The 230686-nt window shown below is 60.0% G+C and carries 206 protein-coding genes and 3 pseudogenes (1 of these 209 cut by a window edge); 108 read left to right on the top strand and 101 right to left on the bottom strand.

The features are described 5' to 3' along the window. Window positions 1-142 precede the first annotated feature (142 nt). Window positions 143-481 (bottom strand): hypothetical protein, encoded by a 339-nt coding sequence (locus tag ABH945_RS29615; RefSeq protein WP_429252994.1) that lies wholly within the window; start codon window positions 479-481, stop codon window positions 143-145. Window positions 482-535: 54 nt separating this feature from the next. On the opposite strand from ABH945_RS29615, the pseudogene ABH945_RS29620 reads away from it, so the two are divergent. The 3 genes and pseudogenes from ABH945_RS29620 to ABH945_RS29630 all read left to right on the top strand — a co-directional run. Beyond that, window positions 536-661, top strand: a pseudogene (locus tag ABH945_RS29620) (IS3 family transposase); the annotation flags it as partial. A 570-nt stretch (window positions 662-1231) separates the two neighbouring features. Beyond that, on the top strand, window positions 1232-2935 hold the full coding sequence (gene dld / locus ABH945_RS29625; RefSeq protein WP_429252995.1) for a D-lactate dehydrogenase: 1704 nt from the start codon (window positions 1232-1234) through the stop codon (window positions 2933-2935). A gap of 591 nt (window positions 2936-3526) precedes the next feature. Next, on the top strand, window positions 3527-4762 hold the full coding sequence (locus tag ABH945_RS29630; protein ID WP_429252996.1) for a GGDEF domain-containing protein: 1236 nt from the start codon (window positions 3527-3529) through the stop codon (window positions 4760-4762). Between the two features lie 395 nt (window positions 4763-5157). Here ABH945_RS29630 and ABH945_RS29635 read toward each other — a convergent pair whose 3' ends face one another. Continuing rightward, entirely contained in the window at window positions 5158-5613 is a 456-nt protein-coding gene (locus ABH945_RS29635; protein WP_429253181.1) for a hypothetical protein, read from the bottom strand. A gap of 1003 nt (window positions 5614-6616) precedes the next feature. Between ABH945_RS29635 and ABH945_RS29640 the strand changes: the two genes are divergently transcribed. Both ABH945_RS29640 and ABH945_RS29645 read left to right on the top strand, forming a co-directional pair. Then, window positions 6617-8329: a ShlB/FhaC/HecB family hemolysin secretion/activation protein gene (locus tag ABH945_RS29640; RefSeq protein ID WP_429253169.1), complete on the top strand. Its 1713-nt coding sequence runs from the start codon at window positions 6617-6619 to the stop codon at window positions 8327-8329. A 306-nt stretch (window positions 8330-8635) separates the two neighbouring features. Continuing rightward, window positions 8636-10975, top strand: coding sequence for a filamentous hemagglutinin N-terminal domain-containing protein (locus ABH945_RS29645; protein WP_429252997.1), 2340 nt, complete (start codon window positions 8636-8638; stop codon window positions 10973-10975). A gap of 20 nt (window positions 10976-10995) precedes the next feature. Here ABH945_RS29645 and ABH945_RS29650 read toward each other — a convergent pair whose 3' ends face one another. From ABH945_RS29650 to ABH945_RS29670, 5 genes and pseudogenes are all read right to left on the bottom strand, one after another. Next, window positions 10996-11229: a response regulator gene (locus ABH945_RS29650; RefSeq protein ID WP_429252998.1), complete on the bottom strand. Its 234-nt coding sequence runs from the start codon at window positions 11227-11229 to the stop codon at window positions 10996-10998. A gap of 468 nt (window positions 11230-11697) precedes the next feature. Next, window positions 11698-12141 (bottom strand): annotated as a pseudogene (locus ABH945_RS29655) (lipid II flippase family protein); the annotation flags it as partial. Window positions 12142-12318: 177 nt separating this feature from the next. Continuing rightward, window positions 12319-12885 carry a hypothetical protein gene (locus ABH945_RS29660; protein ID WP_429252999.1) on the bottom strand — a complete coding sequence of 189 codons (567 nt, stop codon included), beginning with the start codon at window positions 12883-12885 and terminating at the stop codon, window positions 12319-12321. A gap of 136 nt (window positions 12886-13021) precedes the next feature. Continuing rightward, the gene (locus tag ABH945_RS29665; RefSeq protein ID WP_429253000.1) at window positions 13022-13363 is read right to left on the bottom strand and encodes an immunity protein Imm33 domain-containing protein; all 342 of its coding nucleotides are present in this window, start codon (window positions 13361-13363) and stop codon (window positions 13022-13024) included. Window positions 13364-13743: 380 nt separating this feature from the next. Beyond that, the gene (locus tag ABH945_RS29670) at window positions 13744-14457 is read right to left on the bottom strand and encodes a TraB/GumN family protein (RefSeq protein ID WP_429253001.1); all 714 of its coding nucleotides are present in this window, start codon (window positions 14455-14457) and stop codon (window positions 13744-13746) included. Window positions 14458-15135: 678 nt separating this feature from the next. Here ABH945_RS29670 and ABH945_RS29675 point away from each other — a divergent pair. The 5 genes from ABH945_RS29675 (at window position 15136) to ABH945_RS29695 (ending at window position 21344) form a co-directional block, all read left to right on the top strand. Beyond that, window positions 15136-15537 (top strand): PPC domain-containing DNA-binding protein, encoded by a 402-nt coding sequence (locus ABH945_RS29675; RefSeq protein WP_429253002.1) that lies wholly within the window; start codon window positions 15136-15138, stop codon window positions 15535-15537. Between the two features lie 1013 nt (window positions 15538-16550). Further along, the gene (locus ABH945_RS29680; RefSeq protein ID WP_429253003.1) at window positions 16551-17576 is read left to right on the top strand and encodes an acyltransferase family protein; all 1026 of its coding nucleotides are present in this window, start codon (window positions 16551-16553) and stop codon (window positions 17574-17576) included. A gap of 283 nt (window positions 17577-17859) precedes the next feature. Further along, on the top strand, window positions 17860-19560 hold the full coding sequence (locus ABH945_RS29685) for a glycosyltransferase family 39 protein (protein WP_429253004.1): 1701 nt from the start codon (window positions 17860-17862) through the stop codon (window positions 19558-19560). Window positions 19561-19837: 277 nt separating this feature from the next. Next, window positions 19838-20932, top strand: coding sequence for a glycosyltransferase family 2 protein (locus ABH945_RS29690; protein ID WP_429253005.1), 1095 nt, complete (start codon window positions 19838-19840; stop codon window positions 20930-20932). Further along, window positions 20922-21344: a GtrA family protein gene (locus ABH945_RS29695; RefSeq protein ID WP_429253006.1), complete on the top strand. Its 423-nt coding sequence runs from the start codon at window positions 20922-20924 to the stop codon at window positions 21342-21344. Before ABH945_RS29690 ends, ABH945_RS29695 begins: the two co-directional genes overlap by 11 nt. A 256-nt stretch (window positions 21345-21600) precedes the next feature. Here ABH945_RS29695 and ABH945_RS29700 read toward each other — a convergent pair whose 3' ends face one another. After that, window positions 21601-21825 (bottom strand): hypothetical protein, encoded by a 225-nt coding sequence (locus tag ABH945_RS29700; RefSeq protein WP_429253007.1) that lies wholly within the window; start codon window positions 21823-21825, stop codon window positions 21601-21603. A 490-nt stretch (window positions 21826-22315) separates the two neighbouring features. Here ABH945_RS29700 and ABH945_RS29705 point away from each other — a divergent pair, with 490 nt between their 5' ends. After that, entirely contained in the window at window positions 22316-22843 is a 528-nt protein-coding gene (locus ABH945_RS29705; protein ID WP_074772873.1) for a hypothetical protein, read from the top strand. Between the two features lie 109 nt (window positions 22844-22952). Here ABH945_RS29705 and ABH945_RS29710 read toward each other — a convergent pair whose 3' ends face one another. Further along, complete coding sequence (locus ABH945_RS29710) at window positions 22953-23501, bottom strand: N-acetyltransferase family protein (protein WP_429253008.1); 549 nt, start codon at window positions 23499-23501, stop codon at window positions 22953-22955. Window positions 23502-23632: 131 nt separating this feature from the next. After that, window positions 23633-24574, bottom strand: a complete 942-nt coding sequence (locus tag ABH945_RS29715; RefSeq protein ID WP_429253009.1) for a LysR family transcriptional regulator — start codon at window positions 24572-24574, stop codon at window positions 23633-23635. 105 nt (window positions 24575-24679) lie between these two features. On the opposite strand from ABH945_RS29715, the gene ABH945_RS29720 reads away from it, so the two are divergent. The 4 genes from ABH945_RS29720 (at window position 24680) to ABH945_RS29735 (ending at window position 27648) form a co-directional block, all read left to right on the top strand. Further along, window positions 24680-25414 (top strand): SDR family NAD(P)-dependent oxidoreductase, encoded by a 735-nt coding sequence (locus tag ABH945_RS29720; protein ID WP_429253010.1) that lies wholly within the window; start codon window positions 24680-24682, stop codon window positions 25412-25414. A gap of 13 nt (window positions 25415-25427) precedes the next feature. Then, window positions 25428-26195, top strand: a complete 768-nt coding sequence (locus tag ABH945_RS29725) for an SDR family NAD(P)-dependent oxidoreductase (RefSeq protein ID WP_074772859.1) — start codon at window positions 25428-25430, stop codon at window positions 26193-26195. Then, window positions 26167-26823 (top strand): NADPH-dependent F420 reductase, encoded by a 657-nt coding sequence (locus ABH945_RS29730; RefSeq protein ID WP_429253011.1) that lies wholly within the window; start codon window positions 26167-26169, stop codon window positions 26821-26823. Before ABH945_RS29725 ends, ABH945_RS29730 begins: the two co-directional genes overlap by 29 nt. Window positions 26824-27246: 423 nt before the next feature. Then, complete coding sequence (locus ABH945_RS29735; protein WP_429253012.1) at window positions 27247-27648, top strand: VOC family protein; 402 nt, start codon at window positions 27247-27249, stop codon at window positions 27646-27648. 658 nt (window positions 27649-28306) lie between these two features. Here ABH945_RS29735 and ABH945_RS29740 read toward each other — a convergent pair. Further along, window positions 28307-29194 carry an AraC family transcriptional regulator gene (locus ABH945_RS29740; protein WP_074772852.1) on the bottom strand — a complete coding sequence of 296 codons (888 nt, stop codon included), beginning with the start codon at window positions 29192-29194 and terminating at the stop codon, window positions 28307-28309. A 135-nt stretch (window positions 29195-29329) separates the two neighbouring features. On the opposite strand from ABH945_RS29740, the gene ABH945_RS29745 reads away from it, so the two are divergent. From ABH945_RS29745 to ABH945_RS29765, 5 genes are all read left to right on the top strand, one after another. Beyond that, window positions 29330-29476 (top strand): SDR family NAD(P)-dependent oxidoreductase, encoded by a 147-nt coding sequence (locus ABH945_RS29745; RefSeq protein ID WP_429253013.1) that lies wholly within the window; start codon window positions 29330-29332, stop codon window positions 29474-29476. A gap of 73 nt (window positions 29477-29549) precedes the next feature. Beyond that, window positions 29550-29945: a VOC family protein gene (locus ABH945_RS29750; RefSeq protein WP_429253014.1), complete on the top strand. Its 396-nt coding sequence runs from the start codon at window positions 29550-29552 to the stop codon at window positions 29943-29945. 1 nt (window position 29946) lies between these two features. Further along, window positions 29947-30930: a saccharopine dehydrogenase NADP-binding domain-containing protein gene (locus tag ABH945_RS29755; RefSeq protein ID WP_429253015.1), complete on the top strand. Its 984-nt coding sequence runs from the start codon at window positions 29947-29949 to the stop codon at window positions 30928-30930. Window positions 30931-30940: 10 nt separating this feature from the next. Beyond that, complete coding sequence (locus ABH945_RS29760; RefSeq protein WP_429253016.1) at window positions 30941-31267, top strand: nuclear transport factor 2 family protein; 327 nt, start codon at window positions 30941-30943, stop codon at window positions 31265-31267. Between the two features lie 91 nt (window positions 31268-31358). Then, on the top strand, window positions 31359-31829 hold the full coding sequence (locus ABH945_RS29765) for a nuclear transport factor 2 family protein (RefSeq protein ID WP_429253017.1): 471 nt from the start codon (window positions 31359-31361) through the stop codon (window positions 31827-31829). 338 nt (window positions 31830-32167) lie between these two features. Here ABH945_RS29765 and ABH945_RS29770 read toward each other — a convergent pair whose 3' ends face one another. Together ABH945_RS29770 and ABH945_RS29775 are read right to left on the bottom strand one after the other, a co-directional pair. Further along, window positions 32168-33079, bottom strand: coding sequence for a CHAD domain-containing protein (locus ABH945_RS29770; protein WP_429253170.1), 912 nt, complete (start codon window positions 33077-33079; stop codon window positions 32168-32170). Window positions 33080-33225: 146 nt separating this feature from the next. Then, window positions 33226-35025, bottom strand: a complete 1800-nt coding sequence (locus ABH945_RS29775) for a phospholipase D-like domain-containing protein (RefSeq protein WP_429253018.1) — start codon at window positions 35023-35025, stop codon at window positions 33226-33228. Between the two features lie 490 nt (window positions 35026-35515). Between ABH945_RS29775 and acnB the strand changes: the two genes are divergently transcribed. From acnB to ABH945_RS29805, 6 genes are all read left to right on the top strand, one after another. Beyond that, complete coding sequence (acnB, locus tag ABH945_RS29780; protein ID WP_074772830.1) at window positions 35516-38101, top strand: bifunctional aconitate hydratase 2/2-methylisocitrate dehydratase; 2586 nt, start codon at window positions 35516-35518, stop codon at window positions 38099-38101. Window positions 38102-38418: 317 nt separating this feature from the next. Then, window positions 38419-39444, top strand: coding sequence for a sugar ABC transporter substrate-binding protein (locus tag ABH945_RS29785; RefSeq protein ID WP_429253019.1), 1026 nt, complete (start codon window positions 38419-38421; stop codon window positions 39442-39444). Beyond that, window positions 39441-41069: a sugar ABC transporter ATP-binding protein gene (locus ABH945_RS29790; RefSeq protein ID WP_429253020.1), complete on the top strand. Its 1629-nt coding sequence runs from the start codon at window positions 39441-39443 to the stop codon at window positions 41067-41069. The genes ABH945_RS29785 and ABH945_RS29790 overlap by 4 nt, the downstream gene beginning before the upstream one ends. Further along, entirely contained in the window at window positions 41066-42094 is a 1029-nt protein-coding gene (locus ABH945_RS29795) for an ABC transporter permease (RefSeq protein WP_429253021.1), read from the top strand. The genes ABH945_RS29790 and ABH945_RS29795 overlap by 4 nt, the downstream gene beginning before the upstream one ends. After that, window positions 42087-43046, top strand: coding sequence for an ABC transporter permease (locus tag ABH945_RS29800; protein WP_429253022.1), 960 nt, complete (start codon window positions 42087-42089; stop codon window positions 43044-43046). The genes ABH945_RS29795 and ABH945_RS29800 overlap by 8 nt, the downstream gene beginning before the upstream one ends. 289 nt (window positions 43047-43335) lie before the next feature. Beyond that, window positions 43336-43992 carry a GntR family transcriptional regulator gene (locus tag ABH945_RS29805; RefSeq protein WP_074772810.1) on the top strand — a complete coding sequence of 219 codons (657 nt, stop codon included), beginning with the start codon at window positions 43336-43338 and terminating at the stop codon, window positions 43990-43992. A 37-nt stretch (window positions 43993-44029) separates the two neighbouring features. Here the strand turns inward: ABH945_RS29805 and ABH945_RS29810 are convergent, their stop codons facing one another. From ABH945_RS29810 to ABH945_RS29825, 4 genes are all read right to left on the bottom strand, one after another. Beyond that, on the bottom strand, window positions 44030-44767 hold the full coding sequence (locus tag ABH945_RS29810) for an amino acid ABC transporter ATP-binding protein (RefSeq protein WP_074772807.1): 738 nt from the start codon (window positions 44765-44767) through the stop codon (window positions 44030-44032). Then, the gene (locus ABH945_RS29815) at window positions 44745-45422 is read right to left on the bottom strand and encodes an amino acid ABC transporter permease (protein ID WP_253189885.1); all 678 of its coding nucleotides are present in this window, start codon (window positions 45420-45422) and stop codon (window positions 44745-44747) included. The genes ABH945_RS29810 and ABH945_RS29815 overlap by 23 nt, the downstream gene beginning before the upstream one ends. Before the next feature lie 11 nt (window positions 45423-45433). Next, a complete protein-coding gene (locus ABH945_RS29820; RefSeq protein WP_429253023.1) occupies window positions 45434-46102 on the bottom strand; it encodes an amino acid ABC transporter permease in 669 nt (222 codons plus the stop codon). Window positions 46103-46181: 79 nt separating this feature from the next. Further along, window positions 46182-47009, bottom strand: coding sequence for a transporter substrate-binding domain-containing protein (locus ABH945_RS29825; protein WP_074772798.1), 828 nt, complete (start codon window positions 47007-47009; stop codon window positions 46182-46184). Between the two features lie 180 nt (window positions 47010-47189). Between ABH945_RS29825 and ABH945_RS29830 the strand changes: the two genes are divergently transcribed. Genes ABH945_RS29830 through ABH945_RS29855 form a run of 6 tightly spaced genes read left to right on the top strand, consistent with a single transcriptional unit; the run spans window position 47190 to window position 52723 of the window. Then, window positions 47190-47477: a (2Fe-2S)-binding protein gene (locus ABH945_RS29830; RefSeq protein WP_074772795.1), complete on the top strand. Its 288-nt coding sequence runs from the start codon at window positions 47190-47192 to the stop codon at window positions 47475-47477. Then, window positions 47470-48903: an FAD-dependent oxidoreductase gene (locus tag ABH945_RS29835; RefSeq protein ID WP_429253024.1), complete on the top strand. Its 1434-nt coding sequence runs from the start codon at window positions 47470-47472 to the stop codon at window positions 48901-48903. Before ABH945_RS29830 ends, ABH945_RS29835 begins: the two co-directional genes overlap by 8 nt. Beyond that, window positions 48900-50099 (top strand): NAD(P)/FAD-dependent oxidoreductase, encoded by a 1200-nt coding sequence (locus tag ABH945_RS29840; RefSeq protein ID WP_429253025.1) that lies wholly within the window; start codon window positions 48900-48902, stop codon window positions 50097-50099. The genes ABH945_RS29835 and ABH945_RS29840 overlap by 4 nt, the downstream gene beginning before the upstream one ends. Continuing rightward, window positions 50096-51064 (top strand): dihydrodipicolinate synthase family protein, encoded by a 969-nt coding sequence (locus ABH945_RS29845; RefSeq protein WP_429253026.1) that lies wholly within the window; start codon window positions 50096-50098, stop codon window positions 51062-51064. The genes ABH945_RS29840 and ABH945_RS29845 overlap by 4 nt, the downstream gene beginning before the upstream one ends. Then, window positions 51061-52488 (top strand): dihydropyrimidinase, encoded by a 1428-nt coding sequence (hydA, locus tag ABH945_RS29850; protein ID WP_429253027.1) that lies wholly within the window; start codon window positions 51061-51063, stop codon window positions 52486-52488. Before ABH945_RS29845 ends, hydA begins: the two co-directional genes overlap by 4 nt. Window positions 52489-52501: 13 nt before the next feature. Further along, window positions 52502-52723 carry an FmdB family zinc ribbon protein gene (locus ABH945_RS29855; protein ID WP_074772781.1) on the top strand — a complete coding sequence of 74 codons (222 nt, stop codon included), beginning with the start codon at window positions 52502-52504 and terminating at the stop codon, window positions 52721-52723. A 152-nt stretch (window positions 52724-52875) separates the two neighbouring features. On the opposite strand, the gene ABH945_RS29860 is transcribed toward ABH945_RS29855, so the two are convergent. Together ABH945_RS29860 and ABH945_RS29865 are read right to left on the bottom strand one after the other, a co-directional pair. Next, the gene (locus ABH945_RS29860; protein WP_074772778.1) at window positions 52876-53301 is read right to left on the bottom strand and encodes a DUF3830 family protein; all 426 of its coding nucleotides are present in this window, start codon (window positions 53299-53301) and stop codon (window positions 52876-52878) included. A gap of 244 nt (window positions 53302-53545) precedes the next feature. Further along, the gene (locus tag ABH945_RS29865; protein ID WP_429253028.1) at window positions 53546-54940 is read right to left on the bottom strand and encodes an MFS transporter; all 1395 of its coding nucleotides are present in this window, start codon (window positions 54938-54940) and stop codon (window positions 53546-53548) included. Window positions 54941-55072: 132 nt separating this feature from the next. Between ABH945_RS29865 and ABH945_RS29870 the strand changes: the two genes are divergently transcribed. Next, window positions 55073-55999, top strand: a complete 927-nt coding sequence (locus tag ABH945_RS29870; protein WP_429253029.1) for a LysR family transcriptional regulator — start codon at window positions 55073-55075, stop codon at window positions 55997-55999. A 137-nt stretch (window positions 56000-56136) separates the two neighbouring features. Here the strand turns inward: ABH945_RS29870 and ABH945_RS29875 are convergent, their stop codons facing one another. The 5 genes from ABH945_RS29875 to ABH945_RS29895 all read right to left on the bottom strand — a co-directional run bounded on the left by ABH945_RS29875 (window position 56137) and on the right by ABH945_RS29895 (window position 61596). Further along, the gene (locus tag ABH945_RS29875) at window positions 56137-57195 is read right to left on the bottom strand and encodes a hypothetical protein (protein ID WP_429253030.1); all 1059 of its coding nucleotides are present in this window, start codon (window positions 57193-57195) and stop codon (window positions 56137-56139) included. 28 nt (window positions 57196-57223) lie between these two features. Beyond that, window positions 57224-58210 (bottom strand): sulfotransferase family protein, encoded by a 987-nt coding sequence (locus tag ABH945_RS29880; RefSeq protein ID WP_429253031.1) that lies wholly within the window; start codon window positions 58208-58210, stop codon window positions 57224-57226. Window positions 58211-58850: 640 nt separating this feature from the next. Next, window positions 58851-60041 (bottom strand): efflux transporter outer membrane subunit, encoded by a 1191-nt coding sequence (locus tag ABH945_RS29885; protein WP_429253032.1) that lies wholly within the window; start codon window positions 60039-60041, stop codon window positions 58851-58853. Window positions 60042-60043: 2 nt separating this feature from the next. Beyond that, window positions 60044-60589 carry a G/U mismatch-specific DNA glycosylase gene (gene mug, locus ABH945_RS29890; RefSeq protein ID WP_429253033.1) on the bottom strand — a complete coding sequence of 182 codons (546 nt, stop codon included), beginning with the start codon at window positions 60587-60589 and terminating at the stop codon, window positions 60044-60046. After that, window positions 60586-61596 carry a GlxA family transcriptional regulator gene (locus tag ABH945_RS29895; RefSeq protein WP_429253034.1) on the bottom strand — a complete coding sequence of 337 codons (1011 nt, stop codon included), beginning with the start codon at window positions 61594-61596 and terminating at the stop codon, window positions 60586-60588. Before ABH945_RS29895 ends, mug begins: the two co-directional genes overlap by 4 nt. 497 nt (window positions 61597-62093) lie before the next feature. On the opposite strand from ABH945_RS29895, the gene ABH945_RS29900 reads away from it, so the two are divergent. The 4 genes from ABH945_RS29900 (at window position 62094) to ABH945_RS29915 (ending at window position 67538) form a co-directional block, all read left to right on the top strand. Continuing rightward, the gene (locus ABH945_RS29900) at window positions 62094-62606 is read left to right on the top strand and encodes a DJ-1/PfpI family protein (RefSeq protein ID WP_429253035.1); all 513 of its coding nucleotides are present in this window, start codon (window positions 62094-62096) and stop codon (window positions 62604-62606) included. 65 nt (window positions 62607-62671) lie between these two features. After that, entirely contained in the window at window positions 62672-62971 is a 300-nt protein-coding gene (locus tag ABH945_RS29905) for an ArsR/SmtB family transcription factor (protein WP_074772739.1), read from the top strand. A gap of 857 nt (window positions 62972-63828) precedes the next feature. Beyond that, a complete protein-coding gene (locus tag ABH945_RS29910) occupies window positions 63829-66252 on the top strand; it encodes a membrane-bound PQQ-dependent dehydrogenase, glucose/quinate/shikimate family (RefSeq protein ID WP_429253036.1) in 2424 nt (807 codons plus the stop codon). A 158-nt stretch (window positions 66253-66410) separates the two neighbouring features. Further along, the gene (locus tag ABH945_RS29915; protein WP_429253037.1) at window positions 66411-67538 is read left to right on the top strand and encodes a porin; all 1128 of its coding nucleotides are present in this window, start codon (window positions 66411-66413) and stop codon (window positions 67536-67538) included. A 103-nt stretch (window positions 67539-67641) separates the two neighbouring features. Here ABH945_RS29915 and ABH945_RS29920 read toward each other — a convergent pair whose 3' ends face one another. From ABH945_RS29920 to ABH945_RS29950, 7 genes are all read right to left on the bottom strand, one after another. Further along, window positions 67642-67938 carry a YciI family protein gene (locus ABH945_RS29920; protein ID WP_429253038.1) on the bottom strand — a complete coding sequence of 99 codons (297 nt, stop codon included), beginning with the start codon at window positions 67936-67938 and terminating at the stop codon, window positions 67642-67644. Window positions 67939-67948: 10 nt separating this feature from the next. Continuing rightward, window positions 67949-68233 carry a muconolactone Delta-isomerase gene (gene catC / locus ABH945_RS29925; RefSeq protein WP_429253039.1) on the bottom strand — a complete coding sequence of 95 codons (285 nt, stop codon included), beginning with the start codon at window positions 68231-68233 and terminating at the stop codon, window positions 67949-67951. Window positions 68234-68288: 55 nt separating this feature from the next. Continuing rightward, window positions 68289-69617 (bottom strand): short-chain fatty acid transporter, encoded by a 1329-nt coding sequence (locus ABH945_RS29930; RefSeq protein WP_429253040.1) that lies wholly within the window; start codon window positions 69615-69617, stop codon window positions 68289-68291. 82 nt (window positions 69618-69699) lie between these two features. Next, complete coding sequence (locus ABH945_RS29935) at window positions 69700-70659, bottom strand: 3-hydroxyacyl-CoA dehydrogenase (RefSeq protein WP_429253041.1); 960 nt, start codon at window positions 70657-70659, stop codon at window positions 69700-69702. A 2-nt stretch (window positions 70660-70661) separates the two neighbouring features. Next, window positions 70662-71363: an SDR family oxidoreductase gene (locus tag ABH945_RS29940; protein WP_429253042.1), complete on the bottom strand. Its 702-nt coding sequence runs from the start codon at window positions 71361-71363 to the stop codon at window positions 70662-70664. Between the two features lie 32 nt (window positions 71364-71395). After that, window positions 71396-72448, bottom strand: coding sequence for a cyclase family protein (locus ABH945_RS29945; protein ID WP_429253043.1), 1053 nt, complete (start codon window positions 72446-72448; stop codon window positions 71396-71398). A 77-nt stretch (window positions 72449-72525) separates the two neighbouring features. Continuing rightward, window positions 72526-73269 (bottom strand): IclR family transcriptional regulator, encoded by a 744-nt coding sequence (locus tag ABH945_RS29950; RefSeq protein ID WP_429253044.1) that lies wholly within the window; start codon window positions 73267-73269, stop codon window positions 72526-72528. A gap of 241 nt (window positions 73270-73510) precedes the next feature. On the opposite strand from ABH945_RS29950, the gene ABH945_RS29955 reads away from it, so the two are divergent. From ABH945_RS29955 to ABH945_RS29965, 3 genes are all read left to right on the top strand, one after another. Next, complete coding sequence (locus tag ABH945_RS29955) at window positions 73511-74833, top strand: MFS transporter (protein ID WP_074772708.1); 1323 nt, start codon at window positions 73511-73513, stop codon at window positions 74831-74833. Between the two features lie 232 nt (window positions 74834-75065). Beyond that, window positions 75066-77735, top strand: coding sequence for an excinuclease ABC subunit A (locus ABH945_RS29960; protein ID WP_429253045.1), 2670 nt, complete (start codon window positions 75066-75068; stop codon window positions 77733-77735). Window positions 77736-77967: 232 nt separating this feature from the next. Next, on the top strand, window positions 77968-78162 hold the full coding sequence (locus ABH945_RS29965; RefSeq protein WP_429253046.1) for a hypothetical protein: 195 nt from the start codon (window positions 77968-77970) through the stop codon (window positions 78160-78162). A 61-nt stretch (window positions 78163-78223) separates the two neighbouring features. Here ABH945_RS29965 and ABH945_RS29970 read toward each other — a convergent pair whose 3' ends face one another. Beyond that, a complete protein-coding gene (locus ABH945_RS29970; RefSeq protein ID WP_429253047.1) occupies window positions 78224-79174 on the bottom strand; it encodes a LysR family transcriptional regulator in 951 nt (316 codons plus the stop codon). Window positions 79175-79385: 211 nt separating this feature from the next. Between ABH945_RS29970 and ABH945_RS29975 the strand changes: the two genes are divergently transcribed. After that, on the top strand, window positions 79386-79571 hold the full coding sequence (locus tag ABH945_RS29975; protein WP_429253048.1) for a DUF2798 domain-containing protein: 186 nt from the start codon (window positions 79386-79388) through the stop codon (window positions 79569-79571). 29 nt (window positions 79572-79600) lie between these two features. On the opposite strand, the gene ABH945_RS29980 is transcribed toward ABH945_RS29975, so the two are convergent. After that, the gene (locus ABH945_RS29980) at window positions 79601-80509 is read right to left on the bottom strand and encodes a LysR family transcriptional regulator (protein ID WP_429253049.1); all 909 of its coding nucleotides are present in this window, start codon (window positions 80507-80509) and stop codon (window positions 79601-79603) included. 113 nt (window positions 80510-80622) lie between these two features. On the opposite strand from ABH945_RS29980, the gene metE reads away from it, so the two are divergent. Continuing rightward, window positions 80623-82914, top strand: a complete 2292-nt coding sequence (metE, locus tag ABH945_RS29985; protein ID WP_429253050.1) for a 5-methyltetrahydropteroyltriglutamate--homocysteine S-methyltransferase — start codon at window positions 80623-80625, stop codon at window positions 82912-82914. A gap of 602 nt (window positions 82915-83516) precedes the next feature. Next, a complete protein-coding gene (locus ABH945_RS29990) occupies window positions 83517-84602 on the top strand; it encodes a porin (RefSeq protein WP_429253051.1) in 1086 nt (361 codons plus the stop codon). Between the two features lie 109 nt (window positions 84603-84711). On the opposite strand, the gene ABH945_RS29995 is transcribed toward ABH945_RS29990, so the two are convergent. The 5 genes from ABH945_RS29995 to ABH945_RS30015 all read right to left on the bottom strand — a co-directional run bounded on the left by ABH945_RS29995 (window position 84712) and on the right by ABH945_RS30015 (window position 89923). After that, window positions 84712-85725: a transketolase family protein gene (locus ABH945_RS29995; protein ID WP_074772684.1), complete on the bottom strand. Its 1014-nt coding sequence runs from the start codon at window positions 85723-85725 to the stop codon at window positions 84712-84714. Beyond that, window positions 85722-86579, bottom strand: coding sequence for a transketolase (locus tag ABH945_RS30000; RefSeq protein WP_074772681.1), 858 nt, complete (start codon window positions 86577-86579; stop codon window positions 85722-85724). Before ABH945_RS30000 ends, ABH945_RS29995 begins: the two co-directional genes overlap by 4 nt. A 37-nt stretch (window positions 86580-86616) precedes the next feature. Then, on the bottom strand, window positions 86617-87945 hold the full coding sequence (locus ABH945_RS30005; RefSeq protein WP_429253052.1) for an MFS transporter: 1329 nt from the start codon (window positions 87943-87945) through the stop codon (window positions 86617-86619). 188 nt (window positions 87946-88133) lie between these two features. Next, window positions 88134-88883 (bottom strand): SDR family NAD(P)-dependent oxidoreductase, encoded by a 750-nt coding sequence (locus tag ABH945_RS30010; RefSeq protein ID WP_074772675.1) that lies wholly within the window; start codon window positions 88881-88883, stop codon window positions 88134-88136. A 137-nt stretch (window positions 88884-89020) separates the two neighbouring features. Next, the gene (locus tag ABH945_RS30015) at window positions 89021-89923 is read right to left on the bottom strand and encodes a LysR substrate-binding domain-containing protein (RefSeq protein ID WP_074772672.1); all 903 of its coding nucleotides are present in this window, start codon (window positions 89921-89923) and stop codon (window positions 89021-89023) included. A gap of 318 nt (window positions 89924-90241) precedes the next feature. On the opposite strand from ABH945_RS30015, the gene ABH945_RS30020 reads away from it, so the two are divergent. The 5 genes from ABH945_RS30020 (at window position 90242) to ABH945_RS30040 (ending at window position 95915) form a co-directional block, all read left to right on the top strand. After that, window positions 90242-91783 carry an ATP-binding cassette domain-containing protein gene (locus tag ABH945_RS30020; RefSeq protein ID WP_429253053.1) on the top strand — a complete coding sequence of 514 codons (1542 nt, stop codon included), beginning with the start codon at window positions 90242-90244 and terminating at the stop codon, window positions 91781-91783. Window positions 91784-91856: 73 nt separating this feature from the next. After that, a complete protein-coding gene (locus tag ABH945_RS30025; RefSeq protein ID WP_074773514.1) occupies window positions 91857-92852 on the top strand; it encodes an ABC transporter permease in 996 nt (331 codons plus the stop codon). 37 nt (window positions 92853-92889) lie between these two features. Continuing rightward, window positions 92890-93912, top strand: coding sequence for a substrate-binding domain-containing protein (locus ABH945_RS30030; protein WP_429253054.1), 1023 nt, complete (start codon window positions 92890-92892; stop codon window positions 93910-93912). A gap of 90 nt (window positions 93913-94002) precedes the next feature. Continuing rightward, window positions 94003-94890 carry an amidohydrolase family protein gene (locus tag ABH945_RS30035; RefSeq protein ID WP_429253171.1) on the top strand — a complete coding sequence of 296 codons (888 nt, stop codon included), beginning with the start codon at window positions 94003-94005 and terminating at the stop codon, window positions 94888-94890. Between the two features lie 275 nt (window positions 94891-95165). Beyond that, entirely contained in the window at window positions 95166-95915 is a 750-nt protein-coding gene (locus ABH945_RS30040; protein WP_429253055.1) for a putative quinol monooxygenase, read from the top strand. Between the two features lie 147 nt (window positions 95916-96062). Here the strand turns inward: ABH945_RS30040 and ABH945_RS30045 are convergent, their stop codons facing one another. The 6 genes from ABH945_RS30045 to ABH945_RS30070 form a co-directional block, all read right to left on the bottom strand. Then, complete coding sequence (locus tag ABH945_RS30045; protein ID WP_429253056.1) at window positions 96063-97478, bottom strand: efflux transporter outer membrane subunit; 1416 nt, start codon at window positions 97476-97478, stop codon at window positions 96063-96065. Further along, a complete protein-coding gene (locus ABH945_RS30050) occupies window positions 97471-98673 on the bottom strand; it encodes an efflux RND transporter periplasmic adaptor subunit (protein ID WP_429253057.1) in 1203 nt (400 codons plus the stop codon). The genes ABH945_RS30045 and ABH945_RS30050 overlap by 8 nt, the downstream gene beginning before the upstream one ends. Further along, entirely contained in the window at window positions 98660-101881 is a 3222-nt protein-coding gene (locus ABH945_RS30055) for an efflux RND transporter permease subunit (RefSeq protein ID WP_429253058.1), read from the bottom strand. Before ABH945_RS30055 ends, ABH945_RS30050 begins: the two co-directional genes overlap by 14 nt. Window positions 101882-102082: 201 nt before the next feature. Further along, on the bottom strand, window positions 102083-102769 hold the full coding sequence (locus ABH945_RS30060) for a response regulator transcription factor (RefSeq protein WP_429253059.1): 687 nt from the start codon (window positions 102767-102769) through the stop codon (window positions 102083-102085). 11 nt (window positions 102770-102780) lie between these two features. Further along, window positions 102781-104142, bottom strand: coding sequence for an ATP-binding protein (locus tag ABH945_RS30065; RefSeq protein WP_429253060.1), 1362 nt, complete (start codon window positions 104140-104142; stop codon window positions 102781-102783). 9 nt (window positions 104143-104151) lie between these two features. After that, entirely contained in the window at window positions 104152-104829 is a 678-nt protein-coding gene (locus ABH945_RS30070) for a response regulator transcription factor (RefSeq protein WP_429253061.1), read from the bottom strand. Window positions 104830-105113: 284 nt separating this feature from the next. Between ABH945_RS30070 and ABH945_RS30075 the strand changes: the two genes are divergently transcribed. After that, window positions 105114-105404 carry a DUF4148 domain-containing protein gene (locus ABH945_RS30075; protein ID WP_074772642.1) on the top strand — a complete coding sequence of 97 codons (291 nt, stop codon included), beginning with the start codon at window positions 105114-105116 and terminating at the stop codon, window positions 105402-105404. Between the two features lie 141 nt (window positions 105405-105545). Here the strand turns inward: ABH945_RS30075 and ABH945_RS30080 are convergent, their stop codons facing one another. From ABH945_RS30080 to ABH945_RS30105, 6 genes are all read right to left on the bottom strand, one after another. Continuing rightward, the gene (locus ABH945_RS30080) at window positions 105546-106442 is read right to left on the bottom strand and encodes a fructose bisphosphate aldolase (protein ID WP_429253062.1); all 897 of its coding nucleotides are present in this window, start codon (window positions 106440-106442) and stop codon (window positions 105546-105548) included. 259 nt (window positions 106443-106701) lie between these two features. Next, on the bottom strand, window positions 106702-107481 hold the full coding sequence (locus ABH945_RS30085; protein WP_083380239.1) for a dienelactone hydrolase family protein: 780 nt from the start codon (window positions 107479-107481) through the stop codon (window positions 106702-106704). Window positions 107482-107895: 414 nt separating this feature from the next. Further along, window positions 107896-108786 (bottom strand): ABC transporter substrate-binding protein, encoded by an 891-nt coding sequence (locus tag ABH945_RS30090; protein WP_429253063.1) that lies wholly within the window; start codon window positions 108784-108786, stop codon window positions 107896-107898. Next, window positions 108779-109609: an ABC transporter permease gene (locus tag ABH945_RS30095; RefSeq protein WP_429253172.1), complete on the bottom strand. Its 831-nt coding sequence runs from the start codon at window positions 109607-109609 to the stop codon at window positions 108779-108781. Before ABH945_RS30095 ends, ABH945_RS30090 begins: the two co-directional genes overlap by 8 nt. Window positions 109610-109628: 19 nt before the next feature. Continuing rightward, window positions 109629-110480, bottom strand: a complete 852-nt coding sequence (locus ABH945_RS30100) for an ABC transporter ATP-binding protein (protein WP_074772633.1) — start codon at window positions 110478-110480, stop codon at window positions 109629-109631. After that, complete coding sequence (locus ABH945_RS30105) at window positions 110477-111568, bottom strand: ABC transporter substrate-binding protein (protein WP_429253064.1); 1092 nt, start codon at window positions 111566-111568, stop codon at window positions 110477-110479. The genes ABH945_RS30100 and ABH945_RS30105 overlap by 4 nt, the downstream gene beginning before the upstream one ends. 351 nt (window positions 111569-111919) lie before the next feature. Between ABH945_RS30105 and ABH945_RS30110 the strand changes: the two genes are divergently transcribed. Together ABH945_RS30110 and ABH945_RS30115 are read left to right on the top strand one after the other, a co-directional pair. Continuing rightward, window positions 111920-113275, top strand: coding sequence for an LLM class flavin-dependent oxidoreductase (locus tag ABH945_RS30110; RefSeq protein WP_429253065.1), 1356 nt, complete (start codon window positions 111920-111922; stop codon window positions 113273-113275). 58 nt (window positions 113276-113333) lie between these two features. Next, window positions 113334-114281, top strand: a complete 948-nt coding sequence (locus ABH945_RS30115) for a TauD/TfdA dioxygenase family protein (RefSeq protein WP_429253066.1) — start codon at window positions 113334-113336, stop codon at window positions 114279-114281. A 69-nt stretch (window positions 114282-114350) separates the two neighbouring features. Here ABH945_RS30115 and ABH945_RS30120 read toward each other — a convergent pair whose 3' ends face one another. Both ABH945_RS30120 and ABH945_RS30125 read right to left on the bottom strand, forming a co-directional pair. After that, entirely contained in the window at window positions 114351-115700 is a 1350-nt protein-coding gene (locus tag ABH945_RS30120) for an LLM class flavin-dependent oxidoreductase (RefSeq protein WP_429253067.1), read from the bottom strand. A gap of 62 nt (window positions 115701-115762) precedes the next feature. After that, entirely contained in the window at window positions 115763-116776 is a 1014-nt protein-coding gene (locus ABH945_RS30125; RefSeq protein WP_429253068.1) for a sulfonate ABC transporter substrate-binding protein, read from the bottom strand. Between the two features lie 300 nt (window positions 116777-117076). Between ABH945_RS30125 and ABH945_RS30130 the strand changes: the two genes are divergently transcribed. Further along, window positions 117077-117925, top strand: coding sequence for a MetQ/NlpA family ABC transporter substrate-binding protein (locus ABH945_RS30130; protein WP_429253173.1), 849 nt, complete (start codon window positions 117077-117079; stop codon window positions 117923-117925). A gap of 46 nt (window positions 117926-117971) precedes the next feature. Here the strand turns inward: ABH945_RS30130 and ABH945_RS30135 are convergent, their stop codons facing one another. The 5 genes from ABH945_RS30135 to ABH945_RS30155 all read right to left on the bottom strand — a co-directional run bounded on the left by ABH945_RS30135 (window position 117972) and on the right by ABH945_RS30155 (window position 124952). Then, on the bottom strand, window positions 117972-119702 hold the full coding sequence (locus tag ABH945_RS30135; protein WP_429253069.1) for an ABC transporter ATP-binding protein: 1731 nt from the start codon (window positions 119700-119702) through the stop codon (window positions 117972-117974). Window positions 119703-119731: 29 nt separating this feature from the next. Continuing rightward, window positions 119732-120721 (bottom strand): ABC transporter permease, encoded by a 990-nt coding sequence (locus tag ABH945_RS30140; RefSeq protein WP_429253070.1) that lies wholly within the window; start codon window positions 120719-120721, stop codon window positions 119732-119734. A gap of 47 nt (window positions 120722-120768) precedes the next feature. After that, on the bottom strand, window positions 120769-121749 hold the full coding sequence (locus ABH945_RS30145) for an ABC transporter permease (protein ID WP_074772612.1): 981 nt from the start codon (window positions 121747-121749) through the stop codon (window positions 120769-120771). Window positions 121750-121774: 25 nt separating this feature from the next. Then, the gene (locus ABH945_RS30150) at window positions 121775-123379 is read right to left on the bottom strand and encodes an ABC transporter substrate-binding protein (protein WP_429253071.1); all 1605 of its coding nucleotides are present in this window, start codon (window positions 123377-123379) and stop codon (window positions 121775-121777) included. 355 nt (window positions 123380-123734) lie between these two features. Continuing rightward, window positions 123735-124952, bottom strand: coding sequence for an acyl-CoA dehydrogenase family protein (locus ABH945_RS30155; RefSeq protein ID WP_429253072.1), 1218 nt, complete (start codon window positions 124950-124952; stop codon window positions 123735-123737). Window positions 124953-125306: 354 nt separating this feature from the next. Between ABH945_RS30155 and ABH945_RS30160 the strand changes: the two genes are divergently transcribed. The 7 genes from ABH945_RS30160 (at window position 125307) to ABH945_RS30190 (ending at window position 132521) form a co-directional block, all read left to right on the top strand. Beyond that, entirely contained in the window at window positions 125307-125597 is a 291-nt protein-coding gene (locus tag ABH945_RS30160) for a co-chaperone GroES (protein ID WP_074772603.1), read from the top strand. Between the two features lie 13 nt (window positions 125598-125610). Further along, a complete protein-coding gene (gene groL, locus ABH945_RS30165; RefSeq protein ID WP_429253073.1) occupies window positions 125611-127251 on the top strand; it encodes a chaperonin GroEL in 1641 nt (546 codons plus the stop codon). 111 nt (window positions 127252-127362) lie between these two features. Further along, window positions 127363-128397 (top strand): ABC transporter substrate-binding protein, encoded by a 1035-nt coding sequence (locus tag ABH945_RS30170; RefSeq protein ID WP_429253174.1) that lies wholly within the window; start codon window positions 127363-127365, stop codon window positions 128395-128397. 28 nt (window positions 128398-128425) lie between these two features. Further along, window positions 128426-129277, top strand: coding sequence for an ABC transporter permease (locus ABH945_RS30175; RefSeq protein ID WP_429253074.1), 852 nt, complete (start codon window positions 128426-128428; stop codon window positions 129275-129277). 26 nt (window positions 129278-129303) lie between these two features. After that, a complete protein-coding gene (locus tag ABH945_RS30180) occupies window positions 129304-130188 on the top strand; it encodes an ABC transporter permease (RefSeq protein WP_429253075.1) in 885 nt (294 codons plus the stop codon). Between the two features lie 51 nt (window positions 130189-130239). Then, window positions 130240-131103, top strand: coding sequence for an ABC transporter ATP-binding protein (locus tag ABH945_RS30185; protein ID WP_074772591.1), 864 nt, complete (start codon window positions 130240-130242; stop codon window positions 131101-131103). A gap of 56 nt (window positions 131104-131159) precedes the next feature. Next, window positions 131160-132521, top strand: a complete 1362-nt coding sequence (locus ABH945_RS30190) for an LLM class flavin-dependent oxidoreductase (protein WP_429253076.1) — start codon at window positions 131160-131162, stop codon at window positions 132519-132521. A gap of 94 nt (window positions 132522-132615) precedes the next feature. Here ABH945_RS30190 and ABH945_RS30195 read toward each other — a convergent pair whose 3' ends face one another. The 4 genes from ABH945_RS30195 to ABH945_RS30210 all read right to left on the bottom strand — a co-directional run bounded on the left by ABH945_RS30195 (window position 132616) and on the right by ABH945_RS30210 (window position 135109). Continuing rightward, the gene (locus ABH945_RS30195) at window positions 132616-133455 is read right to left on the bottom strand and encodes a CmcJ/NvfI family oxidoreductase (protein ID WP_429253077.1); all 840 of its coding nucleotides are present in this window, start codon (window positions 133453-133455) and stop codon (window positions 132616-132618) included. An 18-nt stretch (window positions 133456-133473) separates the two neighbouring features. Continuing rightward, a complete protein-coding gene (locus ABH945_RS30200) occupies window positions 133474-134235 on the bottom strand; it encodes an SDR family NAD(P)-dependent oxidoreductase (RefSeq protein WP_429253078.1) in 762 nt (253 codons plus the stop codon). Window positions 134236-134393: 158 nt separating this feature from the next. Next, window positions 134394-134642, bottom strand: a complete 249-nt coding sequence (locus ABH945_RS30205; RefSeq protein ID WP_429253079.1) for a hypothetical protein — start codon at window positions 134640-134642, stop codon at window positions 134394-134396. Window positions 134643-134806: 164 nt separating this feature from the next. Beyond that, window positions 134807-135109, bottom strand: coding sequence for a hypothetical protein (locus tag ABH945_RS30210; RefSeq protein ID WP_429253080.1), 303 nt, complete (start codon window positions 135107-135109; stop codon window positions 134807-134809). Window positions 135110-135465: 356 nt separating this feature from the next. On the opposite strand from ABH945_RS30210, the gene ABH945_RS30215 reads away from it, so the two are divergent. Continuing rightward, on the top strand, window positions 135466-136263 hold the full coding sequence (locus tag ABH945_RS30215) for a MetQ/NlpA family lipoprotein (protein ID WP_253189905.1): 798 nt from the start codon (window positions 135466-135468) through the stop codon (window positions 136261-136263). Between the two features lie 112 nt (window positions 136264-136375). Here ABH945_RS30215 and yghU read toward each other — a convergent pair whose 3' ends face one another. The 4 genes from yghU to ABH945_RS30235 form a co-directional block, all read right to left on the bottom strand. Continuing rightward, window positions 136376-137251: a glutathione-dependent disulfide-bond oxidoreductase gene (gene yghU, locus ABH945_RS30220; RefSeq protein WP_429253081.1), complete on the bottom strand. Its 876-nt coding sequence runs from the start codon at window positions 137249-137251 to the stop codon at window positions 136376-136378. Between the two features lie 166 nt (window positions 137252-137417). Next, a complete protein-coding gene (locus ABH945_RS30225; RefSeq protein WP_074772568.1) occupies window positions 137418-138140 on the bottom strand; it encodes an MBL fold metallo-hydrolase in 723 nt (240 codons plus the stop codon). Further along, window positions 138137-138742 carry a DUF6875 domain-containing protein gene (locus tag ABH945_RS30230; protein ID WP_429253082.1) on the bottom strand — a complete coding sequence of 202 codons (606 nt, stop codon included), beginning with the start codon at window positions 138740-138742 and terminating at the stop codon, window positions 138137-138139. Before ABH945_RS30230 ends, ABH945_RS30225 begins: the two co-directional genes overlap by 4 nt. 126 nt (window positions 138743-138868) lie before the next feature. Continuing rightward, the gene (locus ABH945_RS30235; RefSeq protein WP_429253083.1) at window positions 138869-139912 is read right to left on the bottom strand and encodes an ATP-grasp fold amidoligase family protein; all 1044 of its coding nucleotides are present in this window, start codon (window positions 139910-139912) and stop codon (window positions 138869-138871) included. 445 nt (window positions 139913-140357) lie between these two features. Here ABH945_RS30235 and ABH945_RS30240 point away from each other — a divergent pair, with 445 nt between their 5' ends. The 8 genes from ABH945_RS30240 to ABH945_RS30275 all read left to right on the top strand — a co-directional run bounded on the left by ABH945_RS30240 (window position 140358) and on the right by ABH945_RS30275 (window position 151041). Next, window positions 140358-141548 (top strand): sugar transporter, encoded by a 1191-nt coding sequence (locus ABH945_RS30240; RefSeq protein ID WP_429253175.1) that lies wholly within the window; start codon window positions 140358-140360, stop codon window positions 141546-141548. Window positions 141549-141927: 379 nt separating this feature from the next. Then, window positions 141928-143043, top strand: a complete 1116-nt coding sequence (locus ABH945_RS30245) for an alkene reductase (protein ID WP_429253084.1) — start codon at window positions 141928-141930, stop codon at window positions 143041-143043. Between the two features lie 324 nt (window positions 143044-143367). Continuing rightward, window positions 143368-144615: a porin gene (locus ABH945_RS30250; RefSeq protein ID WP_429253085.1), complete on the top strand. Its 1248-nt coding sequence runs from the start codon at window positions 143368-143370 to the stop codon at window positions 144613-144615. A 203-nt stretch (window positions 144616-144818) separates the two neighbouring features. After that, a complete protein-coding gene (locus ABH945_RS30255) occupies window positions 144819-145316 on the top strand; it encodes a sigma-70 family RNA polymerase sigma factor (protein ID WP_074772553.1) in 498 nt (165 codons plus the stop codon). 30 nt (window positions 145317-145346) lie between these two features. Then, window positions 145347-146330 (top strand): FecR domain-containing protein, encoded by a 984-nt coding sequence (locus ABH945_RS30260; RefSeq protein ID WP_074772549.1) that lies wholly within the window; start codon window positions 145347-145349, stop codon window positions 146328-146330. A gap of 258 nt (window positions 146331-146588) precedes the next feature. Beyond that, window positions 146589-149000 (top strand): TonB-dependent siderophore receptor, encoded by a 2412-nt coding sequence (locus tag ABH945_RS30265; protein WP_429253086.1) that lies wholly within the window; start codon window positions 146589-146591, stop codon window positions 148998-149000. Continuing rightward, the gene (locus ABH945_RS30270; RefSeq protein WP_429253087.1) at window positions 148994-150775 is read left to right on the top strand and encodes a PepSY-associated TM helix domain-containing protein; all 1782 of its coding nucleotides are present in this window, start codon (window positions 148994-148996) and stop codon (window positions 150773-150775) included. Before ABH945_RS30265 ends, ABH945_RS30270 begins: the two co-directional genes overlap by 7 nt. Beyond that, window positions 150763-151041 (top strand): DUF3325 domain-containing protein, encoded by a 279-nt coding sequence (locus ABH945_RS30275; protein ID WP_429253088.1) that lies wholly within the window; start codon window positions 150763-150765, stop codon window positions 151039-151041. Before ABH945_RS30270 ends, ABH945_RS30275 begins: the two co-directional genes overlap by 13 nt. A 66-nt stretch (window positions 151042-151107) precedes the next feature. Here ABH945_RS30275 and ABH945_RS30280 read toward each other — a convergent pair whose 3' ends face one another. After that, a complete protein-coding gene (locus ABH945_RS30280; protein WP_429253089.1) occupies window positions 151108-151971 on the bottom strand; it encodes a LysR substrate-binding domain-containing protein in 864 nt (287 codons plus the stop codon). 162 nt (window positions 151972-152133) lie between these two features. Here ABH945_RS30280 and phnX point away from each other — a divergent pair, with 162 nt between their 5' ends. The 4 genes from phnX to ABH945_RS30300 all read left to right on the top strand — a co-directional run bounded on the left by phnX (window position 152134) and on the right by ABH945_RS30300 (window position 156348). Further along, window positions 152134-152985: a phosphonoacetaldehyde hydrolase gene (gene phnX, locus ABH945_RS30285; protein ID WP_429253090.1), complete on the top strand. Its 852-nt coding sequence runs from the start codon at window positions 152134-152136 to the stop codon at window positions 152983-152985. Continuing rightward, entirely contained in the window at window positions 152982-154106 is a 1125-nt protein-coding gene (gene psrA, locus ABH945_RS30290; RefSeq protein WP_429253091.1) for an iron-containing alcohol dehydrogenase PsrA, read from the top strand. Before phnX ends, psrA begins: the two co-directional genes overlap by 4 nt. A gap of 47 nt (window positions 154107-154153) precedes the next feature. Further along, a complete protein-coding gene (locus ABH945_RS30295; RefSeq protein ID WP_429253176.1) occupies window positions 154154-155512 on the top strand; it encodes an MFS transporter in 1359 nt (452 codons plus the stop codon). A gap of 296 nt (window positions 155513-155808) precedes the next feature. Next, the gene (locus ABH945_RS30300; protein ID WP_429253092.1) at window positions 155809-156348 is read left to right on the top strand and encodes an AAA family ATPase; all 540 of its coding nucleotides are present in this window, start codon (window positions 155809-155811) and stop codon (window positions 156346-156348) included. Window positions 156349-156374: 26 nt separating this feature from the next. On the opposite strand, the gene ABH945_RS30305 is transcribed toward ABH945_RS30300, so the two are convergent. Further along, on the bottom strand, window positions 156375-157079 hold the full coding sequence (locus ABH945_RS30305; protein WP_074772531.1) for a GntR family transcriptional regulator: 705 nt from the start codon (window positions 157077-157079) through the stop codon (window positions 156375-156377). A gap of 208 nt (window positions 157080-157287) precedes the next feature. On the opposite strand from ABH945_RS30305, the gene ABH945_RS30310 reads away from it, so the two are divergent. The 4 genes from ABH945_RS30310 (at window position 157288) to ABH945_RS30325 (ending at window position 163063) form a co-directional block, all read left to right on the top strand. Beyond that, window positions 157288-158562: a glucarate dehydratase family protein gene (locus tag ABH945_RS30310; RefSeq protein ID WP_429253093.1), complete on the top strand. Its 1275-nt coding sequence runs from the start codon at window positions 157288-157290 to the stop codon at window positions 158560-158562. Window positions 158563-158727: 165 nt separating this feature from the next. Continuing rightward, window positions 158728-160059, top strand: coding sequence for an MFS transporter (locus tag ABH945_RS30315; protein WP_429253094.1), 1332 nt, complete (start codon window positions 158728-158730; stop codon window positions 160057-160059). Window positions 160060-160077: 18 nt separating this feature from the next. After that, window positions 160078-161385: an MFS transporter gene (locus ABH945_RS30320; RefSeq protein ID WP_074772521.1), complete on the top strand. Its 1308-nt coding sequence runs from the start codon at window positions 160078-160080 to the stop codon at window positions 161383-161385. Between the two features lie 136 nt (window positions 161386-161521). Continuing rightward, the gene (locus ABH945_RS30325; protein ID WP_429253095.1) at window positions 161522-163063 is read left to right on the top strand and encodes a hypothetical protein; all 1542 of its coding nucleotides are present in this window, start codon (window positions 161522-161524) and stop codon (window positions 163061-163063) included. 402 nt (window positions 163064-163465) lie between these two features. Here the strand turns inward: ABH945_RS30325 and ABH945_RS30330 are convergent, their stop codons facing one another. Then, the gene (locus tag ABH945_RS30330) at window positions 163466-163840 is read right to left on the bottom strand and encodes a phage holin family protein (protein WP_074773471.1); all 375 of its coding nucleotides are present in this window, start codon (window positions 163838-163840) and stop codon (window positions 163466-163468) included. A 235-nt stretch (window positions 163841-164075) separates the two neighbouring features. Between ABH945_RS30330 and ABH945_RS30335 the strand changes: the two genes are divergently transcribed. Continuing rightward, on the top strand, window positions 164076-164420 hold the full coding sequence (locus tag ABH945_RS30335) for a DUF6566 family protein (protein WP_429253096.1): 345 nt from the start codon (window positions 164076-164078) through the stop codon (window positions 164418-164420). A 54-nt stretch (window positions 164421-164474) separates the two neighbouring features. On the opposite strand, the gene ABH945_RS30340 is transcribed toward ABH945_RS30335, so the two are convergent. Further along, window positions 164475-164861 (bottom strand): ester cyclase, encoded by a 387-nt coding sequence (locus ABH945_RS30340; RefSeq protein ID WP_074772516.1) that lies wholly within the window; start codon window positions 164859-164861, stop codon window positions 164475-164477. 291 nt (window positions 164862-165152) lie between these two features. Between ABH945_RS30340 and ABH945_RS30345 the strand changes: the two genes are divergently transcribed. After that, the gene (locus ABH945_RS30345; RefSeq protein ID WP_429253097.1) at window positions 165153-165440 is read left to right on the top strand and encodes a transposase; all 288 of its coding nucleotides are present in this window, start codon (window positions 165153-165155) and stop codon (window positions 165438-165440) included. A gap of 260 nt (window positions 165441-165700) precedes the next feature. On the opposite strand, the gene ABH945_RS30350 is transcribed toward ABH945_RS30345, so the two are convergent. The 3 genes from ABH945_RS30350 to ABH945_RS30360 form a co-directional block, all read right to left on the bottom strand. Next, window positions 165701-166009: a hypothetical protein gene (locus tag ABH945_RS30350; protein WP_429253098.1), complete on the bottom strand. Its 309-nt coding sequence runs from the start codon at window positions 166007-166009 to the stop codon at window positions 165701-165703. Window positions 166010-166201: 192 nt separating this feature from the next. After that, window positions 166202-166495, bottom strand: a complete 294-nt coding sequence (locus ABH945_RS30355) for a hypothetical protein (RefSeq protein WP_074772508.1) — start codon at window positions 166493-166495, stop codon at window positions 166202-166204. An 86-nt stretch (window positions 166496-166581) separates the two neighbouring features. Beyond that, complete coding sequence (locus ABH945_RS30360; RefSeq protein ID WP_074772505.1) at window positions 166582-167016, bottom strand: response regulator; 435 nt, start codon at window positions 167014-167016, stop codon at window positions 166582-166584. A gap of 181 nt (window positions 167017-167197) precedes the next feature. Here ABH945_RS30360 and ABH945_RS30365 point away from each other — a divergent pair, with 181 nt between their 5' ends. Further along, a complete protein-coding gene (locus tag ABH945_RS30365; protein ID WP_429253099.1) occupies window positions 167198-169024 on the top strand; it encodes a thiamine pyrophosphate-requiring protein in 1827 nt (608 codons plus the stop codon). Window positions 169025-169222: 198 nt separating this feature from the next. On the opposite strand, the gene ABH945_RS30370 is transcribed toward ABH945_RS30365, so the two are convergent. After that, window positions 169223-169597, bottom strand: a complete 375-nt coding sequence (locus ABH945_RS30370) for a DUF4148 domain-containing protein (protein WP_429253177.1) — start codon at window positions 169595-169597, stop codon at window positions 169223-169225. Between the two features lie 375 nt (window positions 169598-169972). Between ABH945_RS30370 and ABH945_RS30375 the strand changes: the two genes are divergently transcribed. After that, window positions 169973-170710 carry an ABC transporter substrate-binding protein gene (locus tag ABH945_RS30375; RefSeq protein ID WP_429253100.1) on the top strand — a complete coding sequence of 246 codons (738 nt, stop codon included), beginning with the start codon at window positions 169973-169975 and terminating at the stop codon, window positions 170708-170710. Between the two features lie 167 nt (window positions 170711-170877). Here ABH945_RS30375 and ABH945_RS30380 read toward each other — a convergent pair whose 3' ends face one another. Further along, window positions 170878-171729 (bottom strand): LysR family transcriptional regulator, encoded by an 852-nt coding sequence (locus ABH945_RS30380; protein WP_171910383.1) that lies wholly within the window; start codon window positions 171727-171729, stop codon window positions 170878-170880. A gap of 98 nt (window positions 171730-171827) precedes the next feature. Between ABH945_RS30380 and ABH945_RS30385 the strand changes: the two genes are divergently transcribed. Then, window positions 171828-172679: an alpha/beta fold hydrolase gene (locus ABH945_RS30385; RefSeq protein ID WP_074772495.1), complete on the top strand. Its 852-nt coding sequence runs from the start codon at window positions 171828-171830 to the stop codon at window positions 172677-172679. Window positions 172680-172764: 85 nt separating this feature from the next. On the opposite strand, the gene ABH945_RS30390 is transcribed toward ABH945_RS30385, so the two are convergent. The 8 genes from ABH945_RS30390 to ABH945_RS30425 all read right to left on the bottom strand — a co-directional run bounded on the left by ABH945_RS30390 (window position 172765) and on the right by ABH945_RS30425 (window position 181607). Further along, entirely contained in the window at window positions 172765-174489 is a 1725-nt protein-coding gene (locus tag ABH945_RS30390) for a dihydroxy-acid dehydratase (protein WP_429253101.1), read from the bottom strand. Window positions 174490-174497: 8 nt separating this feature from the next. Continuing rightward, complete coding sequence (locus ABH945_RS30395; RefSeq protein ID WP_429253102.1) at window positions 174498-174632, bottom strand: aldehyde dehydrogenase family protein; 135 nt, start codon at window positions 174630-174632, stop codon at window positions 174498-174500. 161 nt (window positions 174633-174793) lie between these two features. Then, window positions 174794-176731: a thiamine pyrophosphate-dependent enzyme gene (locus ABH945_RS30400; protein ID WP_429253103.1), complete on the bottom strand. Its 1938-nt coding sequence runs from the start codon at window positions 176729-176731 to the stop codon at window positions 174794-174796. Further along, window positions 176728-177498, bottom strand: a complete 771-nt coding sequence (locus tag ABH945_RS30405; protein ID WP_074772489.1) for an ATP-binding cassette domain-containing protein — start codon at window positions 177496-177498, stop codon at window positions 176728-176730. The genes ABH945_RS30400 and ABH945_RS30405 overlap by 4 nt, the downstream gene beginning before the upstream one ends. 44 nt (window positions 177499-177542) lie before the next feature. Next, a complete protein-coding gene (locus tag ABH945_RS30410; RefSeq protein ID WP_429253104.1) occupies window positions 177543-178364 on the bottom strand; it encodes a sugar phosphate isomerase/epimerase family protein in 822 nt (273 codons plus the stop codon). A gap of 52 nt (window positions 178365-178416) precedes the next feature. After that, the gene (locus ABH945_RS30415; RefSeq protein WP_429253105.1) at window positions 178417-179535 is read right to left on the bottom strand and encodes a Gfo/Idh/MocA family protein; all 1119 of its coding nucleotides are present in this window, start codon (window positions 179533-179535) and stop codon (window positions 178417-178419) included. Window positions 179536-179560: 25 nt separating this feature from the next. Continuing rightward, window positions 179561-180538 carry an ABC transporter permease gene (locus ABH945_RS30420; protein ID WP_083380211.1) on the bottom strand — a complete coding sequence of 326 codons (978 nt, stop codon included), beginning with the start codon at window positions 180536-180538 and terminating at the stop codon, window positions 179561-179563. A gap of 4 nt (window positions 180539-180542) precedes the next feature. Next, complete coding sequence (locus ABH945_RS30425) at window positions 180543-181607, bottom strand: ABC transporter substrate-binding protein (RefSeq protein WP_429253106.1); 1065 nt, start codon at window positions 181605-181607, stop codon at window positions 180543-180545. 333 nt (window positions 181608-181940) lie between these two features. Between ABH945_RS30425 and ABH945_RS30430 the strand changes: the two genes are divergently transcribed. Further along, window positions 181941-182741: an IclR family transcriptional regulator gene (locus ABH945_RS30430; RefSeq protein ID WP_143026448.1), complete on the top strand. Its 801-nt coding sequence runs from the start codon at window positions 181941-181943 to the stop codon at window positions 182739-182741. A 120-nt stretch (window positions 182742-182861) separates the two neighbouring features. On the opposite strand, the gene ABH945_RS30435 is transcribed toward ABH945_RS30430, so the two are convergent. From ABH945_RS30435 to ABH945_RS30445, 3 genes are all read right to left on the bottom strand, one after another. Continuing rightward, complete coding sequence (locus ABH945_RS30435; RefSeq protein ID WP_429253107.1) at window positions 182862-183224, bottom strand: translation initiation factor Sui1; 363 nt, start codon at window positions 183222-183224, stop codon at window positions 182862-182864. Window positions 183225-183355: 131 nt separating this feature from the next. Next, on the bottom strand, window positions 183356-184597 hold the full coding sequence (locus ABH945_RS30440) for an NAD(P)/FAD-dependent oxidoreductase (protein WP_429253108.1): 1242 nt from the start codon (window positions 184595-184597) through the stop codon (window positions 183356-183358). A 73-nt stretch (window positions 184598-184670) separates the two neighbouring features. Further along, window positions 184671-185459 carry an ABC transporter substrate-binding protein gene (locus ABH945_RS30445; protein ID WP_429253109.1) on the bottom strand — a complete coding sequence of 263 codons (789 nt, stop codon included), beginning with the start codon at window positions 185457-185459 and terminating at the stop codon, window positions 184671-184673. A gap of 266 nt (window positions 185460-185725) precedes the next feature. On the opposite strand from ABH945_RS30445, the gene ABH945_RS30450 reads away from it, so the two are divergent. From ABH945_RS30450 to ABH945_RS30470, 5 genes and pseudogenes are all read left to right on the top strand, one after another. Beyond that, complete coding sequence (locus ABH945_RS30450) at window positions 185726-186700, top strand: ornithine cyclodeaminase family protein (RefSeq protein ID WP_429253110.1); 975 nt, start codon at window positions 185726-185728, stop codon at window positions 186698-186700. Between the two features lie 148 nt (window positions 186701-186848). Continuing rightward, window positions 186849-187493, top strand: a complete 645-nt coding sequence (locus ABH945_RS30455; RefSeq protein WP_074772205.1) for a helix-turn-helix transcriptional regulator — start codon at window positions 186849-186851, stop codon at window positions 187491-187493. 181 nt (window positions 187494-187674) lie between these two features. Further along, complete coding sequence (locus ABH945_RS30460; RefSeq protein WP_429253111.1) at window positions 187675-188085, top strand: BON domain-containing protein; 411 nt, start codon at window positions 187675-187677, stop codon at window positions 188083-188085. Between the two features lie 479 nt (window positions 188086-188564). Then, window positions 188565-190139, top strand: a complete 1575-nt coding sequence (locus ABH945_RS30465) for a methyl-accepting chemotaxis protein (protein WP_429253112.1) — start codon at window positions 188565-188567, stop codon at window positions 190137-190139. 368 nt (window positions 190140-190507) lie between these two features. Further along, window positions 190508-190693 (top strand): annotated as a pseudogene (locus ABH945_RS30470) (MFS transporter); the annotation flags it as partial. A 798-nt stretch (window positions 190694-191491) separates the two neighbouring features. On the opposite strand, the gene ABH945_RS30475 reads toward ABH945_RS30470, so the two are convergent. After that, complete coding sequence (locus ABH945_RS30475; protein WP_429253113.1) at window positions 191492-191908, bottom strand: hypothetical protein; 417 nt, start codon at window positions 191906-191908, stop codon at window positions 191492-191494. Window positions 191909-192146: 238 nt separating this feature from the next. Here ABH945_RS30475 and ABH945_RS30480 point away from each other — a divergent pair, with 238 nt between their 5' ends. The 4 genes from ABH945_RS30480 to acpA all read left to right on the top strand — a co-directional run bounded on the left by ABH945_RS30480 (window position 192147) and on the right by acpA (window position 196251). Further along, complete coding sequence (locus ABH945_RS30480; RefSeq protein ID WP_429253114.1) at window positions 192147-192713, top strand: hypothetical protein; 567 nt, start codon at window positions 192147-192149, stop codon at window positions 192711-192713. Beyond that, a complete protein-coding gene (locus ABH945_RS30485; protein ID WP_429253115.1) occupies window positions 192713-193330 on the top strand; it encodes a lysozyme in 618 nt (205 codons plus the stop codon). The genes ABH945_RS30480 and ABH945_RS30485 overlap by 1 nt, the downstream gene beginning before the upstream one ends. Further along, complete coding sequence (locus ABH945_RS30490; RefSeq protein WP_429253116.1) at window positions 193317-193820, top strand: lysozyme inhibitor LprI family protein; 504 nt, start codon at window positions 193317-193319, stop codon at window positions 193818-193820. Before ABH945_RS30485 ends, ABH945_RS30490 begins: the two co-directional genes overlap by 14 nt. A gap of 667 nt (window positions 193821-194487) precedes the next feature. Further along, entirely contained in the window at window positions 194488-196251 is a 1764-nt protein-coding gene (gene acpA / locus ABH945_RS30495) for an acid phosphatase (RefSeq protein ID WP_429253117.1), read from the top strand. Between the two features lie 79 nt (window positions 196252-196330). Here acpA and ABH945_RS30500 read toward each other — a convergent pair whose 3' ends face one another. The 3 genes from ABH945_RS30500 to ABH945_RS30510 all read right to left on the bottom strand — a co-directional run bounded on the left by ABH945_RS30500 (window position 196331) and on the right by ABH945_RS30510 (window position 200565). Then, on the bottom strand, window positions 196331-197818 hold the full coding sequence (locus ABH945_RS30500; protein ID WP_429253118.1) for a DEAD/DEAH box helicase: 1488 nt from the start codon (window positions 197816-197818) through the stop codon (window positions 196331-196333). A 215-nt stretch (window positions 197819-198033) separates the two neighbouring features. Beyond that, window positions 198034-198675 (bottom strand): TetR/AcrR family transcriptional regulator, encoded by a 642-nt coding sequence (locus ABH945_RS30505; RefSeq protein WP_429253119.1) that lies wholly within the window; start codon window positions 198673-198675, stop codon window positions 198034-198036. A gap of 426 nt (window positions 198676-199101) precedes the next feature. Further along, window positions 199102-200565 (bottom strand): efflux transporter outer membrane subunit, encoded by a 1464-nt coding sequence (locus ABH945_RS30510; RefSeq protein WP_429253120.1) that lies wholly within the window; start codon window positions 200563-200565, stop codon window positions 199102-199104. Between the two features lie 248 nt (window positions 200566-200813). Here ABH945_RS30510 and ABH945_RS30515 point away from each other — a divergent pair, with 248 nt between their 5' ends. The 3 genes from ABH945_RS30515 to ABH945_RS30525 all read left to right on the top strand — a co-directional run bounded on the left by ABH945_RS30515 (window position 200814) and on the right by ABH945_RS30525 (window position 208238). Then, window positions 200814-201935, top strand: coding sequence for an efflux RND transporter periplasmic adaptor subunit (locus ABH945_RS30515; RefSeq protein WP_429253121.1), 1122 nt, complete (start codon window positions 200814-200816; stop codon window positions 201933-201935). Continuing rightward, a complete protein-coding gene (locus ABH945_RS30520) occupies window positions 201932-205039 on the top strand; it encodes an efflux RND transporter permease subunit (protein ID WP_429253122.1) in 3108 nt (1035 codons plus the stop codon). The genes ABH945_RS30515 and ABH945_RS30520 overlap by 4 nt, the downstream gene beginning before the upstream one ends. 1441 nt (window positions 205040-206480) lie before the next feature. Next, window positions 206481-208238 (top strand): M30 family zinc metallopeptidase, encoded by a 1758-nt coding sequence (locus tag ABH945_RS30525; protein ID WP_429253123.1) that lies wholly within the window; start codon window positions 206481-206483, stop codon window positions 208236-208238. Window positions 208239-208665: 427 nt separating this feature from the next. On the opposite strand, the gene ABH945_RS30530 is transcribed toward ABH945_RS30525, so the two are convergent. Together ABH945_RS30530 and ABH945_RS30535 are read right to left on the bottom strand one after the other, a co-directional pair. Then, window positions 208666-209022: a barstar family protein gene (locus ABH945_RS30530; protein WP_429253124.1), complete on the bottom strand. Its 357-nt coding sequence runs from the start codon at window positions 209020-209022 to the stop codon at window positions 208666-208668. Window positions 209023-209276: 254 nt separating this feature from the next. Further along, complete coding sequence (locus ABH945_RS30535; protein ID WP_429253125.1) at window positions 209277-209735, bottom strand: Lrp/AsnC family transcriptional regulator; 459 nt, start codon at window positions 209733-209735, stop codon at window positions 209277-209279. A 124-nt stretch (window positions 209736-209859) separates the two neighbouring features. On the opposite strand from ABH945_RS30535, the gene ABH945_RS30540 reads away from it, so the two are divergent. Continuing rightward, entirely contained in the window at window positions 209860-210426 is a 567-nt protein-coding gene (locus ABH945_RS30540; RefSeq protein ID WP_429253126.1) for an RBBP9/YdeN family alpha/beta hydrolase, read from the top strand. Between the two features lie 344 nt (window positions 210427-210770). Here ABH945_RS30540 and ABH945_RS30545 read toward each other — a convergent pair whose 3' ends face one another. The 3 genes from ABH945_RS30545 to ABH945_RS30555 form a co-directional block, all read right to left on the bottom strand. Further along, window positions 210771-211757 (bottom strand): hypothetical protein, encoded by a 987-nt coding sequence (locus ABH945_RS30545; protein ID WP_429253178.1) that lies wholly within the window; start codon window positions 211755-211757, stop codon window positions 210771-210773. A gap of 62 nt (window positions 211758-211819) precedes the next feature. Then, window positions 211820-212497 (bottom strand): carbonic anhydrase, encoded by a 678-nt coding sequence (locus ABH945_RS30550; RefSeq protein ID WP_429253127.1) that lies wholly within the window; start codon window positions 212495-212497, stop codon window positions 211820-211822. A gap of 17 nt (window positions 212498-212514) precedes the next feature. Beyond that, the gene (locus ABH945_RS30555; RefSeq protein WP_429253128.1) at window positions 212515-213828 is read right to left on the bottom strand and encodes a DUF2254 domain-containing protein; all 1314 of its coding nucleotides are present in this window, start codon (window positions 213826-213828) and stop codon (window positions 212515-212517) included. 411 nt (window positions 213829-214239) lie between these two features. Between ABH945_RS30555 and ABH945_RS30560 the strand changes: the two genes are divergently transcribed. Next, the gene (locus ABH945_RS30560) at window positions 214240-215208 is read left to right on the top strand and encodes a PDR/VanB family oxidoreductase (RefSeq protein ID WP_429253129.1); all 969 of its coding nucleotides are present in this window, start codon (window positions 214240-214242) and stop codon (window positions 215206-215208) included. 3 nt (window positions 215209-215211) lie between these two features. Here ABH945_RS30560 and ABH945_RS30565 read toward each other — a convergent pair whose 3' ends face one another. Further along, window positions 215212-216135: a LysR family transcriptional regulator gene (locus tag ABH945_RS30565; RefSeq protein ID WP_429253130.1), complete on the bottom strand. Its 924-nt coding sequence runs from the start codon at window positions 216133-216135 to the stop codon at window positions 215212-215214. Between the two features lie 178 nt (window positions 216136-216313). Between ABH945_RS30565 and ABH945_RS30570 the strand changes: the two genes are divergently transcribed. The 3 genes from ABH945_RS30570 (at window position 216314) to ABH945_RS30580 (ending at window position 218537) form a co-directional block, all read left to right on the top strand. Further along, window positions 216314-217597 carry an aromatic ring-hydroxylating oxygenase subunit alpha gene (locus ABH945_RS30570; protein WP_429253131.1) on the top strand — a complete coding sequence of 428 codons (1284 nt, stop codon included), beginning with the start codon at window positions 216314-216316 and terminating at the stop codon, window positions 217595-217597. Further along, window positions 217594-218094 (top strand): aromatic-ring-hydroxylating dioxygenase subunit beta, encoded by a 501-nt coding sequence (locus ABH945_RS30575; RefSeq protein WP_429253132.1) that lies wholly within the window; start codon window positions 217594-217596, stop codon window positions 218092-218094. Before ABH945_RS30570 ends, ABH945_RS30575 begins: the two co-directional genes overlap by 4 nt. A gap of 68 nt (window positions 218095-218162) precedes the next feature. Continuing rightward, window positions 218163-218537: a tautomerase family protein gene (locus tag ABH945_RS30580; RefSeq protein ID WP_429253133.1), complete on the top strand. Its 375-nt coding sequence runs from the start codon at window positions 218163-218165 to the stop codon at window positions 218535-218537. An 18-nt stretch (window positions 218538-218555) separates the two neighbouring features. Here ABH945_RS30580 and ABH945_RS30585 read toward each other — a convergent pair whose 3' ends face one another. Further along, on the bottom strand, window positions 218556-220034 hold the full coding sequence (locus ABH945_RS30585; protein ID WP_429253134.1) for an ATP-binding protein: 1479 nt from the start codon (window positions 220032-220034) through the stop codon (window positions 218556-218558). Between the two features lie 242 nt (window positions 220035-220276). Here ABH945_RS30585 and ABH945_RS30590 point away from each other — a divergent pair, with 242 nt between their 5' ends. From ABH945_RS30590 to ABH945_RS30610, 5 genes are all read left to right on the top strand, one after another. Further along, window positions 220277-221446 (top strand): acyl-CoA dehydrogenase family protein, encoded by a 1170-nt coding sequence (locus tag ABH945_RS30590; protein ID WP_429253135.1) that lies wholly within the window; start codon window positions 220277-220279, stop codon window positions 221444-221446. Window positions 221447-221484: 38 nt separating this feature from the next. Further along, window positions 221485-221880, top strand: coding sequence for a hypothetical protein (locus tag ABH945_RS30595; RefSeq protein ID WP_429253136.1), 396 nt, complete (start codon window positions 221485-221487; stop codon window positions 221878-221880). Window positions 221881-221885: 5 nt separating this feature from the next. Then, window positions 221886-222425: a nuclear transport factor 2 family protein gene (locus ABH945_RS30600; RefSeq protein ID WP_429253137.1), complete on the top strand. Its 540-nt coding sequence runs from the start codon at window positions 221886-221888 to the stop codon at window positions 222423-222425. Beyond that, window positions 222422-223558 (top strand): amidase, encoded by a 1137-nt coding sequence (locus ABH945_RS30605; RefSeq protein WP_429253138.1) that lies wholly within the window; start codon window positions 222422-222424, stop codon window positions 223556-223558. Before ABH945_RS30600 ends, ABH945_RS30605 begins: the two co-directional genes overlap by 4 nt. Before the next feature lie 66 nt (window positions 223559-223624). Next, window positions 223625-224368 (top strand): SDR family NAD(P)-dependent oxidoreductase, encoded by a 744-nt coding sequence (locus tag ABH945_RS30610; RefSeq protein WP_429253139.1) that lies wholly within the window; start codon window positions 223625-223627, stop codon window positions 224366-224368. On the opposite strand, the gene ABH945_RS30615 is transcribed toward ABH945_RS30610, so the two are convergent. Next, window positions 224365-224997 (bottom strand): response regulator transcription factor, encoded by a 633-nt coding sequence (locus ABH945_RS30615; RefSeq protein ID WP_074773381.1) that lies wholly within the window; start codon window positions 224995-224997, stop codon window positions 224365-224367. The genes ABH945_RS30610 and ABH945_RS30615 overlap by 4 nt on opposite strands. A 258-nt stretch (window positions 224998-225255) precedes the next feature. Between ABH945_RS30615 and hpaC the strand changes: the two genes are divergently transcribed. Further along, window positions 225256-225792 (top strand): 4-hydroxyphenylacetate 3-monooxygenase, reductase component, encoded by a 537-nt coding sequence (hpaC, locus tag ABH945_RS30620; RefSeq protein WP_074772096.1) that lies wholly within the window; start codon window positions 225256-225258, stop codon window positions 225790-225792. Window positions 225793-225889: 97 nt separating this feature from the next. Here hpaC and ABH945_RS30625 read toward each other — a convergent pair whose 3' ends face one another. Together ABH945_RS30625 and ABH945_RS30630 are read right to left on the bottom strand one after the other, a co-directional pair. Further along, entirely contained in the window at window positions 225890-226165 is a 276-nt protein-coding gene (locus tag ABH945_RS30625) for a DUF2164 domain-containing protein (RefSeq protein ID WP_074772094.1), read from the bottom strand. A 123-nt stretch (window positions 226166-226288) separates the two neighbouring features. Next, window positions 226289-226582: a DUF4148 domain-containing protein gene (locus ABH945_RS30630; protein ID WP_074772092.1), complete on the bottom strand. Its 294-nt coding sequence runs from the start codon at window positions 226580-226582 to the stop codon at window positions 226289-226291. Between the two features lie 187 nt (window positions 226583-226769). On the opposite strand from ABH945_RS30630, the gene ABH945_RS30635 reads away from it, so the two are divergent. The 3 genes from ABH945_RS30635 (at window position 226770) to ABH945_RS30645 (ending at window position 229421) form a co-directional block, all read left to right on the top strand. Beyond that, window positions 226770-227744 (top strand): alpha/beta hydrolase family protein, encoded by a 975-nt coding sequence (locus ABH945_RS30635; protein WP_429253140.1) that lies wholly within the window; start codon window positions 226770-226772, stop codon window positions 227742-227744. A gap of 241 nt (window positions 227745-227985) precedes the next feature. Then, complete coding sequence (locus ABH945_RS30640) at window positions 227986-228417, top strand: hypothetical protein (protein ID WP_429253141.1); 432 nt, start codon at window positions 227986-227988, stop codon at window positions 228415-228417. Between the two features lie 113 nt (window positions 228418-228530). Next, the gene (locus tag ABH945_RS30645; RefSeq protein WP_429253142.1) at window positions 228531-229421 is read left to right on the top strand and encodes an alpha/beta hydrolase family protein; all 891 of its coding nucleotides are present in this window, start codon (window positions 228531-228533) and stop codon (window positions 229419-229421) included. Window positions 229422-229461: 40 nt separating this feature from the next. Here ABH945_RS30645 and ABH945_RS30650 read toward each other — a convergent pair whose 3' ends face one another. Both ABH945_RS30650 and ABH945_RS30655 read right to left on the bottom strand, forming a co-directional pair. Next, the gene (locus ABH945_RS30650) at window positions 229462-229749 is read right to left on the bottom strand and encodes a hypothetical protein (protein ID WP_429253143.1); all 288 of its coding nucleotides are present in this window, start codon (window positions 229747-229749) and stop codon (window positions 229462-229464) included. A gap of 184 nt (window positions 229750-229933) precedes the next feature. After that, window positions 229934-230686, bottom strand: partial view of a YncE family protein gene (locus ABH945_RS30655; protein ID WP_429253144.1) — the 3' portion only. It continues 438 nt past the right edge of the window; only the last 753 of its 1191 coding nucleotides appear in the window; its start codon lies beyond the right edge, outside the window; it ends in the stop codon at window positions 229934-229936.

Below are 230686 nucleotides of genomic sequence, written 5' to 3' on the forward strand. Positions count from 1 at the left end.
TTGATCGGTGCAATGCGTCTGCGTCGAACTAGATTGACCTGATTGGCAATCGCTCGCTTAGCGGTGAAAAACCCGTTTCCACACAGGCTGGACCCTGAAGGGCCGATGAGCTTTCTCCAATGCGGACGTCGAGGGTAAGTTTTCACATCTCAGCGTCGTGCACCTCGCGACCAAGCACAAGACTCAGCCGAGCACAGAGCACAGTGAGCCAACCACTCCATAAACTCGACTCAACCCGGCCACAGAAAAGGAGACCGCCAGGCTCCGCCGAAGCCCAAATATATCGAGTGTCACCTTCGCGACCATACCAGTAAGCGCAATCAGGGTCGGCTATCCAGCCGTCCAATGTCTTATATACGGCCACCACTTTTCGCCCGGCTCCACCCTGTATTTCCAACGTCTCGTTCTGACTCACGCGCACGGTCGTCATCTCGGCGGCTGGAACATCGAGATAAATTAAGCAATCGATAAACGCATCCATGTTGCGCCCGTAAAACGCAGGGAAGCCGGGGGTTTGCGCAAAAGACAGAGTGAAACGACTGTGGAATTCGTTGAGGTACCGAATGCCTACGTTCGCTGGTACAACGAGAAGCGGATCAAGGGCTCCCTTGGTTATCTCAGCTCCATCGAGTACCGTGAAAGTCTCGGGCTAACGACATAAATCAGTCCAATAAAATGGCCGCATCCCCAGTGGGTCAGTTCTGCGTGAACATCAAAAGGCGATGGCTCCCGGCAGCGAGAGAGATTTCGAGGGAAGGTCTACACCCGCGGACCTTATGCGGCTAGCGATCTGTCCTCGACTGTGGCGTCGACGAATCGGATCAAGTGTACGGAAAGTCAGTAAGCGCATTCTTTCCCCGCCTGCCCCGCTTCTCTACGAGTTCGGCCACCGCAGGGTGGCCGGTGTTCGCTCCATCTCGATCGACTGAATCGCTCGGGAACTTCTGAATGTCCTCCATCATGGATATCCAGTCGCCACTGGTCGTCCGCATGGTCCCGGCCCTTCTCGACATCGTCGTATCGGACGTTCAGTGCTATCTATCTGATATTTTTCGGCGATGCATGTTCCCGCTTCGCGTCCTTGTGCCTGTATGATAGTTTCCGCTGCTCTGACGGTAGCCAAACAAAAGCACATCGCTCCCTGGACAACACAGCCGTCTCCATCGTAACCCGGGCCTATTTCACCTCGCGGCCGTCGACACCCTGACTCCCGCTAATACCGTAATCGCGTATGTCTTCCAAGGATTTCATTGCGTCTATCGGTCGTGTTGTCGGCAAAGCGAATGTGCTGACGAGCCCGACTAAAACGAGAAGGTATCGGACCGGCTTCCGGTATGGCGGCGGCGACGCACTTGCCGTCATTCTTCCAGGCACGCTTCTGGAGATGTGGCGAGTTCTTCAAGCTTGCCACGCCGAGAAATTTGTGATCATTTGCCAGGCGGCCAATACCGGGCTCACAGGTGGTTCCACACCTGTGCCGGAGGGCTATGGCGGCCGGCCGGTAGTCATTATCAATGCCATGCGCCTGAGCCGGCTGAAGCTAATCGCAGACGGTAAGCAAATCATCTCCCAACCAGGCGTCACGCTGAATCAGCTCGAGAAAGCACTGCGCCCACTGGGCCGCGAACCTCATTCGGTGATCGGCTCCAGTTGCATCGGCGCATCGGTCACGGGCGGCATTTGCAATAACTCAGGCGGCTCGCTGATCCAGCGCGGCCCGGCCTACACGCAGTTGGCGCTGTATGCGCAAATCGACGAGAACGCGCAACTTCGACTGGTCAATCACCTGGGAATCGATCTCGGGTCCACACCGGAAGAAATCCTCGGACGTCTCGATGCAGGAGAAATTCCTGCAGAGCACATCCGGTTCGACGCCGACCGCCATGCCTCCGACCACGAGTACAGCCAGCATGTGCGCGATGTAGAGTCCAGTTCTCCAGCCCGCTATAACGGCGACCCCCGCCGTCTTTACGAAGCATCGGGGTCCGCCGGAAAACTTGCCGTCTTCGCAGTGCGACTGGATACGTTCGCGGCCGATAAGGAAGCTCAGGTCTTCTACATAGGCAGCAATGACCCGGCTGAACTGGAGTCACTGCGCAGAGACATTCTCACCGGCTTCAAATCACTGCCGATTGCGGGCGAATACATGCATCGTTCCGCCTACGATCTGAGTAAAAAGTACGGCAAGGACCTCTTCCTGTTTATTCAAAAGTACGGAACGGACAAGATCCCACTGGCATTCGGCGTGAAGAGCCGGTTTGACGGCATATGTGAGAAATTCGGCCTTAAAGGAACCCTCAGTGATCACCTGCTTCAATTCGCAATGCGGTTTTTCCCGGACCACATGCCGCGGCGGCTGAACGAATTCCGCGACAAGTATGAGCACCATCTTCTGTTAAAAATGGGTGGCGACGGAATCGAGGAAGCCCGCAATTATCTGAAGACCCGCTTTCCAAGCCAACACGGAAGCTATATCGAATGCAACGATAAAGAGGGCGGCGCAGCCTTCCTCAATCGTTTCGCTATTGGCGGCGGCGTCACCCGATACCGGGCCGTGCACTCGCGTACCGTCGAAGATATTCTCGCGCTCGATATCGCCCTACCCCGCAATACACAAGATTGGTTCGAGCGGCTACCGCCGACCATCGCCTCGAAAATTGAGTACACCATGTACTGCGGCCACTTCTTCTGCCACGTTCTGCACCAGGAGTATCTGGTGAAAAAGGGCGAAGATTGCGAGGCGCTTAAGAAAGAGATTCTCGAACGACTGGACCGCCTGGGTGCGAAATATCCCGCCGAGCACAACGTCGGACAGATCTACGCGGCGTCTTGCGAGCAGGAAGAATTTTTCCGCAGGATGGATCCCACGAACTCGTTCAATCCAGGAGTCGGCAAGACCTCACGTAGATACGCGTGGGCGAACTACCGTGAATAACAGGATTTTAGTGGTTCCGTTTCATCACGCAATACATAACATAGCGAATACTGTCGGAAAGCCATTCCGGCGCTCGTCGACAGATTTCGCTTCGCTCTTACGCCAGTTTGCTCGACGACAGTTCAGAGGCGAAACCTCGCTACATCCGGCTCGACTGCCCCGCTCGCAACGCGAAGCCGTGCCCCTTCTGCGAGTCGCCTGACTTTGTTCGCGTCGGGCTGTGACCTGAACCTGGTCCGGGCGGCTATATCTGGCCGCCTGACGAGCGTTCGGCGGACATGCATCGGACGGCGGTAGCACCAGGATCGATGCCATCTGCCTGGCCAACACCCGGAACCGGATCGTCCTGGAAGCGGCAGCGGCGACCCTACGACACCGCGTTCGTCATTGAGCGATCACGGTCGCAACTCACGGTCGGCACAATGCTAAAGCTACAGAATCCCACGAAGCTGCCGATAACCCGTCAAGCATGTAGAGCTTATCGTTGAGCGAAGCCAAGGCAAACGGTTACCGCCCGCACTTCGCGATAATGACGCGCACAACGCATCCGCTGCACAGATCCAGCCGCCGACGTACGAGATGGAAAATAGAATGAAGCACTCAGGTGCCGTGCACGACGAACAGGCAACCCGTCTGGATAGACTGGCCGAATCGGAAATCAACCGTACCGGTTTCCGACTGACATTTCCAATAGCTCTCGAAAGCCGCTATTGGCTCGACATCGCTCACGAGCGGCTTCAGGAACTGCGCTTTATCGCCCTTTGGGGCATCTCCGGCTACTTCGTCCTCGGCGTGTTGCTGAATCTGACCATCATTCAGAGCCCGGACTGGAAGGGTGTAGCTATCCAGTTGGTGGGGGCAAGCGTCGCCTGCCTCGCGATCATCCAACTGTTTCTGCGCGATTCGGTCGCGGCAGCGCAGCGCGAACTTGCTCTCCTCGCCTGCTGCCTGATCTGCACCCTCGCTGCGATTGTCGTCGTCGCAGCCAAGCCGTCACCCGTCACGTTGCGCGATTTTCTGCTGGCCATCCCGCCGGCTAGTTTCGTGCTGATTTTCGTCCGTTTGCGCTTTCACCAGGCAGCGATTTTTTTCGTCGCCAACCTCAGCGTGTACGCGCTTTCCCTGCTCGCTCATCCGGAAATCAATCGCAGCGACGCGTCATTCCTGATGGGCTTCATGACGACACTGCTACTTCCGGCGCTCGTAGGCGCTCATGCTTTCGAGCGCGCTTTACGTCGAATTTATTTGCATCGATTGATGGAACGCATGCGCAACGACAGTCTTGCATCGCAGAACGCCGCGCTCACCGGCCTGTCGTACACTGATCCTCTCACCGGCGTCGCGAACCGGCGCCGGCTCGACGAGGCGCTATCCGAAATGACGACAAAGGCCGATTCAGGCGGCGTGTTGCTGCTGATCGATATCGACAAGTTCAAGGTTTTCAACGACCGCTTTGGTCATCTCGCGGGCGATGCGTGTTTGTGTCACGTCGCGCGGTGTCTGTCGTCCGCGTTGCAGAGCGAGGACCTGCTCGCCCGCTTTGGCGGCGAGGAGTTTGCCGTGTTGCTGTCTGGTGTGTCGATGGACGATGCGACACGAACCGCCGAACGGCTACGCGAAGCAGTCCACGGACTGCGTTTTCCTGCACAGGGCCAGCACGCCAGCGTGACGATCAGCGTTGGCATTGCCGGGCGAACCGGCCTCACCACGCCGCAAGCGCTGATCGGAGCCGCCGACACGGCGCTGTATGCCGCGAAACATGCCGGACGAAACCGGGTGGAGATCGCGTTGCCGGGACTGGAATCCTGGAGCATTCAGTCTTCCTAGCGACGATCGCCTGGCAATCGCCGGTTCCGACAACGTTGCGAATGACGGACCCTTGAAGGCACCTTTCGGCGGATTGGCCATATTGGACACAATACTGGCCACCGGCTCAATCAGCCGGCCTTAGCTGACATCGGGACGGACTGATTGCTACTTCAGCAATGTGGCTGACTGCAATCGGAAGTCTGGCATGGCGGCCGATTGCCGTTTTGTCAATCAGCGAACTCACCCTATCGACCCATATGGGACGGTCAAGACCGCAGATAGCGGACGTTCGCGATGTCGTCAGCTGCGTGTGGACAGCATATGAAGCTTGCGCAGGAAGTTTTTCCTTTTTCCCACTTGCGAAAAAAAAATTACGGCAGCGTAGGCGCTCATTGAGTCATCGGAGTCACCACTCATGCCCTTACCCGGTAGGCTGCACCACATTGAGCTAAACGTCTCTTCACAAAAAGTCTCGCTAAAATTATGGAAGCCACTTCTCGAGCGATTTGCATATGTCGAATACCAAGCTTGGGACAGCGGCCGGAGTTACAAACTCGATGACACATATATTGTTTTTGTTCAAGCCAGCGAGTCGCTGTCGGCGGACGGACACGATCGTAGACGCGTCGGATTGAATCATCTTGCATTCTCTGCTGCCTCACGCCAGCAGGTCGATGAGATAACGCTTTGGATAGCCGTTCGGTTTTTGCTTCTACCTCGGCCGGTTGTGTTCGGTCGGCACTCTCCAGTGCTTCCAGATAACGCTGAATGTTCTGCTCGATTTGTTCCTGACGCTTTGCGACCTTGTTAGGTGTGAAGTTGTTATCGCGGCTGTTGACCGCTTTGAACTTGCTGCCGTCGATGGCCACAACTGCTTGCGTGAAGAGTTTCAGGTCACGGCATATCACCACGAGGCGCCGACATACATTGCGGATACGCGTTATTGCACGTGCAGCGGCCGCCACAATTCACGGACCACTTTGCCGGCAAATTTCATGGCCCACCTTATATCCAATCGATCTACTGGTGGTCGCGCGGGCTGATCGGACGGCAAAGGAGGTCCTCGATTTCCTTGTTTTCCCCAAAGGTAGTCTCGGTCCACATAAGCTGACCATCCTTACTGAAGAAAGCCGCTCAAGACTGAACATGTTTCGGCATCTGAACCTAAAGATCCTGCTGGCGCTCGCCGAACATAGTCCACTGGAGGCATTCAATGCACACTGAACAATCCCAGGCAGTAAGCATCCCTTTGGAACGTATCAGAATTTTGAATCCGAGGGCTCGTAACAGACGAAAGCACCAGGAGATAGTGGAGAGCATCGGCGCGGTTGGCCTGAAGCGGCCTATTACCGTGAGCAGGCGTGAAGATATCGAACGGCATAAGTGTCTCCTAACGTCATCGAGATATCACCACGAGTTGGACTACCCTGCCTGTGTCAGTCCGTCTCGTACACGACGGATATCTAGTCACGTGCAGCACGCGCGCACAGTTTTCGCCCGATCATCCTGAATTTGACCCGAAGACTCATCGGTGACGTAGTGGGAGTCCTCAGGAAACGCTAAACAAATGGTCTCCCGTAAGTCAGGGGAGCCGGTGCGTCCCGCCTCTAAATGGTCATTGATTTTCCGAGTCACCTGCTATTCTCACACCGAAGCCTTCTTTAGCATTGCAACGTCTGCAATCTCCGTGACGGAGGATGTATGCCGCTAGCGTCACCCATCCGACTCTTCGCAACACGCCGTTACGACCGTCATGTCTTCCGGTCGTGGCCGTCGCCCGAAAATTGAGCGCAGCGGATCGTGGCGAACCGCTCCCCCCTGGCATCGCGAACGCTGCAAGGCCACGCCGGACTTGCCATTGCCGCATCCTGCATGTGCTGGACCGTGTGCGTTCACTCTGCGTGGGCGCAGGCGTGGCGAGACGTCGCCCCGCCGTCGACGCCGCGAACATCACCGCCCTCCTCGCTCAATCCGCCCGCAGCAGCGCAGGATCGTTCCACGCAGATTGCCGTCGCCTCGCTAGCCGGACTGATGTTCGACGCCGAGAATCCCGCGACGCCAAGGCCGACGTCGTCGCCCGCGTCTCCCCGTATCGCCGCCGAAGGCTTACCCCTGCTCGATGCAACGTTTCTGCAAACGTTCGAGCCGGACCTGGACAAGCCGCTCACCTTCGGCCGGCTCGCCGACATCCGGCGCGCGGTGGTCGAGCGTTATCGCAAGGCGGGCAAACCGCTCGTCGATGTGTACGTGCCCGAGCAGGATGTCAGCTCGGGTGTCGTGCATATCGCCGTCGTCGAATTCCGCCTGGGCAAAGTCCGCGCCAGCGGCAACCGTTATTTCTCGGACCGGCTGCTCACGGGCGAAATGCCGCTTCGGTCCGGCGCGCCCATTCCGCAATCGGCGATATCGGCAGGATTGGCGGTGCTCAACGCCAACCCTTATCGGCACATCGACGTCGTTTTCGCTCCCGGCGATGTCGCCGATTCGACCGACGTGATTCTGCAAACGCAGGACCGTTTGCCGCTACGCGTGAATGCGGGCTATGACAACGCAGGCGTGCCCGATCTCGGCCGTGATCGCTTCTTCGCAGGAATCGACTACGGCAATCTGTTCGGACTCGATCAGCACATCGTTTACCAATTCACTGCCAGCAACGATTTTTTCAGCGGCAATCCCGCAATCGAAGGCCGTCCGGACCATGCGCGCTTCACCGCGCACGCGCTCAACTACATCGCGCCGCTGCCATGGGGCGACAGCATCGAACTGTTCGGGGTATACGCGCAAAGCACGCCGCGTCTGCCCGACAGTTACGGACAGACGGGCATTTCCGCGCAACTCAGTGTCCGCTATGACTGGCGTCTTCCGGGTACAACCGACACCCAGCAAATGATCCAGGTCGGCTACGACTACAAGCGCAGCAACAACGATCTGGAATTCGGCGGCTCGCAGGTGTTCGGTTCGAACACCCATATCCACCAGTTTCTGTGGATCTACACAATCAGCAAGCCTGTCGATGCAGGACCGGAGAGTGTGTCGGCCACGCTCGTCGCCAGCCCGGGCGGCCTCGGCGACGCCAACGACGACGAGGCCTTCGCTGCGTCACGAGCGGGAGCCGCCGCCCGCTATGTCTATCTGCAACTGGCGGCGCAGCGGGCCTTCGCGCTCGGCGGCGGCTTCACGCTGAACACACACGGCGCGTTTCAATGGACGCCCGACACGTTATTGCCGAGCGAAGAAATGGGCCTGGGCGGCGAGTCCAGTGTGCGCGGCTACACACCCTATGTGGTGCTGGGCGACCGCGGCTGGAATCTGCAGACCGAGTTGCGCACACCGGCGTGGCCGTTCGGCACGAGCAATGCATTGGCGCAGCCCTTCGTGTTCGTCGACGCGGGACATGTTTGGAATCGTATCGCTCAACCCACTGAGATCAGCAACGGTTCGCTGGTCAGTGTCGGCGCGGGCGTACGCTTCCAGTGGTCGCGTTTCGTCGAATTTCGCTGCACCTATGGCGTGCCGTTGAGAGCGCCGACACCGGGTGGATCGAAAGCGCCCATGGTGTTGCTGTACGTGTCGATCGGCAGCTAGCCGGACTGCGGCGCACACAGCGAAACGCGCCACATCCCCCCGCAATCGACAAAACCTGGCGCAAAAAGACGGGGTTATAAGGCTTCGCCCGGCCTGCACGTCTGGTAAGCTGAAATGCTCTCTACCCATCGATCCAGCGGGATCTTCTGCAATCGGTGGCTTGCCATCCGGCAAGGATGGCGCAGTCAAGACAAGGAGGCATGTATGTCTTGTCAGTTGTCCTTCCAATCCCTTCCCCATACTCCCGCCAACCGTCGCCGCAACTCACCGGGCCTGATGTTTATCGGCTTGTCACTTGCCGGGCTGATGCCGGCATCCATTGCTTTTGCCAGCGGCGTTCTGCCGCAAGGCGGTCATTATGTCAGCGGTCAGGGCTCGATCGCGGCCAGCGGCAATAACGTTATCGTGACGCAGCCCGGTTCGAGTCGCGGCGTAATCGACTGGCGCAATTTCTCGATCGGCAGCAACAACACCGTCACGTTCGACAACGGCTCGGGCGCAACGCTCAACCGTGTCACGGGTATGTCACCTTCGGCCATTCTCGGCCGGCTCAGCGCAACCGGCAGCGTGTATCTGATCAACCCGCAGGGCATCGTCGTGGGACCGTCCGGTGTGATCAGCACAGGCGGACGTTTTGTCGCGTCCACGCTCGACGTCTGCAACTGCGCGTTCATGAGCGGCGATACGCTCGCACTGTCCGGTCAATCGAATGCGGCCGTCATCAACCTTGGCAAAATCAGTTCGAGCGGCGGCGATGTGTTCCTTGTTGCACGGCGCGCAGTCGTCAACACCGGCACGGTAAGCGCGCCGAACGGCACCGCTGAATTCGCGGTCGGCCAGCAGGTATTGCTGCAGGATTCGTCGAGCAGCCGGCAGGTGTTCGTGCAGACAGGCAGTAAGGGCAGCATCGCCGATACAGGCACGGTGCGCGCTGCCCAGATCAATCTCGAAGCCGCGGACGGCAACATCTATGCGCTCGCGGGGGGCGGCTCCCGCCTGCGCGCAAGCGGTACGGCCACTCGCGACGGCCACGTCTGGCTGGTCGCGGACGGCGGTCTCGTCGACCAACGCGGCAAGATCGTGGCAAGCAACGCGGACGGCAGCGGGGGCACCGTCGATACGCAAGCTGCGCGCCTCGCATTCGGCGATCGTGCGGTCGTCACGGCAGCCCAATGGAACCTGTCGACGCCTGCTTTCACGATCGACCCTTCCGCAGCTGGCGCGTTGCAACGCAGCCTGAATGCGGGCACGTCCGTCGCCGCAACGGCCAGCGGCGCCAACGGTGCGACAGGCGACCTCGATGTGGCAGCCAGCCTGCGGTGGAACGGGCCGGCATCGCTCACGCTCGCTGCGTATCACGATGTTTCGGTCGCCAGCGGGACGACGCTCGCGAATCAGGGCACCGGCAATCTGAATATGCGCGCGGACGCGACGGCCATCGACAACGGCAGCAGCGTGGTGAACAACGGCACTATCGACTGGTCGGCGAGCACGGGTAACGTGAGCGCTTTCTACGACATGAACGGCACGTACAGCGCGGGTTCTCAACTGGCCAACGCAGCATGGGTGCCCGGCGCGTACAGCGGGTTCGTCACCCAGATCACCGCCTACAAGCTGGTCAATTCGTTGACCGACCTGAAGAACGTTGCGCTGGATCTCGGCGGCAACTATGCGCTCGGTGCCGACATCGACGCGAGTGCGAGCAGCAACGGTTCTTACGTGCCGCTCGGCAACGCCGTGACGCCATTTACCGGTCAGTTCGACGGCGAGGGCCACACCATCAATGCGCTGACGCTGGAGGCGTGGACGCCATCCACACCATACGATCCGCAACTGATCGGCATGTTCGGCAGCATCGGCGGCAAGGGGGTCGTGCGGAATCTGAACCTGAACGGCACCGGAGCCAACAACGATCTCAATCCGCTGTTCGGCGGTTTATACGCTGACATGGGCATGCTGGCCGGCGAGAACGCTGGAACGGTCGTTCGTGTCAACGTGTCGGGCACGTTGAGCGGCGGCAACTTCAGCATCGTGGACGAAGGCGTGGCAGGCGGCCTGGCGGGCGACAATACCGGCAAGATCTTGCGCTCGTCGAGCAGCGTCGCGGCCACGACGGGTGGCACGCTTGGTGGCCTCGCGGGCGCGAACGAAGGGAGCATCTCGCAATCGTTCGCCACCGGCGCGCTGGTGTCGTCGGGCTATATCAACGAAGGCGCGGGCGGGTTGGTCGGCATCAACTTCGGCTCGATCAGCCAATCTTATGCGACCGGACCCACAACGCTGTCCGGCTATTGTCGTGGTGCGGCCGGCACGCCGTGCGGTGGCGCCGCGCTGGTTGCGATCAACAACGGGACCATCAGCCAGTCGTTCGCCACCGGTCTCGTGACGCAGCCGTTCTATGAGCCGATAGGTGTGGCCAGAGCCAATACCGGAACCATCGCCAATGATGTCTATTGGAATCAGGATACGACTGGTGCAACGGTCGGTGTGGTGTACGGCACGACGATTCCCGCCGCGAACGGGCTCACCAGCGCACAGATGAGCACGCCGGCTTCGTTCCAGGGGTACGACTTCAGTTCTGCGGGCGTGTGGGCCATGCCTGCGGGCGCCACGCATCCGGTTCTGAGGTGGCAGCTCACGCGGTGAGTGCATCGGCCGTGCATTTTTTATGTGCCTCCTCCCCGTCTATCGACGGAGGCGGCACGGCGTTTGCCTCTTCTCGATCGGGCGCGGATTCGCGCGGGCTTTTCGCGCATACCGACATCGATAATCGCAACCTCCGGACGCCGCTCCTTCATCAAAGGTAGCGCGTCTCGCCCGTTGTCTGCTGTAGTGACCTCGTGACCTTCGAGCTCAAGCAACACAGCCGGTGCCTGAACGGCATCACGGTTGTCATCCATGAGTAACAGTCGCACCGCGGTCGTTACCAGACGGGTCCCGGCGATATTGAGAGCGTCATCTGCTGACGCTCTCAATATCGGCAACCTCAGCGTCGCAGAAGTGCCACGTCCAGGGATCCGCGCGTCTGACCGTAGAATACGATCGCGCCAGTTATTCCCACCTGGTCAGTTCTCGATCGTTTGGTCGCCAAGCTGGTGACTTGTGCCCTGTCGAGCTTGATCACGAGCAGATTGCAGATGTTGTCTCGAAGGTCACCGGTCACAACGTTGTCTATGCAGTCTTATCGCTCAAGCGGTGCCGGGGGGCCGAAGTAATCCGATCTTTCCGAATTCATGACTCAGTATTTCGAGGAAGTAGCAGTGGACTATTAGAACAGCGTTTTTTCAGGAACGAGCGATGTGGATGCTCGAATCATCTGAATTCCGCCTCGCTGAACTCCTCGCGGACTTTGATGCTTGCGCTACCGTTTTGGAGATGTTTTGGCGTGACGGAATACGTGCACCGTCACGCATATAGTTGATGCCGCTGCGACTGAAAATGTGGAGCAAAAGACGCGGCAATGAACGATTGGCTTGAAAGTGCTCGACGGCGCGACTGAAATAGCGCTGGAACGTTGGTATCAGCAGCGCGCCGACTATGCTTGCCGCAGTGGCTGTAACCAGGAAGAGACGAAAGTCACTGAGCAACCCGCCTTCCAGATGCTGAGCTATATCAAGCTCGACACGTTTGGCGATGAACGGCCCTTGAAACGAGTTCGCCGTTCGGGAGACAAGGGCGATGATCCCGAACAAAGAGAATGACACGGCGATACGCCGCGTGCGAACGCCCGCGATCCGTACCGCATAGGCCAGCGTCGCGATGACGTGAATTACGAATGTAAGTCCGCAGATGATGAGAAGCTGGGTGTCCATGCTATCGCGACGAGGTTGGGCAAGTGTTGGAGTCTACCGGAGCCCGTCCTCGTTCCGATTGTCATCAAACTGACGGCCGATGTCGAACGTCCGACCGATCCTTGCCGTACTCTGTCTCGTGCATTTTGCATTGAATCGATTCGCTGCTCATACCAAAAGACAGTGGTGGTGCAACTGCTAGTGAAACACGATCGCGCCGTTCTGCGCACACTTCTTGAAGGCCTTCATCCAATTACCATAGGACTCTAAAAAATTGGCATCCGGCACTTGTTCAGCCTGACTACGGTACCGGACGAAATCACGGTAGACCTTTCGGCACACGTCTGGACCAATAACGCCTTCTGCATCCGAGAAGTCGATCAACTCCCAAAACGGGCCGCCTTCCAGTTTCCATACGGTCTCGTCGTATCTCACTTCGACCGCGTTGTCCCGCCTGGAAAGCGTCGGCTCGTATCCGGCCAGCTTTGCCAGTTCATTGCGCCAGATGTTGTAGCCGCTATACGAGCCCGCTCTGAAGTCGAAAGAGGATTCGAACTGGTAGACCTTTTCAGCCTCAAGTCCGCGAAAACGCTCAGGGAAATCCACCGGAGACAGAATGACTTGATTTTCTCCTTGCGGCCTACCCTCCGATGACACGACTGGTGATTTGACTTCCGTCAATTCGCTATATGCAGTGACGTCTAGCCCAGCGTGCGCGATGGGGATAAAGAGTAACGAAAACGGGAAGAAAAGAATTCGCTTCATAGTTCAATCGATTTGACGAGGTCCGCCAAGTGTCCTTAACGACATTATCGGCACGGCAGGTACATTTTTGAATCGCTTGAGATGGTTAACGGATGGTTAATGATTTGAGCGCGCCTGCCGAAGACCGCTTCGGCCGTTACGAGCTTTCAGAGACCAGCAACTCACCATCGAACCAGACATCCTCGTAGTCCGGCGCAAGCAATACACGCCATCCCGGCGGCAGTGCCAAGTAAGGGACAATGTTCGGACAGCGCTCGATCAGGTGGGCGACATGAAGCGGCTGATAGAAGTCAGCGTCCGGTGAGTGCTCGCCACCGTAAATATACCAACCAGACGTACCGTTTTCCGGGGTTAGCCGAACCGCGTGAAGCGGCACGTTCTCAAGGGATCCAAGCGCGATCCCTAGCTTCTGGCTCGCCTCGGGCGGCATGTATTCTGCACCGAATCGGTGGCAAACGTTTCTTTGATCATTGGACATGGTCGCGCAATATGCTTAGCTCGTCGTGATTGTCGCCGATCCTGCGAGGTTTGTTGGATGTCCCAAGTTGGCCGATCGCTGCCTCATACGATTTGGATGACGGGCCAGCGGCGGCCGCCAACGTGGTCGACTGCGCACGACCCTCAAGAAACTTCCAGTTTTCCCGTTAGTCGACAGTCGCGAGCATCGATCGTTAGTCGGGAGCGGTCAGTTATTTGGCCAGCATTGCAAGGTCGACATACTGTCGTCAAGGCGGGGGAAGGACACCCGTCAATGGGGCACCAGTGTGTGATCCCGACGGCGCCCAGGGTCTCGGGCACTGTCTGCGTCAAGTCAGTCGCAGGCCATGCCCCGCCGCCGCACTTGGTTCGTGTTTGCTGCTAGCGATCGAGTGTCACCCGGCGGACTGTGTACCCAGCCTTTTCCAGACGGGGCAACATCGATGACGGTCCGACCAGATGCCCAGCGCCAACAGCCACAAGAATCGGTCCTTTCATGGACTGGATACGCTCGCTCAACAAGGCATCCATAAGGAGCGATGTGCCGTGTGCGTATGTGAAATCGCTGACCTGTTTAAGCTCCGGCGCGTCGCCCGGTTCCATGGACCTTTCAACATCCACGGTGAGGGACTTGACGTCACCTTGCCTCCAGTCTTTGGCCAAATCCTGAATGAGCCGATTGTCCAGGACGCGGTCAAACCGTTTGCAGGCCTCAAGCAGTTCGGTAATCTGGAGGCGTAATGGCAAGGCTTCTCGCCATCGCATATCCTCTTCAATTGAAAGCTGTGTGCCGAAGTTCCTTTGCGCATTCTGGGCGCCCTGTCCTAACCGAATCTCGAATCCCACGTAGGCAGGCGGTGCCTTCACGCGTCGTATTACCAGAACCGCCAGGGCCCATGGCTTAAGACGCGTAAAGACCGGATAGGGTATGTGCGCCTTATCCGTGCAGGCATGCAACGCATCCAAATCTGCCGCACCGAAGTAATTTTCGAGACTGTCGGTCGGTGGATACGTCTCCATCTGCGCAACCGCATCCTTCTCAGCCTGAGTCGCGCCCGCGATTGGCGACTCAATCACGACGGAATTCACCCGCATAATGACTTACTCAATACAGCGTCAATATCCTGCGCCGGGTCCGGAAGGACGTGCAAGGTTGGCATCAACAGCAAGACCGGCCGTCCCGGAGCGGTGGCCTCCCATAGCATTCCCTCTTCGGCGCAAGCAGGATTCGTAGCCATCGCGCATACGGCCAACACTGCGACGACCCACGACCCGACAAACCGCAAGGTGCTTTGCCACATCCCGTCACCCTCCCAGTGCAATATCCAGCAGGCCGTTTAGCTGCTGCACGCCCTCTTAATCGAACTCAACTGCGGTGTCGTTCAGTCTAAGGCCCCACATCAGCACCGCAATGCGACCTTCGATGTAGTTTCGCTGCTGGGAATATTGCCGGTCTTCTGCCGTCAAGACGTCTGAATTCACGCTGACGACGTATCCACCATTTGTTCATTGGTGGGCTGCGCCTCGCTTTCAACTGTAAGGCGCAAGCCGAGAGAGGCTTTCGACCGACTTGCTTATTTCGAACTGTCACGATTCCAAGCTCAGGTTCGACTGACCGTTCCTGGCCGTCTTCGCCTGTTGCCGAGCTCGATCCCCGCCGGTTGCCGGATGTCGCTCTTACGGCCGCTGTTATGCACGAGAACTGGCTCTCAATTGCGGCCGGCCTCATTCCACCTTAACCTGTCACCCAACTCTCAAACCCGGAACTGCACGATGCAAGCACATCCTCTGCGCCTCTATCCCGGCGACGATCTCCGAGTCGCCCTCGAAGGCGTGCTGCTTCACCTCAAGGTGCAAGCGGCCTTCGTTATCCAAGGCATCGGAAGTCTCAGCGTTGCCCAGCTTCGATTTGCCGGGGATCAGAATCTGACTCAACTGTGCGACGATCTGGAAATCCTGACGCTCGCGGGGTCCATATCAACTAATGGAGCGCATTTGCACATGTCGGTTTCCGATCCACACGGTCGTGTGTGTGGTGGTCATGTTGGACACGGTTGCACCGTCCGTACAACAGCGGAGATTTTGTTGGCGCTTCTTCCTGAACATTGCTTCTCCCGTGAGCACGACCTAAGTTCAGGGTTCATGGAACTGGTGATACGAAATGAACCACGTTGAAGTAGATTCGACGTACCCGTCTGGACGCGCTGACGAATGAGGTTTTCGACCCGTTGCTGACCTTCACACTGCTACTAGTCGCCGACCGCTTCCGAGGTCTAACAGCCGTACTCGAATCTGCGACGGCTGACTAGCAGAAGTCGGACTCTGTGAATCATCTGGACGAGCCGTATGCCTGTCTCAACTTGTTCCACAAGGAGACGAGCGCCGTCCCAAAGTCCAATCGCAAGGCTGCGGTTGTGAGGGAGCGCCTTCGAGTCCACGTCTTTATAAATCGAAATCACGGCGGTATAGCCTAAGTCGATCATCTTCTCATTTCGCAGCGCCGGCTCGGAAATGAATTCAATACGGACCGGTTGGCATAACCCTGGTGGTGGTGATTACGTCGTATGTCATGCAGCGTTCTAGGTTGATGTCCGCAGTTGCTAGGCTTTTCTGCTGCTCGCCTCGGCGCCATCCATAGCGCCTGTATGCGGAAAGACTTATCGCAATATAAATACCTCAATACCTCGTTTCCTAGAAGACACACGGAACGGAGCGAGGTACGGTCGCCCGTCGGCGAGTGGAAGTTCAGCTGCATCTTGCAACGTTTAGGCGTGAATGGTGCGAGCCCACTGTCTTGCGGGACCGTCGGTCAGAATACCGGCGCAGACGACGATGGTTCGTGAGCCTGAACATCCACGCCGAAGGTGCGTTGGCTCGTCACGCCGGTCGCAAGAGGTTGACGCGATGTTTGCCATCAGCGCTCGTTCAATGGTGACGGTTGTGCGAGCACAAAAGTTGCGATCTGAAGAGTAACGTAATTCGGTGACCGCTTCATAAATGATAACCCCGCCAGCACGTTAATTCACGCAAACGCTGGATGGTGGATTTTGTTAAATGAGCGCTAGCGCACCGATGGACTTTTTGTGCGCAGCAAGAATCACGGCTGGACTGATGGCTCGGATCGCTCGTTGGCTGGCCGAGCGGGTATCGAGTGCGGACGCGTGAACCAGGCTTTCAGCGGAGTGACAATGGAGAATACAGGCGCTCGTTCGAATTCGGCTAGCACCGGTGAAATCCGGCCGATGACAGGTGTGCGCGGTATCGCCGCCCTATCCGTCGTCGCGCTGCATTACCTCGACAATGCCGACGCCGCTATCCGGCCGTGGCGGCACGCCTATCTGGCCGTCGACCTGTTCTTCATGCTCAGTGGAATGGTGTTGGCGCTCACCTATGCGTCGACGGCCACGCTTCAAGCGGGGCGTAGGCCTTATATCAACTTCATTCAGAAGCGTATCGCCCGCATCTTTCCGCTTTATCTTGCCGTCACGCTTGTGCAGACCGCCTTCGATCTGAGCAGACATATCGCTCGGGGAATTCCGCTGCCGTCCACCCTGGAACCCACGGCGATGGTCGCCAATCTGTTTCTCGTCCAGTCATGGGGCATTTCGAACAGCATCGTTCAGCCAGCCTGGTCTTTAAGCGTCGAGTTGGCTGTGTATCTGGCGTTCCCTGTGCTGGTCGCATTGACCATCCGAAGCCGGCCGGCGATAGCGTGGGCGATGGCAGGATTGAGCGTCGTGCTTCTACTGACTGTTTCGATCGGCAGCCGCAACTGCGGCATCGTGTGCAATGGCTTTCTCGACGTCATCACCGGCAACACGCCATATCCGCTCATGCGATGCGCCGCAGGTTTTACGTTCGGCCTGCTCGCATACCGGCTCTTCAGCCTACCCAAAGTCAGAGCAATGGTGACGACCAATCTATTTGCTCTTTTATCGGTGATTGGTGCGCTCGCCGCTTTTAGCGTGGGACTTCACGACCTGGTCGTCTATCTTCTGCTGTTTGCAACGGTTCTTGCGTGTTTCGGAAATTCCAGGGCCGCGAACGTCATGTTCGGCAATCGCATGTTTTTTTCCTCGGCGAGATTTCCTTTTGATCTATCTCGTTCACTTTCTGCTTTATGCCCCCGTGCGACGGACTCAGGCATTTTCCGCCGCACACTTTTGGCAGTCTGGCAGGCGTTATTTCGGCGTTTGCGACATTCCTTGCCGTGATCGCCCTGGCGACCGTGTCCTATCGTCTGATCGAAATTCCGGAGAAAAAATTCGCGTTGAGACTGATGACGCGCTCCAGAAGAGACCCTACACAGCTTCCGTCCTTCATGACGAAAGAAATCGACACGCACTAGCACCGGGACAGTTGCGTAGGTCGAGCATGTCTAGCGACGGGTCATTCATCGACTGGGTATCAAGGCATACGAGAAACCTGGACGGCGCGCTGGCTAAGGCCATGCCATTGCGCCATTAACCTGAAGAAGACGCCAACGGAGTGTCATATATGGAGCCGCAACCTCTTACTACACCGCGTGGACCGGATCTTTCCAGCCGGTCCACCGACTCTGCTCCGGCATCGGCGCAAGACCCGTCCGTATCCGCCGGCCTTGGGCGTCCCGGTTCGTTCATCCATGAGCTGCTGTGCGGCCCCACGCCGCTATCAGCGCGCACCTTCTGGAGCCTAGCGATCCTGATCAGCCTGATCGCATTCGGCCTGCGATTGATTACGCTGCACAGCCGCCCCTTGGAACTGGACGAGACTTATAGCGTCTGGTTCGCTTCACGACCATGGCACGAACTCTGGCATGTCGTCCCGTTGTATGAGACACATCCGCCGATGTACTACTCGATCCTCAAGATCTGGATGGGGTGGTTCGGTGAAACGGAAGTCGCGCTACGCATCCTGTCGGTCCTCGCAGGTGTGGCTACGATACTGTTGGTTGCCGTCAGCGGCAAGCTGCTGCGTGCCGGACCGCAAGTCGAGCGAGCCGGACTTATCGCCTCGATTTTTCTGTCGGTCAATAAAGGAAATGTGCTCTACACAGAGTTGGCACGTCCGTACGCAATCGAAACGTTGACGACGGCAATTGCGATACTTTGCTCGGTCATCGTGCTCAGGCATCTCATCAGCCGGCAACCAGCCGCTATCGCAGACAGTACAGCCCTTAAAACAGGCGCGGCAAACAAACCAGCCCTATTCAGGCCCGCGATGATCGGGCTGACCCTGTCCGCCAGCTTGACGTTGTGGTCGCACAATACGGCCGTGCTGGTCGTGTTCGGTATTGGACTAGGGTTACTGGTCTCGGTAGTGTTCTGGACACCAGGCAACCGGCTACGCTCGGCCTTGACGATTGCAGCGCCGTTCGTCATTGCGTTGGCCCTCTGGTCACCCTATGTGAGCTTTTTGCTTCTCGCCACGAAACACGTCCAATCGGCGTTCTGGGTCAAGTTCAGCTGGTTTGAGTTTTCCACGGCATGGTCACTTGCGGCCGGCGGCAAACTTCCTATGGTGCCGGTGTTCGTGCTGTGTGCCGCCGGCTATATCGGTCTGTGGCGCTCCTGCCGCCCGGTTGCCGTGCATCTGGCGATTCTGTTGCTGGTGCCTTTCCTGATAACCCTCGCTTTCAGCTATTTCATACGACCCGTCTTTATCGACCGCCTTTTCGAGTGGATGGTGACGCCGATCCTGTTTCTGGCTGCGCTGGGGTTCGTGTGGGCAATGCCGCGCAATCTCAGCCGGGCGGCGGTGCTTGTCGCGGTGTTACTCCTTGCCGGTGCGCAAACCATGATGTTCTACCTGACCAAACCCCAAGAGGATTTTCGTGCAAGTGTCGCGGAAGTTGCCAACCACTATCAAAGTGGCGACTTGCTGGTTCTAGTTCCGAACGATACGCAAGTGGCCGTGCAGTACTACGCCAAGAACTTTGCCAAGCTCCCTGATCTGCTGGTTGTACCGTCGCCATTCCCTGCAACGGACATGGACCGCCCGTATCCAAGCAACCTTGCCGCGCCAGGCATCGTTCCAGCCGATCGTGATCTGGTGAAGCAGGCGCTCGCCACCCATCACCGGGTATGGCTGATTCAGAGAGGGGCGGATCTCTACGACCCTGATTCACTGATCCGCAACGAGATACTTTCGCTGCGAAAGCCGGTGCAGGTACATGACGATCACACGCCAGAGCTATGGCCAGAACTGTTCGAGTGAGCCAGCGAAGAGCCGTGGCAGTTCCGGTGAGAGTAGCGGGAGAAGGTGCGGGAAAGATCATACGATTTGCCGTCGCAGGAAAAACTGTCTGTCATCCTGTGGCGGCGAACCCGCTTCAGGCCTGGCCGCGTGACCAATCGGGGCCTGAAGGTTGTGTGTGATAGCGAACGAACCTGTATCCCGATGTTGGCTAAATTGCGTCAGGTTGTCCCGCCGCGCGTCGCTGCGCGATCGGATCGGCTGACTGGCGCAATTCCGGCGATTAAAGAGGCAAACAATGGATACAATCGGTCGCGAACAGCAACTCGACGCTCCCCTGTTAAGGGAGCGCTATGTGGACCCGTCGCGTCTTGGCGACAACTATCGCGCAGCGTCGAGTTCCTCGCCGGCGAATGCCGCGTTTCCGGAGATCAACACGGACACGGTGCACCTCTCGCTGGTCGTACCGATGTACAACGAAGAAGAAATGATCTCGCAGTTCTTCGACACCACGTTGCCCGTGCTGGAGATGATCCACGGCATCACGTTCGAAGTTGTCTGTGTGAACGATGGCAGCCGGGATAACACGCTGTCCGCGCTGCTGGCACGCGCCGCGGTGGATGAGCGCATCCGGGTGATCGATCTCACCCGGAATTTCGGCAAGGAAGCTGCGCTGTCCGCCGGCCTCAGCGAAGCGTCGGGCGACGTGATCGTTCCGTTCGATGCCGATCTGCAAGATCCGCCGCACGTAATTGGAAAACTGGTGAGCAAGTGGCGCGAAGGTTACGACGTGGTGCTCGCCCGCCGCAGCAACCGTGATTCCGACTCGCCGATGAAACGGATGACGGCCGCGCAGTTTTACAGAATGCACAACGCCGTTTGTGACACGCATATTCCGGAGAACGTCGGCGACTTCCGCCTGATCACGCGTGAGGTGGCAGAGGCACTCAAGAAGCTGCCGGAAACACGGCGCTTCATGAAGGGGCTATTTGCCTGGGTAGGTTACCGGACGGCAGTCATTGACTATGTTCGCGAACCTCGTGCGGCCGGAACGTCAAAATTCTCAGGCTGGAAACTCTGGAATTTCGCGCTGGAAGGATTCACGAGCTTCAGCACCTTGCCGCTGCGCGTATGGACCTACGTCGGCAGTGTGGTCGCAATGGGCGCGTTCCTGTACGCAGCGTTTCTGATTGCGCGTACGCTGATTCTGGGCGTTGCGGTGCCAGGCTACGCGTCGCTTCTGACTGTGGTCCTGTTACTTGGAGGCGTGCAGTTGATTGGCATCGGTGTGCTGGGAGAATACATCGGACGGATCTATTTCGAGTCGAAAAAGCGCCCCGTATATCTCGTGCGAAGCCGCTACCAGAAGCAGTCCACCGCCCATGATGTCTGAGCGCCGTCCTGCTGCGCGCTTTGTTGCCTACGCCGCTGTTGGCGCGACAGGGACGGTGGCGCAATACCTCGTACTGATTGCGCTGGTCCGGCTCAACCTGACAACTGCCGCAGTTGGATCGATGGCAGGTGCGATTGTCGGCGCGCTTGTCAACTACTGGCTGAATCGGTGCATTACGTTCCGCTCCACCGCGAGTCATCTGAGTACGCTGCCGAAATTCGCGGCAATCGCGGGCGTCGGCGTGGTCGTGAGCGGCCTTGTGATGAAAGCGCTCACAGAAGATCATCACGTTAACTATTTGTTCGCACAAGTCGTCGCGAGCACCCTGGTCCTTGTACTGACGTATCTGATCAATTCCGCCTGGACGTTCAAGACACGACGCCCTGTGGCCGATGCCGGTTTCGATTCGTAGCGGCGCCTAAACGATCTACATAGACCTTGAAGAAGGGCGGGTGCTAGTCTGTTCTGGAGCCTCCACTCTTCTTCGAAGGCGCAACCTAGCGTACAACGTCCTCGGCATGCTGACGTTTGCACCGTCCCTTGCCCGGACCTCAGCACGTGACAAGCGAAAAAAAGCCCGCTCTCAACGGAGCAAGCCATTAAACACGCCCCAGGAAGGGATCGACCATTTCCCGGACAGCAGACGATACCCACCCAATATTTCGCTTTCAAGTATCACTGATACACGACTCCTCGCTGTTTTTATGCAACATCAGCATGGACGACAGGCTGTGCCGCAAGGCGCCTAGAGACTCCACGCAAGCCAGGTGTTCGTCGCTTCCTAAGTGCAGACTGTCGAGCCGACGTTGCTCCGCGCGGATGCGCGATAGGGTCAGGCGAACGACATCGTTGGCCTGTTTCCGGAATTGCTGACGTTTTTGCAGTTCGTCCATTGAGTCTATTTAAGCGTTTGCCGAGTTATCTTAATATAACTGGCCTTCACGTAGCCCCATTACCGCCTGAAACCCATGCCCATGCAATGGGCGGATAATTCTGTCTTGCCACTTACCGGGCGCCCGTCGTGAATGTCGATTTTCATAGTGTAGAGAGTCTCGCTTGTTCTGATCGGCATCTTCCAACCTGAAACGGAAGTTTGAACGTCCGATGGACAACTCAAGCGAACGTCGCATTTTGGCCGCACACTGCCTCATGCATCTTGCATCGGCACGTCCGCGAGCTGTTGCGGACGACCGCCCCTAGGGGACCCGGAACGGACTCGCACGTCGTTTGCTAGCTGCCATTGATGGGCCAGATGAGCCGTGGCCCCACGCAGGTCATGGCATCGCTTTGAAAGCCTATGCAAGAGAGCCAAAGAGAGAATGTTAATATCGTCCCGATATCAGGCCGAAAGAGCAGTGAATATTACCAACGGGGGCGACGACCATGGACGATGCCGATACTAAAAACAAGACGCTAACGATCCCGCGCACATCGGGAAAAGCGTTGTCTGTGCTTGTCGTGTTAATGGTTTGTTTTTTGGTGATTTTCGCGCTCCGAGCAGGCCATTTTCTTTCCGTCACGGCGACCACTGTTGCTGCCGCAGTATGTAGCGTGGTTTGGCTGCTGGGACTGCTTTCAAGTGAAGTATGTGTGTTCACAAGTCATCCACGGTCAATGCGCATCGAGCGATGGATCGTAGATGCCCGGGTACACGCAAAACTGATCGATATCGATGCGGTACGCTGGATTCGATCACGTTGGACCATACAGGGTCTAACGCTGGAACTCGGAGTTGAAAACTCCTGGGACACAATCGAGGTTCAGACGACTTACATGTCGACACAGGAATTTGCACTCGCGCGTGGCGAACAAGAGTCGAGAGTTAATGAGCTTCGCGCTTCTATTGCGCAGTTGCTCAATATCAAAGATGCAGGATGGGAGAAATATCCGACTCAACGAGCTTCGTCCTAATGCTCAGCTTTTTGCCGTATCCAAGTGGGAAAGAAGCATTCTGTGCAGTGCTGAAAGCCTCGAACGTCGGCTTTCGAGTTCGCAACCCGATGACCGCATGTGGCCTGTGCTAGACCGTTACTAACCTTCCGATCCGCAGGGTCATCGTGACGTCGTCAACAGAGCGCCCGAATATCCGAAACCTGTCCATCCGTCGTCCAACTTCGACGAAACTCAAGGAGCGGTAAAGTTCAATCGCGGCATAGTTGTCGCTGAACACGGAAAGGTCTATCCATTCGATGCCATTGCGCATAGCGAAATCTATAGCCTCTTTCATCAACCGCCGCCCTAAGCCCTTGCGGTAAAAACTCTCCTCGACTCCAATGCCAAGGCTTGCACGATGTAACTCCGTCGATATGCCCGATCCGGATAAATCGAGATGTGCTATGAAGCGCGAGTCGGGACATTCCACTGCCCACGCTCGCAACCATGTCGGCTGAGCCAAAGGGTTTGCCAAGCCTTTTTCAAAACGTGCGCGTCGCTCGGGTGATTTGAAGTCAACGGATTCGATTGCAGAGAAAAACGGACGACCATCGCGTCCTGATTCAGCGATCTGCCGGTTCATATGCTCCGCCCAACGTTCGAAATCAGAGACCGTCAAAGGAACAATTGCTGTCATCCCAATTCCTTGGTGATTTTGCACTTGCGGGATTGTCACCGATTTGGGCGGACAAAGGGAATGGCCGGTGTTGGCGGAACCTGACCGGTACCCACACCACGTCCTGAACCGCCACTTCGCGGCACAACCCATCATCGACCACGCTTGACGCGGGCCATGGTCTTCCCACCCTTCGCGGAGGGACGACGCTTGCCAAAGAGCTCGACCAGCCGTGTCTCGCATTCGGAAAACGAGTACCCGCGTCGCTGCGAGATCATGAACGTGAGGGGGCGCATGTGCCATGCGCGCCGTCGGACTTCGACCAGCGTTCCCGTCGCCAGGTCTTCCGCAACCAGATGATGCGGCATGTGCCCCCAGCACAGGCCTGCCTTCAGCAAATCGTGCTTCGCGCCGAGGTCGTTCACGAGCCACTGGCGCTCACTGGCGACCCCCTGTTGTGTCTTTTCCGCATCGGGTTGATTGTCGGTGACGACAAGCTGAATGTGCCGCCCGAATTCCTCGCGAGGGACCGGCCCTGCAATGGCGGCTAGCGGATGCGATGGCGCACAGACCGTCACCATTTGCGCGTCACATAGATGCAGCCTTTCTATCGCACCTGAGCCCAGTTCCGGCACATCCGCGATCGTCACCGCCAACGCGCACGCGCCGTCGAGAAGTAGACGCTCGCCTCCCTGCATCGTCGTCATGCGCAGATTGATGGCGATCGTCGGAAAGTCCGCCTGAAGCGTAAGCAGAGATTCGATCAGAAGCGCACGCGGGAAATAGGTATCGACGGCAATCGAGACCTGCGGCACACCGGCTTCGGCAATCGACACCGCGCGCATCTTCATTTCCTCGGTGCGGGAGATCACGCCGCGCGCATCGGGCAGGAGGCTGCGGCCCGCAGGAGTCAGCGTCGCTTTGCGCGTGTTGCGCTCGAACAGCAAGACGTCAAAGGCAGTTTCGAGCGCGTTGACTGCGTGACTGATGGCCGACTGCGCACGCATCAATTCGCGCGCAGCCCCGGAAAAGCTGCCTTGGTCGCACACGGCAACAAAAGCCCGAAGTTGATTGATCGTAACGTTGTCGAGCATGGCTATCTAAAAAGTAGATGGGATTGATAGATATTCAGTCAATTGTCTTCATCAATCAAGCGTTCCAGAATCGAGGTTCTCACTTTGTTTTGAAGGACGCATCACATGAACAGGTTAAATGGAAAGACTGCCGTAATCACCGGCGGCGCGACCGGCATCGGCCGCGCGGCGGCAAAGCGCTTCATCGACGAGGGCGCGTTCGTATTTATCTTCGGCCGCCGGCAAGCAGCGCTCGATGCGGCCGTGGCCGACCTCGGGCCGAAAGCCCGCGCGGTGAAGGGCTCGGTCTCCGATCTGGCGGATCTCGATCGACTGTACGCGGCGGTAAAGGCCGAACGTGGGACCCTCGACATCGTCTTCGCCAATGCCGGGGCGGGAAGCATGCTTCCGCTCGGGCAGATTACCGCTGAACACATCGACCAAACCTTCGACACCAACGTGAAGGGCACCATTTTCACGGTCCAGAAAGCGCTGCCGCTGATGAGCCAGGGCGGTTCGATCATCCTGACCGGATCGAGCGCCGGCACGACCGGCGCCCGGGCAATGAGCGCCTACAGCGCGAGCAAGGCGGCAGTGCGTAACCTCGCCCGGAGCTGGGCGGAAGACCTGAAGGGCAGCGGCATCCGGGTCAACGTGCTGTCACCCGGGGCGACCGCGACCGAACTCGCGAAGGAGGCGCTAGGCGAGGAAGGCCAGAAGGTCTTCGCCTCGATGACTCCGCTCCTGCGCATGGCTGACCCGGCGGAGATCGGGGCGGTGGCGGCCTTTCTCGCATCGTCGGACAGCAGCTTCATGACAGCCAGCGAGGTTGCCGTTGACGGCGGTCTGGCGCAACTTTGAGGAGAGCAATCAAATGGCACACTCACTAAAGGGCAAAACCGCTCTCGTTACAGGAGCATCGCGTGGCATCGGCCGCGCCATCGCCGAACGTCTTGCAAAGGACGGTGCGACGGTCGCACTGAGCTACAACGCCAGTCAATCCGCAGCAGACGAGGCAGTCGCGGCAATCGAGAAAGCCGGAGGCGCTGCGTTCGCGATCCATGCAGATCTCGTTGATCCGGCGAGCGTCCCGGCCCTGTTCGAGAAACTCGACGACGAATTCACCCGGCGCAACGGAAGCAAAGCCCTCGACATTCTGGTCAACAACGCCGGCAATTCTGGCTGGGTCGGCTTCAGGGACGCGACACCGGACAGTTGGGACACCCTGATGGCGGTGTACGCCCGCGCACCTTTCTTCATCGTTCAGGCCGCTCTGGATCGTCTCGCCGATGGTGGACGCATCATCAACATCTCTTCTGCTGCCGCCACGAAGCCCGTCACGGCAGCACCCGTCTACTCGATGGCCAAAGCGGCCATCAACAACCTGACCCACACGCTCGCGGCCGAGCTGGGGCCGCGCGGAATTACTGCGAACGCTGTCGCGCCGGGCTACACGCGGACGGACGCGAACGCCGCCTTCCGGGAGAATCCCGAGCTCGTGAAGGCAGTCGAGGCCGAAATCGCGCTGGGACGCTTCGGCGAACCTTCAGAAATCGCCGCCGTCGTGGCGTTCCTGGCTTCCGACGATGGTCACTGGGTGACCGGCCAGACGATTGAAGCGAGCGGCGGCTACAAGCTCTGACCGCGCAGGAAAACCAAAGGAGAATCTCATGAGCTACGCAATCATCGGTTTCGGCAAGATCGGCCAGGCTCTGGCCAAGGCGTTTGCCCGCAGCGGCATCGAAGTATCCGTTGCAACCACGCGTGACCCGGCGAGCTTTGCATCCGATGCGGCCGCGATCGGGCCCACGATCATTCCCACAACTCTGACGGAAGCCGTCAAAGCGGAAGTCGTCTTTCTGGCTGTCCGTTTCGAGTCGCACCCGGAGGTCGCAAAGACGCTGACCGACTGGAAAGGGAAGATCATCATCGACGCAATGAACACTCAAGCCCCGCTTGAGGAGCTGGACGGGCTCCCATCCTCGGCGGTCGTCGCGAAGGCGTTCACCGGGGCCGATCTGGTCAAAGGCTTCAACCATCTGGTCGCGGCCGTCCTTGGCCAGGACCCGGCCGTACACGGTGGCCGGAGAGTCGTGTTTCTCTCGAGCGACGACAACCGCGCCGCAACGGAAGTTGGTGCGCTTGCGGCAAGACTCGGTTTCGCGCCAGTCGAACTTGGCGGGACTTCTGAAGGCGGGCTGCTCGTTCATGCTCGCGGAACTAGCTGGGGGCAACTGATCTTCAAGGACTTGATCAAGTTCGACCGATGAATAACAACTGCCGGGAATATCCGCCAGGTCGAATAGCGGATTACCCGGCACAACCGAAGTTTGACCGTCCCAACGGGAAGGCTCAGGAATGACGCATCGTGGCTGCAACTTGACGGACTCACCATGAGCAGAGTTCGCGCGACTGCCGATGTTCGTAGTTCAGCTGCCGCGCGACAGCGACGCACCGCTTTTCAGTCGCTCGGATTGCGATGCGGGCGAGTGTCGGGTTTCGGAAGGAGGTGAATGAGTCTTGACGGCGCATATGGGACGATCAAGACCGCAGAGAGCAAACGTTCGCGATGTCGTCCGCTGCGTGTGGACACCATATGAAGCTTGCGCAGGAAATTTTTCCTTTGTCCCACTTGCGAACGAAAAATAATTACGGCAGCGTAGGCGCTCATTGAGTCATCGGAGTCACCACTCATGCCCTTACCCGGTAGGCTGCACCACATTGAGCTAAACGTCGCTTCACTAAAAGTCTCGCTAAAATTCTGGAAGCCACTTCTCGAGCGATTTGCATATGTCGAATACCAAGCTTGGGACAGCGGCCGGAGTTACAAACTCGATGACACATATATTGTTTTTGTTCAAGCCAGCGAGTCGCTGTCGGCGGACGGACACGATCGTAGACGCGTCGGATTGAATCATCTTGCATTCTCTGCTGCCTCACGCCAGCAGGTCGATGAGATAACGCTTTGGATACGGGAGAACAATTTCCGCCTCCTGTACGAAGATCGGCACCCATTCGCCGGTGGACCAGAACACTACGCACTCTATTGCGAGGATCCTGATCGCATTAAAGTCGAGGTGGTTGCACCGGCTTAGAAGTCTTGGGACGTGCATCGCGCGGATGCAGGTAAGCCTTCAATGTGCCCACAAATTCGACGATCTAGCAGCTGATCCGAACGTCTCAAACTGGCCGATAGGATGAGGTTCCCAGCGCCTGCTTATCGATGCTCCAGATCGAAAATCTGAATCTGGCTGGGTGACCGGTTTGGAGAAAGTCATCTGACCGAAGTGGGTCGGGAGGGTGAGTTCGTAAATGCAGGATGCTGCCGTTGAATTGGTCGCTGTGGCCAGCGTCAGCATTCCGCCACATTGCTGACGCACAAGCGGCACGCCCCAGTGACCGCAATGGCCGAATAGGGAATCGTTCCCTGAAAAGTTCGCCGAGGTTCCGGCGCCGCCAATCTCAGGATCATCGACCTATTCCATGGATCAATTTCGTCGTGGATCATGCGAATGCTAATCCCGCGTGAGATTTCCACGGACATTGCTCGAACGCCTGAAACCCTTTTCTGGCAAGCCTTTTTGTCATGTCCCTACTCCGCCAACTAACGGGTTCTATCGGCCAAACCATTCAGATACCTGATGATCGAGCGGCCGAATACGGATGACCGCGTCATACCTTTCAACGAAGGTTCACGTGGAATGTCCGATTCACGGGGCCAAAACCGCCCGAGCCAGATCTTTCGCACGGCTCTCATACGTTCCGAAGTTCTTGCGTCGCTCTCGCAAGGTCTCTGGAAGGCGGCAGGCCGAACAGACGGGCATATTCCCGGCTGAACTGATTAGGGCTTTCGTAGCCCACCCCGAATGCGATCGACGTCGCGCTTCCCTGCCCTGAGATCAGTTGCGACCGCGCGTGCAACAACCGGATTCGCTTCTGATACTGCAACGGACTTAACGCCGTCACTGCCTTGAAATGGCGATGAAACGCCGACACGCTCAATGCCGCCATTTCGGCCAGCGCATCCACCCTGATCGGCTCGGTAAAGTTGCGTCGTATCCAGTTGATTGCGACTCCGATCCGCGCAAGCGCCGTGTCCGGCGATGCGATGTCTCGCAGCATCCAGCCGAGCGGCCCCTGAAGCACCCGGAACAGAATCTCCCGCTCGTAAGCCGGCGCGAGCACTGCGATCTCGTCCGGCCGCTCCATCAGCCGGAGCATTCGAATCCAGGCGTCGAGAAGCTCGCCATTAACCGGCGCAACCGAGAACCCCGAACCGAACAGCGTGCTGCAGACCTGCGCGGGCAAATCGCGGATAAGCGCCGCGACGATAGCGGAGTCGAGAGTCAGGCTGACCGCAAGATACGGTTCGCCAGTCGCGGCCGGATGGACGGACCCGACGGCCGGCAGATCGACAGACATGACGAAGTAGGTCGCCGGATCATAGCGAAAGGTCCGGTCGCCGACCGTCATCGTTTTGGATCCCGTCAGGATCAGGTTGACCATTGGATCGTAGACAGCGGCGAGCTGGTGCTCGGGGATTTCACCCTGGACCATCGCGATACGCGGAATGCCGGTTTCCGTGCGCCTGTTCTCGGCCCCGGAAGCCAGTGCTCTCAGTTCTTGCAGTTGCTTGTCCATCGTCCGACCCTAACAGGGGCCACCTGGGTAAGCAAGGAGAAAGCAGAAATAGGCAAGTTTCGAGGAGGATCGGGTGAGTGCATGGTGATCGATATCCGTAGTCTCCTGTTACACCATACATAGCAGGAGAGATGCATGAAGATCGTCATCGTGACCGGAAGCAGTCGCGGCATTGGGGCCAGCACCGCACTCGAATGCGCGAAACGCGGGATGGGCGTGGTCGTCACTTACAACACCAACCCGGACGAAGTCGGCGGCGTCATCGCCAGCCTGCTGTCCTAAGAGAACCGCTGGATCAACGCCCAGAACATCGAAGTGGCCGGCGGCTACATCATCTAATAAAGGAGAAGGAATCATGCTCGACCACGTCTTTCTATCTGTGAGCGATATCGACCGCTCGATTGCGTTCTACGAGAAGACGCTTGCACCGCTCGGCATCGTCCATGCGCTCGACTACGACGGCAGTCAAGGCCCTGCCGGTCATCCCGATCTCAAGGGTTTCGGCGCGAACGGCCGCGTGTTCTTCTGGCTGCGTGAAGGTACGGTCGAAGGCCGCGCAGCCCATGTCGGTTTCGTCGCCAATGGCCAGCGCGAGGTCGATGCGGCCTTCACGGCAGCGATCTCGGCAGGCGCCACCGAAGTCCATCCGCCCGCTCCGCAGCTTCACTACGACCCTCGCTACTACGCGGCTCAGGTTCGCGACCCCGACGGCTACACCCTCGAATTCGTCTACAAGGAATGGCAGCACTGACATGAAGAAACTCATGATTTACGGCGCGACGGGCTACACCGGCCGTATGGCGGCCGAACACGCCGCGACAGCGGGCACCCCGCTTATCCTTGCAGGACGCAACGAAGCCACGCTTGCAGCGCTCGCGGCGACGCTCGATGTCGAGTATCGGGTCTTCACACTCGACGACACCACGGTGATTGATCGGTCACTGGACGACGTCGGCGTTCTCCTCAACTGCGCGGGCCCGTTCATCCGGACCGCCGAAGTGATGATGAAAGCCGGTATCCGCAATGGTGTCCATTATCTCGACGTCGCCGCGGAACTTGACGGCTATCGTCGGGCGGAAGTGCTCGACGTCGAGGCTGTAATTGCTGGCGTCATGCTCCTGCCGGGCAGCGGAGGCAGCGTCGCGATGCTCGGCTGCCTTGCCGGACACGCGGTTGCGAGAACGAAGAATCCCTCGTGTATCAAGGTGGCCTTGCATGTCTCAGGTGGTCTGTCCCGAGGCTCGGCCCTCAGCGCCATGGAAAGCGTCACCGCCGAAACTCTGGCGCGTGCAGACGGAAAGCTTGTTGTCCGGTCAGCCGGAGCCATCTGCAAACTCGACTTCGGCAAGGGTGCCGTCGACTGCTTTCAGGTGACGCTTCCCGATCTCATCACCCTCTGGCGGTCGACAAAGGTTCCGGACATTGAGACCTTCGTCCACGTGACGGGCGACGGATTTCCGCAAGGAGATCTCTCGACGCTTCCAGACGGACCGAGCGAGCAGGAACGGTTGGCCAATCGGTATCAGGCCGTGGTCGAGGTCACTGACTCCGACGGCACGGTCGTCCGATCGGTTCTCGATACGGTCAATGGCTACACGTTCACGGCGACCGCTGCCGCCGAGGCAGGCCGGCGCGTGCTGTCCGGCGAGGTCCGTCCGGGTTTCCAGACCCCCGCGCTGCTGTTTGGCAACGGCTTCGCGAGGTCAATCGCCGACACCAGCATCACCGACCTGTAAGGAGCCGCCCATGCAGAAGCTCGTCGATACATTCATCCAGGCCGCTAACGCTTTCGACGTCGAGAGCGCGCTGATCCTTTTCACGTCCGACGCTGTCATTGACGATGTTTCGGTTGGCGATGCCTTTGTCGGCACTGAAGGTATTCGCCTTTACCTCGAACAGTTCTTCGTTGGTTATAAAACCACCAGCAAGCTTTTATCGTTCGAGAGGCTGGACAACTCCAACGCGCTCGTTTGCCTCGATTTTACCGGCGACTTTGGTCACGAGATCGGGACGCTCAAGATCACTGCCGACGCTAACGGCCTCATCGAGCGCATCGACGCCGATCTCGATTAACCGTCGCAGCGCAACACCTGGCGCATGCAAACGCGCCGATGCCGGGGACGGCTTCACTTTGCAAGCCTCCGGAACAGCAAGGACAACTCCCATGACCCTATCGACATCACTAATCAGCGAGACCGCAGACAAGCTTGCGGTCGTCGATGCCCTCTATCGTTTTACCGCCGGCATCGATCTTCGTGACGAAAGCCTTTTATCGTCGTCTCTCGCAGAGAACGCGATATCGGACTTCCGTCCGGCTGCTGCTAAAGCCGGGTTCGACTATCCGGTCATCGAGGGCAGAGACGTTATCGTCGCGGCTTTGACCACCTCCCTTGCGACACTGGATACGACGCACTCTGTGACAAACCCGCGTGTCACTATCGACGGCGATCAAGCACACCTGGACGCGCTCGTGGAAGCCCAGCACGTCCCACGGAACGATCACACGCGCCATTATCTGATGAAGAATCGCTACGACGTCGAGTTGGCGAGAGAGGGAGACATCTGGGTCATCACGCGGAATACGGTCGACAACGTCTGGCGCTCCGGAGATCCTGCTGTTCTTTCTGTCGTATAGGGCGGCGCCCCGACCCGTTTGATTCGTTAGGGGACCTAGATGACTCAGTCGCTTTTAGCGGTATCGCAATCCGCTGGTTGATCGCCGGTGGAAGCTCGCCACACGTGAAAGCTGATTGACTCATCGACTCGCACATCCGAGCGAGTAGCGTGCGCTCACGCCGCTTATCAAGCGCATTTGTGAAGCCGAACCACGCCAATGACCTCATTGCATTCAAGGCCGACTCTTGACAAACTCGTGACAGCGCAGGCGGATCGATGATGACGCAGGACTTGCGTGCGGGCAACGCGGTCGAACACTACGGCAGTTCTATCCTGGCGTTCCGACTCGCGACAGCCTCAGCGAGCCATCGCCCGAACCCGCCGGGACGCGGCACGCATACGCCGGCATTTCTGCTTCGCCAACCATTGGAGTGATTCCTGAAGAACTCCAGCGGGAACCTCGTTGAATGTCGAACTGCGAATCAGGGATTCACTCGCGGCAATGTCATTGAACTGTCCCAGCTTATTTTGCACTGACGTCAATGCCTTGATGTCGCGTCCGCGACTATCGTTGAGAACGGGCTGAAAGAATTCGAGCAGATACCTGAGCTTCTTGCCTGCCTTGCGGACGTCGTGAAGATCTTCCTCGTGAGTAGGCTCGCCACGTGCCGCACGCTTACTGCGCTTTTGCAGCGTGCGTCGCGCCAGTCGGACGCGCTTTTTAGCGAATGTCCGAATGGGCAGATCACTGCAACACGACTGCAGCGTGGTTTGCGCGCCAAGCAGAACAGCGTGCAGAAACGCTTCAATATCGGCACTTTTGATCAAGGCCTGGCTATCCGCAACCGCCTGTGCACGCTTCTGCCTGACTGCGTCCATGAGCGGTTCGAGCGAGGTTCCCGACTCCTGCGCGGCACTCAGGAGATCGCCGACGATGTCCCAGTCACGCGTGCCGCCTGCCACCGCAGCGAGACGCCTGAATTCTTCGACGGCCTCCGCAGTCACCTCTGCTCCAAGATACGGTGAGTAGGCCCAGTACAGAGCACGCAGCTTTCTGAAAGCGACGCGAAGTTGATGAAAACCCTCGGCATCGCTTTTCGCGGATAACGCTCTTGCGCTTTGCACCGCTTCGGCAATCACCGGCGTCGCCAGTAACGAGAAGGTGCCGGCAACGGATTCCGTTTCGGCAAGTGACGAAGCGGCCGGTCGCCGCAATACTTTCAATCGGGTGTTGGGTCGTGGCAGGCGCCAGTCACTATCCAGATCCATTTCAACCCCAAGGTCGGACGAGAACATGTTTCGCTCAGACCTTATCACACCGCCCTTTTCCATCCGCCTCTTTTGTGACGAATTAATGAAGCATGCGGTTATATCTGGCCGCGCCGAACATTAAAGATCCGGCGCGGCGACTGCGCTTAATCAGAGGCAGACAGCCAGAAGGTCAATTCCGCGTCCGGCTTTTTTCCTGACGCAGGGAAGTACTTGTTTTGCCAATTGTCGTTTGGCTGAAGCCCTTGCCAGCTATCTTTGGTTCCGTACTGCGCAAGCAGATATCGCCAACGATAGTGGTCGTACACATCGAGAACATGGACGGTGTAAGCGCGCGCGAGGCTCTGATTTCCCTTGATGACAAGGAAATTCTCATCGTTGGTGAACGACGCCTTGTACCCGAGATTGTGGCTGCCCACCACCACCGTGCAGTTTTTCGGGTCGAACGGATCGATGACCACGATCTTGTCGTGAATGACCGCGTGACCCGCATTAAGCAGTTCCTTTTCCCACATGCCAAAGGTGTCGTCGATCGCGGTGGCCGGGATGACCTGTGCAGGATCATCTGGTTTCCGGTTGTTGTCGTGCAGATCAATGACGAAGTTACCCGCACGTTCGACGTTGGTCAGCGCGCCGCGTATGAACAGATTGGGATTGGCGACGAGAGCCTCGGCCGCCGCCTCGATAACGCTCGGCTTACCCGGATCAAAACACAGGAACAGGACGGCATGTTTTGCCGCCTTGATCAGCTCCTCGACGGCGGCCATATCGACCGGTGCAGTGGGATTTTTGGGCTTGTTTTTCTGCAACGTGTTCGGTGAGTACCAGACGGTCGCTTCCGCCGCTCCGGGGACATCGACTTTGACCGGCGTTTCATTTTCGGTGCGGAAGGTTTTTCCCTGCAACGCGTGTGCGTCGCCATTGGCGTCGTCGGTATCCTGCTTCAGTCTGTCCCAGTAATCCGAATAGGCCTGCGCGACGCTTGGAGAACGGATGATCAGGCTGTTATTCGTTTGCGCGCAAAGTCCAGTGGACGTCCAGTTGGTCGAGCCGGTCAGCACGGCGGCGGGCTTGCCCTTGCCGTCCAGGTAAAGGACAAACTTGTTATGACCGATATGGCTGCCATCAGGCAGGATTCGATCAAGGATATCGACGCCGGATTGATGCAGAGACTTTCTCGCCGGCTTGTTTTCTTTATCGGGGTCACCGCTGTCGCTATCGAAAGTGTTCGACAGGATGAGGTGCAGCCGCTTGTTGCCAATCAGGTACGACTCCAGTTCTTCGTCATTCAACTCGTAGAGAGCGGCATAACAATTCCCGCCTTCCTTATTCGCTTCGACAAGCAGTGCGGGCAACGCAGTCAGGAGATCGCTCGCTAGAGATTTGCGCAGCGCGTCTTTCGGGTCGGCTATCCGTTTTAACAGCGCGCCTTTATCGGGCGCTCCCGTACGTTTGCTAACGGGCACTTCGTGAGTGAGCGCCTGGGTGGCGAGAATTCCCCGGTTGAAATAAGCCTTCAATGAAGATTCCGCGCCGGTAGGGCCGTGGTCTTCGGATAGCGTCACGGGATTTGAGAAGAGCGGCCGCACGTCCGGATACGGAGTGAGCGTGGGGACACCCTTGGCGTCGAAACTTCCCTTCAGCGGAATGATCTGGTAGATGTACGGCCCCGGCGACGCGAGATCCGTCACATACAGGTCTTTCCAGAAGAGTTTCTGGATGGGCGCCTGCGCGGTGGTCCGGCCGCCCTTGCCTGCGGCAGGATCACCCGGAAAACTCGCCATGGCGGGTAACGACTCGCCCTGCGCTTCGTCGCTGGCGGTGTTCGCTGAACTGGCTGGAATGCGCCGAACGTCGCAACCCACGCAATCCTTGAGCTTATCCGCGAACGTCCAGGCAATCAGAATCACATCATTATTCGAAAACGCGATGCATTTCGTCGACATGTCTCTCTCCGTGTGAAGGCGCGCGAGGCGGGCTGCCCGATAAAGGGCAACCTCGCGAGAGTAGGCGACGAAAACGTCAGTTTTGAGGCAAGGCGCTCGCCTGACTTGAACGATGCCGAGATTGCAGCCTGGCTGATGAATCGTTGTGACGAAAGCGGTGACGGTTCGCAAGAGCCAGCGTCTGCTCTGGAGCTCCTGCGTGAAGGGGGCATGCAATTCAGGCAGACCAGACACAGCACGGGCACGGTGGCAGGCGTAAATAACAAGCCCGCCAAGCCCGAATTTCACCGACTTTCAAACCATACACATCGTAAAGCCACCGACTTCCGGCCTCTCAAAACCCATCCCGTGACACCCAACTCTTATATAAGATATAAGACGTTTGACACATACTACCTATCCCCATTAAAATTTAGCCGATAGCACTCCCCGGCACAGCCACGGCGGGCCGGGAAGCCCTCCCCCAAAACGCCAACACAGCCGGTTCCTCATGCTTGAAAACTTTCGCGCTCACGTAGCCACACGGGCGGCGCTCGGTATTCCTTCCCTGCCGCTGACCGCACAGCAAACCGCCGACCTGGTGGAACTTCTCAACAACCCGCCCGCAGGCGAAGAGCAGACCCTGCTCGACCTGATCACCAACCGCGTGCCCGCCGGGGTCGACGAGGCCGCCCGCGTGAAGGCCGGCTTCCTCGCTGCCGTCGCGCAGGGCAAATCCCCCTGCACACTGATCTCGCGCGCTCGCGCCACGGAACTGCTCGGCACCATGCTTGGCGGTTACAACATCCAGCCGCTGATCGAACTGCTGTCTGACGCGGAAGTGGGCACGGTTGCCGCCGAAGCGCTGAAGAAAACCTTGCTGATGTTCGACGCGTTCCACGACGTCAAGGAACTCGCCGACAAGGGCAACGCCAACGCACAGGCCGTGTTGAAAAGCTGGGCCGACGCCGAATGGTTCACGAGCCGCCCGGAAGTGCCGCAAAGCCTGACCATCACCGTGTTCAAGGTGACGGGCGAAACCAACACCGACGACCTCTCGCCGGCGCCGGACGCGACCACCCGCCCGGATATCCCGTTGCACGCGCTGGCCATGCTGAAGAACGCGCGTCCGGGCATCACGCCCGAAGAAGACGGCAAGCGCGGACCGGTCAAGTTCATCGAATCGCTGAAAGAAAAAGGCCATCTGGTCGCCTACGTCGGCGACGTGGTCGGCACGGGCTCGTCGCGCAAGTCGGCCACCAACTCGGTGCTGTGGTTCACGGGCGAAGACATCCCCTTCATCCCGAACAAGCGCTTCGGCGGCGTGTGCCTCGGCGGCAAGATCGCGCCGATCTTCTACAACACCATGGAAGACGCGGGCGCGCTGCCCATCGAACTCGATGTGTCGCAAATGGAAATGGGCGACGTGGTCGAACTGCGTCCCTACGAAGGCAAGGCACTGAAGAACGGCGCGGTCATCGCCGAATTCCAGGTCAAGTCCGACGTGCTGTTCGACGAAGTGCGCGCTGGCGGCCGGATTCCCCTCATCATCGGCCGTGGCCTGACTGCCAAGGCACGTGAAGCGCTCGGCCTGGCTCCGTCCACCCTGTTCCGCCTGCCGCAACAGCCGGCAAGCAGCGCCAAGGGCTTCTCGCTCGCGCAGAAGATGGTCGGCCGTGCATGCGGCCTGCCGGAAGGCCAGGGCGTGCGCCCGGGCACCTACTGCGAACCGAAGATGACCTCGGTCGGCTCGCAGGACACCACCGGCCCGATGACCCGCGACGAACTGAAAGACCTGGCGTGCCTCGGCTTCTCCGCCGACCTCGTCATGCAGTCGTTCTGCCACACCGCCGCTTATCCGAAGCCGGTCGACGTCAAGACGCACCAGACGCTGCCGAACTTCATCAGCAATCGTGGCGGCATCGCGCTGCGTCCGGGCGACGGCGTGATCCACTCGTGGCTGAACCGCATGCTGCTGCCGGACACGGTCGGCACCGGCGGCGATTCGCACACGCGCTTCCCGATCGGCATCAGCTTCCCCGCAGGTTCGGGTCTGGTCGCGTTCGCCGCAGCCACCGGCACGATGCCGCTGGATATGCCGGAATCGGTGCTGGTTCGCTTCAAGGGCAAGATGCAGCCGGGCGTCACGTTGCGCGACCTCGTCAACGCGATCCCGCTGTACGCAATCAAGCAAGGCACGCTGACGGTCGCCAAGCAGGGCAAGAAGAACATTTTCTCGGGCCGCGTTCTGGAAATCGAAGGTCTGCCCGATCTGAAGGTCGAGCAGGCATTCGAGTTGTCCGATGCATCCGCCGAGCGTTCGGCTGCGGGTTGCACGGTGCACCTGAACAAGGAACCGATCATCGAGTACCTGAACAGCAACGTCACGCTGCTCAAGTGGATGATCGCGCAGGGTTATCAGGACCCGCGTAGCCTCCAGCGCCGCATCAAGGCAATGGAAGCTTGGCTCGCCGACCCGCAACTGCTGTCGCCGGACGCGGACGCTGAGTACGCCGCCGTCATCGAGATCGACCTCGCCGACATCCACGAGCCGATCGTTGCCTGCCCGAACGACCCGGACGACGTGAAGACGCTGTCCGACGTCGCCGGTGCCAAGATCGACGAAGTGTTCATCGGTTCGTGCATGACCAACATCGGTCACTTCCGCGCCGCGTCGAAGCTGCTGGAAGGCAAGCGCGACATTCCGGTCAAGCTGTGGGTCGCGCCGCCGACCAAGATGGATCAGAAGCAACTGACCGAAGAGGGCCACTACGGCGTGTTCGGCACGGCCGGTGCGCGCACCGAAATGCCGGGCTGCTCGCTGTGCATGGGCAACCAGGCACAGGTGCGCGAAGGCGCGACGGTCATGTCCACGTCGACCCGTAACTTCCCGAACCGTCTGGGCAAGAACACGAACGTGTATCTCGGCTCGGCCGAACTGGCCGCCATCTGCTCGCGTCTGGGCAAGATTCCGACCAAAGAGGAATACATGGCCGACATGGGCGTGCTGACCGCGAGTAGCGATCAAATCTACCAATACATGAACTTCGACCAGATCGAAGACTTCAAGGACGTGGCAGATACCGTCGCCATGTAAATGTGATGGCGAGCCATGGCGCACTGCGCGTTATGGCTCACGAAAAAAAGCGCTGCAGGTGTCGAACCTGCAGCGTTTTTTTTATGAAAATCGAATTGGTCAACCCAACATCCCTCCCAGCTGCCCGGCACGCAGGAATAGTCGCGCCCCCTTACGCGGGCCGCCGCATGCCAGTCGCGTTATCTTCCGTAAATTGCTAAGCACCTCAGCAACCCGTTCATATCGATAGCGGGATTAGTTGGTTTCAGCATCGCCCTCATGTTGTTTAGAGTCGTCGGGCAAGCCTCCCGGCCTTCCCTGATTCACGACATGAAGACATGAAAAACCTACACGACACACTGAGACACACCCTCCTCGCGCTGCTGGCTGTTTCCGCCTTCGGTGCCCAGGTCTCTGCCCGCGCGCAGGACGACACAGCGGACAAAAACGTGCCCTCGCTCAAGGGCAAACGGATCGGCATCACGGCTGCGGGCACCGATCACTACTGGGACCTGAAGGCCTATCAAGGCGCGGTCGACGAAGTCAAACGCCTGGGCGGCACGCCGATCGCGCTTGATGCCGGCCGTAACGACAACCGACAGATTGCGCAGATCCAGACGCTGATCGCGCAGAAGCCGGACGCAATCGTCGAACAGCTCGGCACGGCCAGTGTGCTGGAGCCGTGGTTGCAGAAAATCCGCCAGGCGGGCATACCGCTCTTCACGATCGATACCGCGTCGCCGTCGAGCCTGAACGACACCACGTCGGACAACTTCTTCATTGGCGAACAGCTGGCGCTGAAGCTCGTCAACGACATCCACGGCGAAGGCAACATCCTCGTCTTCAACGGCTTCTACGGGGTACCCGTTTGCGCGATCCGCTATGACCAGCTGAAGGCGGTATTGAAGTACTACCCGAAGGTTCACATCATCGAACCCGAACTGCGCGACGTCATTCCAAACACGGTGCAGAGCGCGTATGCGCAGGTCAGCCAGCTGCTCGCGAAGTATCCGAAGGGTCAGGTTTCGGCGATCTGGGCGGCCTGGGACGTGCCACAGGTCGGCGCAACGCAAGCGGTGGACGCCGCGCATCGCTCCGAAATCAAAACCTACGCGGTGGACGGCAGTCCCGATGTGGTCAACCTGGTCAAGGACCAGAAGTCGAGCGCTGCGGCCGTCGTCGCGCAACAGCCCGCATTGATCGGCAAGACCGCCGTCGACAATGTCGCGCGTTATCTGGCGGGTCAGAAAGATTTGCCGCCGTACACGTACGTGCCGTCGATTCTCGTCACGAAAGACAATGCCGGCTCCATTCAGCAGACCCTCGGACAAGTCGCGCAGAACGGCGTTGTCGCAGCGAAATGACAGCGGACGTGGCCGCCCCTGCCCTCGCGCTGCGCGATATCGTCAAGGAGTTCAACGGCGTACCCGCACTTCGGGGCGCGTCGCTGGCGGTTGAACGCGGCACGGTGCACGGTCTGATCGGGCAGAACGGTGCCGGTAAATCGACGCTGATCAAGATTCTCGCCGGGCTGCACTCAGCCGATAGCGGCGCGATCGCGGTTGACGGCGTGGACGTGAGTCTGACCGGAAGCGCGTCGCGCGACGCACTTTCGCAGATCGGCTTCATCCATCAGGAGCGCCTGCTGCCCGCCACGTTCACCGTGGCCGAGGCGTTGCTGATCGGCAGCGAGCCGACACTCGGCAATGGCGGCAAGCGTGGCGGCCGCTTCGGCCGGCACCGCTCCGCTGCCGGCATCCTCGATGTGCGCCGGATGCAACGTGAGGCGCGCGCCGCGATCGCCACGCACTTCGACATCGATCTTGCACCCAACCGGTTGATCGCCGAGTTGAGCGTCGCCGAGCAGCAGATCGTGCAGATTTGCCGTGCGCTGATGCGCGAACCGCGCATTCTGGTTTTCGATGAACCCACGGCGGCGCTCGTCAATCGCGAAGTCGGACGATTACTTCAGACCATCGACCACCTGCGTCAACGTGGCCTGACGATTCTCTACGTTTCCCACCACCTGAATGAGATCGCGGCGATCTGCGATCGCGTCACGGTGTTGCGCGACGGCAAGGATGTTGCCCATGTCGACGCCCGCACGACATCGACCGAGACGCTGGTCAACGCCATGATCGGCGTCGAACTGGCCAGGCGCACCGCACGGCCCGCACGAACCGTCGGCAGGCCGTTGCTGTCGGTACAGGGGCTCAGCGCGGACAACCGCTTCGAACAGGTGTCGTTCGAGTTGCGGCGCGGTGAAATCGTGGGCGTGACGGGCCTGCTCGGCTCTGGCGGCAAGCAACTCGTGCGCAGCCTGTTCGGTCTGGAGCGAAATGTACGCGGCGAGATCGCCATCGACGGCAAACCGCTTCGCCTGCGACGGCCTGCCGATGCAGTGCGAGCCGGTATCGCCTTTGTTCCCGAGGACCGTCGCGCACATGGCGTCGCTCCGTCGCTGAGTGTGCGCGAAAACATCACGCTGCCGAATCTTGCGCGGTTCAGCCGCTTCGGACTGATCGGCAGAAGCAATGAGCGCGCCGCCGTGCGTCAGATGATCGACGCGCTCAATATACGCACGCCCGGCGCGGAAGCACCCGTGCGTCATCTATCAGGCGGCAACCAGCAGAAGGTGGCGTTGGCGAAATGGCTGATACGCGGATCGAGTCACGCGGCACCGGTTTATCTGCTCGACGAGCCGACCGTGGGCGTCGACATCGGTGCGAAGGCCGAGATTTATCGACTGCTCGACCGGCTTGCGAATGAGGGCGCGGCAGTCCTGCTGTTTTCGAGCGACCTGATCGAGCTACTCGAGGTGACCGACCGGGTTCTGGTGATGACGCGTGGACGCATCGTCAAGGAACTGATCTCGCGAGAGGCCGACAGTCAGGACGTGCTTGCCTGGGCCACGGGCGCACGTAGTGCCACGCCCCCCGACATAACGCCAACCACCGGACTACCTTTGCCCAAGGAAACCGCAGCATGAGCAACGCGCTCGACAGTGCCTCCCCACGCCCCCGTCTCGCACTGCCGGCGGGATGGTTCGGCGCGCAGTTCTGGCTACGCGGAGGTGCCGTGCTGGCCTTTGCGGTGGTGTTCTTTTCGTTCGCCGCGAGTTCGCCGCTGTTTCTGAGCGTGAGCAATCTGGCGAACGTGATGCAGCAATCGGTTGTCGTCGGCATTCTCGGCTTTGGGCTGACAGCGGTGCTGATTGGCGGCGGTGCGGACCCGATCAAGGGCGGGCTCGATCTGTCTATCGCGGCGAACATGGGCTGGTGCGCCGCAGTCTATGCCGTGACGCTGCGCCACGGTCTGCCCGAAAGCGCGGCGCTCGCGCTCACCGTCGCGGCCGGTGCGGCCCTCGGCGTGCTGAACGCATTTGCCGTCATCGTGCTCGGCATCTTTCCGCTACTCGCCACGCTGACCACGATGAATATAGCCGCAGGGCTCGAACTCGTCCTCACGCAGAACACCTCCGTTCCAGTTGCGTCGCCGGTGATGGCGTTCCTGCTGGACAGCGACCGGTTCAACGTGCCGCATCTCGCTTACGCCCTGGTCATCGTCGCCGCGCTTTTTACCACGCTGATTCACTACACGCCGTTCGGCTTGCGACTTCGCGCTACCGGTGCGCATCGCGACGCGGCCCGGGCGGCGGGGATCGCGACCCGACGCTATGTCGGGGCAAGCTACGTCCTCAGCGGTATCGCGGCTGCGCTCGCGGCGCTGGCATCGTCGGCGTTGTTGAGCGGTAGTTCGCCGGGCGCTGGCGAGAACCTGCTGGCGGTCGTTGCCGCCGCCCTGCTGGGTGTCGTGTTCTCGCGGCGGCTCGTACCCACTATTCCGGGCACCCTACTCGCCGTGCTGTTTATCGGCATCATCAACAACGGCTTTCAACTCGACAATGTGTCGAGCTATTGGGTCAACGGCGTCGAGGGCGCGCTGATTCTGTTCGTCGTTGCGACCACCGCTGTGATCCGTCGAAGCCACACCGGGAACCATGCGAATGATTGAACGGATTGCCCATCTGCAACGCTACGCGCTGATAATCGCGCTGCTTGCCGTAGTCGCCTTCTTCGCGATTGTCGCTCCGGGTTTTGCACGCCCCGCCAATCTCGCGGATGTCCTGCTCAACAATTTCGCGCTACTGGCGATTGCCTCGCTTGGGATGACGCTGGCCTTATCGATTGGTGCAATCGATCTGTCACTAGGCACGTCGATCGACGTTGCCAGTCTCGTGTTCGTCTTGCTGAGCGCACATCAGACGAGTCTGCCCATCGCCCTCGTTGGCGGGCTCGCGGCTGCGCTCACAGTCGGCGCATTGAACAGCGTGCTGATTGCGAGCCTGGGCATTGCGCCGTTCCTCGCGACGCTCGGCACGTTGTTCATCGGACAGACGGTCCAGCAACTCGCCACCGATGGCGGACAACCCGTCTATCTGTTGAGCGTACCGTTGTCGTCCTATTTCAGCGAACTGGCTCACGGCGCACTTTGGGGAGTACCCGTGCCGTTATGCGTCGTCGCGCTGCTCGCGGTCGCGGTCCACGTGGTGTTGGCCCGCTCGGTGTTCGGGCGGCACGCGAGCGCACTCGGAGAGCAGCCGGGCGTCGCGCGTTACTCGGGACTCCCGGTGGGCGCGATCATTTCGTGGACCTTTATCGCCAGTGCGTTGATCTATGGGGTGGTCGGCGTGCTGTTGTCGTCGACGGTGAAGGCGTACGTGCCTCAGGCGGGAAACGGGTTTCTGCTCAACGCGATTGGCGCGACGTTCATCGGCACGACGCTTTCTCCGACGCGGCGACCCGGTGTCACCGGCACGCTGCTGGGAGTCCTGCTGATCAGCCTCGTTGCCAACGGCTTGTTGCTGATCGGATGGAATTTTTATTGGCAACAGGTCGCCACCGGCGTGCTGATTTTCGCGGTGCTCGCGCTGAGCTTCGTACAGCGCGGCGGCCGGTACGCGTGAAGCGCGGGAGCTTGCCGTCGAGCCACGACGAGAGCTTCAGTCGGGTAGGGATTCCACACGAAATGGAACAACAGGCGCTGACAATCACCCGAGATAGGAGAGGTGTGTCGCTTCTCTTCTATTTGGCTTTCGATTTCCGCCGCACAACTGTCGTGCATGCTCCAGGGCAGCGTTAGTCAACCACAGTAAATTATCCCTACTGTGCTACGTGAGAGAGCAACCGTGTGCCATCTCTCTTGCGGAACCGCATACAAAACGTATACTTGCGGTATAACTTCCGCGAGGCAGCGTGGCTAATTCCTCTTCCCCAAACCCCGAGAAATTGGGCGACCTGGCGTATCACGCATTGCGCCGCATGATTCTCGATAAAGCGTTGCGCAGCGGCGGCCCTGTCGTCGAAGGGCGTCTTGCCGAAGAACTCAACATCTCTCGCACGCCAATGCGCGAAGCGTTGCTGCGCCTCGAAGGCGAAGGGCTGCTAGTCCGTGCGGGTGCCCGCTCGTACTCCGTGCGCTTTGTCAGCGCGCAGGAGTACTTTCAGGCAATGAAAGTTCGCGAGTTACTGGAGGCGGAAGCGATTGGTCTCGCCATCGGCAAGATCGAGAAAAAGGTCGTTCAGCAATTGATCAAGAAGATCAAGGCGCTGGGCAACGGCCAGCAGGAACAGACCCACTGGCAACTGGACGACCAGGTGCATAGCATGATGGCGCGCGCGAGCGGCAATGACGTGCTGGCGCATATGATCGATCTGGTGCGCACCAATAGCCGTCTGTTCGAACTGGTGACACCGTTCAATCGTATCGAAGAAGATCGTGCCGAACATCTGGCTATTCTCGAAGCCTATCTGGCGGACGACGCCGAAGCATCTCGCGCGGCCGTCCGTCAACACTTGCAGAATCTACGCCGGTTCGTACTCGAGCGCCTCGCAGAAGGTACCTACAGTTAGGGCAGTTTCAGCAATCCGGGCACGTTCATCGAACTCGTTAGTGCCGCAATATCTTGCCGACGAACTCTCGTGTCCGCGCCTCCTGAGGCGCATCGAATATCTGCTGCGGCGTGCCGGATTCAATCACATGACCGCCCGCCATAAACACGACTTTTGACGAGACTTCCCGTACGAAACTCATTTCGTGCGACACGATAAACATCGTGATGCCGTCGGATGCGAGTTGCCGGATCGTATCCAGCACTTCGTTCACGAGTTCGGGGTCGAGCGCGGCCGTCACCTCGTCGAGGAACAACACCTTCGGCTTCAACGCTAGTGCACGGGCAATTGCCACCCGTTGCTGCTGTCCACCCGACAATTCGTCGGGGTACGCATGCAGGCGATGAGCAAGACCGACTCGCGTCAGCAGATCAATGGCGTTCTTCTCGACTTCCTGACGCGGCCAACCCTTTATCTTCGTCGGCGTAATCATGACGTTGTCGAGCACCGTCATGTTCTGGAAAAGGTTGTACTGCTGGAATACGATCGCGATATCCGAGCGCAATGCGCGAAGCGCAGCTTTGTTCGCGTAGTTCACGGCTTCGCCATTCAGACGTACGTTTCCATGTTCCGGCGGCAGCAACCCCATCAGCACGCGCAGCAGCGTGCTCTTACCCGATCCGGACGGACCAATCAGGCTGACGATCTCGCCCTTCTCCACCGAGAGGTTGATCCGTTCAAGGACGGTATGCGGTCCATAGGACGCTTTCAGGTCAACGATTTCGAGTTGCGGCAAGTTTCTTCTCCATGCGCTTACCCAAGCGCGACAACGGATACGACATCAGGAAATACAACACCAGGATCGCGCCATACACAAGCGTCGCAGAAAAACCCTTGTTGCTTAACACCTTGCCGGCAGACGTCAGTTCCATCACGCCAATTTGCGATGCGAGCGCGGTGTCCTTGATGAACATCACAAAAAACCCGAAGGTGGGCGGCACAATGACACGCCATGCTTGCGGCACGATCACAAAACGCAGCGTTTCGAGGTAACTGAAATTGAGCGTGCTCGCCGCCTCCCACTGGTTGACATGCACCGACTCCAGCCCGCTGCGGATAATCTCGCCAAGATACGCCGACGCGATCAGGCAGACGCTAATCAACGCAACGCTGAACGTAGAGAGATTGGCGTTGAGCGACTGGGTGGCAAAGAACACCAGCATCAGCGTGACAAGGAACGGTATGCGGCGGAACACGAGGCAATACGCGAACACGATGGCGCGCACCGGCGCCATCGCGCGCGAACGCGTGACCCGCAGTATCGCGACCACGAAACCCGAGACGAAACCTGCGAGGCAGCCGATTGCAGACAGTACGAAAGTGGCGACGAGTCCTTCCAGCAGCAACAGCAGGTTGTAGTACGAAAACAGATGCGTCAGTTGAGTCATCATCGAACCGGCCATCAAAACACCTTTATCTTCGCGCGGCACACGTGACGGCCGAACATCGCGAGTGCGAAGGTCGCCAGTATCGTGATGCCGATATACATCACGGCGGCCACACTGAACGCCTCGACAGACAGATACGTCTGCGATGCAATATTGCTGGTACGCCCAGTCAATTCCTCGACGCCGAAAATCGATGCCATCGACGTGCCAAGCGTCATCACGATGAACTGGTTGGACAACGGCGGAAACATCACTTTCATCACGTGCGGAAATATCACGTGACGCACGATTTGAGGTGTCGAAAAGCCGAGCACTTCGGCTGCCTCGATTTCCGCCCAGCGTACCGAGGCGAAGCCCGCGCGCTGAATCTCGCACAGATAAGCGCCGGCATTGAAGGTCGCACCGATCAGGACAGCCGTGAACGGCGACAACGTAATGCCGATTTCAGGCAGGCCGAAAAACAGAAAAAAGATCTGTACCAGCTGCGGCGTATTGGTTGCAAAGGTCACATACGCAGTCACCAGACGACGCAGGAACGTCGGCCCATAGCGCAGGACCGACGCGCACAGGAGGCCGATGAGCATGCCGAAAATGAATGCGAGCACCGCAATCTGAAGACTGAGCCATGCACCGCCGAGCAGATAAGGCCACTGCTCGAGGATCGGCCCGAATTGAAGCGTCATCGAATCCGCACTCCCTGAAACGAATGGCGCGGTGCCGCCGCTTTATCGCCGAAGCAGCAGCGCACCACGCTCGATTGAATTATTGTGCAGCGACGGTCGGCGGCGCAGCGGTCGGGTCGTAAAGCATCGGGCTGCCGAACCACTTCTTCCAGCTCGCCGCCACATACCCGTCTTTTTGCAGCGTGCCGATTTCCTTATTCAACCGCTCGGTCAACGCCGTGTTGCCCTTCTTGATGCCGATGCAGTCGTAATCCACTTCGATCGGTGCATCGACCACCCGCCATTTCGTCTGATAGTTCTTCGTGTAGCTCAACATGAAGTCCAGCACATCGATCAGCGCATCGGCGCGACCCTGCGCAATGGCACGCACAGCGTCCGGATAGTTGTCGAGCAACAGCAACTGCGCCTTCGGCAGCTTGTCCTGAATCAGCTTGATCGGCGTCGTGCCGCGCACCTGCACGAGACGCACCGATGCATCGTTCAGCGCCATATAGTCTTTATACGGCTTGTCCTGCGTGGTCAACACGCCCAGCACTTCTGTATTCACCGGATCGGTGAAGTCGATCACTTTCAGACGATCGGCGTTACGGGTCATCCCGCCCATGACCGCATCGATCTTGTCGGCCATCAGGAAAGGCACGCGGTCGTTCGAACCGACCGGCACGATTTCGAGCTTCACGCCGAGCGAATCGGCGATCTTGCGTGCAATCGCGACATCGAACCCGTCGATATTGTTCTTTGCATCGTAGGTGCCGAGCGGCGGCAGGTTCGGGTTGATGCCGAACACGATCTTCTTCGACGCAATGATTTCGTCCAGGGTCCGCGCGCTGGCATCGATTGAGCCGAGCAGCGCACATGCCGCGAGACCGGCTGCGAGCAGGCGGCTCAACATGATCGAGGGTTTCATACTATGACTCCGTGAGAGGGCGTGATGATGAAGTGACTACTCCGGCGAGGTATTCGCAGTGCCTCGTTTTTTTGGCGATTTTGCGTATACGTATCGTATACGTTAGCATCAAAACATCGCCTAAATTAGTTGTCAAGCGAGCCTGGCAACACTGTCGGCAACGAAGCCCAAGAGGACGCAATGCGCATTCACGATCCCCACCGCACGGCTGCGGTCGAGCTGTTTCTTGATGGCCGGCGCTATTGCGCACACCCAGGCGAGAGCGTCGCAGCCGCCCTGTTCGCCGCAGGCGTCAAGACCTTGCGTGTCAGCCCGCGTTTGAATCAGCCGCGCGGTATGTACTGTTTGATGGGTTCCTGTCAGGAGTGTCTGGTGATGGTCAACGGCAGCAGAGTGCTGGCGTGTCAAACGTCGGTTGTAAACGGCATGCGTATAGAAACCGTCCCGGAGACAGGCATCGATGTCTGACATGATGTCCTCGTTCGATGTGATCGTGCTGGGCGGCGGTCCCGCCGGCGCGCAGGCGGCTATCGCGGCGGCCTCTACCGGATTGCGCGTCGCGCTGTTCGATGAAAACGTATCGGCGGGCGGCCAGGTTTATCGCGCGCCGCTCGCCGGCGTCGCACCGACGCCAGGCGCAGATCAGGCCGCAGGCGATGCATTGCGCAGCGAGCTGGCGGCGAGCAACGTCACCGCTTTCTTCCGTCATCCGGTTTGGGCGGTGACGGGCAACTATCGCGTCGATGCAACCGGCCCCGACGGTCCGCTTCACTGCACCGCACGCGCGCTGATCGTCGCATCCGGTACGACCGAGCGTGTCGTACCGTTCGAAGGATGGACGACGCCCGGCGTCATCGGTCTCGCCGCGGCGACGATCCTGCTGAAGTCGCAGCACATGCTGCCCGGGCGTTCGACGCTGGTCGCCGGCTGCGGCCCGCTGCTGGCTGCGGTCGCCGCCAAGACGCTGGAAGGCGGCGGCAAGGTCGAAGCGATCGTCGATCTCGCCAGCACCGGCGACTGGGCGCGCGCGATGCCCGCGATGCTCGGGCGGCTCGATCTGCTTCGCCAGGGTTTCAAATGGTGGAACGCGATTCGCCGCGCAGGTACGCCCCGTTACGCACGCCATACGATCGTTCGCGTCGAACCGGCCGGCGACCGCCTGCGTGCCACGCTTGCCCCTTGCGACGCCGCTGGCCGGGTGATCGACGGCGAGCGCAAAACCGTGTTGAGCGACTGCATCGCGGTCGGCCACGGTCTCACGCCTTCCAGCGAAATCACGCGTCTGTTGCGCGCCGAGCATCGTTATTCACGTGCGGCCGGTGGCTGGGTCGCCGTAGCCGACGCCGACGGCCGCACCTCCCGTCCTCTGCTGTATGTCGCGGGCGACGGTGCGGGGATCGCCGGCGCCGCCGCGGCCGCAACCCACGGCATGCTCGCTGGACTCGCCTGCGCGCGCGATCTCGGCGCGAGCGGAGCTATCGCCGCCAAACGCGTTGCCGATCTGCGCCAGGCGCACCGGGACGCCTCCCGTTTCGGCCATGCGATGGCGAACCTGATGGCGTTGCGCGCTGGTCACGTCGACAGCATCGCGCCCGATACCATCGTCTGCCGGTGCGAGGACGTCACGCGCGCGGAGATCGACGCGGCCTGCGATGCGGGCGCACACGATGTCAATCAACTCAAGGCATGGACGCGCTGCGGGATGGGCCCGTGCCAGGGGCGCACGTGCGGCGACGTCGCAGGCGAGCTTCTGATGCGTCGCATGGGTGCGAACTCGCGCGAAGACGTCGGCTGCTTTTCTGCCCGTACGCCACTGCGTCCCGTGACGGTCGAAGCCCTGACTGGAGCATTCAAATACGACGACATTCCGATCCCGAAGGCGGCACCGCTATGAACGACCGGAACCTGTCCTCGCTCGACACGCTGCACAAACCGATCGACGTCACCGTCATCGGCGGCGGCGTCATGGGCTGCACTACCGCATTGTTTCTCGCCCGGGGCGGCATGCGGGTCACACTGATCGAACGCGATGCGCTGTGCCGCGCTGCCTCAGGCGTCAACGCAGGCACGCTGACTTTGCACATGACGCGCGCCGCGCTCGTGCCCTATGCCATCCACGCATGGAAGATGTGGATGGAAACCGACCAGTGGCTCGGCGAGGGCGTGCTCGCGACCGCTGCGCCCGGACTGTCGCTGGCATTCACTGAAAACGAACGCGACCTGCTGCGTGCGCGTGCCGCCGCGCGCCGCGAATATGGCGCGGAGATCGATCTGCTCGATGCCGAAACCGCGCTGCGGATCGAACCTGGTCTTAATCCGGCGATGCTGGAAGCCGCACATTGCACCACCGACGGCTTCGCAAGCGCGTATCTCACTGGTCGTGCCTATCGCGCCGCATTAAGCGCGGCCGGTGTGCAAATCATCGAAAACACCGCGGTGACACGCATCGAAAAGTTGAACGGGTGCTATCGCGTAGATGGATCGCAGGCGGGCAAGCAACCACTCGTCATCGACTCGACGCGCATCGTGATGGCAGGCGGCGTCTGGCTCGAACCGCTGCTCGGCATGCTCGACATTCACATTCCCGTCAAAACGCTGGTCAATCAGCTGATCGTGACCGAACGGATGCCGCCCGTCATGCGCACCGTGTTGAGCATTGCCAACGGTCTTCTGTCGATGAAGCAGTTCGCGAACGGCAGCGTCGTCATAGGCGGCGGCTGGCAAGGTGTCGGAGATCGCGAACGTGGTCCGGTCGAGACCATTCCGCAAAACCTGACTGGCAATCTGCGCCTCGCACAGCACGTGATTCCTGCTCTCGCCAAAGCCCGCGTCGCGCGGATCTGGCTCGGACTCGAATCGGAAACCGCCGACGCCATGCCGATGATCGGCGCGCTGCCCGGCCTCGATCACGCCTATGTCATCGGCTGCGTCCATTCCGGTTATACGAGCGGCCCCTACATGGGCAAGCTGCTCTCGCAGGCAATCCTCGGCGAGACGCCCGAGTTGCCCCTGTTCGATCCCGCGCGGCTGATCGCGCCAACGTCCGCACACGATGCGCCAGCACTTTCCCCTCGAGAACACACGCAATGATCCCCTCGCACGACGCTCCTCTTAACGGCGTTTATGCCGCCGCACTGTGTCCGCTTGATGCACACGGCCGCCATCTCGACGAAGCCGCATTGGCGAATCATCTGGATACGCTCGCGTCCGTGGACGGCATCGCGGGCCTGCTGATCAACGGTCATGCCGGCGAAAACTTCGCGCTGTCCCGCGACGACAAGCGACGCGTGCTCGACATTGCGCATGAGGTGTGCGGCGATCGTTCGATCATCGTTGCGGGCGTGAACTCGGAAGACAGTTTCGAAGCACAAGCACATACCGACGATGCCAAAGCCGCCGGCGCCGATCTGACGCTGCTGTTTCCGCCTTATTCGTGGGCTTTATCGACCGATCTCGCGACCGTCGTCAATCATCATCAGATCGCCAACGCGAACGCACACTTGCCGATGATGCTCTATCAGGCCGGCGTCGGCACCGGTGCGATGGCTTACACCGCTGACATGCTGTCGGCGCTGGTCAAGCTTCCCGAGGTCGTCGCGATCAAGGAAGGCAGTTGGGAAACCGCCCGATACGAAGCGAACCGCCGCCTCGTGAAGGCTGCCGCACCGCACGTCGCCGTGATGGCCTCGGGCGACGAGCATCTGTTCACGTGTTTCGCGATCGGCACCGAAGGCAGCGTCGTCAGTCTTGCGGCGGTCGTGCCCGAACTGGTCGTGGCGCTGTACCGCGCGTTGCAGGAGCGCAATCTCGTCGAAGCACAGCGGTTGAACGAACACGTTTATCCGCTGGCAAAGGCCATTTACGGCACCGCGCCGGGCTCGCATGCGAACGCGCGGCTCAAGGCCTGCCTGCATCTACTCGGCAAATTTCCGCATGCGTGCGCACGTCCGCCGATTCCGACCCTCACGGCAGCAGAGACTGCGCAGCTCGACGAGGCGCTGTCATTTGCCCTCTCATTTGAACTTGCGATTGACCACGACCGGAGCGACTCATGACGCAAACCACGACCCGCACGCTGATTCGCGGCGGCCGCCTGATTACCGCCATTGACGACTATGTCGCCGACATCGTTATCGAAGGCGAACGGATTGTTTGCATCGGCCATCAGATCGAAGCAGGCCCGGATACCAAAGTGATCGATGCAACAGGATTGCTGGTATTTCCCGGCGGCGTCGATGCGCACACGCACATGGAAAATACTTTCGGTCCTTCTGTCACGTGCGATAACTTCGATTCCGGCACGCGTTCTGCTGCATTCGGCGGCACGACGACGATCATCGACTTTGCGTTGCAGGACGCCGGCACGGGTCCGCTCGACGCGATCGCGCGTGCGCAGCAAAAGGCCGGCTCGGTCTCGCATATCGACTACGGATTCCATGTGATCGTCACCCGGGTCGACGATCAGGTGCTCGCCGACATGCAACATGCGATCCGGCACGAGGGCGTATCGAGCTTCAAGATGTTCATGGCCTATCCCGGCACGGTGATGTCCGATGATGCATCGATTTTTCAGGCGATGCGGATGGTCGGTCAGCACGGCGGCATGATCGCATTGCACGCGGAAAACGGCACGGTCATCGACCTGCTGATTCGCGAAGCACTCGCGCAAGGCCATACATCGCCGCGCCATCATGCGCTGACACGTCCCGCGATCATGGAAGGCGAAGCCACGCATCGCGGCATCAAGCTCGCGGAACTCGCGGAGGCGCCGGTCTATTTCGTCCACCTGTCCGCGAAAGAGGCGCTCAAACATGTGATCGAAGCGCGCGATCTCGGCATTCCGGTGTTTGCGGAAACCTGTCCGCATTATCTGTTCTTCGACGAGACCGCTTACGCCGACGATAGCTTCGACATGGCGCGCTATGTGATGAGTCCGCCGCTGCGCTCGAAAGAAGCGCAAAACGCGTTGTGGACCGCGCTGAAGACCGACGACCTGCAATTGATTTCCACCGACCACTGCCCGTATTGCATGAAGGAAGGCCATCGTGGCAACGTGAATCAGAAGCCGCTCGGTGCCGACGATTTCTCCAAGATTCCGAACGGCGTGCCGGGAGTCGAAACGCGCATGACGGTGGTCTATGACGGCGGTGTTCGTATCGGTCGCATTTCGCTGAACCGTTTCGTCGAATTGACGTCGACAGCGCCCGCCAAACTGTTCGGACTGTTTCCGAAGAAGGGCACACTCGCGATCGGCAGCGACGCGGATATCGTTCTGTTCGATCCGCGCGAAGCTCACACCATCAGCGCAGACACGCAACATAGCGATTGCGATTTCACGCTCTTCGAAGGTCACGAGGTTACGGGCCGCGTGAAGAAAGTACTGTTGCGCGGCGAATTGCTGATCGACGACGGCCAGTGGGTGGGACGCAGCGGCGGTGGTCAGTTCGTTGCGCGCGGCGAACTCGGCGCTCATTTCTGACGCTCGCCACGCCATGCCGATCTACAACTACCGTTGCGAAACCTGCGGCGTATTCGACCAGATACGCCGCGTCGCGTTGCGCGATGAACCTGCGCCGTGCCCGCAATGCGGTGCGTCATCGGCACGTTCGCAGAATGGCTTGCCCATGCTGCTCACACGCGGCGACGAGACCCCGGTCGAGAATGACGGCGCTTATTTAGGCCGGCACGCGAAAAGTTGTCTCTGCTGCGTTTAACGCGCGGCGCCTGTCGCGCTAATGCGTAGGCGCACTTTTTCCGCTTTATCAGCGGTGCCAGTGCAATCGTCAGTCTGAACGGCTTTGCAATAGACGAAAATAGACGAAGGGCGCTGTTCGGTGAACAGCGCCCTTCGGGATCTTCAGGAACTTCAGATCGCTTCGAACGTGATGTCTTGTGCACCTTCCCACAATACCTTGACGCCCAGTTCGCGAAGATTTTCCTTACCTTCGACGATTGTCAGGAAGTGATTGCCTGCGAGCTGCCCCATCTTGCTAGCGAACAGGCACGATCCGTACGCCATGATGATTTCGGTTTCGCTGTAGCCACCCGGGTAAAAAAGAATGTCGCCAACCGACGGGTGACTCGTGTGATTCTCGAACCCTACTTCTACGCCGTCATTTTCGAGTTTGAATTCGCCGAGCGGCACCCAGCAGCCCTCGCCGCTCCAGCGTACGTGAATGATTTTCTGCGTGTACGGAAGCAGCTTCATAAAAGCAGCAACAGTTTTCGGTGCATCGGGATTGGCTTCAGCAATAAAAGTCAGGCCGCAGGATGTGATACGAAGTCGAGTCATGGGAAGGTTCTGTTGAGAATGGCTGAAGGGATGTAGACCGGAACCCTCAGCACGTGAGCATGTGACAAAGCGCAGGTTGATGCGATGGTCGTCCGGTTGAATGGAGAACATTTTGTCGACGCCACTTATACATCGACATGGACAATTAATTCGGATTCCATCAGGCCAGTTTCACAGGCATTCCCGTTAAACAAACACTTCAAAAATCGACGCTCCCCCGCTTATCCATCTACGTAACAATGCTTCAATTCGCACATGCCTTGACCGACGATCCAGATTTTGCAAGGCCGATCCATATTGTCACGAGGCTCAAAAGTGTCATGACGAAGGCGAGCATCGCGGCAACATGCAGGCCCGCGGCAAGATCACCGGACTCGGGACGCACGAGTGAACCGAACACGCCCACGCCTACGACCCCGCCGATCTGCCGAGCGGTGTTCAACACGCCCGAAGCGATGCCGATGGACGACGATTCGACATGTGCGAGCACGGCCGTATTGATCGACGGCACCGCGAGCGCAACACCTGTTCCGACGGCCAGCAAGGGTAATGCGATGGCGAGCGTGCCGCTGTCGGCGTGAATGAATGCCAGCGAGACATAGCCGAGCGCTGCCAGCAACTGGCCGACGACCATCGGCAAGCGATGACCGAAGCGTGCGGTGAGGCGGCCCGATACGACGTTCGCGATGGTCACGACAGCGGTCATCGGCAGGAACGCGATGCCGGTTTCGAGCGGCGTGTCGTGACGCGCATTCTGGAAAAACAGGCTCATCGCGAACATCAACCCGTAATAGCCGAAGTTCAGCGTAAAGCCCGTGATCGAACTGACGTTCAGCACGGCGTTGCGAAACAGCGCAAGCGGCAACAGCGGCTGCGCGTGACGCGCCTCGACGGCGATGAACAACGAGCCCGCCACTAGCATCGCCGCGAGGCTCGTCATGACCGTGGCACTCATCCAGCCGAGGCGGCCGCTTTCGATGACGGCATACGTCAACGCAGCCAGCGTGACGATTGCAAGAGGTTGCCCGGCCAGATCGATGCGGCGCGCCGCGCGACGCACCGTGTCGGGCGCATGCCTGAGCGTGAGCCAGATGCCGGCGATGCCGATCGGCACGTTGATCAGGAAGATCGACGGCCAGCCGAAACGATCGACCAGCACGCCGCCGACCAGCGGACCGGCGCCGAGCGCCAGCGCCGCAGTGCCGGCCCAGATGCTGACGGCCCTGGCGCGCGCATGCGGGTCCGGAAATGCCGCGCCGAGCAGCGCCAGCGACGAGGGCACGCACAGCGCCGCCCCCACGCCTTGCAGTACTCGCGACGCAACGAGCATCGCCGCGTCGCCCGAAAGACCGCAGCCGATCGACGCGCAGGTGAACACCACGAAGCCGCTGACGAACACCCGACGCGCGCCGAAGCGGTCGGCGAGCGCACCCGCCGTGAGCAGCAGGCACGCGAACGCGAGCGTGTATGCGTTGACGACCCATTCGAGCGCGGTTGCGTCCAGCGCGAGGCTCGCGCGCATGCGATCGAGTGCGACATTCACGACTGTCACGTCGAGACAGATGAGGACGAAACCGAGGCTCGTCGCCAGCAGGGCGAGCCGCGATGACTGTCGCGGCGTGGGGTGTTGTGTACGCATAGGTCCTTGCGGGAAATGACGCGCGCGAGCCGGACAGAACCGTGCAAGTCGTCGCGAAGCCCGAACTGTATTCCATAACCTACGCTTGATAAACGCAGGTGTATTTGACACAGAACCCGGTATTATTGAGGAATGGATCTTCTCAAGACGATGACGGTGTTTGTGCGCGTGGTCGAAACCGGCAGCCTGACGGCGGCGGCGGTGGCGTGCGACCTGTCGCCGACGATGGTCGGCACTCACCTTCAGGCGCTGGAAGCGCGGCTCGGTACGCGGCTCATCCATCGCACCACGCGCAAGCAGCAGGTGAGCGCATTCGGTCAGACGTACTACGAACGCTGCGTCGAGATACTCGGCCTGATCGACGATTCGGAGCGGCTCGCGCACGATCATCTCGCGACGCCGCGCGGCCGCTTGCGCGTGACGGCGCCCGTCATGTTCAACAACGAGTGTCTGATTCCGGTTATTGCCGAATACTGCGAGCGCTATCCCGAGGTGAAGCTCGATATCGTCGCAACCGACGCAGTCTCGGATCTCGTCGACGACGGCTTTGAGGCAGCGATCCGCATTGGCACGCTGGGTAATCCCGATCTGGTCGCGCGGCCGCTCAAGCCGTATCGGCTCGTGCTATGCGCTTCCCGCGCCTACCTGAAGGCGCACGGCACGCCCGCGACGCCCGACGCGTTGCGCACGCATCAGTGCCTGACCTACGCGTATCCGCCGCGCTCCGAATGGTACGCGGCGCAGCCCGAGTGGGTGCTGCACGGTGCGGAAGGTCGCGTGGCCGTGCGTGTGGATGGGCGCCTGAAAATCGACAACTCCGAAGCGCTGCGGCGCGCCGTGTTGCGCGGTCTGGGCATCGCGATGCTGCCGGCGATTCTGGTGAACGACGATCTGCGCGCGAAACGGCTGGTGGAAGTGCTGCCTGCCTATGCCGCGCCCGAGCGGCAACTGAACCTGCTTTATTTGAGCGAGCGGCACATGTCGCCAAAACTGCGCAGCTTCATCGATTTCGTGGTCGAACGCTTCGGTGCGGAAACGACGACGGATCTGGGTGATTGAACGGAACGCGGCACGAAGTGGTTGTGCGTTATGACGCAATTGGATGGCTCGTAGCCGACTAGCGTCCGCCGACAGCGCGGCAGCTGAAATCCCTCCATACGTTCAAGTACTCACGGCGAGACGCTCTCGAAAATCGGTTAGACCCACGCAATAGACCTTCCCGATTGATCGATTTGAGCATTGGCCGCGGATATAGCGGCTTGCTCCATGGTCGTTGCTCCCTGTGGTGCCTTGAGGCGCCCCGTCGTGGGGTCCACCGCCGAGTCATGGTAGTGAAGCAACGCGATACCGGCACGTTCATCGAACCACCGATGCTGTCCTGAAAAATGCAGGTAATAGTTGGCGTTAGAAGGTGCGTGTCGGAACGGAATCTGCGCTACGTGAATCGCCAGCCACATGGCCACCTGGTCGACGTGCGTTTGTTTTTTTGCTCTTTTTAGCGGTTCGATGTTCTGCAACAGCCAGAGCGCCCAATGCCGCCATGCCGTGTCTACCTGCTCGACAAGGTGTTTCGGGATGCCGTACATGCCGCCGTTGCAATTCCCCAGGAACGTCAGATCCTGCTCGGCATGTCTCCTGGTGGACCCTACCAAGTCTCGCAGCATCAGCACCGGTTTTCGCAACAGACGGATTATTCGCCCCTTGGGCGTGCGGTCAGCGTGTATGTCCAGACGCGTTCCGCCATTGCCACTCCCTGCGAGCCCCAGTCTGCCAGACGCATCGACTTCAATCAGGCGCGGCTCTTCACGCATTCCGGCAAGCCGGGCCACCTCTCGCAACACCGGCAGCGGCGGGTTCGGACCGTCGACGACCTTAGCCGTCAACTCCGTGTTGCTGAGATGAGGGCGTAGATCATCCAGAGCGATCATGTCGGTATCGAGCAGGACAATGATCGAAAAGTCGAGGTCCTTCAGATTGCTCAACTGCGCCAGCTTGTTGCAGTAGCGACCGTCGCCGAATGGCTTGATCTGGTGCGTCGTGCAGCCCAGCTCTTGGAAGCTGCGTCTGGCTTCATCCGGCACGCTTTCCGTGAACTGGACGTGAATATCGGCAGGGTCATCGCAGCTATGCTGGCGCAGAGACAGCGCCAGCTGGTACCCCATGGAGGCGAACTTGGGGTGTCGATCGACAACGAACGAAAACAACGTCTTCCCGGCGTTGGTCGGTTCGCGATATGGGTGCGCTAAAGATGACATGGCGAATGCGTGGCTCGTCGAATTTCAGCTAGGGCAAGCGAACTGCCCGTACGGCGCGCACTGCGGCCGAGATAAATTTCGAGATCGGCTGAACCGCCGCTGGCGTTCGCGTCGGTGCCTGTGCTGACAATACGTAATGCTCGGCATCTTTGAGCGCCGAAACCAGCGCAGGCCTGGATTCTTCCGCCTTGTGTGAAAGCGTTGCGCACAATGCCTGGAAAAGGCGTTGGGCGAGTTGCGGCGCAGTGTGCGCGGCGTCGAGTTCATCAGGGGTAAATTGCCAATGCCGAAGGCGATTATCCAGGAACTCTTGAGCATAGACAGCGACCCGCTGGGCGTTCAACGCAAGCCCCAGGCACTTGGAGACACGCGTGAGTTCCGCGACCGGCGCATCGATAAGCGTGTCGTAATCGACGAACACCCGCCGCCGCCCGTCTGTGGCGCGAATCGCGGGTGCCATGTGAGCGAGCCACAGCCGGCACGATTTCTCAAGGCTGAAGCGGTCCCGGCGTTTCAGCGACCGGGCCACGCTGATCGGATTTCTGATTGCAATGACGTAGAAGATGCGTAGACCGGAACGTTCGAACACTGGCATCCAGAATGGCAGCAATCGCGAAATGCGCGGGTCTTTGAGCGCGAAGATCTTCGTTCGACACTTCTCGATCAGCACCGAAGTCGCACGCTCCCGAAAGACATCGAGCATCGCTGGAGCAATCCGATCGAGGTCGACAGGGGCCAATGCGTCCCAACTCGACCCGGCTGCGTGAAGGAGCTCGACGTTGATGCGGTGAATATCGAGATCCTCGAAAAAGCCCTTGTCGTTCTCCCCTGCAACCGGCTGACCGAGATTGGCGCCGAAATCGGCACCCATCGTCTCCATTGCCCGAGTAATGGCGCTAGTTCCGCCTCGATGCATACCTAAGACAACAATGAGCGTGGATTCGGTGTGCGGACGATTGACCGCGAGAATGTCATTTTCTAGAAGAGGATATGGATGCGAATAGACTTCCGTCACGATAAGCCCTAGTAGTGCATTAATGCGAGTCACCACGCGATTCGAGCCGCGAGACGCTTAACACAGTCATGCATAGGCCGAAGACGACTCAACGCAGAAGCGAAAGAGGTGCGGAAACCGTGGTCAAATTGAGGTGGCTGAATAGCTTTAACCATCATAGCAGCGGATCGGGCCATGAATCGTCGAATCACGATGTATAACGGTTTATTGGCGCAAGAATTCGATTACCGAATATTCGAATACTGACGGCAATATTGAATTACAGAATATTTCGCGCATCACTACAAGAAGCAAAGTGTTCCTGAAACGCCGCAATGTAATCTTATTCATGATCAGTGGGCAGATTGAATTGAGCGTTGTCTGATACTTCGAAAGATAGCGGGGTCTCATATCCGATGCCTGAATTGCCGGCTATACCGCTGATAATCCTTGCGCTCCACATCGCTCAGACTATTGAGCGTCGCTCAGGAGAGCACCGACGACATCACAGTCACGCTTTCCGTTTGCCCCGCAGCGAGACGCCTGAATTCTTCGACCCATTGCGCGACTGCGGGACGACTAAACCTCACCGGCTCCGCGATATCCGCTGCACCAGAACCGCCGCCCGCATCGTCGGCAATCTCTCATCTCCCGATCTCGCTCAGCGCGACACATAAGGATCGGCGTAAGTCGATTGCCAGCCGCCGCCGAGCGCCTTGCAAAGCGTGATCAGATTCGCGTCGGCCGTCGCCTTGCTCTGTTCGAGGTTGCTCTGCGCGTCGAGCAGTTGCTTCTGCACGTTCAGCACGTCGAGATAGTCGAGCGCTCCGCCCTTGTAGCGCTGCTGCGCGATCGAGAGTGCCCGCTGATTCAGTGCGACCACGGCGGACAGCCGCTCCTGACGCAACTGCTCCGCGTCGTAGACGACGAGCGAATCGTCTACCTGGCGCCAGGCGTCCAGCACCGTGTGCCGATAGACAATGGCCGCCTCCTGCTGTTGCGCCTCACGCAGTTGCAGCGTTCCCTTCAGACGCCCGCCCTCGAAAATCGGCATCGTGATGGATGGCCCGACTACGAACTGCCCCGACGCCCAGTTAGCAAGACTCGAAAGCTGAAGGCTTTGAAAACCCGCACTGCCATTGAGCGATATACGCGGATAAAAATCCGCTTTCGCCATGCCAATCGAAGCGGTGGCCGCATGCAACTGCGCTTCCGCCCTTCTGATATCGGGTCTGCGTTGCACGAGTTCCGACGGAAATCCGATTGGCACTTGCGCCGGGAGTGCCGGCACATCGTGCGCGTCGCCGAGGGTTTGCTGGAGCGCTCCCGGTTCTTTGGCGAGCAGCACACCAATCGCGTTGATCGTGGTTTCGCATCGCGATTCCAGTGTCGGGATCAGACTTTCGATCGACGCTGCCTGCGCGGATGCATTCGCCACATCCAGATCGGTGGTCACTCCTTCTTTCGCGCGTATTTGTGTGAGCTTCGCCGTATTGCGGGCAATGTCGAGATTCTCTCTTGCGATCCGCAGAAGCGACTGGGTTTCGCGCAACTCGATATAGTCTCTCGCGAGTTCGGCACGAGCCGAGAGCAGAACGGCGTTCCGATCCTCGTACGAAGCATCCGCCGAGGCCGACGCGGCTTCCACACCACGCCGGACGCCGCCCCAGATATCGAGTTCCCACGATGCGTCGAAGCCAGCCTGATAGAGGTTATAAGCAGGCGAACCCGACGACCCCGGCAGCGGCGCGACGCCAAGCGGCGTATTCCCCGATGCGGACTGCGATTGACTCGCGGCAAGATTCGGGCTTTCGTCGAGTTCGTGACCGACGCGCTTCGCGATAACGCGCATCTTCAGGGCGTGGCTACGACCGCGGCACGAACCTCTCCGTAGGCGGTCACTAGCGAAGCCAGGTCGAACGCGCGGTTCAGCCCGCTCGGGTTCGGCACGACCCACGCGTGTGCGCCGCCAAACAGGTCGGCCTGTGGTCCCCACTGGATATTGCGCGAGCCCGACATCGCCGAGATCGCCATCTTGCCGAGGAAAACAACGTGACGCGGCGCGTATCGCTCTATCTTCCGCCGGAAAGTCTCTCCCGCCAGTTCGATCTCTTCGCGCGATAACTCGGCGGCCTGCGCAGTTGGTCGTGCGACCACGGTGGTGAGGCCGTACCCATAGCGAAGAATCGTGCGATCGTTTTCGGGGCGAATTTGTTCTGACGTAAAGCCTGCGAGATGAAGCACGCGCCAGAAACGATTCCCTCTGCCGTCGAAGTGATGCCCCGACGACGCTGCCCGCACGCCCGGGTTGATTCCGCAAAATACAACCGACAGGCCAGGCGCAAGAAGATCCGGCAGAGAGTGCGGGGCATCGCGGGAAGCGACGAGAGTTTCGCTCATTGAACGGTCAGCCGCTGCTCAACAGCGTTACCGGCGCGCGACTCGCTACCAGCATCGCCGCGAAATCGTTGCCGGTACTGTTTCGGTGTGACCTCCAGCCGCCGCGAGAAAGTCGTGCGCATATGCGTGGCGCTGCGAAAGCCGCATTTGAATGCCACGGTCTTGAGCGGCGCATCCGACTCCTCGAGTAACTTTCTCGCAGTGTCGACCCGAACCTGCTCGACGAATACCGACGGCGTGACGTTCGCGTACTTCTCGAATAATCGCGAGAAGGTCCGACGGCTTACTGCAACCGCGCCCGCGAGCTGTTCGATCGACAGCACGTCGGTGATATGGTCGGTCACGTAGCGGTGGATTTTGCCGATAATCGGATCTTCATCGCTGCCCGCTCCAATGTACGGACTGTATTGCGACTGCCCGCCCTCGCGCTGGATGTAGACGACCAGACGTTTTGCAACACGCACGGCCAGTTCGTGTCCCCAGTCTTCCGCGACCAGCGACAGGCACAGATCGATTCCAGCCGTCACACCTGCAGACGTGAAGAGGCGCCCATCGCGAACGAAAATCTTGTCTGGCTGAACGCTTACCTGCGGGAATTCCTGCGCAAGCCGGCCGGCGTCAGCCCAATGTGTCGTCACCTCCTTGCCGTCGAGCAGTCCCGCGTGCGCGAGCACGAATGCTCCATTGCAGACGGAGCCAAAGCGCGTCGCGTCGTGGGCCTGCTTCAGCAGCCACGTGAGAAATTCAGCAGGCGGCCTGATGTCCGGAAGCTGTGGACCGCCGGCGATCAGCAACAGGTCCCAACGCGTATCGATATCCGCATAGCCAAACGGCACCGAAAGTTGCATCCCGTTCGAGCAGACCACCGCACCAGCTCGCGGGCCCACGAGAGAAACCTCGTATTTCTGCTGCCCGGAGAGGAACGTGTTTGCTTCCGCAAATACGTCGAGAGGGCCCGCCACATCGAGCGCCTGCACACCATCGAATATAACAATGGCGACTTTCATGCCGTGACCTTGTTGGATTAAATGAGCCTGTTCAATACCGGCGGTTTATCAGCACCGAGCCGAAGGGCTGGTCGGGCCGACTAGCCTCTATTGAAGAGCGATGGCCCAGATTACCCCAATGTCCTGAAAACGGTGACTCACTAGCCGGCAATTGACTTTTGCGTCTGTGTAATGAAAGACGGCCTCGGGGAACGTCGCGCGGACCGACGTCGTTAGCCGGGAACGGCATGCAGCGTGGCCTCTGCGAGTCCGCTGGCACAAAATCAAGCCCGTTTGGCCGGGTACTGAGACATCCGCCAGTTTGCACGTCCGGGCCGGCTGACTAGACTGGAACACCCGAATACGGCGACATCCGCTGCACCAGAATTTGCGGAGCAGGTTGCTTCGCGACCATCGGCGAAGACGCTTTCATCATGTTGAACGCGCGACGTATAAGTTGCCGCCACACGAGCGAGGCGCGACCGTTCGTCGTCGACAGATTCCCGGAGTAATGGCATATGCATGTTGCGATGATGCTGTACACAGGCTTCCGGCTGCTCGAAGTGAGTGGGCCAATGGATGTTTTCCACGAGACGAATCGCCTGTGCGGAGAAACGATGTATGAACAGCATCTCGTAGGTCCATCACTGGGACCCGTTCAATGTTCGAGCGGCATTTCGGTAGATACAACGGAATGCTTGCGGGATGCACTTCCTTCATTCGATATCGTCGTCGTACCGGGTTCTCCAATGGCCGACCCGGGGCGGCTGCATCACGAACTCGTGGATTGGCTCAGCGATGCGGGACGTGGCGTCCGAAGGCTCGCCTCGGTATCCAACGGAGCCTGTCTGCTCGCACGCGCCGGCCTGACCGATCCGCGTTGCGGACGAGATGGCCAGCTCTACTTGTCGCGAGGCGCCACCGACAGTATCGAAATGGCGCTACGCCTGGTCAGCCAGGATCTGGGAGAGGAGACCGCGTTAGGCGTTGCGAAGTCACTCTCACGCCAGTGCAACTGGGTGCGACTTTGACGCTGCCTGGATCTGGCAATCGCTGCCCACAGGACCGGCTACCATCAGACGAATTTCCTCATTCCATGATCGATGACAATCTGATTTACAAGGCACTCGCGAATCCGTTTCGCCGCGATATCCTGAAGTGGCTGAAGACACCGGATCAATACTTCACGAGCGGGTATGTCGATGTCGGGCGCGGAGTACCGTTGAACGCGATTCTCGCGTTGAGTTGCCTGTCGCAATCTACCGTATCGGCGCATGTCACGGCATTGATCGAGGCGAGACTGCTCGTGTCCACCCGCGTCAGTCAGTGGCTATTTCTGACGCGCAACGAGGAAGTCATTCGTGCCTTTACGGCGGGACTCGGCAGTCATCTTTAGCCGATAAGCGCGGAGTCGCTCGCCCGTCTCCTATCAGATGATGCGGGTCATTCAGACACAGCGCGAATTTCCAGAAAAGTCCCCACCAAACCTTTCAACTCCCCTTCTGCAAAATCCCGTCAGGGCGTTTAGACATGCCTTCTGGCGCGTCTTGTTGCAGTGACGAGATGACGCAAGCTGTAACCGGTAAGAAGTGTGGGCCGGCACTAGTGAAAGCGCTCCCACTCGTCGACGCTCGCTAATTAACATACCTTATTAACCAACCTGTTCATATTAAGAGATCGATCATCACAGCTCCACGCACGAACCTTAGCCGTTAAAAACACACAAATTGCCTGCATTTAGCCGAAATTATCAGTTTTGCGCTCAACAAGGCGAAGCCGTCTTTTTTGTATTAAAATGTACGAACTAGTTAGTTGCTAGCACAAAACGTGAGTGCTGTGACTCATCCGCGTCAACGTCACGCAGCCCACGGAAACTGGGCCGATGCACATGCGCACTGCTTCGTCCAACCTTCGCGAGCCACCCGTTCGCCCGATCAGCCTGCGGTGCAATGTCCGCTCGGGCCTCGGCGAAATCAGAGGCGATGGTTAGCTTCGATCCGGTGCCGGCATCGCAATGCACGCGATGCCGCCAGCGTCACGGAGCAGACGGGACTCATCCTCGTCCAGAGTATGTGCAGCAGAACGCGATGACCTGGCGTCATCACCCGGAAGCCTTGACCGGCTTCCGGCACGAGCCGATTCATCACCGCCGGAGCCAGTGCGCGCCGGCTTTACGACCTGGCCCATGCACGCCGCCGCAATTCGGGCGACCGCTTGCATGCGCTATTTTTTGCGTATTAATGAAGACAAGTAATGTCCAAGCAAACTCAAACTAAGCCACCATCTACGGCGGCCCGTGTCGGCCTGTCCGTCGTGGGTGGAGTGGGCCTTCTGCTCGGCCTGTATTTCGCCATCGGCGGCGGCATGCTGATCGCCCGCGGCGGCAGCTGGTACTACCTGCTGATGGGCCTCGCCGTCTGCGCGGCCGGCATCCAGTTCGCGCGCCGCCGCTCGAACGCCTACCTGATCTTCATCGTCGCGGTCATTGCAACTGCGCTGTGGGCTCTCTGGGAAAGCGGTATCGACTTCTGGCCGCTGCAAGCTCGCATCTTCATGTTCACGATGCTGGCAATGGTGCTCGCGCCGGTCTATCCGGCGCTGCGCCGTTTCGAGGGCAAGAGTTCTGCGAAGGGCTTTGCGTGGACGGTCGGCGTCGTGCTGCTCGCCTGCAATGCACTGTTCGTGTATGGCATGTTCATTCCGCACGGCACGTTCGGCACCGAGTCGAGCGCCCCTCTCGCGAGAAATCACACCGGTGGTGGCGACTGGTCCGCGTACGGCCACTCGGCTGGCGGCGACCGCTTCGTCGGCATTCCGCAGATCAATCGCGACAACGTGAAGGATCTGCAGGTTGCGTGGACCTATCACACCGGCGACGTGCCGCTCAGCCCGACCGGCGGCGGCGCGGAAGATCAGGAAACTCCGTTGCAGGTTGGCGATACGCTTTACGTGTGCTCGCCGCACAACACGGTAATCGCGCTCGACGCCGCGAGCGGTCACGAAAAGTGGCGTCATGCATTCCCGAGCAAGACGACCGTCTGGGTGCGTTGCCGCGGCCTCGCGTACTTCGATACGACGAAGCCGGTGCAACAGCCGAGTGTCAGCGGTTCGACGCCGATCACGCCGGTTGCGTTGCCGGCTGACCAGGCCGTCTGCCGTCGCCGCATCTTCATGAACACGATCGACGCCCGTCTCGTCGCGCTCGACGCGGACACCGGCAAGCTCTGCCCGGACTTCGGTCAGAACGGCATGATCGATCTGAAGGCAGGTCTCGGCAGTGCGACCGACCCACTCTATGAACTGACCTCCGCGCCGACCGTCGCGGGCACGACCATTGTGGTCGGCGGCCGCGTCGCGGACAACGTGTCGCTCGACATGCCGGGCGGCGTGATCCGCGGCTTCGACGTGATCACCGGCGCGATGAAATGGGCGTTCGACCCGGGCAATCCGCAGGACAAGCAGGCGCCCGCAGCAGGCAAGACATTCACGCGCTCGACGCCCAACGTGTGGGCGCCGATGTCGTACGACGCGACGTCGAACACGGTGTACATGCCGGTCGGCAATGCGGCAATCGACCTGTGGGGCGTGAAGCGCACGTCGCTCGACGAGTCGTACGGTGCGTCGATCCTCGCACTCGATGCGACGACCGGCGTTGAAAAGTGGCACTTCCAGACCGTCCACCACGATCTGTGGGACTACGACGTGCCGATGCAGCCGACGCTGATCGACTTCCCGGTCGAAGGCGGCAAGACGGTGCCGGCGCTGGTGGTCGGCACGAAGATGGGTCAACTGTTCGTGCTCGACCGTCTGACCGGCAAGCCGCTGACGAAGGTCGTCGAACAGCCGGTGAAGACCGCGACGATCCCGGGCGAGCCGTACTCGAAGACCCAGCCAGTGTCTGTCGGCATGCCGCAGATCGGCGCGGAAGTGCTGAAGGGCTCGGACATGTGGGGCATGACGCCCATCGACCAGATGATGTGCCGGATCATTTTCCACGGCATGCGTTATGACGGTAAGTTCACTGCACCGGACACCGACACGTCGCTCAGCTTCCCCGGCTCGCTCGGCGGGATGAACTGGGGTGGTCTGTCGTATGACCCGGACGCGGGCATGATCTTCGTGAACGACATGCGCCTCGGTCTGTGGGTGCGCCTCGTCAAGGAAGCGACTCGCAGCGGCACGTCGGACGGTAACGAAGCTGTGAACGCGGGCATGGGCGCGGTACCGCTCGGCGGCACGCCGTACTCGGTGACCAAGGACCGCTTCTTCTCGCCGCTGGGCATTCCTTGCCAGAAGCCGCCGTTCGGCAGCCTGACGGCAATCGACCTGAAGACGCGCAGCGTCGCGTGGCAAGTGCCGCTCGGCACGGTGAGCGACACCCGCCTCGCCGGCGTGCAGATGCACATGCCGGCCCCGATCGGGATGCCGACAATCGGCGGCTCGCTCAGCACCGGCGGCGGCCTCGTGTTTTTCGCCGCGACCCAGGACTACTATCTGCGCGCGTTCGACAGCTCGACCGGCAAGGAAGTCTGGAAGGCTCGTCTGCCCGTGGGCAGCCAGGGCACGCCGATGAGCTATCAGGTCAACGGCCGCCAGTACATCGTGATCTCGGCGGGCGGCGCACGTCAGTCGCCGGATCGTGGCGACTACGTGATCGCCTACGCGTTGCCGCAATAACTCGCGACGCGAGAGCCTGAAGCGCGGTTAGCTTTTCACGCGCTTCAGCGCACGCAATCCTGGCAACGGCATGCCGTCGACGCAGTTCCGCGTTGGCCGCATGCCGTTTTTTCTTGCGATCCCCGCAGCGCATTGCGTGCGGTTCTTTTTCAGCTTTTATGAACGACTCACCAATCGCGCCGTATGCCGCGCGCCGTGAAGCCTCGCCTTTACGTCACCCGCTTCGCGAACCCGCAGGATCACGCACCGCGCTGCGCGCGCTCAGCCGATTCGCCCAACGTAGCTCGGCAATGCTGGCCGTGTTCGCCGCATCCGCGGTGACGGCCCACGCGCAAAGCTCGGTCACGCTGTACGGCGCGATCGACACCAGCATCGAAATCACCAACCCCGGCGCGGGCTACGTTGCGCGCATGGACTCCGGCGCCTATCGCGGCTCACGCGTCGGCGTGCGCGGCGCGGAAGACATCGGCAACGGCGTCAAGATTCTGTTCGACCTGGAAAACGGTTTCAGCTCGAGCAATGGTTCGCTCGCCGTCGCCGGCTCGATCTTCAATCGTCAGGCCTGGGTCGGCGCATCGACGCCCTACGGCACGGTCCGCGTGGGCCGTCAGTATTCGCCGATCTACATTCCGTTCAAGGGACAACTCGACGCGTTCGGCGCCGGCACGATCGCCTCGGGGCTCGACAATCTGTCGAAGATCACCCCGTACGAGAGCAACGCAATCACGTATCTGTCGCCCGAATTCCACGGCTTCTCGACGACGTTGATGGCCTCGCTGCGCGACTCCACCGACGGTGACGGCAACGGCGTCGCCGCCCACATCGAAACGCTCGCGTGGCGCAACGGACCATTCCGCATTTCCTACGCGCATCAGCAGACGCACGGCGACGGCGCGTTGCGCGCCAATCTCGGCGGCGTCTCTTATGTGTACGGACCCGTCACCGGATTCCTGTCATTCTTCAACGGCGACGGCGGCACGCCGCGCTATCACAACGACGGCGCGTCGGTGTCGGCGCGCTATGCGCTCAGCGACCGCTTCCGCGCGTCGCTCGGCTACACCTACATGCGCGACCGCTCGGGAGGCGACGACAACGCCGACCAGTTCAGCGCCGCGTGCGAATACGATCTGTCGAAACGTGTGCTGCTTTATGCGAGTGCGGGCTGGCTGCGCAATCGCGGCGACGGCGAAATGACGCTGAAAGGGGTGAACGTCACCGGGCTTACGCCGTCGTGGCCCGGCGCGAGCGTGCGAGGCGTGCAGTTCGGGATGATTAACCGCTTCTAGGCGATGCGCGGATGAAGTCAGGGCGTGCCGCCGGCAAGCACTCGCACACAGGCTTACATAGCGCCTGTCAAATCAGCCGCGCTCACCCGTTGCCTGTCCGCGCTTACAGATAACACTCGCCATCGAGATACGCTTTGCGCCAGCGCGTGATCGTCACGCGCTCGAACAATCCGGCCAGAAAGAACGGATCGGCAGCGATAAATTGTTCGGCTTCGTCGCGCGTTTCCAGATCGACGACATACACGCCGCCGCCCGCGCCACTGCCGTCGTCGTTCAGCTTCGCGCCGCAGGCAAGCAGCAGCGCCTTGTGCTTTTCCAGAAACGCCAGGTGCGTGTCGCGCTCGCGAGCGCGCATGTCGGCGTGACCCGGCTTATCGAATGTTTCGATGATGTAGGGCATGCGACTCCTTTCAGTTCGACGCAATAGCGGACGGGTGCTGCGCCAGCGGCGTGACGTCGAGCACCATATAAGGAAACAGCGGCAACGCACTGAGCAGCGTATGCAGCTCGTCGTGCGACTCCACGTCGAATACGCTGTAATTCGCGTACTGGCCGGCGACGCGCCACAAATGGCGCCACTTCCCTTCGCGTTGCAGATTTTGCGAGAACGCTTTTTCTTCGGCTTTCAGACGATCGGTGAGCGCCGTGTCGGCGTCGGCAGGAATCTGAACCTGCATGTGAACGAGATACAGCATTCGAACCACTCCATTGCATTGAACAGGCCGCCTTTGCGGGCGGCCATGTGTTGACTCAACCCCAGGCGAGAACCGCCACCGTGTACACAATGCCGATCCAGAACATCATGATCACCGTATATCCCATGATGTCCTTCAGTTTCAGCTTCGATAGCGCGAGCGCCGGCAGAATCCAGAACGGCTGGACCAGATCGTTCCACGCATTGCCGAGCATCACGGCCGTCGCGGTATGTCCCACCGAAGCGCCGATCGACTTGGCCGCCTCGATCATGAACGGCCCCTGAATCACCCAGTGACCGCCGCCCGACGGCGCGAAGAAGTTGATGAAGAACGAACTGACCAGCCCCCAGAACGGCAACGTGGCGGGCGTCGCGATCTTCACGAAGAAATGCGAGAACGTGTTCACCAGACCCGACGACGCCATGATCGCCATGATCCCCGCGTAAAACGGATACTGCAGAATGATGCCGCTAATCGTCCTGATACCTTCGTTCAGTTTCTCCACGTAACGAATCGGCGTACCGAGCAGAATGATGCCGAGGAACAGGATGATGAAGTTGATCAGGTTCAGATCCATCGAACCGCCGCCGTGGAAGTACAGCACCACGTAGACCACGCCGATTGCGCCGATCACATAGCTCAGCAGGCGGCTGTTGTTCAGGCGATTGGCGATTGTATTGCTTTCGTCGATATCGACGGCCGGCGTCGCCGTTTTCGGTGCCTCGTTCAACGCGCGGTCGATTTCCGTCACGGGCTGCCCCGGCTTCGGATGCAGCCACGCATTCAACAGCGGCAGCGTGATAATGACAACGAGGCTCGTCAGAAGCATCGCGGGCGAGAAGATGGTTTCCGACAGCGGAATCACGCCCATCTGCGCTTCCATCGGATGCCCTTTGGTCGAGATCAGCACCGGAATACTTGCCGACAAACCGAGACCGTACATCGTAAATCCGCTATAGGCCGACGCGATGATCAACGGGTAGTGCACGCCCTTGATGCTCAGCGCGAGCTTGCGCGCGACGATGCCGCCGATCACGAGGCCGAAGCCCCAATTCAGATAACTGCCGATCCCGCCGACCAGCGTGGCGACGATCACCGCCATGCGCGGATCGTGCACGCGTGCGACGAGACGATCGAGGAAGCGCTCGGTAAGCGGCGCGGTGGCGAGCACGTAGCCCATCGCCAGAATCACCGCCATTTGCGTGGTGAACGCAAGCAGTGCCCAGAAGCCCTTGCCCCAACTCAGCGTGAGCGCGCTGACCGCCTGCCCCTGAACCAGCACGGCGAGAATCATCGTGAGCAACGTGAGGCCGATGGCGAACACGAACGGATCGGGCAGATACTTACGCATCAGCTCCGTGAAGAAAGCGGTGATTTTCTGCATGTGACTGTCTCTGGCTTGGTCAAATATATTTATCGGGTCATGCGGTGATACAGCGAATGAAGCTGGGTCTTACGGATACTCCCTACGATTCGTTTTGCGCGGAGTCTTTGCGATAACGCGTCAAGCCCATCAATGCGCGGTCGCGCCACGCGACGCGTTCTTCCCACTGTTCGAGCGGCATCGCGCTGCGACGCGCGGCTTCCACTGCAGCGACGAGTTCCGGTGTCCACGGATCGCTCTGGCCGCGTTCTGCGCCCATACGCGCATACGACGGCCCCATCTTCTGTGCATGCGAAGCGATGCCGCCGCGCGTGTTCAGATCCGCCGTCTCGAACGGGCCGATCACGGACCAGCGCAATCCGAGACCTTCACGCACCACGGTGTCCACATCGTCGACGGACGCAATGCCATCGCGCACGAGGCAATACGCTTCGCGTAGCAACGCGCCTTGCAGCCGGTTGAAAATGAAACCTTCCACTTCTTTGGCCACGCGAACTGGCTTCAGGCCCGCTTCGGTGTAGAGACCGATTGCACGCGTGACGGCCGCGTCGTCGGTAAAAGGCGCGGGCACGATTTCGACCACGGGAATCAGATACGGAGGATTGCCCGGATGCGCGACGACGCAGCGTCCGCGACCCGGCAGCGTTTCATCGACAAAACGCGACGCCGCGAGAAACGACGACGCACTCGCCAGAATCGCGTGCGGTGGCGCAGCGCAATCGAGTTCGATAAACAACTCGCGCTTGAGCGCTTCGTTTTCCGGCGCGCACTCCTGCACGAGATCGGCGTCTGCGGCGGCCGCTTCCAGGCTCGCTACGATTTCGACACGGGCGGCGATATCGTGGGAGGCTTCATCGAGCAAACCGAAATGCGTCAACTCGTTCAGGCGCTGCATGATTTCTGCAAGCGCGAGATCGCGCCGCCCGGCGGCCGGATCGAACAGACGCACCTGCCAGCCCGCCCGTGCAAACACCACCGCGAACGCAATGCCGATACTGCCCCCGCCCACAATGCCCGCCCGCCGCGCCGCCTGTGCGTTCATGCTCACACTCCCGCGACGCCGACGGTCATGCCGCCGCACACGTACAGCACCTGGCCGGTCACGAAGCCGCTGCGCGCATCCAGCAGATACGACGCGGCGTGCGCGATATCGTCCGGCATCCCGACGCGTTTGACCGGCACGCTTTCGATGATCGCGCGTGTACGCGGTGCATCCGGCGGATTCGCGCGATCGAACAACTCGGTGCGGATCGGGCCGGGACCGATCGCATTGGCGGTGACGCCGAACGCGCCGAGTTCGAGCGCCCACACGCGCGTCATGCCGATCAACGCGGCCTTGGTCGCCGAATACGCGGTGCGCAATTCCTTGCCGAGCGCCGCGCGCGACGACATATTCACGATCCGGCCGAAACCCGCCGCCTTCATGCCCGGCAACAACGCCTGCATGCATTGCAGCGAACAGCGCACGTTGAGCGCCCACGCACGTTCGAGTTCTTCGGCCGATTGCTCTTCGGCGCTCGCCGGCACCACCACGCCGACGTTGTTCACGAGGCGCGTGATGGGACCATCCGCGAGTGCTTGTGCGAGCGCGTCGGCGGTCGCCTGCTGGTCCGACAGATCGGCGATCAATCCATTGCCGACGCGATCGATCACGACCACGTCGTAACCGTCTTCCCTGCAACGTTCAGCGCACGCAGCACCGATGCCGGCGGCACCGCCGGTAATCAAAACTCGTTCTTTGGCCATGTTCCGGATTCAGGGTGATAAAGAGGAAAGACTCAGACGGTGGCGAGCGGCGTGACAGGCGAACCCATCGCGCCGGGCAGACGGAGCGGCGGCGCGGTCAGCATAAAATGCGAGCGGCCATTTGCGCGCAGCCACGCGGCGAGATCGCGCAGATACCAGAGTTCGCCGAGCGGCAAACCGAGTTTGAAGAGGCAATGGTGATGCAGCGGCATCAGCGGATGGTCGCCCGGCGTGGCCGGGGCGCGTGCGGGATAGCGCTCCACCGCGTAATTGTCCGCGGCGAGGGCAGCGATGCCGGAATCGGTGATCCATTGCAGCAGCCGTTCGTCGCGGCCGTCGAGTGCGCAGCAGTGGCTGTCGAGCACCGCTTCGTCGGGCTGGCGGTTCATCTCCAGCACCATCTCGGCGAAGCCGGTGCGGAGCACCAGCATGTCGCCGCGCTCGATCTCGACGCGATCGGCTTCGATGGCAAACATCAGATCGTCGTAGCCCACCGTGCGATGTTCGCGCGCAAAGTGCGCCACCAGGTCGACTAGCACGCCGCGTCCCTGCATGCCCTTCACCGCGAGATTTTCGATGCCGAGCACGTCGGCGTGACTGTGTTCGCCGCCGCACGCGTGCGCTGCAAAGCCTTCGTTCGCGCGATATTCGACCGGGCCGACAATATCTTCGTTGGCGCGATAGCCGTTGTAGTAGACGCTCTCGGGCACGCCGTCGCCGTCCGCGTCGAAGCGCGCGCCCACGTGCGCGAGCGAGTCCCATTGCGTCGAGTATTGCAGGCTCAGTAGCACCTGGTCGTCGCTGACCACATCGGTCGCGCCCGCTTCGTTGCGCGCGAACGGGAAGTTGACGTAAGGCAGGCCGTCCCTGAAAGTCGGCCGCAGCACGGGCGGATGTCGGCGCACGTTCAGCTTGTTGTCGCCGGGAAAATCGAGCGGCAACGACAGGCAAAAACTCAAACCCGCGCGGATTTCACGCGCGCCCTTGAGGACCTGTTGCGTGCCGATCAGATTCGGCCTGCCGAGTTGGTCGTCGGGACCGAAGTCGCCCCAGTTCGATCCTTCGGGTTTGTTCTTCCAGCGCATGTCAACTTCCTATGGCAATCCAGGCTGCGTGTTTTGTCCATGTGCGGACCGCGAACAGCGGACAGTGAAGCACTCCGTCACGCGAGCAGGGCGGGCGGAATCTGGCCGTAAATTTCAAGCAGCGCTTCGACCGCGCGCGCTTCGTTTTTCAGCAACCGCGCTTTCGGGCCGCCGATCACGAGCGCGAACGCCTCGCCGTGAATCAGGAACCCGCGCGCCAGCCCCGCCACGTCTTCGACGTTCTCGCCGGTCGAGCGATGCCAGCCTTTTTTCACGCCCTCTTCCACTTCGATCTCGAGCGTCTTGCGATCGATCACCGAACCGTCGGTCGATGCGGTCAACGGTTCGCAACTGTCGAGCAGCCTGCGGCGCGCATCCACCGACAGCGCGCCGAGCAAGGCCTTGCCGGCCGCGCTCGCATGCACGTACATGAAGCCGCCGGGTTTGTCGCTGTAGCGGATCTTTTGCCGCGACTCCATCACGTCGAGGTAGACCACGCGATTTCCGGCCAGCGTCGCAAGCGCCGCGGTTTCGCCGGTGGCGTCGCGTAGCGAAGTGAGCAACGGCTGGAACAGCAACGTCAACGGGTCTTCGCTGCAGATGTCGCGGGCGACATGCAGCAGCCGTTGCGTCGGGTAGTAACCCGCCTTCACGCCCGGCGCGTACAGGTAGCCCTTGGCCACCATGGTCTGCAAAAGCGCGTGACAACTCGACAGCGGGATCTCGGTGCGACGCGCGATCTCGCTGTAAATCATGGGTTGCCGCACTTCGGCAAAGAGGTTTATCACGTCAAAGACGCGCACTGCAGTTTTCACATCCATGACAACATTATCGACATATCGATACCAAGATTACAATGGGTTGACGGGTTTACACCTACTCGCTCGATGTTTTCAATTAAGCGGACGCAGGGTAATCACTTAATTGACGCGTCTCACGGGCCGTCCCTATAGTCGCGCTTTCCGTTCGCTAACGGACCTTACGTTCTTTTAGCGAACAAATTGCAGACGGACATCAAGTCCGCAACGTGCATTCGCGACACAAAACCGGAGACGTACCAGGATGGCGCTCACGCTCGACACGCAGCACCGCAACGCCCGCAAAGCGGGGATTGCCTCTTTCGTTGGGACAACGATCGAATGGTATGACTTCTACGCGTACAGCACGGCGGCGGCGCTTGTGCTCGGCAAGATATTCTTCCCGACAACGTCCGCGCTAGCCGGCACGCTCGCGGCTTTTGCGACTTTCTGGGTGGGCTTCCTGGCGCGGCCAATCGGCGGGATCATTTTCGGCCACCTCGGCGACAAGGTCGGCCGCAAGAAAACGCTGATCATCACGCTGATGCTGATGGGATGCTGCACGACCGGCATGGGCTTGCTGCCCACCTATAACCAGGTCGGGCTGCTCGCTCCGGCTCTGCTGATTCTGCTGCGCTTGATGCAGGGCATTGCGATGGGCGGCGAATGGGGTGGCGCGGTGGTGCTGTCGTCGGAACATGCGCCGAAGGGCAAGGAGATTCTTTATTCCGCGTTCGCGCAGCAAGGTTCGCCTGCGGGCAATCTGCTGGCTACCGTCGCTTTCCTGCTGACCTCGATGCTGCCGGATCACCAGTTCATGACGTGGGGCTGGCGTATTCCGTTTCTGTTCTCGGCACTGCTGGTCGTGGTGGGCATGTTCATTCGGATGAGCGTCGACGAATCACCGGCCATGCAGGAATTGAAGGACAAAAACAAGGTGGCGAAGCTGCCGATCGGCGAAGTCCTGCGTAACCACAAAGGGCTGGTGGCGATGGGCGTGGGCGCTTGCGTGATCGGCCTGTCGGCGACTTACTTCAAGACGACGTTTGCGCTGTCGTGGGCTGTCACGAGCATCGGTTTCGACCGCACGCAGTTTCTCACGGTGATTACCGGGGCGATCGTTGTGCAACTCATCGTGCAACCGTTCGGCGCGGTGCTTGCCACGAAAATGGACCTGAAAAAAGCGGTCATTTACATGCTGGTGCCGGAAATCGTCGCGCTGCCGTTGATGTTCTCGCTGATCGCCACCGGATCCACCAAACTCGCGATGCTCGGCATGGCGCTCGCTTCGATTCCGCATTCGCTGTACTACGCGGCAATGGCCGGCATCCTCGCCAAATCGTTTCCGGTTCAGGTGCGCTACACGGGTATTTCGCTTTCCTACCAGATTTGCGGCATGGTGTTCGCAGGCACGACGCCAATTCTCGGACAGTACCTGCTCGGCGCAACCGGATCGATTCTTTCGGTCGTCGCGCTGGGTATCCTTCATGTGCTGATTACGCTGTTCTGCGCGCTCGGTTTGATCACGCGCATGCATCAGGAAGGGGCGCGCGACGCGGCGCGTTCGGCGGCGCTGGCGGAGGTTTGATGGGTGCGGGGCGGCTGCGGTGAGAGTAGGCAGTAGATATGGCGGAAGGGGCGCGGGCGAGTTGAATTGCTCGCGAAACACTCGCAAAAAGGATGGGCTAGCAGCTTAAAAGTCATTTCTGAACGCGGGTGGTTTCAGTGAAAATGCAGGAGCAAGGTGTCGTGCCGGACCTGGCATGCCCCATGCGTACACCCTCACTGTTCGCAACCGTGCTCTTCCGCTCCCGACCGACATGGACACTCCCCGCAAAAAGCCCCGCTCTGCCTCCTCGTCTTCCGGCGCTCGTCCTGGCTTTGTCAGCGTGCGTGGCGCCCGGGAACACAATCTGAAAAATGTCGATGTAGAGATTCCGCGCGATGCGCTCGTCGTGTTCACCGGCGTGTCGGGCTCGGGCAAATCGTCGCTCGCGTTCGGCACGCTTTACGCGGAGGCGCAGCGGCGCTATTTCGAATCGGTCGCGCCGTATGCGCGACGCCTGATCGAACAGGTCGGCGTGCCCGAAGTCGACGCGATCGAAGGCTTGCCGCCCGCCGTCGCCTTGCAGCAGCAACGAGGCACACCGGGCGCGCGATCATCGGTGGGCAGCGTGACGACCCTATCGAGCCTCGTACGCATGCTGTATTCGCGAACCGGTGACTATCCGCCGAAACAGCCGATGCTGTTCGCCGAAGATTTCTCGCCGAACACAGTGCAAGGCGCTTGCCCAGTTTGTCACGGGCTGGGACGCGTGTATGAGGTCACGGAGAAATCGATGGTGCCCGACGACTCGCTCACCATCCGCGAGCGCGCGATTGCCGCATGGCCGCCCGCATGGCACGGACAGAATCTGCGCGACATCCTGGTGACGCTCGGCTACGACGTCGACACGCCCTGGCGCGATCTGCCGAAAAAAACGCGCGACTGGATTCTCTTCACCGATGAACAGCCGACGGTGCCCGTCTACGCCGGTCTGACGCCGAAGGAGACCCGCGCTGCTCTCAAACGCAAGGACGAGCCGAGCTATCAAGGCACGTTCACGGGCGCGCGCCGCTACGTGCTCCACACCTTCGCGAACACCCAGAGCGCGCTAATGAAAAAGCGCGTGTCGCAGTATATGGTCGGCAGCGCTTGCATGGCTTGCCACGGCAAACGGCTCAAGAAAGAAGCGTTGTCGGTGAAATTCGCCGGGCTCGACATCGGCGAATTTTCGCAGTTGCCGCTCGCCGGACTCGCCGCGATTCTGCAGCCGATCGCACGCGGCGAATGGCCGGAGCCGGTTACGGCGACGTCCCGCGCAGCCAGCGTGCTGAGCAGAAGCGCCATGCGCGATGCCGTCGACAAACGCGTCGCCGCCGGAGGCTCCGCGCACAAGGCGTCGCCCGATGTGCGCCGTACGCCGAATCTGTCCGATGAGAAGCGACTCGCGGCGCAGCGCATCGCGGCCGAACTGCTGGAACGCCTGACTGCGCTGGTGGATCTTGGCCTGGGTTATCTCGCGCTGGAGCGCAGCACGCCCACGCTGTCGTCCGGTGAGTTGCAGCGTTTGCGACTGGCCACGCAACTGTCTTCACAACTCTTCGGGGTCGTGTACGTGCTCGACGAGCCATCCGCCGGTTTGCATCCCGCCGATGGCGAAGCGCTTTTCAGCGCATTGCAGGAACTGAAAGCGGCGGGCAATTCGCTGTTCGTCGTCGAGCACGATTTGCAGATGATGGAACGCGCCGACTGGCTGGTCGATGTCGGCCCGGCGGCCGGCGAAGCCGGCGGTCATATCGTTTATAGCGGGCCGCCTGCGGGCCTCGCTGCGGTTGAAGCGTCGCAGACGCGGCGGCATCTGTTCGCGCCGCCGGCACTCATCGAGCGCACCGTGCGCGACGCCGCAGGCTGGTTGCGGCTCGCCAACATCACCCTCAACAATCTGCGCGGGCTGAGCGTCGCGTTGCCGCTCGGCTGCCTGACCACGGTGACGGGCGTATCGGGGTCGGGCAAATCGAGCCTCGTGAGCCAGGCGCTGCCCGAACTGGTCGCGCGACGACTGGGAAAGACCATCGACAGTCCCGACGATGATGAACAGGACCCGCTGCTCGCCACCACGACGGCGCAGACTGGTGGCCACATCGTCGACGGCATGGAGGCGGTCCGGCGGCTCGTGCGCGTCGACCAGAAGCCGATCGGGCGCACGCCGCGCTCCAACCTCGCTACCTACACCGGCCTGTTCGACCACGTGCGCAAACTGTTCGCGGACACCCCCGCCGCCCGCAAGCGGCACTACAACGCAGGACGCTTTTCGTTCAACGTCGCGCAAGGCCGCTGCCCGACCTGCGAAGGCGAAGGCTTCGTCAGTGTCGAACTGCTTTTTCTGCCGAGCGTGTATGCCCCCTGCTCGACCTGTCACGGCACCCGCTACAACACGTCGACACTGGAAATCGCGTGGCGCGGCAAAAACATCGCTGACGTGCTGGGCCTGACTGTCGATGCAGCATGCAGCTTCTTCGCCGATGAAGCGGCAGTGATGCGTGCGCTCGACGCGTTACGCAACATCGGCCTCGGCTATTTGCGGCTCGGCCAGCCGGCCACCGAACTATCGGGCGGCGAAGCGCAACGCATCAAGCTCGCCACCGAGCTGCAACGTGCGCAGCGCGGGGACACGCTGTATATCCTCGACGAACCGACGACCGGCCTCCATCCCACCGACGTAGACCGGCTGATGGTGCAGATGCAGCGGCTCGTCGACGCGGGCAACACGGTGGTGATGGTCGAGCACGATATGCGGGTGGCCGCGCAAAGCGACTGGATCGTCGATGTCGGACCGGGTGCAGGCGACGCGGGTGGAACCATCGTGGCGAGCGGCACGCCCGCTGAAGTCGCGCGCGAAAAGGAGAGCCGCACGGCGGGGTATTTACGACGTTACGTGATTGCATGAGCCGGGAATTGGCGAGCATGGAACGGCTCGGGCGCAGTCTTACTGCGTACCCATAGCGCTTTCCTGTCGACGAACGATGCAATGTACCGCATCCGGTAGACAGGAACCGCCGTGCGCAAGAACGGCAAGCTCGCCGCTGTTCAGCGAGCACGGCTTGCCCGCGCCACGCCGTATTACGCGGTGCACATCGCAATCGCTGCTTTACAGCCTCGCAATTTCAATCGATACGGTCATGTTGTGGACCTCGCACACACTCGAACTCGTCAATACGACGGGACAGTTTCATCAACTCGACTTCATCGATATTTCAAAGCACGTGAAGTTGCAATTGATGCTGCGGGAAGGCGCGATATTGACGCGGCCTGCTGAATTTTTCATTCGTTGTATCGAGAATACGAACGAAATATTTTCGCTTCCGTTGAAATAAGGCAGGCCATGTTTTGAGTGCGAGGCTCTGCCACTTCAAAACACCAAAAAACGGCCGCTAATCAGATCGTCAAACTCATCACCGCCCCGGGCCGGGCGCTCGCCTGACTTTCCAACGCCTGCTCGATAAAGCCAATAAACGCGCGCACGCGCGCATTCAACGCCGACCGCTCGGCGACGCATGCGTAGAGGTCCATCGGCTCAGGTTCGGCATAAGCCTTATTGCGTCCATCCTGTCTGAACAACGGCACCAATCGTCCGCTGTCGATCAGCGGTTGCGCGACGAAACTCGCGAGCCGTGCGATACCGCCGCCGTTCGCCGCGATCTGCGCGAGCATGTCGATGTCGTCACAAACGAAGGCCGGATTCACTTGCGCGTCGAAGCGCAGGCCGTTCCGCACGAATCCCCACGGCAGAAAGCGACCATCGGTCGGATATCGAAACACCACGCACGCGTGGTCTTTCAGATCCTCAGGAGAGCGCGGCACGCCCGCGCGTTCGAGATACGCGGGCGACGCGCAGAACACAAACGGGCGCGACGCAATCCGCCGCGCGACCAGTCGATCATCGAGTTGCGCGGATATACGAATGCTTACGTCGATACCTTCCAGCCGATGATCGACGGGCCTATCGGTGCCGATGAGTTCAATGTCTATGCGCGGATATGCGGCCTTGAATGCCGGCATCAGCGGCGCAAGAACGTGGCGGCCGAACGCCGCCGTCGTAGCCACACACAACCGCCCTTTCGGCGACGCTTCCAGAGTTGCCGCCTGCGACGCGAGATCGATATCGCCCGGAATATGGCGCACCTTCGCGTAGTACCGTGCGCCGCTTTCGGTGAGCGCCATGCTGCGCGTGGTTCGCGAAAGCAGACGCACGCCCACGTGCGTTTCGAGCCGCGCTATGCCCTGACTGACGGCGGCGGCGCTCACACCCTGCGCGCGTGCAGCCGCTGCAATGCTGCCGGTCTCCACGACACGAATGAAGCCGTTGATCAAGCCCAGAATGTCCATTGCCCCTCGTTGCTTCTGTCGTCCATTTCGTAAATTTTACTTAAGAATGAATCAAGCATCAGAGCGCTACCGACTTGTCTGCCGGCTTGCTACGCTGGCCCTCTCTTAACCAGTCAGCACTAACGAGGTTCAATCCATGCCATCAAAAACGACATACAGTCGCCGTATTCGCTTTCCAACGGCGGCCACGCCCTATGTCTTCGCGCTTTACATGGCGACCATTATGGCGTTTCTCATGTGTCTCGTGATCACCGTCGCGGAATTCGGTATAGATGGGCATTACATGGAAAATGTGACGAATGCATATCGTGTGGCAATGCCTGCGGCGTTTGTCTGCGTGCTGATCGTGCGTCCGATAGTCGCCCGGCTCGTTGCGTGGACGGTGCATCCGCACTGATGAACTCCGCGCGTAGCGTCGAGACGTCCTTAAGCGCGAAACCTCGGTTCCGCCCAATCCGCTTTGCGCGCCGACGCGACAAATGCCTGGAGGTAGTCGATCGAGTCGTCCGACTCGCGTGTTCCAAGGAAGATCTGTTTGGCGATGCCCTTCTTGCCGAGCCGCAACGGCGTAAGCGGCATCCATCCCGCGTATTCCTCTGCCAGCCAGCGCGGCAGTGCCGCCACGCCGCGCCCGCTCGCGACCATCTGCAACATGATGTCGGTCGTTTCGATCACCTTGTGGCGCCTCGGTACAACGTTGGCGGGCGTCAGAAACTGCGTGTAGACGTCGAGCCGATCGGTTTCGACGGGATACGTAATCAGCACCTCCGAAGCAAGCTGATCGGGCGTGATGTAGGGTTCGCCCGCAAGCGGGTGCGCGTCGGCGACAACCAGCACCTGCTCATAATCGAACACCGGCTGAAATGTCAGCCCTGTCTTTTTCAACGGATCAGGCGTGACGAGCACGTCGATGTCATAGCCGAACAACGCGCCAATGCCGCCGAACTGGAACCGCTGCTTCACGTCGACATCGACATCAGGCCAGCTGGCAAGATAGGGCGACACGACCTTGAGCAGCCATTGATAGCACGGGTGACACTCCATGCCGATTCGCAGCGTGCCCCGCTCACCTTGCGCGTACTGCTTCATACGCTCTTCCGCCAGTTCGAATTGCGGCAACATCCGGTTCGCGAGGCCAAGCAGATACTGTCCGGCCTGCGTGAGTCTGAGCGAGCGTCCCTCACGCGCGCACACAGCCGTGCCCAACTGCTGCTCCAGCTTCTTCACGGTATGACTCAACGCCGATTGAGTCAGGTGCAGCTTGTCGGCGGCGGCGGTGAGCGAGCCCTGCCGCTCCACCTCCCTGATAACCATCAGATGACTACGCTCCAGCATCACGGTCTCACATGAACAGAATTGATCGATGCATGAAATAAATCCATTTTTATTCATGCAAGTAAAATTCTATCATCGCCTCCAGTTTGTTTTCTTTGGACGGCGCACAAAAAATGGTCACCACACATAATCTGGGTTTTCCGCGCATCGGCGCTAAACGCGAACTGAAGTTTGCACTCGAGAAATACTGGAAGGGCGAGTCGTCGCGTGACGAGTTGAAAGCCGTCGGCGCGCAGCTTCGCGAGCGTCACTGGAACGACCAGGCAGCGCTCGACTTCGCCCCTGTCGGCGACTTTGCGTTCTATGACCAGGTGCTGGACATGAGCTTCACGCTCGGCAATCTGCCGGAGCGCGTGCGCGATTTTCACGGCGATACGCTGGACAATTACTTCCGCGTGGCGCGCGGCCGTTCGGCTCACGGCACAGACGATCACGACGCCTGCTGCGGCGGCGTGGCGGCCGGTGAAATGACGAAGTGGTTCGACACGAACTACCACTACATCGTCCCTGAGTTCGACGCGAAAACGCAATTCTCGCTCGACCCGTCGCGCCTGCTGCAACAACTTTCGCAAGCTCGTGAGAACGGTGTCAACGCGAAGCCCGTGATCATCGGACCGGTGACGTATCTGTGGCTCGGCAAGTCGAAAGACGGCTCCGACAAGCTCGATCTGCTGCCGCGCCTGTTGCCCGTGTATGCGGCATTGCTCGACTATTTCACCGCGCAGGGTATCGAGTGGGTGCAGATCGACGAACCGGCGCTCGTCACCGAACTCGACCCGGCATGGCGCCAGGCTTTCGCCAGGGCCTATGAGGCGCTGTCGACGCGCCGCATCAAACTGCTGCTGGCAACATACTTCGGCCCGCTTCAGGACAATCTCGAACTCGCATGCAAACTGCCTGTTGACGGCATTCATATCGACGCGATCAATGCGCGCGATGAAGTCGCCAGGGTCGTCGCGCATCTGCCTGATCTGTCGGTGGTGTCGGTTGGTGTCGTCAATGGCCGGAACATCTGGAAGACCGATCTGACGGCCGCGCTGGAATGGCTTGAGCCGCTACATGGGTCGCTTGGCAACCGACTGTGGATCGCGCCGTCGTGCTCGTTGCTGCATACGCCCGTCGATCTGGATAGCGAACAGAAACTCGATGCTGAAATCAGATCGTGGCTGGCATTCGCGCTGCAAAAGCTCGACGAACTGAAGACGCTCGCCGGTGCGCTGAACAATGGCCGTGCCTGTGTCGCCGCCGCGCTTGAAGCGAACGCGGCGGCGATTGCAAGCCGCCGCGCGTCACCGCGTGTACACAACCCGGCCGTCAAAGCAGCGATTGCGCGGATCGACGCAGCACTCGGCAAACGCGTCAGCGCGTACACACAGCGTGCAGAAAAACAGGCAGCGCTTCTCACGCTGCCCGCGTTCCCGACTACGACAATCGGCTCGTTCCCGCAGACCAGCGAAATCCGCCACGCGCGCAGCCAGTTCAAGGCGGGCGAACTCGATCAGTCCAGCTATCGAACAGCGATGGAACGCGAGATCAAACGCGCGGTGCAAGAGCAGGAAGCGCTCGGTCTGGACGTGCTCGTGCATGGCGAAGCGGAACGCAACGACATGGTCGAATACTTCGGCGAGCAACTCGACGGCTATGCGTTCAGCCAGTTCGGCTGGGTCCAGTCGTATGGCTCACGCTGCGTGAAGCCGCCGATTCTGTTCGGTGATATCAGTCGCCCGAAAGCGATGACCGTCGAATGGACCCGGTACGCGCAATCGCAAACCGTCAAGCCGATGAAGGGCATGTTGACCGGCCCTGTCACGATCCTGAACTGGTCGTTCGTGCGCGATGACCAGCCGCGTTCGGTGTCGTGCTACCAACTCGCGCTGGCAATCCGCGAAGAAGTACTCGATCTGGAAAAGGCCGGTGTACGTGTGATTCAGATCGACGAAGCCGCACTGCGTGAAGGACTCCCGCTGCGCCGCACGCGATGGAATGAGTACCTGCGATGGGCGGTCGAATCGTTCCGTATCACCGCAAACGGCGTGCAGGACGAGACGCAGATTCACACTCACATGTGCTATTCGGAGTTCAACGACATCATCGCGTCGATCGCCGATATGGACGCGGACGTGATCACGATCGAAACATCGCGTTCGGACATGGAACTACTCGACGCATTCGACAACTTCAACTATCCGAACGAGATCGGCCCTGGCGTGTACGACATTCATTCGCCGAATATCCCGAGTGAGGAACACATCGTTCAATTGATGAAGAAGGCAGCTGAGCGGATTCCGGCGGAGCGTCTGTGGGTGAATCCGGATTGCGGTTTGAAGACGCGTGCGTGGGCTGAAGTGATTCCGGCGCTGACCAATATGGTCGCTGCGGCCAGAACTTTGCGCTCGGCTGCCTGATCTCACTCGAATATAAACCGGCAAACGATTGATGCCTGATCGAGAGTCGCGAATGACGGCCGCCTCCTGGCGGCCGTTTCATCTTTAGTCGTCACAGTTGCCTGTTTTAAGAAGTGGATCGCCGCCGATTTCATCGAGCATTAGCGTGATCCAGCCCAGCGGGTATTCGAGCGCGACCGGCGTACTACGACGAGTAGTGCGCATCGAAACTACAACCTGCTTTCAACTCTCGCCATGAAGCGGCAAAGAGAAAGGATTGCCTTTCTCAAGCGTAAGACTATCAATCGCTATGTCCATCCCGCTACGCAATTGATCTCCTACGACCACGGTCCGCTCCTTTCAAACCAGTCGAACGGGTCGCGCGCTCTTCTATTCGTACGCAGGCACAGCAGCCGCGCCGCCCCCCCGCTTCTACCCCGCATCCGATTAGTCAATACCTGTTGCGATCAGACGACGCCTAGCCCAATTTATTACTGCGCTTTTGTTTCTGGAAATATCATTCGCACCATTGCGCGGACCTGACTCGGCGCATCACCTTTAGTTACCGCCGCGACGGGGAGCATTTCTCACCGACGGCTTCTATAAAAAATATCGCTACTGCCATGAAAAAAACGACTGCGGCAATCGGCGCCGCTCTGCTCGCCCTTGCCACCCAATCCGCGTTCGCACAAAGCTCGGTCACGCTGTACGGTCTGGTCGATACCAGCGTGCGTTACCTGACCAACGCAAACGCCAATAACGACGCTCAGGTTGCAATGGGCGAAGGCGTCGAAACGCCGAGCCGTTTCGGCTTGAAAGGCTCTGAAGATCTGGGCGGCGGTACGTCGGCGATCTTCAAGCTCGAAAATCAGTTCCAGTTGTGGTCGGGCAAGCTCGACAACAGCAACAATCAACTGTTCCAACGTAATGCTTACGTCGGTCTGTCGAACCAGCAATACGGAACGTTGACCTTGGGTCGTCAGCAAACGCCGTTCTTCGAGGCCATGGGCAACACCTACGACCCGATGACGGTCGGCGACTTCTGGCAGGACAGCTGGATCTATAACGGCATCGGCCCGTTCCTGTTCACCAACAGCTCGGTAAAGTACACCAATCAGTTCGGCGGCCTGCATCTGAGCGGCATGTATGGATTCGGCGGCGTGGCAGGCAGCACCGGCGAGAACAGCATGTACGGCTTCACCGCGTCGTACGATCTCGGCAATCTGTCGGCTGTCGTCGGCTTCCAGCAGAACGATGTGTCGGGCAAGAAGTTCAACCTGTTCAACGTCGGCGCGGTCTACGCGGTGACGCCGTCGCTGAAGCTGCTGGGCGGCTGGCTGCACGCACAGGACAACACGGGCTTGACCGACGTCGACATGCAGCAGTCCGGCGCTCCCGCGCTGGCCCACGTGAGCCCGAACCGGATCGACGACAGCTTCTACGTCGGCTCGACCTGGCAGGTCACCTCGCCGCTGGCTCTGACGCTGGCCGGCTACTACGATCACGCGCGTAACGCAGCGAACGTCGACGGCACGCTCGGCACCGGTGTCAACTATTCGGCTACGATCCTCGCCGAGTACTCGCTGTCGAAGCGGACCGAAGTGTACGGCACGGTCGACTTCACCCGCGGCAGCGGCGCGTTCGTGGCGGACTACCCGGGTCGCAACAATCAGACGGGTGTTGCCATCGGTCTGCGCAATATTTTCTGATCGGGCGGCCTGACCCGTCAGGCGCGACGTTCAGCGAAAACCGCCCGCATCGTGAGATGCGGGCGGTTTTTCATTGTCAGCACGGTTTGCGTTGCGTCTCCTGAATGGGTCAGCCGAGCCACGTCCTGATTTGCGCTGCCATCACCGAACTCGAGATGCCATAGCGGTCGTGCAGCGTCGGCAACGCACCGGCATCGAGGAACTGATCCGGCAACGCGACCTGGCGGAACTCGGGCGAAACCCGCGCGCGCATCAGCGTGCTCGCCACGGCTTCGCCGAGGCCGCCGACCACGCTATGGTTCTCCGCGACGATCACGAGCCGCCCCGGCCTCGCGCATTGCTCGATAATCGTCGCTTCGTCGAGCGGCTTGATGGTGGGTACGTGCAGCACGGCCACGCTCGCCGAACCGTCGTCGAGCAGCTTGGCGGCTTCGAGCGCGCGCATCGTCATGAGGCCGGTCGACACAATCAGCACGTCGCGGCCGTCGCGCAGCAGCTTCGCCTTGCCGAGTTCGAACGTGTAGTCGTATTCGTCAAGCACCACTGGCACCTTGCCGCGCAATAGCCGCATATAAACCGGCCCATTGTGCGCGGCAATTGCACTCACTGCCTGCTCGGTGTCGAGCGCATCGCACGGATCGACAATCGTGAGCCCGGGGATGCCGCGCATCATCGCGATGTCTTCGGTCGCCTGGTGGCTCGGACCGTAGCCCGTCGTCAAGCCCGGCAGCGCGGCGCAAATCTTCACGTTGAGGTTTTCTTCGGCGATCACCTGGTGGATGAAGTCATAAGCACGACGCGTCGCGAACACGGCGTAGGTCGTGGCGAACGGGATAAAGCCTTCCTTCGCCATGCCGCCCGCTGCGCCCATCAACAGTTGCTCGGCCATTCCCATCTGGAAGAACCGCTGCGGATGTTCCTGCGAAAAGACGTGCAGGTCCGTGTATTTCGACAGATCGGCAGTCATGCCGACGATGTTCTGACGCTTGCGCGCTTCGGCTGCGAGTGCGTGACCGAACGGCGCAGGTTGAGTGCGCTGGCCTTCGCTGGCAATCGACGCGATCATCGCCGAGGTCGTCAGGCGAGGCTTGTTCTCGGCAGGTTTGTCGATGACGTTGCTCATGCTCCGGCTCCTTTCGCATGCAGTTGGTCGAGCACGTCGATGGCGTGTTGCCACTCGTCCTGCTCGACGCGGATAAAGTGGTTTTTCTCGCGCGTTTCGAGAAACGGCACACCCTTGCCCATCAGCGTGTCCGCGAGAATCACGCGCGGCTTCGCATCGGCGAGATTGCGGCAGCGATCGAACGCCTGAACCACAGCAGCCAGATCGTTGCCGTCCACGCGTTCGACGTGCCAGCCGAACGACGCCCACTTGTCGGCGAGCGGCTCGAAACCGAGAATCTCGTGCGATACGCCGTCGGCCTGCTGGCGATTGACGTCGACAATCGCGATCAGGTTGCCGAGCTTGTGGTGAGCGGCCGACATCGCGGCCTCCCACGTTGCGCCTTCATCCAGTTCGCCATCAGACATCGAGTTGTAGACGAACGCCGGATTGTTCTTCAGACGCAAGCCGAGCGCCATGCCGACCGCGATCGTCAGGCCTTGCCCCAGCGAGCCGCCCGAGATTTCCATACCCGGCGTGTAGGCGGCCATGCCCGACATGGGCAGACGGCTGTCGTCCGATCCGTAGGTTTCCAACTCGTCTTCCGGGATGATCTTCGCTTCCAGCAACGCAGCGTAAAACGCAATCGCGTAGTGGCCGTGCGACAGCAGAAAGCGGTCGCGCCCTTCCCACTCGGGTTCATCGGCGCGGAAGGTCAGCGCGTGGCAATACGCGGCGGCGAGAATGTCCGCGTAGCCGAGCGCCTGGCCGATATAACCCTGCCCCTGGACTTCGCCCATCCGCAGCGCGAAGCGGCGGATCCGGTAGGCGGAGTTGGCGAGCGCGGTGGTCGCATCAATGGTGTCGGTGTCCATCATGGCTCCAGTGTTCATTGAGAAAAGTGCAGCGTGCTCAGCGGTTGACCACTTTCGCGGGCACGAGGAAGACGAGCAATGCGCCGATCGTCACGGCGGTCGAGATAAAGATGAGTCCGGCAGTCGATTTGCCGGTGAGGTCGTTCAGCCAGCCGACAATCGCCGGCGAGAAGAATCCGGCCAGATTGGCGAAGCAGTTGACCGCTGCGATGCCCGCCGCCGCCGACATGCCGCCAAGCACCGCGGTAGGCAGCGACCAGAATTGCGACGACGACGCGAGAATTCCCGCTGATGCAATGCTCAGGCAGATGATCGACGCGCTGACGCTGCCGAGCAAAGGCAAGGTCGCGAAGCCGCCTGCCGCGATCAGCATCGGCACAGCGAGATGCCAGCGGCGTTCGCGTTGGCGATCCGCGCTCATGCCGATCAGCGGCAGCACGACGATTGCGCACAGGTATGGAATTGCCGTGAAGATACCGACCCACAACGGGTCTGCCACACCGGATTTGCGAATGATGGTGGGTAGCCAGAACGTCAGGCCGTATTGTCCGAGCACGACGCAGAAGTAGATCCCGGCCATCAGCCACAAACGGCGATCACCGATAAACGCGCGGATCGAAATATGCGCGACCGTATGCTTCGCGTCGGCCGCGACGTTGCGTGCAAGCAGTGCCTTTTCGGACTCGCTCAGCCACTTCGCTTTGGCGATGCCGTCGTCGAGATAGAGCAGGATCGCGATGCCGAGCACGAGCGAAGGTACGGCTTCGAGCACGAACAACCACTTCCACCCTTGCATCGACATCACGCCTGCCAGCGAGTGCATGATCCAGCCAGAAAGCGGGCCGCCGATAATTCCCGCAAACGGAATAGCCATGAAGAACATCGACAGGGCTTTGGCGCGGCGGGTCGATGGAAACCAGTAGGTGAGATAGAGAATGACGCCGGGCGCGAAACCCGCTTCCGCCACGCCGAGCAGAAAGCGCAGGCAATAAAACGCAGTGGGTGTCTTCACGAAAATGAAACTCGCGGAGATCACGGCCCATGTCAGCATGATTCGCGCAAGCCATCTGCGTGCGCCCACGCGATGCAGGATGAGGTTACTCGGTACTTCGAACAGAAAATAGCCGAGGAAGAAAATGCCCGCGCCCATGCCGTACACGGTCTCGCTGAAATGCAGGTCGCTCAGCATCTGCAGCTTCGCGAACCCCACATTCACGCGGTCGAGATACGCGCCGAGATAGCACAACATGAGAAACGGAATCAGCCGACGCACGACCTTCGCGTAGGTCCGCGCTTCGAAAGTCGCGGACTCGACATGCGGCGTCATATCGCCCACCACGGGCGAAGCAGTGAACTTCGATTTCATGCCTGTCTCCTGTGGATCGACGTTAGCGCTTTGCGTGCGGAATCGGAGTCAGCGCTAATGCAGCGAATCCGACTGACCGTTCAAGCGATAACGTCAATCTCATGCAAGATGGTCCTCACCATGTCTTGCAACGCGTCCCAAGTTTTTCTTGAGTACGCGAATCAACCGGCTTATTGCCGGCGTCGGCGTCAATGGATCAGCATGCCGCCATTCACATCCAGCGTGATGCCCGTGAGATACGTGGACAGGTCGCTCACGAGGAACAGACACGCATTCGCGACATCGGCGGCGTCCCCGAGACGGCTGAGCGGAATGCCCTTGATGATGTCCGCCCGCATTTCGGTCGTCAGCTTGCCGCCGGTGATGTCGGTCTGGATAAGTCCGGGCGTGATCGAGTTGACCCGAATGTTGTTGGGACCAAATTCGCGTGCCATCGCACGCGCCAAACCCAGCACGCCTGCTTTCGCGGCGCTGTAATGCGGGCCACCGAAAATGCCGCCGCCGCGTTGCGCGGAAACGGACGACATGCACACGATGCTGCCGCTGGTCTGCTCTTTCATCACCGGCAAGACTGCCTGGCTCATATAGAGCGTGCCACGCAGATTGACGTCCATGATGGCGTCGAAGTTCTCCGCGGAAATGTCCAGTGTGCGAACCGGTTGGGTAATGCCCGCGTTATTGATCAGTCCGTCGATACGGCCATACTTCTCGAGCGTCGCACGCGCGGCAGCGACGCAGGCCGCTTTGTCGGTCACGTCGCACGCGAGTCCGAGATGACCGTCCCCCAGATCCGCTGCGGCATTTTTTGCCTCTTCTTCGCGGAGATCGAGAATCACGACCTTGGCGCCCTGCGCAACCAGCGCCCTGGCCGTCGCTTTGCCGATGCCTCGCTGCGATGCAGCACCCGTTACGATCACCACTTTGTTGTCGAGCAACATCTCTGTCTCCTGAGTTTGATTTGATGGACAGAGTGTCTAACTCGGGGCGGCTGCGATCAACGCACTACGGCTCAATCGTCATTGAGAAAAATTCAGATGAGCCCGGGTACAGGAAAACCCTGGCGCAATGATCGGGCTCACTCACGCAGAGTGCGGGATTCAAGTGCAATTTCGCGTTCGATCCACGCGACGAAACGCTCGACTCGCGGCAACTCTGCATGCTGCCTCGGGTAAACAAGGTGATGCGCGCCAACCTCGACGGCATGGGTGTTGTCGAAGACCGGCACGAGCACGCCTTCACGCACTCTCACCGACGCCAGCATCAGACTTTCGAGCGCAATGCCGAAACCGAGGGCAGCCGTCTCCAGCGACATGTAAGAGCGGTCGAACGAGAAATCAAACGTTTTGTGTGCCGCCGACACGCCGGCTCGCCCAAACCATTGCTTCCATTGAACGTGCGGCGTTTCCGAATAGATGAGCCTGTGTTGCAAAAGATCTTCAGGCGAATTCACGGGATGCTGAGCGAGATATTTCGGCGAAGCCAGCGGCGCAATGAACTCGTTGCGCAGCGTTTTAACTTCGAGGTCGCTCCAGTTTGCATAGCCATGACGCAGATCGACGTCGTAATAGCCGCTGGTAAACGACACATCTTCATAGGAACACGCGAGGTTCAACTGGATGTCGCCATTCGATTCGTGAAACGACGCGAGGCGCGGCAGCAGCCACATCAGACCGAAGCTCGGGCTCGAATGCACCCGCAGTATGTCGACGTCCGAACGGCTCGACGCGCGCTCCGTGGCGCGGCTCAGATCGGCCAGCGAGCCCGTCACGTCGGACAGATAACGCTCGCCCGTAGGCGTCAGCACGAGTCCACGGCCGGATCGATAGAACAGCGACTGGCCGATGATCGATTCGAGATTGCTGATCTGGTGACTCACCGCCGACGCGGTCAGGCCGAGTTCCTCGGCCGCACGGTTGACGCTCTTCGTTCGGGCCACGCTTTCGAACGCGACGATGGCCTTGACCGGTGGAATGCGCATAGTGAATTTTTTTCAGACGAAGTTGAATGAAACCGCCTTGTTCGCAAGTGTTCCGTACTGCCATTCTGTCTACAAGCCTCGCAGAACCACGCGTGTTCATACGCGAATGACGCGGCCAATCATAAGCATACGTTGCGCAGTGCAGCAACCGCGCAGGAGACAGCAATGAATTATCCGACTTTCCTCCCGGAAGCGCGATTTATCATCGGCCACCCGATTCGTCCTCACTCCATCTGTCTCCCCTTCCGGTCCAACGTTCACGCATTGCGTCGAGCCGCGCCGTATTCGTTCCGATAGTTCGCCGCAAGGAGACAGGAGATGGATCAACCTCGCTATTTATTAGCCGCACGTTCGATAGTCAAACGCTTCGGTCCTACGAGCGTGTTGAACGGCTTCGATATTTCGATTGCGCCCGGTGAGGTGCATGCTTTTCTGGGCGGAAACGGAGCGGGAAAATCGACGCTAATCAAGATCATTTCAGGGCAGTTCGATCGCGACGGCGGCACGCTCGAATTCGACGGACAGGACATCGGCGCGTCGGCGAGTTCGCATGTTGCGGACGGCTCGCTCGCGGTCGTCAATCAGGAACTCGCGCTGTTGCCGCACCTGACAGTGGCCGAGAACATTGCGATGCCGCGACTGCGGCGCGGGACCGCGCGTTATAGCGAACGTGCTTCGATGACCATTGCGATCGAAGCGCTGTCGCTAATCGACGCGCAATTCGCGCAGGTATCCGCAGGCCGTCTGGTTGGCGACCTGACCTTGCACGAGCGCCAACTGGTTGAGATCGCTCGCGCATTGGGGTCGGGCGCAAAGCTGCTATTACTCGACGAGCCGACCGCGAATCTCACCGCCGCCGAGACGACACGTCTGTTCGCCGTGATACGCCGTCTGATTGCCGATACCGGTCTCGCTGTTCTGTTCGTTTCGCACCGCATGCGTGAGATACGGCAGATCGCAGACGTGTGCACGATTATTCGCGATGGCAAAACCGCCGTCGATCGTGCTGCAATCGATGCGATCACGGACCGCGAAATTGTCGAGTGCATGGGACAAAGCATCGTCATCGACGAGGCGGCCGCGAACATCGCCGTCACGACGGAAATCGCCCAGCCCGCGAATGTCGCGGATCATGCGGGCAGTCAACCATCACAGCGAAATGCTGGCACGCTTCGCATCGAGCGCGACGGCATATCGGTCGATGTGAGTGCCGGATCGATCATTGGACTTGCCGGTGCGCCGCTGGGACCTTCATCGCTGATCGATGCATTGACAGGCATTGCACCAGTCGACGCCTGGAACATCACGCGCGACGGCAAACGCATCAACTATCCGCATCCATGCGCGGGCGCACGCGACGGCGTCGGCTTCGTATCGGGAGATCGCTCGAACAAGGGTGTGCTTGCCACGCTGCCGATCGTCGACAACCTCGTCGCTGCGGCACGCGTGGTGAGCCGGCGCGGCATCGTCAGACACGCAGAGGTCGAGCAAGCCACCCAACTGCTCGACGCGCTAAAAATACGCGCGGGATCACTATGGGATTTGCCCGCGACGCTCAGCGGCGGTACGCAGCAAAAGCTGCTGATCGCCCGCTGGCTGCTGCTACGCCCGAAGCTTCTCGTTCTTGAAGAACCCACACGCGGCGTCGATATCCGAACCAAACGCGAAATCTACGCGTTGATCCGAAAAATGGCCCAGCAGGGTACGACGATCATCTGGTGGTCTACCGAATACGTCGAGCTTGTCGAACTGTGCGACACGGTGCTCGCATTCGATCTGGACGGCAAACCCACTGACGTATTGCGTCACACCAGCGTCAACGAAACCCAACTCGCTACGTCTACCGGCATGGCGGCATAGGCGGATGTATGTCGCGAAACAGGTCGTCATATCGACCGGCGGACGTGCAGGAAAGATCGATCAGGAGACACTTATGAAATCAGTTACGCATCCCATCGCGGAGCAGCGTTTGCAACGTTCCGGTGCAGGCCGTCGATTGTTGTCGACATATCGCTCTGAAATTGCGATTGCCATCGCGATCATCGTGATCGAACTCGCTGTCGGCATGATCGTGCCGGCCGCGCTGTCCGGTGGGAACATCTCGAACGTGACGCAGGCGGCCGCCCCGCTCGTCATCATGTCCTTTGGCGTTCTGCTCGTCATCATCACGGGCGGTATCGATCTTTCGGTCGGCTCGGTGTTTTCGCTGACCGGCATGGTGACGGGACTTGCGATGTCGCACGGCTACGGTGCGATTGCGAGCAGTGTCGCGGGATTGTCGGTCGGTGTGCTGATCGGCGCCATCAACGGCGCGCTGGTCACTTTCGTCGGACTCGCGCCGTTCGTCGTAACGTTGAGTACTTATGCAATCGCGGGCAGCCTTTCGTTCATCGTCACCGATGGCCACTCACTGCCTATTTCGAATCCCGACTACTGGCTGCTCGATTCCGGCACGCTGATTCCGGGTCTGCCTAATTACGCGCTGTGGTGCGTGTTACTGCTGATCGCAATCGAATTCTGTTTGCGAAAAGTTGTCGCGGGGCGTTGGCTATACGCAATCGGCAGCAGCAGTTCGTCAGCGCGCGTCATCGGGATTCCGGTGAATCGCGTCAGATTGGGCGCTTATCTGATGTCCGGATTGCTGGCGTCGTTTGCGAGCATCGTCAGTGTGTCGTACATCAGCAATGCGGAAGCGACCGCGGGTTCCAGCCTGATGTTGCAGGCAATAGCAGCAGTCGTGATCGGTGGCGCGAGCCTGTTTGGAGGCACCGGGTCAGCGGTCGGCGCGATGCTCGGCGCGCTGATGATCACGATCATTCAGAACGGCGCGAACCTGATCGGCGTCAACAGTTTCTGGCAAGGCACGGTGACGGGCGTTGTCATTCTCATTGCGGTTCTGGTCGACCGCGCTACCAAGGCCCGGCGCTAACAGCGGGTCAATCAGACAATCGTCAAGGAGACAGATCATGTTCAAGGACAATTCAAACACGCTCGATAATGCGCCCCTCCGTCCGCTCAAACGTGCACTCGCGGCCTCGATACTGGTGCTTCTCCCGGTAATAGCATCGCAGCCGGTTGTCGCTGCGGACAAGCAGACTGTCGCCTATATTGCGCCGTCGCTCGATATTTCTTACTGGCAATGGGTCGCCTACGGTGTCAAGCAAAGAGCAAAAGAACTCGGCATGGACTACGTCGAATTCACCTCGGAGAACTCGCCGGCCAAACAGATGGACAACGTGCGTACCGCGATGACGCGTGGCGTCACTGCCATCGTGATGGGCCCAGTCAGTTCGACCAGCACGCCGCCTGTGCTTCGTCTGCTGAAGAGCAAATCGGTGCCGATCGCTTTCACCGGTATCGGACCGCAAGCGGGAGAAACCGACTTTACGTCGGCAGTGACCGCCAACAATTACGATACGGGTAAAGCACAGGGCACTTACGTGTGCAAACTTGCGAAGGACCGTGGCAGCAACAAGGTTGCGATGCTTTCGCTGCCGCAGGATCGCGAGAACGCGCAGAAGTACATGAAAGGCGCGCAGGAGTCATTCAAGGCCGACGGTTGCGATCTCGTTCAGGTACTGGAAACGCACGGCCTGACCGTCAACGAGGCGGTGCAGCAGGCTAACGACGTACTCACCGCGCATCCCGATGTGAAGGCGATTTATGGCATGTACGACGAAGCCGCAACCGGTGCTGCCAAAGCGCTGCAAACGCGTGGGATTGTCGGCAAGGTGGCGGTCGTCACAGCCGACGGCAGCCCCACTACGATCAAGCTGTTGCGAGACGGCACGATTCAGGGCATTTTCCTGCAGGAGGCCGTCGGACAGGGAATCGATGCAACCACCCAGGTGTACAACGCGTTGAACCATAAGCCGACGACCCAGCAATTGGCACTCAAGGAGCCGCTCGTGACGAAGGAGACAATCGATCATCCCGAAGCTCAGGCAACCGTCAAACGGGTCTATCCGCCGTCGGCCGGCAGCTACTGAGAACTTTATCGGAGAGACGCAACGCCGCTCGCGCAGCAACGAGCGGCGCAGGCTCATCAGCATTGCCTATGAGGAGACGACGTGGACAACCTGCCTATCATCGACCCGCATCATCATCTATTCGACCTTGAGCACGGCAACTATCCGTGGCTACAGGGACCCATGCTGAAACGCGTATTCGGCGATTACTCCGCGATTCGCCGGGACTATCTGATAGACGATTTTCTGGCTGATATTCGCCACCAGAATGTCGTGAAAACCGTGCACCTCCAGGTCGAATACGATCACAACGACCCGGTCGCGGAGACGCGATGGTTGCAGAGCGTGGCCGATGTGCACGGCTATCCGCACGGTATCGTTGCATTTGCCGATCTGGCGTCGCCGAATGTTCAATCGGTGATTGAAGAGCATTGCCAGTATGCGAACGTGCGCGGCATCCGCCAGTGCCTTAACTTCCATCGCGATCCGGTCAAGACGTTCATCGACAGCCCTCATTTGATGAGTGATCCGCAATGGCGTCGCGGCTATGCATTGCTGAAGCAGTTCGATCTGTCATTTGACCTGCAGCTTTACTACACGCAGATGGAAGAAGCGCTCGCCCTCGCCCGGCAGTTCCCTGACACGCCGATGGTGCTCAACCACACCGGCATGCCGGTCGACCGCTCGCCGGAAGAGATCGACGGATGGAAAAAGGGCATGACGTTGCTCGCATCAGCGGAAAACGTGTTCTGCAAAATTTCGGGTCTGGGAATGGGCGACTGGAAGTGGACGGTATCGAGTATTCGCCCGTTCGTGCTTCACGCGATCGAGGCGTTTGGTGCAAACCGCTGTATGTTCGCGAGCAATTTTCCGGTCGATAAACTCTTTAGCAGTTATGACGCGGTATTCGATGCATTCAAGGAAATTACCGCCGATTTCTCAGTGCTTGAACGGCAGGCGCTGTTTCATGACAACGCGGAACGTGTGTATCGTCTGTGAGATTGAGCGTGAGCAAAGATCTGGTTGGCGGTTGACACTGGTCCGCTATCGCGCGTGACGGCCACCTTCTGGCGGCCGCATAAAGAGCATGGCCTGTGGCCGTCTAAAGATGAAGAATCCTTCATCTTTCCGCCAGTTTTTCCCGCAAACGCTATGCGTATTCTTCTACGGCATCACTTGCCGGAGCGTCGGCGCATGGCGTTCTTCGCGACACAAGAATTAGGATCACGCCTGACTCTCCGGCATGAAGGACCAACCGCTACCAAGGGATCTTCATGTCCAACTACAAGCCGTTCATCGCCGCCAGACAGAAGTTGGCACTCGTCGCGAGCATCGTCCCGCTGACTCTGATTCCTTTTACGACGGCATCGGCCGCACCGGCCGACACCCCGCCGCCGTACGAAAATCTCTCTACGCTGCACGTCAAATCATCTGCGCTGAAGCCGTTCGAAACTGTCTTGCGTCAGAACGCGGCAGATGCGCGTCATGCGCCGGGCAATATTTCGTTCACGATATTTCAATCGCTATCGACTCCGTCGACGCTCTATGTACTAGAACAATGGAGCACCGAAGCCGCGTATAAAGTGCATATGCAGCAGCCTGCACTGCTCGCGATGCACAAGGCGGCACAGGACGATCTGGACGGTCCGATCAGTCACATGCGCATTGCACCGGTTAGCCCCGGCGACGACTCCCAGCCCAAAGAGATGACCCACGCGAATCAGACCAGCAATGTACTGGTATTCCTGAGCGTGAAAAGCGCCGCAGAAAAGCAGTTCCGCACTGACATAGCCAATGTGACACCGACCTTTCGCGCCGCGCCCGGCAATATCTCATTCGATGTCTTTGAGGACACGGGGCATGCTGATTCGATGGTGCAACTGGAGCGCTGGACCAGCGACGCCACTCATCAGGCAAATCTGAAACGACCGATCATCGGCACCATTCGCGCGGACTATGCGCTCACGCTTGCCGCGCCGATGATGAATGGACGGGTCCTGCTCAAGGACATCACCAACGGCTAACAGGCCGTCATCACTACATCGCGGAATAAGCTCGAAGCAGTACTGCAAAGCAGCGAGCAGGAGTGGATAGTCGCACGACATTCCGCTCCACGATTTCCCGACTATCGACGCGCGCGTGCCACATCAGCATGTACGCGTCGAACGCGGTCAATCCCACCCGCCGCCCAACGCACGGATCAGATTCACCGCCGCCAGCAACTGCCCCGTGCGCGCCTGAATCAGCGAACGCTGAGCGTCGAGCGCCGACGTCTGCGCGGCGACCACATCGAGATAGCTCACCGCGCCATCGCGATACTGCCCGGTAGCGAGCGTAAGCGCGCCCTGCGCATCGTCGGCGGCGGCGCTTTCGTGCTGCGCCTCGCTGCGCAACTCGCGCACGTTCGCCAGTTGATCCTCGACCTCGCGAAACGCCTGGAGCGCCACCTGCCGATAATCGGCACTACGTTCGTCGAAGACCGCACGAGCGCGATGGTCCATTGCGTTGCGTCGGCCGCCATCGAAAAGATCGACCGCCAGTTCGGGACCGAGCGACCAGAACGACGCAGGCGCACTCAGCCAGTTACCCGGATCGTCGGACTGGAAGCCGCCCGCCAGGCCCAGCGAGATATCGGGGAACCACGCGGCGCGCGCCACACCGATTGCGTAATTGGCCGCGACAGCCCGTTGCTCCGCAGCGGCGATATCGGGCCGCCGTTGCAGCAACTCGGACGGTACGCCCGCAGGCACATCAGGCACCGTCGCCGACGTCTGGGCAACAGGAAGCGTAAACAGCGATGCCGGTACGCCTGCCAGCGTCGCCAGCGCATGTTCGGCAGCAGCCCGTGCGCGACGCACGCGGGCCTGATCGGCGGCGACGTTTTCGAGTTCGGTGCGAGCGCGGTACACGTCCAGTTCCGACGAAATACCGCCTGCGTGACGGTTCTCGGTGAGCTTCAACGCTTTCGCATCGGCGACCTGGGTGCGCGTCAACAGATCGGCCTGTTCGTCGAGCCCGCGCGTGTCGAAATAGGCGTTTGCCAGATCGGCTTGCAGCAGCAATTTAACGGCAGCAAGATCGTCCGCGCTCGCCGCCTGCTGCGCGGCCCCGGCGCGCACTTCGTTGCGCACCTTGCCCCACAGATCCAGCTCATACGACACGCCGATTGAAGCCGTGTGCGACCCATACGTGGCAGGTTGCCCAGAACCGCGCAGCGGACGATAGTCCGACTGACGGTTCTGCTCGCTATCCACCTCGAGCGTCAACGATGGAAACAGCCCCGAGCGCGCAGTATCGAGGTCGGCGCTGGACTGGTCGTGCCGCGCCACCGCAGCAGCCAGTTGCGGATTGTCCTTCACAAGCTGCGTTTCGAAACGGTCGAGAGTGGGATCGCCGAATGCTCTCCACCATTCGTCGTGACGCACTTTCGCCGGCCATTGCGCGTAGTGCCAGACACCGGACGGCGTGGGCGCCTCCTTGAACGCGGCAACCTGCGGCAACGCCGGCGCGTGATAAACCGGCGCGAACGAACACGCGGCGAGCGTGGCCGCCATCGCGCACGCCGTCATGCGAAGCACCCTATGCATGACCCTGACTCCCATTGCCTGCATCCTTCGACTCGACGATCTTCACTGCTTCGCCCGCCACGATCGAATCGGGCGGATTGTCGATCACACGGTCGCCATGCTGCACGCCGCTGGCAATATCGAGCGCCGTGCCGTAGTCGGTGCCGATCACGATGTCGCGCAATGCGACACGGCCGTTTGCATCGACCACCGCCAGTTGCGGATGACTGCCGCGAAACAGCAACGCGCTGGCCGGCACACGCACGTTACCCGCTGCCGCAGGCAACGTGAAATGCACCTGCGCGTATTCGCCTGGAATCAACGCACCGTCGCGATTGTCCGCGTTCAGTTGCACCAGCAGCGTGCCGGATTGCGCGTCGACGTCGTCGTTGCTCGACGCCACGGTTGCGTCGAACGACTTCCCGGCCCGCTCCGGCACGTCAAAAGTCACATGCATGCCCGGCACGATCCGTCCCGCGTAGTCTTGCGGCAAGCGCACGTAAAGCCGCAATTGCGCGGTCGATGCGACCGAAAACAGTTCCGGGCCGCCCGTATCGCCCGCACTCACCAGCGCGCCGATATCGGCGTGACGCGCGGTCACGATGCCGTCGAACGGCGCGGTCAGCGTGCGGAACGATTCGAGTGCCTGCAGGCGACGAACGTTCGCTTCACCCGCCGCGTAATCGGCGCGTTTGACGGCGAGTTCCGAACTCTTCTCGTCGGCGGCCTGTTGCGAGACGGAGTCCTGCTTCAGCATCGCCGACCAGCGTCCTGACGTGCTCGTCGCGAGCGCGAGGTCGGCCTTCTCGCGAGCGAGATCGGCCTGCGCCTGCGCCAGTTGTTGATCCAGCTCGGGCGTATCGATTGTCGCGAGTTTCTGACCTTGCTTGACCTTCGCGCCAATATCGACGTACCACGCTTTCATATAGCCTGACACGCGCGCATGAATCGACGCGTCGTCATGCGCTTCGAGCCTGCCCGGCAGATCGAAACCCGCGCCGCCGGTTTCCGCGACGGGCAACAGCACGCGCACCGACGGCACGGCTTGCGCATTGGTCCAGGCGGTCAGGCTGTGGTCGGTATGAAGCCGGCTCGACACCCCTTCGGCATAGACGCCGACTGCCAGCAGCACCGCAATCACGCCGGCAATACGCAGACGACGCAGACGCTTTGCCGTGCCGTCGTCGGATGAAGCTCGGATCTCATTGGTTGACATGGTTTTCCTCGTTGACAGTCACGTCGTCTTTTTGGTCATGGCTACTCGCGGCGCTATCCGCAGTCTTGCGTCGATGCACGAAGCTGAACACCACGGGCACGAACATCAGCGTGGCCATCGTCGCGCAGATCAAGCCGCCGATCACCGCGCGTCCCAACGGCGCGTTCTGCTCGCCGCCGTCGCCGAGACCGAGCGCCATCGGCGCCATGCCGATGATCATCGCGAGCGCCGTCATCAATACCGGACGGAAGCGGGTGAAGCCTGCTTCCAATGCGGCCTTGACGGAGTCCTGCGTCGCCACCAGCCGCTCGCGCGCGAAGCTGACGACCAGAATGCTGTTCGCAGTCGCGACGCCCATGCATAGAATCGCGCCGGTCAGCGCCGGGACGCTGATACTCGTGTGCGTAACGAACAGCATCCACGCGATGCCCGCCAATGCAGCGGGCAGGCCCGAGACGATCACGACGGCGTCGAGCCACGACTGGAAGTTGACGACGATCAGCAGATAGATCAGCAGCACCGCACCGGCCAGGCCGAGCAGCAGGCCCGCGAACGCGCTGTGCATGGTCTGCACCTGGCCGCGAATCGTCACGTGCGAGCCGACCGGCAGTTGCGGCTGCATCTGCCTCACGATTTCGCCGATGTCGTCGGTGACGCCGCCCAGATCGCGGCCTTGCGGCGTCGCGTAAATCTCGACCAGCGGCATGATGTTGTAGTGCGACACCACTGCGCTGGTCACGCCACGGTGAATCGTCGCGAGTGCGCCGAGCAGCTGCGCGCCGCCGGTGCCGCTGACAGGCATCGTGCGCAGCGAATCGAGCGTGGTCATCCGGTATTGCGGCGTCTGCGCGACGATCGGATACGACACGCCATTGCGCGGATCGAGCCAGAAAGTAGGCGCGACCTGCGAGGTGCCCGACAGGTTCGCGACCGTCGCATTCGAGATGTCCTGCTCGGTCACGCCGAGCTGGTCCGCGAGAATGCGGTCGACGTTCACGCTCAGTTGCGGATAGTCGAACGCTTGCTGGATACGCGCATCGGCAATGCCCGGCACGTGCTGCACGCGTTGCAAAAGTGCCTCGATGTAGCGGCGATTACCGGCTTCGTTGGTGCCCGACACCTGGATATCGATAGGAGCCGGTGCACCGAAATTCAGAATCTGACTGACGATGTCGGCGGGCAGGAACGAGAACGTCACGCCGGGATAGATCGCGGGCAAGCGTTCGCGCAAGGTCTTCACGTAGCTCGCGGTGGGTGCGTGCTTGCCGGTCAGGCCGATCAGCACGTCGCCGTCCTGCGGGCCGATCGTGCCGCTGTTGCTATATGCGAGATTGATACCGCTGCCCGGCAAGCCGATGTTGTCGATGATGCTGTCCACGGCGGCAGGCGGAATCACCTGGCGCACGCTGCCCTCCACACGATCGAGCAATGCCGCGACCTGTTCGACCCGCGTGCCGACCGGCGCACGCACATGCAGCGCGATTTCGCCCGCATCGATATCGGGGAAGAAGTTCATGCCCAGCCACGGCAAAGTCGCGAACGACACCAGCGTCACGACGATAAAGCCCGCTGCAAAGCGCAGCGGATTCGCCACCGCCAGATGCAACAGTCGCGAATACCCCGCGCGCAACTTCTCGAACGACGCTTCGAAGCCTCGCTGAAATCGCGCCAGCGGATGATCCGACACCGCCATGTGCTCGCTGTCGTGACCATCCTGCAGATGCGCATGCGGCTTCAACAGCGCCATGGCCAGCGTCGGCACCAGCGTTCGCGACAGAATGAACGACGACACCATCGCCAGAATCACGGCCTCGGCCATCGGCACGAACAGGAATCGCGCGACACCGTCGAGCAGCAGCATCGGCACGAATACGATGCAGATACACAGCAGCGACACGAATGCGGGCGTCACGATCTGCGCCGCGCCGTCGAGAATCGCGTCGCGCACGTTCTTGCCTTGCTCCAGATGCCAGTTGATGTTCTCGATGGTGACGGTCGCGTCGTCGACCAGAATGCCGACGGCGAGCGCGAGGCCGCCCAGCGTCATCACGTTCAGCGTTTCGCCGAGCGCGGCGAGTCCGGCAATCGCCGCCAGCACCGCGAGCGGAATCGAAGTCGCGATGATGAGCGTCGAACGCCAGCTGCCGAGGAACAGCAGAATCATCAACGAGGTCAGCGCTGCCGCAATCACGCCTTCGCGCGCCACGCCCGTCACCGCGCCCTTCACGAATACCGACTGGTCGCCCATCACGACGAGCTTCAAACCTGGCGGCAATGTGGCCTTGATGCCAGGCAGCAGATCCTTGATACCGCTGACGATATCGAGTGTCGAAGCGGAGCCGCTTTTCAGCACGCTCATCAATACCGCGCGGTGTCCGTCGACTCGCACGATGTTGCCCTGCGGGCCGAAGCCGTCGCGCACGTGCGCGACATCGCGCATCAGCACCGTGGTGCCACTGACGGATTTAATCGGCAGGCGGTTCAATGCGTCGATCGACAACGGGCTGTTGTTCAGGTGCACGTTGTATTCGAAGTCGCCGATTTTCTGCGTGCCGGCCGGGATGATCTGATTCTGCCGCGCGAGAGCGGTCGCAACGTCTTCCGCCGACAAACCATGCGCGACCAGTTCGGCCGGATTCAGATCGATCTGCACCTGACGTGTCTTGCCGCCGTAGGGCGTCGGAATCGCCACACCCGCCACGCTCAACAGTTGCGGACGAATGATGTTGGTCGCGTAATCGGCGAGCTTCTGCTCGTCGAGACGATCGCTCATCAACGCGATCTGCAGCACGGGAACCGTCGACGCGTTGTAGTTCAGAATCAGCGGCGCGGTGGTGCCGGGCGGCATCTGCTTGAGCACCGTCTGCGAGATCGACGTGACCTGGGCCGTGGCGGTGCGAATATCCACCGACGGCTGGAAGAAGATCTTGACGATGCCGTAGCTGCGGTACGACTGCGACTCGATATGCTGGACATCGTTGACGGTCGTGCCGATCGAGCGCTCGTAGTAGGTCACGATGCGCCCGGACATATCGCCCGGTTGCAGGCCCGTGTATTGCCACACGACGCTGATCACCGGTATGCGGATGTCGGGAAAGATATCGGTCGGCGTTCGCATTGCGGCGAGCGGCCCGACGATCAGGATAAGCAGCGCCATAACCACAAACGTGTGCGGCTTCGATAGCGCGAGACGGACAAGCCTTAACATCGAATACGAGCTCCGGTCAGTGAAGTCCGCCAGAACACGGACCTCGTTCCCCGATCAGTGAAGGCCGATCCAGGACATGCCGGGTCATTTTGCGATCGCCGTTAAAGGCCGCCGTGGCGCAAAGATGAAGGAATCTTTAGTGAAGGGAACAACGCGCTTCGTCAGCGCGCGTGTAGCGAGCCGCTTGCCTGATGCAAACAGCTAGTCCGCATTCACGACGGCGCGATAGCCGAGCTTCGGCACGGTCATCAACGTGATGGGCAGATTGGTCTGGGATAGACGGGCGCGCAACCTCGACACGAGCAGATGAAGCGACGTGGTGTCGGCATCGGCTTCGCCGAAAATATAGTCGACCAGTTCGTCGCGCGCGACGGCTTCGCCGGGCACGCGCAGCAGCCGGTCCATCAACAGATACTCTCGTTTGCGTAAAAGCAGTTGGTCGCCATCGCGACCGACGAGGCTGCGAGTGGCCGGAGAGAGGAGCGGTCGCGTGAACGCAGCAGACGGTGTTGAGGGGCTCGCAGCAGCCAATGCCGCATGATCGCGCTGACGGCAAAGCGCCTGCAATCGCGCGTGCAGTTCCGCATATTCATACGGATGATCCAGGCAGATATCGGCACCCGCTTCGAGCGCGGCCACGCGGGCGTCCTTCTGACCTTGGCGGTCGATCACCACCAGCACCGTATGAGCGGGACGCACGGCAAACGCTCGCGCTGCGTCGGATGCACCGCCCGAGGTCAGCACGATGATCGCATCGACATGCTCGGCGCTCGCCAGATAAGCGGCATCGTCGAAATGGGTGAATTGGACGACGCTGTGATTCGACTCAGCGAGTGCTTCCGCAAGATAGCGCTGCGCGCCGCTGGTTCCCACGCAAACAATCCGCATGTCCGGTTCCTTTATGCGCGAGTGCGATGCTGCCAGCAGTCGAGTGTGACGCACAGTCCCGGCATCGCATCCGACAAGCTCAGTTCGAACTCGTGCAGATGCATGACCGCCTGCACGACCGACAACCCGAGCCCGGAACCGGGCACGGTGCTGGTCAATTCGCTTCGATAGAAGCGCTGGAAAACCGCCAGCCGCTCCGAATCGGGAATGCCGGGACCGTTATCCTGAACGACAATGCGCGGACCGTCAGACGCGGCGCTGACGGAAAGCTGCACACGTCCCCCTTCCGGCGTGAATTTGATCGCGTTGTCGAGCAGATTGACGAGCGCTTCGAACATCAGCGGATAGTCGGCGCGCACCATCGGTACGCTTTCCAGATCCTGCACCAGTTGCACACGCCGGGCGGCGGCAACCGGCGCGTACAGGTCGCCCACCTTACGGCAAAGGTCTTCCATCGATACATCGCAGAAGCCTTTTCGCCGGTTCATCGACTCGATTTCGGAAATGCGCATGATGGCGGCAAAGCGCTTTAGTACTTCGTCTGCTTCGTCGAATGCCTGATCGACGAGTTGCGCGTCTTCGGCAGCCATACCTTCTGTTGGAATACGCGCGAGCAGCGAACGAATGTGGATCACGGGCGTGCGCAAATCGTGTGCGATGCCGTCGCAAGCGCCCTTCACTTCGCGCATCAGGCGCGATACTTCGTCGAGCATGTGATTGACAATCTGCGACAGCCATGCGATTTCGTCGCGGCCCGCATCGGGTAAGCGGGCGTCGAGATCGCCGAGTGCAATCTGTTGCGCCACGCGTCGCACCTCGTTGACGCGCCGCAGTTGCGCCGTCGACACCAGCAGCCCCACGCCCAGGCCGCCCAGCATCACGATTGCCGCGCTCCATGCGAGGCCGCCGAGCATATAGCCGCGCAGCCGTGCCATTTCGTCGACGTCGCGAGAAATGACGAGCACGTTGCCATCCGCGAGACGCATGGCTTTGGTGCGCATGTACTCGGGCCGGGCGCTCGACTGTCCGTTCAACTCGGGCTTGCTCCACACGCCGTCGGCATCGGCGATCACGTCTTTGGGCAGCGCGACGATGTCGCCGGCAATCCATGTGCGGTCCGCGGCGAACAGGCCATAGTAATTCGTCGGACGGTGCATTTCACTGCGGATATGCGCGGCAATCTGCGTCGGCATCTGATCGACTGGCAGCGAAGAAAAGTAAGCGAACTGCCAGTTGATGTTGTAATCCGCCTGGGTCGCGGTATAGGACGCCGATTTCCAGTAGTTCAGATACACCAGCCCCGACATCGACACCGCGAACACCAGCGCGAACATCAGCAACAGGCGGAAAATCGTCGTGCGCCACAGACTCATAGTCATCTCTCAGCCCAGCATGTAACCCGATCCGCGGACGGTTTTGATCAACGGCCGCATGCCCTGAATGTCGATTTTCTTGCGCAGCAGGCCGATGTACACCTCGATCAGGTTCGTCCCCGGATCGAAGTGCATGTCCCAGACAGACTGGAAGATCATCGTCCGCGTGACGATCTGGCCGGAGTTGCGCGCGAGGTATTCGAGCAGCCTGAATTCGACCGGCGGCAACGCGATTTCCTGACCCGCGCGCCGCACGGACCGCGCGATCAGGTCGATCTCCAGATCGTCGACCTTGAGCATCGTGGCGACCGGCTGTTGCAAGCGGCCACGGCGACGCAGCAGCACCTGCACGCGCGCTTTCATCTCATCGGGTGCGAAGGGTTTGGCGATGTAGTCGTCGCCGCCCGCCAGCAGCCCGCTCACCCGCTCATCGACATCGGATAGCGCGCTGATCATCAGCACCGGCGTCTCGATGCCCACGCCGCGAATCGTCTTGACGATCGTCAGGCCGTCGATGCCGGGCAACACGCGGTCGAGCGTGATCACGTCGAACACGGGGTCCACCGCGCGGGCGATGCCCTCCTGCCCCGTGCGTACCCACTCCACGTCGAAACCGGCGTCGCGCAACGTATCGGTAATGTCGCGACCCACGATCGGGTCGTCTTCAATCGTCAGGATTCTGGTCATGGCTAACGCCTCCGCTGCGAGCATCGGCCTTCGATGAGAACAGCCGACAGTATCGCAAAGCCATTAACCGTGAAGATGAGAAATCCTTTAGGTTGCGGCCGGTTGTGTGGCTGCCTCAAGCTGGAAGGCGTCTAACGCGCACCTGTGAAGCGCTGGAGGGATCGCTAAAGGAAGCTTCATGTTTCGGCAGCAAGCTTCCCGGGGCCGCTCTGCAAATATGGCTGCACGCTGTCCCACACGGTGCGAAACCGCATCGGATCAACCCTCTGGAGTATTTCCACGCCATGAAACGAACCCTTTCCCTGCTTCTGATCGCAAGCGCAATCGCCCTGCCCACCGCCTCGGCGTTTGCCGTGCCGACACAATCCGCCCCGACGGGAATCAGCCGCCTGCAGGTTCGCCAGGAACTGTACCGGGCCTTTCTGACCGGCACGATGGCCAATGACGAGATGTACACGTACCCGTCGCCGCCGGCCAATCGCGCCGAGATTCAGGCGTTCCGCTGCGGCCAGGCGCGCGCGCATTTGTCGCACTCGGAGTTTCCGTCGATCGTGAAATCGGTATGCAGCAGTTGAGTGGACTGGCGAATGAATGCGCCCGTCTGTGTAGCTGGAGCGTCGGCGCCTGGATTGCGCCGGCGCGCTTTAAAGAAAACGGGCCGCTGAAAAGCGGCCCGGAATCGACGAGCGAATGAACGCTTTGTTCGACTCGCCCGATTAAACCTTGTTGACGGACGCGTCGTAGATCTCGTCGGCAGATTGCTTCAGCGCCTGATCGAATTCAGCGTCGCTCATCTGCTCGCGCAGGTCGTTGATCAACGCGCGCGAGAAGCTCGCGATCATGCCGTGATTTTTGGCAAGCCGCTGACATGCGTCGGAGCGTGTATAACCGCCCGACAGCGCCACGACGCGCACAACGCGCGGATGCTCGATCAACGGGCGATAGAAATCCGCGACGTCCGGTATGGTCAGCTTGATCATGACGGGGCTGTCTTCCGGCAACGCGTCGAGCCCCTTCAGCAGTTCCGTGCGCAGAATGTCCTCTGCAGCGGCCTTGTTCGGCGACTTGATCGACACTTCGGGTTCGAGGATCGGCACGAGGCCGTGCTTGCTGATCTGCGCGCCGATCTCGAACTGCTGCCGCGCAATCGCGGCAATGCCCGACGGCGACGCATCGTTGATGACCGAACGCATCTTCGTACCGAAGATACCGAGTCCGACTGCACGTTCGAGCAACGCGTCGAGCCCGGGGATCGGCTTCATCAGACGCACGCCGTCGGCTTCGTCTTCGAGGCCTTTGTCGACTTTCAGGAACGGCACGACACCACGGTCTTCCCACAGAAAAGCCGGCACCGGTTTGCCTTGCGCGTCACCGTTCATGGTGGCTTCGAACAGGATTGCACCGATCACCTTGTCGCCCGTGAAGGCCGGCGCGGTCATGATGCGCACGCGCATCTCGTGCATCAGTCTGAACATTTCGGCGTCGCCGCTGTACGCACTTTCGGGAATACCGTACAGCTTGAGTGCGCCTGGTGTGGAGCCGCCGCTCTGATCGAGCGCCGCGATAAAGCCCTGCTTCTCACGCATTTGCAACAGCATCTTCTCATTGGCCACGGACAATCTCCTTTTCAAACGAATACCTGATCGGAAACACGGTAACGCGGAATGCTGTCTGTATCTACTCCTTGTGTACGCAGCCTGTACGCAGCCGCACGCTGCATTGCTCGCGAGGCCGGCAAGTCCGGTAAGTGACGGCACCCGCTTCTGCGGATAAAGCCTGAAACGCTCGATGGAAACGCCGGTCCACTTCCGTCCTCCACGCCCCGCCGCCTCACGACGCGGGGCGTGGATGCACTACGGCAGACGCGCGAGCTTAGCCGAGCGTACGCGCGTAAAGCGCGAACAGGTCATTCCAGCCGCGTTCGGCGCCCGGGGCGTCGAAAACCGGCATGTCCGGCTTCATCCAGCCGTGCAATTTGCCTTCGTACAATTCGCTCTTGTGCTTGACGCCTGCTTCGACCAACGCAGCGTCGAAACGCTGTGCCATTTCAGGCGGGTAGCTATGGTCTTGATCCGCTGCGGCCACGAGTAGTTCCGCCTTCATCTTCGGCAACTGCAAGTGCGGGCTGGTCGGCAGGTCGGTGGCGAGATTGCCGCCGTGGAAACTTGCCGCTGCCGCCACGCGCTCCGGGTACCAGGCCGCCGCCGTCAACGCCATGCCGCCACCCATGCAGAAGCCGACGGTGCCGACTTTCGCGCCCTTCACGTCGGTGCGGCTGTCGAGGTACGCGAGCAGTGCAGCGGTGTCGTCGGCTGCCTGGTGGTTGTCGGTGCTCGCCATCATCGGGCCGACTGTCGCGCGGAAGTCACCCTTCAGAACTTCCTTCGGGTCGAGCGGACCGTAGCTGCCGAAGCGATAGAACAGATCGGCGAGCAGAACGACATAGCCCTGGCTCGCGACGTGGCTCGCCATCTGGAGCATCGCCGGGCGAATGCCAAACGCGTCCATGTAGAAGATCACGCCCGGCCATTGGCCCTCGCCGGCCGGCGTCAGCACCCACACGTTGCATGGGCCGTCCTTGGCCTGAACGGTAGTCTGGGACTGATTGACGCCGTATGCGTTCAGTGAGGTGGCGTGGTTGGAGTTGTCCATCGAAAAAATCCTGGTGGTAGAAAGATAAACGAAGGCTTTGTAAGGATAGCTTCGCTGCGGCACGAAGAGTTTAAGGCAGATGAGCGAAAACCGTGCCGCAGCCCGGCAGGGTTCATCAGACGGATGGAGGGAGATGGCGGGACGTGCAAGCCGGTTGAAATAACCGGCTCTTTTGCCTGGCGTTTTCGCACTCGATGCAAGGTCTGGCGAGTGCGGGCGAGCCCGGCGAACATGCGGCTGAATCGGGAGGGAAGAATTACGCGATCCGGCACAAATAACAACGTGCCTTCGATGCGAGCCGCCGGTGCATTGCAATCCGCTCGGGTGGCCTAGCGCCACAACACAGGGGCTTCTCCGCGTATTGGGTCAAAGTTGCGGCAATTACCCGACGCTATTGACCCGCGTGTCTGCCCTTCAGTGGCAATACAAATCGTTTTCCGCATTGAACATCTCGAACGCAAGCTGCGTCGCCCGATCTTCTCGCACCGAAGTCAGCCAGCGTTGACGCCGCCAATCGTCGACGACATGCTCGACATACACAGCACTCGCCGCGTCTTTACCACGCACCGCGATAAACGCGGGAGCCGCTTCGAACGAGCCAGGCAGCGCCCGGTAGTAAGCCCAATCGGGTTGTTTCAGCAGCGAGCGGATCACGTACTCGTCGTCGATCAACGCGGCACATTCGCCTGCCTGAAATGCGAGCAGCGCATCGAGCGGCCGGTCGAAGCTCTGCAGCGTCGCGCCGAGCTTGAGCGCGGCCCGGCTCGCATAGGGACTTTCGCGTGACGCGCAAACCGCGCGGCCGTGCATATCGGATTGCGTTTGCACGTTCCCGCCGCGCAACACGAGCGCCACGCCACGGCCCGACGAATAGGAGGTCGGCGCAAACGCAATCGACTCATCGGGCGACAACGCAAGACCCGCAATAGCCACGTCGGCTTCGCCGGATTGCACCGCTTTGCGCGCTTGCGCCGGGTCGCTCAATAGCAGCTTGACGGGCAAACCGACGCGTCGTCCGAGATCACCGGCAAGCGACGCGGAATAGCTCTCCGGCGCCCTCACCGAACGATCCACCTTGCCGACATACAGAATCGGCGCAGGCTGCGACGGCACGGCCACGACCAGTGTGCCGCGCGCAATCGCCGCAGCGAACGGTCGTTCGTCGCCGAATCTTCCGCGCCACACGTCACCTGGTATCGACTTTAGCAATGCGCCTGTCAGTACCAGCGCGGCAAGCGCCGCGAACGGAGCCCAGCGCAATCGCCGGCCGTTGCCGACGCCAATTGCATGTCCGGCTCTAGCCATTCTGTTCGAGCCCGACGCGCCAGCGCAGCAGCCGCCTTTCGAGTAGCGAAAGGCTCCTGTTGATCAACAGCCCAAATAGCGCAAGCAGCACGATGCCCGCGTACATATCGGGAATCTGGAACGTCTCCTGCGAGTTGAGCGTGTAGAAGCCGAGACCCGAACGCGCGCCGATCATCTCCGCCGCGACCAGCGCCGTGATGCTGTATGCACCGGCGAGCCGCACGCCGGTGAGGATCTGCGGCAACGCTGCGGGCAACACGACCTTCGCAAAGATGAATCCTTGCGACGCGCCCATCGAACGCGCGCAATCGACAAAAATGCGCTCGACCTGTTTGACGCCCGAAATCGTATTGAGCAGAACCGGCCAGAACGCGGCCCACACGATAATCGCGATCTTCGACGATTCGCCGATCCCGAGAAACAGCATGAACACCGGGAACAGTGCGAATGCGGAGACCTGTCGCAGCAACTGGTACAGCGGATCGATAATGCGTTCCGCGCGCCGGAACCAGCCGAGCGCCACGCCGCACACCACGCCGCCCGCCACGGCCACCAGAAGGCCGCTAAGAGAGCGCCATGCGCTCGCGCCCAGATGCACCCACACGTCACCGCTCTGCACCAGCTTGAAGATGGCAACCGCAACTTGCGATGGCGGACTCAGATAGGCCGCGCTCACGATGCCGAGCCGTGGCAGAAACTCCCACAGCAGCACGAACACGATCAACGCGATGGATCGCTCGAACACGATGGACAAACGCACGTTGCCGCGTTTTGCAGGTGGACTTTGCGTCTCCCGCGAGATGAGAACCGCCACGTCGGACACGGTATTTTGCTCTGACACGCTACGTCCCTGTTTGATAGGCAATGCTGCGTTCGCGCGACGGCGTGTGCACGTCGCCCAATTCGCGGCTGAGGACTGCCCACGCGCGCTCGCGCAAAGCGACGAACGCAGGCGAATGACGAATCGACGCATCGCGCGGACGCGGCAGATCGACCTCGATAATGTCTTTGACCCGTCCCGGCCCGCGCCCCATGATCGCCACGCGATCGGCCAGAAAGATCGCCTCGTCGATGCTGTGCGTGACGAACACCACCGTTTTCGCGCTCTGCTCCCAGATGCCGAGCAACTCCTGCTGCAACGACTCGCGGGTCTGCGCATCGAGCGCGCCGAACGGTTCGTCCATCAGCAGGATTTCAGGGCCGTAGGCAAGCACGCGGGCAATCGCCACACGCTGACGCATGCCGCCCGACAATTGATGCGGGTAGTGATCGGCGAAATCGAGAAGGCCCACGAGTTGCAGAAAACGTTCTGCCTCGCTACGCCGCTGTGCGCGTGCAACGCCGCGAATCTCCAGCCCTGTCTCGACGTTCTTGCGCACGGTGCGCCACGGAAACAGCGCGTAGCCCTGAAATACGAAGCCGAGCTTCTGGCTTGCGACGCCGACCGGCTCGCCGTCGACCGTGACGCTTCCTGAAGTCTGCGGCACGAGTCCCGCGAGAATGCTGAGAAAGGTCGACTTGCCACAGCCGCTCGGACCGAGCACCGCGAGAAATTCGCCGTCGCGGACTTTCAGATCGAAACGATCCAGCACCGTGTGGCGCGAACCATTCGCTTCGTTCGTATAGGTCAGCGAGATGTCGCGCGCAACGATCTTGTCGCGCACGCTCGCAAGTGCGCTCACGCGTTCGCTCATGAACGCTTCCCGCTGCCGGCGATTGCCGTGTTGTTTGCCGTAGTCTGCGTCTGCTTCGGTGCGAGCGGGTTGTACTCGTTCGTATAGACGTCCTTCACCGAGACCTTGCCCTTCGGAATCTTGCCGGCCTGTTCGAGAATATCGATGTAGTACTGGATCGGCGGCTCGGTTACGACCAGGTCCTTCACATACGCATAGCGCTCCACCAGTTTCTCGTCGATGCCCAGACGCTCGGCGGTCAGCTTGCGGGCTTCGTCGGGATGCGCATTGACCCAGTTCCCCGCTTTCGCTATGGCCGCGACAAAATCCTTGACCGCCTGCGGATGCGCACGTGCAAACGCACCATTCACGCTATACGGCGCCATGCCGCCAAGTCCGCGATCTTCGTCCCAATCGCTCCACAATTTATGCAATTGCGGGTCCGCTTCAGCCGCGCCCGAAAACGGCGGATGGATAATCGCAACATCCACATTCTTCGTGACGAGCGCCTGCTGCGACTGATTGTCGGGCACGACGAGCCAGTTCACTTTCGATACGTCAACGCCATGTTGCGTCAAATACTTTTTCGTCACGAATTCCGCGCACGCGCCGAAACTATTGAACGCGATAGTCTTGCCCTCGAAGTCTTTCGGCCCGCGAATGCCTGAATCAGCGCGGACGAAATACTTCATGTGGGGCGCATCCTGCAGCGTCTCGCCACCGGCGGAAATCACCTTGATATCCGCACCGCTCGCGATAGCCGAGATGACGAGCGGCACCATGCGGGTGCCGAAGTCGATCTCACCCGTCCCGACCAACGGAATGATTTGCGGCGCAGAAATCTTGCCGACATATTTGGGACGCGTGCTGGTGTTCTCGAAGTAACCCAGCTTGTCGGCGAGGTAGACGAGATCGAACGCCGGGTTGTCGGGGTACTTGAAGTACGTGATTTCCTGCTTCACCGGCTGACCGCCCGCCGACGCAGAAGTCTGCACTTTGTCGTCCTGAGGCTTACAGCCGCTTTGCAGAATCAGCGCGGATGCAGCGACGACAACGGCCAGCGCTCGCTTTGCGAACAGCGGCCGGTTGGATGAGAGAAGCGCCTTCATGGGATCAGCCTGATTGGGAACACGAGTGGTATGCGGAAATGGCGCCAGCCATTTCTGTGTGCCCAATTTTCTGCGTTTCCCGGTCAATGGCAAACCAACAAAACAAGCTTAGTTTATCTACTGAATCAGAATCGATCGATGTTTTAACGTCTTGATTGATGCAATGACGGAGGTCGTGCGTTAGCACGGTTGCCATTGCGTCGAACGCGTCACGCTTGGCGTCGGTCTTCAATGCATATCTGCATAGATGGTTAGCACGATTTCTTGCTTCGACGAGCCGGGCGCGAACCTTAACATCGAACGATCGTGTCCGTCGCGCAAGCTGGACCACTCTTTTTTTCGCGAGCTATTTTGAGCACTTCTCCTCCACGCCGCCTGCATCTGAACGTCAATATCCTGCATTCCGGTTTCGTCCCCTCCGCCTGGCGATTGCCCGACGCCGATCCGCGCGCGTTCATCGACGTCGCGCATTACGTGCGGGTCGCGCAGATTGCCGAGTCCGCGAAATTCGACGCCGTGTTCCTCGCCGACAACGCGTCGATCGCCGATCAGATCGACTTCCGCCCGATTACCGCGCTGGAACCGACGGTCCTGCTCGCGTCGATCGCGGCGGCGACCACGCACATCGGCGTGATCGGCACAGCATCGACCAGCTACAACGAGCCGTATAACCTCGCACGCCGTTTTGCGACACTCGATCATGTCAGCGGCGGCCGCGCAGGCTGGAATGTCGTGACGACAGCCGATATCGGGTCCGCCCGCAACTTCGGACGCGACACCGTGCCGGTGCACGCCGAACGCTACGCGCGCGCGGACGAATTCACGTCGGTAGTCAAGGCGCTGTGGAATAGCTGGGAAGACGACGCGTTCATCGGCGACAAATCGGCGGGACGTTTTATCGACACGTCGAAGGTTCATCCCATTGAACATCGCGGCGAATGGTTCAGCGTGGCAGGCGCGTTGAATCTGCCGCGCTCGCCGCAAGGACATCCTGTATTGATCCAGGCAGGCGGCTCGGCGGACGGCAGAGAACTCGCCGCACGTCACGCGGAAGCGGTGTTTTCCGCAGCGCAATCGTTCGACGAATCGGCTTCGTATGCGCACGATCTGAAGTCACGCGCGGCGGCATACGGGCGCGGCCCGAACGCGATTCGCGTATTGCCCGGGCTGACTACGATCATCGGCGCGACCGAGGCTGACGCATTGCGCCGTCGCGACGAACTGGTCGATCTGATTCCATGGAGTTACAGCCTCAACCGGTTGGCAGGCATTCTGGGTGTCCCTGCCGATACGCTGAAACTCGATGAACGCCTGCCCGACAATCTGCAATTACCCGGCGGCGGCAATGGCAATCACACGTTCTTCCACGCGACTCTCGCGCAAGCCCGCACGCATGGATACACCGCACGTCAACTGATTCGCGCGCTTGCCGGAGGCGGCGGACATCGCGTGGTCGTCGGCACGCCCGAACAGATTGCCGACGATATCGAGCACTGGTTCAAAGGCGGCGCAGCGGACGGCTTCAATCTGATGCCCGATGCGCTGCCTGACGGCTTGCAGGATTTCGTCGACGGCGTAGTGCCGATTCTGCGTCAACGCGGCCTGTTCCGTAGCGAATACGAAGGCCGCACGTTACGCGATCACTTTGGATTGCAGCGACCGGTGAGTCCGCATGCGAATGCAGAAGCGCCGGTTTTCGCCGCCTGAATCATCACCCGCATCAACAACGCGTCCCCTATTTGCCGGATTCTTCGAGGAGCTTTGCATGAACGCAGCCGCATTGCAGCCAGTCAAGCAGCTTGAAATCCAGCCGCTCTCCGCGCACATCGGCGCTGAAATTCATGGTGTCGATCTGACGCAGAAGCTCGATTCGAACCAGGTCACGCAGATTCGTGAAGCCCTGTTGAAATGGAAAGTCGTGTTCTTCCGCGAGCAGTTTTTGACGCATGAACAACACGTTGCATTCGCTGCGCAGTTTGGCGAACTGACCTTGGGGCATCCCGTGTTCGGTCACGTTGACGGGCATCCCGAGGTGTATTCGATCTCGAAGTACCGCAAAGCAACGCGCTTCGAAGGCCAGACGTTGCAGCGCCCCTGGACCGGCTGGCATACCGACGTGACTGCTGCGGTCAATCCGCCTTGGGCGTCGATTCTGCGTGGCGTGACGATTCCGCCGTACGGCGGCGATACGCAATGGACTAATCTGGTGACGGCCTACGAGAAACTCTCCGCGCCGTTGCGCGCATTCGTCGATGGCCTGCGCGGCCTTCACCGTTTTACGCCACCGGCTGGTGCAAGCGGCACCGATGCGTTCGTCAAAGCGGTCGAACAGCGCGCACTCGTGACCGAGCATCCGCTTGTCAGAGTGCACCCGGAAACCGGCGAACGCGCACTTTACGTGAGTCCGAGCTTCCTGAAATCGATCGTGGACATCACACCTCGCGAGAGCCAGGCGTTGCTCGAACTACTCTGGGAACACGTTACGCGAACCGAATTCACGGTGCGTTTCAAATGGGAAGCTGGCAGCATTGCGTTCTGGGACAACCGCAGCACCGCGCATCTCGCGCCAACAGATATTTTCGATCTCGACTTCGACCGACAGTTGTATCGCACGACGCTGGTCGGCGACATACCGGTCGGTCCCGACGGACGGCAATCGGTGGCGATCGAGGGCACGCCGGTCGGTGCGGCTGCGGCCGTTGCGCTCAATTAACGTTATCGGTTAGCGCTGACGCGCACGGACGCCAAGCGCGCTCCGTGCGTCGATCTGGCGGTAAGCGTGCTAATTCCCGGCGGCCACATACCGGTTCTGCGGACGCCGCAAACCGAGGTTCTCGCGCAACGTGCGTCCGGTGTATTCGTCGCGGAACAATCCCCGCCGACGAAGCTCGGGCAATACCAGTTCGATGAAATCATTGAGTCCATTCGGCAGCACAGGCGGCATCACGTTAAAGCCATCCGCACCGTAATTGACGAAGCGTTCTTCGAGTTCGTCGACAATCTGCGCGGGCGTGCCGACAAGTTGCCAGTGACCACGCGCACCGGCGATCCGCAAATAAAGCTGGCGAATCGTCAGATTTTCGCGGCGGGCCAACTCGATCGTCAGCAATTGACGGCTCTTGCTTGCATTGGTTTCCGGCAATTCTGGAATCGGACCATCGAGCGGATAACCCGACAGATCGAAGCCACCGGTCAGGCCCGAAACCAGCGCGAGTCCTACCTTCGGATCGATCAGCGACTGCAATTCCTCGAACTTCTCCTTCGCTTCGGATTCGCTGCGGCCGACAATCGGAAACACGCCCGGCATGATCTTCAGATCATCGGGACGACGGCGATATTTTTCCAGACGGCCCTTAACGTCCGCGTAAAAATCCACTGCGTCGCGCAAGGTTTGCTGCGCGGTGAAAATGACTTCCGCCGTTCTCGCGGCCAATTCGCGCCCGGCTTCCGACGATCCCGCCTGCACCACCACTGGATGCCCCTGCGGTGAGCGCGCAACATTCAGCGGTCCCTTTACCTGGAAGAAGCGTCCCTTGTGATCCAGTACGTGACGTTTGGCCGGGTCGAAGAAACGGCCCTCCACCTTGTCGCGTACAAACGCATCGTCTTCCCAACTGTCCCACAGTCCCTCGGTCACCTCGGCAAATTCGGCCGCGCGTTCATAACGCTCGGCGTGATCGAAATGTCTGTCGCGATTGAAGTTCTTTGCCTCGTGTTCGTTCGAAGACGTGACCAGATTCCAGCCGGCACGTCCCCCGCTAATATGATCGAGCGACGCGAACTTGCGGGCAATGTGATACGGCTCGTTAAAGCTCGTCGACGCGGTGCCGACCAGACCGATGCGCTCCGTCACCGCAGCCAGTGCGGACAGCAACGTGATGGGCTCGAACTGCGCGACATAACTGTGCGCGGTGCGGCTCAGAAATTCGACGCTGTCCCCGCGCGTGCCCACGCCATCCGCGAGAAAAACGAGATCGAACTTCGCGGCCTCGGCGGCCTGCGCCAGTTCGACATAGTGGCGGAAATTGAGTCCGGCGTCGGCGTGCGTATCGGGATGCCGCCACGCGGCAATGTGATGGCCGGTCGGATAAAGGAACGCGCCGAGGCGCAACTGCCCGCTACGTTTGCTCATGGAATGTCGGCGAAAAGAGGTTGACGGATCGGTGACGCGTCGTGCGCGACGTTGTCGTCACGCTACGTGGTGCGCCATTTCGCATCGGCGACGACGAGCTTTTTAGGAATCAGCTTCAATTCCGTGAACGTGTCGGCAATCTGCTGCTGGTAGTCGATCGTCGCGGCATCGATGGGCTGCACGCCGTAACTCGCCCGATTCAACGCGAGTTCGAGTGTCGGCGCATCGAGACCGACGAGCGGCGACAATTGGCTCGCGACCGCCGGAATATGCGCGCGGCTCCATTGATCGACCTGATCGAGTTCGGCCAATAGCGTATGAAGCAATTGCGGCTGCGTGTCGGCGAACTTTTTTGCGGCGACGTAATACTGCGTGTTGCGCACGAGTCCTTCACCCGTGGTCAGCACGCGAGCGTTGGCCTGCCGTTCTGCTGCGGCCAGATAGGGGTCCCAGATCACCCATGCGTCGATGCTGTTCTGCACGAACGCTGCACGCGCGTCGGCAGGTGTCAGATACACCGGTTGAATATCGTTGTAGGAAAGTCCCGCGTGCTGTAATGCCTTGACCAGCAGATAGTGAACATTCGAGCCGCGATTCAGCCCAACCTTCTTGCCGCGCAAGTCCGCCACCGAGCGAATCGGCGAATCGTGCTGCACAACGATCGCTTCGCCCTTCGGTGCGGGCGGCTCGTTGCCGATATAGACGAAGTCGACGCCTGCCGCCTGCGCGAAAATCGGCGGTGTTTCACCTACGGTGCCGACATCGACCGCACCTGCATTCAGGCCTTCGAGAAGCTGCGGACCCGCCGGAAATTCGAGCCATTGCACCGTCGCGCCTTGCGCCGCGAGGCGCTTTTCGAGCGTGCCCTGCGCCTTCATAACCACAAAATTCCCATATTTCTGAAAGCCGATCCGCAGCACATTGCCATTGGTCTGCGCGTGCGCCCGTTGCAACGGCAATAGCGTACTGGCGGCAAATGCTGCCGCACCCGCAGCGGCCGCTTTGAGCAACGTGCGACGGCGCGACTCCACTGAACCGAGGGTTGCCTGAGTGATCGACGGAATGCGCGGAGCCATAGGATTGCCGGGTCAATATAAATCGAGTGGAAACATACTTATCCCAGCGACGTTACCGGCCTGTGCAACGGACAGCAACCAAGCAAAGCTCATAACGTTATGAGCTCGACGAAGAACATTGGCGGCAATCGTCACTCGATTACTTTCAGTCTCACTACTTTTCGGTTCAATTGAAAAGCAGAATTAGTTGTTTTGGATTCCGAATGCCGAATGATTAACTGTTCCAGTTCCATACTTCGCTGAATCACCGTCACGTGTTCAGCGCGACCGACCTGGTTCTCTCACTCTCCATTCGACATGATGCCTTCCACTTTCCCGGTTTCTTCTTTGAGACGCCGTATCGTCCGCACGCTCGTCGTGATGGCCGCATTCGCTCCTCTCGCCTCGCATGCCGCCGACAGCAGCGCGCCCCATGAACTGCGCGTCGGCTTCGTTCCCGGACCTTATGCCGACGAATTCAAAGCCGGCGTCGAACCGCAGTTGCGCAAGAAAGGCTACACGATCAAATACATCGAGTTCAGCACCGGTCTCGAAGCAAATCAGGCTGTGTATCGCGGGGATATCGTGGCGGACGTGATGCAGCACGAGGTCTATCTGAAGTCGTATAACGACCGCAACGGCACCGATCTCGTCGGCGTGGTGCAGGTCCCGACACCGCCAATGGGCCTCTATTCGACCAGACATCGTTCGCTTGCCGAAGTGAAGCCCGGTGCGCGCGTGGCGGTGCCGAACGACCCGGTGAATCTGGAGCGCGCATTGAAGATCCTGCAACGCATCGGCTGGATCAAGATCAAGCCGAACCCGAATCCCGTCGATGTCACCGAGCAGGACGTGATCGCCAACCCGGCTGGAATCAAGATCGTTCCACTCGATTCAGCGCAGGCGCCTCGTGCGCTGGACGATGTCGATTACGCCGCGATTCAAGGCAATTTCGCGATTTTTAGCGGGCACAAGCTGACCGACGCGCTCGCGCTCGAACAGATGACGCCGCCGTATATCAACCAGGTGGTGGTCCGGGCTGGCAACCGCGACGCACGAGCGACCCAGGATATCGTGCAGGCTTATCAATCTGTGGATTTCCAGCACGCGATTCGCGGCAATCGCTTTTACGATGGCTTCCGTCTTCCGGCGTACTTCGATAAAGACTGAATGTGAAGCATGAGAAGGCGGCTACCTGGCCGCCATTTTTTTCGGCTTATGCAGCTTGCGCGTCGAACGTCTTGCCGGGGATCGCGCTGAGCAGCGTACGCGTGTACTCATGCCGGGGTGCGCGCCAGATCTCAGCGTGATCGCCACTTTCGACAATGCGTCCAGCCTGCATCACATGCACGCGGTCGGCGATATAACGCACTACCGAAAGGTCGTGCGAGATAAACAGATACGCGAGTCCGAGGTCGCGTTTCAATTCCACCAGCAGGTTCAATATCTGCGCCTGGATCGACACGTCGAGCGCGGAAACGGGCTCGTCGCAAATCAATAGATCGGGTTCGAGCACGAGCGCACGCGCAATGCCGATGCGCTGACGTTGACCACCGGAAAACTCATGCGGAAAACGGCCGAGCGCGGACGCTGGCAAACCGACGCGATCGAGAATCGCGGCGATCCGCGTCCGGCGTTGCCTCGCATCGCCGATGCCGTTGACTACCAGCACCGTATCCAGAATCTCCGCCACCGTGCGCCTCGGATTCAGTGATGCGTACGGGTCCTGAAACACCATCTGCACATGACGGCGCAGCGGTCGCAATTCGCGCTCGCGCAGTGGCACCAGATCGGTGCCTCGCAAAAGGATCTGGCCGCCTGCGGCGGGCACGAGCCGCATGATCGCTTTCGACAACGTCGACTTTCCGCAACCGGATTCGCCGACCAGCCCAACCGTTTCGCCGCGCGATATTTGCAGCGATACACCGTCGACCGCCCGCAATGTCGTCTTGCCATGCCGATGCGGATAGTCGATCCGCACGTCGTGTAGCGCAAGTAACGGCGGCTCGTCACCGCCAATTGCAATGGCGGGAAATGCAGGCTCGCCATTCTGACCAGTGCGTGCAGTGCGCGGTATCACGGCAAAAGTCGGCTGGCCGTCGTCGGCGATACCGTGACGGATTTCCGGCAACTTCCACTTGCGATGATGCAGGTCGTCGGCAAGATTGAGCGACGCGCCGAGCAGGCCGCGCGTATAAGCATGTCGGGGTTGCGTGAACAGTTGCGCGACCGTCGCTTCTTCGACTTTCCGGCCCGCCAGCATCACGGCGACGCGATCCGCGTGCTGGGCGACGACGCCGAGATCGTGCGTGATCAGCAGCAGCGACATAGACAGTTCGCGCTTCAGTTCGTCGAGCAGTTCGAGAATGCGCGCCTGAATCGTCACGTCGAGCGCGGTAGTGGGTTCGTCGGCGATCAGCAACCTGGGGCGGCATGCGACTGCCATCGCGATCATCACGCGCTGCCGCTGGCCGCCGGAAAGTTCGTGCGGATAGTCGTGCACACGCCGCTGCGGCTCGGGAATCTGCACCAGTTCAAGCAACTCGACCGCGCGTTTCCATGCGGCTGCCTTCGACAGCGACTCGTGCTGACGCAACGTCTCCACGATCTGCGCGCCAATCGACAGCACAGGATTCAGCGACGTCATCGGCTCCTGGAAAATCATCGAAATCTGCTGCCCCCGCACCGCACGGATTTCCTGCGGCGACAGATCGAGCAATTCGCGACCGTCGAAACGCAGGCTGCCGGTCACGCGGCCTGGCGTCGGCACCAGCCGCATCAGAGACAGCGCCGTAGCCGATTTTCCGCAACCCGATTCGCCGACGAGCGCGAGCGTCTCGCCTTGCGCAATGTCGAAGCTGATTCCACGCACGGCTTCATGCGCGCCGAAACTCACACGCAGATCACGGACTTCGAGCAGGTTTGCCGCGTTATTCACTTGATGCATCCTCAGTAACGTTGTCGGTCGCGAGTTGTTCAGGGGCGTTGACGCAGACGCGGATTGAGCGCGTCGTTCAGGCCGTCGCCGAGAAGATTCAGTGCGAGCACCGCGAGGACGATCGCCGCACCCGGCACCGCCGTCAGATACCACGCGGTCCGCAAGGAGTCGCGCCCGGAGCCGATCATGCCGCCCCAACTGACGACATTCGGATCGCCCATGCCCAGAAACGACAGTGACGATTCGATCAGAATCGCGCTCGCCACCATCACCGATGCGGTGACGATCACCGGCGGCAATGCGTTGGGCAATATTTCGCCGAATATAATGCGCGCGTTGCTGAAGCCCTGGCTGCGTGCGGCCAGCACGAAATCCGCCTGGCGTAGCGTGCGAAATTCCGCTCGCACGATGCGCGCGACGGTGGGCCACGACGCGACGCCAATCGCCAACGCGATGATCGTCACGCTCGGGCTGCCAATCGCGACGATCACGATCACCAGCAAAAACGACGGAATGGTTTGAAAGAGTTCAGTGATACGCACCAGCACGTCATCGATCAATCCGCCAAAAAATCCGCCTGCTGCACCCACCAGCGTGCCGATCACGAGACCGATCGCGGCGGATGATGCGCCGATCAGCAGCGACACGCGCGTACCGTGAGCGATGCCCGCCGCCACGTCACGTCCGAGCGAATCAGTGCCGAGCCAGTATTGATGATCCGTACCGGGCCATTCGAATGGAGCGGCCACCATGTCGAGCGGATCGCCGGGGAACAGATGGTCGGCGAACACGGCGAGCAGAAGGAAAGCCGCCAGCAGAAAAAGCCCCGCGAGCGCTGAAGGGTTACGCAACAACGCACGCCATATTCCACGCCCCTTCGCCGTCGAAGCGGAAATGTCTGTGGCGCTTGCACGGCTGCCGCCAATACGGCCGAGCAGGTTGCCCGCGAGTTGACGTCGCCAAGCCGAGCCGGTCGATTCGACCGGCTCATTCGCAGCAGAAATCAGATTGGGTAAATCGGAAGACATGTCATTCCTCTGGGAAGCGAGTGGGCGGACGCGAGTCGAATCGGACATCACGCGACGCGCGGGTCTAGCCATGCCTGTAATAGATCGACCACCACGTTCGCGATGATCACGAGCAATGAAGACAGCAACAGCACGCCCAGCAGCACGCTGAAATCGCGCGCCATGACTGCGTCGAGTGCGAGGCGTCCGAGGCCTGGCCAGCTGAACACGGTTTCAGTCACCGCAGCACCGCCGAGCAGCGTGCCGAAATGAATGCCGACGATTGTCGTCAACGGCATCAACGCATTGCGCAATACGTGGCGCACGGTCACGCGCCACGGGTGCAATCCTTTTGCCTGCGCGGTGCGGACGAAATCCTGGCGCTGCACTTCGAGCATCGCTGAGCGCGTGAGCCGCGCATAGATCGCAATGAAGAACGTCGACAAGGTCGCGGCAGGTAGCAGCACGTGTTTCGCGGCATCGGCGAAATAGGCGAACCCGTGCAACGACACACCGAGTGTCTGATTACCGCCGCTCGGCAACCAGCCCAGGTGCACCGAGAACAGCACAATGGCGAGCAGCCCGATCCAGAAGCCCGGCGTCGAATAGAAAAACAATGCCAGTACCGACAGCACGCGATCAGGCCACTTGCCGGCCCAATGCGCCATCACCGCGCCGAGCACCACGCCGACCACAATAGCGAACGACAACGCCACGCCCATCAGCAACAACGTATTCGGCAAACGCGACAGGATCAGTTGCATCACCGGCATGTCGTAACGCGGCGAATAGCCGAGACTGAAGTGCGCCAGATGCGACAGATACGACCACAACTGGTGCAGAACCGGTTGATCCAGTCCGAACTTCGCGCGCAGAACCTGCATCGTCTCCAAGGTTGCCGAACCGGATTCACCGGCGAGCACGTCGGCCGCGTCTCCCGGCATCAGCTTCAGCAGAAAGAAGTTCAGGATCACGATACCGATTATGGTCGGCAACGCCTGCCACGCTGTACGCCGCACTATCGCGCCGAAACGCATACCTCGACTCATTGCCGCTCTCCTGTCATGCGTGGGCTCATGCGCTCAGGTAAACATCCGCGAGATTGCCTTCGAGGCCTTGCGCGGACACCGTGTGGTTATGCACACGCCGATTTGCGAGCGTGACCATGCGCGGCGCGACGAGGTTGAGAATCGGCAGATCGCGATAGACGATCTGCTGGAACTGTTGATACAACTCGACGCGCCTGCTCTCATCGGTTTCGACTGACGCCGTTTCAAGCAAGCGGTCGACATCGGCGTTGCTATAGTGCGGCGCGTTCGAAAACGGCACACCGGGTCGAATATTCTTCGACCAGTAAAGACGCTGTACGCCCACACTCGGATCGAACAGCGTATTCACGCCGATGCTCGTGAAATCGAACTGGCGGTCTGCGTACACGCGCTTCAGGAACGCGGGCAGATCCTGCGAGCGCACCGTCACATCGATCCCGACTCGCGAGAGCGCCGACTTCACATAGTCGGCCTGGCGACGGTACATGTCGCCATACGGCAGGAAATCGTGAGTGAGACGGAAGCGCACACCACCGTCCTTACGCGGATACCCCGCTGCATCGAGCAGCTTTTCCGCGCTGCCGATATCGAATGCGTACGGCGCAAGCTTCGCATCGTGATAGGGCGAACCCGGCGTGATCGGCGTGGGCGACAGTTCGGCATAGCCGTATGCAATCGTGCGTTGCACGACTTGCGGATTGATCGCATGCGCAATCGCCTGACGTACCCGCAGGTCTTTTAGAATCGGATGATCGAGATTGAAATCGATCTCCGATTGCGGTTCGAGAAAGCGATAGCCGCGCGTTTCAATGCTCAACTGCGGCAACTGGGTAAGACGCGGCAGGTCGGTCAACGGCACCGGATTTTCGCCGCCCAGATCGAGTGCGCCCGTTTCGAAGGCTGCGGATCGCGCGGCTGCGTCCGGGATCACCTTGAATACGAGGCCGTCGATATAAGGTTTGCCTGCGTCCCAGTAATCCGGATTGCGCTCATAAACGATATTGGCGCCACGGGTCCACGATTTGAAGCGGAACGGCCCCGTACCGATGGGCGCGTTGTTGTGCGGATTGGTCAGCGGATCGCCGGATGCGTACAGGTGCTTCGGTACGATTGGCGATTCTCCTGCCGACAACGCCTTCAGCAGATACGGCGCGGGCTTCGACAACTCGATCACTGCGGTGCGTGCGTCCGGGGTCGCGACTCGCGTGACGTTGGCAAATGTGCTGCGTCCACGCGGATGCACCGACTTGAGCAGCTCGATAGAAAATGCGACGTCAGCCGACGTAAAAGGCTGACCGTCATGCCACTTTACGTTTTGACGCAGTGTGAACGTGTACTTCAGACCATCGGGACTGACGGTCCAGGCAGTCGCCAGTTGCGGCTTTGGCTTCAGATCGAAATCGTAGGCAAGCAGCCCTTCCAGAACTTTCGAACTGGCGACCAGCGCCGGCCCCGTCGTCTGGAAAATCGACACGAGAACCGGCGGCTCCGGGTTAATCAACATGTTTAGCGTGCCGCCCCGCTTCGGCGTCGCGCCTTCGGCTTGCGCGCGAACCAGCGAAGGCAAACCCGTCGCGGCGAGCGCCGCCCCCGATGAAATCAGAAAACTGCGTCGATTCAGCCCTGCCATGTGATCCAGATCCTTTAGCCAGCACGCGCAGGTTTTGCCGCGCGAGATATCGTCATAGTGTGGTCGGCAACGTCGCTGCCGCAGCACTTACGATAAAGCAGCAGCGCTGCCGACAGAACCAATCGTTCCGCATATGCAAAGCAGCAGGCGGACGAAAGGCTTACCAGTAACGTGTGGGATCACTTGATGGTGAAAGCCGCGCGCGAGCGCGACGCCGCCTTTCGGTTTTGACAGGTAGCGCCAATGGCAGTGCAATACCAAAGGCGGTTGCGTCGATGGAAAGGAGATCGATCGAACGGGGGCCGCTAATGACTCGCCGCCCCTGCTTTGGTTGACATGTCGAGTAGGCGAAAAACTAGAACACACGCCCTTCGGTCAGATGCGTGGTCACGCCGTTCAGTTCGTATTCGCCAATGACCCGTGCCTTGTGCAGCAGCGGGTTGTGACTGAAGATGGTTCGCAGATTGCGCCAGTGGCGATCGAAGTTATGCGCGCGCGCCGTCGCCGATGCACCGCCAATCTCGAACAGCCGCTCGCCTGCATACAACGCCAGCTTGCTCACCACCAGTTGCGTCTTGGCCGTGGCGAGCGCGCCTTCCAGCACCAGTTCTTCGGCGTTCGCGGCACCGTTGCGAATCGCTTTCGCCGAGCGGTCCAGCGTCCGCGCATTCTGTTGCACCAGCGCGTCGATAGAGAGGCTATGCGCGGCAAGATCGCCCACTACCTGCTGCACGAAGCCGTCTTCGCGCGCGGACGGTGCCGGACTATGTAACACCGGGCGGCCATGTTCGACGACATAGCGCCGTGCGTCCGCGAGAATATTGCGCACAATGCCCGCTGCCACGGCGACCAGATGCAGTTGACGCAGCGCACTGCCATGACGCCCGGCGAGACTCGTATAGCCGCGCGTCGCCACTTCATGTGCCAGAACCTGCACGTTATCCAGAACGAGACTGCCGCTCGCCGTCATGCGCTGGCCCATGCCGTCCCAGTCGTCGAGTACCGTCAGACCTTCGCGCGACACCGGAATGACAATCGACACTTTCTCGTCGTTTTCGTCCTGTACGTTGATGCGCGCGTAGTCGGAGAACGCAGTGCCGGTCGAATAGTACTTCTTGCCGGTCACGCGGAAATTGTCACCGTCGCGCACGAGTTTCGTGACGATTTCACCGGGACGCGACGTGCCGCGTTCCGTCGACGCACCGCCAAAAATCGCACCACTGCGCACGCGCTCGATCTGCGTGTCGTTGAATGCCGAGCGTGGCGAGAGCAGCAATTGTTCGGTCTGGTCGTAATGGATTCGCAGAGCGTGCGCGACATTCGACTCCGTGGCCGCAATCGACGTAACGACATGAATGAGGTCCTCCAGCGACCCGCCGAGTCCGCCCCACTCAACCGGAAAACGCAGTACGCCTAGCCCCGACTGACGAAACAGGTCGAAACGATCGAACGGCAACTCGCGCCGCGCCTCGCGTTGCGCGGCGTCTTCACCGATTGCTTTGGCCAGCGCTGGCAGTGCGGCCAGTGCGTCGTCGAGTGTCGCTGGCGCTTCAGTTTTGCGGGAGTCCGGCATACATGCTTTCCTTTTATAAGTGCAGACGGATCGCGAACGATCCGCCTATCCGATCAGAGTCTTTCATGGAGCAAGCGGCGAAACCGCGCCTGCTCGCGCAACGAATCAGTATAGGGACGCAGCGATTTTCGCTAAACCAGTGAATTGAGCTATGAATATTCGCCGTGCTGGATTGGGTTCATTTCTATGAATACCCAACCTGATGTTGGTCTGCCCGCCCACGACGTTAATAAGATTCGCAGATAACGATTCGAGGATTCGTTATTGGAACGTGCAACGGTGCATTTCTATACTCGATCCCGGTCAGCACTCACCTTCGACGAGTGCCAAATCTTTAACGAATCCATTCGACTTATGAGCCTACGTCCACTGCACGACCGCCTGATCGTCAAACGTCTCGATCAGGAAACCAAGACCGCCTCGGGAATCGTGATTCCGGAAAGCGCCGCCGAAAAGCCGGACCAGGGCGAAGTTATCGCAATCGGACCGGGCAAGCGCGATAGCGACGGCAAGCGTATCGAACCGGACCTGAAGGTCGGCGAACGTGTGCTGTTCGGCAAATACGCAGGACAGTCCGTGAAGGTGGATGGCGCCGAACTTCTGGTGCTGCGCGAAGAAGACGTCGTCGCTGTCGTCACTCAATAAGGGAATTCCGATCATGGCCGCAAAAGAAATCATTTTTAGCGATGTAGCACGTTCGAAACTCGTCGAAGGCGTGAATATTCTCGCGAACGCCGTCAAGGTGACGCTCGGTCCGAAGGGCCGCAACGTGGTGCTGGAACGCTCGTTCGGCTCGCCCGTCGTGACCAAGGACGGCGTGTCGGTCGCGAAGGAAATCGAATTGCAGGATCGCGTGCAGAACATCGGCGCTCAACTGGTGAAGGAAGTTGCGTCGCGCACCAGCGACGCAGCCGGTGACGGCACGACCACCGCTACGGTGCTCGCGCAAGCCATCGTTCGCGAGGGACAGAAGTATGTCGCGGCAGGTCTGAATCCGCTCGACCTGAAACGCGGCATCGACAAAGCCGTCGTCGCGGCAATCGATGAACTGAAGAAGATCAGTAAGCCGACCACGACAAGCAAGGAGATTGCACAAGTCGCGACCATCTCGGCGAACGGCGAAGAATCGATTGGCCAGAGAATTGCCGAGGCGATCGACCGCGTCGGCAAGGAAGGCGTCATCACCGTTGAAGACGGCAAATCGCTCGACGACGAACTCGACGTGGTCGAAGGCCTGCAATTCGATCGTGGCTACCTGTCGCCGTATTTCATTAACGATCAGGACAAGCAGGTTGCGATTCTGGACAATCCTTTCGTGCTGTTGCACGACAAGAAAGTCTCGAACATCCGCGATCTTTTGCCGGTACTCGAACAGGTCGCGAAAGCAGGCCGTCCGCTGCTCATCATCGCCGAAGATGTCGAAGGCGAAGCGCTCGCCACGCTGGTGGTCAACAACATTCGCGGCATTCTGAAAACGGTGGCGGTCAAGGCACCAGGATTCGGCGACCGCCGCAAAGCGCTGCTCGAAGATATCGCCATCCTCACAGGCGGCCAGGTGATCGCGGAAGAAACGGGTTTGTCGCTGGAAAAAGCGACGCTCGCTGAACTGGGCCAGGCCAAGCGCATCGAAGTCGGCAAGGAGAATACGACCGTGATCGACGGCGCGGGCGAGCGCGCGAACATCGAAGCGCGCGTGAAGCAGATTCGCACGCAGATCGACGAAGCCAGCTCGGACTACGATCGCGAAAAGCTGCAGGAACGCGTCGCGAAACTGGCGGGCGGCGTGGCGGTGATCAAGGTCGGCGGTGCGACTGAAATCGAGGTCAAGGAAAAGAAGGACCGTGTCGACGACGCGCTGCACGCCACACGTGCGGCGGTCGAGGAAGGCATCGTGCCGGGCGGCGGCGTTGCCCTGATTCGCGTGCGAAAGGCGATCAGCGGACTCAAGGGCGTCAACGCCGATCAGGACGCGGGCATCCGCATCGTGCTGCGTGCGCTGGAAGAACCGCTGCGTCAGATCGTGACGAACGCCGGTGAAGAAGCGAGCGTAGTGGTCGCGAGGGTCGCGGAAGGCAGCGGCAATTTCGGCTACAACGCGCAGACCGGCGAATATGGCGACCTCGTGGAATCGGGCGTGCTCGATCCGACCAAGGTCACGCGTACGGCGCTGCAAAACGCGGCATCGGTGGCGTCACTCCTTCTCACGACCGACGCCACCGTGCACGAAGCGCCGAAGGATGCGGCTCCGGCGTCGCCTGCGGGTGGACCTGGCGCGCCAGGTGCCGGCTACGACTTCTGATCTTCCTGTTTTCACCGGCGCATCCGGCACGCCAGTGCGTGCGTGAATGCGCCGGTCGACCTTGCCTGCCACGGAACCATGCGCTATTTCAAACTACTGAAATCTCTGGCGATGTTCGCCGCGTTGGCGACGGCGACGCTTCACGCGTATGCCGATAAACCCGCCGTTATTCGTATTGGCGTCGCTCAACAGGGCATCGGCGACCCGCCAACTTTCGGCGGCTCGCCAGCCGCGACGGTGCAACTACAGCAGCGGCTCGAAAAAGAATTTTCGGCTGACGGCATCAAGGTCCAGTGGCTCTTTTTCAAGGGCGCGGGTCCGGCGGTCAACGAGGCCATCGCCGACAAGTCGCTGGACTTCGCGTTTCAAGGCGACCTGCCCTCGGTACTCGCGCGGGCCAACGGTCTGAAGACACACATCCTGCTGGAGTCCGGCGTTCGCGCCGGCGTCAAGATCGCCGTGCCGCCCGACTCCGACATTCACACGATCAAAGATCTGAAGGGCCGCCGCGTCGGGATATTTCGCGGCACCAATCTGCAACTGGTAGTCGACAACGCGCTCGCCGCGAACAAACTCGACGAACGCGATCTGCATGTGATCAACCTGGACGCCGCAAGCTCGCTCGCGGCACTGGCGTCGAAAGGAATCGACGCATCGACTAACGACTATCACCTTTACAAACTCCGCGACCAGGGGCTCGCGAAGATCATCTACGAATCGCAGAACGATGGCCCGCAATTCACGCGTCAATCGCATCTGCTGGTCGTGGACGACTTCGAGCATGCGCACCCGGACATCGTGCAGCGGGTGGTCAATGCATTCGTCAAGGGTTCGCAATGGTCGTCCGACGAAACGAACCGGGACGCGCTATTCAAGCTGTGGGCGCAAAGCGGCGTGGATGTCGCGCAATGGCAGGCGGAGTTTGCGAACCAGCCGCTGAAGGCACGCAATTCGCCATTGATCGACCCGTTCATCGTCGCGCGCTATAAGTCGGTGGCGCAAGACGCGCTCAAGCTGAAGCTGATCCGCCAACCCGTCGATGTCGACAGCTGGTTCGAGCCGCACTATCTCGACAACGCGCTGCATACGCAAAATCTCGACCACTACTGGACCCGTTACGACGCGGCCGGTAAGCCGCTGAGCTAACTGCGCTAACCCACCACGGAGCGAGACGATGAGCGAAACGGCAATCCCCCTTCCCACCGCGAATGGCGATGCGCGCAGCGCTCAGCGTCACGCTCCGCGCGCACGCAAACGGCTGCGCAAAATCGCCTGGCACGTTGCACCGTGGCTGTTGCCCGCAACGCTATTCGCGCTGTGGACCATCGGCTGCGAGCGGGGCTGGATCGCGCCGCAGATTCTGCCGCCGTCGTCGCGTGTCTACGAAACGTTCGTGGAGCTCGCGCGTAGCGGCGACCTCGCGAGTAACACGCTAATCAGCTTGCAACGCGTGGTATTCGGCTTCGCCATCGGGACGCTGATCGGCTTCGTGACCGGCGCGGCGCTCGGTCTGTCGCGCACGTTCGAAGCGTATGTGCTGCCTGGCTTCAACGCGCTCGTGCAGATTCCCGTGTTGGGCTGGCTGCCGTTTCTGTTGCTGCTGGTCGGCGTGGGTGAACCGCTCAAATACATTCTGATCGCCCACGCCGCGCTGGTGCCGGTCACGCTCAGCACGTTACAGGGCTTCCGGCAGTCGCCGCAGAACCTCGAAGAAGTCGCGCGAGGTTATGGGTACAGCCACTGGCAGCGGATTGTCCACGTCGTGCTGCCCGCTGCCGTGCCGACGCTGGCAACGGGCGTGAGGCTGGCATTTACGAAAGCGTGGCTTGCGCTGGTCGTGGTCGAACTGGTTGCTTCGTCTGAAGGACTTGGCTATCTGATCGTTTATGGCAGGCAACTGTTCCAGCTCGATCTGGTGATGGCGTCGGTCGTCATGGTCGGCGCGATCGGATTCGTCGTGAACCGTCTGCTCGAAGCACTCGAAACGCGTCTGAGGCGCGGCCAGCCGTCCGCGTTTCGGGACTGAAACTGCGTCACCGCAAAGGAGCTCACATGCGCTTTCCTTCGATCTTCACTGCCCGCAACGGACCACCGCCCTGCAGTTGCGATCTGCCCGTCGAGCGAAAAAAGAAAAGCACCTTTCTCAGCCGACGAAGCGCTGCGTGGCGCGGCCTCGTATTGCCCGCTATTGCGGTCGCGCTATGGTCGGCGATATCTGCGTTGCACCTGGTCAAAAGCGGCCTGCTGGTGAGCCCTATGGCGGTTCTGCATGCCGGCACGCAACAACTGCAGAGCGGCGCGTTGGTGCGTGCGTTATCCGCGTCACTGGCACGCGAGGCTTGCGGGTTTGTCATTGGCACAGTCGGCGGATTGCTGCTTGGCGGCCTGCTGGGTTTCTCACCGATCGCGCGGCGGATGGTCGGGCCGAGCTTCGACACGTTCAAGCAGATCTCGCTATTCGCGTGGATTCCGCTGATTTCAGTGTGGTTCGGCCTCGGCGATGCCGCCAAGGTCGTGTTCCTCTCACTCGCGGCATTGCTGCCCGTCACCGCGCACACGTGCGACGGCATTCATGCCGTGCCGCGCAGCTATATCGAAGTGGCTCGCGCGTTCCGCTATACGCGATTGCAACTCGTCGCACACGTGATTCTTCCCGCCGCCCTGCCGTCGATCTTCACCGGCATCTATCTCGCGCTGATCTATTCGTGGCTCGCGACACTTGGCGCCGAGTACCTGCTGGTTTCGGGCAGCGGCATCGGCAATCTGCTGATCGACGGCAGCGAGCAGTTCAGGATGGATCTGGTGCTGCTGGGGATCATCGTCGTCGGCTTGACCGGCTGGGCGCTCAACTCGCTGGCTCGCGCTGTCGAGCGGGCCGTTTTTGCACGGCGAACGGTGCGTCCGTCGCGTGAAGCGACTACGTTGAGCGCATCCTGACGCACACGCTTCAAATGCAGCTTGTCCGCTAACTGATACAGGACCGTTCTCATGACCACTGTTGCATCAGAACTGGAAGGGCTCGACATTCGCCACGTTCGAAAGCGCTATATCCAGCACGGCAAGACGCTGGAAGTACTCGACGACGTCAGCCTGCATGTACGACCCGGCGAATTCGTCAGCGTGCTCGGTTCGAGCGGTTGCGGCAAGTCGACGTTGTTGCGTCTGATCGCCGGCCTCGATACCGATTACACCGGCGAGATTCTTGTCGGCGGTGAGCGGGTGCGCGATACGTCGCTCGAACGCGGGATCGTGTTTCAGGACCACCGTCTTTTCCCGTGGCTCACCGCGTCGCAAAACATTCAGGCTGCGTTGCGTAACGCGCCGCTTTCGGCGAAACAGAAGCGCGATGCGGTCGCCGAACACATCGCGCTGGTTGGTCTGAAGGGCTTTGAAAACGCGTACCCGAATCAATTGTCGGGCGGTATGGCGCAGCGTGTCGCGATTGCACGCGGCCTCGTCAACCGGCCGCGCGTGCTGTTGCTCGACGAGCCATTCGGCGCGCTTGACGCGTTGACTCGTGGGCGTCTGCAAAACGAATTGCAGCGTATCTGGCAACAGGAACACATCACGATGATCCTCGTCACGCACGACGTGGACGAAGCCGTGTATCTCGGTGATCGCGTGGTGACGATGGCCCCGCGCCCAGGCCGCATCAAGCGGATCGTCGATATCGGATTGCCACGGCCGCGTGAGCGTAGCGATCCACGGTTCATTCGCTTGCGTGACGAGATCGTCGCGGATTTTGGCGAGGCGGACGTTGCAAGCGATAAGCCGTTCGACGGCAACGACGGTCTGAAATCGCCGGCTACCGCTCCGAACCCGCCCATCACGGAATGGCGCCTCGCGTGGTAACGCGTGGAACGACGGTAAAAGAGAGCTAAAAACAACGGTAGTCGATGGAGAAAATGATGAGCAAGAGCAAACGGCAGATCAGACTCGGCGCGTTCCTGATGGAAACCGGCCATCACATCGCCGCGTGGCGCCATCCGGACGCGCATGCGGGCGGCGGACTCGATTTTCAGCATTACGCCGAACTCGCGCAGATAGCGGAGCGCGCAAAATTCGACGCGATTTTTTTCGCCGATAGCGTCAGCGTCCGCGATAGCAACCTGGCTTCGCTGTCGCGAACCGCGCGCGCCGATCACTTCGAGCCGATTACATTGCTGTCCGCGTTGTCGGTTGTCACGCGCAATATCGGGCTGATCGCAACGGTGTCGACGACCTTCAACGAGCCGTATAACCTGGCCCGCAAATTTGCGTCTCTCGATCATCTGAGCGGCGGCCGATCGGGATGGAATCTTGTCACGTCGAGCACCGAGTCCGAAGCACTCAACTTCAATTTCGAACAACACCCCGATCACGCGCTGCGTTATGAACGCGCGCGGGAATTCTATGACGTGGTCGCAGGCCTCTGGGACAGCTGGGAAGACGACGCCTTCATTCGCGACAAGGACAGCGGCGTGTACTTCGATCAGGACAAGCTCCATACGCTCAACCATCGCGGCACGCACTTCAAGGTGCGCGGTCCGCTAAACGTCGCGCGTTCGCCGCAAGGCTGGCCGGTCGTCGTGCAGGCGGGTGCGTCAGATGCCGGCAAGGAGTTGGCCGCGCAAACTGCGGAAGTTATCTTCGTCGCGCATCAGACTCTCGAAGAAGCGCAGGTGTTTTATCGCGACATCAAAGGCAGACTCGCTCGATATGGACGACAGCCGCATCATCTGAAAATCATGCCCGGCATTTTCCCGGTGATCGGCAGGACCCAGGAAGAAGCACAGGAGAAGTTCGACGCGTTGCAAAACCTGATTCATCCGACGGTCGGCTTGTCGCTGTTGTCCAATATGTCGGGCGGCGTCGATCTGTCGGAATATCCGCTAGACGGGCCGTTTCCCGAACTCCCGGAGACGAATGGCGGTAAAAGCAGGCAACGTCTGTTGCTCGATCTGGCGCGTCGCGAGAATCTGACCATACGTGACCTGTATTTGCGGATAGCGGGCGCGCGTGGGCATCTTCAGGTGGTCGGCACGCCGCAAAGCATCGCGGACCAGTTGCAGCAATGGTTCGAAGAAGACGGCGCTGACGGCTTCAATATCATGTCGCCGTGGCTGCCCGGTGGACTCACTGAATTTACCGAACTGGTCGTACCGGAGTTGCAAAAGCGTGGCCTGTTCCGCACCGAATACGAAGGCAGTACGCTGCGCGACAATCTCGGGTTGCCGCGGCCGGTGAACCGTCATGTTCTGGCGAAAGATGAGGCGGCGCTGGTTCGATAACGTCTCTGAAGGCCGTTGCGGACGCGCAATTGCTCGCGTCCGCCATTACCGCATCGCCCTCGTTTGTTATGTCGGCTGCCGAAAGAAGCCTCCTTCAGAAGAACAGCAGTGAGCGCAACTCGATACTGCGGCGCGCGGGCGCACCGAGTGGCGATGTCGGATCGTCGAACGCTGTGTGCGCACTGAGTCGTGCAATCGGATCACCCGCCGAATCGTAGATTTTCAGCAGCAGGTATTCGTCGGGCGTCATGTGCGGGAAGTAATACCAACGATGCCGCGGATTGAACACCAGCGCGTAGGTCTCGCCGACCTTGTCTGGATAAACAAGGTCTGATGCCACCAGATCGTTCAATGCGATACTGCGCGAATCACACAGCGCCAGCGGTGACGATTGCACGGTGTCGCCAATCGGCCGCCACAGGTTGACAATCGCTACGCGGCCTTGCAACAACTGCTCTGCTTCACCTGTAGGCAGGTGATCGCGTACCCTTCGAGGCCCCGACACGAAGGTCTGATCGTTATGAATGTACTTGACCGGCTCCCGCACGCCATCGGTGCGCTCCGGTTTTCCGTCACGTAGCGTGTGATCGAACACCACCACCCGTCTTGCACCGGTAGCGCGCTTAAGCAGCAATTCCGCTTCCGGGTAATAGATCGATTTGATCTGTGCCGGGTCCGAAAAATCGCGTAACGCGCTCTGTTGCCGATGCAGTTCGAAACCGTTTCTATCGATCGATAACGCGCCGGGCGGTGGCGCGACACGCGCGTTTGAAATCGGCACCCGATGTGCGCGATACACGCCACTGCGTTTCGGCACGCCCGGCGGCGGATCGTATTGATACGAAACGGGCTTTTCCCCGGTAAATTCGAGGTAATTCAATTCCGCGTCGATTGTTGTGGCCGACGCGGGCGTATCGATGACGATCTCGCTCATGTTCACGTCCTCATCACGTTAAAACGACTCATTGAACGGCCGCAAATCGATTTCCTGCGACCACGCGCTTCGACCTTGCCGATGCAGATGCCAGTACGCGTCGGCGATATCGGCGGGATTCAACAGGCCGTCGGGTCCGCGCTCGGCCACCCGTTGCGGCGACGCCGTGCGCAGACGCTCGCCGTCGATACCGCCGTCGACCACCACATGCGCGACATGAATATTTCGCGGCCCGAATTCGCGGGCAAGACTTTGAGTCAGAGATCTCAAGCCGGCTTTGGCCGACGCGAATGCCGCGAACGGCGGACGTCCTCGCAGCGACGCGGTTGCGCCAGTGAACAGTAACGAGCCGCTTCCGCTCTCAAGCAGTAGTTGCAGTGCAGCGCGGGCGAACAGGAATCCACCGAGTGTAGTCACACGCCACGCCGCCTCGAATTGCTCCGCGGACAATTCCAGCGTCGGCGCGCGGATCGCACCCGCTGCGTTGAAGATCGAGGCTTCGAGCGTGCCGGTATCAGCCAGTTGACGCGCTATAGCGGCCAGATCGTCTTCGCTGGTGACATCGCCCGGCAACGCGATTGCATGGCCACCGTGGGCGCGAATTTCGGCGACTAGCGCGTCGAGTCGCTCGCGCGAACGTCCCGTCACGGCGACTGTCAGGCCTTCACTCGAGAAGCGTCGCGCGAGTGCGGCCCCGAGTCCGGCGCTCGCGCCGACACCGGCGATCCACGCCAGGCGCGCGGAGCCGTCTTCTTTCTTTTGCTCAATAGTGGCAACCATCGACATCTCCATCGCATTTAGCCGCAACACGCGACGCGCGGCGGCAATTGACATAGGCACCCGATAATTCAGCCTAGGCGATTACCACGCGGGATGGAAATAACGATTCGTGGAAAGTTATGCGCTGAAAAAAGGCCCGCTGCAAAGCGTCGCTGCGTTCATTCCGGCGGAATGTCGAGCGGAACCACGAACATGCCTGCGGTGTATTCGACGTGGAAATAGCCGGTTCGCGCATAGGCCGCGATGCGCTCAAGCCGCTCGGTTGAGTTGGCATGGTGGACCGACGGCGCCACGGCTTCGTCCAAACGTTCATCGTGGATTTCACGCGTCTGACGCCTGACCCAGTGCCGCAGCACGTTACGTGGATGCCGAAATCCGTCCCAGATAGCTGTCGCTGAATTTGCCATCGTGCATGCTCCGTTAATTCAAGCCCATGCACCTCAAGTTATGTCATGCGACCGGATAACCGCAAATAAGCTTTTATGGAATGGTTTTCGCAGAATCGACGTGCGTCGATTGTGCGGGACGTTATCGAATTGATTAACGCTCTCGCTCCACAACTCCGGCGGCATTAGCGCCGGATCAGCATCGCAAGCGAACGATGTGCGTCGAGTTGCCGCTCGTATCCCGCTAGCGCGCCATCGACGCGACGCGTCACAGGCAGCGTGGCAACCGTGGTGACGTTGGAGAGCCCTGTCGACCCGCCTAGCGGTTTGGCACCTGCAAGGCAATATCCAATATCGCGGCGCGCATTGAAGCACGCGCGCACCTTGCCGCTTTCGACCAGGGTGGCGAGTGCAGATTCGAGAACCTGCTCCGATACGCCAAACTTACGCGAAAAAGTCCCGACGGTGTAGACGCGGTTATGTCTCATCTTCAGCATCAAACTGTTGATCAATGGATCCATGATCGATAAAGGTTAGGCACTGCGATTGATAGAGGAACAATGACTGAGCGTCGCCTTCAGAGCCTGCGCACGTCGTGAAAGCCAGCATGGCAGCATTCGCGGCGGACTGGAAACATCGAGTTGACATATCGTTATGAAGCGGGTTATGAACTGCGAGCCGGCCTGGAGGCAATTCGCATATATGGGAACCTGCATAGCATTTCGCACTTATGTATTTGTCAGCAGGTGCCCCTGTTCTCTAGCATCTACATCGTTTGCAACATGTCGTTTGCAAAAATACGAACACACCTTCAAAAATGAAAAGACAAACATTTATTCGAGCGATGCTCGCCGTGGTGGCGTTGAGTAGCAGCCTGGCAATCAATCAGGCAGCGCAGGCGGCCGATCAAACCTTGCGCGTCGGCATCATGTCCGGCGAAGACGAGGACGTGTGGCGTGTCGTAGCCGCGAACGCTGCAAAACACGGCCTGACGATCAAGATCACGACCTTCAACGACTATACGCAGCCGAATGAAGCGTTATCCCAGCACGACCTCGACGCCAACTCGTTCCAGCACAAGCCGTATCTGGATGCGCAAATCAAGGCTCGCGGCTATCAAATCGTGCCGGTGGGCTACACCTACGTCCAACCTATCGGCCTCTATTCACGCAAGGTGAAATCGGTTGCCGATCTGCCGAATGGGGCAACCATCGGCGTGCCGAACGACCCGAGCAACGAAGGCCGATCACTGTTGCTGCTGCAAAGTCTGGGGCTGATCAAGCTGCGCGCCGATGTGGCGCTTCTGCCCACGATTCGCGATATCGCGGATAACCCGAAGAACATTCATATCAAGGAACTGGACGCAGGTATCGTAGGCCGCGCGATCGGCGATCTCGATGCGGCGGTGATCAACACGGACTGGGCGATCAAGGCCGGAATCAAGATTCCGCAAGAGCGCATTGCGCAGGAAAAGGTGGCGGGCAACCCGTATCGCAACTTCCTCGCCGTGAACGAAAAAGACGCCAAAGCTCCTTGGGTGCAAGCGCTGGTTGAAAGTTACCAGCAGCCGAACGTCGAGAAGGAAATTCTCTCCGTTTATCACGGAGCGACGTTGCCGGCCTGGAACGAATCGTCGAAATAAGATTCGACACTGCCCGGGTTATTGCAACCCGGGCAGTGCTGCGCCGTGCCCCGGCCGCGCGTGTGTCTGCCTGCGTCACAGCAGGCGATTCAGCTACTGGAGTAGCTGCGACTTACTTCTGCGCGGCAAGCTTGTCTTGCGTATTGGTTGCGAAATCGCCCGCGTCGTGGCGTTCGTGCAATTGACTTGAAGGCTCACCGAACACACGATTCACCATCCGTCCGCGCTGCACGGCCGGACGTTCTCCGATTGCGTCGGCCCAGCGCCGCACGTGCCTGTAGTCCTGCACCGACAGGAACTCGGCCGCCTCGTAAAGCCATCCTTTTACCAGACCGCCATACCACGGCCAGATTGCGATATCGGCGATCGTGTATTCACTGCCCGCGATGTATTCGTGCGTGGCGAGCTGCTTGTCGAGCACGTCGAGCTGTCGCTTGGTTTCCATCGTGAACCGGTCGATCGCATATTCGATTTTGCTGGGCGCGTACGCGTAGAAATGCCCAAAACCACCGCCCAGGTAAGGCGCGCTTCCCATTTGCCAGAACAGCCATGACAGGCACTCGGCACGCGCAGCGGATTCGCCCGGCAGAAACGCGCCAAATTTCTCGGCGAGATAAAGCAGAATTGCGCCTGATTCGAACACCCGAACCGGCTCCGAACCGCTGCGATCCAGCAGCGCGGGAATCTTGGAGTTCGGATTCACGCCGACGAAGCCGCTGCCGAACTGATCGCCCTCGCCGATCCTGATGAGCCACGCGTCGTACTCCGCGCCACTGTGGCCGAGGGCCAGCAGCTCTTCCAGCATCACCGTGACCTTTACGCCGTTCGGCGTTGCCAGCGAATAGAGCTGCAGAGGATGGCGTCCGACCGGCAGGTCTTTCTGATGCGTCGCCCCCGACACCGGGCGGTTGATGTTCGCGAAGCGGCCGCCGCTATCTTTGTTCCAGCTCCAGACTGTCGGCGGGACATAGTCGGAAGAATTGCTCATGCAGGAAGCTCCTTGTATGGTTGGGATATTTGCTCCTGCATGAGATTAACAAATCGACGGAATATCTGCCGGACGCGGCGCGAATCCGTATCGGGCGATGTCAGCGGGATGGTTGCGGATCAGACTACTGACCGCGAGACGAGTACATTTCCGCACTCCATGCGGTTCATCCGTCGACCGCTTCCTTGACGCGATTCTTCACGCAGTACTCGATCAGTCCATCGATCGCTGCGCCAGCATTGTCCTGAATGGCAGGACCGTGCATCGGAAATATCGTTTCGATATCGTATTTCCTTATCTTGATCAAAACGGAATGCAGGTACTCGATGGACGGCAGGTATCCCGACTCCTCAATCGACGAAATCATCTTCTCCACCGGGTTCGCCCACTTGTCGTCAACGGTACCGAAACTCATGAAGATGTCCGATGAAAAAAGCGCCTTGAAACGTGGCACATAAATCACCAGCGCGTCCCACTGATGAACATGCTTGGCGAAGATCGGAATGATCACTTCGTCGTTGATCTTGATTGGTGTCTCGTCTTTGAAAAGCTTTGTTTTGACGGAGAAGATGTCGCCGAGCGCATGCGCGCAAATCGGGTGGGCATAAGCAACCAGCGACTTGTTGAGCGCGAGAAACTCCGGAAGCGCACCCATTTCATCGTCTTCGAAGTGCGGCACGATCAGGCTGCCCACCGACGCCACATCGATTCCTGCCGAAAGCAGATTCGACTTCAGCAGCGGAAAGTCACCGCGCGAACCCGTCTCGATACAGAGCGTGCCCGAAGCTGACTTGATGAAGAACTGGGAGAAGCTCAGATTGATCTTTTCGATATACGTGCTGTGCCGGACAATATGATCGGCAAATATATCGACTTTCGATAAGCTCATTTTGTCGTCTCCATGGTCGCTTCATATTGCCGAAGGGCAATCGTTCCGCGGCTCCCGAATTTTTTCATATACGCGCTCACGTACTGCTCGTTGCCATACAGAAATGCGATGTCTGTCGGCACCATATTGCGAATCGCAATCAGCGGAACCGGAGTTTGCAACGGACGAAATGCCTTGTTCCGCAAGCCGGGCTCGTCGCAATCGGGGAAGAACTGCCCGATCATCAGATGATGCTCGACAAACATGGGCTTGAGTTGCTTCTGAACATACTCGATTGCGCTGGACACGTCGCCAAGCCGGTCCGGGACAATAATTCGGCAACGATAGATATCGTCCCTGCCTCCGCCCTGCAGAAACTCTTCCCTATGCACTTCAATGTCATCGGAAAGACATTGTATGCTCGAAGAGTGATTCCAGTAGAACTCTATAGAGCGCTTTAATACCGCCGTTCTGGCGAACGGACATACGTCGCCCAGGCGCCCTAGTTCGGTGTTGGGAGCGCATAGGAAACTCTCGATCCATCTGAGGATTCGGGAGAAGCACTCGTCAGTCAACGCTTCTTCGAAAGAAATACTTTCCGACGCTGACAGGCGTGTTGCCATGGTCAACCTCACTATTCGCGGGTTTCGGGAAAGTCAGAAGCAGATCGGCAAACACGGGCGAAACATCGATCTGACACGCGCTTCACAACGCGCGTGTCTTTCGATATTCCCGCCACGATTCGTCGCTTACGACTTGCGAACGAAGTTTGCCTCTCGCGACGAGGGCATGGTCCTGATCAGTTGCCCCCACTCGTAATCGAAGCTGTCTTGCGAGAAACGCGTCACACCCGCACCTGGGGTGAAGGTCAATTCTCCAAAGAAGATTTCGTTGTCGTACGCGTATAGGTCTACGCGAACATATCCAAGGCCCTCCGACAAACGCGTGGCAATGTCGACGACTTCGCCCCAGTTGGGAGGGCGCCCGGCGGGATCGTCACTGCACGGATAGCCCGCCGCTGCGATATGCAGCGGATTCCATTGGGTATCGTAGAAATCGTGATGTGGCGTGCCGAAGCGGTCTGAAACCACCCCGGTATAGATCACCGGTTCGCCCTGTTCGCGATCGAAAATGTTTATTTTGTAATCGGGAGGCACCTTGCCGCTTCGGTCGGTCAGTAACTTCTCGAAGTAGATTCGCGGCTTGATTGGCCGGTAGTGCCGTTCGCGAGAGGCAACGGAGAAATCGGTGCTGAGCCATTGATCCGCGAGTTGCTGAAGCTCTCCAAACGAAACATCGGCTTTGTTCCATACCACTTTGACGAATCCACATCCGTGATTCGCTTTCATGACAAACGACTCAGGAAGCGTATCAAACACCTCCTGCGTAAAAACGTCGGGCACGGCTATCAAGGGAATCAGGTACTTTTCCCCGATCTTCTCCTTCACATATTCCCGAACCGCGAGCTTGTCCGCCAGCATGCTCCATAACGGATCGGGATGCAGACAACGATCCAGAATGATTTCGTTGAAGGTTGCCGGATTCCGCAGGTTCGGAAACCGCCCGACTCTTCTGCGATGTGAAAGGAATAAGAAAACCGAATCGGGAAGAAAATATTTCACGCCGTGGAGCACGCCCGAGTAGAGAGTGCCAATACTGTTCCGAAATATTTTTCTGCCTGATTCTGGTGAATGTGTGACGGTTTTCCGGGAATCAGAGTGCGTTTTCAGCGCAGACCAGAAGCTTCCCTGACCGGACGATGTCCGCCGTCCAACATCATTTGGCGTACTCATTGGAAAAGACCTCTCGACTCGCGAATTATCGGATGGGTTCCGCAAGCGGCCACTTGCGGCGTAGCGCGGCAAGACGCGTTTCTCCACGCCCCGAACGGATCAGGACGACTTTTTCCGGACGCACGCTCACGACGTCTTTATGCTGCAGTGAAGCATAGGCCACCAAATCGGTGCGACTACCGATATGGCCGAAAACCTTGAACTTCTGTCGTACCCGTATACGGAATTTGCGTGCCGGAACATCGAAACCGAAACTCCAGCGAAGGAGAACCAATCGGCCGGCAATCTGCGACCCGGCATGACCTTTGCAGCGGCGAGCTCGCCTCGACGACGCTATCCGGCGGGGTCATCTGATATCGTCTACGTTCGCTTCGGAAACAAAGCGCGTCCCCGTCTTGCGCCGACTGACATCATTCGTGCTGTCAGCGCGCCACCTGGTCTCATGATGGCAACAACCGACTTCTCCTATTTCAAACGGCCCTGGTGGGGCGTATTCGCGCTGACATTGTCGGCATTCGTTTTCAACACCACTGAGTTCGTCCCCGTCGGCCTGCTCACCGCAATCGGCAACAGCCTCGACATGGAACCGACCAACGTCGGGCTGATGCTGACCATTTATGCGTGGACTGTCGCTCTCGCGTCCATGCCGCTGATGCTGCTCGTGCGCAACGTCGAAAGGCGCAAACTGCTGATGCAGGTCCTGGCGATTTTCATCGTCAGCCACGTCATCACGGGCGTCGCGCCCAACTTCACGATATTGATGATAGGAAGGATCGGCATCGCGTTCGCACACGCGATCTTCTGGTCCGTTTCTGTCGCGATGGTCGTGCGACTGGTGCCGCCCAAGGACAAAAGTCGCGCGCTGGGTTTCCTGTCAGTCGGCACATCGATTGCGATGGTGGCAGGCATTCCCATTGGCCGCGTGATCGGCGAAGCGCTGGGATGGCGCACGACTTTTCAGATCATCGCGTGTGCAGCGGTAGTGGTGATGGCCGCGCTGTGGGTCACGCTTCCGTTGCTGCCAAGCGAGCGCGCCGGGTCGCTGCGAAGCCTGCCGAAGCTGCTGAAGACGCCCATGCTGATGGTTCTTTACGCCGTGACGGTGCTCACCGTCACCGCTCATTTTTCCGTCTACACGTATCTCGAACCGTTCGCGCACCTCGTGAACCACGCGAGCAACGCGCGCATCACCTATTTGCTGGTTCTGTTTGGCGTAGCCGGCATGCCAGCGGCAATCTGCTTCGGGCGCTTTTACCCGAAGCAGCCTCACCGGTTTCTGTTGACCACGGTGGCATTGCTGCCAGCCTGTCTGCTGCTGCTTTTCCCTTTCGCGTTGACCATCGGCACGTTGTCGCTTCACATTTTGCTGTGGGGCGGAGTGATCATCTCCTTCGGCCTTGCGATGCAGGCCCAGGTACTGGAACTGGCACCCGACGCAACGGATCTGGCCGTGTCGCTTTTTTCAGGGCTCTATAACGTCGGCATCGGTGCGGGCGCGCTGCTCGGCAATCACATCGCGCACGACTTCGGGCTGCCGTGGATAGGCTCGTTTGGCGGCGTTGTAGGGGCTATTAGCGCGGGGTTTTGCTGGATGTCGCTCGCTATTTCGCGGCGTGCGCGCGCAAGTTCGGCCTGATATCGCATTTCAAAACACGGGGCGGCCGACGAGTCATTCGTCCCGATCCGGCGCCCGCATTCAAATCCAGACGTAGCGCCAACCACTCGGCCCGCAGCGGACGCCGCCGCACCTCGCTTCGTTAGAACCTCACCCTTGCATACCATGCCTTTCAGGCATGCCACCCAGCCTCTAAAGTCTTTTTATTTCTTATCGGCCGAGCCTACATTACCTGTCAGGCGGCGACGAAACGATCCTCGAAACGGAAATACGGCTCCACAATCATTGACGACCCATGCGTTTTATCTATATCGCGAGGATGCCGGAAATGGACAAGCCGCTCGTTCGATGGTCGACGCGACCCGCATTCAGATGCTCACTAACCGGTAAAGGAAAGATCATGGCTAACTTGTTCACCCCTACGAAGGTCGGCGCTTACACACTGTCGCATCGCGTTGTTCTCGCCCCGATGACCCGCCTGCGCACCATTCAGCCCGGCGACATTCCAAGCCCGATGATGGCCGACTTCTACGGCCAACGCGCGTCGGAAGGCGGCCTCGAAGTGATCGAAGGCGTCAGCATCTCCGAGACGGCGCGCTCGTATCTGGGCGCGGCCAGCTTCTACCACGACGGCCAGGTGGCCGGCTGGAAAGCGATCGCCAACGCCGTTCACGCGAAAGGCGGCCGCGTCTTCATGCAACTGATTCACGGTGGACGTCAAAGCCACGTCGAAATGACAGGCGGTGTCGATCCGGTTGCGCCGTCGGTCGTTCCGTTCGAAGGCGTCGCGCTGACGAAGGACGGTTTCGTGCCCGCCTCGCCCCATCGCGCACTCGACATCGAAGAAATCCCCGGCATCATCGAGGAATTCCGGGTGGCCGCTCAACGCGCGCTAGATGCCGGTTTCGACGGCGTCGAACTGCATGGCGCAAACGGCTATCTCGTCGATCAGTTCATTCAGGACGGCACCAACCTGCGCACCGATGCCTACGGCGGTCCGATTGAAAACCGGGTTCGCTTTCTGCGCGAAGCGGTCGAAGCGCTCATTTCCGTGTGGGGCGCGGATCGTGTCGGCGTACGTATTTCGCCGTCCGGCGAATGGGGCGGCATCTCCGACAGCGACCCGGAAGCCACCTTTAGCTATGTCGCGAAGGTGCTCGACGAATACAGGATCGCCTACCTGCACGTGATCGAACCGCGCATCAAGGGCGACGACACGTTGCACGAAGGTCATCCGCCGGTTGCGAGCCACTACCTGCGTCCGCACTTTTCCGGGCCGATCATCGCGGCGGGCGGCTTCGACGGCGCCAGCGCTGAAGCAATCGTGAAGTCCGGCGACGCCGACCTGGTTGCCTTCGGACGTCACTTCTCGTCGAACCCGGATCTGCCGTACCGCCTCAAGCACGGCTTGCCGCTGACGCCCTATGTTCGCGCCGCGTTCTGGGGTGGCGACGAAAAGCACTATTCCGACTTCCCTGCTTATCACGGAGCAGCGGAAACCGAGGCGGTCGCCTGAACCGCGGGTACGTGGCCGATCATCCGGAAGATCGACGGCCACGTACCTGCCGTTAATCGCATGATCGACAGACGCTTATCCACGTAACGCGCCTCCACCTTCCACCGCATCGATCGGGCGAGTGCTGCCGCTCACAGGTCAGCAGAGAGCCGAATCCGCGCTCTGCATCGGCAACACCTGCCTGATCCACTGACGTGTTTTCACGTCAGTCATGTCATTTCCCCTCGCGCCGCCCTGCTTTCGTGGTAAAAACTTCGCCCTCGCGACCCGGGTTCACGCCCGCACAAAAAAAGAAGTCGCGGGTGATCTATCTGATTGAATAACATGACAAAGACAAAAACCTTCGCTGCGCTGGTGACCTCGGTCGCGGCAACTCTCTCTACTCCGGTATTCGCACAAAGCAGCGTGACCTTATACGGGCTCATCGACGTCGGCCTCAGCTATACCAGCAATGCACAAACCGGTCGCAGCAACGGCGCATTGAAAGGCGCGTCGCAGTACTCCTTCCAGGATGCGGCGACTTCCGGCGTGACCGGTTCGCGCTTCGGCATTCGCGGAACGGAAGACCTCGGCGGCGGCAATTCCGCGATCTTCACGCTCGAAAACGGCTTTGGCGGCGGCACCGGCGCGATTGCCCTGGGTGGCGCGCTATTCGCACGGCAGGCCTTCGTGGGCCTGAAGTCGAATACGCTCGGCACGGTCACACTGGGTCGTCAATACGACGCCGTCGACATGTTCGTGCAGCCGTTCGCCGCCGTGGCGACATGGGGCGGGTACATGGTTTCGCATGCCGGCGACGTCGACAATCTCGCGAATACTCGCCGCAGCAACAACTCGATCCGCTACCTGAGCCCTTCGTACAACGGCTTGAGCTTCGGCGGCGTGTATAGCGTTGGCGGCGTTGCCGGCAGCGCGACGCAAAAGCAGATCTACTCGCTCGGCGTGTCGTACGCAAACGGCCCCGTTGCCGTCGCTGCGGCGTATTTGAACGCACGCGACCCGAACCTCTCCTTCTACGGCAGCCAGGCCAACTCGGGAACAACCGCCGCCACCAACAACCTCGGCAGCATCGGTTCGGACACTACCGCGCAATCGATTCCGAGCTTCGCGGGCTATGCATCGGCGAAGGCGCTGCAGATCATCGCGGCGGGCGCGTCGTACAAGGCAGGCGCGGCGACGTTCAACCTCGTGTACACGAACACGCAGTTCCAGAACCTCGGTAACCTCAACGCCGGTCCGAATCCGTTCAACTACTCGGGTACCGCGACGTTCAACAGCGCGGAAGCGAGCATGTCGTATCGCTTCTCGCCGGCGTGGTCGGGGGGCGTGTCGTACAGCTACACGCATAACTCGGGTGCGAGCAATGCGGGCAGCGCCGTTTATCACCTGGCCGCTGCGGGCGCGGATTACTCGCTGTCGCAACGAACCGACATTTATGGCGTCGTCGTCTACGAACACGCGGCAGGAACGGACTCTCTGGATCAACCCGCCGTTGCTGCGCTGACCGGACAGACGCCGTCGGCGAACAATCATCAGCTTGGCGTGCACGTGTCGTTGCGGCATCGTTTCTGATCGCTGCCAACGCTAATCGCGATTGATCTGACGCGCGGGGCATGTTCCCGCGCGTTGCTAGTCGGTCGGCTGGTTAACCGTTAGTTGCGCACGCGCCGAAAATTACAAAACAGTCACAAATTGCAATTCTTGCATTAGAATGCGATTGATTCTCATTAATCAATGTGACTGCGTTCATTCGTCCAGTGGCCAATTCATCTGTAATGACTTATCAGATCGACGCCGTCGGCTTGCTCTACCGGGAGCATCACCGCTGGCTCGTCGGCTTTCTGCATCGCAGACTCGGTGATCGCGACAACGCGGCGGATCTCGCGCACGACGCCTTCGAGCGCCTGCTGCGCGGCGATCCCGCGCAAGCCATGCAGCAACCTCGCGCGTATCTGACGACGATTGCAAAGAATCTGATGGTCAGCCACTTCCGCCATGCTCAGGTCGAACGTGCCTATCTGGACGTCCTGGCAAGTCAGCCGGAAGCCACCGCGCCATCGCTCGAAACGCGTGCGCTGATTCTGGAGACACTGGAACGCTTATGCCGTCTGGTCGAGGCGATGACCCCGCGAACCCGCACGGTTTTTCTTCTCGCCCAACTCGACGGGCTCAGCTACCCGCAGGTGGCGCAGCAGCTTGGCCTCTCGCTCGATGTGGTCAAGAAGGCCATGTCCAAGGCATTGCAGCAATGCTATGCAGTGGTCTACGAGTGAGCCTGTTCCGCCCAATCCAGGCTTGACCGGATGACACCCGCGAATCGTATCGACGCGTCTATCGTCGCTCAGGCTGCCGACTGGGTCGTCAAACTTCAGACGGCTCCCGACGCACAGGATCAAGCCGAGTTCGAGCGCTGGCGATCGGCGAGTCCGGTCCATGCCGAAGCATGGCGACGCATGGCCGAGATGACGCAGAGCTTCAATGACAACGTCGGCGAACTCGGGTCTAAGACGGCGCGCTCGGTGATCGAGAGCGTCACCGCGCAGCAGAAGCGCCGTCGCGCGATGACACGCCTGCTGACGCTATCTGGCGCGGGTATCGTCGGCTGGACATTGCTGGACGTCACTCCCTGGCGCGGCTGGACTGCGGGTTTCAGCACGGCCGTGGGCGAGCAGCGCGAGTTCGTGCTGGCCGACAATACCCGTCTGACACTGAACACCGACAGCGCCGCCGATGTCCGCTTCGACGCGCATCAGCGCCGCATCACGCTGTACAAGGGCGAAATTCTCGTGGTGAGCGGGCATGACCCGGCGGGTCGCCCTCTGCACGTCGATACGCGCAATGGTGCCGTCACGCCGATCGGCACGCGCTTCGTCGTGCGACAGCCAGGCGAAATGGACGGCGATACGCGAGTCAGCGTGATGGAAGGCGTGGTCGAGGTTCGTCCCGCCAACGCGGCCGGCCAGGTCCTCACGCTCACGCGCGGACAAACCACGTCGTTCAACCGCAACGAATTCGAGCCGCCCTCCGCGCTCGATTCCAGCACCGTAGCGTGGATCGACGGGCTGCTCGTGGCGCGCAACATGCGCGTCGCCGATTTCATCGAGGAACTGGCGCGCTACCGGCGAGGCATCTTGCGCTGCGATCCTTCGGTCGGCGACCTGCGCGTCACCGGCACGTTTCCCATCCAGGACACCGACAAGGTACTGCGCCTGCTTCAACACGTTCTGCCGATCACGCTTCACAGCCGCACCCGCTACTGGGTCACGGTTACTCAGCGATCCGCCTGATCCCCCTTGAAGCAGGCCGCAATCGATACGTAACCGCGTCGATTGCACTTTCCCTATTCGTCGAAAACATTGCGCCGAAAAAAATCGGCACTGTTTTCTATTTCGAGCGTTAAACCTCATAAGACGAAGCCGAGGCGCACGGCAGCGTCGTCCATCTACCGCTCGAATCAAGGCCTTTTCATGGTTTCAGTTCAACCTCGCGCCACCGCGCGCGGCGCATTACGTCGTGCACCGAATCTCTTTACGCTGGCTATTGCCATGACTTTCGCCAGCGCGGCGCCCATGTTGCAAGCAAGCGATGCTCACGCGCAATCGCCGCGCGCCATCAACGATGTCCGACGCTACGACATTCCCGCCGGACGCCTCGACGACGCGTTGATCGCCTATGGACGTCACTCCGGGTTGATGATCGGTACCGATCCTTCGCTGACCGATGGCGCACAAAGCGCGGGCTTGCATGGAATGTACAGCGCGCCGGCGGGACTCGATGCCTTGCTGGCGGGTTCGGGTCTTGCCGCAAGCGTTGTCGAAGGAGGCGCCTACAAGCTCTATCGCATTCCGACTCCGCCTGCGGGCACGGAATCGACGACGCTCAAACCGGTTCACGTGAAAGGCCATGCTGAAACCGCGTGGACGGAAACCAGCGGATACGTCGCGTTACGCAGCGCAGCCGGCACCAAAACCGACACGCCCCTGCTCGAAACGCCGCAATCGATTTCGGTCGTCACCGCCGACCAGATCACCGATCAGGCCGCGCAAAGCGTCGGCGCGACGCTGCGTTATTCGCCCGGCGTACGCGGCGACAGTTTCGGCGTGACTACCGATCGCGACTATGTGCGCGTGCGCGGCTTCATGCCGAACTTCTATCTGGACGGACTGATGCTGCCGTACGGTCTCGGCGGTCAGGGCGCGCAATCGGAGCCCTTTGGTCTCGAACGTGTCGAAGTGGTACGCGGGCCGTCGTCGGTGCTGTTCGGACAGAATCCGCCGGGCGGCATCATTAGCATGACCAGCAAACGTCCGACCGACGAAGCGCGTCACGAAGTCGAATTGCAGGGCGGCAGTTACGACCGCGTGCAAGGCGCGTTCGACTTAAGCGGCCCTATCGATCAGGATGGCAAACTGTTGTATCGCTTCGTCGGTTTGCGCCGCGATAGCGGCACCCAGGTGGACGGCGCCGACGACAACCGCACGTACCTCGCGCCGAGTCTTACTTTCCGCCCCACTGCCGACACCTCGTTCACGTTGCTCGCGCAATATCAGAAGGACGATGCCGGGATCGCCACGCAGTACTACCCCGCGTATGGCACGCTGTACGCCAATCCACTGGGACAGATTCATTCGAATCAGAACCTGGGCGACCCCGATCGCGACACGCTTCAGCGCGAGTACTACGCGGTCGGCTATGAGGCGGACCACGCGTTCAACGACGACTGGAAAGTAAAGCAGGCGCTGCGCTACGCCCATGTAAAAACCCACAACTATTCGACGTGGGGCAATGGCTTCGTGACCGACGCGACGACCGGCTTGCCGACCGACTACCGCACGCTGCTTCGACGCGCGACGGACATCAACCGCAGCATGGACGAATTCACCGTCGATAACCAGGTTCAGGGCAAATTCAGGACGGGAGTGTTGAATCACACCATTCTCGCGGGTTTCGATTTCCGCCGCGAGACGATCGACAACTACACCGGCACCGTAGCCGCGAGTTCGATCGATATTTTCAATCCGGTCAACACGGGTGCCGCACCGGCCATCACCTACACCGCGAACAATTTGCAAACGCTGAATCAGTACGGCGTGTACCTGCAGGATCAGGTGAAGCTCGATCGCTGGATTCTGACGTTGAGCGGTCGTAACGACTGGTCGCGCGCCGCATTGAACAATCGCAATACGCACCTCACCACGACCGCGAACGACAACGCATTTACCGGCCGCGTCGCGCTGGGCTATCTGTTCGACAGCGGCATTGCACCGTATATCAGCTACTCGACATCGTTCGAGCCGCAAATCGGCACGACGTCGCCGGAATCGGGAAGCCGTCCTTACACGCCGACTCGCGGTCAGCAAACGGAAATCGGTATCAAGTATCAGCCGAACAATTTCGATGCGCTGTTTGCGGTGTCGCTGTTCGACATGAAGCAAAAGGACGTGCTGACGCCGGACCCCGAGAACATTCTGTATAGCATTCAGACCGGCGAAGTCGGCTCGCGCGGCGTCGAACTCGAAGCGCGCGCGGCGATCACGCGGCAGATCAAGCTGATCGCCAACTACTCGTTCACCGATACCCGCGTGCTCGCGTCGACCAACCCGGCGCAACTCGGCCACCAGTTGCCGCTGATTCCGAAGCATCAGGCAAGCCTGTGGGCAACCTATAGCTTCGATCAGCCGGTATTGTCGGGACTCGAAGTCGGCGCGGGCGTGCGCTACACCGGCGGCTCGTACGGCGATACCGCCAATCTGTGGAAGACGTCGAGCTACACCGTGTTCGACCTGATGGCCCGTTACGACCTCGGCCGTATCGACGGACGCCTGAAGGGCGCATCGGTGACGCTGAACGTGCAGAACATCGGCGATCGCGAGTATCTGACCGGTTGCCAGAGCGCGGCTTCGTGCGAATTCGGCGAGCGTCGCGCGATCCTCGGTACGGTGAGGTACCTTTGGTAAGCCGGCTCTGGCGCGTCGTATCGGCGAGTTCGCGCGGCGGGCTAACCTCCCGGATTGGCGTCGCCATTCTGGGAGGCTATGCGCTCGCCGCGTTGTCGAGCGTGGCAACGCTGCTTCTGCCCATTTCAAGGACAGAAGCGGTGATTGCCGGGCTGCTCGCGAGCTTTATCGTGTATGCGGGGGCCGTCATCTGTGTCTTCGCAACACGCAAGCCGGGCCACTCGGAGAAACGCGCCGGGCTTCGTCAGTCGATGGCGAATCTGCACACGTGGACCGGTTTGCTCGCAGGCTGGTTGCTTTATGCCGTGTTTCTCACCGGCACGGTCAGCTTCTATCGCGACGAAATCTCCGTGTGGATGCGGCCTGAACTCGCATCGCCACACGCGAATGAACCGGTCACGCAAAGCGTCGACCGGATCGTTGCGCATCTCGCGGAGATCGCACCCGACAGTCCGCAATGGCTGATCAGCGTACCGGGCAAACGCGGCAACGCCGCGCACGCGATGTGGCGCGACGCTAGCGGTTTTGTCGAAGGCACGTTCGATCCCCTCAGCGGAGAGCGCGTAAGCGTGCGCGACACCCAGGGCGGCGACTTCTTCTATAGCTTTCACTTCAATCTGTACTACGTGCCGCCGGTAGTGGGCCGCTGGCTGGTCGGCGTGATGGCGATGTTCATGCTGATCAGCATTATCAGCGGCGTCATTACACACAAAAAGATTCTCGCGGACTTCTTCACGTTCCGCAGCGGCAAAGGGCAGCGCTCATGGCTCGATGCACACAACGCGTTTTCCGTACTGGCGTTGCCCTTTCATTTGATGATCACGTATACGGGTCTTGTCACGCTCGCGTTGCTGTATATGCCGTGGGGAATGAAAGCAGCGTTTCCAACTCAGGCGGCGCGCAACGCAGCGGTGTCGCAAATCAACGCGTTCGTGCCGCCCGGGGAGCGCTCTGGACAACACGCACCACTCACACCAATCGCGCCGCTGATCCGGGCGGCCGAAGCGCGCTGGGGCATCGGCGCGGTACGCAATATAACGATCACCAACCCTGGCGACCGGTCAGCGAGAGTACTCGTTGCCCGAAGCGAATCCGGGCGTGTTTCGACCAGTCCGCAATTCCTTCTATTCGACGCGACCGATGGCCGTCTGCTGCGTGTGCAAGACCACGTCGGCCCGGCAGCCGAAACGAGAGGCGTGTTGTACGCGCTGCATATCGGTCGATTCGCCGATCTGCCCACGCGTGCGTTGTACTTCATGCTCGGCCTGGCCGGTACGGCGATGGTCGGCACCGGGCTCGTCATGTGGACGGTTAAACGCAGACCCAGGCTGCCTAATCCCGACCGTCCGCCGTTCGGCTTTCGACTGGTCGAACATTTGAACGTCGCGACGATTGTCGGCCTGCCCATCGCGATGACGGCCTATCTCTACGCAAACCGGCTGTTGCCGGAATCGCTCGCACAGCGTGCAGAGTGGGAGATTCGTGTGTTCTTTGTCGTATGGGCAGCCACTTTCGTCTATGTGGCGTGCCGGACTCCGGCGCGCGCCTGGGCCGAGTTGCTCACATGCGCTGCGATCATGTTTGCGCTGCTGCCCTGCGTAGATCTTTTGACAACCCACGGTCTGCTCTTTTCGCGTCTCGTCGATGGCGACTGGCTATTCGTCTGTTTCGACCTGGCATTGTTCGCACTGGCGGTTTTGTTCGCGCGACTCGCGGTACGCGTCAGACGGCGCGAACGTGCAATAGGAAGTCAGGGACGAGAATGCACGCGATAATTTTTTTCATCGCGCTGGCCGGCTTTGTTGCAACCTGCCTCGCATCGTCGCGGCAACAGGAGCGTCTGTTCGGCCGAACCATTCATGGAGACGCGCAGGTGCTGCTGCGTTTTGTAGCGTGCGCTTCTTTTTGTGCTGCGCTCGTCTACGCCGTTCACGAAGCGGGCTGGTCGTTCGGTCTTGTCATCTGGTTTGGACATCTCAGTCTTGCAGCGGGCGTCGCGTTTTTATCGCTGATCCTGTTCGATCGCTTACGCAGTATTTGAAAGAAGCACCGCACGTCTTGCTCAACCGGATTCAGCGGACAATATTCGCCCGCATTTCCGTAGCCGTTACGAAGCCTTATTCAGCGCCTTAAAAAACGAAGACACCAGCACGCTGTCGCGTCGCTCGCGCAAACAGCACACATGAATGTGCGTACTGACCGGATCGCCGTCGATCCGCAACGGCCGCAGCCTGTCATCGGGAACGTACTCCGACTGCGAGACCGTACCCACTCCCAGCCCGCGCGCAACGGCTTCACGCAATGCCTCACGGCTGCCTATTTCCATCGCCGTGCGCGGCTTCAACCTTGCATCGATAAACGCAGTTTCCAGCGCCTTGCGCGTTGTCGAGCCGGGTTCGCGCATCAATAGCGGCTCGGCGGCGAGTTCGTCGAGCGTGATCGTGTCGCGAGAAGCCAGCCTGTGCGCGCAATTGACGAACGCTATCACCGGATATCGCGCATACGGCTGCATGTGATAACGCTCGTCGTCGAATACGCTGGCAATCACGCCGACATCGCACGCATAGTCGTTCAGGTCGCGTAACACGTCCTCGGAATTGCCGAGCGTGACCGCGAGATGCATGTGCGGATATAGCGCGTGATACGACTCGATCATTTCCGTCACGTGGAACGGGCCGACCGCGCCGATCTTCAGCGAACCGTGTTTGAGCGTGCCGCTGTCGTGCAGCATCGAATTGGCATCGGCTTCGAGGCCGCTGATCTGCCGCGCGATCGGCAACAGGTCCATGCCGACTGCCGATAACTCGACGCGCCGTCCGCGCCGATGGAACAGTTCGACCCCGTGTTCTTCTTCGAGCGCCTGAATCTGCGACGTGATCGTGGTCTGGCTGATCGACAGTGCACGCGCGGCCGCGGTGAAGCCGCCATGCTGGACAACGGCGATAAAACTGCGCAACTGAACGAGCGTCATAGGCTGATAGGTGAATTCGTCATACGTATGGCCTGAATCGATCCATCGAAAAAATCGATTGAAACCCTGTAATTAACCGGGTGATTCGATCATAGGTGCGTCATGTGACAAAACTAAGCTGTGTTCATCGACACCTCGCCACCTTTTTGGGTCATGAACACGATGCAGCCTTCCACTCTTCACACCGCCTATTCATATGGCCGCACGTATCGCGGTCCCGTCACCACGGCCATTTTCGACTGGGCCGGTACCGTGCTCGACTTCGGCTGCATTGCGCCGGTCGATGCCTTTCGTCAGTGCTTCGCGTCGGCCGGTGTGCCGATCTCCGAAGCCGAAGCGCGTGCGCCGATGGGCGCGGCCAAACGCGAACATATCGTCGCGATTCTGCGGATGCCCGATGTGCAGTCGCGCTGGAAAGCACATCACGGTGTTCAGTCGAATGAAGGCGATGTCGACGCGCTGTACGCCGAATTCCTGCGCGTCGACGAGCGCAATGTCGCGCGCTATAGCGACCTGATTCCGGGCGCACTCGACTCGCTGGCCGCGCTGCGGGCACGTGGTATCCGCATTGGCAGCACGACCGGTTATCCGCGCGAAGTGATCAACAACCTGCTGCCGATTGCGAGCGATAAAGGCTATCGCCCCGACCATTGCTGCACGGTTAGCGACGTGTCGCGCGGGCGCCCGTTTCCCGATATGTGCCTCGACAACGCGTTGGCGCTCGGTGCGCCCGACGTGCGCGCGTGCGTCGTCGTCGACGATAGTCCGACGGGTCTCGAATCCGGTCTCGCGGCCGGCATGTGGACCGTCGGCATTGCGGCGAGCGGCAACGAAGTGGGCCTCTCGCTGGCCGACTGGCAGGCGCTCGACGACGACGGCCGACGCTCGCGACTGGAACCCGCGCGTCAACGTCTTGCGCGAACCGGCGCGCACTATGTGATCGACAGCATTGCCGATCTGTTGCCGGTGATCGACGCGATCGAAACGCGTCTCGCCGCAGGAGAAAAAGCGTGAAGACGTGGAGCTTTCATAACCCTGTGCGCGTGCGTCTCGGCGTCGATACGCTGAATGAAATCGGTACGCTGCTGAACGGCCGCAGTTATGCGATCGTCACCTACCCCGACACGCCATTCCGCGCAATGACCCAGCGGATCGAAACGATCGCCGGTCCCGCACTCGCCTGCATCGACAACGTCGAAGCGAATCCTTCCATTTCGATGCTGCGCGCTGCGTGCGCACAACTTGCCGCGTTGCCCCGTTTGCCTGAGGTGCTGGTCGCGTTGGGCGGCGGATCGGTGATGGATTCCGCGAAAGTGCTGGCCGCCGAACACGGCGAGTTCGAGCCGATGCTCGCGTATCTGACGCAAGGGCGCGAAAGCGGCCGCCGCGCATTGCCGATCATCGCGATTCCCACCACGTCAGGTACGGGTAGCGAAGTCACTTCGTGGGCCACCGTGTGGGACCCGGAGAACGACCGCAAGCTCTCGTTGTCGCGTGACGATTTGTACCCCGAAGCAGTGCTGGTCGATCCCCGCCTCGTGGTTGGCTTGCCGCGCGTGCAAACCGTGGCGAGCGGGCTCGATGCGTTGTCGCATGCGCTCGAAAGTCTGTGGAACGTGCATGCCAATCCGGTGACGCGCGGCCTGGCCGTCGAAGCCGCGCGCGAGATCATCGACGCGCTGCCGCAAGTCGCCGCCGATCCCGCCAATCTCGACGCGCGCAGCCAGATGGCGCTCGGCGCGTTGCGCGCGGGTCTCGCGTTCTCGAATACGCGAACCGCGCTCGCGCACAACATTTCGTATGCGATCACGCTCGGCCACGGCGTGCCGCACGGCCTTGCATGTTCGTTCTGCCTGCCTGCCGTGATGCAGGCCGCGCTCGGCGCAGATCCCGCGTGCGACGCCGCGCTCGAAGCCATTTTCGGCTCGCTAGATGAAGCGCCGCAACACCTAGCCGACTTTCTGCGAGCGCTGAACGTCGATACGCATCCTGCCGCTTACGGTCTCGCTTCAGGCGAATGGACCCGCATTGTCGACGAAGCATTCGACGGCGCACGCGGACGGAATTTCATCGGCTCGCGCGCCCAGTTTCCCTCTTTCGATTTCGAACCGACGCTGCTCAAGGAACCATCGTGAACCCTGAAAACACGATTCAAACCGACGCGCTCGCGCGTCTCGACAACATGCCGTGGACCCGCTTTCACACACTGCTGATCGTTGCACTGGGCGTTGGCTGGGCGCTCGATTCGTTCGAGACCAACATCATCGGCAGCGTGTTCGGCGTGTTGAAAACGCAGTGGCATTTGAGTTCCTCGCAAGGCTCGATCGCGGTGAGCGTGTGGGTGTTCGGGATGCTGGTGGGCGCAATCGGCTTCGGCTATCTGGCCGACCGCTTCGGCCGCAAGCGGCTCTTTCTCGCCACGTTGCTCTGGTACGCCGCGTTCAGCGTGATGACGGTGTTCTCGTGGAATTTCGACTCGTTCCTGTTCTTTCGTGCGATGACTGCGCTGGCCGTCGGCGGCGAATATTCGGCTGTGACCGCGACGATGGGCGAGTTCATTCCGAAACGCCATCGCGGTAAAACCGATTCGCTGATTCTGTCGGGCTTTCCGCTCGGCGCACTGCTGTCGGCAGGCGTGTCGTATCTGGTGCTGAACAATCTGCCTGCGGATATCTCGTGGCGCGTCGGTTTCGGTCTCGGTACGACGATGGCGTTGCTGTTCTTCTGGATTCGCCGCGTGATTCCCGAGTCGCCGCGCTGGTTGCTGCAACAGGGGCGTGTGAGCGAAGCGGAAGCGGTGGTCGATCAGATCGTGAGCAGCGCGTCGCCGGAGCAGGCGGCGCAAGCGGGCCGCCGTTATCCGTCGGTTGGATTCGTGCCGGAACAGGCTGCGTTCTGGCGCAACGTGCGGGCACTGTTCGGCGAATATCGCGGACGCTGCCTGGTGGCCAGCGCATTCAATTTCTCGCAGGCGGCGGTGGTGTACGGCGTGCTTTCACTGATGGCGCTGGTGATTCTGCCGTTCATGAAAGTGCCGGCCGGCGATATGCCGCTCTACTACATGTACGGCAACGCAGCGGCGCTGTTCGGCGGCTTGACGGCTTCGGTCCTGGTCGAACGTTGGGGGCGGCGTGCATCGCTGTTCGTCAGCTATACGTTCACCACATTGTCGATTCTGGTGATCTACGGAACGAGCTCGCTGCCGGGTATGGTGATCGGTTACTGCATGATCCAGTTCGGCGTGACGTGGGCCTATATTTCCGGCTACGTCGTTTCGTCCGAAATTCTGCCGACTCGTGTGCGGGCGACGGGACTGGGTGTTTCCGTGGCCGTGGGACGCGTCGGTGCGGTCGTGGCGCCGCTGATGTTGACGAACGCGTATGCGAGTTCGGGCACGCCTTCGTCGGCACTGATTGCACTGCTCGCGCTTGCGTTGCCGGGGCCGATTGCGGCGGCGTACTGGTGGGTTCGCGGTAGCGAGACGCGCAACGTGTCGCTGGAAACGGGAAGCGGGCAGGTTGGTGCGAGTGTGTTGCAGTAGGCGGTTTTGAGGAGCGGCGGTTGGCGAGCTTCACTGCTCTGGCCGACCGCCTCAGCCACCTCTATTCAATAGCTATCTGAGTTCGACGATTGCGCACCCCACTTCGCCTTTGAAATTTGAATCCACACACTGTCTCGATTTCGATTATCCTTTCGCACATGAAGCGATTCCACATCAACTCCATTATTAGCGCCGCGACAGTCCCGGCGGGATAGCTATTGAGTTGACAATACGCAATCACAACCCGCCCAGAAGGCGGGTTTTTGCTTTCTGGGCTCTCAACGGAGCGCCAGGCAATGACGAATGAAAGCAGTTCCGCTAATGCAGTTGACTCGTATGACGCCGCCGTTCTCCATATGGTGTGCGGCAAGATTGCGTCGGGCAAATCCACGTTGACGGCACGACTCGCGGCTGCCCAGCGGACTGTGCTGATCAGCGAAGACGTATGGATCGCACGTCTTTACCCGGACGAAGTTCATACGCTCGACGACTACGTGCGCTGCGCAGCACGCGTGAAGACCGTTCTCACAGCACACATTCAGTCGCTTCTGTCGGCGGGAATATCGGTAGTGCTCGACTTTCCATTCAATACGGCCAGCACGCGGGCGTGGGGGCAATCTTTATATCGGATCGCCGGCTGCGAACATCGGCTTCACTATCTGGATGTGAGCGGCGACATTTGCAAATCACGATTGAAGGCGAGAAACGCGGCGGGCGAGCATCCGTTCCAGACATCGGACGCGCAATATGAGCTGATCACCCGCTACTTCGTCCCACCCGCATCGAACGAAGGATTCGACATCGTCGTATATGACGAAACAGGACGTTGCTCGTGAGTTCCGGATAACGCACTGCAACGAACTCAATCATCCGCAAGAAAGTTCGGATGACTCGTGCGAATCTGATCGATCTGATTCAGCGTGCCCGACAGATGTTTGCGGAGCGCTGCCTGCGCGGCTTCTACATCGCCCTTTTCGATCGCATCGACGATCTTCGTATGATCGCGCACCACCGCCATCGTCTTACCCTCTACCGGCAGATGCAAACGGCGCAAACGGTCGATATGCCCGCTCAGCCGACGCACCAGATCCCAAAGCTGCGGTACGCCCGCCGCTTCATACATCTGCCGGTGGAAGGCCTGATCGAGCAAGGAGAACTGCTCGATGTTTTTCGGATCGCGAAGCTCGGTTTGCCCGGCAATCGTCGCGCGCAAGCGGCTGATTAACTCGGCGTCGGGCTGCCCGGCAAGCGTGCGTACGACCTCCAACTCGATCGAACGGCGCAGGAAATGCGCCTGCAACGCCGAGGTCACATTGATCTGACTGACGACCGTGGCGTGCTGCGGAAAGATGTCGACCAGCCCCTCTTCACCGAGCTTCATGAGTGCGTCGCGCACGGGCGTCTGACTCAGGCCATAGCGGGTCGCCAGATCGGCGCGCGAAAGGACGGTGCCCGGCGCCAGTTCGAGCGACAGAATCATTTCGCGCAGTTGTTCGAATACCTGCGGCGCAGCATGACGGGACCGATCGAGCCGGTTCGCCGTCGACGAAGAAGCGTTGATTTTCATGGCAAAAACAGAATGTAGACGCAGGCGCGGCATGCGACCGAGGCCCGCTGAGATACTAATACTATAGCCGACGCCCGAACCGCCCCGCGAGGCGGACAGCCGATTTTCGCCATACGGGCATGGGTATTTTCCCGACTGACGCACTAATACATTAGTGCTTTACAATGGATTCATCACACTCCCCTAGCCCTATTTGCTGATTGCCACCATGACTCGCGACATCACCATCACGCAGGTCCGCATCACGCCGATCGCCTTTCGCGACGGCCCGCTGCTCAACGCCGCCGGCATCCACGAACCGTGGGCATTGCGCGCCATCGTCGAACTGGAAACGAGCGATGGCCGCGTCGGTATCTCCGAAACTTATGGCGACGAGCCGATGCTGCGCGTGCTCGAGCAGGCGAAGGCGCTGGTGATCGGCCTGTCGCCGTTCGATCTCAACAAGATGGAAGAGCGTGTGCGGGCGTCGATCAAGGCCAGCCCCGGCGCGGTCGAATTCGAACTGGCGCCCGGCTCGCACGCGGCCAAGAACGCGCCGAAAGTCATCAGCACACTCGAAGTCGCGATGCTCGACCTGCAAGGTCAGATCGTCGGCGCGCCGATCGTCGACCTGCTCGGCGGCAAGGTCCGCGATGCGGTGCCCTACAGCGCCTATCTGTTCTTCAAGTACGCGGAGCACATCGAGAAGCCGTACGCGCCCGACGCGTGGGGCGAAGGCTTGAGCGCGGAGCAGATCGTCGCGCAGGCGCGTCGCATGATCGATATTTATGGCTTCCAGAGCATCAAACTGAAAGGCGGCGTGTTCGAACCGGAGCACGAAATCGCCTGCATGCGCGCACTGCATGAAGCGTTTCCCGGCATGCCGCTGCGTCTCGATCCAAACGCCAACTGGACGCTCGAAACGAGCATCGCGGCCGCACCTCAACTCGACGAACTGCTCGAATACTACGAAGATCCGTGCCCGGGACTCGCGGGCATGGCAGAACTTGCAAAACACACGCGCCTGCCGCTCGCGACCAACATGGTGATCACGACGATGGAAGACTTCCGTCGCGGCGCGGAGATGGGTTCGGTCAAGGTATTGCTCTCCGATCACCACTACTGGGGCGGCCTGCGCGCAACGCAGACCCTCGCGCGCATGTGCAAGCTGTGGGATCTGGGTATGTCGATGCACTCCAACTCGCACCTCGGCATCAGCCTGATGGCGATGACACACGTCGCCGCGAGCATCCCCAACCTGACCTACGCGTGCGACACGCACTACCCGTGGCAGGAAGAAGAAGTCATCAAGGGGGGACGCGTGAGCTTCGACAACGGCTCGGTGCGCGTGCCGAGCCAACCGGGCCTGGGCGTCGAACTCGACCACGACAAACTGCGCGAATTGCACGATCAGTACCTGTCGTGCGGCGTACGCAATCGCGACGACCTGAAGCAGATGCGCAAGTACGACCCTGGTTTCAGCGGCAAGAATCCGCGCTTTTGAGCGGCTTTTGAAGGGCCTCCAAGCGGCGTTCAAGTGCGCTCCAAAGCGTGCAAGAACCTGCTTTCAGGCCCGCTCAAGGCCCACTAATAAAGCAGCGTCAGACTGCCCTGCGCCCTGTGCAAACATCCTGCGCGCGGCGCACATTGGCATCCGAGGAGACACCCCATGAGCAGATCTGTTCCAGACGCGGCCCGGCGAGGCCACGCCGACACGCTGGCGAGTGCGGTACGCAAGATCAAGTGGCATGTGCTGCCGCTCTTCGTCGCGATGTTCATCGTCAATTACATCGACCGCGTGAACATCGGCTTCGTGCGTCAGCATCTGAGCGCCGACCTGGGCATCGGCGCCGCGGCCTACGGGCTCGGCGCGGGACTCTTCTTCGTCAGCTATGCGATCTTCGAAGTGCCGTCGAATATCCTGATGCAGCGCTTCGGCGCAAAAATATGGCTGACTCGGATCATGGTCACATGGGGGCTGGCCGCCGTCGGCATGGCCTTCGTGCGCGGCGAGATGTCGTTCTACGCGATGCGCCTGCTGCTAGGCGCGGCCGAAGCGGGCTTCTTTCCCGGCGTCATTTTCTATTTCACTCAATGGTTGCCGCGCGATGAACGAGGCAAGGCCATCGCGATTTTCCTGAGCGGCTCGGCACTCGCTTCTGTCGTATCCGGGCCGATCTCGGGCGGCCTGATGCTGATCAACGGCGCGGGCCTGCACGGCTGGCAATGGATGTTCGTGATCGAAGGCATGGCCTCGGTGGTGCTGGCCGGCTTCATCTGGTTCTGGCTCGACTCGAAACCGCGCGACGCCGCGTGGCTCAGCCGCGCCGAACAGGACGCAGTGATCGGCGAGATAGAAGACGAACAACGTCAGCGCGATGCGGCGCATGCGATCAAACCATCGGCGTGGAAGCTGCTGCGCGATCCGCAAATCCTGATCTTCTGCGTGATCTACTTCTCGGTTTCGCTGACCATTTACGGCGCGACTTTCTGGCTGCCGAGCATCATCCGCAAGATGGGACAGTTCAACGACTTTCAGGTCGGCCTGTTCAATTCGATTCCGTGGCTGATCTCGATCGCGGCCATGTACTTCTTCGCGATGCTCGCAGCGCGCTTCAAATTCCAGCAGGCATGGGTGGCGTGCGTTCTGCTGATCGCCGCGCTCGGCATGTACGCGGCCGGCCAGGGCAGCCCCGCGTTTTCGTTCGTCGCGATCTGCTTCGCGGCGATCGGTTTCAAGGCGGCGTCGGCGCTGTTCTGGCCGATTCCACAGGGCTATCTGGACGCGCGCATTTCCGCGGCCGTGCTGGCCCTGATCAATTCGATCGGCAACCTGGGCGGTTTCGTCGCGCCCGCGGCCTTCGGCCTGCTCGAACAGAAGACCGGCTCGATCGAAGGCGGACTCACCGGACTGGCCGTGATGTCGGTAGTGGCCGCCGGGGCCGTCTTCTTTGCCCGAATGACGCCGCGCGAGGGGCGGCCTGCGCTAGCGCAGCAATAAAAATTTTCTGGAGACACGATGAAAGTATTAGAAGCCAGTACGGCCGCCAGCCAGTCGGTCGTCGGACGTTATAGATGGACCATTTGCGCGATGATTTTCTTCGCGACGACGATCAACTACATGGATCGTCAGATGCTCGGTTTGCTTGCGCCGCTGCTGCAAAAAGACATCGGCTGGAACCAGGTGCAATACGCGCAGACCGTGATGGTGTTCACGGTCGCGTATGCAATCGGCCTCGCGACGTTCGGCCGGATCGCCGACCGCGTCAGCACCAAGGTGGTCTACGGCAGCGCGATGGCCATGTGGAGTCTCGCCGCCATGCTGCACGCGGCGGCGGCCACCGTGCCCGGCTTCGCAGCCGTGCGCGGTTTGCTTGGCTTCGGCGAGGCGGCCAACTTTCCGGTCGCGATCCGCACCACTGCAATCTGGTTTCCGAAGAAAGAACGCGCGCTGGCGACGGGCTTCTGGAACATGGGCGCCACGATCGGCGGAATCGTCGCGCCTGCGTTCGTACCGATCGCCGCTGTGATGTGGGGATGGCGTGCGACATTCGTCGCGGGCGGCGCGGCCGGATTCATCTGGCTGGTTGTGTGGCTGCTCGTGTACCGGCCGCCCGCACAGCATCCGTCGGTAACGAAGGGCGAGCTCGATTACATCAATTCGGATCGCGACGAAGTGGTCGAGCAGTCGGTTAGCTGGCTGTCGGTGCTCAAATATCGCGAAACGTGGGCATTTGTTTTCGGCAAGCTGCTGACCGATCCGGTGTGGTGGTTCTATTTATTCTGGCTGCCCAAGTGGCTCAATGAATCGAGGCATATCGACATCGGCAATCTCGGCTTGCCGCTGATCGTCATCTACACGATGGCGTCGGTCGGCAGCGTGGCGGGTGGCTGGCTGTCGTCCCGTCTGATGGCGCGCACCAACCGGCCCAACTTCGCGCGCAAGCTGGCGATGGGCATTTGTGCGGTGTGCGTGCTGCCGATCGCCACGCTGTCGCATTTCCAGAGCCTCTGGTACGCGGTATTCGCAGTCGGTCTCGCAGCGGCCGCTCACCAGGGCTGGTCGGCGAATCTCGTCACGATGGTCGGCGACGTGTTTCCGCGCCGGGTCGTCGGAACGGTGGTCGGGATCGGCGGCGTGGCGGGAATGGCCGGCTCGTTCCTGTATTCGGGTGTGATCGGCGAGACGTTGCAGCGTACGGGCCAGTACTGGGCGCTGTTCGCGGTGGGGGCATCGGCGTATCTGGTCGCGCTGTGCATCATTCACTTGTTGATGCCGCGTATGACCGCCGTGAAGTTGCGCGAACAGGGTGCCGTTTCGCGCTGAGAGCCGTACCGTTTTTATGCCGCCGCCGCGCCACGCCTAAAGTATTTCGACTTTCCGTCGATATACAGGGCTGAGGCGGCGGCCAGTGTCCCGAGGTGACCGCGATCATCCACCGACAATAACGACACACGGCACCATGACTACCCTATCGTCATTGAACGCAGCCCTTGTTACAACGGTGACGCCGTCATCGGGTACGACGAGCCTTGCCTCGACGGTGAGGTCATCCGCAGAAGCAACGGCCAACGCTGAATCCACCGTGGTCACGATTCCATCGCTGAGCGTGGAATCGCCTCTCGTGTACACGCAGCAAGGCATACTCGCCAACGTCGCAACGACGACAACGTGGGCGTCCAACCCTACCGACGCCGTCTCGATGACGATGGCCGGCGACTATCTCGCCGGCTCCATGTCCGGGCGATTCACCAATCTGGGCAGCGCACTGCTTGATCAATTCAAGACTAGCGGCAGCGATTTTTCGCAATCGGTCACGGTCGGCTCAACAGGTTTAACCGGTGCTGCGAGCCTATCCGGGCAAGGGCCGCAAGGCGATATCAAACTGACCGTCGAAACCGCAAGCGGCGTCAAGGTTGATATCGAAATGGATAGTGAAGACGGCACGCTGTCGGTCAGCACACACAGCAGCGGAACATTGAGCGATGCCGAGCGCAGCGCGATCGCCAATCTCGCTGACGGATTCCAGAAAGCAATCGACGGCCTTGGCGCCTATCCTCAGCAACTCGATTTGAGCGGACTGACGCAGTACGACACTTCCGTGTTGTCGTCGGTGAACATGCAGTTCAATGTGACGGGCGACGGCGCGAGCAATGTGTCGGCCAACATATCGCTGAGCAATTCAGCGAGAAGTGTGAGCATCACGAATTCCGAGGGAACGCTCAAGCTCAATGTCGATACGAGCGATTCCGCACTCTGGGGTTCAGGCGCCCAGCGCGACCAGGCCATTGCCAGTTATCTTGCGCAGTTTGACAACGCCAATGCGAAAGGTCACGGCGACGCAGCGTTGATGTCGATGTTCAAGGATGCGTTCACGCAAATGAACAGCGACTATGGGACGTCGTCGAAACAATTGCCGGGAACAACCTACGCGCCGTGGCTCGCTCAATCGGATCACGCAATGCTGACGGGACTCGCGGATTTCACCGCGTCGATCTCGGATAACGCGACGTCGCCGAATCCAGTGTTGCCGAGTCAGACTGATAATTTCGCTTATCAGGTTTCGCAAAGCACGCGAACCGAAGGCAATTTACTGAACGGTTCCATTGCGCAAACCCAGCAGTCGCATTTGCAGGCGAGCTATCACCAGTCGCTGGCGGGCGGTGCGGTCAAACTCGGTAAATCGCTGGCCTCGCAAACCTACGACTATATGCAGATCGACGACGACGCGAGCAGCACGGTCAACCTCGCAACACAACGCGGCAATCTCGTGCAGGCGACGTTGGATCAGTCGTCCAGTCAATCCACGCGGAAATCGGAGTACGTGAGGGGCGTGCTCGTTTCGGACGTCGACACGCCAACGAACAATTCCAGTTCGACAGATCTGCTTGCATTGCTGAAACCTTTATTCGCCGATCAGGAAGCCGAACAGAATAGTGGAACGTGGCAACAGGCGCTGTCGAAAATACATGGAATGGTTTTACTGAACACAAATGCGAGCTGAAGTCAGCGCTCGCCGTCCGCGATGTCCTGCAACTGCGTGACGTCGAAGCTCCCGAAAATTGATGCCTGGGGCGACGCCTTCTTATCGGGGGACTAGAACGTCACCGGCGGGCAACCCGTTTTGCGCTGCTCGCAACCCACCCGGAAACACCCGCTCGCAAAATGATTCGCAGCGCACGTGACGGGCCGAACGTCAGCGCGCCGACACACAAGGCGAGCAAAAACGTCACGTGAGGCGCATTGGCTAGAGCAATCGCCGCTCCCGTTGCCGACGTCATCACGCTATTCCGCTGCCGTCGCGGAATCAGGGCTATGGCATTAGCTTCCCGCAATGCATCGCGGGACTGCGCCATCCGCAATAGAAGCGCGGCATGCTCATCGCTGCCAGTCGTTGCTCGCCGATTCATTTGAGTGACTCCCTGAGTGCGTCCAGATCGCTGCGAATCTCCGACTGCACGATATGTAAAGGTTCCGACAGCTTTTGCGCGCGCGCGACGATTAAAGAGGCCAAAGTCACCACCATCCACAAAATGGCGACGCCCCACACGACCGTCAGAAAGTACGGCGTACCCCACGCTGTCGCAATCAGCGCGATGCAAAGGAATGAAAGAGCGAACAGTGCGGCCACCGCCATCACGATGACAGCGACCACTTCACGCACGAGTCGTCTCTTCGTGTCGTCCACTTCCAATGCAACCAGTTCGCTGTAATCCGCGATCCGCTCAATACAGAACTGGCCGACATTTCGCCATCTACTGAGATTTGAATGGAGTGACACGGTGACTCCGAATAAGGTACTGGCGACCACGCGCCTTTAGTTTCGACGCGCGATTCAACCACTGGCGTTTCAATTCATTGGGCAGGTTGCGACGGTGGTACATGCGATGCCGTGCTCCATTTTTGGCTCGCGCAAGGAACGGGCCTCAGCGCGGCGTCCACTGCTTAATGTGTGCAAAAATTGGATCGTCCTCCTTTGCAGCGTTTTCTAGCGCAACCGTATGAGGAAATGAGGAATGTCCGTTGCTGTTCAAAACTCACGAAACTGGTTGAGGACGGAGATTTCCATGACCGAGCTATATCCATCGAGCCAATCCGCCGATAGCGCCGAAGATCAGAGCGAGCGAGCTTCAAGCGGCGCGATGCATGTCACACATCGAGGTGTCGTTATTACGGTAACGGCGCGCAAAAACTCAGAAGGTGCGTGGCTCGCCGCTATTTCGGCCTATATCGACGGCAAGCCGCTCGACTTGCCCCACGTCGAGCCTGCTACTCCAGAGTGGCTGACGGAATCGGAAGCTTTGCGGGCCGGCATCGAGCACGGCTGCTATCTCGTCGACCGCTATCTACCTCACCGGTAAATGACTTTTAACCTGGTGCAGGATTTACGCGTCAGCGGTGTAGCGGTGAATCGCTTATAACTGTGCCTCGATTGCCGCCTTATCTATGATCGACCATACCTGGCGAATCTTTTCTCGCTCGAATTCATAGAAGACATTCTCAGCGAATACGATTCGCTTCCCGCCTATAAGAAGCCCCATAAAAGTGCCGACCGGTGTGCAATCAAACCGCAGCCGGCTCGCAATGTAAGGCGGTTCGCAAACGATTTGCTGAATATCGAAGTGAAGGTCCGGAATGTCGCGAAAGTCTTTTTCCAGCATCGCCCGATAGCCCGACAAGCCGATTTTTCTACCATTGTGGATGGCTTCGTCACTGACGAATTGCGCTAACAGCTGCCAGTTTTGCGCATTCAGACAGGCAATATAGCCACGATAGATTTCCGAAAGACTGGTTTTATCCATGACAATCGTTCCTTGCTGATTAATCTACTGACATGACAATCTGCAGTTTGCGAAAAGGCGCTCAAAACTTCCACAAGTTGATGCACGGCTTAATCGAGCCTCACACAAGGTCAGAGGAATCTACGCGCGCTCACCAAATCGCGCGTTGCATCAAAGAAATTACAAAGCAACCCGGCTGTCGTCGATCGGCGACACTTTATTGCTGCCCCATTTTTTTCCGGAAGATTGGCCGTGACTGAAAGCCGGACAGGTTAGGATGGCTAGAGTTAAAGCCCTAGAAATCGAAGTTCGATGTTGCAAGTTCCTTTGTCTGATGAATCATGGCAGACGGTCTGTCATCTATTCGAGCCAGCGGTAACCGGCCGTGGACGGCCACGCAGAAATCCCCGCTACGTGCTGGACGCGATCCTGTGGATCCTGCTCAATAACGAAAAATGGCACCGGCTTCCCGCCATTTTTCCGCCTACGCAGACCTGCTACGCGAAGTGGCTTGAGTGGAGTCGGGACGGCACCATGACACGCGTACTGACCGAACTCGACCCGGACCGCGTTGTTTCCAACCTCGGTATTTCCAATTAAGTTCTGCGTCACGCACGTTGCGTGCAAGGTATTTTCTTGTGCGGAGCGCGTGACGACGATTCGCCAGCAACTAATAAATATGTCTATGAAAACGGTCGTGCTTCTTTTTATTAACCGGAATGTGCAGGAGAAAAACCACGCTTCGCAAGACGCGTACGGAAACCGCTTGAGCGACATACAGAAGAACTATGGTGCAGCCGCAAAAGACGCGTTCCCGTCGGCATGCGCAGAGGCTGTCGCCGGAGATTAATGCGCTGTTCTTATAGCCGCCGCATTTCGTCACGAGACTCCACGGCCCCATTGGTCGCTGGTCTATCCACAGGGGCGGACACGATGGAATCGACGTAGGTGTGAGCGCGGTTTTCGCCGTACCTGAACGCTTCCTGCTCCGAGAGAAAGACGAACTGCTCGGGAAAGCTGGCAACTTCCTGATCGGGAAAGCCTGGCGAGGAAACGCTCCATGACACGCGAAATCGCCGTGTCATGCCGCCCATGACATGCGCCTTCGCAGGCGTGACATGCACTTCGATATCGCAGCCACGATACGGCCCATATGATTGAATGGACATGACCTGTCTCCTTTCAGTACCACGATGCCTACAGCGACCGATCTTTTGCCGCATGCATCGTGCCTGCGCGCCGGGCGCCTGCTTTCGTGCCTGAGAACATTCGACCAGCTTTGATTCCGCAGACAAAAGCGTATTACCGACAAACGATTTCAATCCATGGGCAGACCGTCGAGCGGTCTGCCGAACGCCCCGTTAGCCCCCACCCTTCGCCTGATCTGCCGAGTTACCGCTACCGCCGCTCATCGACTTTTTCGATTTATGCGTCGATTTTTTCACGGTGCTGGAGTGCATCGCGGGACCCGATGCGGCCATCGCCCCCGCCGCCGGATTATTCCCGCCGCCACCCGATACATCCGCGCCCGATGGCCCTGCACCACTGCCGTTGCTACCGCCATTGCCGCTTCCTCCTGTGCCCGCGGCATAGACCGATGAGAAAGAACATCCCAACGCGACAATTGCCACGCCCACAAACTGTCTGATTTTCATTCTGTGCCTCCATTGAGTTTGAATTCTGACCTGGACGCACACGTCGCACGCTCCCAGTCTCCAACTACACAGCAACGGCCATACCACTACGTCCAGTTCCTCGACGACATGGCGGGCCAGCGACCTTTACCCGAAATCGGCGCACGCCGGAATTGCGGCGCACTCAGACGTCTCGTGATCAACGCGTCAATGCATCTCTCGACAGCGGGTAAATCGAGCGGTTTGCGGATAAAGGCCTTCCACAATGCCGACAGATTCGCAGGCGGGACTTCGCTAGACGTGAAAACCACGGCAATCCCGGCCAATGCCGGATAGAGCTTCAGCCTCTTGCAAAGACCGATTCCGTCGAGCCTGGACATATGCCAGTCCGTCACGATGACTTCGGGCAAATAGCGCGACGCCTTATTGAGCGCGTCTTCGCCGTCGAGCGCGAGCAGCACATGATGCCCTTGTGCTTCGACAACCAGACGGAGCGCCCACAAGGAATCGATATCGTCGTCTACGAGCAGGATCACGGACATAGGTTTTCCCCACTTTGCTCACATGCCGCAATACGTGTGCCGCTTCTGACAAAAAGGCATGTAGGGCGCTTTACGTCGGTTATGCGTCGAAAATCGAAAACCGAGTTATCGCGAAACCGCGGAATGATCCTTGCGAACTCGCCGTCAACGGCGTTTTTTCAGGCATTTTTCGGAGACAGTCATGAGTCAAACCGTTGGCGACTTTATCGTCGAGCGTCTTCATGCGTGGGGCGTTCGTCGCATGTACGGCTATCCCGGCGACGGTATCAACGGTGTTTTCGGCGCGCTGAGTCGTGCCCACACCGACGCGAAAAAAGATAAAAAGCCTAACCATGCAATCGAATTCATTCAGGTCCGTCACGAAGAAATGGCCGCGTTCATGGCGGCGGCGCATGCCAAATTCACCGGAGAACTCGGGGTTTGCATCGCGACTTCCGGTCCCGGCGCATCGCACCTGATTACCGGTCTGTACGATGCGAGAATGGATCACGTGCCGGTGCTCGCCATCGTGGGACAGCAGGCACGCGCGGCACTCGGTGGTCACTATCAGCAGGAACTCGATCTGGTGTCGATGTTCAAGGACGTGGCCGGCGCTTTTGTCGAACAGGCGAGCGTGCCCGAGCAAGTGCGTCATCTGATCGACCGGGCAGTACGTACCGCGCTTGCGGAACGCAAGGTCACGGCGATCGTGCTGCCGAACGACTTGCAGGACCTGCCCTACGAAGCACCCGGCCGCAAGCACGGCACGCTGCATTCGGGTGTGGGCTATCGCGCGCCACGCCTTGTGCCCTACGACGATCAACTGCAGCAGGCGGCAGACGTGCTCAACGCCGGCAAGAAAGTCGCGATCCTCGTCGGCGCGGGCGCACTCAACGCAACCGATGAGGTGATTGCCGTCGCCGAAAAGCTCGGTGCAGGCGTAGCGAAGGCGTTGCTCGGCAAGGCCGTTTTGCCTGACGATCTTCCGTGGGTGACCGGCTCGATTGGCCTGCTCGGCACGAAGCCCAGCTACGACCTGATGGCCGGTTGCGACACCTTGCTGATGATTGGATCGGGATTTCCGTATGCTGAATTTCTGCCGAAGGAAGGCGCGGCGCGCGGCGTACAGATCGACATCAAGGCGGACATGCTGAGCCTGCGTTATCCGATGGAAGTGAACCTCGTGGGCGACAGCACCGAAACATTGCGCGCGCTTCTGCCATTACTGGAAAAGAAAACGAACCGCTCGTGGCGCGACAAGATTGAAGGCTGGACCGCCGACTGGTGGACGACACTGGAAAAACGCGCGCATGAACCCGGCAAAGGCGCGGTCAATCCGCAACGCACCGTGTGGGAACTGTCCAAACGTATTCCGTCGAATGCAATCGTGACCAGTGACTCCGGCTCGGTCGCCAACTGGTACGCACGCGATTTGCAGGTTCAGCGCGGCATGATTTGCTCGCTATCGGGCGGCCTCGCGTCGATGGGCGCCGCGGTGCCGTATGCGATTGCCGCCAAATTTGCCTATCCTGAGCGGCCCGTTATCGCGCTGGTCGGCGACGGCGCGATGCAGATGAACAACATGGCGGAATTAATCACCGTTTCGAAGTACTGGAAAGACTGGGCCGATCCACGCTGGATCTGCATGGTGCTCAACAACGGGGATCTCAACCAGGTGACGTGGGAACAGCGTGCAATGGAAGGCGATCCGAAATTCGAGGCGTCGCAGAACATCCCTTCCGTGCCTTATCACAAGTTCGCGGAATTGATTGGCCTGAAGGGCATTTACGTCGATGACGCGGAACAGATGGCCTACGCGTGGGACCAGGCATTGGCCGCGAAATGCCCGGTCGTGATCGAGGTGAAGGCCGATCCAAACATTGCGCCGCTGCCGCCGCATATCACGCTTGCGCAAGCCAAAGCCTTTGCATCGACGCTGATTAAAGGCGATCCCGATGAAGGCAATGTCATCGTCGAAACGGCGAAGCAGGTGCTTGGCGCGGTGCTGCCGGGTCATCGCGATAAATGAGGCGTAGGGAAATTGTCTTGCGCAAAAAAAAGCCCAGCCGCCAGAGCTGGGCAATTCAGCGGAATCTATCCACTGAAGGAGGTTTTCTTTAGCGAGACGCGCATGCACGTTGCGCGCCTCGAATCTCATCCTTCCCGGAAGACCACAATTCAGTTAGCGATCCGAATATAAATTCGTGGTCTTCTGCAATCCGGCTAGTTACGAACCGAAATACACCGGCTTCGTACCGTTGTTTGAATCCACACGAATGGATTGCTTGATCTTGTGACCCACTCGCGACACGTCGCTGACAAACTCACCACGCAGATGATGAATACCCGATGCCGATGTGCCTTCGGCAACGCCGCCGTAACCAGCATCGGCTACGTTTTCTGCATTCACTCGAGCTTGCGCGGCCTCAATGTTCGCCGGGTATTTCGTATTGTCGCTAGCCGGGTTGTAGCCGGCCTTCTCGAGTTGCACCAACTGCGCCTTCACTTCTGCGCGGGTAACAGGCTGGTTCGATTGAGCGAAGGACGACACAGCAGGAATAGCGAGTGCGGCAGCAACGATAAGCGATTGAACGAGTTTCATGATATTCACCTCAGGGTTTTGTATTTCCGCAAACACCCGTTTGCGTTTCAGTGAATGCAGTCTATGCCGCAGCCCGCCCGTTATTAAGTAGCCGATGAACATAAGAGTGTTGTCGAATTTCGTCCTACCGATTGCGAACGATGGTTCGATTTCCATCGCGGCCCGACCTGCGCTGACCTGCTCATCCTGACAGGTACGCTAATCGCCGGGGATCGCTAGTACCAGTGCTGCATTCGTTCTGAGCTAACCCGTGCCTCTGTTTGCGCGCGTCGCCATCCGCAATAGCATCAGCCCTGCCATGGTCCTGCGATTCTCGCGGCAAAGACCGTGTCTGCCCGCTTACAATCCGGAGACCCTGTCGCAACGAGAGCAATCATGAACATCGAGCAATCCGTTGTCGCCGCGTTCACGCCTGCGGGCAGGCTGCGAGCGTCGATCAATCTCGGCAATCCGATTCTTGCCAATACGAATCCCGAATCCGGTGAACCTGTTGGCGTCTCGGTCGATCTTGCGCGAGCCTTCGCTCAGATGCTTGATGTCGAACTGGAACTGGTGATCTTCGATACAGCGGGCAAATCCGTTCAGGCGGTGAGTGAAGAGCGTGCGGATTTCGGCTTCTTCGCAATCGATCCATTGCGTGGCGAAACTATCGCGTTCACAGCGCCCTACGTGTTGATCGAAGGCTTCTATCTTGTGCGCGACGAATCGCCTATTCAATCGAATAGCGATGTCGATCAGGCTCACAATCGTGTCGCTGTCGGCAATAAAAGCGCTTACGACCTGTTCCTGACGAGAGAACTGCAGGCAGCACAGATTGTTCGCGCGCCGACTTCACCCGCCGTCGTTGCAACGTTCCTCGACCAGAATCTGGAGGTCGCTGCGGGCGTGAAGCAGCAACTCGAAGCAGACGCACGCAAGACCGCAGGACTCCGCCTGCTCGATGAGCGGTTCATGGTGATCCAGCAGGCCATGGGAACGCCGAAGAGCCGAGGCAACGCTGCGGCAGACGTGCTGAGCGCCTTTGTCGAAGAAATGAAGGCGTCGGGATTCGTGGCCCGCTCGCTGTCGCGACATGGAATCGACGGTGCATCGGTTGCGCCGCCTTTTGAATGACCCAGCCGGCAAATCAGAACGCTGTAAGTGACGTGGGTTCGCGCCCGCCCGTCCCGATCCTCTTGAACGCGGCCTGTCGATCGTATTCTGCGGTATCAATCCCGGCATTTCAGGAAAGTCCTGTGATTCGCCCTCGCGCGTAACGACGAGCGCCGCCTCTACAACCTCTACCGCCGCAATTCCGACAAGATCGCCTCGGCAAGAAACTCGCAGGGCGGCCGCTTCGACCCCGTGCTCCGCGCCAGCACCATCTCGAGCGCGTCGATTTTCGGCAAGCCTTGCGCCTGTCCGAGCACCACAAAGTGCGCCGGCACTGCGCAACGTGCCAGCGACACCACGGCAAGCCCCGCCTCGGCCATCGAAATCAGCCCCAGCAGGCTCGGGCTTTCATACGAGGTCCGGTAGGTAATCTTCGCGCGCTCAAGACTGCGGATCGCGTTTTCGCGCGCGACACTGCCGGGCAAAAAGACCGCAATCGGCAGCGGCCGCTCCTGCCAGATTTCGTGTGCGCTCGGCGCAGCCGCCCACTCCATCGGCTCGAAGCGGATGAATTCGCCCGACAAACCTTTCACACGCGTCGCGCAGACGAGATCGACGGAGCCGTCCTTGACCATTGGCGCAAGCGCGACGCTCGGCAAGCCGACCACCTGAATTTCCACTTTCGGATAAGTGACGGAAAACTTCTTGAGGATCGGCGGCAGCAGCGACGACGCGTAATCGTCCGGCACGCCGATGCTGACGCGCCCGGTCACGTCCGGCCGCACCACTGCCGCCCACGCTTCGTCGCGCAGCGCGAGCATGCGGCGGGCGTACGTCAGCAGCACCTCGCCGTCCTGCGTCGGCACGACATTGCGGGGCTTGCGGACGAACAGCGGCTTGCCGAGCGCCGTCTCCAGCGTCTTGATCTGCATGCTGACGGCGGACTGCGACCGATGCACGACTTCCGCCGCCCGGCTGATGTTGCCGGTGTCGGCGACGGCGACGATCATCGCCATCACGTCCAGGTCGAGCGCTTTCATTGATTGGTATCAGAAAAATTGATAGTTCCGATCAATATTACGCGATTTTCTAAATTTATGACATCGGGCATATTGGCGGCAAAAGGAGCCTCCCCAAAATGAACGCCCGTACCGACCACTCAGTGCTTGCCGTAGCAGATCTGTCGTTTGCGACCATCGGATCCGGCATCAGCGTGCCGTACGTCGAGTGTGGACAGGGCGAGCCGCTGGTCTTCGTGCACGGCTCGCTGTGCGACTACCGCTACTGGGAGGCCCAAACGGCGGCGCTGTCCGAGCATTTCCGCTGCATCTCGGTCAGCCTGAGCCACTACTGGCCGGCGAGCGAAGCGGTGATCCAGAGCGAGTTCGGCTGGCAGACTCACGTTGCCGAACTGGCCGAGTTCCTCGAGGCGATCGATCTCGGGCCCGTCCATCTGGTCGGCCATTCGCGTGGCGGTAACGTGGCGTTTCAGGTCGCGCGCGAATTTCCGCGCCTCATCAAGTCGCTGACGCTTGCGGACCCGGGCGGTCCGCTGCAAATCGACGGCATGCCGGACGCGTCGCTGCCTAGCGCGACCAATGTGTTGCGCGCGCGCGTCGTCGAACTGATCGAGGATCAGCAGGTCGACGCAGGGCTGGAGCTTTTCGTGGATTCGGTGAGCGCGCCCGGTTCATGGCGCAAGAGTTCGATCGCGTTTCGTACGATGGCGATCGACAACGCGAGCACGCTGCCCAAGCAGCTTCGCGACCCGCTGCCCGCTTTTTCGCGCGATGCGGCACGCGACATCAAATGCCGGACCTTGCTGATCGAAGGGCAAAGAAGTCCGCGCATGTTCCGCAACAACGTCGAAAAGCTCGCCGAGTGGATCGACCAGGCGTCGCGCGAAACGATCGCCGGTGCATCGCACGGAATGAATGTGTCGAATGCCGGTGCGTTCAACCGGCTGGTGCACGCGTTCGCGAGCTTCTAAGCGCATTCTCTGCGCGGTCAGTCTGCGGGCCGGTGGTATCGGCCCGCGCTCAGCCGCCGCGTTCAGTTGCCAGGCTCAGCCGGCGCTACCTCAAGAACCCGAAATCGCAGCCGTCGTCGGCTTGCAGAATCTCCCGCTCGTATAACTTCGCATAGCCGCGTTGGGCCTTCGATGCCGCGCGCGGCGGTTGCGCTGCGCGCCGCCGTTCGAGTTCGTCGTCCGGGACCAGCAACTCCAGCTTGCGCTGCGCGACGCTGAGCCGGATCCGGTCGCCGTCCTGTACCAGTCCGAGCGGGCCGCCGGAGGCGGAGTCGGGCGTGATATGCAGCACGATCGTGCCGTACGCGGTCCCGCTCATTCGTGCGTCGGACATGCGCACCATGTCCTTCACGCCCGCGCGCGCGAGCTTGCCGGGAATCGGCAGATAACCCGCCTCGGGCATCGCCGAATCACTGGTCGGCCCGGCGTTGCGGAGCACCAGAAAGTCTTCGGCGGTCACATCCAGATCGTCGCTGTCGATGCGGTTTGCGAGGTCTTCCAGCGAATCGAACACGACCGCGCGCCCTTCCTTCTCGAACAGTTTCGGGTCAGCTGCCGAGCGCTTCATGATCGCCCCGCGCGGCGCGAGGTTGCCGAACAACGCGACCAGCCCGCCGTTCTCGCGCACCGGGTCGTTGAATTCGCGGACTACCGCATGGTCGACCCAGCTCACGTCATGCAGACGGTCGCCGAGCGTCTCGCCGGTCACCATCCGGCAATCCAGGTGCAACAGGTGTTTGATCTCGCGCAGAATCGCGGGCACACCGCCGGCCGCGTACAGGTCTTCCATGTAGTGCTCGCCGGTCGGCTTCAGGTTGACCAGCACGGGCGTGGTGTCGCTCAATTCGTTGAGCCGTTGCAGATCCACCTTCAGACCGAGCCGCCCGGCAATCGCGGCAAGGTGGATCACCGCGTTCGTCGAGCCGCCGATCGCCAGCAACACGCGCAGCGCATTTTCAACCGAGTTCGCCGTGATCACCTCGCTCGGGCGGATCGGATGGCCGATCAGGTCGAACGCCGCGCGCCCGGTTTCCTCGGCGATCCGCAAGCGGTCTGCATCGACCGCGGGGCAGGCGGCGCTATTCGCGGGCATCATGCCGAGCGTTTCGGCGATGATCGCCATCGTGCTCGCCGTGCCCATCACCGCACACGTGCCCGCAGTCGATGCGAGACGCCGCTCGACCACGTCGATCTCCTGCGCATCGATTTCGGTCGCACGAAATTTGGCCCAGAAGCGGCGGCAGTCGGTACATGCGCCGAGCCGCTCGCCCCGATGACGGCTCGTCGACATCGGCCCCGCCACCAGTTGAATCGCGGGAATATTCGCCGACGCCGCGCCCATCAACTGCGCGGGCACCGTCTTGTCGCAACCGCCGAGCAGCACGACCGAATCCATCGGCTGCGCGCGCGTCATTTCCTCGACATCCATCGACATCAGGTTGCGAAATTTCAAACTGGTCGGCGTGAGAAAGGTTTCGCCCAGCGAGATGGTTGGGAATTCGATCGGCAAGCCGCCCGCGGCCAGCACGCCGCGTTTGACCGCGTCGATCATCTCCGGGAAATGGCGGTGGCAATTGTTGAAGCCGCTCGCCGAATGCGCGATACCGACAATCGGCCGATCGAGCATTTCGCGGCTATAGCCCATCGAACTGGCGAACGTGCGGCGCAGGTACACGCTGAATTCGCGGTCGCCGTAATTCGTCAATCCGCGTGCAAAACCCACGGGGGCCGAACCTGCTTTCGGGTCTTTGTCTTTCTTCTGATCGCTCATCGAGACACTCACTGAAGACGAAACTGGATGTATGTCGGTTCGAGGTAATCGCGAATGCCCAACTGTCCCCCTTCCCGCCCGATGCCGCTCTCCTTCGCGCCGCCAAACGGAATTTCCGCCGACGCGAGCAGCATGTCATTCATGTCTACCTTACCCGATTCCAGCGCTACGCTGACGCGGGTTGTGATGCTGAGCGGGTTCGAGGACGCGTTGTGCGCGCGCCCGTCGATGCGCGCCGCCACTTGCCATCGACGAGCAAGCCATCGTCGTCATACACAAGGAAACTCGTTAAGCGCCAGCTCTGCTAGAGCGTCTGCCCACCATACAGCTTCTCGACCTCCGGCACCCACGGACCAACATTCCAGCGGCCGTAAGCGCCCATGCCGCCTTCGTCGAGACGTCCCCAATAGACCGGCACGTGAACCACCGACAAACCGTCGTGCCGGTATGCTTCGTCGAGCGCCGCCTCCAGTTCTTTCGCGGACCATCCGCCGAACAAACCTTTCACGCCGGTCACCGAATTCGCCATTGCCACGAAGTCGACGCGCACGTCGTCGTTAGTGCCGAAGTCGGGGCCGTACTGCGCGACCTGCAACGACGAAATCGCGCCCATGCGACGGTTGTCGAACAGCACGAGCATGCCCTTCACGCCGTGCACGACCGCATCGATCAGAATCTGCGGATTCATCATGAACGAGCCGTCGCCGGTGAACGCCATCATGTAGCGGCTGTGGCTCGCGAACGCGCCCGCGAGCAGGCCGCTTGCGGCAAAGCCCATGTACGACGCGCCGCTTTCGGTGAACGTGTCGTCGGGGCGATCGTCTTCGGCCAGTTGGAAACCGTTGGCCTGCACGTCGCCTGCATCGAACAGCTTGACTGCGCCGATGCGCTTTGCAAACGAAGCGGCCGTGTAAATCGCGCTCGGCTGGGTCAGCACCTGCGTGCCCCATGCAGCGTCCATCAACGTCGGGCCGCCCACGCGTGCGCGCTTTAACGCGGTCCATTCGGCCTTTTTGGCGACGCATGCGTCGAGCCAGTCGCGACTCACGAGTTGCTTTCTCGCGCGCCGCTGCAACGCAACGATCAGACCGTCGACCACCGCGCCAATATCGCCTGTCAAAGCAACCGTGTGGTTGTAGTGATTCGCGTCGTGAATATCGCCGTTGATGTTGATGACCGCTTCAGCCATCGGATAACCCGTGCCCGAACAGTCCGCCTGGCAGACCGCGCGCGAGCCGACCGCAATCAGCAACGTAGCGTTTTCCATCGCGTGATTGCCGGACACCGAACCTTTGCTGCCGCCCACATGCATGTTGCGCGGATGCGCATCGGGCAACACGCCCAACGAATTCGGCGACAACACCACCACCGCGCCAGCCACATCGGCCAGACGCTCGAGTTCGGCGCCATAGCGGCGCGCACCGCCGCCCGCTTTAATCACGATCCGTTGATGACTTTCGATCAACTCGCACGCGGCGTCGTAAGCGTCGCTGCGTGCGGGAGCGAGTACCGGCATCAGCATGCGTTCGGGTAACGCGTCAACTCGCAACTGCACGCGTTTCGGCTGAACGTTGATCGGCAGCATCAGGAAAAACGGGCCGGCGAAATAGGGACGATGCACGGTTTCCGTGCCGCGCCGCATTGCGTCACGTAGCGCTTCCGGCGTATGCAGCGTGTACGCCCCGCTCATCGTTTCAGTCAGACGCAGAAACTGGTTCTGCCGCGGGCCGGGAATCTGCTGCATGTTGTAGCCTTCGCCGTGCGTGGTTTCATCGCCGTAGATGTGATAGACGCCCACGCCGTTCGACGCCGTTGCCAGCGATCCGGCAAAGGCCTGCAATGCGCCCGGCCCGATCGACGTCACGACCGCCGGTGTTTCGCCGAACACCCACGCGAGCGCGGTCGCCGCATGCGCCATCGCGACTTCGTTGCGGCACGGGAAAAACCGCGTGACGCCCTCTTCGGAATAGATACGCAGGATGTTGCCGAGGTCGGTCGTGCCGTGCCCCAGAATGCCGAGATATTTGCTCACGTTCTGACGCAGCAACGCGAGCACGAGCGCTTCGGAAACGGTCACATCGAGCGACGCATTCAGCGTGCCGGCGACGATGGCGTTCATCACGCCGCCTGCATTTGCAATCGCGCGCGCGCGATGCCGCACCTCAACCGCTGCGGCGCTTTCCGGCACCTCGGGTGCGTCGCGCGATTGCGGCTGGGCGATGGAAGTTTGCCCGGCCGTCATGCGCGACTCCGCTTACCCGACATGATCATCTCGACGATCTCGCCCTGACTGGTCTGCGCCGTGATCAGCTCGCCGGCCTTCTGTCCGCGATACATCACGGCGATCCGGTCCGTTACCGCGAGCACATCGCTCATGTTGTGCGTGATATAGATCACCGCGACGCCCTGATTCGCGAGCGAGCGCGTCAACTCGAGCACCTTGTTCTGCTCGGGCACGCTAAGCGCGGCGGTCGGCTCGTCGAGAATCACCAGGTTCGCTTTCCAGCGGATCGCACGCGCAATCGCAACCGCCTGGCGCTGACCGCCGGACAAACTATCCACCGAGACTTTCAGCGACGGAATATGAATATCGAGCCGGTTCAGCGTCTCGCGCGCGTCGGCATGCATCGCCTTGTTGCGCAGCACCTTGATGAGCTTCGGAATCAGCGTCGTGGTGATTTCTCGGCCGATGAAAAAGTTATCGGTGACACCGAGATTGGGCACCATCGCCAGATCCTGAAACACGGTCTCGATGCCGAGTTCGTGCGCGACTTTCGGCGCGGAGATATCGACCGATTGCCCGTTGCACCAGATCTCGCCGGAACTCAGCGAATGCACCCCGGCCAGTACCTTGACGAGGGTCGTCTTGCCCGCGCCGTTGTCGCCGAGTAGCCCCAGTACCTCGCCGGAATGAATGTCCAGGTCGACGTTGCGCAAAGCCTCGACGCCGCCAAAGCGCTTGCCGACCGAACGCAGTTGCATGAAGGGTTGAGCGTGTTCTGATCGCATGTCATGGGTCCTGTCGGTGCGGTCACAGCGTGGTCACGGCATCGTCACACGTCGAGCCGCGCGAGAAACGCACGGCTTTCGTCGAGTATCTGCTGCTCGCTCAACTCGAATCCGTAGACCTGTGCCTCGTATTCCACCGACAACGCGCCGTCATAGCCAATCTCCCGCAAGGCGGCAACTAGCGCGTCGAAATCGATTCCGCCCTTGCCGAGTGGCGGAAACGAGAAATCGGGGAAATGACCCGCGCCGTCTTTCATATGCACATGGGCAATGCGGTCGCCGAAACGATTGACGATTTCCAGCGGATTCGCGCCCTGCACGGCGATCTGGCTCGGATCGAAATTCACCTTGAACGGCACGCCGGGCAGATCGGCGACAAGCTGCGCGTAATCATCGGCGCGATGAAACAGATGGCCCGCAATCGCTTCGATACCCACGTCGACATCCAGCGACGACGCGTGCTCGACCACTTCCGCCACCGCGTCGGCGAACCAGCGCCAACCGGTATCCTCGCTCGTGCTGGTGGCGAGCGGCCCCGAAAGAATGTGGATGTAGCGCGTCTCCATCTCCACCGCTAGCTGGCTACATCCCTTCACGAAGTCGATTGCATCGCGGCGGCGTTGCGCATCGGGATGCAGCATTGGAATATGCGCACCCACCGCCGCCACTTTCAGATCGGCCGCACGGATCGCTTTGAGCACGCCCGCGCGTTCCTGAGGCGACGTGTCCGGCGTGATGTGCGCGTCGGCCCACGGCAAGGTTTCCGCATTCAGCTCGATGCCCGCGTAGCCCGCGCGCTTCACCGCGCCCACCACTTCGGCGAGCGTGCGCTTTGGCAGCCCCACCGTATGAAATGCTGCGTACATGTGCTCTCCTCCGCTCGGCGACGTTCGCGTCGCTGTGTCCGTTATGCGTACGTCAATACGACGGTAGATTGAACGGCGCGTCGACGGGTAACGGCAGATCGACCCAGCGCCCTTCGTTCTTCGAGATATACGCGCCCTGCACGACTTCCTGCGCGCGCAATCCATCGATACCCGACGCGAGCGGCACCGTGCCCTCGTGAATGCATTGGCAGAACGCAGCGAATTGCCCGGAATAAGGGCTTTTACGTGGCGGGAATATCTTGATCCACCCGCCTTCGAATGTGTTCCACCATGCGTCCGGGTAATGCGCTTCCCGCAGAACGTCGGGCAATTCGGCGGCTTTGCGCTCGGTGTAAATGGCAAGCGGCGCGGCATGAAAAGGATTGAGCGTTTCGCTCGCAATGTGAATCGAGCCTTCGGTGCCGTACAGATCCGTGCCGTCGCCAATCGCGGGCGAATAGCGATCCGACGACAGGCCGCCGCGCGCGCCGTTCGCGAAGCGCGTCAACAGCCACACGTTGTCATCGACTTTTTCCGGGAGCACGTGATGCGAGAGTTCGGCGAACACGCCCGTGATATCGCCCACCAGATGACGCGCGAGGTCGATGCGGTGAATCGTCAGATCGATAATGGTCGCGCCGCCCGACTGCACGAGGTCATAGCGATAACGCGACGCAGCGGGATACGCCGACGCTTTCTCCGAATAGACCGAGCGGAATGCATGCACGTCGCCGATAAAACCTGCGTCGATCAATTGCTTCGCAATCTGCACCTGGCTCCAGAAGCGCTGATTGAAACCAACCTGCAGCACGACGCCGGCCTCTTTCGCAGCATTCACGATGCGCGTCGCCGATTGAATGTCGATGGCGAGCGGCTTCTCGCAGAGAATATGCTTGCCCGCTTTCGCTGCGGCCACCGCTGCTTCCTCGTGACGATTGTTCGGCGTCGCGATGATCACCGCGTCGATCTCGCTCGAATCGAGCAACGCGTCGAGCGTTTCGAAGCTGCGGCTGCCGCTCGATTCCGCCAGCGCATCGGCGCGTTCGCGACTGGGATCGTAGATGCCCACCAGCTTCGCGATGCCCGACTTCATCACCGTGGGGATGTGGCTCAATCGCATGATCGCGCCCGCGCCGATCAACCCGATTCCCAGTTGCTTCTCTTGTGCCATGTTCATTCCTGAATGGATAAGTCAGCTATTTGATGATGCGAATCTTGCCGCGACGGATCGACACCAGCACCGACACGATCAGCACCGCGCCCGTCAATACCGTCTGCACATTGGTCGATACGCCGAGAATCACGAGGCCGTTGGCCAGCGCGGTCATCACGAGACTGCCGACCACGGTGCCGACGATCGAGCCCATACCGCCCGTCAAAGGTGTGCCGCCGATCACCACCGCCGAGATCGCCATCAACTCGAAACCGATGCCGGTGGTCGGACTGCCCGAACCGATCTGGGCGGTGAGAATGCCGCCGCCCGTTCCCGCCATCACGCCGGCGAGAATGAACATCGCGAACTTCACGCCGCGAATCGGCACGCCCAGAATGCGGGTCTTTTCTTCATCGCCGCCGATCGCGAACACGTAGCGGCCGAAGGTGGTGAACTTGAGCAACAGGGCCGTCAAGGTCGCCGCCACCAGCATGAACAGAAACGGCACAGGCGGGTTGCCGAGCGAGTTGTAGGGGCTCGTCAGCGAGATCGACACGGGCGTGCCCTGCGTCAGCATGACAGTCACGCCTCGCGCCATCGACAACATGCCGAGCGTCACGACGAACGACGGAATGCGGCCCCACACGAACAACGCGCCGTTGATGGCCCCGATCGCGCCGCCCACCAGCATCGCGATCGGAAAGGCCCACACGCCCAGTTGCGGCGTGAAATACGCAGCGCACACACCGGCCAACGCCATCGCCGAACCCACGCTCAGATCGATACTTCCGCCGATGATCACGAACGTCAGCCCAATCGCGACCAGGCACAGCACCGCGCCGTTCTGCAGCACGGTGCCGAGATTGGCGAGCGTCAGGAAACGATCCGGCGCGAGCACGCCGAACACCAGCACCACCAGTACGAGCGCAAGATACGCGATGTAATGCGCGACGAACTCGCTGTAGTCGAAGCGCTTTTTGGAGGGCTGCACTGCGGGTAACGAGTGGTTCGTCGTGGACATTGATTTACTCTTTGATCTTCAGCGGGAAGGTTTGACTCTTCGCCTGCGGGTTGTATGTCAGCGAGTAATCCTTCACGTTATACGGCGGCTGCGAATCGATGAACTGCTGTTTGAATTTCGCAAACGAAGCGGAGTCGACATCGAGCAGGCTCAGGCGAATATTCCGGTCGACCGGATCGTGACCGTTCACTTTGTCGTAAGCGATCATCACGGCAAAGCCAAGTTGCAGCCAGTGGCCGCCAGTCGAGAAGATGTAGTTGGTTTTCTGCGAGATCAGGTCGAGCGCCTGCGGCACGAGGTCCATGCCCGCAATCTTTATTTCGTCGGAACGGCCTGCTTGCCGGATCGCACGGAATGCGCCGAGACACAGCGCGTCGTTGTAGCACCACACGCCGTCGATCTGGCCTTTGCCATGCGCCGCGAGCATGTTCTGCATCGCCTTGTAGCCGAGGTCTTCCGATTCGCCCACGCCGAGGTATTGCACGAGCTTCACGCCGGGATGCGCCTTGATGGCTTCGTTCAACCCGTTCTGACGCCCTTCCGCCACCGACGAACCCGGCAGGCCGCCCAGCGCGACCAGGTTCTTCGCGCCGGCCGCAATCAGATGACTGGCGATGGAGCGGCCCGCATACACGTCGTCCGGCCCGATGAAGCCGAGATAAGGCGCGTCTTTATTGTCGGCCGCAAAGCCGGGATAGCGGTCGACGATCATGATCGGCAGATTCGCGCGATTGGCGATGCGGATCAGACCCGGCGCGCTCGCCGTCGATTGCGGCGTAACGACCAGCGCCTGGACGCCGCGCGAAATCAGCGATTGCACGTCGCTAATCTGTTTCTCCTCGCGATTCTCCGCGCCGACTACGACCAGCTTGGCGTTCAGTTGGGTCGCGACATACTGCGCGAACGAGACCGCGCGAACCCAGAACGGATTGTCGAGCGTGGGAATCGACACGCCGATCGTGACCTCCTTCGACTGCGCGGCGGCCGGCACCGCATAACTTGCCGCGCACGACAGCAGCACGGCCCCCAAGACGCGCAACAGCGCGCCACGCCTTGATACGCTAAACATGGTTGTCTCCTGTTCGAGGGGTTCGAAGCCCCATTTAGCTGCGTCAATCGGGTCCATGTGATGCCGGACGAATTAAATATAGGATCGTGTTTCACTATCGTCAACGCTGTTGCGTGTTTTTGATGGCTAGAGCTAACCCTGGTTCTTCAGATAATTGTCTGTTGGCCAGCCGGATGGGGTTTCCTCTCCGTAGTATCGTCATCCAATCGTTCGATTAGCCTATATCGTTGCGCTATACACAACTCAAGATCATCTGATGGCACAAAGCACAGTTGATCGCTATCATGGAGAGCAGCGAGTCGCATCGGCGGCCATTTCGAATGAGAGGCAACAGTGGAAATCCGATCTGTCACCAAGGCCATCCGCGTCATGGAAGCACTGGCAGATGCCGACGGCCCCGTCGGCGTCACCGAGTTGGCGCGTCAAGTGGATATGGACAAAAGTTCGGTGTCGCGCATGCTGCGCACACTGGAGAGCGCGGGTTATGTGTCGCAAGACCCGGTCAGCAAGAGTTATCTGCTCGGCCTGACGCTGGTTCACCTCGGGCAGAAGGTGCTCAGGCGGCTCAATCTGCGCAATGCGGCGCGTAGTTCGCTGGAATCGCTCGCGAGCCGCTCGGGCGAGTGCGCGCACATTGCGGTGCTGGTCGGCGGCCGCGCGCTTTATATCGACCAGGCCGCGCCGCTACGCGGCGTGAGCATCGACGCGCCCATCGGCACGCTTGCGCCGTTGCATTGCACCGCCCTCGGCAAGAGCCTGCTGGCATTTCAACCGCAAGGGGTGATCGACGCGTTGCTGCCGTCGCTCAATCTCGAAGCATTCACGCGACGCACGCTCACCGATATCGGTTCGGTCACACGCGATCTGACCCAGGTGCGCGAGCGCCGCGTTTCGTTCGATGACGAAGAGTTCAGCGTAGGGGTGCGCTGCATCGCCACGCCGATTTTCAAACACGACAATTCGGTGGCGGCGGCGATTGGTTTGTCCGGGCCGAGTCCGCGTGTGACCGACGAGCGCCTGCGCGAGTGGGAATCGATCCTTCAGGAAGAAGCGATTGCGGTTTCGATGCAGTTGGGATGGGAGCCCCCCCCGGGCATGGAGCGTGGAAAGGTCGAGACGATCGTGAATGGTTGAAGGTCGGCGCGCAGAACAGAACGCCGCTGGATTGCCGGCGGCCAACGCGCTCACGTCGAGTGATTGCTTCCCGACGCACTTACCCCGCCGCGCTTCTCGCGCGGGGCTTTTTTCAGGCGCCTAGCCGCCCGCCCGCTTCGCGCTGTGGCCATGCTTTTTTAGCGCGTCGATGATTCGTTCGCAATGGTCGCCCTGCACTTCGATCACGCCGTCCTTGACCGTTCCGCCGGAACCGCAGGCCGTGCGCAACTCTTTGCCCAGCAACGCCAGCGCGACAGGATCGAGCGCGAGGCCTTTGACAATCGTCACGCTCTTGCCGCCACGGCCTTTGGTCTCGCGACTCACGCGCACCGCACCATCACCGGCCGGTCGTGTTTTTGCAGCGGTTTTGCAGATACATTCCGCGATCGGGCGTCGGCATTCGGGGCACATCCGGCCGCTTTCGGTGGAATAGACAAGGCCGCTTTTCGAACTACTCTTCATGGTTAGCTGGTTGCCCGCAGGCATTGATGCTGGAAACCGGCCGAGTTTATCAGGCGTCATGGCCGGATTCCGATGCTCCTTTACGATCCAGGCGAGCGACCGTCATGGCGCGAGACTGCCCGTGAAGATGGCTAGCGGAACCGCTCGGGCCGGAACGGAGCGGCGTCGGCGAAAGGCTGTTCGCCAGTCATCATTTCCGCCAGCAGACGCCCGCTCACCGGGCCTAGCGTCAATCCGTGATGGGCGTGTCCAAACGAAAACCAGAGTCCCTTGTGACGCGGTGCGCGGCCAATCACCGGCCGCATGTCGGGCGTGCAAGGGCGCAAACCGAGCCACGGGCGCTCGTCGAGCCGCGCACCCAGGCCGAACGTCGGCGTTGCCGTACGTTCGGCGCGCGCCAGTTGAACGCCCGTGGGCCTGGCATCGCGAAGGGCGATTTCGACGCCGGTGGTGAGGCGCAGACGGCCTTCCATCGGCGCGATCACGTAGCCGTGTTGCGTGTCCACAATCGGCATGGACAGCAGCGGTTTCGTGGAGGCGTAGTGCATGTGATAACCGCGCTTGGCACGAAGCGGAATGCGATATCCGAGCGGCGCGAATATCCGGTCCGACCACGGCCCCAGCGCCACGACAACGTCCTTCGCGCTGATTTTTCCGGATGACGTTTGCACGCTCCACGCGTCGCCTTCCGCCTTCAATGTGGTGGCCTCGCCGCTCAGCAACGCGCCGCCGCCCTCTTCGAACAGACGTGCATAGCCTTTCGTCAACGCGCCGGGATTGACGACGCTTTTCGGGTCCAGCCAGTGCAGCGCCCCGCGAAATCCATCGGCGAGGCCGGGCTCACGCGCGCTCAACGCGGCGGCGTCGAGCGGCGTCATATGCAGCCCATAGGTACGCGCCGTTTGCGTCGCGGCTTTCACCTGCCGCTCGAATTCCGGCTCGCTGCGGAATGCCTCGATCCAGCCGCTGTTCTTCGTCAGGTTCGCAAGGCCTGCGCGGGCGATCAGAAGATCGTGCTCGGCCACGCATCGGCGAATCAGCGGCAACATGTCGTGCGCGGCACTGAGCAACCGCTCGGGCGACGACTCCCACCAGAATCGCGCGAGCCAACCCGCAAACGAAGGCAATGCGCGATAGTCCCAGTACAGGTCAGTCGACCGGTTGCGTGCATAGCGCAGCAGCGTGCCCAGATCGCGCGGAAATGCATAAGGAACCACCGACGAACTTTCGACCAGCCCCGCGTTGCCGAAACTGGTCTCTTCGCCCGGACCGCGCCGGTCGACCAGCGCCACGCGCCGCCCGCGATCCTGCAAATGCACCGCGGACGACACGCCGACAATTCCGGCACCCAGCACGATCACGTCGAAGTCCATAAATTCGCTCTGCTTTCCTTATCGATTACCGCCGATGCGCCCACGGCAGCATACGCACCGGTTCCGCAACCCGTTACTTCGCGATGATGTCACGGCCGAAGTATTTCTGCGAAAGCGCGCTGAGCGTGCCGTCTTTCTTCAGCGCAACAAGCGCCGCGTCGATCTTCGCGGCCAGCGCCTTGTCGCCCTTGCGCATGCCGAAGCCCGTGCCTTCGCCGAGCGTGGCTGGGTCGCTGAGCGGCTGGCCGGTAATCACGTAGTCGTGCCCGGACGGCTTTTTGAGGAACCCGTCTTCGACCGTTTGCGTTTCCTGAACCGCGGCGTCGAGCCGACCCGCGACGAGGTCGGCGTAGACCTGATCCTGGTCGGCATAAGAGACGACCGTTACGCCTGCATTCGCCCAATGGCGTTTCAGGAAATCTTCCTGCGACGATCCTTGCAGCACGCCTACGCGTTTGCCCTGCAGGTTCTTGACATCGGGCAGCAGACCGGAGCCGCGCTTCGCCACCATCACGATCGGCACGACGTAGATGGGCGGCGTGAAGTCGATGGTCTGCTTGCGCTTTTCGGTGATGTTCATCGCCGAATTGATCGCGTCGAATTTACGAGCCTGCAACGCGGGGATCAGTCCGTCGAACGCATTCTCCACCCACTCGCATTTCACGCCCATCTTCGCGCAGACCGCATTGCCGACATCGATGTCGAAACCCTGCAATTGCCCCGTCGGCGACTTGCTTTCGAACGGCGGATACGCGGCCTCGACGCCGAAACGCAAGGTGTTCTGAGTCTCCGCACTGACGGTCCCGACCGAACCGGACAACGCGACAGCGACGAGCAGTGAAAGTGGAAGCTTCTGAAGCATGGGAGGTCCCCTGTGTGGTTGGTCAGCGGGAATGCGACAACGCGGGCATTCGAGGCACAGACAGCCGCTGGCAATGCGGCTGCGAGAGAGCGAGGAAACACAACGACACCGCGTCGCATTGGCGCCCGCTCTGGAACAACAGTCTATTCTGGACTCTGATAAAAGAAAACAAATTTTCAAAATAAAAGTCCAGTCTGGACTTTTTGACTTTAGAATTGTTTTCACATCAGACGCCGGATGCCGGCAACGTAATGGAGAGCAGTTCAATGAGCACCCCGGAAAAAGCGCGCCCCCTCGTCGTCGATCAGGAAACCGTGCGCGATGCGCTGCCGCATCTCGACGTGCGCGGTGCGCTCAGGCAGATGTTTCGCTCGCTCGGCAGCGACGCCGCCGTGCAACCGCCGCAAACGCTGACGCTGTTCCCGGGCGGCGCGGGCGACTTCATCACGTATCTCGGCGCGATGACGCCCGCAAAGGTATTCGGCGCCAAGTTGTCGCCGTACCTCGTCACCGGGTCCAGGCCGATCATTACCGCGTGGAGCGCGCTGATGTCGATGGAAACCGGACAGCCTTTGATGTTCTGCGATTCGGGACTGCTCACGACCGAACGCACTGCGGGCGCAACCGCGCTAGCCGTGGACGAACTCGCTACGTCCGACGCCGCCACGCTCGCGATCGTCGGCTCGGGCGCGGTCGGCCGGGCTCATTTGCGGCATCTGGCCTCGGTACGGCCGTGGCGCTCGATTCGGGTGTTTTCGCCTGCGCTTCAGAGCGACGCAGCGGCCTGCGCCGAAATCGCCGCGCTCGACGGACGCGTCACCCTCTGCTCGCGAATCGAAGAATGCGTAGACGATGCCGACGTGGTGGCCTTGTGCACGTCGTCGGGCACACCCGTCTTGCAGGACGGCATGTTGAGCAAACCCGCGCTCATCACGTCGATCAGCACCAACGTCGCGAACGCCCACGAAATTCCGCCCGCTTGGCTACCCGCCATGGATGTCTATTGCGATTATCGGCAGACGACGCCGCTCAGCGCGGGCGAGATGACGCTGGCCGCGCAACGGCATGGCTGGTCGCCCGACCATGTGCGGGGCGATCTGCCTGAACTCGTGCTCGGCACGGCCGAAAAACCGTCGTACAGCAAGCACGCGTTTTTTCGTTCGGTCGGACTTGGACTCGAAGACGTCGCCATTGCACTGGAGCTTTTCAGGCACCTAAACGCGCAGCAGAACGACGCGTAGAGCGGTGCCGACCGGCGCGTCCACAGGGCCGCCCCGGCGTGCTTGAGCGCGTTTCTGTCATGGCAGAATGGCGCATGACAAACGGACGCGCAGCACCGTGAAGCAACACGCTGCGGACTCTCCGGACACTAAAACCCCACTTATTCCTATGCGAAAGCCCAAGACAACAGCCGCGCGCCGACTACTTCTGGAACGATACAGCCGTGTCGCCGACGGTATCGCGCTGCTGTTTTTCCCGTACGTCGAAATCGTCATTCACGACCTGCAAAGCCAGACCGTTGCCTATATCGCCAACAATCTGTCCAAGCGCGAATTGGGCGACGAATCCGCGCTGGAAGAGATCGACCACACCGCCGAATCGGGCACCATCGGCCCGTACGAAAAAATCAACTGGGACGGAAGACGGATGCGCTGCGTGAGCACCGTGCTGTTCGACGACGCGGGCGCGGCCGTCGGCGTGATGTGCGTGAACTACAACATTGCGGTATTCGAGGACATGAAGCACGTCATCGACCGGGTGATTTCCGGCGCCGGTGTCGTCAAACAACCCGAAGAACTGTTCAAGGACGACTGGCAGGAACGGATCAACACGTTCCTTCACACGTGGCTCCAGGAGCGTCAACTGGCGCTGAACTCGCTGACTCGCGACCATCGCCGCGAACTGGTCGAAGCGCTGTGGGCCGAGGGAGCCTTCAAGGGAAAAAGCGCGGCGAACTATGTGGCGAACGTGCTGGGAATGGGACGCGCGACGGTCTATCAGCACATCCGGGATTTGCGCGGCACCGCCGCATAGCGGTAACGTCGGCCGCAGAAGTTGCGTCAAGAAATTTGCGTAAGATACAAAAACACGCCATCTTCGAACGGCGTGCACTACGCTTTTATGTATCGCGAGCCGCAGGCGGCCCGACTTCTTGCGCAGCACAGGCTCACGCAGGCGTCACACGATCCTTAAGTCCGAACCCGAAGGGGACAGCATGACCAGAAATGATGCGGGCAGGAAGTTCAGCGCGACGTTGATTGCTGTCATCGCGAGTTTCGCGGCTGGTGCGAATGCGCAGACAGCAGGCGGCGCCTCAACCATCACGGCGTCGCCGATGGTGCAGGTATCGACGTCGCCGCCGGGAAGCCGTTCCGACGATGCAATTATTCTCGACGTTCGCCGCGCCATCCGGCGCGTACCGGATATGGTCGATTCGGCGATCCACATCCGCGCGCATCGTGGTGTCGTCACGCTCACGGGCTGGGTGCCGGAGAGCTGGCAGATTTCGCGCGCCGGCAACGCGGCGCGATCGGTACGCGGCGTGAGGGGCGTGTCGAACCGGTTGACGGCGAAAAAACATCACGTCGCGGCGATCGAGCAACCTCTCGCGCCATCGCAAGGATAAGCGCGCTGAAAGCTGCCGCTGACGAAATTCGCGTCATCCGCATGTGGAAAGAACGCGTGCGGCGCGGGTCGCCTGATTGCAGAGGCATGTGCGTCGCCGCTGCGCGGTTCTCTCGGGAATGCGAAGCGCGATACCTCGATACCTCGATATGCCCGCCACGGTCTGCGAGATTCCGAGTCCTGATAGTTCGGGCTCTGGAATTCTCGTGCACGATCGATACGCTCCCCCGCCCTTCGCCCAATCCTGAACGGACCAAAACCGCACGCCCGGCGACCCACCGCCCCCGATCAAAAAATAAAAGTGCCTCGCAAACCTTTGCGCGCCTGCTGAAACACATTGCGGCCTAATGAAATCCTTCGCGATGCCGTTATGCGCCATACATAGACGGTTCTTGAGGGCTGAATTTCTTGTCTGAGCATGTCTTTGGAAACCGGCGATAGATCGGGCTCTATCCGACGTATCTTCAACGGGACCACAACATGAAGAAGTTGTCAGTCAAGGCCAGACTCACGGCCGCTTTTGCAGTGCTTGCCGCAATGGTATTGCTTGTCTCGGGTCTTTCATTGAAAGCGCTCGGCGATTCGCACGAGCGCTTCGCCGGTTTTGTCGCGGGCGCAAACGCCCGCACCCTCGCGGCGCAGGCGGTTCGAACCGCCGTCGACCGGCGCGCGATTGCCGCTCGCGACATGGCGCTCGTCACCACGCCCGCCGATTTCGAACTGGAAAGAGTTGCGGAAGCCCAGGCGCAACACGACGTCCAGACACGTCTCGCGACGCTCAACGAGATGATCGCCAGCAGCACCGATTCGTCCGATCAGGCGCGCAGTCTCGTGAGCGACATCAACCGGATCGAGGCCGCTTACACGCCGGTTGCGCAGGCCATCGTCGCCTTCGCAGTCGCCAACAAGCGCGACGACGCTGTGCGAACGATCGACGAACAATGCCGGCCCTTGCTCGCGGCGCTGATCAAGGCGACCAATGGGTATGGCGACTATGCGCATACTCGCGCCGACGAACTGGTTCAACAGTCGGCCGAACATTACGCCACCCAGCGCGACATTCTGATCGCCGTTTGCCTGGCGTCTCTCGCCATCGCCGTTGTGGCCGGATCGCTGATTACGCGCAGCCTGTTGCGCGCGCTCGGCGCCGAGCCCGGCGCACTCGGCGAAGTGTCGCAGCGCGTTGCGTCCGGCGATCTCACACCCGTGCCGGGTGCCGCCGATGCCCCGGCGGGGAGCGTGCTCGCTTCGATGGGCGAAATGCAGGCGAGCCTGGTTCGCCTGATCGGCCAGGTTCGCGTCGCCGCGGACAGCATTGCCACAGGCTCCAGCCAGATCGCGTCGGGCAACGTCGATCTGTCGTCGCGCACGGAACAGCAGGCGGCGTCGTTGCAGGAAACGGCGTCGAGCATGGAGGAGCTGACGTCGACGGTCAGACAGAACGCCGAGAATGCCCAGCAGGCCAGTTCGCTGTCGAACAGTGCGTCCGAAGTGGCGGACAAGGGCAATGCGGTCGTGGGACAGGTGGTCAACACCATGGGCGAGATCAGCGCCAGTTCCACGAAGATCGCGGACATCACCGGCATTATCGAAGGCATCGCTTTTCAGACCAACATCCTCGCGCTGAACGCCGCCGTGGAAGCCGCGCGCGCCGGCGAACAGGGGCGCGGCTTCGCGGTGGTCGCGAGCGAGGTGCGCAATCTCGCGCAGCGCTCGTCCAGCGCGGCCAAGGAAATCAAGGATCTGATCGGCGCATCCGTTCAGAAAATCCAGGACGGTTCATCGCTCGCGGATCAAGCCGGAAAAACCATGTCGGAGGTGACGCGGGCGGTGGCGCGCGTGACGGACATCATGGGCGAAATCGCGGCGGCATCGACGGAACAGAGCCGCGGCATCGAGCAGGTCAACCTCGCCATCACGCAGATGGACCAGGCGACCCAGCAGAATGCCGCGCTCGTCGAGGAAGCAGCGGCTGCGGCGAAGTCGCTCGAAGATCAGGGGCAACAGTTGAATCAGTCCATCGCGTTCTTCAGGGTCGATTCGACGGCGGCTTGAGCGGCAGGCCGGCTCGCTTTGATGGTCGAGCGTGCGAACTGATGGCGTCGCGGAAGACCGAGGTTGCCGGAAAGCGGGACGCGTTCTCCCTGTTGTCTGCGAACGGTCCAGGCGCGCTGGACCTGTCGTCGCGATGCAAGCGTGTGCTGTCTGATGGTGGATAGGGACGCCCCCGGTTTGGCAATCGGGTGCATCCGTAAAGACCGACAGGCGCCGGAACGTCCACGCACGCGTCCGGCGCACATCCGCCGAACTGATAACACTGCTTCTTTTCGGCCGATTTGACGCGGATATCTGTCGCCTCGACACTGCCTCCCATGCAAAGCCTTAAAAGGCTGCACGTCTCCACCTCCCTGATGCGAGCAGACATGGCCTCCGTTCAATCCTCCAGTCCGACGGAGAGCGCTACCGCGACTCCCGAGCGTGCCCTTCGTCGAATCGTCATCGCGTCCGTTGCCGGCAATGCGATGGAGTGGTACGACTTTTTTGTCTACGGTACGGCGGCCGCGCTCGTCTTCGGTCAACTGTTTTTTCCGCCGAATGCCGATCCGCTGGAAACACCGGCTCCGGGCCTGCAAACCTGGTCACGCTGAACCCCGAACATCCGCAAGGGTGTGCGGCTATCTCTGCACGTCTATTGATTCTGTCAATGGGCGGACCGTGAGAGGGAAACCTTCGGGTTCGCCGGTTTGGTTCAGCGCCGGATTTGCAGCCCTGTCATGCGCCCGCTCACCCTTCCTCTATCCGTGATCGCGGGCCGTTCTAAAGCTCAATTGCCGGAGACAGACGGGGTATGAATTTCCACTACTCAACCGGGTTCATGTAGAACGCGGTAGCGGCCATTGTCTGGGCCGTTTTCCTTGTGCTCGTAAGGCATGCGTGCAAACGCGCCCCTCGTCGTTTCTGAGGCGCGACGGATTATGCCAACAGAAACCCCAAGCTTTCCCCGCAAGGCCGGATCGTTGTTCTGCAAGAACTGATCGCATTTTATTACGAGCGGAATCTGAAGGACGTCGGTGAAATTCTGGAAGCCGTGGCGTATCCTGGCGGTGCAAACCGGCCTGACCTTGCCGACGCAGCATTGCGAGAACGAGTTGCCCAAGCTTGTGCGAGCCTTACGCGGCTTGCGCACGAACTGGCAATCGCCAATCTTGATTGCAATGAAACACAGGCCGCGTTAAAGCGTTCGCCGTTCCTCGCATCTCATCCGGCGTTCCTGTCATGAGCGGTGCAAGTCGCCCGACGCGCCGAAGGCCACTCTCAGCCGCCGAACTGATGCGGTCATCTGTAGGTCAGTGCGAACCGTCTTGCGTGGAGCGCAATTTCGACCATCTGCAATTCGCCAGAATCCGTCAAACGTCAATTCTTGAAAAATCAATCTTGCGCGCATGAATAGAGGCATTTTTCGGATTTAGATGAGCTGCGGATTGGAGCGAATTGACGAAGATATAGCGGCCTCCAGCAATGCTTATTCCCTCGTTGGCATCGTCGCCTTTTTTAACCAGCGCCGCTAGCGCCTTTACTGTTGAGAACTCCTGCAAATGTCTGAACAGAAAGATAAAGGAACTCTCCACCTTTTCGCTACGCTTGCTGCGCTCACAGAGCGCGGTGGCCGGGTCAGCACTACATCGGAATTCAAACTCTGTGGCTTGGGCGTTGCTCGCGTTGGCGACGTTGTGACATATCCCGATGGAAGCGAAGAGATCATCGTGGATGGCGCAGGTTACGGCTGCCTTATTGACAATCGCGCCGCTGCGCTGGTCGCACAACGACGCGCAACCCGTCGCCGTTCCCGCGACCGCTGGCGCGAAAGCTAGCCAGTATGACGAGCAGTTCACCCTTCGCGATGCAACGGGCCGTTCCTTGCGCGAAACGTATTACACGCTCCGCTTGCCGTCCGGTTCTGTTGTCCATGGCATAACCGATCAAACGGCCCGTACCGAGCGATATACCACCAGAGGCACGCAACGCCTGCGCATTTATCTTGGGCAAAGGGAGGGAGCGTAAATGTCCGTCATCTACTATGCAGCGGTCGAAGATGATCCGCTGACAAGCGGCAATGGTAGCCGCGTGTTTGCAATGAAACAGGGCGCAACAATTCAGGGCGAAGACGGCAAGCGTCGCAGTCTGGCCTTCATCGGGGACGATGCGTATTGTCCGGCCTGCAATACCACTGGTGTCATTACGTATGGCGCTAGCGTGGGCGACAGGCGTCGCCTCCTTGATCGTGTCAATAATCGTCGTCAAGCAGTCGACGGCGATATCGTTCTTTGCAAGTGCGCACAACATCCCCGCATCATCGCCTTATACGGACGTCAATGGAGAATCACTGACCGAGACAACGAAGCGCGTGCATCCTTCGCTAAAGGGCCGTTGCAAAGCCTCGTCTACGACGAACAGTTCACGCTGACCGATGGCAGAGGAATTCCCCTCACGAACATCTATTACACGGCTCGCATGCCTTCTGGAGAACTGCGACACGGCGTGACTGATTCACAAGGGCGCACACAGCGTTATGACAAAAAAGACGCTCAATCAATTCGAATCTATCTCGGTCACAAACAGGAAATCTGATGCCTGACGCACTCGCGACAGCAGTAACCAATACCGATCCAAACTCATGCGTATCCGCACAGACTGACCGACTATGTAAGCCTTGGCAGCTCTCCCCACAAGGCATAACCTTCATGGCCGTTCTTGAGAGTGGAATCCTCAATGGTACCTACCATCATGTTGTACACGGCCACACAACTAACCTCACGGTTGTCGACGGTTTCATATTGCAAGTGTATGACGATGGGACCGGCCTTCCGACAGTAGGACTGGGGCATCTTGTCGTGCCGCAGGACCATCTGCATCTAGGAGACGTTATTACGCTCTACCGAGCGAAAGAATTTTTCCGGCTTAATCGAGAACCCGCTGAGTGGGCAATCAATCGCGACGTTCATGTACCACTCTATCAATACGAATATGATGCGCTGGTATCCGTCCTTTTCAACACTGGTCCCGGTCCCAGATCGCATGACCCGTGGCCGGGCACACGGTCGCAATACCTGGCCGATTTTCTGAATCATGGCGAGTATGATCGCATGCGTGACGTGATTCGCGGCTTCGTCGCGAATGTCGTCGCAGGTCGCCGCCAGCATGAGGCGCGCCTGTTCGCCATGGGAGTCTATGATGCGTCTCACTAAATTTGCACCTGCGTGTTTCGTCGGTGCTGCTCTCTATATGGTCGGCGCTCCCATTGCCAATTCGGCTTCCATTTATGGAACAGCGTTCGACTACAGGAAAGCGGAGCCCGCGATCATCCAGTTCCCGGGAAAGACTAGTCAACAGATCGCAGAGCATTGCAAAAGCGAATCTTTGGGAACGATGGAGTTGACAACATGCGCTCAGTTCAAGTTTGAGACAGCCAGGGCAACACTCGCTAAAACGGTCGAAGCTACCGAAAAGGAAATCGATCAAAGCGACGTAGAGCTTCGAAAGGACCATAACCCGATTGCTTTGCCATATTTCAAACAGGCACAAAGCCACTGGCAGAACTACAGAGACAATCAATGCTACGCCAACACCTACGAAATCGGAGAGGCGTCCATACGTTTCATTGACTTTTGGACCTGTATGGAAATCATCACGAAGGCAAGGATCGATGAGCTAACAAAGCCTGACGTAACGCAGTAATTCTTTTACAGCCGCGCCTCATACGCGGCTGTTTCGTATCTACTGTCGAACATGAAATTTCCTTGCAGCGGCGGTTTTGACGTCTTGGCGCCTATCGTTCTGATCCTGTGTGACTCGCCTTACGTGGCGGCTGGGGCGTCTGCTCCTTTCCTGCTGCCGGGTCGTCCTGCACTGATGCAGTAAAGCAGTCTGAGATCCATTATTTCACCTCACTCTCACGCCAGCGCGCCGCCGCCGAGCCGACCTTGATGGGTTTCGGAAACCGCCTTGTGCGATCTTCAGTTAGATCGTGGAATTGGACAGGCCGACGCGCTGCTTCGGTCCTGCCGGTGGATGGCGGCGTCATGGCGGGCCGCCAGGGCTGAGCCAGCTTGACGTCATCTACATGCGCGGAGAGATTCGCAGGTTAAGGACAACAGCGGCATCGCAGTCCGGCCGATTTCGATGCCACGAAGCATTCACGATCGCGGAAAGCGTGCCAGCCCCGCCGAATCCATGAGAAATGCGCGGCATTGAGAACCCGCTGATGCATCGCAGGTTGGATCAAAACCCCGCCCCACGCGGTTGCACATTTTCCTCTGTCATGGGAATGTCACGAACGGTACGCAAAGATAGGGCCCCGCCCGGCGCAAGCTTCGTGCAATCTTTCCTCATCCCTGGACATCAGATGAAAAACCAAGAACCGCCCGCCTCGTCCCCCGACAACGAACAACCTGACAGCGCAACCGACAGCAATAGCCCGCAGGCACCGCAGCGTCCGGGGCGTCGCCACTTTCTCGGCGGCGTCGCCGCGGTGGCGGTGGGCGGCGGCCTGGCCGGTTGCGCGCAGCCTGCCTCGCGCGCGTCGGCGGTAACCGGCGTTGCGGCGGGACCGCAGTTCGATCGCGCGCTGCGCTCCAAGGTGAAGACGGTCGTCGTGATCTATGCCGAAAATCGCAGCTTCAATAACCTGTTCGCCGATTTCCCAGGCGTCGAGCGCCCGCTTTCCAGCCTGAAGCCGGAAGATTATCGGCAACTCGACCGCGACGGCTCGACCGTGTTGCCGCAACTGCCCGTCGTGCCTGGCGGCTGGCTGACCAAAGATCAGACCGTCGACGGCGTCACCTACAAAGCCGGCCAGCAATATCAGACCAATCTGCCGAACGCGCCCTTCGCGCTGAAAGGCCCGAATGGCGAGAATCTGCCGCTGTCGCTCGTCACGCATGATTTGTGGCACGTGTTCTATCAGAACCAGATGCAGATCAACGGCGGCAAGAACGATATGTTCGTCGCCTGGGCGGACTCGGCGGCCTTCACGATGGGCCACTACGCGAACACCAGCTACGACCTGCGGCTATGGGATCTCGCCAGCGAATTCGTGCTGTGCGACAACTTCTTCCAGGGCGCATTCGGTGGCTCGTTCATGAACCACCAGTATCTGATCGCCGCGACGCCGCCGGTCTACCCCGATCCCGCGCAGAGCATCGCGAAATTCCAGATTGCGGAGACCGTCAGCGGACGTCCCGATGATCCCAATCTGAAGCCGCTCGCGACGTCGCCGAAAAGTGCGATGGAGGGCATCCCCAAGTTCGGCCCGAGCGCACTGACGCCGCCCGAAACGCTGGCAAACGGCCGCACCGTCAGCTACGCCGTCAACACGATGATGCCGCCGTTCGCGCCCACGCCCTACAAGGTCGGCGCGAACGGCGTGGTCGACTTCACGCTGGACAGCAACGCGATGGCCGTACCGCCGCAGGTGCACGAGAACATCGGCGACAAGCTCGACAAGCGCAGGATCAGCTGGGCGTGGTACGCAGGCGCATTCCAGCAGACGCTCGACATGCGCGGCAAGAACACGAACGACGGCACGCCGCTGATCCCGAACTTCCAGTATCACCATCAGCCGTTCAACTACTTTGCAAACTTGGGACCGGGCACGGCCGCGCGCGCGCAACATCTGCGCGACGGCGGACTCGGCGACGACGAAAGCACCAACCGCTTCCTCGCCGATGCCCGCGCGGGCAAGCTCCCGGCCGTCACGTTCTACAAGCCGCAGGGCAATCTGAACATGCACGCGGGCTACGCGGATGTCGCGTCGGGCGACCGCCATATCGTGCACGCGGTGAAAGCACTGCGTGCCAGCCCGCAATGGGAAAACATGGTGGTGGTGATCACCGTCGACGAAAACGGCGGATGGTGGGATCACGTCGCGCCGCCCAAAGGCGACCGCTGGGGACCGGGCACGCGCGTGCCGGCGCTGGTGGTCTCGCCGTTCGCGAAGAAGGGCTACGTGGATCACACGGTGTATGACACGGCGTCGATCCTGCGGCTGATTACACGCGTATTCGACCTCGAAACGCTCGACGGCATCCGCATGCGCGACGACGCGATGGCCGGGCGCGGGCAACCGGGAATGGGCGACCTGACTAACGCACTGGACCTGTCGTCGTGATGTAAGCGGGTGTTTCGAGCATCCGCCGTTCGCAAACCGCCAGCCTTGTTGCAGGGCTGGCGTTACCCGTTTCCACCAATCAGGGTTGGCGTTTGCCGCGGCCGCCAGCGGATTTGCCGGCCGGCTTATGTGAACCCGCAGCCGTCTTGCTGGCGGGTTTGCCTCGCGGCTTTTGCACGCTGAACGGGCTACCGCTGGAAAAATTTGTGCCTTTACCTGCGGCGACGGCATGTTGTGCTGCAGGCTTGGATTTGTTTTTTTCGCCAGTTTGCGGGCCCGGCTTTTTGCTGGGCACTTGCGCGACGCGCGGCGCAGCTTGCGGCACCTTCGACACTTTCGGCTTCTTGGGCTTTTTGGGTTTCTTGATGATCTCGCCCGTCGCGCTGGTTTGCGGCACGCGGTGTTCGGCTTCAAAACCCGGCTCTTCTTCACGGCGTAGCGTCTGCCGGATCAGCGCCTCGATCGCGGCCAGTTGCGGCGCTTCATCGGCACAGACGAGGGACACCGCCACACCGCTCGCGCCCGCGCGGCCGGTACGGCCGATACGGTGCACATAGTCTTGCGCGACGATCGGCAGATCGACGTTGATCACCAGCGGCAGGTCGTCGATATCCAGACCGCGCGCCGCCACATCGGTGGCGACCAGCATACTGACCTCGCCCGTCTTGAAGCGCTCCAGCGCACGCAGACGCGCCGGTTGCGGTTTGTCGCCATGGATCGTGTCGACGGCATAGCCCGCGTCATCCAGCATGGCTGCGAGGTAATCCACGCCGACGCGGGTTTTGACGAACACCAGCGCGTGCTCCCAGTTGTTCTCAGCCACCAGGTGCATGAAGAGGTCGGGCTTGTTCTTTTTATCCACCGTCACCACCCACTGCCTGATCTTGCTAGCCGTGGCATTGGGCGGGCTGACGCTGATATTCACCGGGTCGCGCAGAATGCCCGCCGCCATCGCGCGAATTTCATCGCTGAACGTGGCGGAGAACAGCAGGGTCTGCCGCTGAACGGGCAACACAGCAAAGACAGCGTTGAGTTCGCGCGAAAAGCCGAGATCCAGCATGCGGTCGGCTTCATCCAGCACCAACGTTTGCACCTGATCGAACTGCACTGCGTTCTGGCGATGCAGATCCAGCAAACGGCCCGGCGTGGCGACGAGCACGTCCACGCCTTTGCGCAGTTTCATCATCTGCGGATTGATGCTCACGCCGCCGTAGGCAGCGAGGAATCGCAGGTCGAGGCCTTTACCGTAATCGACGAAGCTTTGCAGCACCTGTTCGGCCAGCTCACGCGTGGGCACGAGCAGCAGAACGCGCGCGCGGTTGCTCGACACCGCCAGAACGCGCGCGCGGTTGCTCGACACCGCCGGGCCGTGCTGCACCAACCGTTGCAGCAGCGGCAGCGCAAAACCCGCTGTTTTGCCGGTGCCCGTCTGTGCGGCAGCCATGACGTCCTTGCCGCTGAGCACAGCAGGAATCGCCTTGGCCTGCACCGGCGTAGGTGTCTGGTAATTGAGATCCTGCAGATTACGCAGCAACGGATCGATCAGGCCAAGCGAGGCAAAAGACATGGGGGTGTTCCGGGGTAAAACTGCAATTCTAGCGGTTAGCGTATGGGACGGACGCCCATCAGGACGAGGTGGTCAGTAACGCCAGGCGTCGGGCGCGATTCGCGAGCGCAACGAAATGCCAGGGAGATCCGCAACAGCGATCGGAACGTCGCGCCGTTCGGCATTGAGCGAGTCATACCGGTTGCGAGCCCCGCCGATGCGAGCTTCTCGCCGCATCAAGGAGCGAGGCTACGCAGCACCAGGCTCGTCACAATGGTCAAGCGGCGCTCGAGTTCTTCGTTCGACTCTGATTCAAGTAATTTCGGATGCGAGAAACACAACGACGCCGCTACGATTGCGCTGCATATTTCATCCAGCGGTGATTTCCTTTCGAACTCTCCAGACTCCCGGCCATCGATAATCACCCGACGGATCGCGCTCTCGACGGCATGCTGATGATCGACCGTGGCGCACCAGCTGCTTTCCATCGCGACGACAACGATTTCGTGGACCTTTCGATCTTTCAGAAACCGGTCACAGCTGCATTGCATCATCGTCATGAGCAAGCGGCGCAAGCGGGCGGTGGCCGGTTCGGATCTAACGGCAATCTCGTGCAGACCTGCATCCATTTCGCTCAACACTTGCGCGACTACCGCTTCGCCAATTGCCTGCTTGGAGTCGAAAAAACGATAGATATATGCGGCAGATACACCGATTGCACGTCCAAGAGCGGCGACGCTCGTCTTCGAGTAGCCATAGTGACGAAAATGTTCGTCGGCCGCCTTGAGGATCTGGGCGCGCCGCTCATGCTCTGCCGGGCCTCGTTGACCGGTTGGAGCGCCATCAGTGATTTCGATTAACTCTGCCATATCCTTCATTTGCCGGGTGGCAATGCATTAAGAGAGGTGTTCGCTCAATTTTAAAGGTGCGTTGTGCGTCCCTTGCGATTGATCGAAGAAAGGCGACCGGGCGCGACTGCCAGAACCCGCCTCCGACCGCACCGTTCGCTCCTCTCAAGTACCCTTCAGACTCGCTGTATGCGACCTCCGCATCTGGATGCGTCACTCACATTCAACTCGTTCATTACTTGAGTCGACAACCTGTCCCGCAGGTTGCTTTCCCGGCGAGTCCGTCTTCGCTCGCGCGAGAAGCTGCGACTGGAACGACATCGAAGCGCCGGAACAGATTTTACATCGCCCCATGAGGCAACCGCGCCCCGAGCGCAATCCGAAAATGATTCGAGCCGCGGTCTGAGCGCGGACGTCGCAAGCTCGAATCCTGCGTCAGTTGTCTGGCTGACAGCTTTACTCATCCCAGCCGCCTCCCAAGGCCAGGAACGAGGCGACGGCGGCGCGTGCGGCGTCCGATTGGGCAACAATTCTCGCGTCCTGAACCCGCTGCAACCGGTCGTCCGCATCCAGAACCTGCGAGTAATTTTCGGATCCCGATTGATAGGCCGCAAGGGCGGACGCGCGAGCACGCTGCAGCGCCGTTTCGCCGAGGGCCAGTTGCTGCTCCTGAGCCTCACGTTTGACCACTAGCGAGAAGGCGTCTTCCACGTCGGCGGTGGCCTGAAGAATGCTCAACCGATAGGCCGCGAGTGCTTCCGCATTTTTCCCTCTGGCCGCCTGAACCTCGGCATCCACGGTGCCGAAGTCGAACAACCTCCATCGCAGTCCGGCAACCCCTTGCATCAATGCGGCGTCGCCCGTAAAGACATTGCCGGCAACCGTTGTCGCGGACCCAACGAGCGCGGACAGGGAAATTTTCGGGTAGTACTCGGACAGGGCCTGCCCAATTCGCGCGTTCGACGCAGCCAGATGCCGCTCGGCAACGATGACGTCCGGTCGTCGACGCAACAGCGACGGCGGACCTTCGGCGGTCTGGATTGCCGGCGCCTGCGGAATCGGCCGGGGCGAATCCAGGGCTTCGTCAACGGTACCGGGCTCGATGCCCATCAGAATGTCGAGCCCGTTACGCGCGGATACGAGCGCCGCCTCCAGAACGGGAACATTGGCGGCGGTCGTAGCAAGCTCCCCTTGCGCCTGACGCAATTCCAACTCTGGCGCGACACCCCGCGAATACCGAAGCTGCGCCAGATCGACGCGTCTGTTTTGCGTCGCCGTTTGCTCGCGGGCCAGGGCAAGACGTGCCTGCACCGTTCGGACCAGCACGTAGGTGTCGGCCGTTTCCGCGATAACCGATAGCCGCGCTGCGACGCTCGATGCCTGCGCCGCTTCGTAGTCCGCCTGCGCTGCTTCGGCGCTTCGCCGAAGGCCGCCGAACACGTCGATTTCCCAGCTCGCGCCCGCGCTTGCCTGGTACAGCCGCGAGTTGCGATCGAAGCCCGGCTGAGAATTTTCGACCCGTCCTAACGGATCTTCCAACGACTGATGGGCTGCTGCGACCTGTACGTTCATCTGCCCCGCAGGCAACAAGGCCGCCCGAGCGGCACGCGTTGTCGCTCGGGCCTGCGCAACGCGCGCGGTTGCCTGCGCAAGCGTGAGGTTCTGCGCGAGTGCCGTCGCGACCACGCGATCCAGCACCGGATCGTTGAACCCTGTCCACCATTGCGCCAACTCCGGCGTCGGCGCACCTGCACGCTCGTTGACGGCCGCCGCGCCTTTGAACGTCGACGACATCTGGACGCTGGGAGGCACGTAATCAGGGCCGACAGCGCAGCCGGCCAACGCGAAGACACTCAGCAACAGTGCGGGGAGAGATTGACGTTTCACTGATAGGGCGGACATGCGTGGACTCGGGTTCATGAGGAGTTACGAGTGTATATTATCGTTACTTGAAGTCAATGCTCATAGATGAGCGCATCTAGGCAAATCTGAGATGTCACGTGCAAGAATCCGAAAATAACTCCTAAATATCAATGATTTAACACGCATATTCGCATCGTTTATGCCGACACATTGTCCGCCAATCGACTCGTTAGCGAAAATCAATAAGTTACGTATTGACGAAATCGTAACTAAAAACCATAATCCGGCCACACATAGGAGTTCCGATGCGAGTTCATCAAATCTGGTCCCCGCCGTTGATCGGCTTAGTGGCCGCGCTGTCGCTCACGGCGTGCAGCAGGCCTGCACCGCAAGACCCCCGCACAGAAGTGCCGCTCGTCGCGATTGCGAAGGTGGCTGCGGCCGCCGACATGCAGCGCACTTTCACGGGTGTCGTCGCCGCCCGCTTTGAAAGCGATATCGGTTTTCGTGTCGGCGGGAAAGTCATACAGCGGCTAGTCGACACGGGACAGCACGTCGTGCGCGGTCAGGTGTTGATGCGGCTGGATCCGGCAGATCTCGCGCTAGGGTCAGCCGCGCAGCAGAATGAAGTCGAGGCAGCCCGGGCGAAGTCCGTCCAGGCGAACGCGGATCTGAACAGGCTCGCTGGACTCGTCGAGCAAGGCGCCGTGTCCGCACAGCAATACGACCAGGCCGTCGCTGCGCAGAAAAGTGCCAGCGCGCAGCTCAGTGCGGCGTTGGCGCAGGAAGGTGTCGCGAGGAATGCCGATCGGTACACCGTACTGGTGTCCGACGTGGACGGCGTCGTGACCAATACATTCGCGGACCCGGGGCGGGTCGTGACTGCGGGGCAGACAGTCGTCGCGATCGCGCGTGATGGATTGCGCGAAGCGGCCGTCGATCTTCCTGAAAACGTGCGGCCAGCATTGGGCACGGTGGCAGTCGCTTCCGTATATGGCGTCGATCAGAGACCCATCACGGCAAGGTTAAGAGAGCTTTCGAGCTCCGCCAACTTGCAGACGCGCACTTATGCCGCCCGGTTTGTTCTGGAAGGCCCGGATAACAACGCACCGTTAGGCGCTACGGTGACGGTGCGCCTCAGTGACGACAGCACGGCGGGGCAACTCACTCTGCCCGTATCCGCACTGTATGACCCGGGAACGGGACCGGGCGTCTGGCTGCTGGATACGAAAACCTCGACGATCGGATTTCGCCCCGTCAAAGTCGGCGCGGTGGGTGAAGAGGAGGCGCACATCGTGAGTGGCCTCCAACCTGGCGATCAGGTCGTGGCTCTCGGCGCGCACCTGCTTCACGACCGCGAGAAAGTGCGGGTCGCACCGCTCAGTCAGCCGCGCATGCTCGCGTCTTCAGAAGGAGACGCGAAATGAACCGGTTCAATCTTTCTGCGCTCGCGGTCCGGGAGCGCGCCGTCATTCTGTTCCTGATCATCGCAATCAGTTTGTCGGGCGTCTTCGCCTTCCTGAAACTCGGCCGGGCCGAAGACCCCGCATTCACCATTAAAGTACTGACCGTATCCGCCGTCTGGCCGGGCGCAACCGCCAGGCAGATGCAGGATCTGGTCGCAGAGCCTCTCGAAAAGCGGCTGCAGGAACTGACATGGTACGACCGCACCGAAACGATCACGCGACCCGGTCTGGCGCTCCTTACGCTGACTTTGAAAGACAGCACGCCTCCCGCGGAAGTACAGGAACAGTTCTATCAGGCACGCAAAAAACTCGGGGACGAAGGCCATAAACTTCCGGGCGGAGCCTTGGGCCCGTTCGTCAACGACGAGTACTCGGACGTCAGTTTCGCGCTGTATTCGGTGGAAGCGGCGGGACTGCCACCGCGACTTCTGACGAGAGAGACAGAGTCTCTGAGGCAGCGCCTGCTGCACGTTGCCGGCGTCAAGAAGGTCGATATTCTCGGTGAGCGTCCGGAGCGTATTTTTGTTGCGTTCTCTTATGCAAAGCTCGCCAACCTGGGCATCAACGCGCATGACATTTTTGATTCCCTGCAGCGCCAGAACGCCTTGAGCGCAGCGGGATCGATCGATGCCAACGGTCCGCAAGTATTCATCCGGCTTGATGGCGCATTCGACGATCTCCGGCAGATCAAGGAGATGCCCATCGTCTCCAACGGACACATGTTCAGGCTGTCGGATGTCGCCGACGTTACGCGAGGATACGAAGACCCCGCCACATTCCTGATCAGGCACAACGGCCAGAACGCGCAGGTGTTGAGCGTCGTCATGCAGGACGGATGGAACGGGCTCGACCTCGGGCGGGCTCTCGAAGCAGAGGAGAAGCAGATCTCGGCCGAATTGCCGGTTGGCTTCGGCTTCAAAAAGATCACCGATCAGGCAGTCAATATCCGTGAGGCAGTCGACGAATTCATGCTGAAGTTTTTCGTCGCGCTCGGCGTCGTGATGTTTGTCAGTCTGGTCAGCCTGGGATGGCGGGTGGGAGTCGTCGTGGCGGCTGCGGTGCCGCTCACGCTTGGCGCCGTCTTCGTCATCATGCTCATGACGGGCCGGGTTTTCGACCGCATCACACTGGGCGCACTCATCATCTCCCTTGGACTGCTTGTCGACGACGCGATCATCTCCATCGAAATGATGGTGGTCAAACTCGAGGAGGGAGTCGAGCGAGTCAAGGCGGCATCCTACGCGTGGAGCCACACCGCCGCGCCCATGCTCGCCGGCACGCTTGTGACCATCATCGGATTTACGCCGGTGGGATTCGCGCGGTCGACCGCCGGCGAATACGCGGGCAACATCTTCTGGATCGTCGGCTATGCGTTGATTGCGTCATGGGTGGTCGCCGTGACCTTCACGCCTTACCTCGGGGTGAAGTTGCTGCCGAACATCAAGCCCATTCAGGGCGGTCACGCGGCTATCTACGCGACTCCCCGATACGAAAAATTCCGCTCGATGGTGACGTGGGCGGTACGTCGCAAGTTCTGGGTAGCAGGAGCCGTGTTGCTGGCGTTCCTGATGGTCGGGCCTGGCATGGCCGTAGTGAAACAGCAGTTCTTCCCGACGTCGGACCGGCCTGAAGTGCTGATCGAAGTGCAAATGCCTGAGGGATCGAGCATCGAGGCGACGAGCGCCGCCACCGCCAAGGTTGAAGCGTGGCTCAAGCGGCAACCCGAAGCGAAGGTCGTGACCAGCTATATCGGCCAGGGCGCCCCGCGTTTCTTCTTCTCGTACAACCCGGAGTTGCCGGATCCTTCCTTTGCGAAGATCGTGGTACTGACGCCCGACGAAGGAGCGCGTGACAACCTCAAGGTTCGCTTGCGCGCAAGCGTTGCGAATGGGCTTGTCCCCGAGGCGCGAGTCCGGGCGACACAACTGGTGTTCGGTCCTTATTCGCCTTTCCCTGTTGCGTTCCGGGTAATGGGACCCGACGTCGACCAGGTGGGTGTCATCGCCAAACAGGTGGCCGGGATCATGCGCGCCAATCCGCACATGCGCCAGGTCAACGAGGACTGGAGTGAACGCGCACCGACCATTCATTTCGTACTCGATCAAGACCGCCTCCGTGCCATCGGCCTCACCTCCGCCGATGCCGCGCAGCAACTGCAGTTTCTGCTGACGGGGATTCCCGTGACCCAGTTCCGCGAGGACATTCGCACCGTCGACGTCGTTGCGCGCAGCGCCGGTCCTGAACGCCTCGATCCATCTCGCGTGGGCGATCTGAACCTGACCGGCAGTGACGGACACCTTATCCCGCTCTCCCAGATCGGTCATATGGAAACGCGCTACGAGGATCCCATTCTGAAGCGCAGAGATCGAACGCCCACGATCACCGTAAGAGGCGATATCGACGAATCGCTTCAGCCGCCGGATGTCTCCCATGAAATAGAACGGGCGATTGCGCCGCTCATTGCGTCCTTGCCGCCTGGCACCCGTATCGAGACGGCAGGTTCCATTGAAGAAGCTGGCAAGGCGAATGCCGCACTCGCGCCAATCTTTCCAGTGATGATCTTGCTGACGCTCGCGGTCATCATCATCCAGGTGCGTTCGTTCTCCGCGATGGCAATGGTGTTTCTCACCGCCCCATTGGGAATCATCGGCACTGTGCCGACCTTGCTGCTGTTTCATCAGCCGTTTGGCTTCAACGCGATTCTGGGACTCATCGGATTGTCGGGCATCCTGATGCGCAACACGCTGATCCTGATCGGGCAGATCCATACCAACGAAGAAGCCGGTCTCGATCCTTTTCATGCAGTAGTCGAAGCAACCGTTCAGCGAGCGCGGCCCGTCGTGCTAACCGCGATGGCGGCAGTGCTGGCGTTCATTCCGTTGACCTTTTCGGTGTTCTGGGGATCGATGGCTTTCACATTGATCGGAGGGACTGCCGTTGGCACGGTGATTACGCTGCTGTTCCTGCCTGCTCTGTACGCCATCTGGTATCGCATCAAGCCAACTCCGCGCGAGGCGTCGTCCGCGCCCGCACAAGCGCATCGTCTCACCACCATCTCCGGATGAGGATATTTGAAATGAAACACAGTCATGCGGCAGGCTTTCTGAAGGCGCTTTTCACTCTGGTCATATCCGTCGCTTGTGCGGCATGCGCCGGCGTTCACTCGCCAGCGTCATTGAGCGGTGAATCAGCGAGTCCTGGCAATCACGTTGTAAGCGGTAATCCTTCGGACCTTCGTGGCGAGGCACTTGAGCAGCGCAATCGCGACATCGTGCAATCGGTGACGGGTAGAGCTATGTAAGACACGAAACATGAAAGCCCTATGTCCGGGCCGTAGTGCAGCAGACGATCGTCTTTTTCCCGGTGGAATCTCCTCCCCCTGTCGCCGGGTCTATCCTGGGTCTGTTCCCAAGACCCAGGATCTTTTTTTTCACGCAGTGAATGCCAGTGATTGTCGGCGAACGACGTCTTTCTTCATGACGGTTAATGACCCAGAAACCTTGATGACCCAACGCCATATCTCAATGTCCGCCGCGTGAGGGCGAAACGGTAAATTAAGGTCGTATCGATAGTGGAGGCTTCGGCTGGCACTGGTCGCATTATGCAAATCCTTCGGACGTGCGGATCGATGATGTCGGCTAGATGAGCCGAGGAATTCCGGGAAATGGACAACGTCGATTTTGTCTCATTGACGGCGTCTCCGAATGACGCCTCTTGGGCCGACTCGTGCCCGTGTGGCAGTCGCTGAACGACCACAATAGCCAGTCGGCGACAGGGCACGAATGTCTCAGACCGGAAAGAAGCGGCCAGATGCGGCCTACCCATCGCAGGGACGAACTCGGCATCGGCGAGCTCGTGTTTGCGAGATTTCGCATCGCTATCAGTTCCACGCCAAATGCAACCTGTCCGCAGATCGCGGGTAGAATCATTTCGCATCTTTTCCACGCTAATCGAGTGTGGGCTCTAAAAAATTACGCAGAAGATTTCATGGCATTCGCTCCGGCGCAGAGCCCGTGGCTTGCCCTATTCAGACCCATTCCCGCCTTCCAGCACTGACTCGCGCTAACGCAGGCAACCATGTTGCCCTAAAGATTGTCGCCACTCGTCCGTAATAATTGTTAAGGGTTTGCTGAAAATGCGCTCCGCCGCACGCGCGCGCATTGCCTGCACCTGACACCAGACATCGTTAAAAGCGTGCCGCGCCCGCAGAACTGTTCGTCTCAACAGCAATTAGAACAAAGAACTTTCTGCAGTCTCTCAGCACGGCAGCTTCACCTTTGTAAAGGACATTCGAGACGACTTAAAACTCAGACTAATAAAGCAGAACACGGAAAGCTGACAATAAAGCTCACGTGCATTCGGGGATAACCTGACAAAGATTCAGGACATTCCAATAGACCACTCTTCGGGATCCGTTGTTCACATTGCCAGGGCGGCAAAGCGAGGATTTCCTGAAGACGGCAGAGACACTCACAAATCGGCAAAGAACCGATTACCGGGAAAAGTATGCGTAACCAGCGTTTTAATGCGGTATTTGCAGTCACCACGACAATCGCGCTCGCAGTGGCGCTCGCAGCTTGCGGTGGCGGCGGCAGTAGTGGCGACACGTCGAATACCAATAAAACATCGACACCTTCGACGAACACCCCCGCCAGCACCACGACGAGCACAAACACGCCCACCACCCCCGTTACGGTCGCGACGACGCCGTCGACAGATGGTGTGCTGCACGCGGCCTGCACGAGCTGCGGTGCGACAGACGACCAGAGCTATTCGGGCAGCGGCGTCGGCATCTGGCAGGCGTCCAATACGACCACGCAGACTGACAGCGTGACCGTTGCGCTCAAGAATGTGACAGGCAAGAACGTGTCCCTCGTTTTCACCAACGAAGGAGCGATTCCGCAGGTCATACAGCCGGTTTCCGTGACCGAGAACATGCCTGGCGGCCCCAGCACGAGCCTGGTGGCCAACGCGCAGCAGAGCGCAGCCAGCACGGCGGGATCGGCGCAGATGAAGGCGATTCAGGCGTTCAACCAGAACGGCTGGACAAGCCTCACTACCCGCCAGTCCGGCCTCGCCGTACAACGCAACATGGTCAGCGCTGCGCCCTCACAAGACGTGGTCGTGGGCACGACCACACGGCCGTTCTGGCTGGCCGACGGCACCACCCGCGCAACGACGCTCGAGGCACAGTCGCAGACGGCCGACGGTACGACGGTCAACATCTGGGTGGAAACCAGCGAATACACGACCTCGAAGGTGACGCCGCAAATCGTCGCGCAGTTGATGCAGAAGTACGCGGGTGCAAATGGTGTCTACGACGTCGACACGAGCATCGGCGGTCCGTTCTGGGGCGCGAACCAGCAAACCGGCACGATTCCTTCGACGGGCCAGCCTATCGACCTCGTGCTGGTGAACCTGACACCCGACGGACAACCCTACGGCCTGGTCGGTTATTACTACTCGCTCAATAACTTCACGAACCTGGGCACTGGTGTTACGTCGACGAGTAACGAGGACCTGTCGCTCTATCTGGACTCGGAAACGCTATATCTTGGCGGAGCCGCCGGCGTTCAGGCTATGCAGACGACCATGGCGCACGAGAGTCTGCATATGCAGAACTTTTACCGCCGCGGCATGCTGATGGGCCAACCGTACATGTACGCAACGTGGCTCGAAGAAATGACCGCCATGATGATGGAGGACTGGGCAAGCTTCAAACTCGACCCGACGTACAACTCGGTGCGCGACAACCGCTTCCCGGAATATCAGACCTATAACAACCACGGTAGCAATCTGTGCGGGCTGACCACGTGGGACGCGATGGACATAGGATGCGACAGCTATTCGACCAATGGCTCGTTCGGCGGCTTCCTGAATCGGCAACTGGGCCTGAGTTTCTACAAGGCACTGCTGAACGATAAAAGCTCGACGGACTCGCTGACGATGCTCAACGACGCGATTAGTCAGTACCGCTCGGGATCGAGTGTTCAACAGGAGTTTCGTCACTTTGCAGCGGCTGCGGGTTCGAGAATTCCGCTCGGCGCGAACATTGCCGAGTATTCGTTCCCGGCTCGGACCGACAGTGGCTTCACGCTGCCCGCCGTCGACCCCTCGCTTGTTGCGCAATACTTTCCGGCGACGTCGCCGAGTGTGTTGCTGGGTCTCTCCAGCTTGCCGCTTTTCCGTTATCACGTGCTGGGCACGTATCAGGAGACAGTAGCAGTGCCTCCAGGCACGACGCTGACGGTTGTCGTTCAGTAAGTCTATTGAAGCTTCGACCTTGAGCCGCCTCGTCGCCGAGGCGGCTTTATTCATGCACTATTAAAGTAATGGCCCGTTAATCTATTGGGCCATACCGTCAGAAACTTATCCGAACCATCGTGCTGAAGAAAACTGCTTTCATCACCGCGTTGCTATCTGCCTGCACTGTTCTCGCGGGAAGCGTCCATCCGGGCGATACGATTGAGCTTCATGGCCGGCTCGTTTTGCGCGGCAACGAACCTTTCGTCTACGCGGTCGTTTACGACGATACGAGAGGCGTTTGGACGCTTAAAGGCATTAGCCGGAACGACGCGGCGAAACTTCAGAACCTTAGGGTGAGAGTGACGGCAACGGTGACTTCCGGAGAACCTTCCGGGCCTGCGGCGCAGGTTCAGTCTATTTTCGTTGACGAGCCTAGGTAGTCACTTTATTCCTGCGACATTGCGACTACTCTGACTGAGTTATTCAAAGCCGGGCTTTGCGGAGAGAAGTGGGATACGCATGTCCGATTTGCAGATTCATCGCTACTGAAGGCCTGATTTGATTGCTGAGGGCAGCGCGTACGAAAGCTGTCAACGGCTCCAACCTGTATTGCCAACGTCTCGTTCAGACTCACGTGCACGGTCGTCATCTCGGCGGCCGGAACATCGAGATAACTTAGGCAATCAATAGACGCATCCATGTTGCGTCCGTAGAACGCGGGGAAGCCAAGGGCTTGCGCAAAGACAGAGTGAAACGACGGCCAGTCGGTTATTTCGGTCGAATCTACGAATATTGTCGCCATAGTGCTTGCTTTCGCTCGGTGTACTAGTGGGCCACTCTCGGCGGCATCATACAGCCCTGATCCCGGCGCATCGTCTTCGTCAATCCGTCACTCCATGCCCGTTCGGTTGGCGAGAAGTATGCCGTCTGCTAATCCGCCAACTGCGGACTATCGTGTTCAATGTTGCAACGTCTCTTCATGGCCTCACCGAGCCCGGTAGCAACCAGCCCATGCCGACCCCCAGCAGAAAACTGCCTTTTCTACATGACAGCCATTCAAAGTAGCGATCCGCGGATGATCTTCGGGGGATAGCTCGCCAGCACGACAGCAGTGGTCACTGGGCCGAACTTCGCCAGCGTGTCGATAGCCTGCTCCAGTTGTGCCATATCCTCGACCACGATCCGCACCATGAAGCAGTCTTCACCGGTGATGCGATGCGCCTCGATGATTTCGCGCATTGCTTCGAAAGTACTCAAGCAATGTCTGATCTGGGCATGCGTGGTCCTGATCCGGACGATGGCTGCAATTCCGCGGCCTACGAGAGCGGGATTGATCCGCGCCGCGTAACCTTCGATGACCCCTTGTTCCTCAAGTCGTTTTATACGGGCCGTGACGGCCGGCTGTGAAAGTCCGATCTGCTTGCCAAGTTCGGTGTTGCTGATGCGCGCATTGCTTTGAAGCGCCTCCAATATTCGCCAATCCAGCCGGTCCAACGTCATCTGCTTAGGTTTCATTTGTGCGGTCGAGCAACTTCCGTTGATTTGACTGGTTGATGCAACTAATTCAATTGATTTTGGATGTTGCCAGAATTCGTGCGCTTTTACACTGGAGGCTCATTCAACGATGGAGAATTAGCCGATGGTCCACCCCGTGTTCGTTGTTCCCGGTATTGGAAATTCCGGTCCACTGCACTGGCAAAGTGTATGGGAGGCATCGCATCCCGATTGGCAGCGACTCGTTGTCGAAGACTGGGATCAGGTTGCATGCGACGATTGGGTATCTGCAATCGAACATCAATTGGCGCAAAGCGACGACGACACGCTCATCGTGGCGCACAGTCTCGGATGCCTCGCAGTGGCACATTGGGCGAGCCTATATTCGCCCCGAATTCGTGGAGCGCTGCTCGTCGCAGTGCCGGACCCTGCCGCATCGGCGTTCCCCGCTGCGCTCGCAACCGGATTTGCTCCGCTGCCCTCGAAGCGGCTACCCTTTCCTACTGTTGTTGTATCCAGTTCCAACGATCCGTATGGCAGCGTGGAGCACGCGAGCCGTTGTGCCAACGCGTGGGGCAGCGAACTTGTCGAAGTTGGAGCGCAAGGACATCTCAATGCAGATAGCAAGCTGGGCGATTGGCCCGAAGGATTCAGACTGCTGCAAGCGCTGGGCTATAAAAAGGCTAGTCAAACGACTGCCGGCTTGTCGTGAGTCATCGTCTAAGCTCGACGTTGGGCCGAGGCAAATAACAGGCGTCGACGTCATTTAAAAGGAGTAGGGGAAATCCTTCAGCGGTCGTCTTTATTCACGGCTTTTTCGGCACGCTGAATGTTTCTGACCGGAACACGCGATACGTGCGAACCTTCGGACACAGGCTGGCGTCGAACAAGTCTCAAAAGGCGTCGCCGCTTGCTCAGTCTGTAGGCCGATACGTATTCGGTGGTCGGGGCAACACGTTAAGGCTTTTGGAGTATTCCCCGCCTTGGGAAGTAACGGCCACGCGCAACGAAGTGTTACCCGAAAACCAGCCTATGAACACTGACTGTGCGAAAGAGCTAGAAACTCATCGCAAAGCCAAACGACACGCCATGCACGTTATGTCCGAACACGTATCGAACCATCGCGCGCGTACGCGTGATGATAATGGGGTACTTGCTGCTATCGAGTTCAAGTCCGACTCCCAACGACATCAGGTCGTTAAACCCCAGCACGCCAGCACTGTCGCCAAAATAGTGTGAATACGCGGCTTCCAGCACATAGCGGACTGGCCGGTCCAGCGCGTGCCAGCCGGTAGGCGCTCTCCAGCGTGTCCACAGGCTCACTTGCTGTGCCATCGCCGATCCCTGAACTGCCTCCGATGAACCGCCGAAGCTGCGCAGGTAGATGTCAGTGGCCCGCAATTCGGCATCGATTTCGTAGTTTTCGCGGTAGTGCTCGTAGTCGAGCATTAATGAGCCACCGTATCCGTACGCGTCCAGTGAGCCATTCTCCAGGAACTGCAGGTTGCTATCAGTGACGTGATTGAAGAGTGTCTGTCCCACCTTCAGATCGCTCGAGACCCGTCCAATCGTACCGTTCAGGATCGGACGGAACACCAGTTCATCCGTGATCCTGAAATCCCAGCCGACGCCCACCGTGCCGCTGAACGTGTTCCACTTTGTCGGGACCTCGCGCTGCTGGGCGCCTTCCGTAGCGACAAAGATCGGATCGTAACGGCTGTAGGCGAGCGTGCCCTCCAGGTACAGCGGGAAGGATCGACTGATAGTGAAGCCCCCGCCAAACTGCGACTGACCGAAACCGGGATTGCCGGTGGTGCCACTATTGACCGACAGGTTACTGGTCGTAACGTCGGGGACTGTCGTGTAGGTCATGATCGCGAGCACGGCGTTGGCATGCTGCTTCACGTTGCCGCCGACCACAGTATTGCTGGTCAATGGGACCGGCTCGGTCTGCGCATTCGACAGGCAAGGCAGCGCGGCGAACGCCAGAGCGGCACACACCCAGGATGCGCGGCGGGCCCAGCGTACGCGGAGCGCAGGCATGATGGCATCTTGTGCATCCTCAACCCGAGAATGCGTTTTATGTACCGGAGCTTCGGTCACCTTCACCGCGCCCGCGCGGCAAGCCGCGCAATGATCCCATCCGCCATCGCGCGGTCGATGATTTCGAATGAGCGACTCGCGCGCAGGTAGGCATACATGTCGCCAGTTGCGATGTCGAACCACCAGCCACTCAATACCAGCGCCCCGGCGGTGACCTGCCGACGCACAATGGGATAGGTCATGAGATGCTCGAGTTGCACAAGTACGTTGAGTTGCGACAATTGATCGTGCGGTTTCAACCTGTCATCGAGTGGACCTTCCTGTTCGAGGCGAAATGCTGCGTTGCTGGCGTGCGACAGCCATCTATCCAGGTTCGGCGTTTTCAGCTTGGCTTTGCGTGTAGAGACGGCTTTCATCGCACCACACTCGGAATGCCCGCATACAACAATATTCGCGACTTTCAACACCAGCAATGCGTACTCGATCGCGCTTGCCTCAGAGAAGTCTCCGGTAGAAACCCCCTCCGCAGTCGCCGGCGGAATCAGGTTGCCGACGTTACGCATCGTGAACAGATCGCCCGGATGGGTCGAGGCAAGCAGATCAGGGACAACCCGGCTGTCCGCGCACGTGATGAAGAGCGCGTCAGGCGCTTGCGAGAGTGCCAGTTTGCTGAACTGTTTCGCGTATTGCGGCAGCATTTTCTCGCGGAATTCGACGATGCCCATAATGAGTTTGCGCATGGCTTGCTCCCAGAAAGCTAGTTGTTTGCCGTCGAGACCGCCGAACCTCCTAGCCCTTGGGAGTCGGGAATGCGGGCCAACGCCAGGTCCTCCGGGAACGGATGCTTCGAGGTAATCGCACGATCGAGCAGCGCCAACTCGGCACGCAATGCGTCGTGGCGATGCTCCGGCAGGCTCTGGATGAGGTTCTCGATCGCTGCGCGCATACGCCGCGCGATCTGGATGCTGCCCGCGCCGCACTGTCGTATCTCGCGGAAACTTATGTGCACGAAGTCTTCCCAATTCGGCGTCCGTAAGATCACGCGCACCCGCCCCGCCCCATCCACTATTTCTTCGGTGTGCAAAGACCGTTTGCCCACCATGCGCAATAGCCGGTGCAACTGGTCGATTGCAAGCACTGCAGTGGTGGGATCGTTGATCGCTGCCGATAGCGCTTTCAGTGCAATATCCACCAGAATTCGAAACGCGAACATGGGATCCTGCTCCATCGTGCGTTCCGTTCCGAAAGCGACTAGCGTGCGCAGCCTGATCTCGTCGATTGCGCCGGAGTTCCCGTACAGGTAAAACAAGGGCTCGTCCACCGCGACAAAATCACCGACTTGCGGCACGAATTCGATAACTACGTCAGCACGCCGCGCTCTGGCCACGAGCCTTTCCAGATTCACGGCCAGAACGATGCGGGATTTGCCCCGCTGGAGAACAATGCGATCAGGTGCGCCCCGCTCTTTGTCATGTTCCGTCGAGGTTGCTACGCCCGTAGCAGGGGCGGGGTAAACATGCTCGATGGCCGTGATCCCTTGCTCTCCAACGCGAGCCACCAGGCTGACGGGCCGCAGGAATTTCGCGGCGTAGTCAATGAGGAACAGGAAAGCAACGACGGACGCAAATCCGAATAGCGCCGTAATAAACACCTGAAGCTGATGTACCTCGCTCTCACCCATCCAGCTCTGCGTTCTGTCGGCGAACAGCAGTGTGAAGACGAATAGTCCCGAGATGCTACGGATGGTGTTATCGCGCAGCAGTGTCGTCGCGATGATTCGCGGAGTGTACTGGCCGCCGGCGACCTGGATTGCGACGAGCAGTGAACCGAACGTAAATACCAGAAACGCCATGTCGGCAGAAACGATATCACCGAGCAGCGACCGCGCCCCGGTCATGGACAACCCAAGAAATCCGGTTTTCGGATCAAGGGTTCCCTGGCTGATCATCCACCTTCCGACCACTTCAGTCACAGGCTTCACAACGGCATAGATCACGACTGCGATGACCGGCACAGTCCACAGCGAAGACCTTAAGTAGCTCTTCAAACTGTACCAACGGTTCCAGTCCATGCCTGCATTCTCCCTACGATTCATATCGAAGCGGACACCCACGACATTCGCGGTTCGCCAGCCGACAGCCAGAAGGGGCTAGCCGGACGCGTGCACCGCTATCCCTGCCTCACGGCATCCTTCGGTCGTCGGCTTGATGGCCCGTCGGTGTTCAGACCACCTCCGCCGGGAGTTCCAGACTCTTTCTTTTCCGCAATGCAGGATCTGCCGGCAGGCGAACTCTCTCAACACAATATGATCTCCAGAGTTCTGGCAGGTCAATGAGACCTTAGGCCGATACCAAACGCCCCACAAACCACCCGAACAAATAACCCTCATTGATATCCACACCGCTTTTTAATCTATTTGGCTTATTGAAAGCATGTCGCTAACCTCAACGCATCGTCCCTTATCAATGCAACGGAAGGCATCATGCAAGCTCCCACCCTGAAAGTCCGGGTAGACGCGCTGCGCGAGGAAGCGCACGGCGTGCGGTCGTTCAGCATCTCGCGCGTCGACGGCCTTCCCTTCGACGGCTACGACGCGGGCGCGCATATCGACGTCACGAGTCCGTCCGGTATCACGCGTCAATACTCGCTTTGCGGCGACCCCGCCTGCGTCGATTCCCATTTATTCGCCGTAAAAAAGGAAGATCAATCGCGCGGCGGTTCGCGCTCGCTGCATGAAGAAGTGACGGTCGGCACTGAATTGTCAGTAGGCGCACCGCGCAATCTCTTCCGGCTCGAAGAAAACGCGGACGAACACATTCTGATCGGCGCGGGTATCGGCATTACGCCGTTGCTTTCGATGGCGTATCGCCTTGTCGAGCGGAATGCTCGTTTTACGCTGCACTATTTTGCGCGCAGCGAAACGCATGCTGCGTTCATGACGTTGCTCACGCGCGCGCCCTTCGATAAGCACGTGAAGCTACATTTCGGCGTAGAGCGCGAAAGCCTTGTTGCTGAACTCGATGCGTGCGTGCGCGATACCGGACCGAATGCGCACGTCTATACCTGCGGCCCGGCGCCGTTCATGGATCGGGTCGTCGAGACTGCACAAACGCGCTTGCCCGCCGGTTCGATCCACCTCGAACGCTTCAAAGCTGAACCTCCAACCCCCGGCGAAGCATCGCTCGACAGCTTCGATGTGCGTCTTGCGAGCTCAGGGCAAACCGTGCGAGTAAATGAAAAAACCTCCATTGTGGAAGCACTCGCATCGATAGGCATCGAAGTGGATACCTCGTGCGGCGAGGGTGTCTGCGGCACCTGCATGGTCGACGTGGTGAGCGGCGAGCCCGAGCATCGGGATCATTGTCTGAGCAAAGCGGAGCGCGCGAGCAATAGCGTGATCTGCTGTTGCATTTCACGCTCGCGCTCTCCCGTACTGGTACTCGACCTTTAAGGCTCAGATCTTTTTCTGGAAGTTCGCAAGGATGTCGGTCATCAAATCACGCATCCATGCAATGCCTTCATCTTCGTGAAAATGCTCGTGCCAGTGCATCGTGACGGCCGCCTTCGGCAGCTGCACAGGCAATGCATAGATTCGAAACGCGTCGCCACGATTGAGGATATGCGCGAGCCTTTCCGGCAGTGTCGCGATGAGATCGGTGACGGCGAGCACACCCGGCACCGCTACAAAGTGCGGCAACGCCAGCGATATATTGCGTCCGACTCTTTGCGCGCGCAACGCATCGTCGAGTTCATGATGGCTGTGTTCGAGTGAACGCACCTGCACATGTGACGCTTCGAGAAACTGCTCGAGCTTCAAGGTACTCCCTGCCGGTAGCCCTTTACGCTTGCGTGTCATGCACACGTAGGCTTCTTCGAACAGCAACGCATGCCGCGTGCGCGGCAGTAGCGAAGGCAGATTGCCGATCGCGAAGTCGAGTCGGCTCGAACGGAGCGCCTCTTCAATTTCTTCAACTGGCAACGGTTCGACCAGCAATTTCACGCGCGGCGCGACGTCGTGCAATGCTGCGCAAATAGCCGGCAAATACGCCATTTCCCCTGCATCTGAAAGCGAAAGACGAAACGTGCGGGTACTCGTCGCCGGATCGAAACGCTCCGCGTAACGCAGCGCCTGGCGCACGGTGTCGAGCGCACGTCCGACGATTTCAGCAAGCTCCAGCGCCACCGGTGTGGGCTGCATACCCGCACGAGTGCGCACGAACAGCGGATCGTCGAATAGCGTACGCAAGCGCCCCAGCGAATAGCTGACCGCGGGTTGCGACAACGCGAGGCGGTCCCCCGCTTTCGTCAGGCTGCGCTCCTCGACGATTGCATGAAACACGCGCAACAGATTGAGATCGACGTGGTCGATGGATGTCATGGGAACCTCAAGATATAGATCGGACTTATTCCCCGACCGCTTTTTAATCGATTTGACGCATGATCTTCGGAAAGAGAGACTGATGTCAACGAGAGGATGTGCTGATTTGCATGAATGCTCCGCCATCCTCGTTGTTAGTCGCTCGATCAACTAACCCACTCTTCCCACAGCGAATACGATGAGCACGCCGACCTATCAAACCATCGACACAAGCGCGTTAGCGAAACGCGCCGAAAGCGATCGCATTGCGCCTTCCCTCTATTACGATGCCGATCTGTTCGAAGCAGAACTTGAGCGCATCTTCTACAAGACGTGGATCTGGGTCGCGCACGAAAGCGAATTGCCGAAACCAGGCGATTTCGTCACAACGACGATCGGCCGGCAGCCCGTCATCGTGGTTCGCGACAAGAGCGGTGCGGTACACGTGTTGCAGAACCGCTGCCGTCATCGCGGCGCGACCGTCTGCGAAGAGCACAAAGGCAATGCCAAAGGCTTTACCTGCCCCTACCATAGCTGGTCCTACGCGCTCGACGGCACGTTGCGCGCGCTGCCCTATGGCGACGGCTACGAAGGCGTCTGCGAAAAGGGCGACTTGCCGTTGAAGAAGCTGCGTGTGGGCATCTATCAAGGCTTGATCTTCGCGAGCTTCAACGAAACGATCGAACCGCTGGAAGACTTTCTCGGCGGAGCGAAGCCGTGGATCGATCTGTTCATGAAACAGGGCGCGGGTTATCCGATCAAGGCGAACGGCGAACACAAATTCAAGTTCAAGGGTAACTGGAAAATCCAGCTTGAGAATACGACCGACCTCTACCATTTTCCGGTCGTACACAAGTCGTGGATGAAGTCGATCGACGACGAAACCGCTGCAGCAATCACCAGCTTCATGACAAGCGACCAGGCGTTTTGCCGCTCGCTGGGCAACGGTCACAGTCTCGCGGTGCTGGTGCCTGAAATCGTCGATCTCGATCAGGACGACGGCGCGCCTTTGCCCGAACGCTTCGGCGAACTCGCGGCGCAACTCGCAGAAAAGCACTCGCCAGAAGAGGTCCGCCGCATAGTGCGTTCGCTAATGGGCGTCGGCTTCAATCTCAACCTCTTTCCGAACCTCGCGCTGTCGATGGCATTTTTTCGCGTACTGCGCCCGATTTCGGCCGACGAGACCGAGATTCGCCACGTCGCCCTTGCAATGGATGGCGGCCCCGACGAAGCGAATCGCGTGCGCCTGCGCATCCACGAACATTTCCAGGGCCCATTCGGTTTCGGCAGTCCCGACGACGCCGAAGCATGGGAGCGCGTACAGCGCGGCTCGCACGCAGGGCCGGACGTACCGATCCTCGTCAATCGCGGGCTGAACCGCGAAACCACGTCTGCGAACGGAGAAAAAACCGCCCACGCCACCGATGAAACCGGCATGCGCGAAGCCTACAAGCAATGGCGCGCAATGATGGAGCAAGCATGATGGATGACCGCAACGCACTCTTTACCCAGCAGACTTTCTCGCGCGCCATCGAATTCATCTGGCGCGAAGCCGAATTGCTCGATCACCGCGACTATCACGCATGGCTGGAATTGTGGGATCCAAAAGGCCACTACGTGGTGCCGATCGATCCAGACGCAACCGACTACGCGGCCACGCTGAACTACGCCTATGACGATCAGGACATGCGTGAGAAACGCGTGCAGCGAATGACCTCCGGTTACTCGGCATCCGCATCCGACGCGGCTCGTACAGTGCGTACGGTATCGCGCTTCACGCTGTCGAGCGATAGCGCCGATGTGATCGAAGTGAACTCATCGCAAGTGGTAATCGCATACAAGCGCGGGGTGTCGACCATTTTCGCCGCCAATCTCACGCATAAGATCAGCATGGCGAGTGGCGAGCCGCGACTCGTCGAGAAGGTTATCCGCCTGATCGATTCCACCGACGCACTCAGCGCGATCGGCTTCCTGCTCTGATCTTCAATCGCGCGTCGATGCATGTTTGCGTCGGCGCGCACGCTTCTTCAGGTTGAGACGCCATCACCATGCCGACACTCGAAGTCTATCTGCCACAAGGTCACGCGGACGAACGTAAAGCGTCTTTAATCAACGCACTGACGCAAGCCACCGTCGATGCAATCAGTGCGCCCGCAGAGTCCGTTCGCGTGCTGCTCTCCGAATTGCCCGCTGCGAATATCGGCCTCGGTGGCAAAACTACCGCCGCCGCTTTGCCTGTGATCGTTGCGATTCTGATTGCGGGGCGAACCGATGTGCAAAAGCAGGCGCTTATTGCGCAGTTATCGGAGACAACCGCCGCGATACTCGATGCACCGCTGCAATCCACCCGCGTGATGATCAAGGACATTCCGAACACGGACTTCGGCATTGGCGGCCAAACCGCGCGCGCATTAGGCCGCTAGATCCGGTTCGCCATGCTTTTACGCGCGCGGCAACAATGGCAACGCAAAGCGGCAATCGAGTCCGCCCGACGCCGAACGCTGCGCCCAGATGCGTCCGTCATGACGCGAGACGATGTTCTTGCACAACGACAGCCCAATGCCGTTCCCACCCGCTTTAGACGACGAAAAGCCGTCGAACAGACGGCCCAAAGCTTCAGCAGGTACACCGGGGCCATTGTCGATGACGTGAAGCTCCGCCGCCCCGTCGTGTGCGGACGTGGCGAGCGTCACAATGCCAGCAGCTTGCTTTGCATCCGTCAACGCTTCAACGGCATTGAAGGCCAGATTGAGAATCACCTGACCGACCAGCACCCGCTCGCAGCGTATCGGCAGCGGCGTATCGTGTTGCTCGATCGTCACGGTGACGCCTACATCGCGCGCTCGAAGCTGGATGAAATACGCGACCTCCGCGAGTACATCGCGAAGGTCTGCCTGCGTTTCGACCGGCTCGCGCTTCACGACAAACTCACGCACGCTTTTGATAATGTGCGCGGCGTGCTCCGCTTGGCGGTCTGCGGCACGCAAACCCCAGATTGCGTCCGCTGTTGCGTCGAGTGGACTCAACCGCTGAATCGCGCCTTCGACAAAATTGCGTACTGCCGCGAGCGGTTGGCTCAATTCGTGCGCGATCGCCGTCGCCATTTCGCCCATTGCGTTATATCGGCCCGCGTATTCGAGCATTCGCGCCTCGGTACGGCGCGCATCTTCCGTTGCCACTTCTTCGCTGATGTCGCGAAAGTGCAGCAGCACGCCGTTCAAGTCATCATCGATATTGACGCGCCGGCACGTAATGCGCAGCCAGCGTTCAACACCATCGCGACGTACGATGCGATAGCGCTGCGCCGCTGTAGAACGCCGCTTCGTCGCACCGCGCAATTGCGCTATCAGTCGTTCGCGATCAACGGGCATGCAGTAATCGAGCGCCGCCTCTTCAAACAACGCATCATGTGCGATTCCCAGCACGCGCCGCCCCGATTCGCTGAGGTACGCAATATTCCCGCGCGGCGTGATCACCGCCACGCCCTCGCCGAGATCCTGCATATATTCGCGCAGACGCATCTCATAGCTGCGCAGTTTCTGACGCATCGCCTCTTCCGCGCTGATGTCGCGAAACTGCACCATGACCACCGCACGCTCGCGCAACGGCACGTAAGTGGCAATCGCTTCCGACAGCATGTCGACACCCGCTCGCGAGCGATAACACCACTCGTATGCCTGCGGCCCGTTCGCGACCGAACGATCCATCGCGTCGACAGCGATCTCGCGCCGGTACTTGAGGTCGTCGCGTGTCATGTCATGCGCTTTCAGCGGCAGCAGTTCTTCCACCGAAAAACCGAGCGCGACACACGCTGCACGATTGGCCCAGACGATGGCTTTCGTCCGCGCATCGTGCAACAGCACGCATTGGGTCAGTGCATCGAGCAGGAGGCGGAAATCTTCTTCGGCGAGCGAATCCATGGAGCACATTTCCAATGCGGAGAGCGGCAATCGAACGACAGTTTTGGCGAGATTCAACCATACCACCGGCGCCCTCAGCCGACCTCTAAAGATTTCTTTAGCGGACCCGGTGAATCACCGTATGCCGCACGGTCTCTTCCCAATTGTTCGCGATTTTTTGTGTTCCTAGACTGGCATCACCGTGTGCGGCCTGCACACCTTCCCCACTTTATCCTCAACTACTAAAAGGTTCGGAGACGCTCATGTCGCTCACCGCTGCCGTAAAGAAGGAAGACCTCGTCGATCAGACGGATGAACTCACACTAGACGACGTGATCGCGGAAATCGCTCAACGACGCGAAGAATTCGAACGGCTCTCACACGTACCACGCGATGTAATCGACAAGCTGAAACGTGTGGGCATTTATCGTGCGGCCACACCGAAGCGCTTTGGCGGTGACGCGCGCGCGCCTGGCGAATTCCTGCAGATGATCGAGCGCATCGCAGCGGCCGACGGTTCGGCCGCGTGGGTTGCCAGCTTCGGCTCGGCGAACGTGTATCTCGCCGCGCTGCCGCTCGCCACGCAAGCCGCAATCTATGCGAACGGGCCGGACCAAGTGTTCGCGGGCGGTCTCTTTCCGGTTCAGACCGCGACACCTGCCACGGGCGGGTATCGCGTGAACGGATTGTGGAAGTTTGCGAGCGGTTGCAAGGGCGCGGACTGGCTCGGCGTAGGGATCAGCACGGGCAACGCAGGCAACGCACCTGGCAAGCCGCAAACGGCTGTGTTCCGTGCGGAACAGGTGGAGATCGTCGAGAACTGGAACGTGGTCGGCATGCAGGGCACCGGCAGCCACGATTTACGCGTAACCGACCAGTTCGTCGCACAAGACTGGACCTTCGTGCGCGGTGGCGCACCGACCGTCGACGAGCCGCTCTATCGCTATCCGACCATCGCCTACGCGGCGCAAGTATTGGCGGTCGTGAACCTGGGTCTCGCCCGGGCCGCACTCGATGTCGCGAACAACATGGCGGGCGGGCGCAAGACTACGACCGGTGCGCCACAACTCGCAGACCGCGCTTACTACCGGATCGAGCTTGCAAAAGCCGAAGCGCAACTGCGCTCGGCGCGCGCGTTCTTCTACGAATCGACGGATAGCGTGTGGCAATCGATTCTTGCAGGCAACGAAGTAACGCCTGACCAGGTCAGTCTGTTGCGTTTGTCGGCTACTCAGATTGCGCGCGAAGGCGCTGACGTGGTGAACCGCGCGTACCGGCTCGGCGGCACGATGGCGATCTATCGCACGCATCCGCTGCAAAGGTTGATGCGCGACTCGATGGTCGTCACGCAACACGCGTTTCTCGGCGAAGGCAACTATGACGGAGCGGGTGCCGTGTTCGTCGGCGTGCCACCTATTCCCGGTTATCTCTGAACACGCTTTATTCGACATTCAACACTAGGAAACTCACCATGACCGACACTCGCACCCTGCCCTTACGCGTACTTTTCTGCTGCGGAGTCACGCAGAATTTCTTCGACTTGCCGCGCGAGCAGATCGGCGAAGTGTGGCAGGCCTACGGCAAGATGCTGAGCGCCGTCGAGTCGATGGAAAACGTGCGCGTCCTCGGCATCATGGACGACGACCGGCTGGTGGTCGGCCAGGCCGACAGCGCGCCGTGGACGTTCTACATCATGGCCGATGTCGCCGATTTCGACACGGCGGTCGCCGTCTGCAATCTGTATCGAACCACGCCAGTGGGCGAGTACAACCTGTGGCGCTACGGCAAGATCGAGGCGCGTGTCGGCCGCGCGCTGGCTGTTCCGCCTGCTGTTGCCGCAGCAACTTCGGCAACGAACAACGGCTGATGTTCATGACCGAATCGACATTCCACACGACGGCATTGCGCGCGTTGCAGGCGCGATTGATCGCACTTGAAGCTCAGAACTCGGTGCGCAAAACCATCGCGCGTTACATGGCGTTGTGCGACGTTCCCACGCAGGCACTCGACGGCGAATCGCTCGCCGCGCTCTTTTCAGAAGACGCCGTGTGGGAAGGTATCGGCTCGCCATACGCAAACAAGTTCGGATGTCTGCACGGACGCGCGCAGATCGTCGCGATGCTGCAGCGGTATCTGCCGCCCACGCCGCATTTTTCGACCAACGTGCATTTCCTGACCTCGGAACATATCGAAGTGGCTGACGATGCCGATAAAGCCAGGGGACGCTGGATCATGTTGCAGGCATCCGGCTATATCGATGGGCAAGCGGAGTTGATCGCTGCGCGCCTTGAAGTGGACTTCGTGCCCTCTCGTCACGATCAAGGACTGACGTGGCTGATTCAACACTTTCGCACTGAACGTCTTTTCGATGCACCGTGGCAAGTCAATCCGCGTAACGGAGTTCCCGTATGAGCGCATTTCTCAAACAGTTCCACCTCGCAACGTCTGGCGACACGAATGCGCCCTCAGTCGCGATCAAGGACAGCATCGACATTGCCGGCTATCCGACGACCGCCGCGAGTCGTGCATTGGCCGATGCACCACCTGCTTCCACGCATGCCGAAGTCGTGCAGGGTCTGCTCGATGCAGGGTGGCGAATCACGGGCAAAACGAACATGCACGAGTTGGCATTCGGCATGACCGGCATTAACGATCTGTATGGAACGCCACCGAATCCACAGGACCCGGCGCGCATTCCGGGCGGTTCGTCGAGTGGCTCTGCTTCCGCAGTTGGACACCACCTCGTGGATGCCGCTCTCGGCACCGACACCGGCGGCTCGATTCGCGGACCCGCTGCGTGTTGTGGCGTGATCGGACTCAAACCAACGTTCGGCCGTGTTTCGCGCGATGGTATCGCGCCCCGCATGACGACGCTCGATTGCGTCGGACCGTTTGCGCGTGACATGAACACGATCATTCGCCTGATGTCGGCGATCGACCCATCATTCAATACGGGCGATGCGCGTCGCGATGCCACCGGTGTACGTGTAGGCATCGTCACCGTGGAGGCAGACACCGACATAACGCAAGCGATTGAAGCCGCCCTACAACGCGCGGAATTAGCTTCGCACCGTGTCGAATTCGAACTCATGAGCGCCGCATTTTCGGCTGGACTCGCCGTTATCAACGCGGAAACCTGGCAGGCATTCGGCCATTTAGTGGAAACCGGCAAGCTCGGACCCGATATCGAATCCCGATTGCGCGCCGCTGCCAACACGACGCCCGCTGACCTGGAAGCAGCCGAAAGCGTGCGACGTAGCTTTACCGATGAAGTCAATCGCGCGCTGGAAGACGCCGACATCCTCGTGCTCCCGACAATGCCCACGCTGCCCATTACCGTCGAAGCTGCGCGCGCTGGAACATCGGTCATCGGCATGTCGTCGTTGATTCGTCCTTTCAACCTCAGCGGACATCCCGCGCTCACGCTTCCCGTCCCTCTGAAAAACTCGCCGTTAAAAGCGGGTTTGCAGATCGTCGGACGCAAAGGGGCGGACGAAATGGTATGTGCTGTTGCGGCGCATATCGAGGCGATTCTCACTCGCTAAAAACAGCGAATCCGCCATGACACAAGTGTTCCGCTGGTTAATGCGTACTCAAAGGAAAGTTTCAACATGTCGAACAGAACAGTAATTGTCACCGGTGCTGCGCGTGGACTGGGTGCAGTGGTCGCACGCCGCTTCCACGCAGCGGGCTACAACGTCGCATTGGCCGATATCGCGGTCGAACCGACGCAAGCGCTCGCGCGAGAGTTAAGTGAAGACGGATCGAGCGCGTGCGCGCTCAGACTTGACGTTTCATCGAAAGCCGATTTCGAGGCCGCACGCGACGCGCTGATCGAACGCTGGGTTTCGATCGATGCGCTCGTCAATAACGCGGGCGCATCGAAAGTCGTGCCTGTGATGGAGATCACAGCAGAGCAGTTCGATCAGGTGATCGACATCAATCTGCGTAGCGTGTTGTTCGGTTGCCAGGTATTCGGCCAGTACTTCGCGGATCGTGGCGCGGGACGCATTGTGAATATCGCTTCGCTAGCCGGTCAAAACGGCGGATCAGCGACCGGCGCGCATTATGCGGCAGCGAAGGGTGGCGCAATCACGTTGACCAAAGTTTTCGCGCGCGACCTCGCCGCGCATGGCGTGACCGTCAACGCAATCTCGCCGGGTCCACTGGATTTGCCCATCGTCCACGAAAGCGTTCCCGCTGACAAACTCGCCACAGTGATCGCGGGCATTCCAGTAGGAAGGCTTGGCTCCGCTGCATATATTGCGGATGTCGCCGTATTGCTTGCATCGGCAGATGCCTATTTCGCCAACGGCGCGTGCTGGGACGTGAACGGCGGCCTTTACATGCGCTAGTCGCGTTGCTCGCCCGGCGGGCTCCATACTTCGAGCACGTCGCGCACGAGTGTTGCGATCGACACCGCACCCAGCTTTTCCTTGATGCTCGAACGATGCACGTCCACCGTTTTCACGCTGATCGACATATCCGACGCGATGCGCTTGCTGGGTTTGCCTTCTATCAGCCCGCGCAGCACTTCTTTCTCGCGGGTGGTGAGCGAGTTCACGCGCTCGCGCAATTCGCGCAGACGCACGTCTTTCGCGTGACGCTGCGTGGCGAGTTTTATCGCACGTTGCACGCGCTCGAGCATTTGCTGCGAGTTGTACGGCTTCTCGACGAAATCGATGGCGCCTTGCTGAAGCGCACGCACCGACATTGGAATATCGCCATGCCCGCTAACGAAAATGATCGGCAACGTCGCGCCGCGACGGTTCAATTCTTCCTGCACGTCGAAGCCGCTCGTTTCCGGCATGCGGACGTCCAGCACGAGACAGGCCGGCACTTTTGCATCGAACGCGACAAAGAAATCCGCTGCGCTGACAAATCCCTGCGAGCGGATGCCGACCGATTCGAGCAGCCACGCAAGCGACGTACGCATACCGTTGTCGTCGTCGACGATATAAACCAGCGGGGACACTTCGTTCATGGACATTCAGTCTCGTTGCGAACTGCGGGGGTTGGCGGATCTACATGCGCAGCGAAAACAACTCCATGCCCGCACAGCCAGTTCTTGTCATGGATCAATGATAACCGGCCAATTCCCGCTCGCAAATACGCACTCTCACTACCTCGCCAATTCGCGCGACATCACTTCAGGCGCTAGCGATAACCGTGTTCGTGCATTGCCTTCCGTTCAATCCGACACCATCCGATAACCCTTCTACAACTAATAGGGGACGCCCACATGTCCAATGCTCAAAGAGTGGCCAGCACCGAAGTCGATCCCGTTCGGCAGCAATTCCGCCAGGCCATGGCGCACCTCGGCGCAGCGGTCAACGTCATTACCACGGCGGGTCCACACGGCCGCTGCGGAATCACCGCGAGCGCCGTTTGCTCCGTCACGGATGCGCCGCCCACGCTGCTTGTCTGCCTGAACCGATCCAGTGCGATGCATGCCGTTTTTAACGGCAACAGGAACGTGTGTATCAACGTCATTCCGGCCAGTCTCGAAGGCGTTGCACGTCACTTTGCGGGCATGACCGGTTTGTCGATGGAAGAGCGCTTCAAGTTGCCGGTGTGGGACGAAGGTATAGATGGCGTGCCGGTACTACGCGGAGCACTCGCGAGCTTGCAAGGGACGATTGTCGAAGCGAAGGAGGTTGGATCGCATTCGGTCATGTTCGTGGAGACGACCGAGATTCGCGTACGCAACGACGGCGATAGTCTGATCTATTTCGACAGGTATTTTCATCGCGTTCCGCGGGCGTGGAAAGCGCAGTGAGGCGGTTTCGATGATCCACTGTATCTCGCCGAGCCGTTGTGATGCGACTACATCGACGCACGACGATTGACGAAAATCGCATTAGTCGAAGCCACGCTCATTTCCGTGGCTTCGATTTGACTTCGTATTTCTTCCAGTACTGGAACTCGTCTTCGTGCACGTCGAAATCGAGTTCCGAGATACGCTGCTGGAGTCGCTCCTGCACATCGGCCACGGCTTTGTTGTAAATGGTAGGTCCAATTTCTTCGAGGAAGAAACCAAGGAGCGCGCCCGCACCGATATTGCCTATCGGCTCCTCCATATTTTTTTCGAAATAACGCTGAATGGAGGCGATCGCGTCGGCTCGTAGTTCTTTAGTCAGTTCAATGGTCATGGTGGCTGTGGGTGGCAACGATCTGTTCAGCGGGGGCCCAGTCAAGCGCGAGGTCGCCGCACCGAATTCCAGAACACTGGCTGAAGTCCGGGCGGTACGCAGATTATGAGAGGGGGTTCTCGCTCACCTGCATTGCGCGTCGTACCAGAGATCGACCTGTTGCTGCGCCGCCTGCAAATCATCCGGGTAATGTGGATCGAACCGTAGCCCCGGGTCGTAGCCCGCTTTTCTCAGGGCCGCCAGTTCGCTGCGGCTTCGCTCGGGTGTCACAGGCGCGTTGTGTCTAAGCGCGCCCAGATCGGCGCATTGCGCGGCGCTCAACACCGGCTGGTTCTGTGACACGCCGCCGGTCGAGCAGCCCGCGAGCGAGAGCATCAACACAGAAAGCGCGGGCCAGATTCTGGACGTGTTCTTCATGGCTCAATTCACTCCAATTCCAATTCAACGATGTAATTCGATCGACATCGACTATTGTCCTTCGAATCGGGCCCACTGTCTTTGTGCAGTCGATTAATTTGCCGCACTGCGCCATTCGCTGGGCCAACGCGAATGCGTGTACCGTTCGGTTTGTGCGACGACGGTAACGGAGGCCTCGGTGAGGTTGATGGTCATTGTCATTTTCCTTTTAGGTCTGGCCCCGGTCGCCGCCTTCGCCACCGATGTCGGCTTTGAGGAGGTCAGGATATCGAACGGCGCGGAGCCGCCACTCATCGTGGGCATCTGGTATCCGACTGATTCGCCGGCGACTTCGAGCGCGTTGGGCGATGTCACCCAGACAGTCGCGCGCGGCGCTCCTCTGGCGGGTAATAGACTGCCACTCGTGGTGATGTCTCACGGCGGCGCAGGCTGGTACGGCAGCCACTACGACACGGCGCTGGCGTTGGCGCATGCGGGCTTCGTCGCGGCGGCGGTCAGTCACGCGGGAGACACTTTCGATGACCAGAGCCGCGTCCTGCAACTTTGGCGCCGTCCCGCCCAGCTTCACCGGCTGATCGACTACATGCTCGACGATTGGCATGGACACGCGCAACTGGATGCGACTCGCGTCGGCGCATTTGGCTTCTCCAACGGCGGATTCACTGTGCTGGTGGCTGCGGGCGCAATCCCGGACCTCTCGACAATCGGTCCGTTTTGCCAGACTCACGCGGATCAGGATCTCTGCGAAGCGCTACGGCATTTCGGCGTCAATGTGCATTCCATTGCGAACGTACCTACTGACGCCTGGGTCCACGATCCGCGTATTGGAGCGCTTGTCATCGCCGCGCCTTCGTTCGGGTTTGCGTTCGGTCGTACAGGGTTAAGTGGCGTTCACGCGCCGGTGCAACTCTGGAGTGCGGCCGATGATCGTCACCAGCCACACCCCGACTACGATGAGCCGGTACGTGACCACTTGCCCCGCGCGCCCGACTTTCACATGGTTGCCAACGCCGGTCATTACGATTTCCTGCCGCCTTGCGATGCACGTCTTTCGCGACTTCGGCCGGAGATCTGCACTAGTCTGCCGGGTTTCGACCGGGCGGCGTTTCACGAGCAGTTCAACGTCAATGTGGTGGATTTTTTCAAACGAATGTTGCGATAGAAGCGTCTCGCCACACATGGACAACGAGAGCTAGTGATCCCGGCGCCCGATTTCTGACGACCGCGATGATCCGGCCAAAGACATTGAAAATATATTCGTCGGACACGTCGGGCTTCTCCTGTCACTTGAGTGCAATAACATCTGTCGAAGTGCATAACGGTCGTTTGACGAGAAGGATAGTGCAATGGACAATCGGCAATCATGCATCCAGCCGTGACCAGACAGGAAATTGAAAAGCAATATGAAACGACTGTTCCTCGCCACTCTCACCGCTCTCTCCGTCATAGGCTGCGCCCACGCACAAAGCAGCGCGTCCAACTCGCTCGCGACGCGCTCCGGCACGCTGCAATTTACACACGTCGATCGCGGTTTCGAAGCCACGCTCGATCAGCAATCTTTCGATCGCTTTACATCAAACACGCTGACGCATTTCGACGATATCGACAGCAAGCATGACACGATCTCCCGCATGCTCGTGCAAACCGATTCCGGCCCGGTGCTCTACGACTTTCAGCGCCGCCCGCCCACCGTCCAACATGCCAACCAGCGCATGACAATCAAACGCGTCTTCTGGCAAGACGATGAAGTCGTGATGCAAGGTTCACAAGGCTGGTTCAGATTCAGGCATGGCGAGTTTTCCAAACTGCAATCTTCAAAGACGATCTATCACTGATTGCATTGCTTCCATCGCGTAAGAAAAGCGCACGGCCACAGAAATCAATTAGAAGAGCACCTATGAGACCGACTATTCGCCGCACACGGAAGCTCCCTCTTTTGACCGGATTCATGATCTCAGCCGCGTTGATCGCGTCGGTCACCGGCACCGCGCTGGCTGCCAACGAAAACGCGCCCATCGCAACCGATCTGCACGAAACGGTCGTCAAGGTGCCGATGACCGAGCACGGCTTATTCGGCGATCACGAACGCGACATCGTGGCGACCACCTACATGCCTGACGGCCCCGGCCCGTTTCCGTTGATCGTGTTGAGTCACGGCAGCCCGCCCGATCCGCTGAACCGGCCGAAGGTCGGCCGCTATCGCGAACTGCCGCAAATCCACACGTTCGTCCAGCTTGGCTTCGCGGTCATCGTGCCGATTCGCCGGGGCTTCGGCGCGACCGGCGGCGCCTATGCCGAAGACGGTGGCTCATGCAAGCATCCCGACTATACGACAGCGGGCAAGCAGGCCGCGCAGGACGTGCTGGCGGCGCTCGCCTATGCCGACACCTTGCCTCAGGTCGATCGGGATCATGTCGTGCTGGTGGGACAGTCAGCGGGCGGATTCGCGTCGCTGGCGGCGGCGAGCTTTGCGCCGAAGGGGTTGGTGGCGGTGGTGAACTTCTCGGGCGGCCGCGGCGGGAATCCGTCGAAGCATCCGGGCATGCCTTGCGGCCCAGAAGAGATGGCCGGCACGATCGGGAAATTCGCGTCGACAACACACGTTCCCGTTCTCTGGCACTACGTTCAAAACGATATGTTCTTCGAACCCGACGTCGTTGCGACATGGTTCGCCGCGTTTCAGGCGGCAGGCGGCCAGGGACAATTGATCGTCGAACCGCCGTTCGGCAGGAACGGCCACGGAATGTTCGCGGTCGAGAATTCCATGCCTATCTGGTTACCGCACTTCGAGCAGTTTCTCGCACCGCTGGTGTCGATGAAAACGCTCAAGCCTTCGTGACGGGAGCCGCTTCCGTTCTATTGCGCTCGCGCCGCCACGTCTACGAAAACAGCGGTAGAGACTCGACCACGGCGCGCCGCCCGCGTTGGGCCGAAGCCCTTCGTTTCGCCCGCGCTGGTGGCCTGTCTGTCAGGTCAGTGCCGAGTCGGCGGTTCAGGTCGAACAGCGCCTTGAACACTGGCTTTCGAGGCGACGAATCCGCGAGCGCCAACTCGAGCTGATCCAGCAATTCCACCAGCCCACCTGCCGCCGCGCTCATGTTCGCGAGCTTGCGCATCTGCATAAGACCCTCCCTGATTCCGTCGACGACACGAATGAACGCCGACATCACCACAAGTCTCCGGGACCCCGCTACGCATGCCAATTCGCATACGCTTCCAGGAGCCCGGCCGGATACATCCTTTCTTGCCAGAGAGAGTTTTAGCACATCAATATGAAACACCGCAGCCACATCAACCCTTAGAGAAAATCCGACGCGTGGCGGACTTCTCCGGGTGGTCGCCAGCGGGCTATCAGCGCGGTGCGGAACGGATCGACGACGGGCCGCCGGTCAACGCCATTCTCTTGCCGACCTCATGCAGATGTCCGCCATCCACGGCAAAGAAAGCGAGTTGCTTCTCGACGTTGAATTGCACGATCAGGTACTTGCTGTCAGCGGTAAACACGATTCCTTGCGACGCCTCACCGCCCTCCACTTCGGAAACCTTCACTGCCTGCCCGTCGCGAATCGCGAACAGGACCAGCTTGCCGTGCGTGCGCCGACCCGGATTGTCCGGCGTGAGGTTCGAGCCGTCCATTGCCTGCACGCCGATCCACTTACCGTCCGGCGAAATCGCGACACCTTCCGGCAGCGACGGAACCGTCATGTGCTGAACCGCGCGGAACGGTTCGTGCGATACGTCGATCAGCGTGATGGTATCGGCATCGCCCGCGAGCGTGCCCGCGTACGACGGCAATCCGGCGAGGCCCACGTCGCTGACTACGGCCCACTTGCCGTCGCTCGACACGTCGATTGTGTAAGGCGCTACGCCGCTCGACAAACGCTGGCCGCTGTCGCTCACCTGACCGTCGGCGACGTTGAGCACGGCGACACCCTGTTCGTCGCGCAAAGCGACCAGCGCGTGCCGCCCGTCATGCGTAAAACTCACACCTGCAAGACGTTTCTGTCCGATATGCAAACGTCCTGCAACGCTCACGCGATTACCGTCGATATGAAGCTCCACCACGCTACCGTCGACGCAAGCAACAAGCGCAAGCCGCCCCGC

It is taken from the genome of Paraburkholderia sp. GAS333, assembly GCF_050435665.1.
GTDB lineage: Bacteria > Pseudomonadota > Gammaproteobacteria > Burkholderiales > Burkholderiaceae > Paraburkholderia > Paraburkholderia fungorum_A.

Bases quoted from the DNA above. Each gene is read 5' to 3' on its own strand.
- ABH945_RS29615 (WP_429252994.1), bottom strand. From the start codon at position 481: ATGGATGCGTTTATCGATTGCTTAATTTATCTCGATGTTCCAGCCGCC.
- dld (WP_429252995.1), top strand. From the start codon at position 1,232: ATGTCTTCCAAGGATTTCATTGCGTCTATCGGTCGTGTTGTCGGCAAA.
- ABH945_RS29630 (WP_429252996.1), top strand. From the start codon at position 3,527: ATGAAGCACTCAGGTGCCGTGCACGACGAACAGGCAACCCGTCTGGAT.
- ABH945_RS29640 (WP_429253169.1), top strand. From the start codon at position 6,617: ATGTGCTGGACCGTGTGCGTTCACTCTGCGTGGGCGCAGGCGTGGCGA.
- ABH945_RS29645 (WP_429252997.1), top strand. From the start codon at position 8,636: ATGCCGGCATCCATTGCTTTTGCCAGCGGCGTTCTGCCGCAAGGCGGT.
- ABH945_RS29650 (WP_429252998.1), bottom strand. From the start codon at position 11,229: ATGGATGACAACCGTGATGCCGTTCAGGCACCGGCTGTGTTGCTTGAG.
- ABH945_RS29660 (WP_429252999.1), bottom strand. From the start codon at position 12,885: ATGAAGCGAATTCTTTTCTTCCCGTTTTCGTTACTCTTTATCCCCATC.
- ABH945_RS29665 (WP_429253000.1), bottom strand. From the start codon at position 13,363: ATGTCCAATGATCAAAGAAACGTTTGCCACCGATTCGGTGCAGAATAC.
- ABH945_RS29670 (WP_429253001.1), bottom strand. From the start codon at position 14,457: ATGCGGGTGAATTCCGTCGTGATTGAGTCGCCAATCGCGGGCGCGACT.
- ABH945_RS29675 (WP_429253002.1), top strand. From the start codon at position 15,136: ATGCAAGCACATCCTCTGCGCCTCTATCCCGGCGACGATCTCCGAGTC.
- ABH945_RS29680 (WP_429253003.1), top strand. From the start codon at position 16,551: ATGGAGAATACAGGCGCTCGTTCGAATTCGGCTAGCACCGGTGAAATC.
- ABH945_RS29685 (WP_429253004.1), top strand. From the start codon at position 17,860: ATGGAGCCGCAACCTCTTACTACACCGCGTGGACCGGATCTTTCCAGC.
- ABH945_RS29690 (WP_429253005.1), top strand. From the start codon at position 19,838: ATGGATACAATCGGTCGCGAACAGCAACTCGACGCTCCCCTGTTAAGG.
- ABH945_RS29695 (WP_429253006.1), top strand. From the start codon at position 20,922: ATGATGTCTGAGCGCCGTCCTGCTGCGCGCTTTGTTGCCTACGCCGCT.
- ABH945_RS29700 (WP_429253007.1), bottom strand. From the start codon at position 21,825: ATGGACGAACTGCAAAAACGTCAGCAATTCCGGAAACAGGCCAACGAT.
- ABH945_RS29705 (WP_074772873.1), top strand. From the start codon at position 22,316: ATGGACGATGCCGATACTAAAAACAAGACGCTAACGATCCCGCGCACA.
- ABH945_RS29710 (WP_429253008.1), bottom strand. From the start codon at position 23,501: ATGACAGCAATTGTTCCTTTGACGGTCTCTGATTTCGAACGTTGGGCG.
- ABH945_RS29715 (WP_429253009.1), bottom strand. From the start codon at position 24,574: ATGCTCGACAACGTTACGATCAATCAACTTCGGGCTTTTGTTGCCGTG.
- ABH945_RS29720 (WP_429253010.1), top strand. From the start codon at position 24,680: ATGAACAGGTTAAATGGAAAGACTGCCGTAATCACCGGCGGCGCGACC.
- ABH945_RS29725 (WP_074772859.1), top strand. From the start codon at position 25,428: ATGGCACACTCACTAAAGGGCAAAACCGCTCTCGTTACAGGAGCATCG.
- ABH945_RS29735 (WP_429253012.1), top strand. From the start codon at position 27,247: ATGCCCTTACCCGGTAGGCTGCACCACATTGAGCTAAACGTCGCTTCA.
- ABH945_RS29740 (WP_074772852.1), bottom strand. From the start codon at position 29,194: ATGGACAAGCAACTGCAAGAACTGAGAGCACTGGCTTCCGGGGCCGAG.
- ABH945_RS29745 (WP_429253013.1), top strand. From the start codon at position 29,330: ATGAAGATCGTCATCGTGACCGGAAGCAGTCGCGGCATTGGGGCCAGC.
- ABH945_RS29750 (WP_429253014.1), top strand. From the start codon at position 29,550: ATGCTCGACCACGTCTTTCTATCTGTGAGCGATATCGACCGCTCGATT.
- ABH945_RS29755 (WP_429253015.1), top strand. From the start codon at position 29,947: ATGAAGAAACTCATGATTTACGGCGCGACGGGCTACACCGGCCGTATG.
- ABH945_RS29760 (WP_429253016.1), top strand. From the start codon at position 30,941: ATGCAGAAGCTCGTCGATACATTCATCCAGGCCGCTAACGCTTTCGAC.
- ABH945_RS29765 (WP_429253017.1), top strand. From the start codon at position 31,359: ATGACCCTATCGACATCACTAATCAGCGAGACCGCAGACAAGCTTGCG.
- ABH945_RS29770 (WP_429253170.1), bottom strand. From the start codon at position 33,079: ATGGATCTGGATAGTGACTGGCGCCTGCCACGACCCAACACCCGATTG.
- ABH945_RS29775 (WP_429253018.1), bottom strand. From the start codon at position 35,025: ATGTCGACGAAATGCATCGCGTTTTCGAATAATGATGTGATTCTGATT.
- acnB (WP_074772830.1), top strand. From the start codon at position 35,516: ATGCTTGAAAACTTTCGCGCTCACGTAGCCACACGGGCGGCGCTCGGT.
- ABH945_RS29785 (WP_429253019.1), top strand. From the start codon at position 38,419: ATGAAAAACCTACACGACACACTGAGACACACCCTCCTCGCGCTGCTG.
- ABH945_RS29790 (WP_429253020.1), top strand. From the start codon at position 39,441: ATGACAGCGGACGTGGCCGCCCCTGCCCTCGCGCTGCGCGATATCGTC.
- ABH945_RS29795 (WP_429253021.1), top strand. From the start codon at position 41,066: ATGAGCAACGCGCTCGACAGTGCCTCCCCACGCCCCCGTCTCGCACTG.
- ABH945_RS29800 (WP_429253022.1), top strand. From the start codon at position 42,087: ATGATTGAACGGATTGCCCATCTGCAACGCTACGCGCTGATAATCGCG.
- ABH945_RS29815 (WP_253189885.1), bottom strand. From the start codon at position 45,422: ATGATGACTCAACTGACGCATCTGTTTTCGTACTACAACCTGCTGTTG.
- ABH945_RS29820 (WP_429253023.1), bottom strand. From the start codon at position 46,102: ATGACGCTTCAATTCGGGCCGATCCTCGAGCAGTGGCCTTATCTGCTC.
- ABH945_RS29825 (WP_074772798.1), bottom strand. From the start codon at position 47,009: ATGAAACCCTCGATCATGTTGAGCCGCCTGCTCGCAGCCGGTCTCGCG.
- ABH945_RS29830 (WP_074772795.1), top strand. From the start codon at position 47,190: ATGCGCATTCACGATCCCCACCGCACGGCTGCGGTCGAGCTGTTTCTT.
- ABH945_RS29835 (WP_429253024.1), top strand. From the start codon at position 47,470: ATGTCTGACATGATGTCCTCGTTCGATGTGATCGTGCTGGGCGGCGGT.
- ABH945_RS29840 (WP_429253025.1), top strand. From the start codon at position 48,900: ATGAACGACCGGAACCTGTCCTCGCTCGACACGCTGCACAAACCGATC.
- ABH945_RS29845 (WP_429253026.1), top strand. From the start codon at position 50,096: ATGATCCCCTCGCACGACGCTCCTCTTAACGGCGTTTATGCCGCCGCA.
- hydA (WP_429253027.1), top strand. From the start codon at position 51,061: ATGACGCAAACCACGACCCGCACGCTGATTCGCGGCGGCCGCCTGATT.
- ABH945_RS29855 (WP_074772781.1), top strand. From the start codon at position 52,502: ATGCCGATCTACAACTACCGTTGCGAAACCTGCGGCGTATTCGACCAG.
- ABH945_RS29860 (WP_074772778.1), bottom strand. From the start codon at position 53,301: ATGACTCGACTTCGTATCACATCCTGCGGCCTGACTTTTATTGCTGAA.
- ABH945_RS29865 (WP_429253028.1), bottom strand. From the start codon at position 54,940: ATGCGTACACAACACCCCACGCCGCGACAGTCATCGCGGCTCGCCCTG.
- ABH945_RS29870 (WP_429253029.1), top strand. From the start codon at position 55,073: ATGGATCTTCTCAAGACGATGACGGTGTTTGTGCGCGTGGTCGAAACC.
- ABH945_RS29875 (WP_429253030.1), bottom strand. From the start codon at position 57,195: ATGTCATCTTTAGCGCACCCATATCGCGAACCGACCAACGCCGGGAAG.
- ABH945_RS29885 (WP_429253032.1), bottom strand. From the start codon at position 60,041: ATGCGCGTTATCGCGAAGCGCGTCGGTCACGAACTCGACGAAAGCCCG.
- mug (WP_429253033.1), bottom strand. From the start codon at position 60,589: ATGAGCGAAACTCTCGTCGCTTCCCGCGATGCCCCGCACTCTCTGCCG.
- ABH945_RS29895 (WP_429253034.1), bottom strand. From the start codon at position 61,596: ATGAAAGTCGCCATTGTTATATTCGATGGTGTGCAGGCGCTCGATGTG.
- ABH945_RS29900 (WP_429253035.1), top strand. From the start codon at position 62,094: ATGCATGTTGCGATGATGCTGTACACAGGCTTCCGGCTGCTCGAAGTG.
- ABH945_RS29905 (WP_074772739.1), top strand. From the start codon at position 62,672: ATGATCGATGACAATCTGATTTACAAGGCACTCGCGAATCCGTTTCGC.
- ABH945_RS29910 (WP_429253036.1), top strand. From the start codon at position 63,829: ATGTCCAAGCAAACTCAAACTAAGCCACCATCTACGGCGGCCCGTGTC.
- ABH945_RS29915 (WP_429253037.1), top strand. From the start codon at position 66,411: ATGAACGACTCACCAATCGCGCCGTATGCCGCGCGCCGTGAAGCCTCG.
- ABH945_RS29920 (WP_429253038.1), bottom strand. From the start codon at position 67,938: ATGCCCTACATCATCGAAACATTCGATAAGCCGGGTCACGCCGACATG.
- catC (WP_429253039.1), bottom strand. From the start codon at position 68,233: ATGCTGTATCTCGTTCACATGCAGGTTCAGATTCCTGCCGACGCCGAC.
- ABH945_RS29930 (WP_429253040.1), bottom strand. From the start codon at position 69,617: ATGCAGAAAATCACCGCTTTCTTCACGGAGCTGATGCGTAAGTATCTG.
- ABH945_RS29935 (WP_429253041.1), bottom strand. From the start codon at position 70,659: ATGAACGCACAGGCGGCGCGGCGGGCGGGCATTGTGGGCGGGGGCAGT.
- ABH945_RS29940 (WP_429253042.1), bottom strand. From the start codon at position 71,363: ATGGCCAAAGAACGAGTTTTGATTACCGGCGGTGCCGCCGGCATCGGT.
- ABH945_RS29945 (WP_429253043.1), bottom strand. From the start codon at position 72,448: ATGCGCTGGAAGAACAAACCCGAAGGATCGAACTGGGGCGACTTCGGT.
- ABH945_RS29950 (WP_429253044.1), bottom strand. From the start codon at position 73,269: ATGGATGTGAAAACTGCAGTGCGCGTCTTTGACGTGATAAACCTCTTT.
- ABH945_RS29955 (WP_074772708.1), top strand. From the start codon at position 73,511: ATGGCGCTCACGCTCGACACGCAGCACCGCAACGCCCGCAAAGCGGGG.
- ABH945_RS29960 (WP_429253045.1), top strand. From the start codon at position 75,066: ATGGACACTCCCCGCAAAAAGCCCCGCTCTGCCTCCTCGTCTTCCGGC.
- ABH945_RS29965 (WP_429253046.1), top strand. From the start codon at position 77,968: ATGTTGTGGACCTCGCACACACTCGAACTCGTCAATACGACGGGACAG.
- ABH945_RS29970 (WP_429253047.1), bottom strand. From the start codon at position 79,174: ATGGACATTCTGGGCTTGATCAACGGCTTCATTCGTGTCGTGGAGACC.
- ABH945_RS29975 (WP_429253048.1), top strand. From the start codon at position 79,386: ATGGCGACCATTATGGCGTTTCTCATGTGTCTCGTGATCACCGTCGCG.
- ABH945_RS29980 (WP_429253049.1), bottom strand. From the start codon at position 80,509: ATGCTGGAGCGTAGTCATCTGATGGTTATCAGGGAGGTGGAGCGGCAG.
- metE (WP_429253050.1), top strand. From the start codon at position 80,623: ATGGTCACCACACATAATCTGGGTTTTCCGCGCATCGGCGCTAAACGC.
- ABH945_RS29990 (WP_429253051.1), top strand. From the start codon at position 83,517: ATGAAAAAAACGACTGCGGCAATCGGCGCCGCTCTGCTCGCCCTTGCC.
- ABH945_RS29995 (WP_074772684.1), bottom strand. From the start codon at position 85,725: ATGAGCAACGTCATCGACAAACCTGCCGAGAACAAGCCTCGCCTGACG.
- ABH945_RS30000 (WP_074772681.1), bottom strand. From the start codon at position 86,579: ATGGACACCGACACCATTGATGCGACCACCGCGCTCGCCAACTCCGCC.
- ABH945_RS30005 (WP_429253052.1), bottom strand. From the start codon at position 87,945: ATGAAATCGAAGTTCACTGCTTCGCCCGTGGTGGGCGATATGACGCCG.
- ABH945_RS30010 (WP_074772675.1), bottom strand. From the start codon at position 88,883: ATGTTGCTCGACAACAAAGTGGTGATCGTAACGGGTGCTGCATCGCAG.
- ABH945_RS30015 (WP_074772672.1), bottom strand. From the start codon at position 89,923: ATGCGCATTCCACCGGTCAAGGCCATCGTCGCGTTCGAAAGCGTGGCC.
- ABH945_RS30020 (WP_429253053.1), top strand. From the start codon at position 90,242: ATGGATCAACCTCGCTATTTATTAGCCGCACGTTCGATAGTCAAACGC.
- ABH945_RS30025 (WP_074773514.1), top strand. From the start codon at position 91,857: ATGAAATCAGTTACGCATCCCATCGCGGAGCAGCGTTTGCAACGTTCC.
- ABH945_RS30030 (WP_429253054.1), top strand. From the start codon at position 92,890: ATGTTCAAGGACAATTCAAACACGCTCGATAATGCGCCCCTCCGTCCG.
- ABH945_RS30040 (WP_429253055.1), top strand. From the start codon at position 95,166: ATGTCCAACTACAAGCCGTTCATCGCCGCCAGACAGAAGTTGGCACTC.
- ABH945_RS30045 (WP_429253056.1), bottom strand. From the start codon at position 97,478: ATGCATAGGGTGCTTCGCATGACGGCGTGCGCGATGGCGGCCACGCTC.
- ABH945_RS30050 (WP_429253057.1), bottom strand. From the start codon at position 98,673: ATGTCAACCAATGAGATCCGAGCTTCATCCGACGACGGCACGGCAAAG.
- ABH945_RS30055 (WP_429253058.1), bottom strand. From the start codon at position 101,881: ATGTTAAGGCTTGTCCGTCTCGCGCTATCGAAGCCGCACACGTTTGTG.
- ABH945_RS30060 (WP_429253059.1), bottom strand. From the start codon at position 102,769: ATGCGGATTGTTTGCGTGGGAACCAGCGGCGCGCAGCGCTATCTTGCG.
- ABH945_RS30065 (WP_429253060.1), bottom strand. From the start codon at position 104,142: ATGAGTCTGTGGCGCACGACGATTTTCCGCCTGTTGCTGATGTTCGCG.
- ABH945_RS30070 (WP_429253061.1), bottom strand. From the start codon at position 104,829: ATGACCAGAATCCTGACGATTGAAGACGACCCGATCGTGGGTCGCGAC.
- ABH945_RS30075 (WP_074772642.1), top strand. From the start codon at position 105,114: ATGAAACGAACCCTTTCCCTGCTTCTGATCGCAAGCGCAATCGCCCTG.
- ABH945_RS30085 (WP_083380239.1), bottom strand. From the start codon at position 107,481: ATGGACAACTCCAACCACGCCACCTCACTGAACGCATACGGCGTCAAT.
- ABH945_RS30090 (WP_429253063.1), bottom strand. From the start codon at position 108,786: ATGGCTAGAGCCGGACATGCAATTGGCGTCGGCAACGGCCGGCGATTG.
- ABH945_RS30100 (WP_074772633.1), bottom strand. From the start codon at position 110,480: ATGAGCGAACGCGTGAGCGCACTTGCGAGCGTGCGCGACAAGATCGTT.
- ABH945_RS30105 (WP_429253064.1), bottom strand. From the start codon at position 111,568: ATGAAGGCGCTTCTCTCATCCAACCGGCCGCTGTTCGCAAAGCGAGCG.
- ABH945_RS30115 (WP_429253066.1), top strand. From the start codon at position 113,334: ATGAACGCAGCCGCATTGCAGCCAGTCAAGCAGCTTGAAATCCAGCCG.
- ABH945_RS30120 (WP_429253067.1), bottom strand. From the start codon at position 115,700: ATGAGCAAACGTAGCGGGCAGTTGCGCCTCGGCGCGTTCCTTTATCCG.
- ABH945_RS30125 (WP_429253068.1), bottom strand. From the start codon at position 116,776: ATGGCTCCGCGCATTCCGTCGATCACTCAGGCAACCCTCGGTTCAGTG.
- ABH945_RS30130 (WP_429253173.1), top strand. From the start codon at position 117,077: ATGCCTTCCACTTTCCCGGTTTCTTCTTTGAGACGCCGTATCGTCCGC.
- ABH945_RS30135 (WP_429253069.1), bottom strand. From the start codon at position 119,702: ATGCATCAAGTGAATAACGCGGCAAACCTGCTCGAAGTCCGTGATCTG.
- ABH945_RS30140 (WP_429253070.1), bottom strand. From the start codon at position 120,721: ATGTCTTCCGATTTACCCAATCTGATTTCTGCTGCGAATGAGCCGGTC.
- ABH945_RS30145 (WP_074772612.1), bottom strand. From the start codon at position 121,749: ATGAGTCGAGGTATGCGTTTCGGCGCGATAGTGCGGCGTACAGCGTGG.
- ABH945_RS30150 (WP_429253071.1), bottom strand. From the start codon at position 123,379: ATGGCAGGGCTGAATCGACGCAGTTTTCTGATTTCATCGGGGGCGGCG.
- ABH945_RS30155 (WP_429253072.1), bottom strand. From the start codon at position 124,952: ATGCCGGACTCCCGCAAAACTGAAGCGCCAGCGACACTCGACGACGCA.
- ABH945_RS30160 (WP_074772603.1), top strand. From the start codon at position 125,307: ATGAGCCTACGTCCACTGCACGACCGCCTGATCGTCAAACGTCTCGAT.
- groL (WP_429253073.1), top strand. From the start codon at position 125,611: ATGGCCGCAAAAGAAATCATTTTTAGCGATGTAGCACGTTCGAAACTC.
- ABH945_RS30170 (WP_429253174.1), top strand. From the start codon at position 127,363: ATGTTCGCCGCGTTGGCGACGGCGACGCTTCACGCGTATGCCGATAAA.
- ABH945_RS30175 (WP_429253074.1), top strand. From the start codon at position 128,426: ATGAGCGAAACGGCAATCCCCCTTCCCACCGCGAATGGCGATGCGCGC.
- ABH945_RS30180 (WP_429253075.1), top strand. From the start codon at position 129,304: ATGCGCTTTCCTTCGATCTTCACTGCCCGCAACGGACCACCGCCCTGC.
- ABH945_RS30185 (WP_074772591.1), top strand. From the start codon at position 130,240: ATGACCACTGTTGCATCAGAACTGGAAGGGCTCGACATTCGCCACGTT.
- ABH945_RS30190 (WP_429253076.1), top strand. From the start codon at position 131,160: ATGAGCAAGAGCAAACGGCAGATCAGACTCGGCGCGTTCCTGATGGAA.
- ABH945_RS30195 (WP_429253077.1), bottom strand. From the start codon at position 133,455: ATGAGCGAGATCGTCATCGATACGCCCGCGTCGGCCACAACAATCGAC.
- ABH945_RS30200 (WP_429253078.1), bottom strand. From the start codon at position 134,235: ATGGTTGCCACTATTGAGCAAAAGAAAGAAGACGGCTCCGCGCGCCTG.
- ABH945_RS30205 (WP_429253079.1), bottom strand. From the start codon at position 134,642: ATGGCAAATTCAGCGACAGCTATCTGGGACGGATTTCGGCATCCACGT.
- ABH945_RS30210 (WP_429253080.1), bottom strand. From the start codon at position 135,109: ATGAGACATAACCGCGTCTACACCGTCGGGACTTTTTCGCGTAAGTTT.
- ABH945_RS30215 (WP_253189905.1), top strand. From the start codon at position 135,466: ATGCTCGCCGTGGTGGCGTTGAGTAGCAGCCTGGCAATCAATCAGGCA.
- yghU (WP_429253081.1), bottom strand. From the start codon at position 137,251: ATGAGCAATTCTTCCGACTATGTCCCGCCGACAGTCTGGAGCTGGAAC.
- ABH945_RS30225 (WP_074772568.1), bottom strand. From the start codon at position 138,140: ATGAGCTTATCGAAAGTCGATATATTTGCCGATCATATTGTCCGGCAC.
- ABH945_RS30230 (WP_429253082.1), bottom strand. From the start codon at position 138,742: ATGGCAACACGCCTGTCAGCGTCGGAAAGTATTTCTTTCGAAGAAGCG.
- ABH945_RS30235 (WP_429253083.1), bottom strand. From the start codon at position 139,912: ATGAGTACGCCAAATGATGTTGGACGGCGGACATCGTCCGGTCAGGGA.
- ABH945_RS30240 (WP_429253175.1), top strand. From the start codon at position 140,358: ATGGCAACAACCGACTTCTCCTATTTCAAACGGCCCTGGTGGGGCGTA.
- ABH945_RS30245 (WP_429253084.1), top strand. From the start codon at position 141,928: ATGGCTAACTTGTTCACCCCTACGAAGGTCGGCGCTTACACACTGTCG.
- ABH945_RS30250 (WP_429253085.1), top strand. From the start codon at position 143,368: ATGACAAAGACAAAAACCTTCGCTGCGCTGGTGACCTCGGTCGCGGCA.
- ABH945_RS30255 (WP_074772553.1), top strand. From the start codon at position 144,819: ATGACTTATCAGATCGACGCCGTCGGCTTGCTCTACCGGGAGCATCAC.
- ABH945_RS30260 (WP_074772549.1), top strand. From the start codon at position 145,347: ATGACACCCGCGAATCGTATCGACGCGTCTATCGTCGCTCAGGCTGCC.
- ABH945_RS30265 (WP_429253086.1), top strand. From the start codon at position 146,589: ATGACTTTCGCCAGCGCGGCGCCCATGTTGCAAGCAAGCGATGCTCAC.
- ABH945_RS30275 (WP_429253088.1), top strand. From the start codon at position 150,763: ATGCACGCGATAATTTTTTTCATCGCGCTGGCCGGCTTTGTTGCAACC.
- ABH945_RS30280 (WP_429253089.1), bottom strand. From the start codon at position 151,971: ATGACGCTCGTTCAGTTGCGCAGTTTTATCGCCGTTGTCCAGCATGGC.
- phnX (WP_429253090.1), top strand. From the start codon at position 152,134: ATGCAGCCTTCCACTCTTCACACCGCCTATTCATATGGCCGCACGTAT.
- ABH945_RS30295 (WP_429253176.1), top strand. From the start codon at position 154,154: ATGCCGTGGACCCGCTTTCACACACTGCTGATCGTTGCACTGGGCGTT.
- ABH945_RS30300 (WP_429253092.1), top strand. From the start codon at position 155,809: ATGACGAATGAAAGCAGTTCCGCTAATGCAGTTGACTCGTATGACGCC.
- ABH945_RS30305 (WP_074772531.1), bottom strand. From the start codon at position 157,079: ATGAAAATCAACGCTTCTTCGTCGACGGCGAACCGGCTCGATCGGTCC.
- ABH945_RS30310 (WP_429253093.1), top strand. From the start codon at position 157,288: ATGACTCGCGACATCACCATCACGCAGGTCCGCATCACGCCGATCGCC.
- ABH945_RS30315 (WP_429253094.1), top strand. From the start codon at position 158,728: ATGAGCAGATCTGTTCCAGACGCGGCCCGGCGAGGCCACGCCGACACG.
- ABH945_RS30320 (WP_074772521.1), top strand. From the start codon at position 160,078: ATGAAAGTATTAGAAGCCAGTACGGCCGCCAGCCAGTCGGTCGTCGGA.
- ABH945_RS30325 (WP_429253095.1), top strand. From the start codon at position 161,522: ATGACTACCCTATCGTCATTGAACGCAGCCCTTGTTACAACGGTGACG.
- ABH945_RS30335 (WP_429253096.1), top strand. From the start codon at position 164,076: ATGTCCGTTGCTGTTCAAAACTCACGAAACTGGTTGAGGACGGAGATT.
- ABH945_RS30340 (WP_074772516.1), bottom strand. From the start codon at position 164,861: ATGGATAAAACCAGTCTTTCGGAAATCTATCGTGGCTATATTGCCTGT.
- ABH945_RS30345 (WP_429253097.1), top strand. From the start codon at position 165,153: ATGTTGCAAGTTCCTTTGTCTGATGAATCATGGCAGACGGTCTGTCAT.
- ABH945_RS30350 (WP_429253098.1), bottom strand. From the start codon at position 166,009: ATGTCCATTCAATCATATGGGCCGTATCGTGGCTGCGATATCGAAGTG.
- ABH945_RS30355 (WP_074772508.1), bottom strand. From the start codon at position 166,495: ATGAAAATCAGACAGTTTGTGGGCGTGGCAATTGTCGCGTTGGGATGT.
- ABH945_RS30360 (WP_074772505.1), bottom strand. From the start codon at position 167,016: ATGTCCGTGATCCTGCTCGTAGACGACGATATCGATTCCTTGTGGGCG.
- ABH945_RS30365 (WP_429253099.1), top strand. From the start codon at position 167,198: ATGAGTCAAACCGTTGGCGACTTTATCGTCGAGCGTCTTCATGCGTGG.
- ABH945_RS30370 (WP_429253177.1), bottom strand. From the start codon at position 169,597: ATGAAACTCGTTCAATCGCTTATCGTTGCTGCCGCACTCGCTATTCCT.
- ABH945_RS30375 (WP_429253100.1), top strand. From the start codon at position 169,973: ATGAACATCGAGCAATCCGTTGTCGCCGCGTTCACGCCTGCGGGCAGG.
- ABH945_RS30380 (WP_171910383.1), bottom strand. From the start codon at position 171,729: ATGAAAGCGCTCGACCTGGACGTGATGGCGATGATCGTCGCCGTCGCC.
- ABH945_RS30385 (WP_074772495.1), top strand. From the start codon at position 171,828: ATGAACGCCCGTACCGACCACTCAGTGCTTGCCGTAGCAGATCTGTCG.
- ABH945_RS30390 (WP_429253101.1), bottom strand. From the start codon at position 174,489: ATGAGCGATCAGAAGAAAGACAAAGACCCGAAAGCAGGTTCGGCCCCC.
- ABH945_RS30395 (WP_429253102.1), bottom strand. From the start codon at position 174,632: ATGAATGACATGCTGCTCGCGTCGGCGGAAATTCCGTTTGGCGGCGCG.
- ABH945_RS30400 (WP_429253103.1), bottom strand. From the start codon at position 176,731: ATGACGGCCGGGCAAACTTCCATCGCCCAGCCGCAATCGCGCGACGCA.
- ABH945_RS30405 (WP_074772489.1), bottom strand. From the start codon at position 177,498: ATGCGATCAGAACACGCTCAACCCTTCATGCAACTGCGTTCGGTCGGC.
- ABH945_RS30410 (WP_429253104.1), bottom strand. From the start codon at position 178,364: ATGTACGCAGCATTTCATACGGTGGGGCTGCCAAAGCGCACGCTCGCC.
- ABH945_RS30415 (WP_429253105.1), bottom strand. From the start codon at position 179,535: ATGGCACAAGAGAAGCAACTGGGAATCGGGTTGATCGGCGCGGGCGCG.
- ABH945_RS30420 (WP_083380211.1), bottom strand. From the start codon at position 180,538: ATGTCCACGACGAACCACTCGTTACCCGCAGTGCAGCCCTCCAAAAAG.
- ABH945_RS30425 (WP_429253106.1), bottom strand. From the start codon at position 181,607: ATGTTTAGCGTATCAAGGCGTGGCGCGCTGTTGCGCGTCTTGGGGGCC.
- ABH945_RS30435 (WP_429253107.1), bottom strand. From the start codon at position 183,224: ATGAAGAGTAGTTCGAAAAGCGGCCTTGTCTATTCCACCGAAAGCGGC.
- ABH945_RS30440 (WP_429253108.1), bottom strand. From the start codon at position 184,597: ATGGACTTCGACGTGATCGTGCTGGGTGCCGGAATTGTCGGCGTGTCG.
- ABH945_RS30445 (WP_429253109.1), bottom strand. From the start codon at position 185,459: ATGCTTCAGAAGCTTCCACTTTCACTGCTCGTCGCTGTCGCGTTGTCC.
- ABH945_RS30450 (WP_429253110.1), top strand. From the start codon at position 185,726: ATGAGCACCCCGGAAAAAGCGCGCCCCCTCGTCGTCGATCAGGAAACC.
- ABH945_RS30455 (WP_074772205.1), top strand. From the start codon at position 186,849: ATGCGAAAGCCCAAGACAACAGCCGCGCGCCGACTACTTCTGGAACGA.
- ABH945_RS30460 (WP_429253111.1), top strand. From the start codon at position 187,675: ATGACCAGAAATGATGCGGGCAGGAAGTTCAGCGCGACGTTGATTGCT.
- ABH945_RS30465 (WP_429253112.1), top strand. From the start codon at position 188,565: ATGAAGAAGTTGTCAGTCAAGGCCAGACTCACGGCCGCTTTTGCAGTG.
- ABH945_RS30480 (WP_429253114.1), top strand. From the start codon at position 192,147: ATGTCCGTCATCTACTATGCAGCGGTCGAAGATGATCCGCTGACAAGC.
- ABH945_RS30485 (WP_429253115.1), top strand. From the start codon at position 192,713: ATGCCTGACGCACTCGCGACAGCAGTAACCAATACCGATCCAAACTCA.
- ABH945_RS30490 (WP_429253116.1), top strand. From the start codon at position 193,317: ATGCGTCTCACTAAATTTGCACCTGCGTGTTTCGTCGGTGCTGCTCTC.
- acpA (WP_429253117.1), top strand. From the start codon at position 194,488: ATGAAAAACCAAGAACCGCCCGCCTCGTCCCCCGACAACGAACAACCT.
- ABH945_RS30500 (WP_429253118.1), bottom strand. From the start codon at position 197,818: ATGTCTTTTGCCTCGCTTGGCCTGATCGATCCGTTGCTGCGTAATCTG.
- ABH945_RS30505 (WP_429253119.1), bottom strand. From the start codon at position 198,675: ATGAAGGATATGGCAGAGTTAATCGAAATCACTGATGGCGCTCCAACC.
- ABH945_RS30510 (WP_429253120.1), bottom strand. From the start codon at position 200,565: ATGAACCCGAGTCCACGCATGTCCGCCCTATCAGTGAAACGTCAATCT.
- ABH945_RS30515 (WP_429253121.1), top strand. From the start codon at position 200,814: ATGCGAGTTCATCAAATCTGGTCCCCGCCGTTGATCGGCTTAGTGGCC.
- ABH945_RS30520 (WP_429253122.1), top strand. From the start codon at position 201,932: ATGAACCGGTTCAATCTTTCTGCGCTCGCGGTCCGGGAGCGCGCCGTC.
- ABH945_RS30525 (WP_429253123.1), top strand. From the start codon at position 206,481: ATGCGTAACCAGCGTTTTAATGCGGTATTTGCAGTCACCACGACAATC.
- ABH945_RS30530 (WP_429253124.1), bottom strand. From the start codon at position 209,022: ATGGCGACAATATTCGTAGATTCGACCGAAATAACCGACTGGCCGTCG.
- ABH945_RS30535 (WP_429253125.1), bottom strand. From the start codon at position 209,735: ATGAAACCTAAGCAGATGACGTTGGACCGGCTGGATTGGCGAATATTG.
- ABH945_RS30540 (WP_429253126.1), top strand. From the start codon at position 209,860: ATGGTCCACCCCGTGTTCGTTGTTCCCGGTATTGGAAATTCCGGTCCA.
- ABH945_RS30545 (WP_429253178.1), bottom strand. From the start codon at position 211,757: ATGCCTGCGCTCCGCGTACGCTGGGCCCGCCGCGCATCCTGGGTGTGT.
- ABH945_RS30550 (WP_429253127.1), bottom strand. From the start codon at position 212,497: ATGCGCAAACTCATTATGGGCATCGTCGAATTCCGCGAGAAAATGCTG.
- ABH945_RS30555 (WP_429253128.1), bottom strand. From the start codon at position 213,828: ATGGACTGGAACCGTTGGTACAGTTTGAAGAGCTACTTAAGGTCTTCG.
- ABH945_RS30560 (WP_429253129.1), top strand. From the start codon at position 214,240: ATGCAAGCTCCCACCCTGAAAGTCCGGGTAGACGCGCTGCGCGAGGAA.
- ABH945_RS30565 (WP_429253130.1), bottom strand. From the start codon at position 216,135: ATGACATCCATCGACCACGTCGATCTCAATCTGTTGCGCGTGTTTCAT.
- ABH945_RS30570 (WP_429253131.1), top strand. From the start codon at position 216,314: ATGAGCACGCCGACCTATCAAACCATCGACACAAGCGCGTTAGCGAAA.
- ABH945_RS30575 (WP_429253132.1), top strand. From the start codon at position 217,594: ATGATGGATGACCGCAACGCACTCTTTACCCAGCAGACTTTCTCGCGC.
- ABH945_RS30580 (WP_429253133.1), top strand. From the start codon at position 218,163: ATGCCGACACTCGAAGTCTATCTGCCACAAGGTCACGCGGACGAACGT.
- ABH945_RS30585 (WP_429253134.1), bottom strand. From the start codon at position 220,034: ATGGATTCGCTCGCCGAAGAAGATTTCCGCCTCCTGCTCGATGCACTG.
- ABH945_RS30590 (WP_429253135.1), top strand. From the start codon at position 220,277: ATGTCGCTCACCGCTGCCGTAAAGAAGGAAGACCTCGTCGATCAGACG.
- ABH945_RS30595 (WP_429253136.1), top strand. From the start codon at position 221,485: ATGACCGACACTCGCACCCTGCCCTTACGCGTACTTTTCTGCTGCGGA.
- ABH945_RS30600 (WP_429253137.1), top strand. From the start codon at position 221,886: ATGACCGAATCGACATTCCACACGACGGCATTGCGCGCGTTGCAGGCG.
- ABH945_RS30605 (WP_429253138.1), top strand. From the start codon at position 222,422: ATGAGCGCATTTCTCAAACAGTTCCACCTCGCAACGTCTGGCGACACG.
- ABH945_RS30610 (WP_429253139.1), top strand. From the start codon at position 223,625: ATGTCGAACAGAACAGTAATTGTCACCGGTGCTGCGCGTGGACTGGGT.
- ABH945_RS30615 (WP_074773381.1), bottom strand. From the start codon at position 224,997: ATGAACGAAGTGTCCCCGCTGGTTTATATCGTCGACGACGACAACGGT.
- hpaC (WP_074772096.1), top strand. From the start codon at position 225,256: ATGTCCAATGCTCAAAGAGTGGCCAGCACCGAAGTCGATCCCGTTCGG.
- ABH945_RS30625 (WP_074772094.1), bottom strand. From the start codon at position 226,165: ATGACCATTGAACTGACTAAAGAACTACGAGCCGACGCGATCGCCTCC.
- ABH945_RS30630 (WP_074772092.1), bottom strand. From the start codon at position 226,582: ATGAAGAACACGTCCAGAATCTGGCCCGCGCTTTCTGTGTTGATGCTC.
- ABH945_RS30635 (WP_429253140.1), top strand. From the start codon at position 226,770: ATGGTCATTGTCATTTTCCTTTTAGGTCTGGCCCCGGTCGCCGCCTTC.
- ABH945_RS30640 (WP_429253141.1), top strand. From the start codon at position 227,986: ATGAAACGACTGTTCCTCGCCACTCTCACCGCTCTCTCCGTCATAGGC.
- ABH945_RS30645 (WP_429253142.1), top strand. From the start codon at position 228,531: ATGATCTCAGCCGCGTTGATCGCGTCGGTCACCGGCACCGCGCTGGCT.
- ABH945_RS30650 (WP_429253143.1), bottom strand. From the start codon at position 229,749: ATGTCGGCGTTCATTCGTGTCGTCGACGGAATCAGGGAGGGTCTTATG.